The 230,686-nt window shown below is 60.7% G+C and carries 206 protein-coding genes, 1 tRNA gene and 1 other RNA gene (2 of these 208 only partly in view); 127 read left to right on the forward strand and 81 right to left on the reverse strand.

Annotated features, from left to right (window positions below):
• Positions 1-1,799: the 5' portion of a capsular polysaccharide biosynthesis protein gene (locus HW452_RS02975; RefSeq protein ID WP_224104619.1), read on the reverse strand. It extends 205 nt beyond the left edge of the window; 1,799 of the gene's 2,004 nt are visible here — the first part of the coding sequence; it begins with the start codon at positions 1,797-1,799; its stop codon lies beyond the left edge, outside the window.
• 237 nt (positions 1,800-2,036) lie between these two features.
• On the opposite strand from HW452_RS02975, the gene HW452_RS02980 reads away from it, so the two are divergent.
• The 16 genes from HW452_RS02980 to HW452_RS03055 all read left to right on the forward strand — a co-directional run bounded on the left by HW452_RS02980 (position 2,037) and on the right by HW452_RS03055 (position 17,890).
• Positions 2,037-4,052 carry a sensor domain-containing diguanylate cyclase gene (locus HW452_RS02980; RefSeq protein ID WP_224104620.1) on the forward strand — a complete coding sequence of 672 codons (2,016 nt, stop codon included), beginning with the start codon at positions 2,037-2,039 and terminating at the stop codon, positions 4,050-4,052.
• A 63-nt stretch (positions 4,053-4,115) separates the two neighbouring features.
• The gene (locus HW452_RS02985) at positions 4,116-5,063 is read left to right on the forward strand and encodes an AEC family transporter (RefSeq protein WP_224104621.1); all 948 of its coding nucleotides are present in this window, start codon (positions 4,116-4,118) and stop codon (positions 5,061-5,063) included.
• A 66-nt stretch (positions 5,064-5,129) separates the two neighbouring features.
• Positions 5,130-5,206, forward strand: a tRNA-Arg gene (locus HW452_RS02990).
• Positions 5,207-5,372: 166 nt separating this feature from the next.
• Positions 5,373-6,581, forward strand: coding sequence for a tyrosine-type recombinase/integrase (locus HW452_RS02995; protein ID WP_224104622.1), 1,209 nt, complete (start codon positions 5,373-5,375; stop codon positions 6,579-6,581).
• A gap of 224 nt (positions 6,582-6,805) precedes the next feature.
• On the forward strand, positions 6,806-7,012 hold the full coding sequence (locus tag HW452_RS17680) for an ogr/Delta-like zinc finger family protein (protein ID WP_224105076.1): 207 nt from the start codon (positions 6,806-6,808) through the stop codon (positions 7,010-7,012).
• 331 nt (positions 7,013-7,343) lie between these two features.
• A complete protein-coding gene (locus tag HW452_RS03005; RefSeq protein WP_224104623.1) occupies positions 7,344-7,649 on the forward strand; it encodes a helix-turn-helix transcriptional regulator in 306 nt (101 codons plus the stop codon).
• Positions 7,646-7,873 (forward strand): hypothetical protein, encoded by a 228-nt coding sequence (locus HW452_RS03010; protein WP_224104624.1) that lies wholly within the window; start codon positions 7,646-7,648, stop codon positions 7,871-7,873. Before HW452_RS03005 ends, HW452_RS03010 begins: the two co-directional genes overlap by 4 nt.
• Positions 7,874-8,327: 454 nt before the next feature.
• Positions 8,328-8,567, forward strand: coding sequence for a hypothetical protein (locus HW452_RS03015; RefSeq protein ID WP_224104625.1), 240 nt, complete (start codon positions 8,328-8,330; stop codon positions 8,565-8,567).
• Positions 8,560-8,871 carry a hypothetical protein gene (locus HW452_RS03020; protein WP_224104626.1) on the forward strand — a complete coding sequence of 104 codons (312 nt, stop codon included), beginning with the start codon at positions 8,560-8,562 and terminating at the stop codon, positions 8,869-8,871. Before HW452_RS03015 ends, HW452_RS03020 begins: the two co-directional genes overlap by 8 nt.
• Positions 8,864-9,856, forward strand: coding sequence for a toprim domain-containing protein (locus HW452_RS03025; RefSeq protein WP_224104627.1), 993 nt, complete (start codon positions 8,864-8,866; stop codon positions 9,854-9,856). Before HW452_RS03020 ends, HW452_RS03025 begins: the two co-directional genes overlap by 8 nt.
• Complete coding sequence (locus HW452_RS03030) at positions 9,849-11,639, forward strand: DUF927 domain-containing protein (RefSeq protein ID WP_224104628.1); 1,791 nt, start codon at positions 9,849-9,851, stop codon at positions 11,637-11,639. The genes HW452_RS03025 and HW452_RS03030 overlap by 8 nt, the downstream gene beginning before the upstream one ends.
• Positions 11,636-12,289 (forward strand): hypothetical protein, encoded by a 654-nt coding sequence (locus HW452_RS03035; RefSeq protein ID WP_224104629.1) that lies wholly within the window; start codon positions 11,636-11,638, stop codon positions 12,287-12,289. Before HW452_RS03030 ends, HW452_RS03035 begins: the two co-directional genes overlap by 4 nt.
• On the forward strand, positions 12,289-13,266 hold the full coding sequence (locus HW452_RS03040; protein WP_224104630.1) for a hypothetical protein: 978 nt from the start codon (positions 12,289-12,291) through the stop codon (positions 13,264-13,266). The genes HW452_RS03035 and HW452_RS03040 overlap by 1 nt, the downstream gene beginning before the upstream one ends.
• Positions 13,267-13,897: 631 nt before the next feature.
• Positions 13,898-14,665, forward strand: coding sequence for a hypothetical protein (locus HW452_RS03045; protein WP_224104631.1), 768 nt, complete (start codon positions 13,898-13,900; stop codon positions 14,663-14,665).
• 80 nt (positions 14,666-14,745) lie between these two features.
• Positions 14,746-16,479: an ATP-dependent nuclease gene (locus HW452_RS03050; RefSeq protein WP_224104632.1), complete on the forward strand. Its 1,734-nt coding sequence runs from the start codon at positions 14,746-14,748 to the stop codon at positions 16,477-16,479.
• Positions 16,466-17,890, forward strand: coding sequence for a UvrD-helicase domain-containing protein (locus HW452_RS03055; protein WP_224104633.1), 1,425 nt, complete (start codon positions 16,466-16,468; stop codon positions 17,888-17,890). The genes HW452_RS03050 and HW452_RS03055 overlap by 14 nt, the downstream gene beginning before the upstream one ends.
• A 187-nt stretch (positions 17,891-18,077) precedes the next feature.
• Here the strand turns inward: HW452_RS03055 and HW452_RS03060 are convergent, their stop codons facing one another.
• The 3 genes from HW452_RS03060 to HW452_RS03070 form a co-directional block, all read right to left on the reverse strand.
• A complete protein-coding gene (locus HW452_RS03060; RefSeq protein WP_224104634.1) occupies positions 18,078-18,704 on the reverse strand; it encodes a LysE family translocator in 627 nt (208 codons plus the stop codon).
• Between the two features lie 72 nt (positions 18,705-18,776).
• Positions 18,777-19,721, reverse strand: a complete 945-nt coding sequence (locus HW452_RS03065; protein ID WP_224104635.1) for a LysR family transcriptional regulator — start codon at positions 19,719-19,721, stop codon at positions 18,777-18,779.
• On the reverse strand, positions 19,718-20,449 hold the full coding sequence (locus HW452_RS03070) for a B3/B4 domain-containing protein (RefSeq protein ID WP_224104636.1): 732 nt from the start codon (positions 20,447-20,449) through the stop codon (positions 19,718-19,720). The genes HW452_RS03065 and HW452_RS03070 overlap by 4 nt, the downstream gene beginning before the upstream one ends.
• 353 nt (positions 20,450-20,802) lie before the next feature.
• On the opposite strand from HW452_RS03070, the gene HW452_RS03075 reads away from it, so the two are divergent.
• Together HW452_RS03075 and HW452_RS03080 are read left to right on the forward strand one after the other, a co-directional pair.
• Positions 20,803-21,042, forward strand: coding sequence for a DUF333 domain-containing protein (locus HW452_RS03075; RefSeq protein ID WP_224104637.1), 240 nt, complete (start codon positions 20,803-20,805; stop codon positions 21,040-21,042).
• A 135-nt stretch (positions 21,043-21,177) separates the two neighbouring features.
• On the forward strand, positions 21,178-21,678 hold the full coding sequence (locus HW452_RS03080) for a CreA family protein (RefSeq protein ID WP_224104638.1): 501 nt from the start codon (positions 21,178-21,180) through the stop codon (positions 21,676-21,678).
• A gap of 34 nt (positions 21,679-21,712) precedes the next feature.
• Here HW452_RS03080 and HW452_RS03085 read toward each other — a convergent pair whose 3' ends face one another.
• From HW452_RS03085 to HW452_RS03095, 3 genes are all read right to left on the reverse strand, one after another.
• On the reverse strand, positions 21,713-22,258 hold the full coding sequence (locus HW452_RS03085; protein ID WP_224104639.1) for a CAP domain-containing protein: 546 nt from the start codon (positions 22,256-22,258) through the stop codon (positions 21,713-21,715).
• Positions 22,239-22,727, reverse strand: a complete 489-nt coding sequence (locus tag HW452_RS03090) for a pyridoxamine 5'-phosphate oxidase family protein (RefSeq protein ID WP_224104640.1) — start codon at positions 22,725-22,727, stop codon at positions 22,239-22,241. Before HW452_RS03090 ends, HW452_RS03085 begins: the two co-directional genes overlap by 20 nt.
• 114 nt (positions 22,728-22,841) lie before the next feature.
• Positions 22,842-23,408, reverse strand: a complete 567-nt coding sequence (locus HW452_RS03095; protein WP_224104641.1) for a YIP1 family protein — start codon at positions 23,406-23,408, stop codon at positions 22,842-22,844.
• 192 nt (positions 23,409-23,600) lie between these two features.
• On the opposite strand from HW452_RS03095, the gene HW452_RS03100 reads away from it, so the two are divergent.
• Both HW452_RS03100 and HW452_RS03105 read left to right on the forward strand, forming a co-directional pair.
• On the forward strand, positions 23,601-24,017 hold the full coding sequence (locus HW452_RS03100; protein WP_224104642.1) for a MarR family winged helix-turn-helix transcriptional regulator: 417 nt from the start codon (positions 23,601-23,603) through the stop codon (positions 24,015-24,017).
• Between the two features lie 178 nt (positions 24,018-24,195).
• Positions 24,196-24,516: a carboxymuconolactone decarboxylase family protein gene (locus tag HW452_RS03105; protein WP_106373268.1), complete on the forward strand. Its 321-nt coding sequence runs from the start codon at positions 24,196-24,198 to the stop codon at positions 24,514-24,516.
• 103 nt (positions 24,517-24,619) lie between these two features.
• Here HW452_RS03105 and HW452_RS03110 read toward each other — a convergent pair whose 3' ends face one another.
• From HW452_RS03110 to HW452_RS03125, 4 genes are all read right to left on the reverse strand, one after another.
• On the reverse strand, positions 24,620-26,113 hold the full coding sequence (locus tag HW452_RS03110) for an MFS transporter (protein WP_224104643.1): 1,494 nt from the start codon (positions 26,111-26,113) through the stop codon (positions 24,620-24,622).
• Between the two features lie 169 nt (positions 26,114-26,282).
• A complete protein-coding gene (locus HW452_RS03115; RefSeq protein ID WP_224104644.1) occupies positions 26,283-27,878 on the reverse strand; it encodes an antiporter in 1,596 nt (531 codons plus the stop codon).
• Positions 27,879-28,117: 239 nt separating this feature from the next.
• Positions 28,118-28,786, reverse strand: a complete 669-nt coding sequence (narL, locus tag HW452_RS03120; RefSeq protein WP_224104645.1) for a two-component system response regulator NarL — start codon at positions 28,784-28,786, stop codon at positions 28,118-28,120.
• Positions 28,783-30,681 (reverse strand): type IV pili methyl-accepting chemotaxis transducer N-terminal domain-containing protein, encoded by a 1,899-nt coding sequence (locus HW452_RS03125; RefSeq protein WP_224104646.1) that lies wholly within the window; start codon positions 30,679-30,681, stop codon positions 28,783-28,785. Before HW452_RS03125 ends, narL begins: the two co-directional genes overlap by 4 nt.
• A gap of 177 nt (positions 30,682-30,858) precedes the next feature.
• On the opposite strand from HW452_RS03125, the gene HW452_RS03130 reads away from it, so the two are divergent.
• The 3 genes from HW452_RS03130 to HW452_RS03140 are packed head-to-tail and all read left to right on the forward strand — an operon-like array spanning position 30,859 to position 32,268.
• Entirely contained in the window at positions 30,859-31,428 is a 570-nt protein-coding gene (locus tag HW452_RS03130) for a hypothetical protein (protein WP_224104647.1), read from the forward strand.
• A 49-nt stretch (positions 31,429-31,477) separates the two neighbouring features.
• Positions 31,478-31,870, forward strand: coding sequence for a ribonucleotide reductase subunit alpha (locus HW452_RS03135; protein WP_224104648.1), 393 nt, complete (start codon positions 31,478-31,480; stop codon positions 31,868-31,870).
• Positions 31,871-31,881: 11 nt separating this feature from the next.
• Positions 31,882-32,268, forward strand: a complete 387-nt coding sequence (locus HW452_RS03140; protein ID WP_224104649.1) for a SirB2 family protein — start codon at positions 31,882-31,884, stop codon at positions 32,266-32,268.
• Positions 32,269-32,323: 55 nt separating this feature from the next.
• Here HW452_RS03140 and HW452_RS03145 read toward each other — a convergent pair whose 3' ends face one another.
• Together HW452_RS03145 and HW452_RS03150 are read right to left on the reverse strand one after the other, a co-directional pair.
• Positions 32,324-32,890 carry a YIP1 family protein gene (locus tag HW452_RS03145; protein ID WP_224104650.1) on the reverse strand — a complete coding sequence of 189 codons (567 nt, stop codon included), beginning with the start codon at positions 32,888-32,890 and terminating at the stop codon, positions 32,324-32,326.
• A 125-nt stretch (positions 32,891-33,015) separates the two neighbouring features.
• Positions 33,016-34,224, reverse strand: coding sequence for a trans-sulfuration enzyme family protein (locus HW452_RS03150; RefSeq protein ID WP_224104651.1), 1,209 nt, complete (start codon positions 34,222-34,224; stop codon positions 33,016-33,018).
• Positions 34,225-34,402: 178 nt separating this feature from the next.
• Between HW452_RS03150 and HW452_RS03155 the strand changes: the two genes are divergently transcribed.
• The 7 genes from HW452_RS03155 to hmpA all read left to right on the forward strand — a co-directional run bounded on the left by HW452_RS03155 (position 34,403) and on the right by hmpA (position 44,805).
• Entirely contained in the window at positions 34,403-35,614 is a 1,212-nt protein-coding gene (locus tag HW452_RS03155) for an NnrS family protein (RefSeq protein WP_224104652.1), read from the forward strand.
• Between the two features lie 169 nt (positions 35,615-35,783).
• The gene (locus HW452_RS03160; RefSeq protein ID WP_224104653.1) at positions 35,784-39,596 is read left to right on the forward strand and encodes a nitrate reductase subunit alpha; all 3,813 of its coding nucleotides are present in this window, start codon (positions 35,784-35,786) and stop codon (positions 39,594-39,596) included.
• Positions 39,593-41,152 carry a nitrate reductase subunit beta gene (narH, locus tag HW452_RS03165; protein WP_224104654.1) on the forward strand — a complete coding sequence of 520 codons (1,560 nt, stop codon included), beginning with the start codon at positions 39,593-39,595 and terminating at the stop codon, positions 41,150-41,152. Before HW452_RS03160 ends, narH begins: the two co-directional genes overlap by 4 nt.
• Positions 41,145-41,930, forward strand: coding sequence for a nitrate reductase molybdenum cofactor assembly chaperone (gene narJ / locus HW452_RS03170; protein ID WP_224104655.1), 786 nt, complete (start codon positions 41,145-41,147; stop codon positions 41,928-41,930). The genes narH and narJ overlap by 8 nt, the downstream gene beginning before the upstream one ends.
• Positions 41,931-41,943: 13 nt before the next feature.
• Complete coding sequence (gene narI, locus HW452_RS03175) at positions 41,944-42,636, forward strand: respiratory nitrate reductase subunit gamma (RefSeq protein ID WP_224104656.1); 693 nt, start codon at positions 41,944-41,946, stop codon at positions 42,634-42,636.
• Between the two features lie 33 nt (positions 42,637-42,669).
• Entirely contained in the window at positions 42,670-43,491 is an 822-nt protein-coding gene (locus HW452_RS03180; protein WP_224104657.1) for a peptidylprolyl isomerase, read from the forward strand.
• Positions 43,492-43,635: 144 nt separating this feature from the next.
• Positions 43,636-44,805 (forward strand): NO-inducible flavohemoprotein, encoded by a 1,170-nt coding sequence (gene hmpA, locus HW452_RS03185; RefSeq protein WP_224104658.1) that lies wholly within the window; start codon positions 43,636-43,638, stop codon positions 44,803-44,805.
• A 66-nt stretch (positions 44,806-44,871) separates the two neighbouring features.
• Here the strand turns inward: hmpA and HW452_RS03190 are convergent, their stop codons facing one another.
• The 3 genes from HW452_RS03190 to HW452_RS03200 form a co-directional block, all read right to left on the reverse strand.
• Positions 44,872-45,402 carry an STN domain-containing protein gene (locus tag HW452_RS03190; RefSeq protein WP_224104659.1) on the reverse strand — a complete coding sequence of 177 codons (531 nt, stop codon included), beginning with the start codon at positions 45,400-45,402 and terminating at the stop codon, positions 44,872-44,874.
• A gap of 107 nt (positions 45,403-45,509) precedes the next feature.
• Positions 45,510-46,454 carry a cation diffusion facilitator family transporter gene (locus HW452_RS03195; RefSeq protein ID WP_224104660.1) on the reverse strand — a complete coding sequence of 315 codons (945 nt, stop codon included), beginning with the start codon at positions 46,452-46,454 and terminating at the stop codon, positions 45,510-45,512.
• Entirely contained in the window at positions 46,451-47,113 is a 663-nt protein-coding gene (locus HW452_RS03200) for a transporter substrate-binding domain-containing protein (protein WP_224104661.1), read from the reverse strand. Before HW452_RS03200 ends, HW452_RS03195 begins: the two co-directional genes overlap by 4 nt.
• Before the next feature lie 723 nt (positions 47,114-47,836).
• Here HW452_RS03200 and HW452_RS03205 point away from each other — a divergent pair.
• The 4 genes from HW452_RS03205 (at position 47,837) to HW452_RS03220 (ending at position 70,340) form a co-directional block, all read left to right on the forward strand.
• A complete protein-coding gene (locus HW452_RS03205) occupies positions 47,837-65,593 on the forward strand; it encodes an Ig-like domain-containing protein (RefSeq protein ID WP_224104662.1) in 17,757 nt (5,918 codons plus the stop codon).
• 161 nt (positions 65,594-65,754) lie between these two features.
• Positions 65,755-66,978: a TolC family protein gene (locus tag HW452_RS03210; protein WP_224104663.1), complete on the forward strand. Its 1,224-nt coding sequence runs from the start codon at positions 65,755-65,757 to the stop codon at positions 66,976-66,978.
• Positions 66,959-69,172 carry a type I secretion system permease/ATPase gene (locus tag HW452_RS03215; RefSeq protein ID WP_224104664.1) on the forward strand — a complete coding sequence of 738 codons (2,214 nt, stop codon included), beginning with the start codon at positions 66,959-66,961 and terminating at the stop codon, positions 69,170-69,172. The genes HW452_RS03210 and HW452_RS03215 overlap by 20 nt, the downstream gene beginning before the upstream one ends.
• The gene (locus HW452_RS03220) at positions 69,162-70,340 is read left to right on the forward strand and encodes an HlyD family efflux transporter periplasmic adaptor subunit (RefSeq protein WP_224104665.1); all 1,179 of its coding nucleotides are present in this window, start codon (positions 69,162-69,164) and stop codon (positions 70,338-70,340) included. The genes HW452_RS03215 and HW452_RS03220 overlap by 11 nt, the downstream gene beginning before the upstream one ends.
• Positions 70,341-70,360: 20 nt before the next feature.
• Here the strand turns inward: HW452_RS03220 and HW452_RS03225 are convergent, their stop codons facing one another.
• The gene (locus HW452_RS03225) at positions 70,361-71,548 is read right to left on the reverse strand and encodes an alpha-hydroxy acid oxidase (RefSeq protein ID WP_224104666.1); all 1,188 of its coding nucleotides are present in this window, start codon (positions 71,546-71,548) and stop codon (positions 70,361-70,363) included.
• Between the two features lie 114 nt (positions 71,549-71,662).
• Here HW452_RS03225 and HW452_RS03230 point away from each other — a divergent pair, with 114 nt between their 5' ends.
• The 10 genes from HW452_RS03230 (at position 71,663) to HW452_RS03275 (ending at position 81,720) form a co-directional block, all read left to right on the forward strand.
• Positions 71,663-72,409, forward strand: a complete 747-nt coding sequence (locus HW452_RS03230; RefSeq protein ID WP_224104667.1) for a GntR family transcriptional regulator — start codon at positions 71,663-71,665, stop codon at positions 72,407-72,409.
• A complete protein-coding gene (gene manD, locus HW452_RS03235) occupies positions 72,406-73,617 on the forward strand; it encodes a D-mannonate dehydratase ManD (RefSeq protein WP_224104668.1) in 1,212 nt (403 codons plus the stop codon). The genes HW452_RS03230 and manD overlap by 4 nt, the downstream gene beginning before the upstream one ends.
• A 27-nt stretch (positions 73,618-73,644) precedes the next feature.
• Complete coding sequence (locus tag HW452_RS03240; protein ID WP_224104669.1) at positions 73,645-74,667, forward strand: Zn-dependent oxidoreductase; 1,023 nt, start codon at positions 73,645-73,647, stop codon at positions 74,665-74,667.
• A 95-nt stretch (positions 74,668-74,762) separates the two neighbouring features.
• Positions 74,763-75,731 carry a TRAP transporter substrate-binding protein gene (locus tag HW452_RS03245; protein ID WP_224104670.1) on the forward strand — a complete coding sequence of 323 codons (969 nt, stop codon included), beginning with the start codon at positions 74,763-74,765 and terminating at the stop codon, positions 75,729-75,731.
• A gap of 83 nt (positions 75,732-75,814) precedes the next feature.
• Entirely contained in the window at positions 75,815-76,396 is a 582-nt protein-coding gene (locus HW452_RS03250) for a TRAP transporter small permease (RefSeq protein WP_224104671.1), read from the forward strand.
• 2 nt (positions 76,397-76,398) lie between these two features.
• A complete protein-coding gene (locus HW452_RS03255) occupies positions 76,399-77,682 on the forward strand; it encodes a TRAP transporter large permease (protein ID WP_224104672.1) in 1,284 nt (427 codons plus the stop codon).
• Positions 77,683-78,022: 340 nt separating this feature from the next.
• Positions 78,023-78,763, forward strand: a complete 741-nt coding sequence (locus tag HW452_RS03260; RefSeq protein WP_224104673.1) for a GntR family transcriptional regulator — start codon at positions 78,023-78,025, stop codon at positions 78,761-78,763.
• Positions 78,764-78,853: 90 nt separating this feature from the next.
• A complete protein-coding gene (locus HW452_RS03265) occupies positions 78,854-79,822 on the forward strand; it encodes a C4-dicarboxylate TRAP transporter substrate-binding protein (RefSeq protein ID WP_224104674.1) in 969 nt (322 codons plus the stop codon).
• 117 nt (positions 79,823-79,939) lie between these two features.
• Positions 79,940-80,434, forward strand: a complete 495-nt coding sequence (locus HW452_RS03270; protein WP_224104675.1) for a TRAP transporter small permease — start codon at positions 79,940-79,942, stop codon at positions 80,432-80,434.
• Positions 80,431-81,720 carry a TRAP transporter large permease gene (locus tag HW452_RS03275; protein WP_224104676.1) on the forward strand — a complete coding sequence of 430 codons (1,290 nt, stop codon included), beginning with the start codon at positions 80,431-80,433 and terminating at the stop codon, positions 81,718-81,720. Before HW452_RS03270 ends, HW452_RS03275 begins: the two co-directional genes overlap by 4 nt.
• A gap of 50 nt (positions 81,721-81,770) precedes the next feature.
• Here HW452_RS03275 and HW452_RS17535 read toward each other — a convergent pair whose 3' ends face one another.
• Genes HW452_RS17535 through HW452_RS03305 form a run of 5 tightly spaced genes read right to left on the reverse strand, consistent with a single transcriptional unit; the run spans position 81,771 to position 87,836 of the window.
• Positions 81,771-82,529: a GntR family transcriptional regulator gene (locus HW452_RS17535; protein ID WP_263433536.1), complete on the reverse strand. Its 759-nt coding sequence runs from the start codon at positions 82,527-82,529 to the stop codon at positions 81,771-81,773.
• Positions 82,530-82,589: 60 nt separating this feature from the next.
• Positions 82,590-84,989: a TIM-barrel domain-containing protein gene (locus HW452_RS03290; protein WP_224104677.1), complete on the reverse strand. Its 2,400-nt coding sequence runs from the start codon at positions 84,987-84,989 to the stop codon at positions 82,590-82,592.
• Between the two features lie 19 nt (positions 84,990-85,008).
• Positions 85,009-86,307 (reverse strand): TRAP transporter large permease, encoded by a 1,299-nt coding sequence (locus tag HW452_RS03295; protein WP_224104678.1) that lies wholly within the window; start codon positions 86,305-86,307, stop codon positions 85,009-85,011.
• A gap of 22 nt (positions 86,308-86,329) precedes the next feature.
• Positions 86,330-86,830, reverse strand: coding sequence for a TRAP transporter small permease (locus HW452_RS03300; protein WP_224104679.1), 501 nt, complete (start codon positions 86,828-86,830; stop codon positions 86,330-86,332).
• 4 nt (positions 86,831-86,834) lie between these two features.
• Complete coding sequence (locus HW452_RS03305) at positions 86,835-87,836, reverse strand: TRAP transporter substrate-binding protein (protein WP_224104680.1); 1,002 nt, start codon at positions 87,834-87,836, stop codon at positions 86,835-86,837.
• A 239-nt stretch (positions 87,837-88,075) separates the two neighbouring features.
• On the opposite strand from HW452_RS03305, the gene uxaC reads away from it, so the two are divergent.
• The 3 genes from uxaC to uxuA are packed head-to-tail and all read left to right on the forward strand — an operon-like array spanning position 88,076 to position 92,183.
• On the forward strand, positions 88,076-89,485 hold the full coding sequence (gene uxaC / locus HW452_RS03310; RefSeq protein ID WP_224104681.1) for a glucuronate isomerase: 1,410 nt from the start codon (positions 88,076-88,078) through the stop codon (positions 89,483-89,485).
• 30 nt (positions 89,486-89,515) lie between these two features.
• Complete coding sequence (locus HW452_RS03315) at positions 89,516-90,976, forward strand: mannitol dehydrogenase family protein (protein WP_224105078.1); 1,461 nt, start codon at positions 89,516-89,518, stop codon at positions 90,974-90,976.
• A 28-nt stretch (positions 90,977-91,004) separates the two neighbouring features.
• Complete coding sequence (gene uxuA, locus HW452_RS03320) at positions 91,005-92,183, forward strand: mannonate dehydratase (RefSeq protein WP_224104682.1); 1,179 nt, start codon at positions 91,005-91,007, stop codon at positions 92,181-92,183.
• Between the two features lie 74 nt (positions 92,184-92,257).
• Here uxuA and HW452_RS03325 read toward each other — a convergent pair whose 3' ends face one another.
• The 10 genes from HW452_RS03325 to HW452_RS03370 form a co-directional block, all read right to left on the reverse strand.
• A complete protein-coding gene (locus tag HW452_RS03325) occupies positions 92,258-92,929 on the reverse strand; it encodes an HAD family hydrolase (protein WP_224104683.1) in 672 nt (223 codons plus the stop codon).
• A 36-nt stretch (positions 92,930-92,965) separates the two neighbouring features.
• Complete coding sequence (locus HW452_RS03330) at positions 92,966-93,754, reverse strand: IclR family transcriptional regulator (protein ID WP_224104684.1); 789 nt, start codon at positions 93,752-93,754, stop codon at positions 92,966-92,968.
• 51 nt (positions 93,755-93,805) lie between these two features.
• Positions 93,806-94,558 carry a 2-dehydro-3-deoxy-D-gluconate 5-dehydrogenase KduD gene (gene kduD / locus HW452_RS03335; RefSeq protein ID WP_224104685.1) on the reverse strand — a complete coding sequence of 251 codons (753 nt, stop codon included), beginning with the start codon at positions 94,556-94,558 and terminating at the stop codon, positions 93,806-93,808.
• 30 nt (positions 94,559-94,588) lie between these two features.
• Positions 94,589-95,419: a 5-dehydro-4-deoxy-D-glucuronate isomerase gene (gene kduI, locus HW452_RS03340; protein WP_224104686.1), complete on the reverse strand. Its 831-nt coding sequence runs from the start codon at positions 95,417-95,419 to the stop codon at positions 94,589-94,591.
• A 54-nt stretch (positions 95,420-95,473) separates the two neighbouring features.
• Positions 95,474-96,748, reverse strand: coding sequence for a TRAP transporter large permease (locus HW452_RS03345; RefSeq protein ID WP_224104687.1), 1,275 nt, complete (start codon positions 96,746-96,748; stop codon positions 95,474-95,476).
• Positions 96,745-97,287 carry a TRAP transporter small permease gene (locus HW452_RS03350; RefSeq protein WP_224104688.1) on the reverse strand — a complete coding sequence of 181 codons (543 nt, stop codon included), beginning with the start codon at positions 97,285-97,287 and terminating at the stop codon, positions 96,745-96,747. Before HW452_RS03350 ends, HW452_RS03345 begins: the two co-directional genes overlap by 4 nt.
• Positions 97,287-98,285 (reverse strand): TRAP transporter substrate-binding protein, encoded by a 999-nt coding sequence (locus HW452_RS03355; RefSeq protein ID WP_224104689.1) that lies wholly within the window; start codon positions 98,283-98,285, stop codon positions 97,287-97,289. Before HW452_RS03355 ends, HW452_RS03350 begins: the two co-directional genes overlap by 1 nt.
• A gap of 215 nt (positions 98,286-98,500) precedes the next feature.
• Complete coding sequence (locus HW452_RS03360) at positions 98,501-99,481, reverse strand: 2-hydroxyacid dehydrogenase (RefSeq protein ID WP_224104690.1); 981 nt, start codon at positions 99,479-99,481, stop codon at positions 98,501-98,503.
• Between the two features lie 29 nt (positions 99,482-99,510).
• The gene (locus HW452_RS03365; protein ID WP_224104691.1) at positions 99,511-100,479 is read right to left on the reverse strand and encodes a sugar kinase; all 969 of its coding nucleotides are present in this window, start codon (positions 100,477-100,479) and stop codon (positions 99,511-99,513) included.
• Between the two features lie 8 nt (positions 100,480-100,487).
• A complete protein-coding gene (locus tag HW452_RS03370; protein WP_224104692.1) occupies positions 100,488-101,522 on the reverse strand; it encodes a substrate-binding domain-containing protein in 1,035 nt (344 codons plus the stop codon).
• A 215-nt stretch (positions 101,523-101,737) separates the two neighbouring features.
• Between HW452_RS03370 and HW452_RS03375 the strand changes: the two genes are divergently transcribed.
• Entirely contained in the window at positions 101,738-102,562 is an 825-nt protein-coding gene (locus HW452_RS03375; RefSeq protein WP_224104693.1) for a methyltransferase domain-containing protein, read from the forward strand.
• A complete protein-coding gene (locus HW452_RS03380) occupies positions 102,559-103,548 on the forward strand; it encodes a methyltransferase (protein WP_224104694.1) in 990 nt (329 codons plus the stop codon). Before HW452_RS03375 ends, HW452_RS03380 begins: the two co-directional genes overlap by 4 nt.
• Before the next feature lie 49 nt (positions 103,549-103,597).
• On the opposite strand, the gene HW452_RS03385 is transcribed toward HW452_RS03380, so the two are convergent.
• The 4 genes from HW452_RS03385 to greB all read right to left on the reverse strand — a co-directional run bounded on the left by HW452_RS03385 (position 103,598) and on the right by greB (position 106,310).
• Positions 103,598-104,908, reverse strand: a complete 1,311-nt coding sequence (locus HW452_RS03385) for an arsenic transporter (protein ID WP_224104695.1) — start codon at positions 104,906-104,908, stop codon at positions 103,598-103,600.
• A 6-nt stretch (positions 104,909-104,914) separates the two neighbouring features.
• Positions 104,915-105,331, reverse strand: coding sequence for an arsenate reductase (glutaredoxin) (gene arsC, locus HW452_RS03390; protein ID WP_224104696.1), 417 nt, complete (start codon positions 105,329-105,331; stop codon positions 104,915-104,917).
• A complete protein-coding gene (locus tag HW452_RS03395; protein ID WP_224104697.1) occupies positions 105,328-105,687 on the reverse strand; it encodes an ArsR/SmtB family transcription factor in 360 nt (119 codons plus the stop codon). The genes arsC and HW452_RS03395 overlap by 4 nt, the downstream gene beginning before the upstream one ends.
• Before the next feature lie 89 nt (positions 105,688-105,776).
• Positions 105,777-106,310 (reverse strand): transcription elongation factor GreB, encoded by a 534-nt coding sequence (gene greB / locus HW452_RS03400; protein ID WP_224104698.1) that lies wholly within the window; start codon positions 106,308-106,310, stop codon positions 105,777-105,779.
• Positions 106,311-106,498: 188 nt separating this feature from the next.
• Between greB and HW452_RS03405 the strand changes: the two genes are divergently transcribed.
• From HW452_RS03405 to cysN, 6 genes are all read left to right on the forward strand, one after another.
• Complete coding sequence (locus HW452_RS03405) at positions 106,499-107,143, forward strand: tetratricopeptide repeat protein (protein WP_224104699.1); 645 nt, start codon at positions 106,499-106,501, stop codon at positions 107,141-107,143.
• Between the two features lie 75 nt (positions 107,144-107,218).
• Positions 107,219-107,893, forward strand: a complete 675-nt coding sequence (locus HW452_RS03410; protein WP_224104700.1) for an NUDIX domain-containing protein — start codon at positions 107,219-107,221, stop codon at positions 107,891-107,893.
• A 2-nt stretch (positions 107,894-107,895) separates the two neighbouring features.
• A complete protein-coding gene (locus HW452_RS03415; RefSeq protein WP_224104701.1) occupies positions 107,896-108,342 on the forward strand; it encodes a DUF1249 domain-containing protein in 447 nt (148 codons plus the stop codon).
• Positions 108,342-109,076, forward strand: coding sequence for a phosphodiesterase (locus tag HW452_RS03420; RefSeq protein ID WP_224104702.1), 735 nt, complete (start codon positions 108,342-108,344; stop codon positions 109,074-109,076). The genes HW452_RS03415 and HW452_RS03420 overlap by 1 nt, the downstream gene beginning before the upstream one ends.
• 147 nt (positions 109,077-109,223) lie before the next feature.
• Positions 109,224-110,186: a sulfate adenylyltransferase subunit CysD gene (gene cysD, locus HW452_RS03425; protein WP_224104703.1), complete on the forward strand. Its 963-nt coding sequence runs from the start codon at positions 109,224-109,226 to the stop codon at positions 110,184-110,186.
• Positions 110,186-111,607 (forward strand): sulfate adenylyltransferase subunit CysN, encoded by a 1,422-nt coding sequence (gene cysN / locus HW452_RS03430; protein ID WP_224104704.1) that lies wholly within the window; start codon positions 110,186-110,188, stop codon positions 111,605-111,607. The genes cysD and cysN overlap by 1 nt, the downstream gene beginning before the upstream one ends.
• Before the next feature lie 64 nt (positions 111,608-111,671).
• Here the strand turns inward: cysN and HW452_RS03435 are convergent, their stop codons facing one another.
• The 3 genes from HW452_RS03435 to HW452_RS03445 are packed head-to-tail and all read right to left on the reverse strand — an operon-like array spanning position 111,672 to position 113,940.
• Positions 111,672-112,481 (reverse strand): substrate-binding domain-containing protein, encoded by an 810-nt coding sequence (locus tag HW452_RS03435; RefSeq protein ID WP_224104705.1) that lies wholly within the window; start codon positions 112,479-112,481, stop codon positions 111,672-111,674.
• Positions 112,482-112,516: 35 nt separating this feature from the next.
• Positions 112,517-113,239 (reverse strand): ATP-binding cassette domain-containing protein, encoded by a 723-nt coding sequence (locus HW452_RS03440; protein ID WP_224104706.1) that lies wholly within the window; start codon positions 113,237-113,239, stop codon positions 112,517-112,519.
• The gene (locus tag HW452_RS03445; protein ID WP_224104707.1) at positions 113,236-113,940 is read right to left on the reverse strand and encodes an ABC transporter permease; all 705 of its coding nucleotides are present in this window, start codon (positions 113,938-113,940) and stop codon (positions 113,236-113,238) included. Before HW452_RS03445 ends, HW452_RS03440 begins: the two co-directional genes overlap by 4 nt.
• Positions 113,941-114,049: 109 nt before the next feature.
• Here HW452_RS03445 and HW452_RS03450 point away from each other — a divergent pair, with 109 nt between their 5' ends.
• From HW452_RS03450 to HW452_RS03465, 4 genes are all read left to right on the forward strand, one after another.
• Complete coding sequence (locus tag HW452_RS03450; protein WP_224104708.1) at positions 114,050-114,931, forward strand: helix-turn-helix transcriptional regulator; 882 nt, start codon at positions 114,050-114,052, stop codon at positions 114,929-114,931.
• A 118-nt stretch (positions 114,932-115,049) separates the two neighbouring features.
• A complete protein-coding gene (locus tag HW452_RS03455; protein ID WP_224104709.1) occupies positions 115,050-115,613 on the forward strand; it encodes a type 1 glutamine amidotransferase domain-containing protein in 564 nt (187 codons plus the stop codon).
• Positions 115,614-115,702: 89 nt separating this feature from the next.
• The gene (locus HW452_RS03460) at positions 115,703-116,749 is read left to right on the forward strand and encodes an App1 family protein (RefSeq protein WP_425348082.1); all 1,047 of its coding nucleotides are present in this window, start codon (positions 115,703-115,705) and stop codon (positions 116,747-116,749) included.
• 62 nt (positions 116,750-116,811) lie between these two features.
• Positions 116,812-117,486, forward strand: coding sequence for a zinc metallopeptidase (locus HW452_RS03465; protein WP_224104711.1), 675 nt, complete (start codon positions 116,812-116,814; stop codon positions 117,484-117,486).
• 15 nt (positions 117,487-117,501) lie between these two features.
• Here HW452_RS03465 and cmoB read toward each other — a convergent pair whose 3' ends face one another.
• Entirely contained in the window at positions 117,502-118,494 is a 993-nt protein-coding gene (cmoB, locus tag HW452_RS03470; protein WP_224104712.1) for a tRNA 5-methoxyuridine(34)/uridine 5-oxyacetic acid(34) synthase CmoB, read from the reverse strand.
• On the reverse strand, positions 118,495-119,238 hold the full coding sequence (gene cmoA, locus HW452_RS03475) for a carboxy-S-adenosyl-L-methionine synthase CmoA (protein ID WP_224104713.1): 744 nt from the start codon (positions 119,236-119,238) through the stop codon (positions 118,495-118,497).
• 100 nt (positions 119,239-119,338) lie between these two features.
• On the opposite strand from cmoA, the gene pgi reads away from it, so the two are divergent.
• The 4 genes from pgi (at position 119,339) to serB (ending at position 126,566) form a co-directional block, all read left to right on the forward strand.
• A complete protein-coding gene (pgi, locus tag HW452_RS03480; RefSeq protein ID WP_224104714.1) occupies positions 119,339-121,036 on the forward strand; it encodes a glucose-6-phosphate isomerase in 1,698 nt (565 codons plus the stop codon).
• A 157-nt stretch (positions 121,037-121,193) separates the two neighbouring features.
• The gene (gene parE, locus HW452_RS03485) at positions 121,194-123,089 is read left to right on the forward strand and encodes a DNA topoisomerase IV subunit B (protein WP_224104715.1); all 1,896 of its coding nucleotides are present in this window, start codon (positions 121,194-121,196) and stop codon (positions 123,087-123,089) included.
• A gap of 6 nt (positions 123,090-123,095) precedes the next feature.
• Entirely contained in the window at positions 123,096-125,348 is a 2,253-nt protein-coding gene (gene parC / locus HW452_RS03490; protein WP_224104716.1) for a DNA topoisomerase IV subunit A, read from the forward strand.
• 3 nt (positions 125,349-125,351) lie between these two features.
• The gene (gene serB / locus HW452_RS03495; RefSeq protein WP_224104717.1) at positions 125,352-126,566 is read left to right on the forward strand and encodes a phosphoserine phosphatase SerB; all 1,215 of its coding nucleotides are present in this window, start codon (positions 125,352-125,354) and stop codon (positions 126,564-126,566) included.
• Between the two features lie 54 nt (positions 126,567-126,620).
• Here serB and HW452_RS03500 read toward each other — a convergent pair whose 3' ends face one another.
• From HW452_RS03500 to HW452_RS03530, 7 genes are all read right to left on the reverse strand, one after another.
• A complete protein-coding gene (locus HW452_RS03500) occupies positions 126,621-127,451 on the reverse strand; it encodes a DUF6694 family lipoprotein (protein WP_317986313.1) in 831 nt (276 codons plus the stop codon).
• Between the two features lie 166 nt (positions 127,452-127,617).
• Positions 127,618-128,004: a Na+/H+ antiporter subunit G gene (locus tag HW452_RS03505; protein WP_224104718.1), complete on the reverse strand. Its 387-nt coding sequence runs from the start codon at positions 128,002-128,004 to the stop codon at positions 127,618-127,620.
• A gap of 43 nt (positions 128,005-128,047) precedes the next feature.
• Positions 128,048-128,317, reverse strand: a complete 270-nt coding sequence (locus tag HW452_RS03510; protein WP_224104719.1) for a K+/H+ antiporter subunit F — start codon at positions 128,315-128,317, stop codon at positions 128,048-128,050.
• A complete protein-coding gene (locus HW452_RS03515; protein ID WP_224104720.1) occupies positions 128,311-128,808 on the reverse strand; it encodes a Na+/H+ antiporter subunit E in 498 nt (165 codons plus the stop codon). The genes HW452_RS03510 and HW452_RS03515 overlap by 7 nt, the downstream gene beginning before the upstream one ends.
• Positions 128,805-130,316: a monovalent cation/H+ antiporter subunit D gene (locus tag HW452_RS03520; RefSeq protein ID WP_224104721.1), complete on the reverse strand. Its 1,512-nt coding sequence runs from the start codon at positions 130,314-130,316 to the stop codon at positions 128,805-128,807. The genes HW452_RS03515 and HW452_RS03520 overlap by 4 nt, the downstream gene beginning before the upstream one ends.
• Positions 130,313-130,645 (reverse strand): Na+/H+ antiporter subunit C, encoded by a 333-nt coding sequence (locus tag HW452_RS03525; protein WP_224104722.1) that lies wholly within the window; start codon positions 130,643-130,645, stop codon positions 130,313-130,315. The genes HW452_RS03520 and HW452_RS03525 overlap by 4 nt, the downstream gene beginning before the upstream one ends.
• Positions 130,645-133,476, reverse strand: coding sequence for a monovalent cation/H+ antiporter subunit A (locus tag HW452_RS03530; RefSeq protein ID WP_224104723.1), 2,832 nt, complete (start codon positions 133,474-133,476; stop codon positions 130,645-130,647). The genes HW452_RS03525 and HW452_RS03530 overlap by 1 nt, the downstream gene beginning before the upstream one ends.
• 165 nt (positions 133,477-133,641) lie before the next feature.
• Between HW452_RS03530 and HW452_RS03535 the strand changes: the two genes are divergently transcribed.
• Positions 133,642-134,520: an ion transporter gene (locus HW452_RS03535; RefSeq protein ID WP_224104724.1), complete on the forward strand. Its 879-nt coding sequence runs from the start codon at positions 133,642-133,644 to the stop codon at positions 134,518-134,520.
• Positions 134,521-134,525: 5 nt separating this feature from the next.
• Here the strand turns inward: HW452_RS03535 and HW452_RS03540 are convergent, their stop codons facing one another.
• Both HW452_RS03540 and HW452_RS03545 read right to left on the reverse strand, forming a co-directional pair.
• Positions 134,526-135,428 carry a ParB/Srx family N-terminal domain-containing protein gene (locus HW452_RS03540; protein ID WP_224104725.1) on the reverse strand — a complete coding sequence of 301 codons (903 nt, stop codon included), beginning with the start codon at positions 135,426-135,428 and terminating at the stop codon, positions 134,526-134,528.
• Positions 135,429-135,497: 69 nt separating this feature from the next.
• Positions 135,498-136,484 (reverse strand): helix-turn-helix domain-containing protein, encoded by a 987-nt coding sequence (locus HW452_RS03545; RefSeq protein WP_224104726.1) that lies wholly within the window; start codon positions 136,482-136,484, stop codon positions 135,498-135,500.
• A gap of 181 nt (positions 136,485-136,665) precedes the next feature.
• Between HW452_RS03545 and HW452_RS03550 the strand changes: the two genes are divergently transcribed.
• The 3 genes from HW452_RS03550 to HW452_RS03560 all read left to right on the forward strand — a co-directional run bounded on the left by HW452_RS03550 (position 136,666) and on the right by HW452_RS03560 (position 140,986).
• The gene (locus tag HW452_RS03550) at positions 136,666-138,822 is read left to right on the forward strand and encodes a TonB-dependent siderophore receptor (RefSeq protein WP_224104727.1); all 2,157 of its coding nucleotides are present in this window, start codon (positions 136,666-136,668) and stop codon (positions 138,820-138,822) included.
• A 97-nt stretch (positions 138,823-138,919) separates the two neighbouring features.
• Positions 138,920-139,768, forward strand: coding sequence for an alpha/beta hydrolase (locus HW452_RS03555; RefSeq protein ID WP_224104728.1), 849 nt, complete (start codon positions 138,920-138,922; stop codon positions 139,766-139,768).
• A 66-nt stretch (positions 139,769-139,834) separates the two neighbouring features.
• Complete coding sequence (locus tag HW452_RS03560) at positions 139,835-140,986, forward strand: hypothetical protein (RefSeq protein WP_224104729.1); 1,152 nt, start codon at positions 139,835-139,837, stop codon at positions 140,984-140,986.
• Here the strand turns inward: HW452_RS03560 and epmB are convergent.
• Positions 140,898-141,917, reverse strand: coding sequence for an EF-P beta-lysylation protein EpmB (gene epmB, locus HW452_RS03565; protein ID WP_224104730.1), 1,020 nt, complete (start codon positions 141,915-141,917; stop codon positions 140,898-140,900). The two genes, HW452_RS03560 and epmB, sit on opposite strands and share 89 nt — an antisense overlap.
• Before the next feature lie 154 nt (positions 141,918-142,071).
• On the opposite strand from epmB, the gene efp reads away from it, so the two are divergent.
• Together efp and epmA are read left to right on the forward strand one after the other, a co-directional pair.
• Positions 142,072-142,638, forward strand: a complete 567-nt coding sequence (gene efp, locus HW452_RS03570; RefSeq protein ID WP_224104731.1) for an elongation factor P — start codon at positions 142,072-142,074, stop codon at positions 142,636-142,638.
• A gap of 111 nt (positions 142,639-142,749) precedes the next feature.
• Positions 142,750-143,730: an EF-P lysine aminoacylase EpmA gene (gene epmA, locus HW452_RS03575; RefSeq protein WP_224104732.1), complete on the forward strand. Its 981-nt coding sequence runs from the start codon at positions 142,750-142,752 to the stop codon at positions 143,728-143,730.
• A 6-nt stretch (positions 143,731-143,736) separates the two neighbouring features.
• Here the strand turns inward: epmA and HW452_RS03580 are convergent, their stop codons facing one another.
• The gene (locus tag HW452_RS03580) at positions 143,737-145,284 is read right to left on the reverse strand and encodes a DHA2 family efflux MFS transporter permease subunit (protein ID WP_224104733.1); all 1,548 of its coding nucleotides are present in this window, start codon (positions 145,282-145,284) and stop codon (positions 143,737-143,739) included.
• Positions 145,281-146,441 (reverse strand): HlyD family secretion protein, encoded by a 1,161-nt coding sequence (locus tag HW452_RS03585; protein ID WP_224104734.1) that lies wholly within the window; start codon positions 146,439-146,441, stop codon positions 145,281-145,283. The genes HW452_RS03580 and HW452_RS03585 overlap by 4 nt, the downstream gene beginning before the upstream one ends.
• 215 nt (positions 146,442-146,656) lie before the next feature.
• Here HW452_RS03585 and HW452_RS03590 point away from each other — a divergent pair, with 215 nt between their 5' ends.
• Positions 146,657-147,271, forward strand: coding sequence for a TetR/AcrR family transcriptional regulator (locus HW452_RS03590; protein WP_224104735.1), 615 nt, complete (start codon positions 146,657-146,659; stop codon positions 147,269-147,271).
• Here the strand turns inward: HW452_RS03590 and asd are convergent.
• The 3 genes from asd to rsgA are packed head-to-tail and all read right to left on the reverse strand — an operon-like array spanning position 147,263 to position 150,049.
• Positions 147,263-148,129 carry an archaetidylserine decarboxylase gene (gene asd, locus HW452_RS03595; RefSeq protein ID WP_224104736.1) on the reverse strand — a complete coding sequence of 289 codons (867 nt, stop codon included), beginning with the start codon at positions 148,127-148,129 and terminating at the stop codon, positions 147,263-147,265. The two genes, HW452_RS03590 and asd, sit on opposite strands and share 9 nt — an antisense overlap.
• A 39-nt stretch (positions 148,130-148,168) precedes the next feature.
• Entirely contained in the window at positions 148,169-149,011 is an 843-nt protein-coding gene (locus HW452_RS03600; RefSeq protein WP_224104737.1) for a sulfurtransferase, read from the reverse strand.
• A gap of 18 nt (positions 149,012-149,029) precedes the next feature.
• Positions 149,030-150,049, reverse strand: coding sequence for a small ribosomal subunit biogenesis GTPase RsgA (gene rsgA, locus HW452_RS03605; protein WP_224104738.1), 1,020 nt, complete (start codon positions 150,047-150,049; stop codon positions 149,030-149,032).
• 86 nt (positions 150,050-150,135) lie between these two features.
• On the opposite strand from rsgA, the gene orn reads away from it, so the two are divergent.
• A complete protein-coding gene (gene orn, locus HW452_RS03610; protein ID WP_224104739.1) occupies positions 150,136-150,717 on the forward strand; it encodes an oligoribonuclease in 582 nt (193 codons plus the stop codon).
• 8 nt (positions 150,718-150,725) lie between these two features.
• Here orn and queG read toward each other — a convergent pair whose 3' ends face one another.
• On the reverse strand, positions 150,726-151,814 hold the full coding sequence (gene queG, locus HW452_RS03615) for a tRNA epoxyqueuosine(34) reductase QueG (RefSeq protein WP_224105080.1): 1,089 nt from the start codon (positions 151,812-151,814) through the stop codon (positions 150,726-150,728).
• A 114-nt stretch (positions 151,815-151,928) separates the two neighbouring features.
• On the opposite strand from queG, the gene HW452_RS03620 reads away from it, so the two are divergent.
• The 11 genes from HW452_RS03620 (at position 151,929) to HW452_RS03670 (ending at position 165,061) form a co-directional block, all read left to right on the forward strand.
• Positions 151,929-153,422, forward strand: coding sequence for an NAD(P)H-hydrate dehydratase (locus HW452_RS03620; RefSeq protein WP_224104740.1), 1,494 nt, complete (start codon positions 151,929-151,931; stop codon positions 153,420-153,422).
• Positions 153,423-153,433: 11 nt separating this feature from the next.
• A complete protein-coding gene (gene tsaE, locus HW452_RS03625; protein WP_224104741.1) occupies positions 153,434-153,931 on the forward strand; it encodes a tRNA (adenosine(37)-N6)-threonylcarbamoyltransferase complex ATPase subunit type 1 TsaE in 498 nt (165 codons plus the stop codon).
• Positions 153,932-153,950: 19 nt separating this feature from the next.
• Positions 153,951-155,390 (forward strand): N-acetylmuramoyl-L-alanine amidase, encoded by a 1,440-nt coding sequence (locus tag HW452_RS03630; RefSeq protein WP_317986318.1) that lies wholly within the window; start codon positions 153,951-153,953, stop codon positions 155,388-155,390.
• A gap of 7 nt (positions 155,391-155,397) precedes the next feature.
• Positions 155,398-157,353, forward strand: coding sequence for a DNA mismatch repair endonuclease MutL (gene mutL / locus HW452_RS03635; protein ID WP_224104743.1), 1,956 nt, complete (start codon positions 155,398-155,400; stop codon positions 157,351-157,353).
• Between the two features lie 42 nt (positions 157,354-157,395).
• Positions 157,396-158,334: a tRNA (adenosine(37)-N6)-dimethylallyltransferase MiaA gene (gene miaA, locus HW452_RS03640; protein WP_224104744.1), complete on the forward strand. Its 939-nt coding sequence runs from the start codon at positions 157,396-157,398 to the stop codon at positions 158,332-158,334.
• A gap of 136 nt (positions 158,335-158,470) precedes the next feature.
• Positions 158,471-158,719 (forward strand): RNA chaperone Hfq, encoded by a 249-nt coding sequence (gene hfq / locus HW452_RS03645; protein WP_009099947.1) that lies wholly within the window; start codon positions 158,471-158,473, stop codon positions 158,717-158,719.
• 37 nt (positions 158,720-158,756) lie between these two features.
• Positions 158,757-160,067, forward strand: coding sequence for a ribosome rescue GTPase HflX (gene hflX / locus HW452_RS03650; protein ID WP_224104745.1), 1,311 nt, complete (start codon positions 158,757-158,759; stop codon positions 160,065-160,067).
• Positions 160,068-160,204: 137 nt separating this feature from the next.
• Complete coding sequence (hflK, locus tag HW452_RS03655) at positions 160,205-161,497, forward strand: FtsH protease activity modulator HflK (protein ID WP_224104746.1); 1,293 nt, start codon at positions 160,205-160,207, stop codon at positions 161,495-161,497.
• Positions 161,498-162,394: a protease modulator HflC gene (hflC, locus tag HW452_RS03660; protein WP_224104747.1), complete on the forward strand. Its 897-nt coding sequence runs from the start codon at positions 161,498-161,500 to the stop codon at positions 162,392-162,394.
• Between the two features lie 178 nt (positions 162,395-162,572).
• Complete coding sequence (locus HW452_RS03665; protein ID WP_224104748.1) at positions 162,573-163,766, forward strand: ATP phosphoribosyltransferase regulatory subunit; 1,194 nt, start codon at positions 162,573-162,575, stop codon at positions 163,764-163,766.
• Positions 163,766-165,061, forward strand: coding sequence for an adenylosuccinate synthase (locus HW452_RS03670; protein WP_224104749.1), 1,296 nt, complete (start codon positions 163,766-163,768; stop codon positions 165,059-165,061). Before HW452_RS03665 ends, HW452_RS03670 begins: the two co-directional genes overlap by 1 nt.
• A gap of 93 nt (positions 165,062-165,154) precedes the next feature.
• On the opposite strand, the gene cobO is transcribed toward HW452_RS03670, so the two are convergent.
• Positions 165,155-165,754, reverse strand: a complete 600-nt coding sequence (gene cobO, locus HW452_RS03675; RefSeq protein ID WP_224104750.1) for a cob(I)yrinic acid a,c-diamide adenosyltransferase — start codon at positions 165,752-165,754, stop codon at positions 165,155-165,157.
• Between the two features lie 198 nt (positions 165,755-165,952).
• Between cobO and HW452_RS03680 the strand changes: the two genes are divergently transcribed.
• The 4 genes from HW452_RS03680 to HW452_RS03695 all read left to right on the forward strand — a co-directional run bounded on the left by HW452_RS03680 (position 165,953) and on the right by HW452_RS03695 (position 170,977).
• Positions 165,953-166,438 carry a YajQ family cyclic di-GMP-binding protein gene (locus tag HW452_RS03680; RefSeq protein WP_224104751.1) on the forward strand — a complete coding sequence of 162 codons (486 nt, stop codon included), beginning with the start codon at positions 165,953-165,955 and terminating at the stop codon, positions 166,436-166,438.
• A gap of 90 nt (positions 166,439-166,528) precedes the next feature.
• Positions 166,529-169,165 carry an aminopeptidase N gene (gene pepN, locus HW452_RS03685; RefSeq protein WP_224104752.1) on the forward strand — a complete coding sequence of 879 codons (2,637 nt, stop codon included), beginning with the start codon at positions 166,529-166,531 and terminating at the stop codon, positions 169,163-169,165.
• A gap of 37 nt (positions 169,166-169,202) precedes the next feature.
• The gene (gene yegS / locus HW452_RS03690) at positions 169,203-170,162 is read left to right on the forward strand and encodes a lipid kinase YegS (RefSeq protein WP_224104753.1); all 960 of its coding nucleotides are present in this window, start codon (positions 169,203-169,205) and stop codon (positions 170,160-170,162) included.
• A gap of 38 nt (positions 170,163-170,200) precedes the next feature.
• Entirely contained in the window at positions 170,201-170,977 is a 777-nt protein-coding gene (locus HW452_RS03695) for a hypothetical protein (protein ID WP_224104754.1), read from the forward strand.
• Positions 170,978-171,049: 72 nt separating this feature from the next.
• Here HW452_RS03695 and HW452_RS03700 read toward each other — a convergent pair whose 3' ends face one another.
• Positions 171,050-171,253, reverse strand: coding sequence for a cold-shock protein (locus HW452_RS03700; protein ID WP_007114660.1), 204 nt, complete (start codon positions 171,251-171,253; stop codon positions 171,050-171,052).
• Positions 171,254-171,389: 136 nt separating this feature from the next.
• Between HW452_RS03700 and HW452_RS03705 the strand changes: the two genes are divergently transcribed.
• Positions 171,390-172,046 (forward strand): LysE family translocator, encoded by a 657-nt coding sequence (locus HW452_RS03705; RefSeq protein ID WP_224104755.1) that lies wholly within the window; start codon positions 171,390-171,392, stop codon positions 172,044-172,046.
• A gap of 28 nt (positions 172,047-172,074) precedes the next feature.
• On the opposite strand, the gene HW452_RS03710 is transcribed toward HW452_RS03705, so the two are convergent.
• Entirely contained in the window at positions 172,075-174,024 is a 1,950-nt protein-coding gene (locus HW452_RS03710) for a transglycosylase SLT domain-containing protein (protein ID WP_224104756.1), read from the reverse strand.
• A 114-nt stretch (positions 174,025-174,138) separates the two neighbouring features.
• Between HW452_RS03710 and HW452_RS03715 the strand changes: the two genes are divergently transcribed.
• The 4 genes from HW452_RS03715 to sixA all read left to right on the forward strand — a co-directional run bounded on the left by HW452_RS03715 (position 174,139) and on the right by sixA (position 178,132).
• Entirely contained in the window at positions 174,139-174,486 is a 348-nt protein-coding gene (locus HW452_RS03715; protein WP_224104757.1) for a YkvA family protein, read from the forward strand.
• Between the two features lie 98 nt (positions 174,487-174,584).
• Positions 174,585-176,489 (forward strand): molecular chaperone HtpG, encoded by a 1,905-nt coding sequence (gene htpG / locus HW452_RS03720; protein WP_224104758.1) that lies wholly within the window; start codon positions 174,585-174,587, stop codon positions 176,487-176,489.
• 100 nt (positions 176,490-176,589) lie between these two features.
• Positions 176,590-177,657 (forward strand): NAD(P)H-dependent glycerol-3-phosphate dehydrogenase, encoded by a 1,068-nt coding sequence (locus HW452_RS03725; RefSeq protein WP_224104759.1) that lies wholly within the window; start codon positions 176,590-176,592, stop codon positions 177,655-177,657.
• Positions 177,650-178,132 carry a phosphohistidine phosphatase SixA gene (gene sixA, locus HW452_RS03730; RefSeq protein ID WP_224104760.1) on the forward strand — a complete coding sequence of 161 codons (483 nt, stop codon included), beginning with the start codon at positions 177,650-177,652 and terminating at the stop codon, positions 178,130-178,132. The genes HW452_RS03725 and sixA overlap by 8 nt, the downstream gene beginning before the upstream one ends.
• Positions 178,133-178,225: 93 nt before the next feature.
• Here sixA and gatB read toward each other — a convergent pair whose 3' ends face one another.
• The 3 genes from gatB to gatC all read right to left on the reverse strand — a co-directional run bounded on the left by gatB (position 178,226) and on the right by gatC (position 181,508).
• A complete protein-coding gene (gene gatB, locus HW452_RS03735) occupies positions 178,226-179,680 on the reverse strand; it encodes an Asp-tRNA(Asn)/Glu-tRNA(Gln) amidotransferase subunit GatB (protein WP_224104761.1) in 1,455 nt (484 codons plus the stop codon).
• Complete coding sequence (gene gatA / locus HW452_RS03740) at positions 179,680-181,140, reverse strand: Asp-tRNA(Asn)/Glu-tRNA(Gln) amidotransferase subunit GatA (RefSeq protein WP_224104762.1); 1,461 nt, start codon at positions 181,138-181,140, stop codon at positions 179,680-179,682. The genes gatB and gatA overlap by 1 nt, the downstream gene beginning before the upstream one ends.
• 80 nt (positions 181,141-181,220) lie before the next feature.
• Positions 181,221-181,508 (reverse strand): Asp-tRNA(Asn)/Glu-tRNA(Gln) amidotransferase subunit GatC, encoded by a 288-nt coding sequence (gene gatC / locus HW452_RS03745; RefSeq protein WP_224104763.1) that lies wholly within the window; start codon positions 181,506-181,508, stop codon positions 181,221-181,223.
• Between the two features lie 232 nt (positions 181,509-181,740).
• On the opposite strand from gatC, the gene HW452_RS03750 reads away from it, so the two are divergent.
• The 7 genes from HW452_RS03750 to tldD are packed head-to-tail and all read left to right on the forward strand — an operon-like array spanning position 181,741 to position 191,696.
• Positions 181,741-182,778, forward strand: coding sequence for a rod shape-determining protein (locus tag HW452_RS03750; RefSeq protein ID WP_018915723.1), 1,038 nt, complete (start codon positions 181,741-181,743; stop codon positions 182,776-182,778).
• A 24-nt stretch (positions 182,779-182,802) separates the two neighbouring features.
• Positions 182,803-183,744: a rod shape-determining protein MreC gene (mreC, locus tag HW452_RS03755; RefSeq protein WP_224104764.1), complete on the forward strand. Its 942-nt coding sequence runs from the start codon at positions 182,803-182,805 to the stop codon at positions 183,742-183,744.
• Positions 183,744-184,232, forward strand: coding sequence for a rod shape-determining protein MreD (gene mreD / locus HW452_RS03760; protein WP_224104765.1), 489 nt, complete (start codon positions 183,744-183,746; stop codon positions 184,230-184,232). The genes mreC and mreD overlap by 1 nt, the downstream gene beginning before the upstream one ends.
• A gap of 2 nt (positions 184,233-184,234) precedes the next feature.
• Positions 184,235-184,852 (forward strand): Maf family protein, encoded by a 618-nt coding sequence (locus HW452_RS03765; protein ID WP_224104766.1) that lies wholly within the window; start codon positions 184,235-184,237, stop codon positions 184,850-184,852.
• Positions 184,853-184,908: 56 nt separating this feature from the next.
• Positions 184,909-186,372, forward strand: coding sequence for a ribonuclease G (gene rng / locus HW452_RS03770; RefSeq protein ID WP_224104767.1), 1,464 nt, complete (start codon positions 184,909-184,911; stop codon positions 186,370-186,372).
• 3 nt (positions 186,373-186,375) lie between these two features.
• A complete protein-coding gene (locus HW452_RS03775) occupies positions 186,376-190,245 on the forward strand; it encodes a YhdP family protein (RefSeq protein ID WP_224104768.1) in 3,870 nt (1,289 codons plus the stop codon).
• Positions 190,245-191,696 carry a metalloprotease TldD gene (gene tldD, locus HW452_RS03780; RefSeq protein WP_224104769.1) on the forward strand — a complete coding sequence of 484 codons (1,452 nt, stop codon included), beginning with the start codon at positions 190,245-190,247 and terminating at the stop codon, positions 191,694-191,696. The genes HW452_RS03775 and tldD overlap by 1 nt, the downstream gene beginning before the upstream one ends.
• A 13-nt stretch (positions 191,697-191,709) precedes the next feature.
• Here tldD and yjgA read toward each other — a convergent pair whose 3' ends face one another.
• A complete protein-coding gene (gene yjgA / locus HW452_RS03785) occupies positions 191,710-192,234 on the reverse strand; it encodes a ribosome biogenesis factor YjgA (protein ID WP_224104770.1) in 525 nt (174 codons plus the stop codon).
• Between the two features lie 146 nt (positions 192,235-192,380).
• Between yjgA and pmbA the strand changes: the two genes are divergently transcribed.
• Positions 192,381-193,721: a metalloprotease PmbA gene (pmbA, locus tag HW452_RS03790; protein WP_224104771.1), complete on the forward strand. Its 1,341-nt coding sequence runs from the start codon at positions 192,381-192,383 to the stop codon at positions 193,719-193,721.
• Between the two features lie 60 nt (positions 193,722-193,781).
• Here the strand turns inward: pmbA and HW452_RS17540 are convergent, their stop codons facing one another.
• The 11 genes from HW452_RS17540 to HW452_RS03840 all read right to left on the reverse strand — a co-directional run bounded on the left by HW452_RS17540 (position 193,782) and on the right by HW452_RS03840 (position 201,039).
• A complete protein-coding gene (locus tag HW452_RS17540; protein ID WP_263433542.1) occupies positions 193,782-193,916 on the reverse strand; it encodes a hypothetical protein in 135 nt (44 codons plus the stop codon).
• Entirely contained in the window at positions 193,903-194,172 is a 270-nt protein-coding gene (locus HW452_RS03795; RefSeq protein ID WP_224104772.1) for an HPr family phosphocarrier protein, read from the reverse strand. Before HW452_RS03795 ends, HW452_RS17540 begins: the two co-directional genes overlap by 14 nt.
• Before the next feature lie 41 nt (positions 194,173-194,213).
• The gene (gene rapZ, locus HW452_RS03800) at positions 194,214-195,146 is read right to left on the reverse strand and encodes an RNase adapter RapZ (RefSeq protein WP_224104773.1); all 933 of its coding nucleotides are present in this window, start codon (positions 195,144-195,146) and stop codon (positions 194,214-194,216) included.
• Positions 195,147-195,210: 64 nt separating this feature from the next.
• Entirely contained in the window at positions 195,211-195,681 is a 471-nt protein-coding gene (locus HW452_RS03805; protein WP_224104774.1) for a PTS sugar transporter subunit IIA, read from the reverse strand.
• A 4-nt stretch (positions 195,682-195,685) separates the two neighbouring features.
• Complete coding sequence (gene hpf, locus HW452_RS03810) at positions 195,686-195,994, reverse strand: ribosome hibernation-promoting factor, HPF/YfiA family (RefSeq protein ID WP_018915735.1); 309 nt, start codon at positions 195,992-195,994, stop codon at positions 195,686-195,688.
• A 112-nt stretch (positions 195,995-196,106) separates the two neighbouring features.
• Positions 196,107-197,525 (reverse strand): RNA polymerase factor sigma-54, encoded by a 1,419-nt coding sequence (locus HW452_RS03815; RefSeq protein WP_224104775.1) that lies wholly within the window; start codon positions 197,523-197,525, stop codon positions 196,107-196,109.
• 105 nt (positions 197,526-197,630) lie between these two features.
• Positions 197,631-198,380: an LPS export ABC transporter ATP-binding protein gene (gene lptB / locus HW452_RS03820; RefSeq protein WP_224104776.1), complete on the reverse strand. Its 750-nt coding sequence runs from the start codon at positions 198,378-198,380 to the stop codon at positions 197,631-197,633.
• A 9-nt stretch (positions 198,381-198,389) separates the two neighbouring features.
• Positions 198,390-198,881, reverse strand: a complete 492-nt coding sequence (gene lptA, locus HW452_RS03825) for a lipopolysaccharide transport periplasmic protein LptA (protein ID WP_224104777.1) — start codon at positions 198,879-198,881, stop codon at positions 198,390-198,392.
• Positions 198,878-199,462 (reverse strand): LPS export ABC transporter periplasmic protein LptC, encoded by a 585-nt coding sequence (gene lptC / locus HW452_RS03830; protein WP_224104778.1) that lies wholly within the window; start codon positions 199,460-199,462, stop codon positions 198,878-198,880. The genes lptA and lptC overlap by 4 nt, the downstream gene beginning before the upstream one ends.
• Complete coding sequence (locus HW452_RS03835) at positions 199,462-200,004, reverse strand: KdsC family phosphatase (RefSeq protein WP_224104779.1); 543 nt, start codon at positions 200,002-200,004, stop codon at positions 199,462-199,464. Before HW452_RS03835 ends, lptC begins: the two co-directional genes overlap by 1 nt.
• 48 nt (positions 200,005-200,052) lie before the next feature.
• Positions 200,053-201,039, reverse strand: a complete 987-nt coding sequence (locus tag HW452_RS03840) for a KpsF/GutQ family sugar-phosphate isomerase (RefSeq protein ID WP_224104780.1) — start codon at positions 201,037-201,039, stop codon at positions 200,053-200,055.
• A gap of 246 nt (positions 201,040-201,285) precedes the next feature.
• Between HW452_RS03840 and HW452_RS03845 the strand changes: the two genes are divergently transcribed.
• The 9 genes from HW452_RS03845 (at position 201,286) to hisD (ending at position 208,039) form a co-directional block, all read left to right on the forward strand.
• Positions 201,286-202,104: an ABC transporter ATP-binding protein gene (locus HW452_RS03845; RefSeq protein WP_224104781.1), complete on the forward strand. Its 819-nt coding sequence runs from the start codon at positions 201,286-201,288 to the stop codon at positions 202,102-202,104.
• Positions 202,104-202,907, forward strand: a complete 804-nt coding sequence (gene mlaE / locus HW452_RS03850; RefSeq protein WP_224104782.1) for a lipid asymmetry maintenance ABC transporter permease subunit MlaE — start codon at positions 202,104-202,106, stop codon at positions 202,905-202,907. Before HW452_RS03845 ends, mlaE begins: the two co-directional genes overlap by 1 nt.
• Positions 202,908-202,922: 15 nt before the next feature.
• On the forward strand, positions 202,923-203,387 hold the full coding sequence (gene mlaD, locus HW452_RS03855; protein WP_224104783.1) for an outer membrane lipid asymmetry maintenance protein MlaD: 465 nt from the start codon (positions 202,923-202,925) through the stop codon (positions 203,385-203,387).
• A 66-nt stretch (positions 203,388-203,453) separates the two neighbouring features.
• Positions 203,454-204,068, forward strand: a complete 615-nt coding sequence (locus HW452_RS03860; protein WP_425348083.1) for an MlaC/ttg2D family ABC transporter substrate-binding protein — start codon at positions 203,454-203,456, stop codon at positions 204,066-204,068.
• Positions 204,065-204,397, forward strand: a complete 333-nt coding sequence (locus HW452_RS03865; protein WP_224104785.1) for an STAS domain-containing protein — start codon at positions 204,065-204,067, stop codon at positions 204,395-204,397. The genes HW452_RS03860 and HW452_RS03865 overlap by 4 nt, the downstream gene beginning before the upstream one ends.
• Before the next feature lie 96 nt (positions 204,398-204,493).
• On the forward strand, positions 204,494-204,742 hold the full coding sequence (locus HW452_RS03870; protein ID WP_224104786.1) for a BolA family protein: 249 nt from the start codon (positions 204,494-204,496) through the stop codon (positions 204,740-204,742).
• A gap of 10 nt (positions 204,743-204,752) precedes the next feature.
• Entirely contained in the window at positions 204,753-206,015 is a 1,263-nt protein-coding gene (gene murA / locus HW452_RS03875) for a UDP-N-acetylglucosamine 1-carboxyvinyltransferase (RefSeq protein ID WP_224104787.1), read from the forward strand.
• 28 nt (positions 206,016-206,043) lie between these two features.
• Positions 206,044-206,697, forward strand: a complete 654-nt coding sequence (hisG, locus tag HW452_RS03880) for an ATP phosphoribosyltransferase (protein WP_224104788.1) — start codon at positions 206,044-206,046, stop codon at positions 206,695-206,697.
• 13 nt (positions 206,698-206,710) lie between these two features.
• The gene (gene hisD / locus HW452_RS03885; protein ID WP_224104789.1) at positions 206,711-208,039 is read left to right on the forward strand and encodes a histidinol dehydrogenase; all 1,329 of its coding nucleotides are present in this window, start codon (positions 206,711-206,713) and stop codon (positions 208,037-208,039) included.
• 15 nt (positions 208,040-208,054) lie between these two features.
• Here the strand turns inward: hisD and HW452_RS03890 are convergent, their stop codons facing one another.
• Complete coding sequence (locus HW452_RS03890) at positions 208,055-209,314, reverse strand: Do family serine endopeptidase (RefSeq protein ID WP_224104790.1); 1,260 nt, start codon at positions 209,312-209,314, stop codon at positions 208,055-208,057.
• Between the two features lie 139 nt (positions 209,315-209,453).
• Between HW452_RS03890 and HW452_RS03895 the strand changes: the two genes are divergently transcribed.
• Positions 209,454-210,215, forward strand: a complete 762-nt coding sequence (locus HW452_RS03895; protein WP_224104791.1) for a Nif3-like dinuclear metal center hexameric protein — start codon at positions 209,454-209,456, stop codon at positions 210,213-210,215.
• 47 nt (positions 210,216-210,262) lie between these two features.
• On the opposite strand, the gene HW452_RS03900 is transcribed toward HW452_RS03895, so the two are convergent.
• Complete coding sequence (locus HW452_RS03900) at positions 210,263-210,727, reverse strand: ZapG family protein (RefSeq protein ID WP_224104792.1); 465 nt, start codon at positions 210,725-210,727, stop codon at positions 210,263-210,265.
• A 201-nt stretch (positions 210,728-210,928) separates the two neighbouring features.
• Between HW452_RS03900 and zapE the strand changes: the two genes are divergently transcribed.
• From zapE to HW452_RS03940, 8 genes are all read left to right on the forward strand, one after another.
• Positions 210,929-212,110, forward strand: a complete 1,182-nt coding sequence (gene zapE / locus HW452_RS03905; RefSeq protein WP_224104793.1) for a cell division protein ZapE — start codon at positions 210,929-210,931, stop codon at positions 212,108-212,110.
• 180 nt (positions 212,111-212,290) lie between these two features.
• The gene (rplM, locus tag HW452_RS03910; RefSeq protein ID WP_224104794.1) at positions 212,291-212,719 is read left to right on the forward strand and encodes a 50S ribosomal protein L13; all 429 of its coding nucleotides are present in this window, start codon (positions 212,291-212,293) and stop codon (positions 212,717-212,719) included.
• 13 nt (positions 212,720-212,732) lie between these two features.
• Positions 212,733-213,122 (forward strand): 30S ribosomal protein S9, encoded by a 390-nt coding sequence (gene rpsI, locus HW452_RS03915; RefSeq protein WP_224104795.1) that lies wholly within the window; start codon positions 212,733-212,735, stop codon positions 213,120-213,122.
• Positions 213,123-213,346: 224 nt separating this feature from the next.
• Positions 213,347-213,946: a ubiquinol-cytochrome c reductase iron-sulfur subunit gene (gene petA, locus HW452_RS03920; protein ID WP_224104796.1), complete on the forward strand. Its 600-nt coding sequence runs from the start codon at positions 213,347-213,349 to the stop codon at positions 213,944-213,946.
• A complete protein-coding gene (locus HW452_RS03925; RefSeq protein ID WP_224104797.1) occupies positions 213,946-215,196 on the forward strand; it encodes a cytochrome b in 1,251 nt (416 codons plus the stop codon). The genes petA and HW452_RS03925 overlap by 1 nt, the downstream gene beginning before the upstream one ends.
• Entirely contained in the window at positions 215,193-215,924 is a 732-nt protein-coding gene (locus HW452_RS03930) for a cytochrome c1 (RefSeq protein WP_224104798.1), read from the forward strand. The genes HW452_RS03925 and HW452_RS03930 overlap by 4 nt, the downstream gene beginning before the upstream one ends.
• A 136-nt stretch (positions 215,925-216,060) precedes the next feature.
• Positions 216,061-216,687, forward strand: coding sequence for a stringent starvation protein SspA (sspA, locus tag HW452_RS03935; protein ID WP_106373120.1), 627 nt, complete (start codon positions 216,061-216,063; stop codon positions 216,685-216,687).
• Between the two features lie 56 nt (positions 216,688-216,743).
• On the forward strand, positions 216,744-217,229 hold the full coding sequence (locus tag HW452_RS03940) for a ClpXP protease specificity-enhancing factor (RefSeq protein WP_224104799.1): 486 nt from the start codon (positions 216,744-216,746) through the stop codon (positions 217,227-217,229).
• Positions 217,230-217,303: 74 nt separating this feature from the next.
• Here the strand turns inward: HW452_RS03940 and HW452_RS03945 are convergent, their stop codons facing one another.
• From HW452_RS03945 to HW452_RS03960, 4 genes are read right to left on the reverse strand one after another with little or no spacing between them, the layout of a single operon-like run.
• A complete protein-coding gene (locus HW452_RS03945) occupies positions 217,304-217,876 on the reverse strand; it encodes a BON domain-containing protein (RefSeq protein ID WP_224104800.1) in 573 nt (190 codons plus the stop codon).
• A 46-nt stretch (positions 217,877-217,922) separates the two neighbouring features.
• Positions 217,923-218,516: a phosphoheptose isomerase gene (locus HW452_RS03950; protein WP_224104801.1), complete on the reverse strand. Its 594-nt coding sequence runs from the start codon at positions 218,514-218,516 to the stop codon at positions 217,923-217,925.
• Positions 218,517-218,540: 24 nt separating this feature from the next.
• A complete protein-coding gene (locus tag HW452_RS03955; RefSeq protein WP_224104802.1) occupies positions 218,541-218,912 on the reverse strand; it encodes a YraN family protein in 372 nt (123 codons plus the stop codon).
• Positions 218,913-218,914: 2 nt separating this feature from the next.
• Positions 218,915-220,405, reverse strand: coding sequence for a penicillin-binding protein activator (locus tag HW452_RS03960; protein ID WP_224104803.1), 1,491 nt, complete (start codon positions 220,403-220,405; stop codon positions 218,915-218,917).
• 110 nt (positions 220,406-220,515) lie between these two features.
• Here HW452_RS03960 and rsmI point away from each other — a divergent pair, with 110 nt between their 5' ends.
• From rsmI to ftsW, 10 genes are all read left to right on the forward strand, one after another.
• Positions 220,516-221,373: a 16S rRNA (cytidine(1402)-2'-O)-methyltransferase gene (gene rsmI / locus HW452_RS03965; RefSeq protein WP_224104804.1), complete on the forward strand. Its 858-nt coding sequence runs from the start codon at positions 220,516-220,518 to the stop codon at positions 221,371-221,373.
• Positions 221,374-221,405: 32 nt separating this feature from the next.
• Positions 221,406-221,779, forward strand: an RNA gene (rnpB, locus tag HW452_RS03970) — RNase P RNA component class A.
• A 54-nt stretch (positions 221,780-221,833) separates the two neighbouring features.
• On the forward strand, positions 221,834-222,790 hold the full coding sequence (gene rsmH / locus HW452_RS03975; RefSeq protein ID WP_224104805.1) for a 16S rRNA (cytosine(1402)-N(4))-methyltransferase RsmH: 957 nt from the start codon (positions 221,834-221,836) through the stop codon (positions 222,788-222,790).
• 2 nt (positions 222,791-222,792) lie between these two features.
• On the forward strand, positions 222,793-223,128 hold the full coding sequence (ftsL, locus tag HW452_RS03980; protein WP_224104806.1) for a cell division protein FtsL: 336 nt from the start codon (positions 222,793-222,795) through the stop codon (positions 223,126-223,128).
• Positions 223,125-224,837: a peptidoglycan D,D-transpeptidase FtsI family protein gene (locus HW452_RS03985; RefSeq protein WP_224104807.1), complete on the forward strand. Its 1,713-nt coding sequence runs from the start codon at positions 223,125-223,127 to the stop codon at positions 224,835-224,837. Before ftsL ends, HW452_RS03985 begins: the two co-directional genes overlap by 4 nt.
• A gap of 18 nt (positions 224,838-224,855) precedes the next feature.
• Positions 224,856-226,349: a UDP-N-acetylmuramoyl-L-alanyl-D-glutamate--2,6-diaminopimelate ligase gene (locus HW452_RS03990; protein ID WP_224104808.1), complete on the forward strand. Its 1,494-nt coding sequence runs from the start codon at positions 224,856-224,858 to the stop codon at positions 226,347-226,349.
• Complete coding sequence (locus tag HW452_RS03995; protein ID WP_224104809.1) at positions 226,346-227,704, forward strand: UDP-N-acetylmuramoyl-tripeptide--D-alanyl-D-alanine ligase; 1,359 nt, start codon at positions 226,346-226,348, stop codon at positions 227,702-227,704. Before HW452_RS03990 ends, HW452_RS03995 begins: the two co-directional genes overlap by 4 nt.
• A 9-nt stretch (positions 227,705-227,713) precedes the next feature.
• Positions 227,714-228,796 (forward strand): phospho-N-acetylmuramoyl-pentapeptide-transferase, encoded by a 1,083-nt coding sequence (mraY, locus tag HW452_RS04000; RefSeq protein WP_224104810.1) that lies wholly within the window; start codon positions 227,714-227,716, stop codon positions 228,794-228,796.
• 59 nt (positions 228,797-228,855) lie between these two features.
• The gene (murD, locus tag HW452_RS04005) at positions 228,856-230,262 is read left to right on the forward strand and encodes a UDP-N-acetylmuramoyl-L-alanine--D-glutamate ligase (protein WP_224104811.1); all 1,407 of its coding nucleotides are present in this window, start codon (positions 228,856-228,858) and stop codon (positions 230,260-230,262) included.
• Positions 230,259-230,686, forward strand: partial view of a putative lipid II flippase FtsW gene (gene ftsW, locus HW452_RS04010; RefSeq protein WP_224104812.1) — the 5' end (the start) only. The gene runs 754 nt beyond the window's last position; only the first 428 of its 1,182 coding nucleotides appear in the window; it begins with the start codon at positions 230,259-230,261; the stop codon falls past the right edge of the window. The genes murD and ftsW overlap by 4 nt, the downstream gene beginning before the upstream one ends.

Genomic DNA, 230,686 nt, shown 5'->3' on the forward strand with positions numbered 1-230,686 from the left:
CGCTCGCAGCGCATGGCATCCTGGGTCAGCCCCCAGCCGGCGTAGAACGGCATGCCGTAGGTCACCACCTGACGATGACGCAACAGCGCCTCGAACCCCGTCAGCGAACTCATGGTGTGCACCGCATCGACTCGCTCCAGCAAGGTCGCGATATCCATGTGGCTGGCATCCAGATCATACAGGCGTTTGGCATCGGGTTCGAGTGCTCCTACCCGCGCGCCGCTGATGACGTCCGGATGCGCTTTGTAGAGAATGAACGCCTCTGGGTTGGCCTGGCGCACCGCTCGCAGCAGGGCGCTGTTGGTACGCACTTCCGGCGAGCCCGTGGCAATCGAGGCGTCGCTTTCCACCTGGCCGGGCACCAGCAGGATGCGTTTTCCCTTGGGCAGCTCGACATGGCTTGCGCCGCGCACGTTGTACTTGGAGAGCTTGAGGGCCACCAGGCGCTCGCGCAGGGCAGCCGCACGTTCGAGCAGGTCATCGCTGAACGTTGCCTGTTCGAGCAGGGCTTCCAGGTCGCTTGGCCGGGTGGGGTCGTAATAGATGCCGCGGGAGTCGATCACCAGCGACAGCGGCTGGGCAAGGTCCACCCCGAGCCCCACCGAGCGGATGAAGCCATCCTCTATTCGCCACAGCTGGGGCATCAGCGCGCTGTGCTGGCGCTCGAAGGCGGCATCGATACGGCTCGACCAGACCAGAAGCCGCTGGCTGGGCGGTGTGGCGGGCAGTGCCTTCTGATAGGTAACCCGAGCGGCGCTGCCCGCAAAGTGATGGATGAAACCCCGCTTCCAGGAGGAGAACCCACAGGCCAGCCACTGCCCGCGCAAACGCTCCTGCTGGCGCTTCTGGTCGGCAATCAGCGCGATGGTCTCTTCGAGCGTGGCGGGTTCTTGGGTGTAGGGATTGACGTAGCGCGTGTAGCGCAGATAAGCGGCGGCAAACACCTCGGCAAGCGTGCGCCGCACACGCCGGCGCGTGCAGGGCAGTTGATCCTGGGTAAGCCCCCAGCCGGCATAGAAGGGCAGGCCAAAGCAGTGCACCTGCTTGCCGGCCAGCAACGCTTCAAACCCCAGCTGGCTGGTGACCACGTAGACGGTGTCCACCTGATCGAACAGCGCCCAGGGGTTGAGGTCCTCACTCACTACGCGACAGCGCGGGTGGGCCTGCGCCTGCCCGAGATGGCCCTGCTTCTTGCCGGCAATCACATCCGGGTGGACCTTGACCAGAATCTCCGCGTCCGGATGGTTCGCAAGCGCTGCATCGAGCATGTCGGTAAAGCGTTGCGCAGTGGCCCCGCCATACTCGATCGAGGCATCGCCCGCGGTTTGATCCACCACCAGCACGTGGGCCGTGGCCGGGGCGGCAAGGGGGCGGTCCGGGGCGTGGTTGTATTTCGAGAGCCGATAGCGAACGAGCTGTTCGATACAGCGCTTGGCCTGATGAAGCTCATCGTCGGTAAAGGTGGCCGTATTGAGCCAGTTCTCCAGATCCGAAGGCCGCGAGGCGTCGTAATAGATGCCCGTGTGGTCGACCACCAGGCTATGCGCCTGATATCCGTTGACACCGAGCCCGAGCGAGCGCAAAAAGCCGTCCTCCAGGGCAATGTAAGGTAGCCGGTGGCGCCTGGCGTAGCGTCTGGCGCGAACGCTGGTGGGCTTCAACCCCCAGCCGAGCACGGCATCGGGCTTGCCTTGCAGTGGCCGCAGCCGGAAGAATTGACTAAATTCAGGCAGCAGGACGTGGAGGGTATCGATGTTGCCAATCCCTGCGGAGGTATAGCCTGCCGTGTATGTCGCCATGGGGGGGTCGTCGGTCTTTTAAAAGCGGAGAACATACGTGAAATGGGCGCGCTTATCAATTAAGTGCAGTAAGTGCTTAACTATTTGAAATTTTGGTCAAGTAATCCCACGGATTAAAAAAATTTACTTTTATTATTTTGACCAGCGCGCACAATAACTTTTTTTCTTCATGGTATGGCCGCATAAGAATAGTCGAGGCCGCACAGGTAAAAGGGCGTATTTCAAAAAGGATAATGGGTGTTCTTGTCTTGTCTTTCTAAAAAACTGTCGTGTGTTCGTACCCTGAGAGGCCAACTGCTGCTGGGGCTTTTGATCACGCTGCTGACGCTGGTGGCGCTGCTGTTGGGGTTGGCCTGGCAGATGGGGAAAACCATGGTGCTTGAAACCAACATGACGCACCTGCGTTATGAAGCACGCCTGCTCGCCGATGAAGTGACCCAGCAGGTAGAGCTGCGTTTTCAGGCGCTGCAGCGCCTGAGCACCACGATAGGCTTCAGCGACGACCCCGAGTGGCTGAACTATGAGCTTCGCCACAGCGGGACACTGCTGGCCTGGTTCGATGGCATCGTGGTCATGAACCGCAGCGGTCAGGTGATTGCCGATTGGCCAAGTGTCGTGGGCCGGGTGGGGCTCGATGCCTCGGATAGCGAGTTCTTCAAGATGGTGCGCGGCACTCGTCAGCCGCACATGAGCGAGCCCTTCATCGGCCGGGCGAGCAAGATACCCATGGTGGTGGTCAGCGTGCCGCGCCTGGATGAGCGGGGCGAGTTTGCCGGCCTGGTCGGCGGCGTACTCAGCCTGGACTCCGGAGGGCTTTTCAACCGCCTGGCCAAGGTACGCCTGGGCGAGGAGGGCTATGCGGGGGTGGCCACTGCCTCGGGCAAGGTTCTCTACCATCCCGTCTCTTCGATGATCAATACCGAGGTTCCCAGCGAGGCGAAAAACCCGCTGCTTCACCAGGCGCTGGATGGCTGGCAGGGCGACGGGGTGGGCAAGCTGGTCAACGGCGAGGTGGGGCTGCAATCCTACGCCCAGGTGTGGCCGGCCAACTGGGTCATCGGCCTTTACTTGCCAAGTCACCAGGCCCAGGTGCCCCTGGCGGGCTTTATCCGCCAGCTTGGGTGGATGTGGCTGGTGCTTGCCGTTCTGATCATGCCGCTTTTATGGTGGATTCTGGCGCGTATCCTGACCCCGCTGAGCCACCTGGAAACCCAGATAGGCGAAGTCGGCCGCGGCAAGCGCCAGCGTGTCGATCTGGCCACTTCCATGCAGGAGCTGCAGCAGGTTGCCTCTACCTTCAACCGCGTGGAGGATGAGCGCCAGTCGCTGGTCGAGCACCTTCACGAACGCCAGGCCTTTCTGGACACGGTGCTCAGTGCCGTACCCCAGGGCATGTTCGTTGCCAACTTCGATGGCGCGATTACCTACATGAACCCGGCGCTGTTGAGCATGCTGGGGATCTCATCCAACTGGACCATGGAAGCACTGCTTGACCAGATCCACGATGATGACCGAAGCGGCGCCCGCGACATGTGGCAATACAGCCTGAGCAGCGGCAGCGACTTCGTGCGGCAGCTGAGGTTCTCCCGCCTGGACCAGGAGATGCTGTGGCTGGATATTCATGCCCGCGTGGTTCTGCTCACCCAGGGCGGCCATTCGCTCGGCCTGGTGGGGGTGGTGAAGGATATTACCGAGCGCCGCCAGCAAGAGGCGCTGCAGCGCTGGGAGGCCGAGCACGACCCGTTGACCGGGCTTTTGAACCGCCGCGGGTTCGAACGCCGCCTGGAAGAAGCCTTTGCCGATTTCCAGAAGACCAGCACGCCGTCGGCGCTGCTGATGTTCGACCTGGATCACTTCAAGCCGATCAACGATGAAGGCGGCCATGCCCTGGGCGATGAAATGCTGCGCCGGATCGCCCAGATCATCGCCTGGGAAGTACGCCGCAGCGACCACGTGGCGCGCCAGGGCGGTGACGAGTTTGCCGTGCTGCTGCCCAGCTGTACGCTGTCTCAGGCCCAGCTGATTGCCGAAGCGTTGCGCCAGGCGGTCAGTGAAGTGTCAGTGACCAATGACGGCAAGGAGTACCGAGTGACCTTGAGCATGGGCGTAACCAGCTTTGATGATCATGATATCGGTATTGACGATGCGCTTTCCCGTGCCGATGCCGCAAGCTACGACGCGAAGGGCCAGGGACGGGACAGCGTGGTGGTAAAATTACCCAAAGAGATAGACCCCATGGACATGTTCGATTGATGCCATGGCACTGGCGCCTCAAGGCATAAAACGAAAGCATGTTGATTTGGTAGAGAGACCCCTGTGAACCTACTTGAACTGTTTGTCCAGACGCTGGATATCACCCTGCCGGTATTTGCCATGGTGTTTCTTGGCATCGGCTTGAAGCGCCTTGGCTGGATTGACCGCCAGTTCGTGGCCACGGCCTCCGCGCTGGTCTTCAAGGCCACGCTGCCCACGCTGATCTTTCTGAGCCTGATCAAGGCCGACATTGGCGTGGCGCTGGATATTCCCATGATGCTGTTCTTCGCCATCGCCACCCTCGGGCAGTTTGCGCTCAGCTGGCTATGGGCGTGCTACCGCATTCCCTACGCCGAGCGGGGCATCTACGTTCAAGGCGCCTTTCGGGGTAACTGCGGCGTGGTGGGGCTGGCCTTGGCTGCGGGCATGTACGGCAACTACGGGCTTTCCGCGGGCAGCCTGCTGGTGGGGGTGGTAATCGTGATGTACAACGCGCTTTCCGTGGTGGTGCTGGCCTCCTACCAGCCGGGGCAGGCAGCCAACTGGAAGAGCATCCTCAAGCACATTGCCGTCAACCCGCTGATCATTTCCGTGGTGGTGGCGCTGCCGTTCACCGCGCTCTCCATTTCCCTGCCCAGCTGGGTGATGACCTCCGGCGACTACTTCGCTTCGCTCACGCTGCCGCTGGCGCTGATCTGCATTGGCGCCACGCTTTCGGTTTCCAGTATTCGCGACAAGAGCGATGTGGCGATGAGCTCAAGCCTCATGAAGATGGCCGTGCTGCCGGTACTTTCCACCGCCGCGGCCTGGCTGGCCGGCTTCGAAGGCGAGCGGCTCGGCCTGCTGTTCCTGTTCTTTGCCAGCCCCACGGCGGCGGCCAGTTTCGTGATGGTAAAAGCCATGGGCGGAAACGCCGCCCTGGCCGCCAACATCATCGCCATCACCACCTTGATGGCCAGCATCAGCATCACCGCGGGCATTTTTGCCCTGCGCCTGCTCGGTTGGGTGTAATTGCGCCCGGGCGGGTTGGAGTGTCTTGCCGAACACGCTATACTGTGCGCCCCTTCTGCAAGCAAAGTCCCTGTAGCTCAGTAGGATAGAGCAGCCGCCTCCTAAGCGGCAGGTCGCAGGTTCGACTCCTGCCAGGGACGCCAACGGGCATTCTTCACAAGTCCTGAGAAAGCCAAAAATAGAGTGTAATACTCTGATATACAGTGATTTTAGGCTCCTTAGCGTTCCTTGGTGTTCTTTCCAAAGCCAGCTTCCAAGTGGTATACAGTGAGGTATATGCCCTTATTCGAGAATTCTCGGTATACCTCAATGGCTCTAACTACTCGAAAGATAAACGCAACCAAGCCAGGGGCGAAAATCGTTACCCTTTCCGATGGCATGGGATTAGAACTTAGGATCTCGCCCAACGGTAGCCGTGGCTGGCGTTTGCGCTATACCCGCCCCAATGGCAAACGCAACATGATAAGCCTGGGCAATTACCCTGACGTGAGCCTTGCAGAGGCCCGTGAGAAGCGAACCGACTTAAAGCGATTGATCGCCAAGGGTATTGACCCGGTCGAGCACAAACAGAACGAGAAGCGCGCCCTCAAGTACGCCACTGAGAATACTTTCAGGGTATTGGCGATGGAGTGGCACGCTGCCATGGTGCCCCGCTGGAAAGAAAGCTCTAAGCGAGCCAGCGACAGCAGGCGCGTGCTTGAGATGTACGTTTTCCCGAAGGTGGGGGATCGCTCGATCGAGGGCATTTTGCCTTTGGAGTGGCTGGAAATTCTGCGCACGCTAGAGGATGCGGGCAAATTCGAACAGAGACGCCGCCTGCACGCCTTTTGCCGTGATATCTACCGTTTCGCCATCATTACCGGTAGAGCCACTTATAACCCCCTCACAGACCTGCAAATGGCGCTCAAGCCCTATAAGCGGGGCAGCTTTCACCACATCCCCCAAAGCGAACTACCGCAGCTTGTGCGCGATATAGAGGCGTATGACAAAAGCCCTATGGTGCGCATTGGCCTGAAGCTCCTATTGCTGACAGCTGTTCGACCTGGAGAGCTACGCAATGCAGAGTGGGCCGAGTTCGATTTAGACGCCGCGGTCTGGAAGATTCCCGCCGAGCGCATGAAAATGGGTAGGGCGCACCAAGTGCCACTGCCTACCCAGGCCATTGACGAGCTGCGCTACCTGCATAAGCTCACCGGCCCATTCAAGCTCCTGTTCCCAGGTCGCAACAATCCGCGTAAGCCAATATCGGACGCTGCCTTTGGCATGGCTCTAAAGCGTATGGGCTACGAAGGGCGGCACGTCCCTCATGGCTGCCGCCACGTTGTGGCCACCGGCTTGAAAGAGCTGGGCTACCCAAGGGAATGGATCGAGCTACAGCTTTCACACAAGCTGCCAGGGATTGAGGGCGTTTATACCCATGCCGAACATATGGCACCGGAGCAGCGGCCCGCGATGATGCAATTTTGGGCTGATTATCTTTTAGGTAGCGAAAGGCACCAGGGCGGCCCTGTGCCATGATGGGTTTAGGCGAAAAATGCCCTAACTGCAAAACTATGATGCGTATCGAGGCGCGCATTAGGCCATCAAGTGAGAAACAGGTGGCATTTTTGGTGTGCTTGGGGTGTGGGGAGTATTGGCGTGTTGCTCTATCGTTGTCCCCTGTGCGTTCTTACCAATATAAAAATAAAAAACAGAAGAGAAAGACCCAAAAAGAGAAACCTATTAGGCCCAAGGCTACTTCAATGCCTATCTACAGTTATGAGTATAGGGTGGCAGATGGGCTATATGGGTTAGGCGAGCGATGCCCTAAATGTGATGCGGAAATGCGTGTGAGAACCAGCAGGCGGGTGACGGAAAGTTTAAAAATCATATATCTGAGATGTGTTAGTGTGAAGTGTGGTGCTGGACAAAAGGTGGAGTTAAGCATTTCTCATTTACCTCAAGAGTAAGCCGTTGTCGAATAGCGTGAGCTTTGGGTAATGATTGGAAAGGCTGTTCAGACAATGTACTGGTTTCAAGCAATGCGTAGCAATTCACTAAAGCTGTGTAAGCCATAACGCTTTTGCTCCTTTCGATTTCGGCAGTATTCAAATCAGGCATTCAGACCGCTGTCATGCGCATGGCAGCGGCTTTTTTATGCCTGAGAGATCCTCAATGTTGTATTCCGTTGTGCCGGATTTTTCGCACACAGCGCTCTTGTGGCGGGCCTTTCCAATAACCGTCAAGCTTCATAGGGCCAGTAGGGTACATACCCGGAACGATACCGCGAGGACACGAAAAATGCCTGAACTCACCACCCACACACCGTCTTTCAAAACGGTGAACAAGATCCAGCTCGGCAACCGGCTGCTACGCCGTAAAGAGGTGGAGCAGAAAACCGGCAAAAGCCGCTCGGCCATTTATGAAGGCATCCGCCAGGGCACGTTCCCGGCTCCGGTGCCCATCGGCGGCAAAAGCGTTGCTTGGCTCGAGGAGGAGGTGGATAGCTGGATCGCCCACTGCCTCGAGGAGCGCAAACGCCAGACCCTGGAAAATCGCCCCGCACCGCTACGCATGACCGCCCAACCGCAGGAGCAACGCGCATGAGCCAATTCGAGATCACCATCAACGGCACCACGCTAAACCTGACCACTGAAGATCTGGCCGCGATTGAAACTGCCATGGCGGACGCCATGCGCGCCCCGCATCAAAAAACGTTCCGTAAGGGCACTACGGGGAACGTCTACGCCAAGCTATTGAATGGCCCAGGTACTAACGGCCAGCACTTCAGCCATGGCTTGCCTGCCGGTTACATCGAAACCGACTGCTAGACCCCTAACCCCCACCAAACAGCTTTAACGCTGCTGGGCCATCGCTCAGCGGGTATGGGGAAGCTTTGCCTGTAGATCGCAGAAAAAGGCCCCAGTGCGGGGGAGCACTGGAGCCTAAGCGAAGAAACATCAAAGGGAATACATGAAGCATATCAAATTAAGCGACATTTGCTGCCTCGAAAGCTTGCGAGGAACACTGAGGAATGATTATCATGGCCGTGCTGTAGCAAAATCTACAGCCGGGCGTAGGAACCCGATCTATCCAAGGCGCTACAGCGCCCTCACCATTGCAGGCGCTTTTTTCATGCCTGTAGTGTGTCTTTATGGCGGCTGTGCGTGGGCACGTTTCGGCGTGGCCGGTTCCCTTGGATGCCGGTTTCCTACCCCGCGTACGGTCGCCACCCAATCCCGTAGGAAGGATCGTGGCGGCTCCAATATCCAAGGAGTCCTACCCATGGCCAATCACAGCCAAGGTGCGTCCGCGCACACCAATGCTTCCCCCTCGCATATCGCTACTGCCTTAATCGGCGCCAAGCTTATTGCCTATCGCGTAAACCGTCGCCCGGAGCAGCTTTCTTACCTGCTGGGGCTGGTACGCATGGCCGCCGCGCTTGGTCACGTTTCTTCCGAAGACCATTCCCAACTGATGAACGACCTGGAACGCCTTTCTATCGAGGAGGTGGCCCATGTCTAACCCGACCCCACGCCTTGAAGATGCACTTTGCCTCACCGAAGCTGAATGCTTACTGATCGACCCCCGCGCCAGGGCAGAGGATCTATTCGACCAGTGCGAAACCCGCATGGAAGCGGTCAGCAACCTGTTGATGACCTTAAGCACGCTGGATGCACCTGGCGCTTGCGCCGATGCGCGGGATCTGGCCCACGTGGCGCTTTCTTGTCGTCTCCTGCTAGCCGATTCACTCGATTTGCTCATGGCCGCCCGGCGAGCCGCCAAAGGGCAAATAGCGCCTGCCAGGAAGGGGGGCGCACATGGCTAAATCGACCGTTCAAAAGATCCAGCAGGTGGCGATAGCCGCGTTAAAAAATGCCGAGATGCTGCTGGCCGAATGGCTGCCCGATGGCGTCCGCCAAGGTAGTGAATGGGTAGCGCGCAACACCGCCCGAGCCGACCAAGGTAAAGGCTCGTTTGGTGTATCGCTAACCAGCGGCAAGTGGAACGACTTTGCCGACTCAGACGCCCACGGTGGTGACTTGGTATCGCTGCTTAGCTACCTGCAGGGCTGCCGACAGGTTGAGGCGGCCATGCAGATCGACCAGCGCTTGGGGCTGGGTATTTTTCAACGCAACGGTGAGGCGCAAGCCTCACCCCCTATGGCCTCTACGCCTACCAAGAGCCAGCTTCGTCAGCAGGTAGAAGCCGAGCGCATAGCCGCCTTGCAGAAAGCGGCACAGCTCGCCAAGCGGCTTTGGCAAAGCGCGCAACCGGCGTGCCCTGGTCACGCCTACTTGGTGGAGAAAGGCATAAGCCCTTACCGGCTTCGGCAGACCCCGCAAGGCCAGATAATGGTGCCGCTTTACGCACAAGGCGAGTTGGTCAACGTGCAGTTGATCGACGCCCAAGGCAATAAGCGTTTCTTGAAAGGTGGGCAAGTGCAGGGCGCCTATGCGCCACTTGGCCGGGTCATGCCTGGAAAGACGCTATACGTCTGCGAGGGCTGGGCTACCGGTGCCACCATCTACGCCCATACCCGTGAGCCGGTGGCATGTGCTATGCACGCCGGCAACCTGGAATCAGTAGCGCGTGCCTTGTGTGAGCGGTATGGCCACCTCGAAATGGTCATAGCCGGTGATGATGACCGCGCTACTCCTGGTAATCCTGGGCGCACAGCCGCGAACGCTGCCGCATTGGCGGTAGGTGCATTAGTGCTTTTCCCCGCTTGGCCAAAGGAAGCCCCCCATAGTTTGACCGACTTCAACGATCTGGCGCGCTGGTATCGCCAGCAAGGGGGCCATGATGAGTGACAAAAAGCGCGAGCAGCAAAGCTACCTTGCGTTGGTTGGCCAACCGACAGCGCCAGAGATCAACACCTTGGAACGGCCAAGCTACGCCGTGTACGAAGGCCAGACCCTGGTAGACGGAAAGCTGTTCAAGGCGGGCACATGGTTTCACGGCATCAAACAAGGGCAGGGTGACGATATTGGTCAGCCATTCGATTTATGGATCTGTGCACCGCTACACGTGGAGGCCGAGACGGTCAACAGCGATGACGGCAGCGTGGGCCGCCTGCTTTCCTTCAAGCATCGGGGCCGCGTGGTCGAGTACGTCATGCCCATGGAAGCGTTGGCCGGTAAAGGCGAGGAGGTATTAAAAGCCCTTTTCCGTCAGGGCTTGAAGGTGGAGTACCACCAGCGCCGTTATGTGCCCGCGTATATCGCCAGCCACCATGATTTAAAGCGTGTGCTGGCCACCACCACCAAACCCGGCTGGCACGACACCAGCGGCGCGTTTGTGCTGCCTAGCAAGATCCTGGGCGGCCAGGACGTGCGCTTTCAGGATAGTGGCAAGGGAGCGCACCTCTTTTCTGAGCGCGGCACGTTGGAAAGCTGGCAAAGCGAGCTGGCGTACTACTGCCAGGGTAACCCGGTACTGATCCTATCCGTGTGCTGCGCCTTAGCCGGGCCGCTACTTTCCAAAGTAGGGGTAAACGGTGGCGGTGTGCATCTAGTCGGCGACTCCTCGAGCGGTAAATCACTTGCCCAGGCAATAGCCGCCTCAGTGTGGGGCGACCCCAGCCGCTTTGCCGCGTCCTGGGATATGTCGCGGGGCGGTATCGAGATCGAGGCATCGTCACGAAACGACACAGTGCTGATCCTGGACGAGATCAAGCGAGCCGACCCCAAACGGGTACAAGAAATGGCCTACGCCATCGCTAACGGCACCGGCAAGGGCACCATGACCCGCGAGCGGGAAGGGCGGCCCAAGCTCTATTGGCGCGTTTTGGCGCTATCTAGCGGCGAACGCTCGCTTTCCGAACATGCGGCCATATCCGGTAACGCTGCCCACGCCGGGGCAGAGCTGCGCATGGTGGACGTTAACGCGGGCACCCGCACTTATCGCGCCTTCGATGATGTACACGGTATGAGCGGGGCCACCTTTCACCGGAAACTGACCACGGCCACCGCGCATCACTTCGGCATGGTGGGGCCTGCCTTTGTCGAACGGTTGATTAAGGAGACAGACCCAGACGTTTTCTATCAGGGCTTTGCGCAAGTGCGAGACGGCTTCGAAGCCGAAGGGCCACAAGCGGGCAGGGTGGCGGATCGCTTCGCCATTATCGGGTTTGCCGGGGAGCTGGCTATCACCTATGGGCTTTTGCCTTGGAAGGTCGACACCGCCGCCAGTGCATGCCGCCAACTGTTTGAGGAATGGTTGCTTACGGTCGGTGATGGTAACGCCGAAGACCGTCAAATACTTAGCGCGCTATCGGATTTTATCGCTATGCACGGCGATAGCCGGTTCTCGGATATTGCCGCGCAGCTCCCCAATTCCAACATCAAGCACCGCGCCGGGTACTACGAGATCGAGGAGGGCAAACGCCTTTACCTGTTCAACCGTGCGTCGCTTACCGAAGCTGCAGCCGGTTATGGCCGAGAGCGCGTGATCCGCACCCTGGAAACCTATGGCGTATTGGCCAAGATGGATTATGGCCGCAACCAGAAAAACTACCGCCTGCCAGGAGGAGGGAGCACGCGCTTTTTCGTCATCGATCCCGACAAGCTTGAGACAGAGCGGAGGAGTGCATGAAAAACCCAGCGCTATGGGCAAAAGCTGGCGTTATGACCCTATCCGTTGCCATCTCAAAAACAGCGGCAACAGATAGCAGCCTGCAAAGCACTGAAAATTATGGGCTTTATAGCCGTTGCCTTGTTGCCTCCTTTTTCGTGTGTCAGAGAGAGGAATTATATATAGAGGAAAATCACGCCTGCCAGGAAAGAAGAGTTTCGACCCATAAGCTCAAGAACCTAACTACGCGTGAACCTAGTTTCTATGGCAACAGTGGCAACAAGGCAACGGCCAGTAACCACGCGGGTTGTAGCGTTGCCTTAGTAATAAGAGAGGTGGCAACAATGGCAACACATATCTTTATATACCTATGTACTTGTGTGTCTGTTGCCATTTCAAAAAAACGTGGCAACAGTGTTGCCACAAAAAAGCTTATAAAAATCAATTTGATAGCCCCTGTTGCCTTGTTGCCACGAATTTTGCGACCTAGAGGGTGGAAACACACAGGTAAAGGTATTTTGTTCGTAATGCGAACAGTTGCCGAGTATCTAAGCGTCATGACCACTTCCCCTTCCTGGCAGGCGGATTTACACCACGCTGGCCATTCCCGTTGGTGGAACTATGGCTCCACTGCATCACCCTGCACCCTAACCGCCCAATGGAGGGCTTGATGAACCAACCAGCCACGATCACTCAGCAGACCGACCGTAATAGCCGCGAGGGCCAAACCATGGAAACCAAGCAACCGGAAGTACCAGCACCCGCCAAAGGTGGTAAAGTCCCCGGACGCAAATTTAACTATTTTTCACCGCCAGATATTGCTGGCTATACCACAGAAGAAAAACTGACTCTGACTTTCGAAAAAGAGCTCAAGAGCTACCATACGCGGCGCCAAAAATTAACGGAGGCATGCAGCGAGCTTGACCGGCTCAAAAAAACGCTCAGTGCCTTGGAACAGCAGGAAAAAGCGGCAGATGGAGAGTGGAAGCTTAGCTTTGTCAAAGGATTCGGTAAGCAGAGCAAATCGGTACGTGAAAAAATCAAGCAGAAAACCCAAACGAAGCTTGAGGCAGAGCAAATTCGAGAAATGATCCTACTGCTTGAGCCTCAAACACAGTGGCTGAAAATGCATACTTACCAGACGCGTAAATCGTTGGTGGAGTGCAAAAGCCGCTTGCTGGAATTATCGGCACACAATCGGCTTATCTCGGCCATAGATGAACTGTCCCAAAACACAGACTGCATGGCCAAGCTAGCTGAAGTGGTGCCTAGTCTATTAGACCGCATCGCCACTGATACCTGTAACGATCACGGCCTTATGGCTACCCTGGGTATAGATGCCAGTATGCAGAAGGGGCAAGGGTACTTAGCAGTACTGTCTAGAGATGACACGGTGCATTTGAGTCGTGAAATAAACAAGCGGCAGATGTCAGCGCTTGGTGAGCTTTTCCTAAGCCGTATACCAATCAATAAGAAAAGAATGACCATTCCAGGTACAGAGGTGCCTGAACGCCTAGCGTATGAAGACTATGACGATGGTGGCCATTACTCACCTATCCGCTTCCCCCAGGAGCTAAAGGCGCTCGAAGCCCAGATGGGTTACGTACCAAGCATGGAAGAGCTGGATAGCGACGATAACGCCGCCTAGCTCGATCACGCTTCTACAGACAAAGCCCCGCCTTTTGTGCGGGGCTTTCTCGTTGCAAGCATGAATAGGGTCTACTGTGGCACACAGTGGCCTTCAACAGTGGTTGCCAGGGGCTAGGCCCCGCAGTCCGCCGCGACCCACGGCGCGCTATCGACACCCCGCCCCGCCCGCGCGCTAAATGTAGTGGTTTTTATGCACCCCTGCGCCCGCCGCCAAGCCATGCCATTGCTGGTCTGGCTGGTGGAAAATGGGTGCATGAAAATCATGCGAATTCATGCGGAGTTATGCAGTTTTCACGAATAGAATGGGGAGCAATAATCTAAAGCTGGGCTATTGGCTGGCCGATAGCTAAATAGTACATTCCTGACAATACCCTGTAGAGCCAAAGCCTTCCACAAAGACATGGAGTAAAATGATCTAAAGTCGCAGCTAAACGGGTTGCGCAGGTGTAAAGAAATGGGCAATACTGCTAAATATAATTAAAGATATGGCCGGTAGTTCGATTGTTATCTATGCGCAAAGAATTATTGGGTTGTACACGACACATAACGCTATGTGGACAAAAATTGTATAAAAAAGTTTGATTGGATAACGAGTGGTGTATCTAGTTTATATCTAAATAAGGTGTTATATGGATATTGAATTTATTCAGTGGGTGGTTTCTGGCGGGGTTGGAGGAGCGATAATATCATTTGCTTTAAAAATTTGGTTTGAAACAAGGATAAAAAATAGTATTAAGCTTGAATATGATACTAGGTTGCTTGAATTAAAAAATGAGTTGGAAAAAGAAAGCTCAGCATTATCTGTTATTCAAAATCATTATCGTGCAACTAATTCAGTTGGCCATGAAAAAGTGCTTGAGTCATTAGAGGCTCTTTGGATTGGCATGGTTAACATTAAGAAAAATATGCCTCCAGTTTTAAGTTTTATAGATGTGCTCCTTGAAAAAGACTTTGGAAAAAAACTGGGGTGTCACGAACATAAGAATTTTGCCGATATTACTGATGCCGACATTATGAAGATGTTTTCAGGAGAGCTTGAAAACGTAAAACAGTATAGACTTTTTTCTGGTGAGCTAATTTACTCTTACTTTGCTTCATACCAAAGACTTGTTGCTAGAATTTCATTGGTTATAAAAACAGGAAGAGAAGATAAAGATGTTCCTCTTTGGTGGAAGGATGGGATTTGCAGGAGTGTAATTTTTTCAGTTTGTAGTAAAGAGGAGGTTGTAGAGTTTGATAAGCTGGAATATCAAAGGATGGGATGGTTGCTTAATCTAATTGAGCAAAAATTTTTATTTAATGCAAATCAAATTATTTCAGGCGAAGTTAGTATTGACAATGCTTTTGAGCAGTCAAATCGTATTATGCAAAAATATAATAGTGAGCCGCTTAAGTAGTGTGTGCTAATAGAGTGTTTTAGTATTCAAGTCGCGATTAAATAGATGTTAATTAGATAAGCTTTGGAGAAGGATAGAGAATGGCCCGCATTCGTCACTTAAGAATTTGTAATTTTCGTTCGATACAGTCGCTCGAATGGATACCTTCTAACGGTGTAAATTGCCTCATCGGCCCAGGTGACAGTGGCAAGTCGACCATTCTTGATGCCATAGACTTATGTTTAGGGGCGCGAAGGAACGTGCTTTTTAAAGATACGGACTTCTTCAGCTTGGACGTTAACCAAAGCATATTGATTGACGTCACGCTCGGCGCACTACCTGATGTGTTGAATAATATCGATATTTATGGAGATTTTCTTCGAGGTTTTAGCGCTATTACAGGGCTTATCGAAGACGAACCACGCGCAGATATAGAAACCGTTTTAACGCTTAGGCTCCAGGTCAATGCCGATCTTGAGCCGAGTTGGACGCTCTATTCTGATCGAGCGGCTCAACAACAACTGGAACGCTCTTTAGCCTGGAAAGACCGAAAGCTTATAGTGCCAGCTCGAATCGGAACCTATGCACATACAAACCTTTCTTGGTCTAAGGGCTCTGTACTGAATAGGCTAACAGAAGAACGCCCAGAACTCGGCTCCGAGCTGGCTAATGCGGCCCGCGCCGCCCGTGCCACCTTCGGAGCACAGGCTGGTCCTCAATTAGCGCAAACTCTGCAATTGGTTACTAAGACGGCTACCTACTTAGGAGTACCTGTTGGCGAGAACGCTCAGGCGTTACTTGATTCTCACTCAGTCTCGATTGGTGATAGTGCTATTGCGCTTCACGATGATACTGGCATTCCTCTAAGATCATTAGGCACTGGGTCTGGACGACTGCTTGTCGCGGGATTACAAAGATCTGCGGCTGCAGCCGCTACGGTCGCCTTGGTAGATGAGGTTGAATATGGCCTTGAGCCGCACCGACTAATGCGGCTGCTCGATTCGCTTGGTGCTAAGGAACCTGCTGAGCCGCTTCAAGTTTTTATGACAACGCACTCACCTGTTACATTAAAAGAGCTTGCTAGTAACCAGCTGTTCATTGTACGTAAAAAATTAGGGGTTCATACGGTTAAATGTGCCGGTGCTGGAGATGGTGTGCAGGGAACATTACGTAAGGCGCCAGAAGCGTTTCTTTCAAAGTCTGTAATTGTTTGTGAGGGGGCTAGTGAAGTTGGGTTCACTCGTGGAATAGATCAATGGTGGGTTAAATGTGGTGCCATTTCGTTTCTTTCTAAAGGAGGCTCATATGTCGATTCAGGAGGAGGAAATCCTGATCAATGTTTTTCCCGTGGTGAGGAGTTTTTAAAGTTAGGTTATCGCGTTTTAGTCTTTATTGATGCGGATAAGCCTATTCTAACTGAGGGGTTAATAGAGAAGTTTGTCGATGCAGGCGGTGAATATATAATTTGGCGAGACGGTTTAGCAATTGAGGATGAACTATTTAGAAGTTTAAGTGATAAAGGTGTTGAAGGATTACTAATTAAAGCGGCTGAATTTGTAGGCCGTGAGCTCATTTCTGAGCAAATTGGATCTAAATCTAATGGAAGGTTCAATTTAGAAGATATAGAAATTTTAAAACTTATCAGCGGATTTGAACCCGAAGTCCGACAATTGTTAGGTGTCACTTCGCGTAATAATAAGAATGCATGGTTTAAATCAGTTGGCAGATTTCAAGAAATTACTAGAGATATTGTTGGTCCTGATCTTCCAAACGCAGAGCAGGGTTTTAAGGATATTATTGAAAAACTCTGGAGGTGGACGAATGCTTCCACCTGAAATCGATATTTTTCAATCCCGCTTAGGCTCTATTACTGCACCCGCTGGATGCGGAAAAACTCAGCTAATCGCTGACTCGCTTTCTCGGCATACCGGAACAAAACCAATATTGGTATTGACGCACACAAATGCGGGTGTCGGTGCACTGCGCACTAAGCTACAGCGCTCAGGTGTTTCTGCTTCCAATTACAAGGTATTGACTATAGACGGTTTAGCGATGGGGCTTGCGTCCAAATTTCCCCTACGCACGGCTTTAGACCGTGAAGTTCTGAAATTGACCAACCCGAATGCTGATTACCCGGCTATCCGCAGTGCCGTACAAGAGCTTTTAGAGGCTGGCCACATTAGTGATTCTATATCCTCGACATATTCAGGCCTAATAGTCGATGAGTATCAGGACTGTAATACTACGCAGCACACCATAATCTGTTCAATTTCACAGACGCTGCCTACTTGCGTTCTTGGTGACCCCATGCAGGCAATATTTGGCTTTCGCGATCCACTGGTTCATTGGGAACGTGAGGCTCAAGTATCGTTCCCGCCCATCGGCACACTGCGAACACCTTGGCGATGGCGACTCGCAGGCATGGACGCACTTGGCGACTGGCTACTTCAAGCCCGGGAATCGTTGCAAGCTGGTCAACCTGTGGATTTACGTGCAGCAACAGAGGGTGTCCAGTGGGTTCAGCTAACGCAAGGTATGGAACTGCATCAGCGACTACAGGCTGCTAGGACTGAAGCTCCAAATCGAGACGGTCGAGTTTTAGTGATTGGTGACTCTATGAACGTCAATAGCCGCCATCAGCTAACAATGAAGACGCCGGGCGCTACTTCCGTTGAGGCGGTAGATCTGAAAGACATGGTGAACTTCGCCCGCAACTTTGATTTGAGGAGTCCTATAGCGCTGCGGCAAATTGCTGAGTTTGCAACTTCATTAATGACTGGAGTAGGTACTGCAAAATTACTCGCGCGAGTTGAAACAATACGAGGAGGCCGGTCTCGCACCCCCGTAACTCCTGCTGAAGCCGCAGCTGTAAATTTTATGGTGGCTCCTAGCCATGCGGCCTTAATCAATCTGCTACAGTCTCTTGCCAACCAGCGTGGTACACGTGTTTACCGACCGGAAGTACTGCATTGCTGTATCTCTGCGTTGAGATTGGCCGGGGGGAAAGACGGGTTCATTGGTGCGGCGATTCAGGCTCGTGAGCGAAACCGACATATGGGGAGGCCATTGGGCCGTCGGGCCGTTGGAAGCACTCTCCTTCTAAAAGGGCTTGAGGCTGACGTCGTGGTAATTCTTGAACCTGAGCGGATGACCGCGCAACACCTCTATGTGGCTCTCACTCGTGGCGCAAGCCAGGTTGTGATCTGCTCATCGACACCTTTGCTAACGCCTGCTAGGGGCCGCTAGCTATTTTCAGCGTGTAAACTGGATGAGGAGAAAAGGTGGAGGTATACTTAATGGTATATTCTAATATTTAATTTTAAATTTTTTTATTATTTATCAGGTTGTTATAAGAAGAAAATGGATCCTGCCAGGACCTTTACCTTCAACGCCTCAGTCAATCACGAACCCGCCACTACTGCTCATAGCCCCATCAACCAGGAATCAGCAACCTCAAACCCAGCCCCACAAAAATAGTGCCGGCAACGCGGTCAAGGATCACGCTGGCCTTGGGCTGCCTGGTGAGCCATTGGCCAACAGCGCCGGAAAAGTAGCCCAGCAAAGAGAACAGTACGGCGGCCTGGAGGGTGAAGGTCAGGCCTAATCCAGCCAGCTGCATGGGAACCTGGCCATGGGTGGCGACCACGAATTGCGGGAGAAAGGAGAGGAAGAAGAGCACTACCTTGGGGTTGATGGCGTTGGCGATGCAGCCTTTGAGGAACAGGCTGCTCAACGCGCTTTCTGCTGTTCCCACGCTTTTCACTCCTGCTGAACCGCTGCTGCGCCAGGCGTTGACCCCCAGCCAGACCAGATACAGCCCGCCCACGGTTTTCAGCAGCGTGAAGGCGGCAGGAGAGGCTGCAATCAGCGCGCTGACGCCGACCACGGCCAGGAGCGTGTGGCTCAAACAGCCTGCCGCACAGCCCAGGCCAAAGGCGATTCCCTGCTTGCGTCCGTTGGATATCCCCATGCCTAGCACCATCAGGTTGTCGGGACCAGGTGTGGCGGTGATGAGAAGCGCCGCTACAAGAAATCCTGAGAATTGTTCCAGCGTTAACATCCGTTTTCCTTTACGTGAGGAGAGGGCTTGTTGATGCACTAAAGGGCATAGGCGAGTTTGAGCCGCCGGGTGTCAAGCGTCGTTGGCCAAGCCGCTGGGGCTCAGGAACTGCGAGCCTCGGCAGTGCTGGTAGACGAAGTGGCGGAACCACTGTTGTTCCGGTGAGGTGTGAGTGCGCCGGTGCCACGCCACCCAGTAGCGGAAGCGGTGATCGAGAAACGTCAGCGAGCGCCAGGTCACGTTCGCCTGCTCGGTCCATGTCTGGGCAATGTGTTCAGGTAGTACCAGCAGCATGTCGCTACCCTGCAAGGCGGTCATCGCGGCGGAGTAATAGGGCACCGTCAGCCTCAATTCACGCGCCAGGCCTTTCTTGTGCAGGTAAGCATCGACAAAGCTGTCCTTGTCGCCTCCGGCGCTGATCTTCATATGGGGCCAGCCCAGAAACTGGTCGAGCGTTAGGTGTTTAGCGGCTGCCAGCGGGTGATCCACGCGCATGCAGCAAACGGCAAAATCCTCACCGATCACCCGGCCATGGATATCGTCAGGCGCGTCCTCGACCATGCTGGTAATCAGATCGACAGAGCCACTGACGAGCCAGTCGAAGCGATGGGCCTGCCAGGAGACGAAATCGATACTCACACCGGGCGCGGTTGAGGCCAGGTCTTCAAGCAGGCTTGGCAGTATGTATTGGGCTACATGGTCAGAGCCTGCCAGGGTGAAACGGCGCCGGCACTCCTGTGGCAGAAAATCCGGTGCAGCACTGATGCGCTGAAGCTGCTCGATCACGGCCTGCATCGGCGCTACCAGTGCCTGCGCGCGCTCGGTCAGCACATACTCGCGGCCCTGGCGCACCATCAAGGGGTCGTCCAGCGCCTTGCGAAACTGTGTCAGGCTACGGCTCAGGGTCGATTGGCTAGTGCCCAGGCGTCGTGCTGCATGGCTTAAATTACGCACCTCCAGAATCGTGACCAGCGTGGTGAGCTGAGCGATGCTCAGGTTCTTGAAGGCCGAATTCATGAAACGTCTTGATCGATCTGAAACACGGCACTTGGGCGCGTGGCGTCAAGCACGGCGTGACCAACGCATGTGCCGCCACAATAGCGCTCCACCAGCTCGATGGCATCCGCAATCGCGGCGGTTACCTGCTCTTCGCTCGTGGGGGGGAGCCCGTCGATATCGAAAAATACCGCTGAGGTAGTAGGCAGTGTGCGGGTATCGCCCGCCTGTCGCCAGGTCCAGCGCCGAGTCAGTACGCGAGCGCCTTCGGCCAGCACGATCTCGCCAGGGGGAATGGTTTGCGTTTCTTCACCGACGTTCGGCAGAAACCGGTCGTGTTCGTTCGCTTCGCGCAATTCGATAGCGGCGGCGTCTACGCCGATTGGGTGCACCCCGGCTGGCAGAATATAACGCAGTGAAAGCAGGTTGCCGATATCAACGAGCGGGTTGATGTCTGGAAGGTTGTTGGGCTTGAGTACGCGACGGGTCAGCGCCTCGATGGAACTGCGGTGCTCGGAAGGCTTGGCACCAAACTGGCGGTAAGCATCACGCCAGGCCGCTATTTCTGGAACCTCGGCGGGATTGCCGGATATCCGGGTTCGCAAGAGCTGTTCACTTTCGCGAAGGAGCTGTGTCAATGGCGGATGGGGTCGAGAGTTGTCCAGGCCCGAAAAAGCCACTACGCCACGGCGGTATGCAGGATGAGCGGTAAAGATGTCAGGGCTGATCAGGTAGGAAATGGTGCGCACAGGAACTCCGGGAGAAGACTCGGCAGTTGTGAATGAGCCCACTATAGCATTGGCGAGCCATTCACTAATTGCTGAAATCTGCATGGTATCTATGCAGGTTGGGAATACTTGTAGGTACCTTTTTGCAGCTCAGGTGCCAACCGGTAATCTGGTCATGATCGTTGGGACGCGCGCTGGCAGCGCCTTGACGGCAACCAAGCCATAACACCTTCAACCTGCCTTTCGATACATCAAGCAGGCAAGCCTTTCTTTCCCATGCCGGGAAAGCCCGAACGTTGACTATAGTAGTTAGTACCGGCGCTATTGGCGCCGCCACTAATCACTGTTCAACGTACACGCAAGGGGAGAAGAACATGGTTCGTTATGGCCTGTTGGGCTTGATAGGGATGGCACTGGCCGGGTGTGCGGCCCAGGGCACCACCGGTGGCGCTGAACAGGCGCAGCAGATCGCCGTCGATTACTGTGAACAGGAGGGCGGCGAAGTGCGCACACGCCAGGAGGCGGGCAAGGCGCGCCAGTATTGCCACCTGGTGGAAGGGCGAGTGGTGGAGGTCAACCTGCTGTACCAGACGGAAGGCTTGCGCGTTCACTGAGTGGGCAGCCCTGTAGCGCTATACCGTTGAGCGGTGGATAACGCGCTGGCATATTGCTGGCGCGTTTCCCTGTCGGGCACGTAACTTGGTAGTCTTCCCTTCCCGCTTATCTGAACGCCCAAGGAAGTCACGCTTATGTCCATGCTGCCGTCTTTTTCCCAACGCCTGGCCGTTGGCTCGTTCGCCGCCCTGGTGGCGCTGCTGCCCGCTACACTGCTGGCCCAGGATGCGCATATCGGCAGTGTGCGCACCGAATTTCGCATGCTGGGGCCGAACAATACCATCGAAGTGGAGCGCTTTGATGATCCCAAGGTGCAGGGCATCTCCTGCTACATTTCCTATTCTCGGGTTGGCGGGCTTTCCGGCGCGGTAGGTCTTGCCGAGGAGGCAAGCGAGGCGAGCGTGGCCTGTCGGCAAACCGGCGAGATCATCTTTGACCCGGCGGACGTCAACGAGCAGGAAGTGATCTTTACCCAGCGCCGCTCGGCGTTGTTCAAGAACATGCGCGTGGTGCGGATGCACGATGCCGACACCGAAACGTTCGTGTACCTGACCTACAGTACCAAACTGGTGGAGGGCTCGCCCAAGAACGCGGTCACCGCCGTGCACTATGGGGATCTGGCCCCGGCTCAATAACACCTGCCATCAAGCCGGTAGCTAGCGTGGAAGGTTAACGCGGCTGGCCCAGGGCCTGGGTCCAGTAATGGCGATAGCGCGTTTCCGGGTTATCGGCTTTGGCCATGCCCATCTGGGTAAAGGCGCCGTTCATGATGTTGCGGCAGTGGCCGGGGCTTTCTAGCCAGCCCTTTACCGCACCGGCCGCCGATGATTGGCCGGCGGCAATGTTTTCACCTACTGCTCGCCATACGTAGCCCTGGTCTTCCACGCGCTGCTCGATGCCCACGCCCTCGGGGCTGGTGTGGCTGAAGTATCCGTTTTCGGCCATGTCGTCAGAGTGCGCCTTGGCGGCATCGTGCAGCTGGCAGCTCCAGGCAAGGGGGGCGACCGCATCAACGGATTGCTCGCCGCACTGGCGGGCCTGGCTTCGTGCTTCGTTGACCAGATCGAGCATTGCTTGCTGCTGCTCGGTGGGCTCGCACTCGCTGGGTTCTGAGGCCCAGGCCGGGCCGGTGCCGAGCAGCACCAGCGCCAGGCAACGAAAAAGCGCCCCGAGAGCAGGACGCCTGGCAGATGAGTCAACCGCCGAATTTTTCATTTTCACCCAGGTCCGGTTTGGCATCTTTCTTGAGGTTGGCCTTGGCAATCTCGTAGAGCTGGTAGGTCTTGCTCTCCTTGGATTTCCAGTGCTCGCCCATTTCTACCTTGATTTCCAGAAGCGTGACGTCCGGGTCGTCCTTGCCTTCCGGGAACCAGGCGGCCACGAAGGGGTTCCAGTACTTGTGGATCAGCTCGCGGTCATCGTTCAGGTTGGCCTTGCCGGAAAGCGAGACGTACACGCTGTCTTCCTGGTCGGAGAAGCTCAGGCACACATCGTGGTCGCTTTCGGCTTCAAAGACCTTTTCGGCGCTGCGGCGGGTGTAGAACCATAGCGTGCCGTCGTACTCTTCCTGCACCAGGTGCATGGGCCGCGCGCGGGGCATGTCGTGGTCCAGGGTGACCAGCATGCCTACCTTGATATCCTTGATCATCTTCCAGATCTTCTGCTTATGTTCCGGGCTGGACATAGCGTCACTCTCCTTATGAATGGGTGTTGCCATAGCCTTCAACCATGCACCAGCATCGTTGCCGACTTTTCAAGCCTAGCCAGCATTGCCTGTCTCGGCAAACGTCTGTGCAGTTCAGTAAGCCCAGATAAGCGCAAGCAGCACCCCCCAACCCAGCGCGCTGGCCGCCATGATGGTGTAGGTCACGGAAATGGTCACCATGTCGGTGGCCTTGTGGGTACACAGGGCCTGTAGCCCGTGGTATAGCAGGCTGCAGGAAACGCCCAGCGCTGCGAGTATGACGACAACGTTGACCCATAAATTAGGTATCAGCAGCACCAGCGATGATACGAACAGCGGCAATGGGGCAAGGGCCGCCAGCAGATAGGCATCCTGATAGCGAATGGACAGCTCTTCGGTGCCGTTGACGACGGCGTGTATTACCCACCCCAGAACGAAAAAGCTGACCAGCTCTGCCAGAAAGATGACCGTGGTGATGAAGCGCCACTCGCGGTCGGCAAAGCCGGCCATGAACGCATCACCATGGTGGGTGCCTGCGAAATAGAGCATCACGGGCGGCAAAATCGCCAGGGGCAAGACCACGCACCACCCCAGCAAGGCGATGGAAGGGGTGGATGCCTGAAGCTCTTTCCATCCGTCGCGGTGGCTGAACGGCAGCTTGAGTAACGTCAGTGCATTCATGTCAGACTCCTGCTGTGATTATGGACTCGTGGGCGATAGGCATGATGGTTATATGTATCATATTGTGATACTTTTTAAAAAACCACGGGCACTGCGCATGTGGCACTGCCCCTGTGGCCGACTCGTCTGTGACAAGAGACGTTCTGAAAAGAGACGTTCTGACAAGGAACGCCTGACAAGAGAAGCGAGCGCATGAGCCAGCAACCTCCCCTTGATAAACGCGAATTCGAGCAGCTGTCGCAATTTCGTTACCGGCTGCGCTGCTTTCTGCGCCAGAGTGAGGATATCTGCCGCCGCCATGGGTTGACACCCCTGCAGTATCAGCTGCTGCTGCACCTGCGCGGGTTTCCGGAAAGAGAGTGGGCGAGCATCGGTGAGCTTGCCGAACGCCTTCAGGCCAAGCACCACGGGGTCGTGGCCCTGGTTGACCGCTGCGAGCAGCTGGGGCTGGTCGAACGACGACGAGGACGCGAGGATCGCCGGCAGATAGAGGTGCACCTGCTGGAAGAAGGGGTAACGCGGGTAACGCAGATTGCGCAGGCCCATCAACCGGAGTTGCGCCACCTGCAGGAAGACACGCCATTTCCTTTCTGGGGCAACCCCGATTGACCCTGATATCAGGCAGGCGCCTGGTAGTGTCACGCGTCATTACATACCTCTGTTGCAACGGTTTTCACCAAACGCTCAAACGCTGGCCGCCGCGTAGCCTTTGCGTTGGCTGGGTAGCATTTGAGTGGCCTGTTTCTATACTGTGGTCTCATACACGTTATCGTTAGGGTATTACGCCATGAGCAAGCATGATCTACCGTCCGGTGCCGGCGACGTTGCCAATCAGTACCCGGATATCTGGGATGCCTACGCCTCTCTGGGCAAGGCCTGTGCCGAATCCGGGCCGCTCGATGAGCGCAGCCGGCGCCTGGTGAAACTCTCGCTGGCCATTGGCTCGCGCTCTGAAGGCGCCGTTCACTCCCATGTGCGTCGCGCTCTCAAGGAGGGCATCAGTGCCGAGGAGCTCAAGCAGGTCGCCATGCTGGCCATTCCCACCACCGGGTTTCCGACGGCCGTGGCGGCGTTGACCTGGATCGAGGACATCACCGACCCCGATTGATGCCATGGGTAGCGGCGTTCCATGCAGTCAACCTCGCTCCGTTTGGTCAATGTGCTGCCCGGCTCCTTGAGTGTCGGGCAGCGTCGTTACCCCGCCTGGGCGCCTAGGGGCTGGTTCCCTGCATTGCCCGCGCTTCGATGGCCCTGTCCACTGAAGAGACATAATACTCGTCATCGAAGGCACTCTCTGGCTCCTTGAGCCATACCAGGCAGATCAACCAGCTGATGAACGCGCCGGTCGCAATGATGTAGAAGAACTGCGATGGCGTGACGAACGTATAAAGGGTCAGGTAGACCACCGCTCCCACGTTGCCGTAGGCCCCCGCCATGCCCGAGATCTGGCCGGTAATGCGCCGCTTGATGGAGGGAATGATGCCGAAGGTGGCACCTTCGGCCCCCTGCACGAAAATCGACGTAGCGATGGTCACGGCAATGGCCAGCATCAGCGGCCAGCTCGAATCGAGCAGGGCCATGAGCAGAAATCCCACGCTGATGCCAAACATGTAGCACAGCATCACGAAGCGCCGGTTTCCCATGCGGTCTGACACCATGCCGCCCATGGGGCGTGCCACCAGGTTGACGAAGGCGAACGATGCCGCGATCAGCCCGGCCGTTGCCGCATTGAGCCCCCAGGTCGCCTCGAAAAACATGGGCAGCATCGAAACGACGGCCAGCTCGGCGCCAAAGTTGGCGAAGTAGGTGCTGTTCAGCGCGACCACACTGTTGAACGAGTACTTGTCGTCCTCAGGCACACCCTTGCGCAGAATGGGCAGGTTGACCCGCAGAATCTGGACGATCTGGTAAATGACGATGGCAACGATGGCGAGGTAAGCCGCCACCGCTCCCGTGATTGATAGATAGCCCATGTACTGAATACGCCAGACCAGGATGGCGAGTACGCCGACCAGCGGAATGGTCCAGATGATCAGCTTGACCATGTCGGCCCAGGAGCTGACTTCCATGGCAGCACTCTTGCGCGGCCTGCGGTGGGACTGGGCATCCGGGCCGTCGGTGATCGCGAACCAGTAGTAAACGCCATAAGCCGCCATCACGATGGCGCTCTGGGCAATGGCCCAGCGCCAGCCGTCGGGGCCGCCGTACAGGCCAAGGGCAATGGTTGGCAGTGTCATGGCCGCGACCGCCGAGCCGAAGTTACCCCACCCGGCGTAGAAGCCTTCGGCAAAGCCGATGTCCTTGGGCTTGAACCACAGGGCGGTCATGTGGATACCCACGACGAAGCTTGCACCAATCGAACTCAGCACCAGGCGTGCCACCAGCAGCTGCGTCAGGCTGTTGCCGAAGGCGAACGCCAGCGCGGGCACCGACATGCTCACCATCAGCACCGAGAAGACCCGGCGCGGGCCGAAGCGGTCCAGGGCCATGCCGACGATGATGCGGGCGGGAATGGTCAGGGCAACGTTGCAGATGGCGAACAGCTTGAGATCGTCCGGCGTCAGCCAGTCGACGCTCTTGAGCATGCTCGAGGCGAGCGGCGCCATGTTGAACCACACGTAGAAGGTGATGAAGAAAGCGATCCAGGTCAGGTGCAGCGCCCGGATTTCAGGACTGCGAAATTTGAACACAGCGGAAACTTTCATGGTCGTATCATCCTGTATCCCGCAAGGGAATAAAGACGGCTCAATTGGCGTTGCGCGACCCACCATGGGCAATCGTGGTCTTCGGTAATCATGATCGTCATGGTGTCCTCCCGCAGCGCGGTAGGGGGCAAGCGCCCGGCGCGGTGCGCCGGGCAAAAAGCGGCGGCCATCAGGGGTTCTTCACGTAAGCGCCCTTGCGCAGGTAGAACCACCAGTTGATGACCAGGCAGACGGCATAGAACACGGCGAACCCGTACATGGCGACTTCCGGCGTGCCGGCCTTGATCTGATCACCGATCATTACCGGCGCGACGAACGAGCCGTAGCCCGCCACGGCGGCTGTCCAGCCGAGTACCGGTCCTTTGCTCTGGGCATCGAAGATGAAGCCGATGCTGCGAAAGGTGGAGCCGTTGCCAATGCCGCTGGCGGTGAACAGCACGATGAACAGCAGCATGAAGATCCAGAAATACTGATTGGGGTCCGTGGCGTTGTACGCCAGCATCATGGTGTAACCGGCCACGATGGAGGCCACGACCATCACCGCCGTTACCATCTGCGTGACCAGCGAGCCGCCGAGCTTGTCGGCGATCCAGCCGCCGATAGGGCGTACCAGCGCTCCCACGAAGGGGCCGATCCAGGACCAGGTCAAGGCACTCGGGGCGTCCGGGTTGACGACGCGCGTCACGGTTCCGTCGGCCGCCACGTCCATCATGCTGCCGAAAATGATCGTGATGGAGAGCGGTAGCGCCGCAGAGAACCCGATGAAGGAGCCAAAGGTAAGGATATAGAGCAGGGTCATCGCCCAGGTGTGCTTGTCGCGAAAGATGGCAAACTGCTTCTGGATATTGGGTTTTATCTCTTCGCCGGGCAGCAGGCGCAGCATGGCAAGTGTCACCAGAATGGTCAGCGGCAGGGCGATCCACATGCTCAGCCAGTTCAGCACCACCAACCCGATGACGGTGGCGATGATACCCACGCCGTAAAGCCCTGAGATCTTGCCAAAGGCCTGAAGCGGAGTGCCGGGGTTGGGCGTGATGGTGCGCAGGTTGTTCATGCCGAACCAGCAGGCAAACGCGAGCGGAATCAAGAACACCAGCCAGATGAACGCGGCATTCTGGATCCAGGTGTCGGTGCCCGCCTCGATACGCCCAATCAAGGTGCCACTGGCGCTTTGCAGCTCCATGGGGGCGCCGGCAATCGCGCCGAAGATGCCGGTGGTCATCACCAGCGGCACCAGAATCTGCATGGTGGTGACGCCGAAGTTGCCAAGCCCTGCGTTCATGCCCAGCGCATACCCTTGCTGGCGCTTGGGATAGAAGCTTGAAATGTTGCTCATGGAGCAGGCGAAGTTACCCCCGCCGATACCGGAAAGCAGTGCCAGTGCCTGGAAGACCCAGAACGGCGTGCCGGGCGTCATCAGGGCGAACCCGGTGCCCGCGGCGGGAATGGCCAGTAGCGTGGTGGTCAGGAAAATGGTGTTGCGCCCGCCGGCCAGGCGCAGCATGAACGAGGCGGGGATACGCAGCGTGGCGCCGGCCAGGCCCGCCGTGGCCGTCAGGGCGAAGAGCTGGTCGGTGGTGAACGAAAACCCCAGGTTCTGCATCTGGGTGGTGATCATGCCCCACATCATCCATACGGCAAACCCTATCAGCAGGCTGGGAATGGAGATCCACAGGTTGCGGTTGGCGACCCGCTTGCCGGTTTGCTCCCAGAACTGCTCGTCTTCGATGTCCCACTGGTGAATATCGGCATTTTTCTTGCTCATGGCGGTTTCCCTTTAGCGTCAAAACCTGTCTGCGGGTAGCAGTTAAAAAGCAAGATACGCGGAGGGGAGGTATTGGGAAACCGGCTGAAAACGCCTGAAAATCAGCGGCCTACCCCTTGAGAGGTAGGTGCTGGTGATAAGCAGGTAATTGATTTGAAACGTAAAAGTTCAAGCGGTAGGTAGAGGGTGCAAGCCTTGCGGCGCCTTGGGAGTCTTTGGAGGTAACCACACCGCGCTGCTCAGGCGTCGAAGCCTTCCTGTACAGCCCACACCGCGGCTTCCACCCGTGAGCGCAGGTTGAGTTTCTTGAGCAGGTGCTTGACGTGTACCTTGACGGTGCCTTCGGTAATGTCCAGCTTGCGTGCAATCAGCTTGTTGGAAAGCCCCCCGGCCAGCTGCTTGAGTATCTCGCGTTCGCGCTGGGTCAGGCTATGGATGTCGGGAGTGCTGGGCGCGCTGCGCTGGTTACGCAGTGCCTCGGCCAGCAGGGCGGTCAGGCTTTCGCTGATCACCATGCGGCCAAGGGCCGCCTGACGCAGCTGGCGTACCATGTCCTCGGGCTCCATGTCCTTTAAAAGATAGCCGTCGGCGCCGGTGCGCAGCGCGGCCACCACGTCTTCTTCATGGTCGGAGACGGTGAACATCACCACGCGGCCGCCATAGTTCGCTTCACGCAGGCGGCGCAGGGCCTCCAGGCCGTTGATGTCCGGCATGTTCAGATCGAGCAGCACAAGGTCTGGCTCGAGTTCCAGGGCCAACGCAATGCCTGCCTCGGGGTCGCCCGTTTCACCCACCAGTTCCAGGTCGTCTTCAAGCTCGAGCAGCTGCGCCACGCCGCGGCGTAGCAGCGGGTGATCATCGATGATCAGCAGGCTGGCGGGAGTATCGTTGGCGGTTATCGGTGTCATCTCAAGGTCTCTGTACCAGAAGAGTGGGTGGCGCTTGTCGCGGGCTGTTGCTGAATCAGGCGAGCGGTCAACGGCGTAAAGACCAGCTCGACGCTGGTTCCACCGGTGGGGCGGTTGGCTATACTCAGCTCTCCGTTCAGGGTGTTGGCCCGGTCACGGATGATGACCAGCCCGTAGTGCATCGGTGGCGAGCTGTCGTCTTCCAGGCCGATGCCGTCATCCTCGATGCGAACCAGCAGCTGGGCATCGGCAAAACGCACCGTCACCGCCGCCCAGTGAGCTTGCGCGTGCTTGTGAGTATTGGCCAGCGCCTCGCGAATGATCTGAAGCACGTGAATCTCTTCGTTGGGGTTCAGCAGGTAAGGCGGCACATCATAGTCAAGCTCGACGGTAGCCCCCAGGCGCTGGGTGAACTCATCGACGGTCTGGCGCAGCGCAGACTGAAGCCCCGGGCCATCGAGCTTCAGCCGGAAGGTGGTAAGCAGCTCGCGCAGCTGGCGATAGGCGCTGTTCAGGCCGCTGCGCAACTCGTCGAAGACCGCCGCCTGGGTGTCGCGCGAGGCGTCTTTCTGCTGCATGCGCTCGAGCCGCGCTACCTGCATCTTGAGATAAGAGAGCGACTGGGCCAGCGAGTCGTGCAGTTCGCGCGCGATGATGGTGCGCTCGTTGATCAAGGTGACCTGCTGCTGCTCCTCGATGCGCCGCTGCAGGTACACCGCCGTGGCGAGCTGGTCCGCCAGCATGGTGAGCAGGCGGTGGGTATTGTCGTTGAGCGTTTCCTGGTGATACCACACTTCGAGCGTGCCGAGCAGCGTATCGCCGACGCTGATGGGGAGAAGCAGGCACTGCGCCTGGTCGGAGGCCATCAGCTCCAGCGGCCGGGGGTCGATCAGGCAGGCGTGGCACTCCTGGTCGCGGCAATATTCCGGCCGGGTAGGCGAGTGGGTTTCCAGCACCAGCATTTCCCGCTGGTCGAAAGGATCGTTCAGCGACAGCCGTATCGGGCCGATGTCCAGCAGCTTTTCCAGTTCGCGCAGCATGGGAGCGGCGCTGGAACACAGATCGTTGCCACCGCCATACAGCGAGCGGCCGGCATCGTGCATCACGCGCAGCGCCTGGTTGCTGCGTTCAAGCTCCTGCTCCTTGCGCGATACTTTCTCCTCTAGCGCCGCGTAGCTTGCCGACAGCTCGGCGGACATCTTGTTGAAAGTGTCGCCCAGAAGGGCCAGTTCGTCGCTTCCGCGCAGCTTCGAGCGGTGGTCGAAATTGCGCTGGGCGGCTTCGCGGGCCAGCACCATGAGCTGGCGCAGAGGCACTACCAGGTTGTGGCGAACGTCGTACAAAGCGATCAACACCACGATGGCGATCAGCGTCAGGAAAAGTATCTGCATCATGCCCAGTAGCTGCACCTTGGCTTCAGTGCTTTGCTCAAGCTGCAGCACCAGGGTATCGATATCATCGACCATGGCGGTCATCATGGCTTGCAGGGCGTCCAGGTCGGGGGCATCGCTGGCGGATGCTTCCAGCAGCGTGGGGCGCAGGGTGGTCTGCCAGTAGGCCTGGAGCTTGTCCAGCTGGCGGCGGCGCTCGTGACGCGCGCTGTCGGGGACGCTGTGCTGCAGGGTAGGGCCATTGAGGCGTTGGTCAAAACGGGCCATCAACTCGGCAAGGCGTGCCTCGCTTGTGTCATCAGGAACGTACTGCGCGCGCTGCACTTCCCCCATGATCTGGTAGGCGTTCATGCGCAAGGAGCCCGCCACGTTGATTGCCGCGGCATCGCCGTGGGTGCTGGCGGACATCATCATGGTGAGCGAGATACTGACAAATGCCATACCGCTGATGGCAAGCAGTGACGCAATGATGCGGGCCACCAGGGAGCGTTGAAGTAATTTCATGGCAGTTCCGATAGCGCGTAATGAGAAATGGAGCAGTGCCACTTTACGCATCGGCAAGCGAGGGCTATCCCTTAAGGGTTAGCCGAACTACCTCCGATGCCTTTTGACCGGTCTTGTCTAATTGCCGACAATTCTTGCACGTCTTCTGATGTCTTCATACCCTCGCCGGAAAACACCATGCCTTCATCCACTCCTCCTCCTTCGCTCGAGGCATCCGTCGAGTCGGTCAATGGTTATCAGCTGCTGGTCGCTATGCTGCTCATGCCCCTGGCAAGTGCGCTGGCGGTGGCCAGCTGGACGCTTTATGCCCTGCTCGCCAGGCAACCGGCCTACGCGCTGCTGCCGTTGGTGAGCGCCATGCTGCTGGCGTGGCCGGCCTGGAACCTGGCCCGCCGTGGGGATACCTGCCGATTGATGCAGTGGCTATTGCTGGGCCTGGCACTGGCCCTGGGCGGGTTCGGCGTGGCCGACCAGACGTGGATGCTGCTGCTGGTGGGAGGCGGGCTGGGGCTGGGGGGCGCGGTGATGGCAACCGGCATCGCCCATGCCAGAGGCTGGATGCCCGGACGCACGATGCCGCTTTATGCCGGTCTTGGCTTGGCGGTGGTGGCCGGCGTGGGGTTCTCCCTGCACATGGTGCCCCTGGTCGTCCAGGCCTATGGCTGGCAGGTTGCGCCCCTTAGTCTGTTGATTCCTTTGTTGATGATAACGCTACTGCTATGGCTTTTCGTGGAGTCTCCCGCCTAGGCCCGCCAGACCCATGGCAACTACCTCCACTACCGATAAGGTTGGGTTCATGACGATTGCAACGTTTGCCGATTTACTTCAAGAAGCCCGCCGGCAGCCCCGCCCCCAGCGGCTGCTGTTCGTGTTTGTGCGCGCCGAGCTGCCGGATTTCCCCGATCCCGAGCAGCGCCGCCGCTTCGAGCAGGGCGAGGGAGGCGTGCTGGTGCCGGTGATCTGCGTGGATAAATCCCCCGACGAGCTGAGCAGCATGGCGGTTCTGGTCGAGGAGTCGCGCCGTACCGACATCCAATGGGATCTGATGTTGGCAGCGGCCGTGGATGATCCGGGCGCTGACGCCGAGATAGAGCGGCAGCTTCAGCGCATGATGGAGTCTCTGCAAATGGGTAATATCACTTCTTTTCTTGTGTTCGACCCACAGGGCAATACGGTCAACGTGGGCTAGGCGAGGCTGGTATGGAGCACTATTTTCTGATCAAGCATCTGCATATGAGTGCGGCGGCGCTGAGTATCACGTTTTTCGTGGTGCGCGCCTGGTGGTCCGTGCAGGAAAATCCACGGCTCGATGCCCGTTGGGTCAAGGTGTTGCCGCATCTCATCGATACGGTTCTGCTGGGGCTGGGCGTCACCTTGATGCTGCTGCTTTCCGTATGGCCCTGGCAGCTTCCCTGGCTGGCGGCGAAGTTGCTGGCGCTGCTCGCCTATATCGGTATTGGAACGGTGGCCATCAAGCGAGGGCCGACGCCCCGAGTGCGTGCCCTGGCCGCTGTCCTGGCAGTAGCCACCTTCGTGTACATGGTGGGGGCCGCCATTCGGCACAGCCCGCTCTCCTGGCTTGCCTGAGGCGCCGATATTCAGGCAAGCAGGGGCCAGGGCTCAAGCAACGCGCCAAGGCCAATCAGTAGGCCCAGACAATCGCCATCAGCAAGCCCCACGCCAGCAATCCAGCCGCCATGATGGTGTAGGTAACGGACATGGTAGTGACATCATTGGCCCGGCGTTCACACAGGGCCTGTAACCCGTGGTAGACCAGGCTGCAGGAGATACCTAGCGCCGCCAGGACTACCACTGCATTGAAGAGCAGGCTGGGAACCAGCAGCGCAAATGCAGCAGACCACAAGGGCAGCGGCGCCAGGGCCGCTAACAGATAGGCGCCGTGGTAGCTGATGGCAAGTTCGCGGTCGCTGTTGACGACGGCGTGAATCAACCAGCCCATCACGAAGAAGGTCAGCAGCTCGGCCAGAAACAGGATGGTCGTGATGAACCGCCACTGCCGGTCGGCGAAGCCGGCGACGAAAACATCCCCGTAGTGAGTGCCCGCATAATAGAGCATCAAAGGCGGCACTAACGACATGGGTAACACCAGACACCAGGCCAGCGTGGCGATGGACGGGCTGCGCTGCTGCAAGCGCTGCCAGCTTCCTTGCTGGGTGAAAGGCAACTGAATAACGGCTAATGGGGTCATGATGTCATCCCTCATTCGGTTATGATCGCGGTCGGCTTATAAATATCATATTGTGATACTAGTAGTTAGAATTAGGCGTTATTGGCATTCTGTCAAGTGAACGGGCCTGTCGACATGGCGCTTTTCTACTGCGTGTTATCGCTCTCGGAAAGTGTCGCTATGGCCTGTTGCAGGTCATCGAGAAGGTCCTCGGCATCTTCCAGGCCAATCGAAAGGCGCAGCATTCCATCTGTAATGCCACGCTTTGCCCGCTCTTCGGCGGAAATATCTGCATGCGATGTCGTGCATGGCTGAGTGACGAGGCTTTCAGCACCGCCCAGACTGGGGGCAATGGCAAAAAGCGCCAACCGGTCTGCCACCTTTGTCGCCGCGTCGCGCCCACCCACAAACTCCAGTGTCAGCATACCGCCGAAACCGCGCATTTGCTGGCGTGCCAGACGATGCCCCGGATGCGACGGCAGCCCTGGGTAGAGCACACGAGCGATAGCAGGATGCCCCAGCAATGCCTCGGCGATTGCCTGTGCTGAGGCATTGTGCCGCTCGACGCGTAAAGGCAACGTGCGCACGCTTCGTGAAAGCAGCGATGCCATTTGCGGCGAGAGGGCGCAGCCCAGGTTTTGCCGCCAGGGCCACATCGCGTCGAGCAGCTTGGCTGACCCCATGACCGCACCGGCGGTGAGATCACTGTGGCCCCCCAGGTACTTTGTTGCACTATGCACCACGATATCGGCGCCCAGTGCCAGCGGCTGCTGGTTGATGGGGGTTGCAAACGTGCTGTCTACCGCCACCAGGGCCCCGTGACGGTGGGCTTGTTCGGCCACTGCGGCAATATCGGTAAGCCGCAACGTCGGATTGGTGGGGGTCTCTATGTAGACCAGCCCTACACCTGAGGCCAGCAAGTGCTCCAGCGCATCAAAATCGTCCCCCTCCAGCAGAAAGTGTGTGTTGATACCCAGCTCGGGCAACTGATGCTCGAGCAGGCCCAGCGTGCCGCCATATATCTCGCCCAGACAGGCGATGCCACGCCGGCCGTGGCTCAGAAACAGGGTGCTGATGGCCGCCATGCCGGATGAGAATGCCCAGGCTTTCTCGGCGCCTTCCAGCGCGGCCAGCGTTTCCTCCAGGGCGTAAAGCGTCGGGTTGTGGCCATAGCGCGAGTAAAGCGGTGCACGCCGACGTCCTTCAGTTACTTCCAGCAGGGCCGTCGTATCGGGGTAGGCGAACGTCGTCGTATCGTAAATCGGCATATGGGGGCTGCCGAAGGCATCCTGTTGCTGTTGGCTGTGAATGGCCAGCGTAGCGGCGCCAAAACGAGATGAACGCGGGTCCGACATGGTGCAACTCCCGGTGGTAGGTTTTTGATCGAGTCGGTTCTAGTTTAAGTAGGATGTTGGCCATGACAAGGCGGCTGACTGCGTAAGCCCACACGATGCTTTGTTGATATCTGTCATCCTTTTCATCAAGCCCCTGGATCACAATGGATATCCGAGTGATTTAGTGGGGTATTACGCTATGCCAACCAATGCTTTCTCCCGAGGTGCCGCCACAATTACCCAGTTGCCGTTGCTGCGCCTGGCGTTTCGGCCCTTTTTCCTGCTGGCGGCACTGTTCAGCATCGTATCTCTGCTGGTGTGGCTGGCCTTCTGGCATGGCCATGTTCTGCTGCGTCCTTATGGCGGGTTGGTGTTCTGGCACCAGCACGAGATGCTGTTTGGCTTTGCCGCGGCGGTGGTGGCAGGGTTTCTGCTTACCGCTGTACGTAACTGGACGGGGTTGTCGAGCTTGAGCGGCGGGCCGTTACTTGGCCTTGTGGTGTTGTGGCTGATGGGCCGGGGGCTGATGGCTTTCCCCTTGGGGCTTCCGGCTTGGTTATTGCTGGTAATTGATGGTGCATTCCTGCCGGTGGTCGCCGTTGTCATGGCGCGTCTGGTGATCACTGCAAGGCGCTGGCGCAACGTGATCTTCATTCCCACGCTGCTGCTGTTTGGCCTTGCCGATCTGGCCATGCACCTAGGCGTAATGAAAGGCGATGCGGTGCTGATTCGTCAGGCTGCTTACTTGGCCGTTTTGTTGATTTCGCTGGTCATGGTAATCGTGGGCGGACGGGTGATTGCCATGTTTACCGCTAACCGGCTCGGGCTTTCCAGAGCGGAGCCTGTGTTCTTGCTGGAAAGCGTGACGCTGATGAGCACAGCAGGCGCGGTGCTGCTGCAGCTCGCCATCATGCTGGGAATGAGTGTATCGAATGCGTTACTGGGCGCCGTGATGCTGATTGCGGCATTGGCCAATTTCGTTCGCATGGCGCGTTGGGGCGGGCTTCGCAGCTGGCGGGAGCCCTTGCTGTGGGGGTTGCATGCGAGTTACGCCTGCATTCCGCTAGGCCTTTTTCTGTGGGTGCTGGCCCTCATGGGAGTGATGCGTGTCGACCTCGCTGTGCATGCCCTGACCATTGGTGGCATGGGCACCATGATGCTGGCCATGATGGCCCGGGTGTCCTTGGGCCATACCGCCCGGCCTATTCGTACCTTGCCGGGGGTTGGCGGGGCGCTGGGCATGATGTTGATAGCTGCATTGGTACGCGCACCGGTGCTGGCGCTGTTCCCGCAGGTCACCCACTGGATGTATACGCTGAGCATCATCCTCTGGTGCCTGGCCTACGCCGTATTTCTGGCGCACTACACCTGGCCGTTGATGCAAGCGCGCATCGACGGCCAGGATGGCTGAAGGCCTTGGCCGCCAGCGTATTCCCTTGTGCTCGCCTCTCTATCACCTTGGGGGTAGAAGGGGTGTATATGGAGGTAACCACGCAGTAATTCGTCGATCGATCGCTCAGAATCCTCTCCATGGAACCCGCTTCGGGTACGCACATTTTCGAGGAGCCAGGAGAGCGACCATGAGTCACTTCATAGACCGGCTGAATTTCTTTCGCAAGTCCCGCGAGCCCTTTGCCAACGAGCACGGCGAGCTGCGCAGCGAATCCCGCCAGTGGGAGGATAGCTACCGCGCCCGCTGGCAGCACGACAAGGTGGTGCGCAGCACCCACGGCGTGAACTGTACCGGCTCGTGCAGCTGGAAGATCTACGTCAAGAACGGTCTGGTGACCTGGGAAACCCAGCAGACCGACTACCCGCGCACCCGGCCTGATCTGCCCAACCACGAGCCGCGTGGCTGCCCACGTGGCGCCAGCTACTCCTGGTACCTGTACAGTGCCAACCGCCTCAAGTACCCCTTGATTCGCAAACCGCTGCTGGCGCTGTGGCGCGAGGCGCTCAAGGCCAACCCGGACCCGGTGGACGCCTGGGCCTCCATCGTCGAAGACCCGGCCAAGACCAAGCAGTACAAGCGTGCCCGCGGCATGGGGGGCTTCGTGCGCGGCGACTGGGACGAGCTCAACGAGCTGGTCGCGGCCTCCAACGTCTACACCGCCAAGCAGTATGGCCCGGACCGCATCATCGGCTTCTCGCCGATTCCCGCCATGTCGATGGTCAGCTATGCGGCGGGCAGCCGCTACCTGTCGCTGATCGGCGGCGTGTGCATGAGCTTCTACGACTGGTACTGCGATTTGCCGCCGGCGTCTCCGATGACCTGGGGCGAGCAGACCGACGTGCCCGAATCCGCCGACTGGTACAACTCGAGCTACATCATCGCCTGGGGATCCAACGTACCCCAGACGCGTACCCCGGATGCGCACTTCTTCACCGAAGTGCGCTACAAGGGCACCAAGACCGTTTCGATCACCCCGGACTACTCCGAGGTCTCCAAGCTGACCGATGAGTGGCTGTCGGCCAAGCAGGGCACCGATGCCGCACTCGCCATGGCCATGGGGCACGTCATTCTCAAGGAATTCCACCTCGAGAACCCCAGTGCCTACTTCACCGACTACGTGCGCCGCTATACCGACATGCCGTTTCTGGTGGAACTTGAGGCGCGGGAAGACGGCAGCTTTGTTCCCGGCCGCCAGCTGCGCGCCAGCGATTTCGACGCCGCGCTGGGTCAGGAAAACAATCCCGAATGGAAGACCGTCGCCTGGGATGAAACCCGTGACCAGCTGGTGGTGCCGCGGGGGTCCATCGGCTTTCGCTGGGGGGAAACCGGCGATGAGGTGGGCAAGTGGAACCTGGAGCCGCTGGATGCCGAGGGCACCGAGATCAAGCCGCTGCTGAGCCTGGCCGGCCATCACGATAGCGTGGCACGGGTGGCGTTTCCCTACTTCGGGGGCATCGAGCACGAACATTTCGAGCACGTCAAAGGCGCCGGTGTGGGCGCCGCCGATGACCTGCTGTTCCATAACCTGCCCGTCAAGCGGCTCACACGTGCCGATGGCAGCGACTTTCTGGCAGTGACCGTTTTCGATCTGATGTGCGCCAACTACGGCATCGACCGCGGCCTGGTCAGCGACCATGAGGACGATGGCGCCACCACCTACGATCAGATCCGCCCCTATACCCCGGCCTGGCAGGAGAAGATCACCGGGGTGCCGGCCGAGCAGTGCACCCGTATTGCCCGCGAATTTGCCGACAACGCCAACAAGACCCACGGGCGCAGCATGATCATCGTCGGTGCCGGCATGAACCACTGGTACCACATGGACATGAACTACCGTGGCCTGATCAACATGCTGGTCATGTGCGGCTGTATCGGCCAGAGCGGTGGCGGCTGGGCGCACTATGTAGGCCAGGAGAAGCTGCGTCCGCAAACCGGCTGGACGCCGCTGGCCTTCGGCCTTGACTGGCAGCGCCCACCGCGGCACATGAACTCCACGTCGTTTTTCTATAACCACTCTTCTCAGTGGCGCTACGAGAAGCTTGAAATCAAGGAGATCCTCTCGCCGCTGACCAGGGTGGAGGATTACCCGGGCAGCCTGATCGATTTCAACGTGCGCGCCGAGCGCATGGGCTGGCTGCCGTCGGCCCCGCAGCTGGACACCAACCCGCTGCGCCTGGCGAAGAAGGCCGAGGCGGCGGGCATGTCGAGTGCCGACTACGCGGTTTCCCAGCTCAAGAGTGGCGGGCTGCGCTTTGCCGCGGAAGACCCGGACGCGCCGCAGAACTTCCCGCGCAACCTGTTCATCTGGCGCTCCAACCTGCTGGGCAGCTCCGGCAAGGGCCATGAGTACATGCTCAAGTACCTGCTGGGCACCCGCCACGGGATTCAGGGCAAGGACCTTGGCGACTTTGGCGGCCAGAAGCCTGAAGAAGTGGTGTGGCGTGACGAGGCGCCGGAAGGCAAGCTCGACTTGCTGGTGACGCTGGATTTTCGCATGTCCACCACCTGCCTCTACTCGGATATCGTGCTGCCGACGGCCACCTGGTACGAGAAGAACGACCTCAATACCTCGGACATGCACCCCTTCATTCACCCGCTGACCGCCGCCACCGACCCGGCCTGGGAATCGCGCAGCGACTGGGATATCTACAAGGGCATTGCCAAGGCGTTTTCCAAGGTGTGCGTTGGCCACCTGGGCGAGGAGACCGACCTGGTCACGCTGCCCATGCAGCATGACTCCCCCGGAGAGCTGGCCCAGCCGGCGGTAATGGACTGGAAGAAGGGCGAGTGCGAGGCGATTCCGGGCAAGACCATGCCCTCGCTGATCGAGGTCAAGCGCAACTACCCGGAAACCTACGAGCGCTTCACCTCCGTCGGGCCTTTACTTGAAAGCATTGGCAACGGCGGCAAGGGCATTGCCTGGAACACCGAGGCGGAAGTCGAGCTGCTGGGCAAGCTCAACCATCGCAAGCTGGACGGCCCGCAGAAGGGGCGCCCGCTGATCGAAAGTGCCATCGACGCCGCCGAGATGATTCTGACCCTGGCACCGGAAACCAACGGCCAGGTGGCGGTAAAGGCCTGGGACGCGCTCTCAAGGATTACTGGACGCGACCATACCCACCTGGCGCGGCCCAAGCACGAGGAGAAGATTCGCTTTCGCGATATCGTCGCCCAGCCGCGCAAGATCATCTCGAGCCCGACCTGGTCTGGCCTTGAAGACGAGCACGTCTCCTACAACGCCGGTTACACCAACGTTCATGAGCTGATTCCCTGGCGCACCGTGAGTGGCCGCCAGCAGTTCTATCAGGATCACGCCTGGATGCGCGCTTTCGGAGAAAGCCTGCTGGTCTATCGCCCGCCCATCGACACCAAGGCCGCCAAGGGGTTCACGCTTCCCGCGGACAACGGCTTCAAGAGCAAGGCGCTGAACTTTTTGACGCCGCACCAGAAGTGGGGCATCCACTCCACCTACTCGGACAACCTGCTGATGCTGACGCTCAACCGTGGCGGCCCGGTGGTGTGGCTTTCCGAAACGGACGCCGCGGACATGGAGATCGAGGATAACGACTGGATCGAGGTCTACAACGCCAACGGGTCGATCACTGCGCGGGCCATCGTCAGCCAGCGGGTCAAGGCGGGCATGGTGATGATGTACCACGCCCAGGAGCGCCAGGTGAACGTCCCCGGCTCCGAGATTACCGGTACGCGTGGAGGCATTCACAACTCGGTGACGCGGGTCTGCCCCAAGCCGACCCACATGATCGGTGGCTACGCGCAGCTCTCCTACAGCTTCAATTACTACGGCACCGTCGGCTCGAACCGCGATGAGTTCGTGCTGGTACGCAAGATGAAACACGTCGACTGGCTGGACGACGAAGGCAACGACAGCGTTCAGGAGAACGTGGCTCTTGAGAACAGCACTAAGGAGGCCGCGAAATGAAGATTCGTTCCCAGGTAGGCATGGTCTTGAATCTGGACAAGTGTATCGGTTGCCACACCTGTTCGGTGACCTGCAAGAACGTCTGGACCAGCCGTGAAGGCGTGGAGTACGCCTGGTTCAATAACGTCGAGACCAAGCCCGGCATCGGTTATCCCAAGGAGTGGGAGAACCAGGCCAAGTGGAAGGGCGGCTGGATGCGCCGCAGCGATGGCCGGATCGAGCCGCGCATCGGTGGCAAGTGGCGGGTGCTGGCGAATATCTTCGCCAACCCGGACCTGCCGGAAATTGACGACTACTACGAGCCGTTCACGTTTGATTACCAGCACCTGCACACTGCCAGGATCGGTAAGCACCAGCCGGTGGCGCGCCCACGTTCGCTGGTTTCCGGCAAGCGCATGCAGAAGATCGAGTGGGGCCCGAACTGGGAGGAGATTCTGGGCACCGAGTTCGCCAAGCGGCGCAAGGATGCCAACTTCGACAAGGTGCAGGCGGACATTTACGGTCAGTTTGAAAACACCTTCATGATGTACCTGCCGCGCCTGTGCGAGCACTGCCTGAACCCTACGTGCGTGGCGTCCTGCCCGAGCGGGGCGATCTACAAGCGCGAAGAGGATGGCATCGTGCTGATCGACCAGGACAAGTGCCGCGGCTGGCGGATGTGTATCTCCGGCTGCCCCTACAAGAAGATCTACTACAACTGGAAGAGCGGTAAGTCCGAGAAGTGCATCTTCTGCTACCCTCGTATCGAGTCCGGCCAGCCGACCATCTGCTCCGAGACCTGTGTCGGGCGGATTCGCTACCTGGGCGTGCTGTTGTATGACGCCGACCGCATCGAGGAGGTGGCAGGCTCGCCAGACGAGCGCGACCTTTATCACCGCCAGTGCGATATCTTCCTCGACCCGCACGACCCCGAGGTGATTGCCCAAGCCAAGCGCGATGGCATTCAGGAGAATGTCATCAAGGCCGCCCAGGCCTCACCGGTTTACAAGCTGGCCATTGACTGGGGGCTGGCGCTGCCGCTGCACCCTGAATACCGCACGCTGCCGATGGTGTGGTACGTGCCGCCGCTGTCGCCGATTCAATCGGCCGCAGAAGCCGGTCACGTGGAGTTCGACGGCATTCTGCCCAGGATCGAGTCGCTGCGTATCCCGGTGAAGTACCTGGCCAACCTGCTGACTGCCGGCGAAGAAGAGCCTGTCGTGCTGGCCCTCAAGCGCTTGATGGCGATGCGGCTTTACATGCGCAGCAAGCACGTGGAGGGCGCGGCCAATGCCGAGGTGCTTGATGCCGTAGGCCTGAGCGAGGCGCAGGTGGAAGAGATGTACCGCTACCTGGCCATTGCCAACTACGAAGACCGTTTCGTGATTCCCACCAGCCACCGCGAGATGGCGGTTGATGCCTTCCCCGAGCGGGGTGGATGCGGCTTTACCTTTGGTGATGGCTGCCACGGTGAAAGCCGGCCCAACCTGTTCAATGGCCGCAAGCAGACCAGCGTGCTTGTCGAGCCGGTCGAGGTGTTCGAACCGCAACAGTTCGAGGAGGATCGTCATGCATGACACCGCTCTGAAAGACCTGCCGTCAGCAGCCGTTCAAGGCATGCGTAGCCTGCGTGTGCTGGCCCGCCTGCTCGATTACCCGACCCAGGCGCTGCAAGACGCCTGCGGCGAGCTTATCGAGATCATCAATGCCGAGCGCCGCCTGGGGGCGGCACTCAGGTCATCGCTGATGCAGTGGTGCCAACGGCTGCACGATGGCGACCTGCTGTCGCTCCAGGCCGAGTACGTGGCGCTGTTCGACAAGGGCCGCGCAACGTCGCTACTGCTGTTCGAGCACGTGCATGGTGAGTCCCGTGATCGCGGTCAGGCCATGGTCGATCTCATGGCCGAATACAGCGCGGCGGGCTTCGAGCTGGACGCCCGCGAGCTGCCGGATCACCTCCCGGTATTTCTTGAGTACCTTTCACTGTGCGATGAGGCCGAGATCGGCCGCTGGCTGGGCGAAATACGCCATATTCTGGCGCTGCTCACCGCTCGGCTCGAGGAGCGAGGGGCGGATCACGCGCTGGTGCCGCTGTCGCTTCTGGCGTTGATCGGGGCCGAGGAGGAGGTCGACGTACACCGCCCACAGGTCAAGCAGGAAACGCCGGATAACACGCCAGAAGCGCTGGATGCGGTATGGGAAGAGGAGGCCGTGCGCTTCTCGGCGGCGTCTGATGAAGATTGCGCCCTGCAGTCTGCCGAAGGCCGCCGCCTGGCCGAGCGCAAGCATACCGTCAAGAGCGAGGCCGTTCGCATCATGCCGGTGTCCTCACCCATTTCTTCTGCCAATCGTTAATAGGAGAGACGCCATGTATGACGCGATTGGGCACTACTTTATCCACCTGATCTACGGTTACTACCCTTATCTGGCGGGCACGGTGTTTTTGTTGGGCAGCCTGGTCCGTTTCGATCACGGCCAGTACACCTGGAAGACCGGTTCCAGCCAGATGCTGTCTTCCCGGCACATGCGCCTGGCCAGCAACCTGTTTCATGTCGGGATCATCGTGATCTTCTTTGGTCACCTGGTGGGCATGCTGACACCGCACTGGGTCTATGCGCCGTTCCTGCATGCCGGCACCAAGCAGCTGGTGGCGATCGTGGTCGGCGGAATTGCCGGTGCGATGTGCCTGGTAGGCGGCGGCATGCTGCTGTATCGCCGGCTGTTCATGGCCCGCGTGCGCCAATCCTCGAGCCTGATGGACACCTTGATTCTGGCCATTCTGGTCGTTCAGGCGGGCCTGGGCATGGGCACCATCTTTTTCTCGCTGGGCCACATGGACGGCGAAATGATGCTCACGCTTTCCAGCTGGGCCCAGGCCATCGTGTTCTTCAGCGGTGGTGCGGCGGACTATATGCAGGACGTCTCGTGGATCTACAAGGTCCATATCTTCCTCGGCCTGACCATTATCCTGCTGTTCCCGTTCACACGTCTGGTGCACGTATGGAGCGCACCGTTTGGCTATGTAACCCGGCGCTACCAGCTAGTTCGCCGCCGCGGCTGAGCCATCGCTGACCTGGTCTGAAGGAGAGATGACATGCAGATGATTGATATCGAACAACTGCCCGGAGGTGTCGCCACCCCACTGGTACATGTCGGCGACGTCAGTATCGATGACGCAGCGATAGCGCTGGAAATGCAGTATCACCCCGCCGATACGGCGGGGGAGGCCCAGCGCAAGGCGGCGCGCGCCCTGGTCGTCAGGGAGCTGCTGCGCCAGCGCGCCCGGGCGCTTGGCTTGATGCCGTCTGAGGCGGCCACGCTGACCCAGGAAGAGGTGGCGATTGCCGCCTTGCTGGAGCAGGAACTGGACGTGCCCGAACCCAAGGAGGCAGATTGTCGGCGCTTTTTCGAGACCCATCCTGAGCGCTTCAGCGAGCCGACCCAGCTCCGTGTGCGGCACATTCTGCTGGCGGCGGCGCCGGATGATTCAAGGGGGCGTGATGAAGCGTGTCGGCTGGGTGAAAAGCTGCTGGGTGAGCTTGTGCAGATACCCGAGCGGTTTGCCGAGTTCACGCAGCGCCACTCCGCCTGTCCTTCTCGGGAGATGGACGGCGACCTGGGCTGGCTGGTGCCGGGCCAGACCGTACCCGAGCTGGACCGTGCCTTGCAGCACCTGCCCGAAGGGCTGCATGAGCGCCCGTTGGCATCTCGCTATGGCTTTCACGTGGTAAGTATCGACGAGCGTCGAGAAGGGCAGACACTGCCTTTCGAGCAGGTGGCCGACCGGGTACGCCATAGCCTGAGAGAACAGTCGACACGCCGCGCATTACGCCACTACCTGCTGGCGCTGGAGAGCGAAATCGGCGTCGAAGGGGTCATGCTGGACGACGATGCCGGCGGCAGCTTGATGCAGTAAAGCGAGTACGGTTAGTGAGTACGGATCTATTTACCGACAACCGCGCGTTTTATTGACGCAGCTCATGTACGCATCGCGAAAGGCTTGTTATTTTAAAGATGTATTCAATATGAATCTTTAGCAAGCCGTTGAAAAGAGGCCGTTATGCTGACCCAGGCACAAGAACAGACCATTGCCGCCACCGCCCCCGTGGTAGCGGAACACCTCAATACGATTACCGCGCGGTTCTATCCGCTGATGTTCGAGCGCTACCCGCAGGTCAAGTCGCTGTTCAACCAGACACACCAGAAAGATGGTGGTCAGCCGCGGGCGCTGGCGGCCTCTATTCTTGCCTATGTAGGCGTGCGCCAGAACCCGGAAACCGCGCGGCAGATCATGGAAACCGTGGTGAACAAGCATGTGTCGCTGGATATCCAGCCCGAGCACTACCCGATTGTAGGCGAGTGCCTGCTGGTGGCCATCGGTGAGGTGCTGGGCGATGCCGTGACCGCAGAGGTTGCCGATGCCTGGGGTGCGCTTTATCAGGAGCTTGCCGACCTGCTCATCGACCTGGAAGCGCAGCGTTACCAGGCGTTTGAACAGAAACCCGGCGGCTGGCGGGGTACGCGGCGTTTTCGTATTGCCGATACGCGCCAGGAGAGCCGTGTCATTCGTTCGTTCATCCTGGAGCCCGAAGATGGTGGCCCGGTGGCGGACTACACTCCCGGGCAGTACATCGGGGTGAAGCTGGATATCGATGGGGTGCCGGCGTCTCGCCATTACAGCCTTTCCGATGTGCCTAATGGCCGCTCTTACCGGTTATCCATCAAGCGGGAACCGCATGGCGTCGCCAGCCGTTTTTTCCATGACCAGCTAACGGTAGGCGATGTCATCGAACTGCTTCCCCCGGCGGGCGAGTTGACGCTCAAGGATGGCGACGAGTCCTTGCTTCTGATCAGCGGCGGCATCGGCCAGACGCCGTTGCTGCCGATTGCCAAGCAGGCGCTGAGCCAGGGCCGCCAGGTTACCTACCTGCATGCCGCCATCGATATGGACAGCCGTGCGTTTGCCGAGGCCATCGACGAGCTGGCCGCCACCTATCCGGACCAGTTGACGGCGGTTACGGTGCTCGAGCAGGGTGACCAGGGGGATCACCAGGGGCGCATCGACCAGGGCCTGCTCGCCAAGTACCTGGTACCCAACACTCGCTGCTACTTTGTTGGCCCCCATGGCTTCATGGCGGCAATCAACCAAAGCCTGGAGCTTCTCGGCGTGGCGGAAACCCATCGTCACTTCGAGCATTTCGGGCCGGCCAAGGCGCTCGAAGCTGCCTGATGGCCTAGGAATATCGAGCCTCAACAAAAAGGCCTGGGCGTAGCCCAGGCCTTCGTGGTTCAGCGGTTACGCCTGGTCGTCGGTTTCGAGGCTTTCGGCCAGCTCGTTCAAGCGGCGCTCAAAGCTTGCATGTTCGCCCGCACTGATGAAACCCTGTTCGCGGGCAAGCTCGCTTACGCTCTGCTCCAGGGCTGCCAGCTCTTGAAAGTACGCCATGCGGTCGTCTTCGCTCAGCGAATCACGCGCTTGTACCGTCTCGCGCAGCGCCTGGGTACGCGCTTCGACCCACGCCTGTTCACGCTTTGACACTTCAAGCCCTTCATCGGTCGGGTAGCCTTCCCAGCCGGATCCCTTCAATAGTTCCCAAAGCGCTTCTTCGGGGCGATACGTGCCGTTGAGCGCTGGCGCCTGCTCGTCGGCAAGAAGCGTTGGATCGATGGCGATGAAGCAACCGGAGCGCTGGGCAAGCTGATGAAGCGCTTCGTCCAGCCGCTGGGGCGATATGTCGTGGTCGATTGCTTCGCGCTGGCAGTCCGCGTAGACCGGCAGGGTAAACATAGTAGATAGCAGAAAGGCAGCGGTATAGCGGTGTTTCATGGCAATCCTCACATGAGGGGCAACGAGCGTCGAAGGGCAGCCAGCGCACTGCTCGTGGCAATGACGCTTTCAACGACGAATAATAGCCCAGCCGTATGCCAAGCGCTTCAACTCTCTTTGGGCCGTGCGGTTACGACGATTTCGTAGATTCGCCAGTCGTAGTTCGTCAGGTACTCGGAGGCTTCTGCAAGGCGGCGCGCCAGATGTTCATCGCTATCGGGTATCACAAAAGCTTCGCCGCTGAATGCGTGGCCCTCCTCACGCAGGCGTACCTCTGCATCGATTACCCAGGGCAGCGCCTTCAGCTCGTCTTCGAGCGCTTCCTCCAGATGTTCAGGGGTTCTATCGGCGGTCAGGTGAGGGCGGCGGTCCATCAGGTCGCTTACCGCTTCCTTCAGGTTGACAAAGCCATCCTTGGTGACATCCAGAGCGATAATGGCCGCCGCCACTGCATCGGCCCACCAGAAGCCAGCGCCGACACCGAGAACGCCAACGATGGCGGCAAGCCCTGTCATCCAGTCGGCCTTGCTCATCTTGCCATCGGCGTGCACGGTCTTCTCATGCGCTTTAGCCGCTGCCTTGAGCTGTAGACGGCCAATGATCACCGGCGGAATCACGCTGTAGATCAATACCGCAATCATGACCCAGCCCATCCATATCGTATGCCCGAACAGCTCGATGGCACCAATGCTTGGGTGTTCACGCTGCATGAGCTTTATCAACGAATCGATCAACAGGATGCAGCCCATCGAACTCAGCGCCATGGCGGTGAGCAGAAACGCAATGATGGTGACGCGTTGATACCCATAGGGATAGGTTTTGTTCGGTGCCCGCGCGCGAAAACGGACGGCTAGCAAAAAGGCGATGGGGGGGATGAGCGATAGCATGTCTTCAAGCCATGCGACCTTCATGGCCTGGCTGTTGCCCAGCACCAGGGCGAGTATGCTGACGATGGAAATGCGAAAGGCGAGGTTCCACCACTCGAGGCGAATCAGATAATCGAGATCTTTCTGCTTGTGCGCGGGTAAATGAAAGACGTGGCGTATCTTCATTGATCTGTTTCCCACCCCTTGAGCCGTTGTTCAATGTCGCTGGCGCTATCCAGGTGCCGCTGCACGGCCATCATCCAGGCGTTTTCGCCCTTGGGAAGGGCCATGATATGCGCATCGGTGGCGAGCGTGTCGTGACTCATTGCATAGTCGTGCGCCATCAGCCACCAGGTGGGCTGCACCACCAGCTGGTTATCTGGCAAAGGGGGAGTCGTCAGATGCACGACAGCACCCTCTTTTTCGAGCGAGCGGGCAACATGATTGACCGCAGAGAGCGTGATGTCCTGGCCTTCGAGGGTATCGGGCAGCGTCATGCCCAGAGGCGCACCGACTCTGTAATCACTTTGATAGTAGGCATTGGTGGGCGCCGCCAACTGGCTGATACGGGCGTTTTCCGTCAGACCGCTGATGACCAGGTCCAGTTGATGCTGCTCCAGGGCCAGCAGCAAGTGGCTTTCGCCCCCCCAGTGCCATTCGATGGTCGCACCGAGTTCGTCGGCGAGCGCCTGTACCAGTTCCACTTCGAGCCCGGCAGGCCCATCGGCGGCTTCAATGACCCAGGGAGGGTTCTCCGAAACACCGACCCGCATGACGCCATTGTCGATGCGTTCCATCGAGCCTTCGATATCCTGGGGGTAGCGACAGCCTGACAGAGTCAACACGACTAGCAGCAGACAGGGTACGCATGATGACAAACATGGGTGCTTCTCGCTGATCATTGTCTCTTCCCTGAGTTGATGGATCGGAATGCCTTCCGGCAATATTCCGTCAGCGAGAGATATTATAAAACATGGCATTAAGTGAGTGTTAAAAATTGAACAACCAAGGGTAAGAAGACGGGCGTCAGCGCTTTTGGAATTGTTGTTCATATCCTTTTTTTATCAAATATTAAAATTAAATAAATTAGATGATGCGAGGTTTCGGCATTCATTTATCGAAATTGGCGTGCATGGCCATAACGTTAGATCATTCTTTTATGGCTTAATTAAAACAGTCGTATGCGATTTTTTATAGATTTAAAGCCAACGATTTAAAAGTATGTTTATCGTTTTTTGTCGTTATTATTAATAAAGATATAGTTTTCCCACGCCGGCGCTAGTGGTGATGGCCAAGCTGTAAGAAATTGCTGCTTTTTATGTAAGATATTTCTTACAACGCGTATAGAAATTGTATAGCTTATGCGCTGTATAACATATATTTTATTTCAAGTATCTGAATTTATTTGTTTTATAGTTGTATGGCCCTGTCCAATATTGAGTTTTTGTAATTAACTTTAATGGAGGGGGAATGACTAGGCTAAGAGTCTATTGACCTGCTTTTAGTGTTTGGCTACTCATTATGAAAGTACAACACTAATATCAGCTAAGGGTATGGAGGCGGGGGATATGTCTTTTCTTGCTAAGGTGTCTGCACTGGGAAACGATGTCACGCAAGTTGCAGCCTTCGAAATAGAAAATAGCATTACTCTTTCACAACCCAGTCAGGTGCTGCTGCAACTCGCTCCGGAAGACGTGCTATCGATGCTGCGCGATGGCAACGACCTGGTGATCGAAACAGCAAGTGGTGAAACACTGCGCATTGTCGGTTTTTATAACGATATGCCAGGCGGCGCTGAAAGCGAACTGTATCTCACTGGCACCAATGATCGGTTGATTCCAGTCGAACTTACAACGCTATCCGATGGCAGTGTTACATACGTAAGCTACTATCCTGAAGGGGAGTATTCTGGCTTCGAGCACTCCCGCGAAAAAGCGGGTTTCTATGCCGAAGACGCTGTACTGCCTCTGGCCCTTGGGGCAGTGGGCGTGACCGGCATTGCCGCTGCCAATAGCTCCTCTAGTTCTTCGACACCTCCCGCGGTTGACGATGACGAACCCGTTGACGATAGCGAAGATGACGCCGGCGATCCCGCCGACCCGGATATCCCGCCAGATGGCGGCCCCACTGACCCCGAAGTACCCGGCGACCCGGACGACCCCGATGTACCGGGCGATCCAGACGACCCCGATGTACCGGGCGATCCAGACGATCCTGATGTACCCGGCGATCCGGACGATCCTGATGTACCCGGCGATCCAGACGATCCTGATGTACCCGGCGATCCAGACGATCCTGATGTACCAGGCGATCCAGATGACCCCGATGTGCCGGGCGACCCGGACGATCCCGATGTACCCGGCGATCCAGACGATCCTGATGTACCAGGCGATCCAGATGACCCCGATGTGCCGGGCGACCCGGATGACCCCGATGTACCCGGCGACCCCGATGACCCGACAACGCCGCCACCGCCCACCCTTGCCCTGGTCAATGATACAGGCCGTGCCGTTGATGGTATTACCCGTGATGGCACAATCGAGGTAGCCAATCTTGAAGAGGGCGCTACCTGGGAGTTCAGCCTGGACGGCGGAGAAACCTGGCTTACCGGCGAAGGCAATAGCTTCGTGCTGCCAGAAGGTGACTACCCGGCGGGGCAGGTGCGTGCGCGTCAGACCAATGCCGAAGGCGTGACCAGTGAGTTGGGAATCCTGGGCAGCGTCGTCATTGATACCACCGCGCCGGCTTCTCCCACGCTGACGCTCGCCAACGATACCGGCGACATCGACGGTGTCACCACCGACGGCACGCTGCTGGTAAGTAATCTGGAATCCGGCGCGCTCTGGGAATTCAGTCTTGATGGCGGCGACACCTGGCAGGCAGGGAGTGGCGACCGTTTCATCCTGCCGGAAGGCGAGTACGCTCAGGGGCAGGTACAGATACGCCAGACCGATGCCGCAGGCAATGTCAGCGATGTAACCGAATTTGGCCCTGTCACCATCGACCTGGTGATCGATGACCCGGATGATCCTGATCTTCCGGCCATACCTACGCTGACACTCGCCGAGGATACCGGCAGCGCCATCGATGGCATCACGTCAAACGGCACCGTGCTGGTAGGGGGACTGGTGGAAGGCGGCACCTGGGAGATCAGCCTGGATGGCGGTAACTCCTGGCAAACCGGCACAGGCGAAAGCTTCGAGCTGGCCGAAGGAACCTATGCCGCCGGCCAGATACTGGTGCGCCAGACCGATGCAGACGGCAATACCAGCGGTACCCGCACATTGGGCGCGGTGATTATCGATCAGACACCGCCGAATGCGCCAACCCTGGCGCTTGCCAATAACACCGGTGACGACGATACCGTGACCAGCGATGGCACGCTGCTGGTGGAAGGCCTGGAACCCGGCGCCACCTGGGAGTTCAGCCTGGACGGCGGCGACACCTGGCAGGCGGGCACGGGGGACCGTTTCATTCTGCCCGAGGGGGACTACAGCGCCGGTCAGGTGCAGGTCCGCCAGACCGATGCGGCGGGTAACGTCAGCGAGGTCGTAAGCCTTGGCCCCATCAGTGTTGACCCTGCGATCATCGATCCCGTCGATCCTGTCGTCATCGATGCACCTACGCTGACGCTGGTCGAGGATACCGGTAGTGCCATCGACGGGATTACCAGCAATGGCACGGTAGAGGTAGGCGGGTTGGTTGAAGGCGCTACCTGGGAAATCAGCCTCGACGGCGGCCAGTCCTGGCAGGCGGGTGAGGGCGTGAATTTCGTATTGCCCGAAGGCAGCTATTCGGCCGGCCAGGTGCTGGTACGTCAGCGCGACGCCAACGGCAATGTCAGCGATCCGGGGGCGCTGGGCAGCGTCGTCATTGATACCACCGCGCCGGCTTCTCCCACGCTGACGCTCGCCAACGATACCGGCGACATCGACGGTGTCACCACCGACGGCACGCTGCTGGTAAGTAATCTGGAACCAGGCGCGCTCTGGGAGTTCAGCCTCGACGGCGGTAACACCTGGCAGGCAGGGAGCGGCGACCGCTTCATTCTGCCGGAAGGCGAGTACGCCCAGGGTCAGGTACAGATACGCCAGACCGATGCCGCAGGCAATGTCAGCGATGTAACCGAATTTGGCCCTGTCACCGTCGACCTGGTGATCGATGACCCGGATGATCCTGATCTTCCGGCCATACCTACGCTGACACTCGCCGAGGATACCGGCAGCGCCATCGATGGCATCACGTCAAACGGTACCGTGCTGGTAGGGGGGCTGGTGGAAGGCGGCACCTGGGAGATCAGCCTGGATGGCGGTAACTCCTGGCAAACCGGCACAGGCGAAAGCTTCGAGCTGGCCGAAGGAACCTATGCCGCCGGCCAGGTACTGGTGCGCCAGACCGATGCAGACGGCAATACCAGCGGCACCCGCACATTGGGCGCGGTGATTATCGACCAGACGCCGCCGAATGCGCCAATCCTGGCACTTGCCAATAACACCGGTGACGACGATAGCGTGACCAGCGATGGCACGCTGCTGGTGGAGGGCCTGGAACCCGGCGCCACCTGGGCGTTCAGCCTGGACGGTGGCGACTCCTGGCAGGCGGGCACGGGGGACCGTTTCATTCTGCCCGAGGGAGATTACAGCGCCGGTCAGGTGCAGGTTCGCCAGACCGATGCGGCGGGTAACGTCAGTCAAATCGGCGAGCTGGGAGCAATCACCATCGACCCCGGCCTTCCGCTGCCTGAAGAACCCGATACCCCGGCCACGCCAAGTCTGTCACTGATCGAAGATACCAGCGGAAGTGAGGGCATCACCAGCAACGGCAGCGTACTGGTGGGCGATCTCGAGCCCGGCAACCGCTGGGAGTACAGCCTGGATAACGGTGCGACCTGGGTAGCGGGGCAGGGGGATCGCTTTGTTCTACCGGAAGGTGATTATAGCCAGGGGCAGGTGCAGGTGCGCCAGATCAATGCGGCGGGCAATACCAGCGCCGCTGGCGTACTGGATGCCGTCGTGGTCGATACGACTGCGCCAGTGACGCCCACCACCGTTCTGGAAAACGATACCGGCGACGTCGATGGCATCACCAGCGACGGAACCGTCAACGTCGATAACCTTGAACCCGGTGCCCGCTGGCAATATAGCCTGGATGGCGGCGATACCTGGCTTGAGGGGGAGTCAGCCTCCTTCTTGCTGCAAGAAGGTGTCTACGCCACGCGCCAGGTACTGGTACGTCAGTTCGATACGGCGGGTAACGTCAGCGGCACCAGCAACCTGGGTGCCGTCATTGTCGATACCACCGCCCCTGATGCGCCGTTGCTGAACCTGCTTGATGACACCGGCGGGGTAGATGGCGTGACTGCCAACGGCACGGTCATCGTCGGTGAACTCGAGCCCGGTACTGCCTGGGAGTACAGCCTGGACAGCGGCGCAACCTGGCTGCGCGGCAGCGGCGACCGTTTCATTCTGGCCGAAGGCAGCTACGCTGCCGGGCAGGTTCAGGCGCGCCAGATCGACGCGGCGGGCAACGTCAGTGACGTTACCGAGTTTGGCCCGGTGACTGTTGACCTGATCGTCGATAACCCGGATGACCCGGACCTCCCCGCCATCCCGACGCTTGCGCTTGTCGATGATACCGGTGAGCTCGATGGCATTACCGCAGACGGTACCGTGTTGGTGGGCGGCCTGGTCGAAGGCGGCAGCTGGGAGTTCAGCCTGGACGGCGGCCAGACCTGGCAGGCGGGCCTGGGCGATACCTTCGAACTGCCGGAAGGCGATTACACCACAGGGCAGATCCTGGTACGTCAGACCGACGCCGATGGCCTGACCAGCGGTACGCGTACCCTGGGCAGTGTCATCGTTGATACTACTGCGCCAGACGCACCCACTATCGAGGTCGCCAACGATACCGGCGACATCGAAGGCATTACCGCCGATGGTACCATCGTGATCGGCAATCTCGAACCCGGCGGCTATTGGGAGGTCAGCCTGGACGGCGGCCAGACCTGGCAGCGCGGCGTGGGTGACCGGTTCATCCTGCCCGAAGGTGACTATGCGGGCGGGCAGGTACAGGTTCGACAAGGCGACCAGGCCGGCAATACCAGCGAGGCCATGAGCCTTGATCCGTTGACCGTCGATCTGACCGCCCCTCGGATACCCACCTTGCAGCTGGATAGCGACGCAGCCATCACCAATGACCCGACCGTAACCATCGGCAACCTGGAAGCGGGGGCAGTCTGGGAGTTCAGTCTCGATGGTGGCAACACCTGGGCCACCGGCAGCGGCACAAGCTTCGAGCTGCCGGAAGGTGAATTCGAGGACGGGCAGGTGCTGGTACGCCAGGTCGATGGAGCGGGCAACGTCAGCCCCATCGCATCGCTTGCCCCGGTAATTATCGATATCACGCCACCTGTCACGCCCGAATTATCCCTTTCAGGCGACAGCGTCATTACCAACGATGGCACCGTGACGGTGGATGGTATCGAGCCGGACGCGACCTGGGAATACAGTTTGAACGGTGGGGCGACCTGGATTGCCGGCGAGGGCACAAGCTTCGTTCTGCCTGAAGGCGAGTACGCGGCTGGCCGAATACTGGTACGCCAGACCGATACCGCAGGCAACGTCAGTGCCCCGGCAAACCTGAGCACGGTGATTGTCGATACCACACCACCCCCCGCACCGCTCCTGACCCTGGCAAGCATCGCCGGTGACGACGGTGTGACGGCTGACGGCACCGTTTTGCTGGGGAATCTCGACCCCAATGCGCGCTGGGAGGTGAGCCTGGACGGCGGCCAGAGCTGGCAGCCGGGCAGCGGTGATCGCTTCGTGCTGCCACCAGGCGCTTATGACGAAGGCCAGGTGCAGGCGCGTCAGATCGATGCGGCGGGCAACGTAAGCTCGGTGACCGGGTTAGGCCCCGTCACGGTCGATCTCACCATCGAGCCACCGACCGATCCGCAGGCGCCCGCGACACCTACCCTGGCGCTTGCCAATGACACCGGTGATGTCGACAACATTACCAGCGACGGCAGCGTGCTGGTGAGCGGCCTGGTAGAAGGCGGCACCTGGGAGTACAGCCTGGATGGCGGCGCCAATTGGCTGACGGGCCAGGGCAGTGGCTTCGATCTGCCCGAAGGTACCTACCCGGCGGGCCAGGTGCTGGTCCGCCAGACCGATGCCGCCGGTGTGACCAGCGGTACCTCGACCCTCGGCACGGTGATCATCGATACGACGGCGCCCGCGGCACCCACCATCACCCTGGAAACCGATACCGGCGAACTCGATGGCGTGACCGCCAATGGCGCCGTGCGCATAGGCAATCTGGACCCGGCGGCCACCTGGGAGATCAGTCTGGATGGCGGCACTACCTGGCTGCGCGGTACCGGCGAGCGCTACCTTCTGCCGGAAGGCGAGTACGCGGCCGGCGATATTCTGGTGCGCCAGACCGACAGCGCTGGCAACGTGAGCGACGCAACGCCGCTGGGGGCGGTGACCGTTGTGACCCAGCCGCCCCAGGCGCCCACCATCGACCTGGTGGGCGGCGATCTTACCAACGACGGCACGGTTACCGTGGATGGCCTGCAGCCCGGCGCGACCTGGGAGTACTCGCTGGATGGTGGCAACACCTGGCAAACGGGCCAGAACGATAGCTTCGTTCTTCCCGAAGGCAACTACTCGGCCGGGCAGGTTCAGGTGCGCCAGATCGATGGCGCAGGCAACATCGGCGCAGTAAGCCAGCTCGATGCCGTGACCATCGATCTCACACCGCCCGCCGCGCCGACGGCCACGTTGGCAAACCCATCTGCCATTACCAATGACGGTACCGTCGAGGTCGGCAACCTCGAGCCAGGAGCGACCTGGGAGTACAGCCTGGACGGCGGCCAAAGCTGGATCATCGGCGAAGGCAGCCGGTTCGTTCTTGCCGAAGGCGAGTACCTGCCCAACCAGGTTCAGGTTCGCCAGACCGATGGCGCAGGCAATATCGGCAAGCCGCTCGCGCTCGGCGCGCTGGTTGTGGATACCACCGCGCCGGAGGTGCCGACGCTTGCCCTTGCCAACGACACCGGCAGTATTGATGGCGTCACCGCCGATGGCACCGTGCGGGTGGGCAACCTCGACCCGGACGCCCGCTGGGAGTACAGCCTGGACAACGGCGAGACCTGGGTGCGCGGCGTGGGCGAGAGCTTCGTTCTGCCTCAGGGCAGCTATGGCGACGGTCAGGTACAGGCGCGTCAGGTCGATGCAGCCGGTAATGCCAGTGCGCCGACGGCGCTTGGGCCCGTGACGGTGGAGCTTACCCTCGACCCGCCCGCTGACCCGGACGCGCCCGCGGCACCGGTGATATCGCTCGATGGTGATACCGGCGATGTCGATGGCATCACCAACGACGGCCTGATTCAAGTAAGCGGTCTTCTGGACGGGGCCACGTGGCAGTACAGCCTGAACGCCGGGACCAGCTGGTTCTCCGGGTTTGGCACCAGTTTCAACCTGCCCGAAGGCGTTTACCCGGCAGGCCAGGTGCTGGTTCGCCAGATTGGCCCTGACGGCCGCACCAGCGCCACGTCCACGCTCGGCTCTCTCACCGTCGATACCACACCGCCGGATGCGCCCATTGCCACGCTTCGCAACGATACCGGCGAGATCGACGGCGTCACGACCGACGGGACGCTGTTGATCGACAATCTTGAAGCCGGCGCGCGCTGGGAAATCAGCCTGAACGGCGGCGCCAGCTGGCAGTTCGGTACCGGCAACCGCTTCATTCTGCCCGAAGGCCGTTACGCGGCGGGTGATATTCGTATTCGTCAAATCGATGCGGCTGGCAACGTGAGCGATACGTCGCTCTTGAGCGCCATCGAGGTAGATAACGTGCTGCCCGATGCTCCCACGCTCGAGCTGGTGGGCGGCGCCGTGAACAACGATGGCGTAGTGCTTGTAGAAGGCATCGAAGAGGGGGCGCGCTGGGAGTACAGCCTGGACGGCGGCGCTTCCTGGCTGCTGGGGCGGGGTACCAGCTTTACGCTACCGGAAGGCCGCTACGCCGAAGGGGCCATACAGATACGCCAGATAGATGGCGCGGGCAACGTCAGCGCGCCAGCTCAGCTACCGGACGTGGTGATCGACCTCACGCCCCCGGCGGCCCCGACGGCGCAGCTCGTTGACGCCAGCCCGATCACCAACGACGGCACCGTCACCATTGGTGGGCTCGAAGAGGGCGCTACCTGGGAGTACAGCCTGGATGGCGGCGAGACCTGGCAAACCGGTACGGGCACGAGCTTTACCCTGCCGGAAGGCGACTACGCCGCGGGCAGCGTGCAGGTGCGCCAGACCGACGTTGCCGGCAACACCGGCGCACCGGCAAGCCTGGGCGCGGTGGTGATCGACACCACGGCGCCTGACGCCCCGACGCTCAGCCTTGTCAACGACACCGGCGAGATTGGCGACGGCGTGACCGCCGACGGCACCATCGACGTAGGCAACCTCGAGCCCGGCGCGTTCTGGGAATATAGCCTTGATGGGGGCGACACCTGGCAGCGCGGCCTGGGCGACCGCTTCGTGCTGCCGGAAGGCGAGTATGTTGACGGGCAGGTACAGGTTCGCCAGACGGATGCAGCGGGCAATGTCAGCGAGCCCGCCGCGTTCGGCCCGATTGCCGTCGATCTTACCATCACCCCGCCCGTGGAGCCGGAAGCTCCGGCCACGCCCACCCTGGCGCTGGCCGAGGATACCGGCGAGCTGGATAACGTGACCAGCAACGGCCTGGTCAACGTAAGTGGCCTGGTCGAGGGCGTGATCTGGGAATACAGCCTGGACGGTGGCGACAGCTGGGTCGCGGGCACCGGCACCAGTTTCACCCTGGATGAAGGCACCTACGCCGGCGGCCAGGTGCTGGTACGCCAGACCGAAAACGGCCTGACCAGCGGCACCTCGACGCTGGGCGCCGTGACCATCGATACCACCGCCCCCGAGACGCCGAGCGTGGCGCTGGTCAACGACACCGGGGCGCTTGACGGCATCACCGCCGACGGCACGCTGCTGATCGGCAACCTCGAACCCGGCACCTTCTGGGAAATCAGCCTGGATGGTGGCGATACCTGGCAGGCGGGCACCGGGGATCGCTTCATTCTGCCCCAGGCTAGTTACGAGGCAGGCGCCATCGTGGTACGCCAGACCGACGGCGCGGGTAACGTCAGCGATAGCGGCAGCGCCGGAGCAATCAGCGTGATTACCACGCCGCCGGCGGCGCCGACGGTCACGCTCGGCGGCGAAGCACCGTTCACCAATGACGCCACGGTCGAGGTCGACGGTATTGCCGACGGCGCGACCTGGGAGTACACCCTGGACGGTGGCGATACCTGGCTGCCGGGTACCGGTACTAGCTTCGAGCTACCCGAAGCCGAGTATCTGGCCGGCGATATCCAGGTGCGTCAGATCGACGGCGCGGGCAACGTTAGCTCCCCGGCGCTGGTCGGGGCGGTCGTCATCGATCAGACCCCGCCGGCAGCACCCACTATTACACCTGCAGATGATAGCCCGATCACCAACGACGGCACCGTTACTATCGGCGGGCTCGAAGAGGGCGCTACCTGGGAGTACAGCCTGGACGGAGGCGACACCTGGCAAACCGGCACGGGGACGAGCTTCATCCTGCCGGAAGGCGACTACACCGCGGGCGACGTTCAGGTACGCCAGATCGATCGCGCCGGCAACATCGGTGATCCGGTCGAGCTGGGGGCGGTAGTGATCGATATCACGCCACCCGCAGCACCCACGATTGCATCGCTCGGCGATAGCCCGATCACCAACGACGGCGCAATCGAGGTAACGGACCTCGAGCCCGACGCCACCTGGGAGTACAGCCTGGATGGCGGCGAGACCTGGCAAACCGGTACGGGCACGAGCTTTACCCTGCCGGAAGGCGACTACGCCGCGGGCAGCGTGCAGGTGCGCCAGACCGACGCTGCCGGCAACACCGGCGCGCCGGCAAGCCTGGGCGCGGTGGTCATCGACACCACGGCGCCTGACGCCCCGACGCTCAACCTTGTCAACGACACCGGCGAGATTGGCGACGGCGTGACCGCCGACGGCACCATCGACGTGGGCAACCTCGAACCCGGCGCAAGCTGGGAATACAGCCTGGACGGCGGCGACACCTGGCAGCGCGGCCTGGGCGACCGCTTCGTGCTGCCGGAAGGCGATTACCTCGACGGGCAGGTGCAGGTGCGCCAGACGGATGCAGCGGGCAATGTCAGCGAGCCCGCCGCGTTCGGCCCGATTGCCGTCGATCTCACCATCACCCCGCCCCTGGAGCCGGAAGCCCCGGCCACGCCCACCCTGGCGCTGGCCGAGGATACCGGCGAGCTGGCTAACGTGACCAGCAACGGCCTGGTCAACGTAAGTGGTCTGGTCGAGGGCGCGACCTGGGAATACAGCCTGGACGGCGGCGACAGCTGGGTCGCGGGCACCGGCACCAGTTTCACCCTGGATGAAGGCACCTACGCCGGCGGCCAGGTGCTGGTACGCCAGACCGAAAACGGCCTGACCAGCGGCACCTCGACGCTGGGCGCCGTGACCATCGATACCACCGCCCCTGATGCGCCCACCGTGGCGCTCGTCAACGACACCGGGGCGCTTGATGGCATCACTGCCGACGGCACGCTGCTGATCGGCAATCTCGAACCCGGCGCCTTCTGGGAAATCAGCCTGGATGGTGGCGACACCTGGCAGGCGGGCACCGGGGATCGTTTCATTCTGCCCCAGGGCAGCTACGAGGCGGGCGCCATCGTGGTACGCCAGACCGACGGCGCGGGTAACGTCAGCGATAGCGGCAGCGCCGGGGCGATCAGCGTGATTACCACGCCGCCGGCGGCGCCGACGGTCACGCTTGGCGGCGAAGCACCGTTCACCAGTGACGCCACGGTCGAGGTCGACGGTATTGCCGACGGCGCGACCTGGGAGTACACCCTGGACGGCGGTGCTACCTGGCTGCCGGGTACCGGTACCACCTTCGAGCTACCCGAAGCCGAGTATCTGGCCGGCGATATCCAGGTCCGCCAGATCGACGGCGCGGGCAACGTTAGCTCCCCGGCGCTGGTCGGGGCAGTGGTGGTGGATCTCACCCCGCCCGCCGCGCCGGTCATCGATCTGGTCGATGACAGTCCGATCACCAACAACGGCACCGTTACTATCGGTGGCCTGGAGGACGGCGCTACCTGGGAGTACAGCCTGGACGGCGGCGAGAGCTGGCAAACCGGTACGGGCACGAGCTTCACTCTGCCGGAAGGCGACTACGCCGCGGGCAGCGTGCAGGTACGCCAGACCGACGTTGCCGGCAACACCGGCGCACCGGCAAGCCTTGGCGCGGTGGTCATCGACACCACGGCGCCTGACACCCCGACGCTCAGCCTTGTCAACGACACCGGCGAGATTGGCGACGGCGTGACCGCCGACGGCACCATCGACGTGGGCAACCTCGAACCCGATGCAAGCTGGGAATATAGCCTTGATGGGGGCGACACCTGGCAGCGCGGCCTGGGCGACCGCTTCGTGCTGCCGGAAGGTGATTACCTCGACGGGCAGGTGCAGGTGCGCCAGACGGATGCGGCGGGTAATGTCAGCGAGCCCGCCGCGTTCGGCCCGATTTCCGTCGATCTCACCATCACTCCGCCCGTGGAGCCGGAAGCCCCGGCCACGCCCACCCTGGCGCTGGCCGAGGATACCGGCGAGCTGGATAACGTGACCAGCAACGGCCTGGTCAACGTAAGTGGCCTGGTCGAGGGCGCGACCTGGGAATACAGCCTGGACGGCGGCGACAGCTGGATCGCGGGCACCGGCACCAGTTTCACTCTGGATGAAGGCACCTACGCCGGCGGCCAGGTGCTGGTACGCCAGACCGAAAACGGCCTGACCAGCGGCACCTCGACGCTGGGCGCCGTGACCATCGATACCACCGCGCCCGAGACGCCGAGCGTGGCGCTGGTCAACGACACCGGGGCGCTTGACGGCATCACCACCGACGGCACGCTGCTGGTCGGCAACCTCGAACCCGGCGCCTTCTGGGAAATCAGCCTGGATGGTGGCGACACCTGGCAGGCGGGCACCGGGGATCGCTTCATTCTGCCCCAGGGCAGCTACGAGACGGGCGCGATTGTCGTACGCCAGACCGACGGTGCGGGTAACGTCAGCGAAAGCGCCACCGCCGGGGCAATCAGCGTGATTACCACGCCGCCGGCGGCGCCGACGGTCACGCTCGGCGGAGAAGCACCGTTCACCAATGACGCTACGGTCGAGGTCGACGGTATTGCCGACGGCGCGACCTGGGAGTACACCCTGGACGGCGGCGATACCTGGCTGCCCGGTACCGGTACCACCTTCGAGCTACCCGAAGCCGAGTATCTGGCCGGCGATATCCAGGTGCGCCAGATCGACGGCGCGGGCAACGTCAGCGCGTCGGCACTGGTCGGGGCAGTGGTGGTGGATCTCACCCCGCCTGCCGCGCCGGTCATCGATCTGGTCGATGACAGCCCGATCACCAACGACGGCACCGTCACCATTGGCGGGCTCGAAGAGGGCGCCACCTGGGAGTACAGCCTGGACGGCGGCGAGAGCTGGCAAACCGGCACGGGCGTAAGCTTCACCCTGCCGGAAGGCGACTACACCACGGGCGACGTTCAGGTACGCCAGATCGATCGCGCCGGCAACATCGGTGATCCGGTCGAGCTGGGGGCGGTAGTGATCGATACCACGCCGCCCGCGATGCCGCTCGCTACCCTGGCGCTCGATGGCGACATCATCAACGATGGGACTGTCAGCGTCGCGGGCCTCGAGCCCGAGGCAATCTGGGAAGTCAGCCTGGACGGTGGCACCACCTGGCAGGTAGGTGAGGGCGATGGCTTCACGCTGCCCGACGGCAGCTACGCACAGAACGCCATTCAGGTTCGCCAGGTCGACGCGGCGGGCAACCAGAGCCCGATCGCCACGCTCGGCCCGGTCGTCATCGATACCGTTGCACCCGCAGCGCCCGAGCTTTCACTGGTAAGTGATACCGGCGACATTGGTGACGGCGTGACCGCCGACGGCACCATCGACGTGGGCAACCTTGAACCCGATGCGAGCTGGGAATATAGCCTGGATGGTGGCGATACCTGGCAGGCCGGCACCGGTGACCGCTTCGTCCTGCCGGAAGGCACCTACGCCGCCGGCGACGTACAGGTTCGTCAGTTTGACGCGGCGGGCAATGAAAGCCCGATAACCGAGTTCGGTGCAATCACCGTGGATCTTACCATTGACCCGCCGGTGGAGCCGGAAGCCCCGCCTGCGCCGCTGCTTACCCTCGAGGAAGATACCGGCGCGCTGGACGGCGTGACCGCCAATGGTACCGTCAACGTAGGCAATCTGGTCGACGGCGGCAGCTGGGAATACAGCCTGGATGGCGGTGATACGTGGGTCGACGGCGCTGGCGCAAGTTTCGTGCTGCCGGAAAACGCGTATTCCGCCGGGGAGGTACAGGTACGCCAGACCAGCGCCGACGGTCTGACCAGCGCCACGCGCGTGCTGCCGGCGGTGACCGTGGATACCACCGCGCCGGACGCACCGGTACTGACGCTGGTCTCCGATACGGGCGAGGTGGAGGGCGTGACCGCCGATGGCACCGTGCGGGTCGAGGGCCTGGAAGAGAATGCCAGCTGGGAGTACAGCCTGGATGGCGGCACCACCTGGCAAGCCGGTACGGGCTCGAGCTTCGTACTGCCGGAAGGCGACTACGCTACGGGGCAGGTGCAGGTACGCCAGATCGACGGTGCGGGCAATACAAGCGGCAGCGGCGAGCTCGCTCCGGTAACCGTCGATACTACCAGCCCTGGTGGCGAGGGTGGCACTGACGCGCCTTATATCGTACTGCCGGAACTGCTGCGCGGCTATATCAATGCCGAGGCCGCCGAGGGAGGGATCGAGCTGGGTGTCATGCTGACTTCCGGTACGCAGGCTGGCGATACGCTGACCCTATCGCTGGCGGGCACCGACGATGTCGTGGAGTTTGATTATACCGTTACCTCGGATGATGTTGACGCGGGGATGATGGTAGTGGCGCTCGGGGATGGCAATAGTGACGGTCGCTATACCGTGAGCGCCAGGATCACCGATGGCGCCGGCAATGCGTCGTCCGTTTCCAACGCCATCGATTTCGTGCTCGATACGATTCCGCCGAATGCGACTACCACGCAGATCGTGCTCGACCCGATTACCGGCGACAATGTCGTCAATTTCGCCGAGTCGGTGCAAAGCGTCGTGATTACCGGGCGTGTCATTGGGGAATTCCGCGCCAACGATACCTTGAACATCACCGTCAACGATGGTGAGTACACCACCAATGTTGGCGCCAACGGTACTTTCAGCGTGTCGGTACTGGGTAGCCTCCTGGCCAGTGCCACGCCCCCCGTAGTGGCCTTTGAACTGCTGGCAACCGATGAGGCAGGCAATGTGGGGGTCATCGAGGCTGACTATGAGTTCGAGGTCAACCTGGAAATCCCCATCATCACCATCGACCCGCTGACCGGCGATAACGTCATCAATGGACAGAACATTGCAGGCGGCCTTGTGGTCACCGGCACCGTCGAGGGAGCGCCGGCGGGTGCCACGGTTACGCTGAGCATTGCCGGTGCCACGTTCGAAGGCAGGGTCGTCGACGGTGCCTGGAGCGCTCGGGTGCCCGCCGCCTACCTGGAGGATGTGGCCAACGGGACCTTCGAACTCGTGGCTACGGTCGCCAATGAGGTAGGTAATGTCGGTCAGTCGGCGCCGGTCGAGGTGCTGCTGGATACGGTTCGCCCGACGGCCGCCATTACCATTTCGGATACGCTCATTGGCAGCGGTGAAGTGGCACTGGTGACGTTCACCTTCAGCGAGGCCGTCACTGATTTCACCCTGGGCGACATTCAGGTAGCCGGCGGTACGCTTGCCAACCTGGCGACCGACAATGGCCTCGTCTGGACGGCGGATTTCCAACCGGCGGCGTCCGGGCAGGCCAGCATTACGCTTCCCGGCGGCAGCTATACCGATGTGGCGGGTAACCCCGGCAATGGTGCAAGCCTTGGCGGTATTACGGTGGATCTCGATCCGCCATCGCTCACCTCCATCAGCTTTGCCGTTGGTGGCAGGCCCCTGACCTCGGCGGAAACCACCGAGGTGACGTTCACCTTCAGCGAGGCGGTGACCGGGCTGGCGTTGAATGATTTCGCCGTGACCGGGGGACGTCTTTATAACCTGACCAGTGTCAATGGCGGCGCGACCTGGACGGCGACCTTCAAGCCCGACGGACTGGCGAGTTCTGCTTCGATCACCCTGGCCAACGGCAGCTACACCGACCTGGCCGGCAACCCCGGTACGGGAGGCGTGAGCCCGATACTTGCGATTACCATCTTGCAGCCGGTGCTGATGATCGATGCCGCCGACGATGGCTGGATCAACGGGGTGGAAGCCAACGGTGCCGAGGTTCAGGTCGGGTTCGGTGGCCTGCCGGTATCGCAAGGCGATGTAGTAACGCTCAACGTGTTGGCCCGAGCAGGCGGCGGGTTGGCCGTGGGAACGAATATCGCCACGGTTAGCTATGTCTTGACCCAGACCGATGTGGCCAACGGCTATGCGACCTTTGCGCTCGATATCGGCCCGGAATACACCTTCCAGCCGGCAGGGGCGCAGGTGCAGATCGGCGGTAGCGCTCTCTCCCAGGAGGTCGATTTCGTCATCGATACCGTGCCGCCGGGCCGTGCCGTAACAGGCAACGTCGAGGTCGCGGGCAACGGTATTGTGCTGGATACCGTGCTCAATCCTGGTGAAGGCATTCGCCTGCGCATCGAGGATAATGAAGATACCGTGCGACTTCTGGATACCCGAAACTACCCCGGGCTTGTCACCCAGAATGCCAGCGGCCAGTACGTGCTCAACCTGTTTGCTCTGGCGCTCAACCTGCAGGAACTGCTGGGGGACGACCTGGGAGATCTGCTCGATCTGCGCAGCCTCGATCTGCAGCTCTCCACCTATGACCGGGCGGGCAACGAAGGCGAGATCGTGACCCTGAACGATCTCAACATTCTGGGTCCGGTCGTATCGCTTCTGGACTTTACCGGCTCGCTTGTCGGGGTGACCGACCCCGGCGCCTCTGTGGCCGTCAGCGTTCGCCTGGCGGGAGTCACGCAGACGATCACGGTCGGCGCCGATGCCAACGGGGCATTCGAGGTGGATCTTCTGGCCGACCCGCGGCTGAGCTTCAGCCTCAACGATCTGCTCCAGGCGTCGGTCACGGCAGTCGCAACGGATGCCCAGGGCAATCGCACCTTCTCGCCGGTCACCGCGAATCTGGTCGAGCTGCTGCCGGTGCCGCTCTCCACGCTGGACCTGAGTCCGATCACCAATCTCGTGGTGGGAGGCGCCGGCGTGGTCGGGGCGCTCAGCAACGTGGTGCTGCCTCAGGGCAGCACACTTGCCGCCTCGCTGGAGGTTGGCGGGCTGACGTCGGTGAATGTACCGGTCACGGCAGGCCCGGGTGGGGCGCTGACCGTCAACCTGGGGGCAGCGCTCAACTCGGCGGTCACGTCCCTGAACCTGTTGGGCGGCGTGACCGGGCTTCTGACCGGGCGCGGTACGGTACTCACGCTTGAGTACACCTCGCCGGAGGGCGTTGTCGGCACGACCGAGGTAACACTGCTGGGCAGCTCGCTGGCCTCGCTGACCTTTGGCAACGTGCGTGAGACCACGATCAACGGTACGCCTGACGCGGACGTGCTGATCGCTGGCGCCGGCCAGTCCGTGCAGGCGCTGGGCGGTAACGACCTGATCGTGCTGCGTAGCGATGCCTTCGTCAGCATCGACGGCGGTGCGGGGCTCAACACACTGCTGGTCGAAGGTCGTCAGAACCTGGATCTGGCGGATTTCGGGCGCATGAGCAACATTCAGCGCGTGAACCTGGGCAACACCGGCAGCACGCTGACGTTGAATGCCGAAACCGCCAATGCACTGGCCGGCGACAGCGGCACGCTGCAGATCCTGGGCGGTGCCACCAACAGCCTGAACATTTCCGGCGCGGCGGTACTGGGCAGCACCACCGTCATCGATGGCGTAACGTATCGTCAGGTTGAACTGGGCGATACCACGCTGCTGATCAACCAGGGCATTGCGCTGGACTTCGTGCCCACCATCAACCAGACCGCCGGCTACATCATAAGCGGCGGCGGGGAGGCAGGCGTGGCCGTGGCCGTGCAGGTTGGCACGACCACCTACAACACGCGGGTCGATGCCGACGGCGAGTGGCGCCTGGTACTCAACCAGCCTGCCGCCGCCGGCAGCCAGATCCGGGCGGTGGTAGGCGGCGATGCTACCGAGACCGTCAGCGTGCCTGTAAGCGTGGCGCCGCCAACGGGGCTGCAGATTCGCACGCCGCCGCTGCTCGGGCTGTTGCAGTCCTTTTTGGAAGGCAGCGCGGTCGGGGCGCAGACCGTGCGACTGGACGTCTACCAGGATGATCTGTTCACGTCGCTGCGCAGCACAACCATCAACGTCAACTCGAACGGAAGCTTCTCCGTCGGCACGAGCGTATTGAGCAATCTGCTCAATAGCGCAACCGGCCTGCTGGTGGGCAATCAGGGCGTCAACGTGGGCTTTACCGCAGAGCGTTCCAATGGTTCTCACAGTACGACGGAAGTCGTTCACTTCGGCACGGCGGAGTCGGTATTCGCCAACCCGCTCACAGCGATCACCAATACGCTGGGTGGCGTGATTGGCGGAGTTCTTGGCAGTACCAGCCCCTTGCCGGTGAGCAACTCCTTCTACGATGGCAGCGATCGCGCCGAAATCGTGCAGGGCAGTGCGCGCAACCAGATCTTCAACACCGACGATGGCAACGACGTGGTGATCAGTACCGGTGGCCAGGACGTCATCAATACCGGTTCGGGCGACGATGTCATCGTGCTGCGCCATACCCAATTCGCCAGTATCGATGGGGGGGATGGTTTCGATATCGTGGCGCTGGGCGCGGGCATCAACCTGAACCTGACCAGCACCCTGGGCGATATTCGCAACGTCGAGCGCATCTCGCTTGGCAAGGCCAACGGCACGAATACGCTGCGCCTGGCCAGGCAGGATCTGATCGAGCTGACCGATAGCGACAACGTCCTGCAGGTTACCGGGGACGGCCAGGACCGGGTGGAGCTTGCCGGCGGCAGCTGGGCGCGCACCGGTACGGCTCAGACCATCGGCGGGGTGGTGTTCAACGAGTACGTCAATCAGGATGGCGTGTTGTTCGTCGAACAGGGCATCAACGTGGTGGAGGTGGCTTGATTACGCAGCGCACTACTACGCATCGAAATACAAGAAACGCAGGTTCATCCATCAGAAAACGCCCTGGCCCACCGTCAGGCCAGGGCCGGGTCAGCAGGAGATGGCGGTGGGCTAAAGCGATGGGCGGGCTTTTATGCCTTATTCCGCTCGGCGCGGCAGGCATGACGCTCGATGAAGCGGTGCGTCGAGGGCTTGCCATCAACCCGCTGGTCGCTCAGGCCGAGCAGGAGTTGGCGGAAGCGGCTACCGAGGTGGATATCGCTCGCGACGGCTACTGGCCGACGGTCGGGCTTTCCGCCGGGCCGGAGGGGTTCTCGACGAGCAAGTTCGGCTACGACCTGACCGCAAGCCAGACCCTCTACGACTGGGGGCGGGTGAGCAGTCAGGTCGATGGCGCCTCGGCGGCTTTTCGCCAGTTCGAGCAGGAACTGGTGCTGGTGTCTCAGGAGGCCGCACTGGATATCGCCGAGGTCTATCTCGATGTGCTCAATGCCCGTGAGCGTGAAGCGGTCGTCGCGCGACACTTCGAGGCGCTTCAGCGTATCGAGCAGCTGGCGAATTCACGCAGCCAGGTGGGGTACGCCGACCGTACGGAGAGCGACCGGGCGGCGCTGGAGCTGGCGCGCGCCCGTGAGCAGGCGGCCCTTGAAGAGGGCGTACGGCGCGACGCGGTGCTGCAGTTTCGAAGCCTGGTCGGAAGCGACCCAAGCGAGCTTGCGTTGCCAGCGCCGCCGGCATTGACCGCGGTACTGCGCGAATCCCCCGAGCTTCTCGAGAGCGTGATCATCGCTTCGCCGCAGTTTCGCCAGGGCGAAGAGCGGGTAGCCCAGGCCCGGGCGAGCAGTGAAGAGGCGCGGGCGGCACTCAAGCCCCAGCTCAACCTGGAGGGGTCGGTACTGCGCCGTGAGATCGGCGGCACCATGGAAGACGATACCGTCCTGGCGCTACGCCTTCGCATGGACACCTTTCAGGGGCTTTCCAACGTTCGCCGCACCGAGTCGGCGCAGCAGCGCCTGGAAGCCGCGCGATGGGGCGTGCAGGTCGCCAGGCGCGACGTGAGCCGCTCGCTGACATCACTGATCGAGACCGTGGAAGCGCTTGGCTGGCGTCAGGAGGCGCTGGAAATCCAGCTGCGCAATGCGGGAAACGTCGTGGATGTCTACGAGGAGCAGTTTTCCATCGGGCTTCGCGACGTGTTCGATCTCTTGAGCCTGCAGCGTGACGCCTTCGAGGCCGAACGCCAACTGGTCGAACTCAGAACCGAGCAGCTACGCATGCAGTTTCGGGCGGCGGCGCAGCTGGGGCTGCTCGACAGGGTCATGAATGCATCACAAGACGAGGTGGAGCACCTCCTAAGGACAGCGCATGCGCGCAGAGAAGAGTAGCGGCCCTGCAAACGTCACTGAAACGCCCGATACGTCCGCTCCGCCTGAGCCCGAACTTGCCCTCGCCAGCGAGGCGTTCAATGATGGCCTGGCGCTCTTGTGCCGTCAGTTGGGTCGGCCCACCAGCACGGTGGAGCTGACCGACGGCTTTGCGCTGGCCCAAGGGCGGCTGCCGCTTGGCACGGTACCTCGCGCCTTGAAGCGGGTCGGCATGGCGGGGCGGGTAGTCGAGCTCTCGATCGAGCGGCTGTGCGAAGGGCTGCTACCGGCTCTGCTGCTGTTGGAAAACGGCACGGTGTGCCTGCTGGTCGAGCAGCACGGGGACGAAGGGGTGATCCTCGTGCCGGAAAGCGGTGATGGCCAGGAGCGCCTGGCGCTTACGGCGTTGGCCAGGCGCTACACCGGCGTGGCGGTGGTGGCACGCCAGGTCTACCGTGCCGATGGCCGTGCCGGCGGGTTTGCCCGCGAGCGCAAGGAGCACTGGCTGAAAGGCCCGGTGCGCCGGCAGTGGAAAACCTACATGGAGGTGGGGGTGGCCGCGTTGATGGCCAACCTGCTGGCCATTGGCACGGCCATTTTTGCCATGCAGGTCTACGACCGGGTGGTGCCCAACAACGCCATCGATACGCTATGGATTCTGGCCAGCGGCGTGGCCCTGGCCGCCACTCTCGAGTTCGTCCTGCGCGTTCTGCGCGGGCGGTTGATCGATACCACAGGCAAGCGGCTGGATCTCAGCCTGTCGTCACGCCTGTTCGAGCAGGTGATGCAGCTTCGTCTGGCGGCCAAGCCGGGCTCCACCGGCGCCTTCAGCAGCCAGCTGCGCGAGTTCGAATCGGTACGCGAGTTCTTCACGTCCTCGACCATTGGCGCAATCAGCGACCTGCCGTTCGTGCTTCTGTTCATCGGCGTGATCGCCTACATAGGCGGGCCGATTGCCTGGGTGCCGCTGGCGGCGGTCATCCTGATGGTGCTGCCCGGGCTTCTGGCCCAGCCGCGCCTGGCCGCACTTGCGCGTCAGAACCTGCGCGAGGGGGCCATCCGCCAGGGGGTGGTGCTGGAGACGCTGGAGAATCTCGAAACCGTCAAGACCACGCGCGCCGAAGGGCGCCACCTGCGTATCTGGGACTCGCTCTCGGCCGAGCTTGCCGATGCCGGGGTGCGCATGCGCTCGCTCGGCTCCATGCTCAGCTTCGGCGCCGCCTTCGTGCAGCAGCTTTGCTATATCGGCGTGGTGATCGTCGGGGTCTACCGCATTGGCGCCGGGGAGCTGACGGTCGGGGCCTTGATCGCCTGCACGATCCTGGCCTCGCGCACCATTGCGCCGATGAGCCAGGTCGCCGGTATCCTTACGCGCTGGCAGCACGTCAAGGTGGCGCTGGAGGGCCTGGACGACGTCATGAAGGCGCCGGTGGAGCGCCCCGAAGGGCGCAACTTCGTTCACAAGGCAACCCTTGCCGGCACCTACGAGCTCGAGGGCGTGAAGCTCAGCTACCAGCAGGAGGGGCCGCCGGCGCTGAATATCGAAGCGTTGAACATCGCCGCCGGCGAGCGCATTGCGCTGCTGGGCGGCAACGGCGCGGGCAAGTCGACGCTGTTGCGGCTGCTGGCCGGGCTAAGCGATGCCGAGGCTGGCCAGATCCTGCTCGATGGCGTGAATATTTCCCAGCTGGAGCCGGCCGACAAGCGCCGCGCCATCGGCTATCTGCCCCAGGATATCGCACTTTTCTACGGCACCTTGAGAGAGAACCTGCTGCTGGATGGACAGGCCCACAGCGATGATACGCTGCTTACGACGCTGGAGTCCGTGGGGCTTGGCAGTTTCGTTGGCCGCCACCCGCACGGTCTGGATCTGCCCATCCAGGGCAGTGGCAGTCTCTCGGGCGGCCAGCGCCAGGCCATCGGGCTTGCCCGGCTGCTGCTTCAGGACCCGCGCATCGTGCTGCTCGACGAACCCACGGCCGCTTATGATCAGACCAACGAGCGGCGCGTGATCCAAACGCTCAGCGACTGGCTCGAGAACCGCACGCTGATTCTTTCCACCCACAAGTCGTCTCTGCTGGCGCTGACCCAGCGGGCCGTCGTGTTGAGCGACGGGAAAGTGGCCATGGACGGGCCGGTGGACGGCGTGGTCAGTGGTAATCAGGTCAAGGTTCCCGCCCGACAACCTCAGGGAGTGCGCCGCCGTGACACCTAGCGAAACGATCCGCCGAGAGCTTGGCGACCCCCGCCTGACGCTCACGCCGCGCCGTAGCCACGTCATCCTGTGGGTCACGCTGTTTGCGTTTGCCGCCTTCATTGCCTGGGCCGCCTGGGCCACCATCAACGAAGTCACGAAAGGCGAGGGCAAGGTGGTGCCCTTCACGCGCCTGCAGACCATTCAAAGCTTCGAAGGCGGCATCATCGCCGAGCTTCTGGTCGGCCGCGGTGATCGGGTGGAGATCGGCCAGCCTCTGGTACGTCTGGACGAGACGCGTTTTCGAAGCGCCTACCTCGAAACGCAAAGCCAGATCGAGGTGCTCAGGGCGGCCATCGCACGGCTGGAGGCGGAAGTGCTCGAACAAGGGGAGATCGAGTTTCCTGCAGAGATGGACCCGGAGGGTGACCTTGCCCGCTCCGAGCAGGCGCTGTTTACCGCCCGCCGCGAGCGTCTGCGCGAAGCGCAGAGCTCAATGAATGAAGAGATCGCGCTGGCGCGGCGCCAGTTGGCCCTGGTGGAACCGCTGGTGCGCAGCCGTTCGGTCAGCGAGATGGAGTCGCTCAAGCTCAGCCAGACCATCGCCGGGCTCGCCGGGCGTCTGGCGGAGCTGCGCAATACCTACGTGCAGGACGCCTACACCGAGCTTGCCACCAAGAAGGCCGAGCTCGCCACGCTCGAGCAGATCATGCTGCAGCGGCGCGACCAGCTCACGCGCACCGAGATCCGCTCGCCGGTGCGCGGCCGCGTCAACGATATTCTGGTGACGACCCTGGGCGGCGTCATCCAGTCCGGCGAGCCGATCATGGAGATCACGCCCATCGAGGATCGCCTCTTGATCGAGGCGCGGGTAAAACCTCAGGACGTTGCCTTCATCGCCCCGGGCATGCCGGCAAGCGTGAAGATCACCGCCTACGACTACACCATCTACGGCGATCTCAAGGGCCAGGTCGAGCAGATCAGTGAAGATACCATCGAGGAGGAGACCCCGCGTGGCACGGAAGCCTTCTACGAGGTATTGATCGTCACCGATGAAACCCATCTGGTGCGCCATGGCGAAACCCTGCCGATCCGCCCCGGCATGCGCGCCGACGTGGATATCCAGACCGGCGAGCGCTCGCTTCTGAGTTATCTGTTGAAGCCGTTGATCAAGGCAAGGCTTTATTGAGCGGACTCTGTTTGGAGACGTCAGCGCTCATAGCGCTGCATGTTTCTCAAGCAGCCAGCCTCAAGGTCGCTCAAGCGGCTATAGCCAATCAGCCCGAGCGTGGACTCCATCTCTTTTCTAAGCAGCGCAAGCGCGTGCGCAGCACCTGCCTGGCCGCCGGCCGCCAACCCGTAAAGTGTGGCTCTCCCCAGCCACACCCCGTCGGCGCCCAGCGCCAGCGCCTTGATGATATCGGTGCCGCGGCGAAAGCCGCTGTCCACGAACAGCTCGCAGCGCTCGCCCACGCAGGCTTTTACCTCGGCCAGGGTATCCATGGGGGAGAGCGAGTGGTTGAGCTGGCGCCCGCCGTGGTTCGACAGCACGACCGCGTCTATGCCCAGGTCGGCGGCCTGCTGCGCTTCTTCCGGCGCGAGAATGCCCTTGAGAATGATCTTGCCCGGCCACAGCTCGCGCAGCCAGGCGATATCCTCCCAGTTGAGCGATGGGTCCAGTTGAGGGCCGATGATCTGCGAGGCGCCCTGGGCGTTGCGCTTGCCCGGAGGCAGGAGGTCATCCAGGTTCTTGAAGGTCGGCAGGCCATCGGGCAGCAACACGTCTCTCATCCAGCCCGGCTTGGAAAGCAGGTGGAGCAGGTTGGGAATCGACGGCTTCATCGGGCGGCGGAAGTTGCGCACATCCCACTCGCGGTTGCCGTAGATGGCGCTGTCCGTGGTCACCACGATGGCCTCGAAACCGGCCTTGGCACAGCGCCGGATCATCGATTTGACGAAGTCGCGGTCACGATAGAAGTAGATCTGCATCCAGGCCGTCAGCCCTTCGATGGCGACGATATCTTCAAGGCGCGTGGTGGAGACGCTGCTGAGTATGAAAGGAATGCCGGCGTCGCGAGCAGCGTAGGCGAGCTTCAGGTCGCCGTCGCGGGTGAGCATGCCGTTGAAACCGGTCGGGCCGATGGCGAGCGGCATCTGAAACGTGCTGCCCATCAGCGTAGTGCTCAAATCCCGCAGCCCCACGTTCGTCATGGTCTTGGGCTTGAACAGGTACTGATCAAACACGGTGCGGTTATGGCGCAAGGTGTGCTCGTCGTCGCTGCCCCCATACACGTACTCGAAGACGAAATTGGGCAGTCTTTTTTTGGCAATGCGTTCCAGGTCTTCGATATTCAAGGCTTTCTTGTAGTTCGAACCTTTGTAAAGCGGGCGTTTCATGAGTAATCACCTTCAACCAAAGTATAGCGTGGCGGGGCTTTTGTTTGTTTCGCCATACTACCATACTAGTTATATCAGTTAAGGGCCCAGGCCCCTTCACCCAGGCTGCTGCAGATGAGCTACATCAATACTACGTTGCAGGCGCTATGGCAGGAGACCCCGGAAACCGAATCGGTTCGCCAGCGTCTTTACCATGTGCTGCGTCAGTCGATCATCCAGATGGTGCTGGCTCCAGGCAAGGCGCTTTCCGAAAAAGAAGTAGCGGATGCCTTTTCGGTCAGCCGCCAGCCGGTGCGCGAGGCGTTCATTCGTCTCTCCGAAGCGGGCCTTGTCGAAGTCCGGCCCCAGCGCGGCACCTACGTGGTGAAGATTTCCCAGCGTGCGGTGCTGGAAGCACGTTTCGTGCGTGAAGCAGTGGAAGTCGCCGTGGTGCGTCAGGCAACGGCCAAGGGGCTTTCGCCTGACGTGCTCGACGAGCTGCATGATCTGCTCGAACGCCAGCGCCGCTGCATCGAACCCCATGACACCATTCGCTTCTACCGGCTGGACGAGCGCTTTCACAAGACGCTGTCACTGGGCGTGGGTCAACAGGCCGCCTGGAAAGTCATCGAAGAGGTGAGGGCGCAGCTCGATCGCGTGCGCTACCTGAGCGTGCCCGACACCACGCCCATCGCCCGGCTGATCGATCAGCACGCCGATATCGTGGCCGCCATCGAAGCCCGCGACGTGGCCCTGGCCGAGCAGGCCATGCGTCGCCATCTGCGCGAAATCTTTGTTTCTCTTCCCGACCTAGTCAAGCGGTTTCCCGAGATGTTCGATACTCAGGAAACGGATTCCCTCATCGAGGAGGCAACCCCATGAAGATCGAACACGCCTATACCATCGTCACCTCGCCGGGGCGCAACTTCGTCACCTTGAAGATCGTGACCGACGAAGGCACCTACGGCATTGGCGACGCTACGCTCAACGGTCGTGAAATGGCCGTGGTGGCCTACCTGGATGAGCACGTGATTCCGGCGCTGATCGGGCGCGACCCGCAGCGTATCGAGGATATCTGGCACTACCTGTACCGTGGCGCCTACTGGCGGCGCGGCCCGGTGACCATGAGCGCGATTGCCGCGGTGGACATGGCCCTTTGGGACATCAAGGCCAAGCTTGCCGGCATGCCGCTTTATCAGCTTCTGGGGGGCAAGAGCCGCGAGCGAGTGATGGTCTACGGCCACGCCACCGGACGCGATATCGAATCCTGCCTGGAAGAAGTCGCCCGCCACGTGGACGAAGGCTACAAGGCGGTGCGCGTGCAGGCCGGCGTGCCGGGTATTGCCAGCATCTACGGCGTGGCGAAAAAGGATGGCGAGCCCTACGAGCCCGCGGATGCGGACCTGCCCGCGGAGCACGTCTGGAGCACCAGCAAGTATCTCAATCACGTGCCCAAACTTTTTGCCGCCGTGCGCGAGCGCTTCGGCGACGACCTGCACGTGCTGCACGACGTGCATCATCGCCTGACACCCATCGAGGCGGCGCGGCTTGGCAAGGCGGTGGAACCCTACAACCTGTTCTGGCTCGAGGACTGCGTACCGGCGGAAAACCAGGAAGGCTTCGGGCTGATTCGCCAGCACACCACCACGCCGCTGGCGGTAGGCGAGGTGTTCAACAGCCTGTTCGATGCCAAGGCGCTGATCGAGAATCAGTGGATCGACTACATTCGCGCCACGCTTACCCACGCCGGTGGCATCACCCACGTGCGCCGCCTGGCGGATCTGGCCGGGCTCTACCACGTGCGTACCGGTTTCCACGGACCGACGGATCTCTCGCCGGTGTGCATGGGCGCGGCAATCCACTTCGACACCTGGGTGCCCAACTTCGGTATTCAGGAATACATGCCGCACACTGCGACGACCGACGAGGTGTTCCCCCACGACTACCGCTTCGAGGATGGCCACTTCATCGTCGGCGAAAACCCGGGGCACGGCGTCGATATCGATGAAGAGCTGGCCAAACAGTACCCCTACAAGCGTGCGAGCCTGCCGGTCAACCGGTTGGAAGACGGCACGCTGTGGCACTGGTGACCTAGAGAACGGGTAAGGAGTAGCGTCATGAAAGCATTTCAGGTCAACGCACCGCACGATTTCAAGGTCGCCGATGTCGATGTTCCCACCCCGGCGGCAGGTGAAGTGCTGGTACGCGTGGCGTTTGCCGGCATCTGCGGCTCGGACATGCACATCATCCACGGCGACAACGCCTTCGTGCGCTTTCCGCGCATCACGGGCCACGAGTTTGCAGGGGTGGTCGAAACGCTGGGCGAGGGCGTGGACGGCGTGAGCGCCGGTGATCGCGTCTGCGTCGACCCGGTCATCAGCTGCGGCACCTGTTATCCGTGTCGGATTGGCCGCCCCAACGTATGCAGCGCTCTGGAGGTGATCGGCGTTCATAGAAACGGCGGCTTCGAAGAGTTCGTTGCCGTGCCGGCCGCCAACGTGCATCCGGTGCCCGAGCATATCGGCCTCGACGCCGCCGCGCTGGTCGAGCCTTACACCATCGCCGCCAACGTGCTGGACCGCATGCAGCCTCATCCCGGCGACCGGCTCCTGATTCTGGGGGCGGGCATGATCGGCATGACCATCCTGCAGATGGCCCGCGCCAAGGGGATCGACGAGATCATCGTGACCGACGTCATCGATGAGCGCCTGACCGCGGCCAAAGCGCTTGGCGCGACCCACGTGTTCAACAGCCGCACTCAGGATGTCGAACAGGAGATTCTGGCGCTGACCGAAGGCGAGGGCGTGCCGCTGATCGCCGACGCCGCCTGCGTACCGGCGCTCTTGCCGCAGATGCTGCGCCTGGCATCGCCGGCTGGCCGTATCGGTCTGCTCGGTTTCAGTACCCAGCCAAGCGATCTGGTGCAACTCGAAGTGATCAAGAAAGAGCTGACGCTGGTCGGCTCGCGGCTCAATAATCGAAAGTTTCCGGAGGTGCTTGCGCTCATGGCAAGCGGCAAGCTGGACCCGTTGGCGCTGGTCAGCCACCGGTTACCGCTTACTGAGATGCCCGATGCCATCGACATGCTCGATCACCGTCCTGAAGAAGCCCGCAAGGTACTGATTCAGGTCAGTACTTGAGGGTGTGTCAACTCATCACGCCATCTCACTAACCTGTTTTGAAACAGTCAAGCGCGACTAACAACCAACAACGCAAACGTGCAGGAGCGACAAACATGATCAAGAAGCTTTTAACCAGTGCGGTACTTGGAACGGCTCTTCTAGGCGCACAATCTGCCCTTGCCGCCGACTACACGCTGCGCTTTGGGCATCTGGCCAACGAGCAGAACATCTGGCACCAGGCCGCCGAGAAGTTCAAGGAAGAGGTGGAAGCCAACTCCGACGGACGTATCGAGGTTCGCCTGTACCCCAGCGAGCAGCTGGGCAGCGAAATGGATGTGATCAACAGCATCCAGCTGGGCACCGCGGACATGACCATCACCGGCGAGAGCCTGCAGAACTGGGCGCCCAAGGCCGCCATGATGGCCGTGCCTTACGCCTTCCGCGATTCTGACCACCTGCACGCAGCGGTCAACGGCGACATCGGTAGCGAAATCGAAGAGCAGATCATCGAACGCACCAATCTGGTGCCGCTGGCCTGGTTCGAGCGCGGCGCCCGCGAGCTGACCTCCAACCGCCCGATTCGCACGCCCGACGACCTGGACGGCCTGCGCCTGCGCGTACCCAACGTACCGCTGTTCGTGGATGTCTGGCAGGCGCTCGGCGCGCGCCCGACACCGATGGCGTTCAGCGAAGTGTTTACCGCGCTTCAGCAGAACACCCTGGAAGGCCAGGAGAACCCGCTGAGTTTGATCGAGAGCGCGAGCTTCAACGAGGTACAGGACTACGTCAACATGACCGGCCACGTGCGCAGCTGGATCTACGTGGTGATCGGTCGTAACCAGCTGGAAAAGATGCCGGAAGAGTTGCAGGACGTGGTGCGCGAGGCGGCCCAGACCATGCAGAGCTTCGAATCCGAGCTCTTTGACGAGGACCAGACGCGTCTGGAGCAGGAGCTCAAGGATCGGGGCATGGAGTTCATCGACGTCGACGTGGACGCCTTCGCCGAGAAAGCTCGTCCGGCAGTGCTCGATGCCCTGACGCCGGAACAGCGTGAGCTGTTCGACGCCATTCAAGACCTGTAAGCCGATTGGTAACGAGGATGGGCTGGCCGCGTGCCAGCCCATCGTCTATCTGCAAGAGCAGTCTGTCCCACGAGGATACGTTTATGAACTCGGATCAAAAAACGCTTGAGCAAGAAGCGTTGGAGAGCCTGGATTCGATGTCGACGGTGCCCAAGCTGCAAGGCCCTATCGGGCGGTTGATCGGCTGGGTGGATACCTGTTTTCTCACACTTGCCGTTCTGGCGCTGATCGCCATTGCGGTCACGGTACTGCTGCAGGTGAGTTCACGGCTGTTCCTGCCGATTTCCATTTCCTGGACCGAAGAGCTTTCGCGCTATCTGTTCATCTACATGGTGGCGTTGTCGGTGGGCGTGGTCATGCGCCAGAACCGTAATATCAGTGTCGAGCTTTTCCATCATATGCTCGGCCCCCGCACGAAGGCGGCGTTTCAGGCGCTGATCTGTCTGATCATCGGCGTGTTCGCGTTTCTGGTACTGCCCTACGCCTGGCAGTATGCCCAGAACGGCACCTGGCAGACATCTCCCACGCTGCGCGTTCCCATGCTGTATATCTTCTTCTCGACGGTCGTTACCTATGCGCTGCTCCTGGTCTACAGCGCCCTGGGGTGTCTTGAGGGAATCCTCGCGATGTGTCGCCCCTCCGCCCCCCGTAAACAGGAGTCCTGAGCATGGAAGTCATCATCTTATTCAGCGTTTTCTTGATACTGCTGGTGGTGGGCATGCCTATCGCCTTTGCGCTCGGCATCGCCTCGACCGCCTATCTTTTGATGGAAGGCATTTCACTGACCATCGTGCCCCAGCGCATGTACGCCGGTATCGATACCTTCGTGCTGCTGTGTATTCCGGGCTTCGTGCTCGCCGGTAACCTGATGAACGTGGGTAACATCACCGAACACATCGTGCGCTTCTCCAATGCGCTTCTGGGCCACATTCGCGGCGGCCTGGGCCTTGCCAACGTGGGCGGCTCGATGATCTTTGGCGGGATTTCCGGCACCGCCGTGGCGGACTCGGCGAGCATCGGCTCGGTAATGATTCCCGGCATGGCGCGCTCGGGCTACGACAAGCCGTTTGCTGCTGCGGTCACCGCCGCCTCATCCACCGTCGGGCCGATCATCCCGCCCAGCGTGCCGATGATCATCGCGGGTTCCTTGAGCGGTATCTCCGTGGGCCGCATGTTTCTGGCCGGCGCGGTGCCGGGGCTTCTGATGGGCGTCGCCATGATGGTCACGGTGTATATTCTGGCCGTTCGCCGGGGCTACCCCAAGGAGAAGCGTGTGCCGGTTCTACAGCTTCTGCGCGAAGCCAAGACCGCTTTCTGGGCGCTGTTGATGACCGTGATCATTCTCTACGGCATCATCGGCGGCTTCTTCACGCCGACCGAGGCCTCGATCGTGGCTTGCGTCTATGCGTTGGTGGTGGGCATGTACGTCTACAAGGGCCTCACCTGGCGCAAGCTCCCGGGCATTCTGGTCGACACCGTGCTGACGTCATCGGCACTCTTGTTGATGGTGGGCCTGGCCAACCTGTTCGGCTGGATCCTGACCAGCGAGCAGATCCCGCAGATGATTGCCACGCTGATTCTCTCCATCAGCGAAAATCCGCTGATCGTGCTCTTGATCCTCAACCTGATCCTGCTGTTCGTCGGCGCGTTCATGGAAACCATCGCCGCGCTGATCATTCTGTTCCCGGCGCTCGTTGGGGTGGCCACCGGTGTGGGCGTGGACCCGGTGCACTTCGCCGTGATTGCCGTGCTCAACCTGATGATCGGCCTGACCACGCCGCCGGTCGGGGTGTGCCTGTTCGTGGTTGCCGGTATCGGCAAGCTGCCGATGCTGACGGTTGCCCGCGCCATCGTACCTTTTTTGCTCTGCAACCTGGCGGTACTGATGCTGGTGACTTACGTGCCAGCCATTTCGCTGTGGTTGCCGAATCTGCTGATGGGGAGTAACTAGCTGGGACGGGCGGTGACCTGGGGAGCTTCCAACGTCAAGACCCGAGTGGTTAGCGGGCCAAACTGCCATTGAAAGGGTCTTCATGGATCGGGCAGCGATACGTGTTCAGGCGTATCGCTGCTTTTTTATGGCCCGTAAGTTTCAGGGGTATGGAAGATAAGTGAGCTCTTTTAAAAAATTTTATGATGTTTCAATGTTTTAAAGGCTGTTAGCGTGTTTGCTGTGCGACTTGTGGATCAAGAACCTACCAAAGTATAGGATGCATGACAGCGTTTATTTGCCATGCTGCCATACTAGTCATGTCAGGTGAGGTTTTCATACTTTTCCAGGGCTGAAGCCAATGAGCGATATCAACAGCGCTTTGCAAGTGCAATGGCAGGCTACACCGGACACGGAATCGATTCGCCAGCGACTTTATCAGGTGGTTCGTCAGTCCATCATCAAGATGATCCTGGCGCCGGGAAAAGCACTCTCTGAAAAGGAGATGGCCGATATCTTTTCTGTCAGCCGCCAACCGGTTCGCGAAACGTTCATTCGGCTTTCGGAGGTGGGGCTTGTAGAAGTCAAGCCGCAGCGAGGCACTTATGTCGTCAGGATTTCCCGGCAAGCGGTGCTCGAGGCGCGTTTCCTGCGCGAAGCGGTCGAAGTGGCAGTGGCGGTGGAGGCCGCCAGGAAGGGGCTTCCCTCTTCCAGCTTGGTGGAGCTGAATGAGCTGATTGAACGGCAGAAGGGGTGCATCGCAAGACAGGATCACGACCGTTTTTTCGTGCTGGACGAAATATTCCACCGCACCCTGGCATTGTCGGCCGGGCAGGTGATGGCGTGGAACGTCATCGAAAATGCCAAAGCGCAGCTGGATAGAGTGAGGTATTTGAGTATTCCCGCATCCACGCCGATCGCGAAACTCGCCGACCAGCATCAGGCCATCGTGGATGCCATCGCCCAGGCAGACGAGGGCCGCGCGGCAGAGGCGATGAATCAGCACCAGCGCGAAATACTGCAGTCGCTACCCGAGCTCGAAAGCCGTTTTCCGGACATGTTCGAGGAAACCACGGCCTCGGTGGCTTGCCAGTTAGCTTGAAATGGGGCTGCGGGGAAAAAGGGCGCAGAGCCAGGCCCTGCCGCCGGCCACAACGACAGCAATAACACACCATAATGAAAGGAGCTGACAATGAAACTACAAACAGTACTCCCGAAAACGCTTCCCATCGCACTGGTACTCGCCAGCGGTTCTGCTTACGCCAACTACCAGTTGAACCTGTCGATTGCGCTCAGCCCGCAGGACCCTATCGCCCTGGCGTTGGATGAAGCGAAGGAGACGATCGCCGAGCGTTCTGACGGTGAGCTGACCATTCAGATCTTTCCCAACAGCCAGCTCGGCTCCGACGAGGATGTCGTTGAGCAGATTCGCAGCGGCGCCAATATCGCCATCCTCATCGATGCCGGGCGCTTATCCGAATATCAGCCGGAACTCGGTATCTTGAGTGCGCCTTATCTGGTCGAGGATCCCATGGATTATGACCGCATCACGTCCTCATCGCTCTATAACGACTGGGTCGAAAGCCTGGCGGATCAAAGCGGTTTGCGCCTGCTCAACTACAACTGGTTTCAAGGGTCGCGCCAGATGCTGACCCAGAACGAGGTCAACACGCCGGAGGATCTTAAAGGCGTGCGCATTCGTACGATCAATTCGCCGGTATGGGTCAAGACCATCGAAGCCATGGGCGCCACGGCCACGCCGCTGCCTTGGTCCGAAGTCTACTCGGCGCTGCAGCTGGGCTCGATCGATGGTGCGGAGGCGCAGCTCACCGCCGCGGAGGGGCAGAACCTGCACGAGGTCATCACTCACGTGGCGCTGACCAATCATATCCATCTGATGACTGGCATCGCGACCTCGGACCAGTGGTATCAATCCCTGCCGGAAGAGCTGCGCAGTATTCTCGACGAAGAGCTTTTGAAAGCCGGCGATGAAGCCAGCATCGCTATCGCCGAGGCCCAGGCCGCCGTGCAGGAGCGCATGGAGGGCGAAGGCGTCACGTTCACCGAAGTCGATCGTGAGCTGTTTCGTGAACGGGTCGATAGCGTCTACGAGGAGCTGGGCTACGACCAGTACCGCGAGCAGCTGCTCGGCCAGGAGTAACCGCATGCCTTCGTCGCTTCCGGCGAGGGCGCTTTGCTATCGATCATGACACCGGGCTCGTCAAAGCCCGGTGTCGATAGCCCTTTCTAAACGGTACCTCGCTGGGATGGAGCATGTATGTGGCACTGGTACGACAAGACCGAAGAGTGGCTGGCCGTTGTGCTGCTGGGCGGAACCTCGCTTGCAATGCTGGTGAGTTCCATTGCTCGGGCGATTGGTCAGCCCTTCGCCGGGGGCGCCGAGCTTGCCCAGTTCCTGTTCATCTGGACCGCCGTACTGGGCGCGGACATTACGCTTCGCTATGGCGGACAGGTGCGAATCGATGCGCTGATCGTCCGGTTGCCCATGAAGCTTCAATGGCTCATTACCGGCGCGAGTCTGTTGCTGATGCTGGTGTTTCTCTGCTTTCTTGCCTGGTACGGCTTCGCCCTTGCCACTTCGAACTGGCAGCGGCCGATGGGGGTGGCAGGTCTCAGCTACGGCTACATCACCTTGGCGCTACCCGTGGGTGCGGTACTGATGATCGTGACGCTGCTGCGGCGCATCTGGGATGTGGGGGTTGTCGCGAGCCTCGCCGCCGATGACGAGCACCCGGTGGAGGAAACATTATGACCGCCGCACTACTACTGGGGCTTGGGTTGCTACTGATGGCCATCGGCATGCCGGTGGCGTTCGCTATCGGCATTGCCGGGTTTACGTACTTCCTTTTGCCCGAGACGTTCCTGCCTACCAGTATCGCCGTGCAGCGGATCGTGTCGTCCACCCAGTCGTTTCCACTGCTCGCGGTGCCGCTGTTTATCTTCATCGGCCACTTGATGAACGCCAGCGGCATCACGCCGCGGCTGGTTCGACTTTCTACCCTGCTGGCCGGGTGGATGAGCGGCGGACTGGCCCAGGCGAGTATCGTGTTGAGTACCTTGATGGGGGGCGTGTCAGGCTCTGCAGTGGCCGATGCCGCCATGCAGTCGCGGGTGCTGGGTAAAAGCATGGTGCAAGGCGGCTACTCCGCCGGTTTTTCCGGGGCGGTGCTTTCTATTGGCGGGCTTATTACGGCGACGATTCCGCCGAGTATCGGCCTGATCCTTTACGGCTACCTGGGCGAGGTTTCCATCGGGCGACTGTTTATCGCCGGGCTGGTGCCCGGGTTTCTGTTGATGGTCGCGTTCATGGTGACCACGTTCATCATGGCCAAAAAGCGCGGTTACCGGCCGGTTCGGTCGAGCCTGCCGACGGGCAAAGAGCTTTTGAAGGCACTGCGTGAAAGCATCTGGGCCATTCTGTTTCCGGTATGGCTACTGGTAGGGATTCGCTACGGACTCTTCACGCCTTCCGAGGCGGGTGCCTTCGCCGTAGCCTACGCGCTGCTGGTCGGCTGCGCCATTCATCGCGAAATGGGCCTCAAGGAGTTACTCGGCGCCATGCGCGCCAGTGTCAGGGATATCGGTATGGTCATGCTGATCATCATGTTCGCGGGCATCATCGGGTACGTCGTTTCCTTCGAGCGCGTTCCGCAGACGATCGCGGAACTGACCCTCGGGGTATTCAACAGCCAGACCGCCTTGTTGTTCGTGCTGGCGCTGCTGCTTGTCTTGATGGGCATGCTGCTGGAGGCGACCGTGGTGGTGATGCTGCTCACGCCGATTCTGGTGCCTGTCGTCAAGGCGGCGGGGGTAGATCCGGTACATTTCGGTTTGCTGATGATGACGCTGGTCACCTTCGGTGGCATGACGCCGCCGGTGGGTATTTCGATGTATACGGTGTGCGGCATCCTGCGCTGTTCGTTCTATGACTACAGCCGCGAACTGCTGCCTTATGTGCTGGCGGTCTTCGTCGTGGTGGCCGGCATTATCTTCTTTCCGGATATCGTACTGTTCCTGCCGAACTGGCTACTTGGTTAAGGAAGAGGTATGGAAGACGTCTCGACTCGGGCGGACCGAGTCGGGCAGGACTATCCCTTTAGAGTCGCCTTGTCGGCGAACAGGTAGTAGTCGATTTCATCTTCCTCCTCAAGCGTGCTGGCCTTGAAGAGCATTTCCTTGGTGTTTTCCAGGTGCTGCCACATGGCCTTTTGCGCGCCGTCGCTGTCGCGGCGGATCAGCGCCTTGAGGATGACGTCATGATCGTCGCACCAGCTGTCGAGAGACTGGCGATTGTCGATTCTATCGTGAAGCTTTTGCCAAAGCTGGTTCTTGTCGCGCTGGTGCCAGAGTTTCTCGACCAGATAGACCAGGACGGCGTTCTGGGTCGATTCGGCAATTTTCAGGTGGAAGCGTTTGTCCCACTCGGAATCCTGATAGCGGTCCTCGCGACGCGCCTGCTGGCTGATTTCCATCAGCTTCTGGATATCGTTTTTGGTGATCAGCGTTGCGGCAAAGGCGGCGATCTGGCTCTCGATGAGCTGGCGCGCCTGGAGCATCTCGAAGGGGCCGGCAGTGAGGGCGTCTTCCTCGTCGTCACCCCTGGCGGCCTGAGGCTCGTCGGGCGGGGTGAGCACGTAGATGCCTGACCCCTTGCGCACTTCGACCAGCCCCTGCAGTTCCAGCATGATCAGCGCTTCGCGCACCACCGTGCGGCTGACGCCGAGTTCTTCGGCCAGGTCGCGTTCGGCGGGCAGGCGTTCACCCTCCTTGTAACGGCCGGACAGAATACGCTCTTTCAGCTGTAGCCCGGTTTTCTGATAGAGACGTTGCGGAGCTGGCAGTTGCATCGTAGTCATCCATGGAAGGGGCGCGACACATCGGCTCTGTGAGCCGATGTGTCGGTGGGTTTACAGCGCCACGGTGGCCGGTTGACCGGCGGCCTGCGCTTCGCCGTTGATGTAAAGCGTCCGGGCGTCATCCGTGGCCAGTGTGAAGGTCGCCGTGCCGTAGGGCAGCTGGTAACCCTTGTCGACCACCTCGGTGGTGACATGAATCGCCTCGGCGCTGGTGCGCATGTGCAGCTCGACCAAAGCGTGGGCGCTTTGCCACTGGCTCGTTTCGCCGTCGTCCTCGAAGAGGGTGTAGCTGGACGTGCTATCGCCACTGCGGGCCGGGAACAGCAAGAAGCCGCGCCGGTCCTCGTCCTTGCTGGCGAAGGTTCGGGGGGCCTCGTTGGTCGGAATGATCGCGCCAGCCTTCACCAGCAAAGGCGTCTGATGGTAGGGCGCATCGAGGGTGGCATGCGTGCCGCCTTCGATGAACCGGCCGGTGTAGAAATCGAACCAGCCTGCGGCGTGGACCGGGGCGTAGACCTCACGGGTGGACACGCCCGGTTCGACGACGCTTGCCACCAGCAGCGATTCGCCCACCAGGAAGTCGTCGTTTTCCTGCCAGGTACGCGTGTCTTCCTCGAAATCGAAGAAGGTAGGCTTGATCAACGGCTCGTGATGGACATGGGCCTTGTAGAACGCGCTGTACCAGTAAGGGGTAAGACGCGAGCGCAGCTTGATCAGCTCTCGAATGGGGACCACGGCGTCTTCATACATCCAGGGCTCGTTGACCGTCGCATCCTCGTTCCAGGAGTGGATGGTGAACCGGGGGTGGAAGATGCCGTTTTGTACCCAGCGAATGAACAGTTCCTGATCCGGTTTGGGGCCGGCGAACCCGCCCACGTCGTGGCCGACGTTGAAGACGCCGGACAAGCTCAGGCCCAGGCCGGTCTTGTTGTTGAACCGGATGGTCTTCCACTCGGTGCGGTTGTCGCCGGTCCAGGTCTGCACGTAGCGGTGCATGCCCGGTGCGCCGGAGCGCGAAATGAGAAACGGCCGTTTCGCGGGGGCGTATTCCGTCTGCGCCTCGAAGGAGGCCTTCATCATCAGCAGTGGAAAGAGCGCGCGAATGCTGGTGAAGGAAAGCGGCGTGCCGAAGCCGGCGGCCTGGGTCGCCTTGTTCCAGATCTCGTACTCGTTGTTGTCGTTCCAGGTCGTCTCGATACCGTACTCGAGCAGTTGCCGGGTGACTTCGTCCTTCCACCAGCCGTAGGCGCCCTCATGGGTGAAATCGACGTGGGCGCCGCCGCCGTCCCAGAATTGGGCAAGCTCGGTGTCGCCGTTGGTGTTCTTGAGAAAATAGCCCTGGGCCTCGAGCTTCTCGTACTGAGGGTGGTCCGTCAGCAGTGCCGGCTTGATGTTGGCCGCCAAGCGAATGCCTTTTTGCTTGAAATCCGCCGATAGCTTCCTGGCATCCGGGAATTTTTGCGTGTTCCAGTTGAACACGTAGCGCTTGTGATCGATGGAGGTATAGCCCGAGGAGAGCTGGAACGAATCGCACAGGATGTCGTGCTGCTCGCACTGCTCGATGAATTCCCACACCTGCTCCTGGGCGTTGGGGGCGTCGGTGTAGCTCATGGTCGAGCCCGAATAGCCGATGCTCCACCTTGGCGGCAGAGCGGTCTTGCCGGTCATCCAGGTATAAGTGGCTACCACGTCTCGCACCCTTGGGCCGGCCATCATGTAGTAGTCCAGATCACCGGACTGCGCCTCGAAGTAGCGGTAAAGGCCGTGGTAGTTGTCCAACTCACGGCCCAGGTCGAAGTAGCCCGGGGCCAGGTTGTCGTAGAAAAGCCCGTAGGAGAACCCCTGTTCCGGCTTACGCGTGATGTAGAACGGGATGTGCTTGTAGAGCGGGTCCGAGTACTCGGCGTCGTAGCCCATCGCGTCGATGGTGATGTTGCGATAGCGGCCATGATGATGGTCGAGCTGGCCGGTGCGTTCGCCAAGGCCGAAGTACTGCTCCTTGATGTCTCTTTTCAGGTAGTGCTTGATCTCGCTGCCAAGCTCTCCGGCGAAGTTGTAGGCCTGGGTCTGACGATCCTGGGCAAAAAGCTGCCACTGTCCTTGAGTGGCCTGGTACCAGGCGATTCGAAAGCCCTCTTTCTGAATGACGGCCTTCAATTGCTGTGTCTGGATCGTGACGCTCTGCTCGTCCTCGGCAAGATCGAACGCCGGCAGACTGAAGTAATCGGTGCTGAAGCGATCCCGACCCTGCGCGGGCAAGTCGTCCTGGCCCGGCGCGATGCTCCAGGTCCGGCCGACCTCGAGTCCCTCGCGTTTTTCAAAGAGCACGCGAAAGACGCCCTCCTCGAGGATGAAGACGTGAGCGGCCACGTCCTCGTCCGTTGATGCAAAGGTGAGGTGGTTTTGCTGGGTCTTTGCCAGGTGAAAGCGATAGCGCGCTTGAATATTCATCCAGGTCAATCCTTGAAAATTACATTAGGCCCGCCAGGCGCGGTAGCCACTCGCTGAGCATCGGTACCAATGTTATCAGCATGAGTACCGCGATGACCGCTGCGTAGAACGGCAGAAGGGGCTTGATCACTTCTTCCATTTTGAGCTTGGCGACCGTGCTGCCCACGTACAACGCACTGCCGCCGGGCGGCGTGATGTTGCCGATACACAGGTTGACGATGAGCAGGACACCGAAGTGCACCGGGCTCATGCCGAACTCGGAGACTACCGGCAGAAAAATGGGTGTAAAGATCAGGATGGCCGGCGTGACATCCATGAAGGTACCAATCAGCAGCAAGATGACGTTGATCAGAATGAGGATCAGGATGGGGTTGTCGGTCAGTGCGAGGATACCGGCACTGATCGCCGCCGGAATGCCGGTGAAAGCCATGACCAGTGCCAGCATGGCAGAGGTGCCGATGAGGAACATGATGACCACGGTCAGTTCCGCGGTTTCCTTCAAAATACCGGGCAGTTGCTTGATCGACAGGCTGCGATAGGCCAGAGAGAGCAGCAGGGCGTAGACCACCGCCACCGCCGAGGCTTCGGTGGCGGTGAAGACGCCGCCGATGATGCCGCCGATGATGATGAAGATCAAAAACAGGCTGGGAATGGCGTCCCACAGCACCTTGAGTACCGAGCGCAGCGGCACGGCGTTCGGTGAGCGATAGCCCTTTCGCTTGGCGATGATGAAGGCCACGGCCATGGTCGCCAGGCCCCAGAGAATGCCCGGAATATAGCCCGCGAGGAACAGCGCGGCTACTGAGGTGCCGCCGCTTACCAGCGAATAGATGATGAAGAGTCCGGTAGGCGGAATGATCAGCCCCGTCGGTGCCGAGGCGATGTTGACCGCCGCGGAGAACTTGCGGTCATAGCCTTCCTCGTCCTGCAGCGGGTGCATGACCTTGCCGATCGCCGCCGCCGAGGCCACCGACGACCCCGCCAGCGAGCCGAACAGCATGTTGCCGACGATATTGGTGTGAGCAAGTGAGCCCGGCAAGCGACCGGTGAACAGGCGAGCCACGTTGACCAGGCGCATCGCGATGCCGCCCTGGTTCATGATGATACCGGTCAAGAGAAAGAAGGGCACGGCGAGCAGTGTGAAACTGTCGATACCGGTCACCATCTTCTGAGCCGATGTGAAAACGGCGACATCGAAGGGGGCGATGAGCAGCATCGTCACGATGGAGGCGCCGGCCATGCTGATGGCGATCGGTACCCCGATGAATAGAAAGATGAAAAACGAGATGAGTAGACTAAAACCTGCGATGATTGTCATGGCGCGAATGCCTTGTTGTTGATTAAACGTCCAGGGTTTGGTCGAAATCGTTGGGAGTGCCGGCGCCGGCATTGAGCAGCTCGGCAATGCAGAACCAGAGAATCAGCACGCCCGAGATGGGCAGCGACAGGTAGATATACCCCATCGGGATACCCAACGAGACGGTCTGCTGTGACATGGTCAATGAGACGAGCCAGATGCCGCCGTAAATCATCACGAGGGCCGAGAACAGGATCAACAGCACGAGCACCAGGTAGCGAACCGCTTTCTGGAAACGCACGGAAAACCGGTTGACGACCATCTCCACCGCGATGTGCTTTTTGGTATGAAACGCCAGCGCCCCACCGATCATGGTGATCCAGATCAGCGAGTAGCGCAGGAATTCCTGGGAGAAGGTGCTGGGATCATTGAACACGTAGCGGCTCACCACCTGCCAGACGGCGACCAGCACCATGACGGCGAGCATGGCCGAGGTGAGTACCGTGATGAGTTTGCAGAGCAAACGATTGATCGTGTTTACCATGGTCTCAAGACTCCGTCTCTAGTGCTTGGATGCGCTCGTAAAGCGGCGCCAGGACCGGATTTTCGAGCACCCGTTCGTGCATGGGGGCGACCGCTTCCCGGAAAGCCTCTACATCCACGTCGTGGTGGAAATTAACGCCCATCTCCTCGGCCCTGGTCACCGCTTTTTCGATCTCCTGGGCCCAAAGCTCCTTGTGGAACTCGGTGGATTCGATCGCCGCTTCTCTGAGCCACTGCTGCTGCTGTGGCGTGAAGCTCTGCCAGCGGTGCTGGCTGAAGATCAGAAGATCGGGGACGATGGCGTGGGCGGTGTAGGAGTACTCCTTGGCGACTTCGCCGTGATTCGATGAGGTCAGGGCGGTTTCGTTGTTCTCGGTACCGTCGATGACGCCCTGTTGCAGTGCCGTGTAGACTTCACCGTAGGCCATCGGTGTCGGTGCACCGCCCATCAGACGAATCATCTCGAGGGCAGTCTGGCTGGGCTGAACGCGAAGTTTTAGCCCCCGCATGTCCTCTGGAGTGCGTACCGGTGTATCGACGGTGTAGACGTTACGAATGCCGGAATCGTAGTAGGTCAGACCGAAGAAGCCGTTATCGGAAGTCTGCTGGTAGATATCCGTGGCGACGTCGCTGTCCATGACGCGATAGTAGTGCTCTGGGTCGGCAAAGAGGTAGGGCACGCTGAACAGCGAATAGACGTTAGAAAAGCTTTCGAGCGCGGTGGCACTCACCTTTGTGACGTCCACGGCGCCGGTTTGAATCAGCTCGATGACTTCCCGCTCGGATCCCAGCTGGCCGTTGGGATAGAGCTGGAACACGAGTTCGCCGCCGCTTTTTTCGCGTACGCGCTCGGCAAAATAGGCCAGTGACTGGTGCACGGGGTGGCCTTCGTTCATGTTGTGAGCGAGCCTTAGAAGGGTCACACTCGAGGATACCTCCGAGGGCATCGAGCAGCCTGAAAGCGCAATCAACGCGCCCGACAAGACTGAAATAACGCCTTTATTCATGTTGCCCCATCTCCTGAAAGCTGCCTTTAAGTAATACTTGTACGATATGGTCGTTGGGCCAATAAGAAGAAGCAGCTAAATTGGACTAACCAGTCCTGTTGTTAAATAGGCCTTTGGTCTCATTTGAGGGGGAAGAGGTTGACAATCACGGCAGCCGAGCCGACTCTTTGGCCTAACCAATTTTCATGGGCGCGAACTTTACTGCGCTCAGGCACGCACCGATCGTAATGGAGCCTCTCATGGCAGCATTTCTTGGCGAAGATTTTCTCCTCGATAGCGAGATGGCCAAACGGCTATACCACGGCTACGCCAGCACGCAGCCCATCTTCGACTACCACTGCCACCTGCCTCCTCGGGAAATCGCCCAGAATACGCGCTTCGACAACCTCACCTCGATCTGGCTGAAAGGCGACCACTACAAGTGGCGCGCCATGCGCTGGAACGGCGTAGACGAGCGGTTCTGTACCGGTGATGCGAGCGACTACGAGAAATTCCAGGCCTGGGCGGCCACCGTGCCTCATACGCTGGGGAATCCGCTCTTTCACTGGACCCACCTCGAGCTGAGGCGCCCCTTCGGCATAACCGACAAGCTGCTTTCGCCCTCGACCGCGGATGCCATCTGGGACGAGGCCAACGCGATGCTGGCAACGCCCGAGTTCTCCGCGCGGGGGATTCTCGAGCAGATGAACGTGCGCATGGTCGGCACCACCGACGACCCGGCGGACGATCTGAGCCATCACGCCGAAATCGCCGCGGATTCGAGCTTTGGCGTAAAAGTGTTGCCGAGCTTCCGGCCCGACCGTGCCTTCAAGCCGGCCGCCGAAGATTTCCCGGCGTATCTCGAAAAACTGGGCCGCGCCGCGGACGTCGAGATCCGTGATATCGCTTCGCTCTACACCGCGCTCGAAAAACGCCTGGATCACTTCCATGCCCACGGCTGCCGGATTTCCGACCACGGCATCGAGCGTGTCGCCTACGCCGCATCGACCGACGCCGAACTCGACGCCATTCTCGAGCGCCGCCTGAACGGCACGCTGCCCGATGAGCACGAGCAGGCGCAGTTCATGACCGCAGTGCTGATCTTCCTTGGCCGTGAATACCACCGCCGCGACTGGGCGCAGCAGTACCACATGGGGCCGTTGCGCAATAACAGCGCCCGCGGCTGGCGTGAGATCGGCGCCGATGCCGGCTTCGACTCCATGGACGACCGGCCCATGGCTGCACCGCTCAACCAACTGCTCAATGCCCTCGATCAGGATGATCGGCTGCCGCGCACCATCCTCTATTGCGTCAATCCGATCTTCAACGAAGTGCTGGCAACCACAGCGGGCAACTTCCAGGGCAATGGCATTCCCGGCAAGGTACAGTTCGGTTCCGGCTGGTGGTTCAACGACCAGCTCGACGGCATGGAGCGCCAGATGACCCAACTTTCGCAATTGGGGCTTTTGAGCCGCTTTGTGGGCATGCTGACGGATTCGCGCAGCTTCCTCTCCTACACCCGCCATGAGTATTTCCGTCGCCTGCTCTGCCGCATGCTCGGACGTTGGGTCGAACAGGGGCAACTCCCCAACGACGAAGCCTGGCTGGGGGGAATGGTCAACGATATCTGCTTTGACAACGCGCGCCGCTATTTCGGTATCGATGTTTAGTGCCCGATCCAGGAGAGCAGTAAAGTGAGTATGCAAACCATCAAGGCCAGCCAGGGTGCCGGCCATATCGGCATCGTCCATCTGGGACTGGGCGCGTTTCATCGCGCCCACCAGGCCGTTTATCTGGAGCGCTATCGCGACCGTACCGGCGATACCCAGTGGGGCGTGAGCGCGGCGAACCTGCGCCGCAGCGTCGAGCTGGTCGATGCGCTGAAAGGGGCGAACTACCGCTACCACGTCGCCGAGTACCGGGACAGCGACACCGTCACCCTTCGCGAAGTGGGCGCCATCGAGGAGGCCCTGTTTACCGGGCAGGCGCAGGACCAGCGCTGGGGACGCGATCTCGATGCGCTACTCAAGCGTCTCTGCGCGGCGGACACGCGTATCGTGACGCTGACGGTCACCGAGAAGGGCTATTTTCTCAACCCCGCCAGCGGCGAGCTTTTGCAGAGTGACCCGATGATCCAGGCGGATATTGAAAGTCCGAATGCACCGCGTACTGCCCCGGGCATCCTGGTCGAGGCGCTCAAGCGGCGCCGGGCAGCGGGTACGGCCCCGTTCACCGTGCTCTGCTGCGACAACATGCCGGACAACGGTCAGCGCACGCGTCAGGCGGTGGCGCAGCTTGCGCGCCGGCAGGATGCGGATCTGGCCGACTGGATTCTCGAGCACGTCGCGTTTCCCTGCAGCATGGTCGACCGGATCGTGCCGGCCATGACCGGGCAGGATTTCGAAGCGCTCGAGCGTCTCGGTGTGAGTGATCCCAACGCCGTGGTGTGCGAGGCGTTCTCGCAGTGGGTCGTCGAGGATCACTTCCCCCTGGGCCGGCCGAGCTGGGAAGAGGAGGGCGTGACCATGGTCGCCGACGTTGCGCCGTTCGAGACCATGAAGCTTCGCATGTTGAACGGCAGCCATTCGCTTTTGGCCTACCTCGGCGCGCTCGACGATATCGAAACCGTTTTCGATGCCGTCTCGAAGCCGGCATTCAAGACGTTGCTGCGCCGCTACATGAATGAGGAGGCCGCCCCGACCCTTTCCATGCCCGAGGAGATCGACCTCGACGCCTACGCAGAATCGCTGATTGCGCGCTTTGCCAACGACAGCCTGCGCCACCGCCTGCAGCAGATCGCCATGGACGGCAGCCAGAAGCTGCCCCAGCGCTGGCTGCAGGTGGTCGAGGCCAACCTGGCCGCGGGGCGCGAGTCCGCCTGCGTGGCGCTGGGCCTGGCCGGCTGGATTCGCTACACCCAGGGTTCTACGCTCTCGGGCCAGCGCTTCAGCGTCGACGATCCCCTGGCCGGCCAGCTCGAAGCGCTTCATCAGCGTCATGGCGAAGACGCTACCGCGCTGGTCGATGCCTTCTTCGGTCTCGATGCGGTGATGCCCGAGGCCCTGGCCCGAAACGACGATTTCAAGCGTGACGTGCTAAATGCCTACCACGCGTTGACCGAACACGGCGTCGAGCACGCCCTGGCACATCTTGACCGATAACCCCGGACGCTCGATGGAGGAACATGGCATGGAACATACCTGGCGCTGGTTCGGGCCGAAGGACCCGATTCAACTGGGCGAGATTCGTCAGGCCGGCGCGACCGGCATCGTCACCGCGCTGCACGACATTCCCAACGACCAAGTCTGGCCGGTCGAGGCGATCCGCGAGCGCAAGGCGATGATCGAAGCCGCCGGGCTCAGCTGGTCGGTGGTAGAAAGCGTGCCGGTGCACGAAGCGATCAAGCAGGGCCTGCCCGAGCGCGACGCGCTGATCGAGACCTACTGCCAGACGCTGCGCAATCTTGCCGCCTGCGGTATCGATACCGTGTGCTACAACTTCATGCCGGTACTCGACTGGACGCGCACGGATCTCGTTCATGCGCTGCCGGACGGCGCGCTGGCGCTGCGTTTCGATCAGACCGCCTTTGCCGCGTTCGATCTCTACCTGCTCGCGCGGCCGGGTGCCGAGGCCGAGTACAGCGAGGAAGACCAGCGTGCAGCACGCCAATACCTGGAAACCCTCGACGAACCTGCTCGCGACAAGCTCGTCAATACGCTGATTGCCGGGCTGCCCGGGGCTGAGGAGCACTACACGCTGGCGCAGTTTCGGGAAGTGCTGGCCCATTACGCGGACATCGACGCGGCGGGGCTGCGCGAACACCTGGGCTATTTCCTGCGCGCGGTCATTCCAGTGGCAGAAGAGGTGGGGATTCGCATGGCGATTCACCCGGATGATCCGCCCCGGCCGCTTTTGGGCTTGCCCCGTGTGGTATCGACTCATGAAGATGCCCAGTGGGTGGTGGACTGCGTGCCAAGCCCCGCCAACGGCCTGACGTTTTGTACGGGGTCCTATGGCGTGCGCGAGGACAACGACCTGGTGGCGATGGCCCGCCACTTTGCCTCGCACATTCACTTCATTCATCTGCGTGCCACCAGGCGCGAGTCGGACCCGCGCTCGTTTCATGAAGCGCCGCACCTGGCCGGTGACGTGGACATGGTCGGCGTCATTCGGGCGCTGGTGGACGAAGAGCGCCGCCGCGCAAGTGAGGGCGGGGCGCGCCTGCCGCTGCGCCCGGACCACGGCCACCACATTCTGGATGACCAGCAGCGCGCCACCGCGCCGGGCTACCCGCTCTACGGGCGAATGCGCGGGCTTGCCGAGCTGCGCGGGGTGGAGCTGGCCGTGCGGCAGTTAACGGCGCGTTGAGAGAACGGGCACGAATGAAAAGCCCCGCCTGGTGAAACGCCAGGCGGGGCTTTTCGTTGCACCATTCAGACGTGCTAACGAGCGGTCTTTCTGCTCAACCCGGCAATAACGCCGGGCAGTTCGCGGGCATGACGAATCTCGACCGCGCCTTCTGGCGTCGTCTCTTCCTCGGGAAAGTGGTTGAGGTGCACGACGTTCATGCCTGCGGCGAGCCCCGCCTGCACGCCAACGGCGGCGTCATCGATGACCACGCACCGCTCGGGGGCAAAGCCCATCGCGGCGGCGGCCTTGCGGTAGAGCTCGGGGTCGGGTTTCCAGACGTTCAGCGTGTAGGCGCTGAACAGATTGCCGGCGAAGTGGTGCTCGAGCCGGGTGCTTTCCAGCGCGCAGCGAATCTTGCGCTCCGGGCCGTTGGAGACCACGGCCTTGGGGTAGTCGCCGAGCGCCTCGAGCGCCGCTGGCATGCCCTCGATGGGGTCGAGTTCGGCGCGCATCCGCGCTTCCATGCGCGCGCGCATGTCCGACTCCAGAGCGTCGAAGCGCGTAGATGAAAGTGTCTCGAAGCGCGCCTCCAGCGTATTGACGACGGTTTTGAAGCGCACGCCACGAAACTCTTCCATGTACTGGCGTGCCGAGAAGGGCAGGCCGAACTCGGGCAGCAGCTCGCCCATGACCTCGGCCAGCAGTATCTCGCTGTCCACTAACGTGCCGTCGGAGTCGAAGAGTAAACACAGGGGGGAGTTCATCGCGGCCTCGGTCACATGAGTAAAGGTTCTATCCTATCAGGAAGTGCTATACGCTGCGCCGCCGATGTCCTCGGAAAGGGCCGCCGCGAGCTCCCCGAGCAGTGCCCGACAGCGCTCGATGTCCGGCACGTCGCGGTGCATGGCTTCGGGAATCAGGGTCAGGTAGGGAATGGTGATGACCGCTTCGATCGACTCGTGCACGCCGAATACCGGGAAACTGATGTTGGTCAAGCCTTGCACCTGGGGGCTCGGGCCCACGAAGTAACCCTGATGGCGAATAGTGGAGAAAAGCGCGCGGGTGCGCCTGGCTTCTTCATCCGTAGCGCCGCTGGCCTCGAGCATGCGCTCGCGTCGCGCGTCGTCGAGAAAGCTGAGCATTACCGCGCCGGAGCCGGAGCCCCAGATGTCGATCTGAGCGCCCAGGCGCAGACTGAACCCCATCTTGTCCGGGTTCTCGTACTGGGCGACGACCAGCAGGTAGCCGGGGCGTAGCACACTCAGATGGCAGGATTGCGAGATATCGTGGCATAGTGCTTCCATGCGGGGTATGGCCGCCTGTACCAGACGCTTGGTCGGCGGGAAGCGATGTGCCATCTCGAACATCTTGAGCGATAGCTGGTAGCGGCTGCCGCTTTCATCCATGACCACGTAGCCGCGATCGCGCAGCACCATCAGCATGCGATACATCTCGTTGGTCTTGCGCCCGATCTGCTCGGCGATCACTTGGGTACTCAACGGTTGGGAGGACTGGGCAAGCAGCTCCAGAATATCCAACCCCTTTTCCAATGCAGGCGCGTGGTAATGGGTCTCCGCCTTGTCCTTCATGCCGCTTCCTTTCATCGTCGTTTTATCGGCGGGGGCCTTTGGGTGTTCGTCCTAGCGGGCAAGCCAACCACCGTCCACCGCCAGGGTATGGCCGTGTACGTAGCGCGCCGCGTCGGAGCACAAGAATACCACAGCGCCGGCCAAATCTTCCGGCGTGCCCCAGCGCCCGGCGGGAATGCGCCCGAGGATCTCGTCGTGACGCTTCGGGTCGTCCCGCAGTGCCTGGGTGTTGTCCGTTGCCATGTAGCCCGGGGCGATCGCGTTGACGTTGATATCGTGGGCGGCCCACTCGTTGGCCAGCAGGCGAGTCAGCCCCATGAGGCCACTTTTACTGGCCGTGTAGGAGGGCACGCGTACGCCGCCCTGAAACGACAGCAGTGAGGCGATATTGACGATCTTGCCACCGCTTTCACGCTCGCGTAGATGTCGGGCGATGCACTGGCTCAAGAAGAACACCGACTTCAGGTTGACGTCGATCACCTCGTCCCAGTCCTGCTCGGTGAAGTCCAACGCGTCCGCCCGGCGGATCATCCCGGCATTGTTGACCAGAATATCGATCTGGCTTGCCTGCTCGAGCGCCTGGCCAACGATGTCTTCTGGCCGATCCTGGCCAAGCGCCGCGTCGACGCCGTGAAAGCGCCGGCCCAGTGCCGTGACGCGCTGGGCGGTCTCGGTGGCGGCGCTACGGTTGACGCCGACGATGTCGGCCCCCGCCTGGGCCAGGGCAATGGCGATCCCTTGTCCCAGCCCCTTGTTGCAGCCGGTCACCATGGCGGTACGGCCTTCGAGAGAAAAAAGCTGCATGTCGTCTCCTTGCTGAATGTGGGACCTGACTTAGCGCAGGTCGCGAGTGGCAACGAAATCCATGTCATCGTAGGTGAGGTTCTCGCCGCACATCCCCCAGATGAACGTGTAGCGACGCGTGCCGAAACCGCAGTGGATCGACCAGCTGGGATGAATCACCGCCTGCTCGTTGGCGACCACGATGTGGCGGCTTTCTTCGGGTTTGCCGCACAGATGGAAAACCACGTCGTCTTCGGCCAGGTTGAAATAGAAATAAACTTCCATACGCCGCTCGTGGGTATGGCAGGGCATGGTATTCCACATGCTGCCCGCCTCGAGCTCGGTCAGCCCCATGGAGAGCTGGCAGGTCTCGAGGACGTCGGCGTGCAGGTACTTGTTGATGGTGCGCACGTTGCCCGTGGCCGGGTCGCCCAGGGTCGTGGGCGAGGCGTCCTCGGGGCGGATATGGCGAAGGGCCAGGCGCACATGGGCCGGCGCCGAATTGATGTAAAAGCGCGCCGGATCGGCCGGGTCATCGCTTTCGAAACGCACGTCGCGGCTCTCCTTGGGGATGTAGAGGCCGTGATGGCGCCCGAGCGCGACGCTTTCGCCATCGACCACGATGCGCCCCGGGGCGCCGATGTTGATGACACCCATTTCACGGCGTTCGAGAAAGTAAGCGACGCCAAGTTCCTTGCCATCGCCAAGGGTGAGCGCACCTTGCGTGGGTACCGCGCCGCCAATGATGATGCGGTCGACATGGCTGTAGGTCAGCTTGAGCTCCCCCGGGCACATGATCTGCGTCACCAGCATCTTGTCGCGCAGGCCCTGGGTATCCAGGGTCTTGAAGTGATCTTCGTGAACGGCTTGAAGAATGTCCATGTAAGCTCCTTTGCCTCGATGGGCGGGTATCGATAAAAAGGGTAGAGAAACGCCTCAAGAGAAGAACATGAGGGGCCACAGGGTCAGCGCGGGTACGCTCGCGACGAGCAGCATGACCAGCACGTTGGCCAGTAGAAACGGCAGGGCGCCCCGGAAAATACGGCCGATGGAGAGCCCGGTGATCGATGAGCAGACGTTCAGGCACATGCCGACCGGCGGCGTCACGAGTCCTATGGCCAAACCGCTGATCAAGAGCACCCCGAACTGCACCGGCGAAATGCCGGCGGCGACCAGAATCGGCAACACCACCGGCGTAATGAGCAGGATGGCCGGGGTCACGTCGACGAAGGTACCGATGAACAGCACCGCCATGGCCACGACCAGCAGCAGCATGAAGGGCGAAAGTTCGAGCGCGCCCAGATAGCCCGCGAGCAGTTGCGGAACCTGCTCCATGGTCAAAATCCAGACGTAGAGCTGGCTCATGGCGATGATGATCATGACCGTCGCGCTGGTCATGACCGCCGAGCGTAAAAGCGCTGGCAGCTCGCGAAGCGTCAGGCTGCGAAAGACCACCAGCCCCAGAAACAGTGCGTAGCCAACCCCGATGGCCGCGGACTCCGTGGCCGTTGCCACCCCGCCGACCACCGCACCCACCACGAAGACCGGAATCAGCAGCGCAAGTACCGAACGCTGGATGATCAGGCGCTTTTCGGTGGCGCTCAACCCCGCATGGGCGCGCGGATAGCCGTGACGACCCGCCATCAGTGCAATGACGGCCATCATGAACAGGCCGATCATGAGCCCCGGCAGCAGGCTTGCCAAAAACATCGTGCCGATGGACTGCTGGGCGGTGACCGCATAGATGACCATCGGCACACTCGGCGGAATGATCATGCCCATGGTGGAGGAGGCCACGGTGATGCCGCTCGCCGTCTCGGTCGAATAGCCCTTGCGCGCCATCTCGGGAATCATGGCCGAGCCCACCGAGGCGGTATCCGACACCGACGAACCCGAAATACCCCCGAAGATCATCGAGGTCGAGATATTGACGTGACCAAGCCCGCCCGGAAAACGGCCGACGAGCATCAAGCAGAAGTCGATCAGGCGGGTCGTGATCCCCGAGGCGTTCATGATCAGCCCCATCAGGATGAAAAGCGGCAGGGCGATCATGGTGTAGGTATCCATGCCCGACAGCACGCGTTGGGGGAGGACGCCGATCAGGTTGGGTTGCAGCACCAGAAAGTAGAGTAGCCCCGACAGCCCCAGCGAGTAGGCGATGGGAACGCCGATCAGCAAGAGCGCGAAGAGCGCGATCAGCAGCAGTGTCATGCCTGGGCCTCCTGCGCATCGTCGCGGCGGGTGGCGGGGCGTTCTCCACCGACCAGTACGGCCAGCGAGAACAGAATGACCAGAACGGCCCCGACAGGAACGCTGATCTGCACGACCCAGTTGGGCACGTCGAGCACCGCAGAGCGAAAACGGCCCACCTGGCCGATCCAGCCAAGACTCAGCCAGGCAAGATAGGCATTGAAGAGCACGACCAGCAGGTGGCGCAGGCTATCGACCGCTTTCAGACAGGCCGGCGGCAGGCGCTCGACGAAGACACCGATGCGAATGTGCTCGCCGCGCAGTATGGCGACGGAGGCGCCCAGCGCGGTGGAGTAGACGAACAGAAAACGCATCAATTCCTCGGCGCCGGCAAAGCCGATACCGAATAGATAGCGAAGCACCACCAGCGTGAAGCAAAGCAGAAAGATCGCCGCCACCAGCGCGGCGATCAGATTCTCGAGCAGGGCAGCGGCGCGTCTAACGATACGCATGCCAGGCGTATCGCTTGCCACGTCCTGGAGCGACGGCGGCTGGCTCATTACTCCTGCCCTTCGCCATGACCGGTTTGGGCCAGCACCGCATCGAGCTGTTCACGGCTGAAGTCGCCGCGTTCGACGAAGAATTCCCAGACCGGTACTACCGCCTCGACGAAGCTCTGGCGCGAGGCATCGCTGAGCTCGTTGATCTCCATGGACTCACCGAGGGTCTCGAGGTAGTTCGCCTCGGAGGCGAGCCAGAGTTCGTTGGAGCGCGTCATGGTTTCCACCGCCACGTCGTCGACCAGCGCCTGTAGTTCTTCGGGGAGCTGGTCGTACCACTGAGCGCTGATGAAGAACGGGTCGGGATGGATCTGCCAGTTCAGCAGTGTCAGGTACTCCTGCGCCTCGTTGAACTTCATGTCGGCGATGTTCGATGGCGGGTTTTCCTGACCGTCGACCACCCCCGTACGCAGCGCCATATAGGTTTCGGTATAGGGCACCTGCTGGGGCGATGCGCCCAGCGCCTCGAACGCCCGCAGGGTAGGGGCCAGCGGCGGCGTACGGATCTTCATGCCCCGCAGGTCGGCGACCTCGTTGACGGCGCGCACGTTATTGGTGAGCTGGCGCATGCCCCCGGCCACGCCGGTCACTGGAATATGCAGCTGGCTGGCGCGTGCATCGGCATCGATGCCCTGGCCCAGCTCGCTTTGCATTACCTCGATGGCTTCTTCCGGTGTCTCGAAGAGAAACGGCATGGCGTAGATCAGGTAAGCCGGGTTGGCCTGGGCGAAAAGCCCGCCGCGATAGCCCTGGATGAGACCCATCTGCACCTGCTGGAGAACGTCTTCCTCCTTGCCCAGCGTGCCGTTGAAGTAGAGCTCCACGGCAATGCGCCCGTCGCTGCGCTCTTCGAGAGTGTCCTTGAAGAAACGCATGGACTCCGAGCGCGGCGCATCGTCGGTTTGCGAGTGCGCGTACTTGAACGTGTAGTCCGCGGCAAGGAGGGGGAAGCTGGCTCCCAGGGCAAGGGTGGCAATGACTGACAGGTAAGGGCGCATAACGAACTCTCCAATAGCATTATTGTGATGTTGTGAAGCGCTATTCAAATATAAAAGTTATTTTTATATTTGATTGCTGATTAGCTTAGCGGGATTGATCGTCGGGTCAATCGAGACATTGGTCGAGGTTTGGACCCGTGGTCGGATATAAAAAAAGCGCCCGAAGGCGCTTGTCTGGTGGTGAGTAATGAGGGGCGGTAATGAATAGAGTCCGGCTACGTCGTTTTCCACGACTCTTCGTTGACCATGCTGATCGGCCGCTCGCCGGTAAGGGCCAGGCGAATATTGTCCACCGCGCGCTGGGCCATGGCGGTGCGGGTTTCATGGGTCGCTGAGCCGATGTGCGGCAGGGCGACCACGTTGGCCATGCCGGGGAGCGGCGAGGTATCGGCCAGCGGCTCCTGTTCGAAGACGTCCAGGCCCGCGCCGCGGATGGTGCCGTTCTCCAGCGCCTCGATCAGCGCGCCTTCGTCGACTACCTTGCCCCGGGCGATGTTGATGAGGATGGCGGAAGACTTCATTTGTTTGAGTTCGTCGGCACCGATCAGCTTTTCGGTCTCTTCGGTCAGGGGAACGGTCAGGCAGACGAAGTCGGACTCGGCGAGCAGGGCGTCGAGTTCGCGGCGCTCGGCGCCCAGCTCACGCTCCACGTCCGGCTTGGGGGAGGCGTTGGAGTAGAGCACCTTCATACCGAAACCGAGCGCCCCGCGCCTCGCCACCGCCTGGCCGATGCGCCCGAAGCCCACCATGCCGAGCGTCTTGCCGTTGACGTCACTGCCGTAAAGATCGGGGCCGATGCTCGCCTCCCAGGCGCCGGCCTTGACCCAGGTGGCAAGTTCCACCACGCGTCGGGCGGTGGCCATCAAAAGCGTGAAGCCGGTATCCGCGGTGGTTTCGGTCAGCACGTCCGGGGTGTTGCAAAGCAGGATGCCGCGGCGGGTCAGCTCGTCGACGGGAACGGTGTCATAGCCCACGGAGATCAGCGCGATGACCTCGAGGTTGGGCGCGGCGTCGAGCAGCTCGCTTGAAATCGGCAGGCCAGAGCCAATGATGCCGTGGGCCTGGCCCAGCACGGTTCGCACGTGTTCGTCGTTGGTGTCGAAAGAGTTCAAGGGATCGAGCAGTTCGAAATGTTGCGCGAGCTCGGCGCGTTGATCGGCGCTCAGCCGGCCCTGGACGATGATACGTTTTTTCATGTTCTCTCCTGTCGTGCTGTCGTTATAGGTTAGCGCTGCTCGAGGGTTTGCAGCTTTTCACGGGTGGGAAGCCCCTCCATGTCGCCGACGACCTGCACCGCCTGGGCGCCGACCAGATTACCCCGCGCCAGCGCCTGCTTTGGCGTAAGCCCTTCGAGCAGGGCGCTGATCGCACCCACCGCGAAGCCGTCGCCGGCGCCCACGGTATCCACTACGCTTGCCACCGGCTGACCGGCCACGGTGAAACTCTCCAATGTAGACCCCAAACGGCCGCGGTAATAGCTGCCTTCCGGGCCGAGTTTGATGATGACGGCTTTGGCGCCGCGCTCGAGGTAGAAATCCGCGATGGCCTCCGGCGAGTCCTGGCCGGTCAGGCGACGACCTTCGGAGAGCCCGGGCAGCACCCAGTCGGCCAGGCCCGCCAGCTCGTTCAGGGTGTCGCGCATCGTCTCTTCGCTTTCCCAAAGCGTCGGGCGCAGGTTGGGATCAAACGAGACGCTCGCCCCTTTCGTGCGAGCGCTTTGCATCAAGTGCCGAGTCAGCGCCAGCGCACTTTGTGAAAGCGCCGGGGTGATGCCGGTGGCGTGCAGGTGATCCAGGGTCTCGAAATCGACGGCCCGTGCATCGTCCGGGCACAGATGGCTCGCCGCGCTGCCGCGGCGGAAGTACTCCACCCTGGGATCGGCGCCGTTCTCGGAGCGCTCCTTGAACATCAGCCCTGTGGGGTGTTCGGCGTCCTCGATGATGTAGCGATCGTCGATTCCCTCGGCTTTCAGAGTCTGCTGGATAAACCGGCCCAGGCTGTCGTTGCCTACCCGGCTCAGCCAGCCTACGTGAAAACCCAGGCGGGAGAGGCCGATGGCGACGTTGTTATCAGCACCCGCCAGGCGGCGGTGAAAACTCTCGACGCCGGAAAGCTCCCCGGGTGTATTGGCCACCAGCATGGCCATGGCTTCGCCGAAGGTGAGGATGGTAGGGGATGACGTTTTATGGGTCATGGGCGTACTCATGGATTGTTGGATTCTTCAGGTGTAAATGATGAAAGCTGCGTGCTGCCACGCGGGCACAGCCTGGGCGCGTGGCGGTGGAGGACGGTGGCTGGTGTCGTGCTCTTGAGCTGATTGAGCAGGCAGGTGACTGCAGCGCGGCCAATGGCATCGGTTGGCTGCGCCAACGTGGTGATGCCTGGAGCGATCAGCGCACACCAGTCGAGCTCGTCGATGCCCATCAAACCGACCGGCCCCATGGCAAGCCCGAGGCGCTGAAAGCCGCGCGCAAGCGCCAGCGTCACGTTGCCATTGCCGCACAGCACGGCTGCCGGGCCCGCGGACTGGGCAAAGGCTTTCAAGGTGGGCAGCACCGCATCGGGCTCGAGGCTATTCAGCAGCAGTGTCCGGCTAGTCAGCCCGCGCGGCCTTGCCTGCTGTTCAAAGCGAATGAGTCGCGCCTGGCGGGTGCTGGCCTGAGTGGGGGATTCGCTGACATACAGTACCGAGCGGTAGCCCTGGAGAACCAGGTGCTCCAGGGCCATATCGATGGCCTGCGCGTTGTCCAGGCCGATCACGTCAGCCTTCAACTGGTTCACTTCACGATCGAGCAGCACCAGCGGAACGCCGCTGTGCATCAGTGCTTGAAGCGGCGCTTCCGGCTGGCCGGACGCGTTGATGATCAACCCTTCCACCTGATAGGCCGCAAGCGTTGCCAGCTGGGTCTGCTCGAGCACCGGGTCGTTGTCGGTATTGCACACGATCAGCGAATAGCCCTGGGCGCGCGCCGCCTGCTCAACGCCGTGCACCAGCGCCACGGAAAACGGGTTACGGATATCGGCAACCAGCATGCCCAGAAGGCGAGAGCCGCCGCCTTTCAATCCGCGCGCCATCAGGTTGGGGCGGTAGCCAAGCGTATGCGCGGCGCGTTCGATGCGCGCACAAAGCGCGGGCGAGAGCTTGTCGCGCTCGGGGCCAAAAAAGCGCGAGACGCTGGTTTTCGACGTTCCTGCCAGCGTGGCGACTTCGATCAGGGTGGCGCGAGAGGGTGGCAAAGGCAAGATCCATGATATTGAATTGGGAACGTTCCCATTGCCATTCAAGGTAGAGGTTTCGCTCTTTATTGGCAATATCGCCAAAAGTGGTAGAGCGAACTCGCCGCGAATCGATAGCGATGTGGTTACATCGCACCGAACCGCGGGAAAACTGCCCGATGTAGCTGCCTCGAGAAGCGTTCCGTGTCGGAGCAGGGTAAACTACGCGCTTTTGCATGAGCGATGGTCGCGGTATGTCCACCATTTACGAACTGACCGGCGCCGGTGATCGTTACTTCGATGGCCTGGTCGACAAGTTTTCCCGCTCGCTGTATCAGGCGCCGCGCGGCGAGTTGCGCCTTGCCATGCTCGATTACCTGCTGCCGCAAATGCTGCGCCTTGACCAGCAGCCGGTGCTGGATATCGGCGGCGGGCTTGGCCAGCAGGCGGCCTGGTTTGCCGAGCGCGGCCATTCGGTCACCATGGCCGAGCCTTCCATTGACATGCTCGATTACGCCCGCCAGTGGCACCGTGAGGCGAAGGGGCTTCCCCATGAGGCGATTCGCTACGTGAACGCGCCGCTGCAGGCGCTGATTGATGAAGCTCCCGGCCCCTGGCCGCTGATTACCTGCCACGCCGTGCTCGAGTGGTTGGGCGACCCGCGTGCAGCCATTGCCGTTCTGGCCAGCCTGCTGGCCCCGGGTGGGCAGCTCAGTCTGATGGTATTCAATCGCGATGCGCTGCGTTTTTCCAATGCCGTGAAGGGCAATCTGGAAAAGGCGCTGAACGACCGTCTGGAAGGAATGGGCAAGCGCCAGCGGCTGACGCCGATATCGCCGGTCACCCACGCACAGATCGAGACGTGGAGCGCGGAAAACCGCCTGGCGATCACCGAGGTAGCGGGCATCCGCGTGTTTCAGGACTACTTGCGCCATCCGCCGACCAGCGACGACGAACGCGACACTCTGCTGGCGCTGGAAAGACAGTACTGCCGACACGACCCGCACTGGCGGCTGGGCCGCTATCTGCTTTACACACTGACCAAACCGGAGGCCGCATGAGCGCGCAATTACCCGCCTGCCAGTTGCTGGAGCGCCAGCAGAGCGACTATTCGCACCACTTTGCCATCGCGCCGCCGCTCGACGCCTGGCTGATGGATCACACGCTTGGCGCAGTAAGCGGGGATTTGAGCGTGGTCGAGGCCTGGGGCGAGCGCGGCAAGCTCGCCGGCAGTCCCTTTGCGCTTTCAGCATCCTTCGAGCGTGCGGTGCTGTTCTGGCCCAAGGCGCTGAAGTTGGGCATCTGGTGGGTGGAGTGGCTATGCGAGGTACTGCCCGAAGGCGCGCCGCTCGAGATCGTGGGTGAACACAACGGTGGCATCAAGCGCGTGCCCAAGGTGCTCGAGGAGCTGGGCATGGCTTGCGACAAGCTGGATAACGCCCGGCGCTGCTCGCTTTATGCGACGCGTACGGTAAAAAGAGTCAGGGAAGCTGAGCAATCCGCCTGGCAGCCGTTCGACGCCCTGGGACTTGAATTGGTCAGCCACCCCGGTGTGTTTGGTCATGGCAAGCTGGACGAAGGCACACAGCTTCTTCTGGAAAGCCTGGAAGGTCAGCTACCCAAGGCCCCCAGACGAATACTCGACATGGGCTGTGGCGATGGCATCATCAGCGCCTGGCTTGCCAACAAGGGCCATGCGGTCACCGCCGTGGATGTCAGCGACTTCGCCGTTGAGGCTACCCGGCGCACGTTAGCGGCCAATGGGCTTGAAGGACGCGTGCTGCAAAGCGATGTGTACAGCGCCCTTGACGACGAAACGTTCGACCTGATCATCAGCAACCCGCCATTTCATCAGGAACGCGATATCAGCTATGGCCCTAGTCAGCGTCTGATCCAAAAGGCCCCTGCACATCTTGCCAGAGGCGGACAGTTTGTCATCGTCGCCAACGGCTTTCTGCCTTATCCAGCGCTATTGGAAAGCTCTTTTGGCAGCTTCGAGGTGCTGGCCGATAACCGGCGCTTTCGCGTGTATGCAGCAAGCAAGTAAGTCATGTTCAGAGGCGTTGCCTGGCGAGTAGTGCTTGAGGGCCATATACCTAACTCGCCGGTAATGCCGGCAACCAGAAGACCAGCGCCAGAAGCGTTGCCAACAGCACCGGCGGGGTGATCAAGAGCCCCACTTTCATGTACTGCCCCCAGCTGATCCGGTACCCCTTGCGCGCCAGCACGTGAAGCCAGAGCAGCGTGGCCAGGCTGCCGATGGGGGTGAGCTTTGGCCCCAGGTCGTTACCGATCACGCTGGCGTAGATCATGAGCTCCTGGGTCAACGCGGGAAGCGTTGCCTGATCGATCGCCAGTGCCGCCACCAGGGTGGACGGCATGTTGTTCATGATGGATGCAACGATAGCGACCATGAACCCGGTGCCTACCGTGGCGACGATAGTGCCTTGCCCCGCAAGCCACTCGAGCGCCTGTACGCCGTAGCCAGTCAGGCCCGCATTGCCCAGCCCGTAAACCACCAGATACATGCCGATGGAAAACAATACGATCTGCCAGGGCGCGCCGCGCAGCGCCTGGTTGACCGATACGACCGCACCGCGGCCGCCGCGCCACCAGCGCCCGGCAAGCGCCATCAGAAGTATGGCCGCCGTACCGGTGACAAAGGCGATGGGCACCTCCAGCGGGGCGGTAACGAAGTAGGCCGCCATCAGCAGCGCCAAGAGCGGAAAGGCGGCTCGGAACACCAGCGGGTCCTTCACCGCCGAGTGCGGCGCTTCGAGCTTGTCCATCGAGTACCTTGGTGGTATCCGGCGGCCGAAGGCGAGCCAGAGCACGCTGAGGGTGGCGGCAAGCGACACCAGGTTGACCGGCACCATGACCAGGGCGTAGCGATCAAAGCCGATGGCGAAATAGTTGGCGGTAACGATATTGACCAGATTGGAGATCACCAGCGGAAGGCTCGCGGTATCCGCCACGAACCCGGTCGCGATGATGAAGGCCAGTGCAGCGGGCGGCGTGACGTTCAGGCGCAGCAGAATGGCGATGACGATGGGCGTGAGTAGCAAGGCTGCGCCGTCGTTGGCAAAGAAGGCGGCAATGAAGGCGCCCAGAAGGACTACCAGGGGAAAGAGCAGGTGCCCTCGGCCATTACCCCAGCGCGCCACATGCAGCGCCGCCCAGGCGAAGAAGCCAGCTTCGTCGAGAATCAGCGAAATGATGATCAGCGCGACGAAGGTAAAGGTGGCGTCCCAGACGATCTCCCAGACGACGGCTATCTCGGCCAGTTGCACCACGCCTGTCGATAGCGCCGCCACTGCGCCCCCCAGCGCGCTCCAGCCAATGCCCAGCCCCTTCGGCTGCCAGATCACCAGCACCAAGGTAACGATAAAGATGGCCATCGCCAGCATAGCGGGTTACTCGCTTTGGTGAGACGACGGCGTTACCTGCTCGCCATCCTCTTTGGTAAACGATGCGACGGGGTGAGCCAGCAGGTCGAAAACCTCTTCTGAGGGGCGGCAGAGTCGTGCGCCCTTGGCGGTCACGACGATAGGGCGATTGATCAGGATCGGGTGTGCCAGCATGGCCTCGATCAGCTCAGCGTCACCGAGTGCCGGATTATCCAAGCCGAGCTCCTTGAAGGGTGTCTCCTTGGCGCGCAAAAGCTCGCGGGGCGTCATGCCCATCATCGCCAACAGCTCGATCAGCCGCTCGCGGCTGGGCGGGGTTGCCAGGTACTCGATCACCTCCGGTGACTCGTTGGAGGCCCGCATGATGGCCAGCGTATTGCGTGAGGTGCCGCAATTGGGGTTGTGGTAGATCAAGGGGATCATGGCGGTGGCTCCTGGTTGGTCGGTGAGGCGCAGGTATTCAGCGTCTCGATCAAGGGGGTACATAGCGAGGGGTTGCCGGCGCAACAGTCGCTGATCAGAAAGGCGAGCACCTGATGCATGTGCGCAAGGCTTGCGCGGTAGATGATCGAGCGGCTCTCGCGTTGCGAACTTACCCAGCCCGCACGGGCAAGCACGGCTAGGTGGGTGGACATCGTATTATGGGGTACGCCGAGTCTTCGGGCGATTGCGCCCGCGGGCAACCCCTCGGGCTCATGGCGCAAGAGCAGGCGTAGCGCTTCGAGGCGGGTTGCCTGGGAAAGCGCGCTGAAACTAGACGTGGCAATATTTATTTCCATATGTCGAGTATCATGGACATATGGAGCAACGACAAGCATTTCATCAAATATTTATGAACGGAGGATGGTGGCTGAACGCGTCTGGCTGGCTATGTGCCAGCGTAACGAATCGCCGTCACCGTATAGAACGTCTCGCCACTGGGCGTGAGTACCGTGACCTCGTCGTCCACTGCCTTGCCCAGCAACGCTTTCGCCATGGGCGCATCGATACTGATCCAGCGTTTCTGGGTATCTATCTCGTCATGGCCGACGATGCGAATATCCAGCGCTTTGCCGTCATCGTCCTCCAGGCTGACATACGCGCCGAAAAAGACCTTGTCGGTATCTGTGGGCAGTCGGTCCACCACCTGCAGTTCGTCGAGCCGTTTGGTCAGATAACGGATGCGGGCGATCACGCGGTTGAGTTCTTTCTTGTTGTAGGTGTAGTCCGCATTCTCCGAACGGTCGCCAAGGGCCGCGGCTTCCCCTACCTTGGTGGAAAGCGCCGGGCGTTTCACTCGCGAGAGATGGTCGAGAATGCCGCGCAGCCGGGCGGCGCCGTCCGCGGTGATCAGATTGCTCTTGGGTTCCTGGCGCGGGTCCTTGGCCGGGTCGCGCCAGCGGGTCATGTTGCGGCCTTTCATGGGCAAGCTCTCTTGGGTCAATCCACTAGCTTACGTGAATCCAGGCGCTGCGGGCAAAGCTGGAAATGAGGGCAAGGCCGGATATAACGAAGGGCGACTAGCGGATCATTCAAACGTTCGTTACATTGTCGAGGTGGGCGATTCAGCCCGCAAACGCTACGCTGATAAAAATAATTCAGGAGACTGTCATGCGCGTTCTACCCGTTTCACGTTTATTGATGACTGCCGCCCTCAGCGGCACCCTGGCGCTGGCCTCGATAACGGCCACGGCCTATGAGAGTGAGCTTTTCTCGCTGAAGAATCGCTGGGAACACACCATGAGCGACCTGCCGGCCAACCAGCGTGAAAGTACCTTGAAGACCCTGTCCGAGGAAGCCACGGCGCTGGTGAGCGAGAACCCTGATCAGGCCGAACTGCTGGTCTGGCAGGGAATCATCCTGGCGTCCTACGCCCGTGAGCGCGGCGGCCTTGGCGCACTCGGTATCGCGGGTGATGCGCGCGATGCGCTGGAGCGGGCCATTGCACTTGACCCCCAGGGCGGCAACGGCTCGGCCTACGTCACGCTGGGGGCGCTTTACGACAACGTGCCGGGGCGCCCGATCAGCTTTGGAAGCAGTGACAAGGCCCGGCAGATGTTCCAGCGCGCCGTTGAGGTTCGCCCCGACGGTATCGACGTCAACTACTACTACGCCGAGTTCCTGCTTGAAGAGGGCGATACCCAGGCGGCCCGTGAACACGCCGAGCGCGCGGTGAACGGCACCCCGCGTGCCCAGCGCGAGCTTTCCGATGAAGCGCTGCGCCGTGATGCTCAGGCCATGTTGAGCCGCATGTAATCCCGCCCCGGCCAGATTGGCATTCCCGGTAGCAAGCATTGATAATGGAACGATTGTGACTACTGGGAGTGCCGCATGGCATTCATTGCTGAGACTCCATCGCTGGCCACGCCGCTCTATGGCCGCGACGATATTGAACTGATCGAGCGCAAGACACTCTATCAGGGGTTTTTCCGACTTGAAGCTCTGGAGCTTCGCCACCGCCTGTTCGAAGGTGGCTGGAGCAGACCCATGCACCGCGAAGTCCATAGCCGCTTTGATGCGGTGGGCGTGCTGCTGTATGACCCCGCACGAGATGCGCTGGTGCTCATCGAGCAGTTCCGGGCCGGGGCGGTCGATGACCCCGTCTCGCCCTGGAAGCTTGAGCTGGTAGCGGGGCTTGTGGAGCAGGGGGAATCCCTCGAGGAGGTCGCCCGTCGCGAAGCCCAGGAGGAAGCGGGCTGCACGGTGGGAGCGTTGACCTTGCTGCACAGCTACTACCCAAGCCCCGGCGCTTGCGATGAGCGCGTGACGCTGTTCTGCGGGCTGGTGGATACTCGGGAGCTGGGCGGAATCCATGGGCTTGAGGAAGAGCACGAAGATATTCGCGTACACGTAGTGGCGTATCCCGCCGCCTGGGAACTCTTGAACCAGGGAAGACTCGACAACGCCATGTGCTTGATTGGCCTGCACTGGCTGGCGGGGCAGCGTGCCTCGTTGCGTGCAGGGTCACGGCGAGCGCTCATGCATAGCGACAACGACGAGGAGTGAGCATGGCGAGAACAGCCTACGTCACCGATTTGAAATCGCTTCAGGGGGAGTGCAGCGCCAATTATCTGCGCCTCTCGCGCCTGGTGGGCGATATGGAGAGCGGGCAGCGCCGTGAGATTGCGCTAAGCAGTGACGAACGCCATTTCGGCGATCTTCAACTGACGGTCGTGGAGCAGGCGCCTTACACCACCATGGTGGACGTTACCCAAAGCGGCCCGTTGGACAGCATCATGGCAGGCCCGCGCATGCGCGTGCACCTGTACCACGATGTGCGCATGGCCGAGGTGACCGACTTTCAGCGTGAGCGCCACTTCAGCGGGCGCTATCGTTATCCCAACGCACGCATGCACCAGCCCGATGAAAAGCTCCAGCTCAACCGTTTTCTGGGCGAGTGGCTGGCCCACGGCCTGGCCCATGGGCACGCCTATGACCTGCCGGAGATACGCTGATGCGACTGGTGCAGATTACCGATGCTCATTTACATGCCGATACCGATGCGCGTTCGCGGGCAGGTGTTCCCTGGGAGCATTTTCAACGAGTGCTTGCTGCGGTCATGGCCGAGCGACCGGATATCATCGTATTTACCGGGGATATCAGCCAGGACGAAACGCCAGCCTCCTATGCCCTTGCCAGAGAAGCCATGGCCACGCTGCCATGTCCCTGGTTCTGGCTGCCGGGCAATCACGACCAGATTGAGCTGATGCGCGCTGAACACCCACTGCTGGACGAGGTGGATATGCAGCAGTGGCGTATGCTGCTGCTGAACACGCAGGTGGCAGGCCAGCCCCATGGCGAGCTGGGCAGCGAGCAGTTGATGGCGTTGGCGGCTCGGCTGGAAGCAGATGACCGGCCTACCTTGATCGCCATGCACCACCCGCCAGTAGATGTGGGAGCGGCCTGGATGGATGCCATTGGCCTGTCGGACCGTGATGCCTTCTGGCAGGTGCTGAGCGCCTATCCTCAGGTCAGGCTGGTGCTGTTTGGTCATGCGCATCAGGCCCACGCCCAGCACTTCGAGGCAGGCGAAGGCCGTATCGGGGTGTATGGGTGCCCGGCCATGTCGGACCAGTTCATGCCCGGCGCCGATGCCTTTGCCATCGATGAAGCTTCACGTCCTGGCTATCGGGTAGTCGACCTGCGCGGCGAGCAGTGGGAGACCTGGATCGAGCGCGTCGACGTTTAGGTGATAAAAGAATAAAAAGATAGTTATTAATTCTTTTGGGTTATTATCGACTCGGCGTTACTCTACTCACAATCAAACGTATAGCGTTTCAACTCAGCATGTACTGCAGGCTTGAATCGATCGGCTTGTTTTGTGAGGTAGCAGACCATGACTCAGTTCTCCACACTCTCTTCGACGCCGCGGCGCGAGGCGCCCGGGGCGCTCAGCGCCGCGCGTCAGACCCACCTGAAACAGCTTGAAGCCGAATCCATTCACATCATTCGTGAAGTCGCGGCTGAGTTCAGCAACCCGGTCATGATGTACTCGATCGGCAAGGACTCCTCGGTGATGCTGCATCTGGCGCGCAAGGCGTTCTACCCCGGTATACCGCCGTTCCCGCTGTTGCACGTGGATACCACCTGGAAGTTTCGCGAAATGATCGAGTTTCGCAACCGCATGGCAGCCGAGGCGGGTATGGAGCTGATCGTGCATACCAATGAAGAGGGGCGGGCGGCCAATATCAACCCGTTCGACCATGGCAGCGCGAAATACACCGATATCATGAAGACCCAGGCGCTCAAGCAGGCGCTGGACAAGCATGGCTTCGACGCCGCCTTTGGCGGTGCCCGGCGCGATGAGGAGGCGTCGCGGGCCAAGGAGCGCGTCTACTCCTTTCGCGACAAGTACCACCGTTGGGATCCCAAGAATCAGCGCCCGGAGCTCTGGAACATCTACAACGCCAAGGTCAACAAGGGCGAGTCGATCCGCGTCTTCCCGCTCTCCAACTGGACCGAGCTCGATATCTGGCAGTACATCTATCTGGAGTCGATTCCGATCGTGCCGCTGTACTTCTCCGCCAAGCGCCCGATCGTCGAGCGTGACGGCATGCAGGTCATGGTCGATGATGACCGCCTGCCGCTGGCGCCAGGTGAAGTGCCCGAAGAGAAGTCGGTGCGCTTCAGAACGCTGGGCTGCTACCCGCTGACCGGCGCGGTGGAATCCGAAGCGGCAACGCTCCCGGAAATCATTCAGGAAATGCTCCTGACCCGCACCAGTGAGCGCAGTGGTCGCGCCATCGATCGCGACCAGATAGGTTCCATGGAGAAGAAAAAGCGCGAGGGGTACTTCTGATGTCTCACCAGTCCAACTTGATCGCCGACAATATCGAGCAGTACCTGCACGAGCACGAGAACAAGGATCTTCTGCGGTTCATTACCTGCGGCAGCGTGGACGACGGCAAGTCGACGCTGATCGGCCGCTTGCTGCACGACTCCAAGATGATCTTCGAAGATCAGCTTGCGGCGATTACCCAGGCCTCCAAGACCAGCGGCACCACCGGGGATGCGGTGGATCTGGCGCTGCTGGTCGATGGCCTGCAGTCCGAGCGCGAGCAGGGCATTACCATCGATGTCGCCTACCGGTTCTTCTCTACCGACAAGCGCAAGTTCATCATTGCCGACACGCCGGGGCACGAGCAGTACACGCGCAACATGGCCACCGGCGCTTCCACCGCGAGCCTGGCGATCATTCTGATCGATGCGCGCTATGGCGTGCAGACCCAGACACGTCGTCACAGCTTCATTGCCGACCTGCTGGGTATTCAGCATCTGGTGATCGCGGTCAACAAGATGGATTTGATGGGCTTTTCCGAGCAGCGCTTCAACGAAATCGTCGAAGAGTACCGCACCTTTGCCACCAATCTTCAGGCAAGCGACATCCGGTTCGTGCCACTGTCGGCACTCAATGGCGACAACGTCGTCAACCGCAGCGAACAGACGCCTTGGTACAGTGGCGAAACGCTGATCGAGCTTCTCGAAAACACCGAGATCAGCCGCGACCAGAACCTGAGCGATCTGCGCCTGCCGGTACAGTACGTGAACCGGCCGAATCTGGATTTCCGCGGCTACTGCGGCACCCTGGCTGCCGGCGTGCTGCGCCCGGGGCAGGCAGTGAAAGCGCTGCCTTCTGGCAAGACGTCCAAAGTGGCACGCGTGGTTACCTACGATGGCGATTTGAGCGAGGCTTACCCGGGCCAGGCGATTACCGTCACCCTGGAAGACGAGATTGATATCTCTCGCGGCGACTGGCTGGTAAGCGCCGAGGCCGAGGTGCCGCTCTCCAACGCCTTGACCGCCGATATCGTATGGATGCACGAGACGCCGCTGACGCCGGGCAAGCTTTATGACTTCAAGCTTGCCACCCGCGACCTTTCCGGTCAGGTGCGGGCCATCGAGTATCAGGTGGACGTCAATACGCTCGAAAAACACTCAACGGATGCGCTGGAGCTGAACGCCATCGCGCGCTGCGAAGTGGAGCTGACCGCGGCCATTCCGGTGGATGACTACCGCACCAGCCCCGGTACCGGCAGCTTCATCATCATTGACCGATTGACCAACGTGACCGTCGGGGCGGGGATGATACGCGCGGTGGCATCCAGTGAGGGCAGCAATGCGCCCACCACCGACTGGGCTGCTTTCGAGCGTGACCTGAACGCGCTGGTCAGAAAGCATTTCCCGCACTGGGAGGCCAAGGATATTCGCGAGCTGTTCTAGATCGAATGTCTGAAAGGCAAAAGCCGCCGCTATCACTAGCGGCGGCTTTTTTTTTGCGCTTGGCTTACTTGGCGTTCGGGAAGAACAGCTGCTGGCCGTTGACTTCGAAATCGGCAATGGCCTGCTGGCCCTCGTCAGACAGCAGCCACTTGTGCCACTCGTTGGCCAGGTCCTGCTTCAGGTACGGATTGTTCTCGGTGGACAGCAGCAGGCTGCCATACTGGTTGAACAGCGCTTCATCGCCTTCGAACAGCAGGGTCAAATCCTGCGGGTTCTCGAACGCGACCCAAGTGGCACGATCAGTAAAGGTGTAGGCATTCATGCCGGCGGCGGTGTTGAGCGTCTGGCCCATGCCGCTGCCCAGCTCGCGGTACCACTCGCCCTGGGCGGTCACGCCTGCGTCTTCCCACATGCGTAGCTCGGCGCGGTTGGTGCCGCTGTCGTCGCCGCGGGAGGCGAAGGGCGACTCGCTCTCGGCGATCAGCGCAAAGGCCTCTGCCGCGCTTTCACTATCGCGAATCCCGGCCGGGTCGTCGCTGGGGCCTACCAGCACGAAGTCGTTGTACATCACATCCTGGCGCTCGGTGGCGTAGCCGTCGGCCACGAACTGCTCTTCACCGGCAGTATCGTGAACCAGGAGGCTGTCGGCATCGCCGCGACGGGCAATCTCGAATGCCTGACCGGTACCTACCGCGACCACTCGAACATCGATGCCGGTGGCATCGGTGAACGCAGGGATGATGGCATCGAACAGGCCTGAGTTCTCGGTGGAGGTGGTGGAGGCCAGCGTGATGAAGTCATCCTCGGCGAGCAGCGAGGCGCTCCAGGAAAGGCTGATCAAGCCGGCGGTTACCATGGTTGTCATTTTCTGCATGCGTCTGCTCCTTGCTGATGGTGGGGGCTGCGTGGTCACCACACAAGCTCTCCCCGAATAAAGGCGGCTGCCTCGGGCGAATGCGGTATATCGAAAAAGCGATCTGCAGGGGTGTGCTCCAGTGCCTGCCCGCCGTACATGAAAATGATGTCATCGGCCAGGCGGCGTGCCTGATGAAGATCGTGGGTCGCCATGATGATGCGCGTGCCCTGCTGGTGAAAAGCGTTGACCGCGTCTTCCACCGCCTTGATGGCGGCGGGGTCCAGGGCCGAGGTGGGCTCATCCAGAAACAGCACGGATGGATCGAGCAGCCAGGCTCTGGCAAGCGCCAGGCGCTGCTGCTCACCGCCGGAAAGTACCCGCGCCGGGCGCTTGGACAGGGCAGCGAGGCCGAAACGCTCCAGCACATCGAGCGCGCGCGCCTTGCGCTGGGCGCGTGGCACTCGACGAATCGCCAGCACGTAGGTCAGGTTTTCCAGCGCCGAGCGGCGCAGCAGTACCGGGCGCTGAAATACCATGGCTTGGACCGGGGTGGCGCCTTGCCAGCGAACCTGGCCGCCGCTGGGGCGCAAAAGCCCATGGGCCAGGCGCATCAGCAGGCTTTTGCCCGCACCGTTAGGACCCATGATCAGGGTGCGGCGGCAGCCGGAAAACGTCACGCTGGTTGGCATCAGTAGGCGGTGGCCACGGTGTTCGAAACGTACCTGATCAAAATGAAGAGGGGCGATGTCCGTGGATATGGTCGTTTCAACATTCATCCCAGGCGCCTTTTGGCCATTTCACTGACCACATGGGCCAGCGCGTTGATCAGGGTGACCAGGCTCAGCAGGATAATGCCCAGGCCAAGTGCGAGCGGCAGGTTGCCCTTGCTGGTTTCCAGCACGATGCTGGTGGTCATGACTCGGGTGACGCCATCGATATTGCCGCCCACGATCATGACGGCCCCTACCTCGGCACTGGCGCGGCCAAAGCCTGCCAGAATCACGGTCAGAAGACCGAAGCGGGCATCCCAGAGCAGCGTCGGGATCATGCGCAGCGGCCTTACGCCCAGCGAGTGCAATTGCTCGGCGTACTCCTGGTGCAGTGACTCTATCTGCTGGCGTGTCAGGGCAGCAATGATGGGCAGCACCAGAATGACCTGTGCCACCACCATGGCGCCTGGCGTAAACAGCAACCCCCAATGACCCAGGGGCCCGGCACGCGAAAGCAACAGGTAGACGCAAAGCCCGGCCACCACCGGCGGCAAGCCCATGAGAGCATTGAGCATCACGATGACGATATTGCGCCCTGGAAAGCGCCACAGGGCGAGGGCAGCACCGAGCGGCAAGGCCAGCAGGCTGGCCAGCGCCACGGCAATAAGCGATACCTGAAGCGACAAGGCGACAATATCGAAAAGCCTGTGATCCATTCCCAGAATCAAGGTGAGTGCCGTATAGAAAGGGTTATCGCTTGCCGACATGATGTTCCGCAGGGTTATGTTTCAAGCCGGCATTATTTACGTTATGTTAGCTAAATGCACTGATGCCTGAAATATATGCAGCTATATGCAGTAAAATGAGGGGTTGACCATGTCAAGGGAGTATCTGACGACCAGCGAAGTGGCTGACTATCTACGCCTCAAGGAGCGCAAGGTATACGATCTGGTACGTCAGGGGCAGATCCCCTGTAGCCGGGCAACGGGAAAGCTGCTGTTTCCTCGTCAGCAGATTGATATGTGGTTGCTCAATCATCTGGAGGGCGATCAGGCTCAGCGCTTGGCGCTGCCTGCGGTGCTGGCCGGCAGCCAGGACCCGCTCTTGGAGTGGGCGGTGCGTGAAAGCGCCAGCGAGCTTGCGCTGCTTTGCCATGGCAGCTGGGATGGCGTGCGCCGCCTGGTCGATGGCAAGGCAATGCTGGCCGGTGTGCACCTGCTTCATCCCGAGACACAGCGCTACAACGACCCCGCCGTGCTGGGTCTTGGCGGTATGCGCGACCTGATCATCCTGCACTGGGCAGTGCGGCGTCAGGGGCTGCTGGTAGCACCGGGCAATCCGCTGGGCATCCAGTCGCTCCAGGATATTGTCCGCAAGGAGTTGACGGTGGCCCATCGGCAGCTCGATGCCGGCGCCGCGCAGTTGCTTGAATGCCTGCTCGACAACGCCGCCATCGACCCACGTCAAATTGGCTGGGCGCCTCATGCCTCGCAAAGTGAAGATGATCTGGCGCTCAGCATTCGCCAAGGGGATGCTGATGTAGGGCTGGGTGTCGAGGCTGCCGCGCGTCGCCAGCAGCTTTCGTTCATTGCCCTGCACGAGGAGTCGTTTGATCTTTTGATGCCTCGCCGAAGCTATTTCGAACCGCCGATCCAGGCCCTGATCGCGTTTACCCGGCAGACGCGTTTCAAGCAGCAGGCCGAGGCATTGGGGGGCTACGATATTCGTCGGTTGGGCTGCGTGTTGTACAACGCTTGAGCACGTCGTTACTGGCCCGGTTCGGTTTCCATGCTTGACGATTATACATGATGGTCCACACTGTTAAGGCGTTGGTTAACACAGCCAGCGCCAACCTCATCACGAAATGGAGAGCATGATGAATCAAGCATTAAACGGTAAACGCGTTGCAATTTTGTCCGCTGATGGTTTTGAAGAGTCCGAACTGAGCGTGCCGCGGGCAGCGCTTCAAAAAGCAGGCGTCGAGGTACATGTAATTACGCCTGAAGGTAAAGGTATTCGTGCCTGGGCCGAAACCGAATGGGGTGACACCTACGAAGCCGACAAGGCGCTGTCTGACGTCAACGAATCTGACTACCACGGCCTTGTACTGCCAGGTGGCCTGTTCAACCCGGATGAGCTGCGCATGAACGACGACGCCTTGAGCTTCGTGAAAGCGTTCTTCCAGGCGGGCAAGCCGGTTGCCGCTATCTGCCACGCGCCTTGGATCCTGATTAACGCAGGCGTTGTAGAAGGCCGCAAGATGACCTCGGTGCCAAGCGTGGCCCAAGACCTGCGCAATGCCGGTGCCAACTGGGTAGACGAGGCCGTGGTGTGTGATAACGCCCTGGTCACCAGCCGCACCCCGAAAGATCTGGATGCGTTTAACGCCAAGCTCCTCGAAGAGCTACAGGAAGGTCGCCATTCAGGCCAGCACGCCTAATGTCCTGGCTGACGCCGTGGACGAGCTTTTTCAAAAGGCTTGTCCACGTTATCGCAAAACCCATGAAGCGAGACCGTGGTCATGGGGGGATGATGGTACATCCCTACCGTGGTTACGGTTCTTCTGATGAAGTATTCGTCATGGGGCGAGTGTTTCGTCAAGCTGCACTCGGCCGCGCCATCCCCCGGCGCGGTATCCTTCGTGACACGGCCGATGTCACCCGGCGTATCTTTCGCCGCGGTCTTGCCAATGCGCAGGTCGACATTCGGATTGGTAAAAACGAGCTGACCCTCGCGACGGATCGCGACGGCTACTTCGACGCCCACCTGCCGATTACTCATTCACTTCCCATCGACGTCTCCTGGCATCGAGCGGATATTCATGTACGGGCAGAAGGGCAGTCACCGGTACGTACCGATGTAGAGGTATACATTCCGCCGCCGGAAACGGACCTGCTGGTCATCAGTGATATCGATGATACGGTGATGTTCACCGGTGTCGCGGAAAAGCTGAAGATGCTTTATCGCCTGTTCGTGCGTAAACCGCACCGCCGCACGGCGTTTCCTGGCGTGGCTTCGCTTTATCAGGCCCTGCACCGTGGCGAAACTGAAAAGGCCGAACGTCCCATCCTGTATGTTTCGCGGGGGCCGTGGGCCATCTACGAGATGCTGGAAGCGTTTTTCCAGCTCAACCGCATTCCCGTCGGGCCGATTCTGTTTCTTCGCGAATGGGGAATTTCGCTACGCCATCCCTGGCCGCGTAAGGCTGAAGCGCACAAGCGTATGCTGATTGATCGCATGCTCACGCTGTTCGACGAACTGCCGTGCATTTTGATTGGCGACAGTGGCCAGCATGACCCGGAAGTGTATACCGAAATCGTCAAGGCCTATCCCGGCCGTATCAAGGCGATCTATATCCGCCGTGTGGACAAGGACCCGAAGCGTGAACAGGCCATCCAGCGCCTGCACGATGAGCTTGCCGATACCGACTGCGAGCTGGTGCTGGCCCCGGACAGTATACTGATTGCCGAGCATGCCCACGCCAATGGCGATATTTCTGCTCGTGGCCTCGAGGCCGTTATTCGAGATGTCAAAGAGCATCGTGAAGAAGAGCGCCGCGAAGCCAGAGGGTGTTGAGGTGTTGCACACTCGGCGTACGTGGTAAAACGGCTGCTCAAACTACCGGGTAACCCAATACCATGCTCGTTGTGCTCCTCCTTTTCGTTCTGGCCATTTTCGTTCTGCCCAATGTATGGGCCAAATGGGTGCTCGAAAGGCATCGTAAAGGGCGTGAAGACTACCCCGGTAGCGGCGCCGAGCTTGCCGAGCATCTGCTGCGCCGTCTGGGAATAGAAGGTGCCACGGTAGAGCGCACCGAACACGGCGACCACTACGACCCGCAGGCGCGCTGCGTGCGGCTTGCAGACGAGCACTACGATGGCCGTTCGCTGACCGCGGTAACGGTGGCCGCCCACGAAGTAGGCCACGCCCTTCAGCATCATCAGGGCTACGCACCGCTGATGGCGCGTAGCCGCCTGGTCAATGTGGCTCAAAAGGCCGAAAAACTCGGCGCGTTACTGATGATGGCTGCTCCCTTCCTGTTTCTGCTCACGCGTGTGCCCGGCGGGCTGGCGCTGGTAATCGCCATGGCTGTCATCAGCTTTGGCACCGCCGCCATCGTGCATCTGGTTACCCTGCCGGTGGAGTTCGATGCCAGCTTCAACCGCGCGCTGCCGCTTTTGAAAGAGTACGTGCCGCCTTACGACATGCCGGGCGCCCGGCACGTGCTCACCGCCTGCGCCTTTACCTACGTGGCTGCCTCGCTTGCCAGCATCTTGAACCTGGGGCGCTGGCTGGTGATTCTGCGTCGGTAATATGATCAACTGAGCCTATTCAGGCTTGTTGGCAATAAGCACCGCCCGCCGCGGCGCGGGGTAGCCTTCAATAGTGCGTGTACGGTCATCGGGGTCGAGAAAGTCCGCCAGTGACTGGTAGGTCATCCACTCGGTGGAGCGCTGCTCATCGAGCGTGGTGGCTGCTTCATCCACCACGCGGATATTGGTGAAGCCGCAGCGGCCAAGCCAGTGGCACAGCGCCTTTGAGGAGGGCAGGAAGTAGACGTTGGGCATCGCAGCGTAGCGCTCGCCGGGCACCAGGACCGTCTGCTCGTCGCCTTCGACTACCAGGGTTTCCAGTACCAGCTCGCCGCCGGGGGCCAGGGCCGCTTTCAACTGCTGAAGATGTTCAAAAGGGGAGGCACGGTGGTACAGCACGCCCATGGAAAATACCGTATCGAAAAAGCCGAGATTTTCCGGCACGTCTTCGATACCCACGGGCAGAAACTGGGTTCGCCCGCCGTCGGCATCGCCAACGAAGTGGCGTACCGCCTGAAACTGCCAGTAAAAGCGCGGTGAAGGGTCGATCACCAGCACGAACGCCGCGCCGGCGCCGGCCATTCGCCAGGCGTGATAACCGCTGCCGCCGCCTACGTCCAGCACCTTGCGGTACTTGAGGGGCGCCAGGTGCGGGGCGACTCTTTGCCATTTCCAGTCCGAGCGCCATTCGGTATCGATGTGGATCCCGCCCAGCGAATAGGGGCCCTTGCGCCAGGGTGCAAGCTTTCTGAGCAGGTTGAAGCACTGGCGCTGCTGGCTTTCGCTGAGGTCGAGATCCACCGTCAGCGTATCGCTTTCAAGGTTCACATGACGCTCGGCGGGCAGGGCGGGCAGCTTGGCCACGGCCTTTTCCCAGGCGGGCAGATCGCCGTGGCGCTGGCGATCAAGCCCCTTGGCGAGCTGCTCGGGCAATCGGGCAAGCCAGGTAGTCAGGCCCTGATCCAGAAATGCCTGGTATAGCGCGCGGTGGTCGGCGGGAATGTCCACTCATGCCTCCTTGAATGCGATGACCGAGGCAAAGTTCAGGTACTGAAACCAGGTCACCGAGCGCGGGAAGCCGGCCTGCTGCAGACGTTCGTGCAGCGCGTCCAGGGTATCGGGAATCAGCACGTTCTCGAGCGCGGTGCGCTTCTGGCTGATCTCCAGGTCGCTGTAGCCGTTGGCGCGCTTGAAGTCGTGGTAGCGCTCTACCCGCCAGGCGTTGTCCTGCTCGTCGGCATCAATGGTCTTTTCCGAAAGGATCAGTACGCCGCCGGGTTCCAGCGCGTCATAAAGGCGCTTCAACAAGGCATCGCGGTCCGCCGGAGGAAGAAACTGCAGGGTAAAGTTGAGAATGATCATGCCTGATGGCGAATAATCCAGAACACGGATATCTGCCTCCTCCACGCGCATGGCGTAATCCGGGCACTCGTCGCTGAAGGTTTGGCGGGCGCGCTCGGCCATGGCGGGAGAGAGATCGACCCCGGTATAGCGAAACGCATCAGGTTCCAGCGCGCCAGCCAGGGCCAGGCCCGAGGCGCCCAGCGAGCAGCCGAGATCATACACATGAGCGCCATGGCGCAGGTGGCGCTGGGCAATCAGGCTCAGCATGCCCAGAATCTGGCCGTAGCCCGGCACCGAACGGCGGATCATGTCGGGAAAGCAGGCCACGACCTGCTCGTCGAAGGAGAAACGCGCTACTCGATCAAGGGGTGTCGAAAAGATAGCGTCACGGTAAGATGCATTACTCATTGGCAAGCCGGGAGTCATCAAAAAGGGGGGATAGTTTACGCGCCCTGATTTGACCAGAACAGACCCGCGCTGCATGGTTCGCCGCCACAGGAGAGGGAAAATGGCCTCAGCATCACGCGCTACCCCCGATAAACTGCCCGCCTGGCAGACGCTCAAACAGCATGCCGAGGAGCTGAAAGGCGTCCATCTGAAAACGCTGTTTGGTTCGGATCAGAGCCGCTGGTCGAATTTCACCCGTCAAGTGGCGGGCCTGACGCTGGACCTTTCCAAGCAGCGCTGGGATGACGACACCCTTGAGCACCTGCTGGCGCTGGCCCACGATGCCGGTGTGCCCGGGGCCATCGATTCGCTTTTGAGTGGCAAGCGGGTGAACGTGAGTGAAAATCGTCCGGCTCTGCACACCGCGCTGCGCCTGCCGGCAGATGCCACGCTCAATGTCGAGGGCGAGGATATCGTGGCCGGCGTGCACGAGAGCCTGGCCCAGATGGAGCGCCTGGTGTGCCGGCTGCACGCAGGGCAGTGGCGTGGGGCGACCGGCAAGCCGATTCGTCATGTGGTGAATCTCGGCGTGGGTGGCTCGGACCTTGGGCCGCTGATGGTGACGCACGCGCTCGCCGATTGCCGCCCGGACGATATTCATCCGGTAGAAGTGCACTTCGCCTCTACCATGGACGGCTCGCAGCTGGCCGACTACCTGAGCCGCTTCAATCCTGAAACGACGATCTTCGTGCTCTCGTCGAAGTCGTTTACCACTATCGACACGCTCTCCAATGCCAACACCGCGCGGGACTGGCTGCTTGGCCGCCTGACCCAGCAGGGCGATTTCGTCAGTACCCCGGCGGTGAGCGCCGAGCTGATCGTGCGCCAGCACTTCATTGGCGTGTCGGCCAGCCCCCAGAAAATGAGCGAATGGGGCATTGCGCCGGATCATCAGCTCACGTTCTGGGAGTGGGTGGGGGGACGCTACTCGCTGTGGGGCACCATTGGCCTGCCGATTGCGCTGGTGATAGGCATGGACCATTTCCGCGAACTGCTGGCCGGGGCGCATGCCATGGACCGCCACTTTCGTGAAGCGCCCATGGAGGACAACCTGCCGGTGCTGCTGGCGCTGGCGGGCATCTGGAACGTCAACTTTCTGGATATCCGCGCTCACTCGATTCTGCCCTACGACGGCCGCCTCGAGTATTTCGCGGCCTACCTAGAGCAGCTCGAGATGGAGTCCAATGGCAAATCGGTTACCCGCCAGGGGCAGGCAGTCAGCTATTCGACCTGCCCGGTGCTCTGGGGCCAGCTGGGCCCCAACGCCCAGCACGCTTTCTACCAGCTTCTGCATCAGGGTACCCAGCCGGTGGTATGCGACTTCATTGCCCCGCTCAAGCGCTACGATGAAGTGGAAGACCCGGATACCCGCCGTCATCTGAAATCCCAGCACCGTCTGGCGCTGGCCAACTGCTTTGCCCAGTCGCGGGTGCTGATGCTCGGTGATGACGCACTGGAAGATGATGGCCCGCGCCCGGAGCACAAGCGCTACCGCGGCAACCAGCCCTCGACCACGGTACTGCTGGACAAGCTGACCCCGCACAGCCTGGGCGCGCTGATCGCGCTTTATGAGCACAAGGTATTCGTGCAGGCCGTCATCTGGGATATCAACCCGTTTGACCAGTGGGGCGTGGAGCTTGGCAAGCAGATTGCCACCGACACCCAGGCGATCATCGACGGCGAAGGCGATGTCTCTCGCATGGATGCCTCCAGTCGTGGTTTGATCGAGGCGTTCTGGGCTGCCGAGCAGAATGAATAACTGCTTCTGATATCGATAAAAAAAGCGCCGGGTGCTTTTTTCATCACGCAATAGATATGGCTGGATATACAGCTTTTTGCTATTCTAGCGCTCTTTGTCGGCTGCCTGTAAGAGTCACAGGCGGCTGCCAGCTTTACCCTTCAGGAACCGACGTTACATGACCCAGTTTGATGCCTCTCAGTACGGCGCGAGCTCTATCGAAGTCCTGTCCGGGCTCGAGCCGGTACGTAAGCGTCCCGGTATGTACACCGACACCTCCCGGCCCAATCACCTTGCCCAGGAGGTAATCGACAACAGCGTGGACGAAGCGCTGGCCGGCCATGCCTCCGCGATTCGTGTCATGCTGCACAGCGATGGCGCCATCGAAGTGCAGGATAACGGCCGTGGCATGCCGATTGACCTTCATCCCGAGCACGGCGTCTCCGGGGTGGAGCTGATCCTTACCAAGCTGCACGCAGGCGGCAAGTTCTCCTCCTCGAGCTACCGTTTCTCCGGCGGCCTGCACGGGGTGGGCGTTTCGGTGGTCAACGCGCTCTCAAGGCGCCTGGAAGTGGAGGTGACCCGCGGTGGCGCGCGTCACGCCATCGCCTTCGAATTCGGCGAAAAGGTCGAGGAGCTGCACGAGATCGGCAAGGCCGCCAAGCGGGCTACCGGCACGCTGGTGCGCTTCTGGCCCGACGAGAGCTACTTCGACAGCCCCAAGCTCGCCGTTTCAAAACTGAAGCACCTGCTGCGCGCCAAGGCGGTACTGTGCCCCGGGCTTGCGGTCACTTTGGTCGAGCCGGTCGGCACCACCACCGAGTGGGCCTATGCCGACGGCCTGCGCGACTACCTGGCCGAAGCTACCGACGGCTATGAGGTACTGCCAAGCGCGCCCTTCGTGGGTCACTTCAGCGATGACGAGCACGGCGTCGACTGGGCCATCCAGTGGCTGCCGGAAGGCGGCGAATCGCTGCTGGAAAGCTACGTCAACCTGATCCCTACGCCTCAGGGCGGCACCCACGTCAACGGTCTGCGCTCCGGGCTGCTGGATGCGCTGCGCGAGTTCTGTGAATACCGCAACCTGCTGCCCCGGGGTATCAAGCTGACCGCCGACGATCTCTGGGAGCGCGCCTCCTTCGTGCTCTCGGTGAAGATGCTCGACCCCCAGTTTGCCGGGCAGACCAAGGAGCGCCTTTCATCGCGCACCATTGCAGGCTTCGTGTCTGGCGTGGTGAAGGATGCATTCTCGCTGTGGCTCAATCACCATATCGACCAGGCCGAACAGCTGGCGGAGCTTGTCATCAGCGCCGCCCAGAACCGGCAGAAGAAAGCCAAGAAGGTGGCGCGCAAGAAGGTGACCTCGGGCCCGGCGCTGCCCGGCAAGCTGGCGGATTGCTCGGGCCAGGACCCGGCATTGAGCGAGCTGTTTCTGGTCGAGGGCGACTCCGCCGGCGGCAGCGCCAAGCAGGCGCGCAACCGTGACACTCAAGCGATCCTGCCCCTGCGCGGCAAGATTTTGAATACCTGGGAGGTGGAATCCCACGACATCTACAGCTCTCAGGAAGTGCACGATATTGCCGTGGCGATTGGTGCAGATCCCAACAGCGCCGATCTTGAAAAGCTGCGCTATCACAAGATATGCATCCTGGCCGATGCCGACTCCGACGGCCTGCACATCGCCACGCTCCTGTGCGCGCTGTTTGTTCGCCATTTCCCCGCACTGGTGGATGCAGGCCACGTGTTCGTCGCCATGCCGCCCCTTTACCGCATCGACCTGGGCAAGGAGGTGCATTACGCCCTGGACGAAAGCGAAAAGGCCGCGATTCTCAAGCAACTGGCGAAAAAGCGTGGCACCCCGAACGTACAGCGTTTCAAGGGGCTGGGTGAAATGAGCCCCCTGCAGCTGCGTGAAACCACCATGGCCGTCGAGACACGCCGCCTGGTGCAACTGACCCTGAACGATGGCGATGGCACCATGGAAATGATGGATATGCTGCTGGCCAAGAAACGTGCCGGTGACCGCAAGAAATGGCTGGAAGATTACGGCAACCTCGCAGACATTGAGGTATAACTCCCGATGACCATGGATATTCAGGTCGCGGAGGGCGACGTCGAACGTCTCTCCCTGCGCGACTATACCGAAAAAGCGTATCTCGACTACTCGATGTACGTCATCTTGGACCGCGCGCTGCCCAACATCGGCGATGGAATGAAGCCTGTGCAGCGGCGGATCATCTACGCCATGCGCGAGCTGGCGCTCAACGCCAACGCCAAGTACAAGAAGTCGGCGCGTACCGTGGGTGACGTGCTGGGTAAATTCCACCCCCATGGTGACAGCGCCTGCTATGAAGCCATGGTGCTGATGGCCCAGCCGTTCAGCTACCGCTATCCGCTGGTGGATGGCCAGGGCAACTGGGGTAGCCCGGATGATCCCAAATCCTTTGCGGCCATGCGCTACACCGAAGCCAAGCTCTCCAGGTTTGCCGACGTGCTGCTGGGCGAGCTTGGACAGGGCACGGTCGACTGGGCGCCGAACTTTGACGGCACCATGCAAGAGCCCATCGTGCTGCCTGCCAAGCTGCCCCACGTGCTGCTCAACGGCGGCACCGGCATTGCCGTCGGCATGGCCACCGACATCCCGCCGCACAACATTTCCGAGGTAGTCGAAGCGACCTGCCACCTGCTGCGCAATCCGGGTGCCACGACCACGGACCTGCTCGAGTTCATGCCCGCGCCGGATTTCCCGACCGATGCGGAAATCATCACGCCGAGATCGGACCTGCGCAAGCTCTACGAATCCGGCCGTGGTTCGGTCAAGCTGCGTGCCCGCTATATCCGCGAAGACGCCAATATCGTGATCACCGCGGTGCCTTACCAGGTCAGCGGTGCCAAGGTGCTCGAGCAGATCGCCGCGCAGATGCAGGCCAAGAAACTGCCCATGGTGGCGGACCTTCGCGATGAATCGACCCACGAAGAGCCCACGCGCCTGGTGATCGAGCCGCGCTCCAGCCGCGTGGATGTCGAGTCGCTCATGGCGCACCTGTTTGCCACCACGGATCTCGAGAAGAACGTGCGGGTCAACATGAACGTGATCGGACTCGACGGCCGCCCGCGGGTCATGCCGTTGCCGGAACTGCTGGGTGAATGGCTGCAGTTCCGGCGCAGCACTGTACGTCGGCGTCTCGAGCACCGCCTGGGCAAGGTGGAAGACCGCCTGCATATTCTGGAAGGCCTGCTGGCGGCCTACCTCAACCTCGATGAAGTCATCCGTATCATTCGTGAAGAGGATGAACCCAAGGCCGCCTTGATAAGCGCGTTCGGGCTTTCCGAGCGTCAGGCGGAAGCCATTCTGGAGCTGCGCCTGCGCCACCTTGCCAAGCTCGAAGAGATGAAGATTCGCGGCGAGCAGGATGAACTCGAGAAAGAGCGCAAGCGGCTGCAGGGCCTGCTGGGCAGCGATGCCAAGCTGACTACGCTGATCGAAAAAGAGATTCGTGCCGCCGGCAAGGAGCACGGTGACGAGCGCCGCTCGCCGCTGGTGGAGCGTGCCGAATCCAAGGCACTTTCCGAAGTGGAACTGCTGGGGGCCGACCCGATCACCGTGGTGCTCTCGGATAAAGGGTGGATCCGTGCCGCCAAGGGCCACGATATCGACCCCGAAGGACTCTCCTACAAGGCCGGCGACAGCTTCCACCTGGCCGGACGGGGCAAGACCAACCAGCCGCTGGTACTGCTGGATGATACCGGGCGCGCCTATACGCTGGCTGCTCACAACCTGCCCAGTGCCCGTGGGCAGGGCGAACCGGTCACCGGACGGGCAAACGTATCGGCAGGCGCTCAGATGGCCGGGCTGATGCTCGCACCGCCGGAGCGGCGCTTTATTCTGGCAAGCGATGGTGGCTACGGGTTCATGGCCCGGCTTGACGCGCTGACCGGCAAGAACAAGGCCGGCAAGGCGGTGCTCAGCCTGCCCAAGGGGTGCAGCGTCATGGCCCCGGTCGAAGTGCCTGAAGGTGAAGGCCACTGGGTGGCTGCGGTTTCCAACGAAGGGCGGCTGCTGCTGTTCCCGCTCGATCAACTGCCGGAAATGGCCAAGGGTAAAGGCAACAAGATGCTGGATATCCCGGGTCCGCGTGCGGCGCGGCGGGAAGAGTTCGTGCGGGATATCGCTGTGCTCTCCTCAACCGATGCACTGCTGATCCATGCCGGCAAGCGCAAGCTCACGCTGAAAGCGGATGATCTGGCGTACTATCGCGGTGAACGAGGCCGACGCGGCAGCAAGCTGCCACGCGGTTTCCAAAAAGTCGACCGGCTGGAAGCAGGGGAATAGTACATGGCAAGACGATGTTTGATTCGAGCCACCGGCGTGGCTCGTCCGGGGCAGTTGGAAGGTCTGGGCAGGGCGCTTGGCCGAACTGGCGCGCAGCTTCTGGATATCAACCAGAGCGTGACCTTTGGCATGCTTTCACTGGAAGCGCTGGTAGGGCTTGATCACGATAACGCCCTGGAAGCCACGCTGAGCGAAGCGGGTGATGCGCTGGGCCTTGATGTGCAGGCGATTACCGTCGATGCCGAGGATTACCAGCGCTGGAGCAGCGATGCCAGTCTACCGAGATTGATTCTGACGCTCCTGGCACCCAGGCTTCCGGCGGGCATTCTGGCCGAGGTGGGCAGCTTGACCGGCGAGTTCGGCCTAACCGTCGAGCTGATTCACCGTCTTTCCGGGCGTGAATCCCTCGATGGTCAGGCTCCCAGGGGCGGTTCCTGCGTCGAGTGCTGGCTGCGCGGTGAAGGGGCCAATATCGAAGCGCTGCGTGAAAGGGCATTGGCACTGGGCGCCGAGCAGGGGGTAGATATCGCCATCCAGGAAGATTCGATCTGGCGCCGTCATCGCCGCCTGGTATGTTTCGACATGGATTCCACCCTGATCAAGACCGAAGTGATCGACGAGCTGGCAAGACGGCACGGCGTGGGTGAGGAAGTGGCCGAGGTAACCGAGCGTGCCATGCGCGGCGAGCTGGATTTCCAGGCAAGCTTTCGCGAGCGCATGAGCAAGTTGAAGGGCCTGGATGAATCAGTGCTTATCAAGATTGCCGACGAGCTTCCGCTGATGGATGGCGTCGAGCGCTTGATGGCCAACTTGAAACGCTTTGGTTACCGCACCGTGATTCTATCCGGCGGCTTTACCTACTTTGCCCGCCATTTGCAGGAGAAGCTCGGCTTCGACGAAATTCATGCCAATGAGCTGGTCATCGAAAATGGCAAGGTAACCGGCGAGGTGCATGAGCCTATCGTGGATGCCGAGCGCAAGGCGGAGCTTCTGGAGCAGATTGCCCTGCGCGAAGGCTTTACCCTGGAGCAGACCATCGCGGTGGGTGATGGTGCCAATGATCTGAAGATGCTGGCCAAGGCAGGGTTGGGAATCGCCTTTCGTGCCAAACCACTGGTGCGCGCCCAGGCGCGCCAGGCAATTTCCACCTTGGGTATCGATGCGGTGCTGTACCTGATCGGCTACCGTCAGGCGGATCTGATTGATCATGCCGAGTGATCGAACACGGTAACCCGTCTTCCTCAGGCGGCGCTTTGACGCCGCCTGAGGGCGCTACTCTTCGATCAGGCTGATGCCTGGATACTCCTCATGCAGCCTGGCAAGCTTGGCCGCCTCGTTTTTGCTCAGCGCAGGCGAGGTCCATAACGGCTCACCTTCCGCGTCCTTGAGTCCTGCCAGGGTTACCACAAACGTTGCATCGCCCGGTATCTGCGTATTGCCCCATACCCCAAAGCGGTTGGGGGCCAGGCTCCACTTGGCCGTTTCCCCCGGCTCCAGCCCGCCGGAAATCACGTAGTAGAAGGTCTCATTGATCCAGGGGGTGGCGCGGTCATCGCTCTTGACCACGCCTTGCAGTCGTACTTCGGAGATCGCTTCATCCGTGCCGTTGGTCACTTCCAGATCGATTACCGGTTCAGGTGTGCCATACGGACTCTGGCTCATGTAATAGCGCGCGCTATCAATGCGAAAGCGTGCCAGCTGCGCCGCGTCCTGCTCGGCCCGGGCCTGCTTCTCGCTCAGGCGGGTCAATGTGCGCACGGCCTGCTCACGCTCGCGCGCACGCCTCTCACGTAGTATCTCATCGGCACGATGAATGATCTGGTCGCCGGTCAGGCCGTGCATTTGCGCATTGGCCGCTTCGGCAATTTCCGCGCCGTTCATGCGCTTGGGGCTCAACAGCGCCACGCTGCTGAACGAAGGCATTGCCATGATCGCCAGCGCCTTGTCGAACTCGTCGCGCTTGTAGGCGGGCAGGGCTTCGCGCACGTTCTCGATCGAGACCACAGCCGCCGGCATGGAACTGGTGTCGATCTTGGGATCTGAACAGCCAGCCAGCACGCATAACGAAAGCGTAAGCGCGGGCAGGCGTAGGAGGCTCCTCATGCATTCACCTCGAGGCATTGAAAAACGAGTGGAGCTTACCCGAAAGCGTTAGCCACCACTACCATCTCTGCGAATTGTTAAAGTGCGTACCGGACAAAAAAGCGCTGGCGGGCAGGCCAGCGCTCAGGACTCTTCAGTCATCCACGGGTTGCCCGTGGATGGTACGTCAGCCGTGACCCTTATCCGGATGCGGAACCGGCTTGTCGCCTACCTCTTCATCGCGCAGCTCGAACGGCTTGCCTCCGGTGGTATCGGTGTGCGGCAGCTGCAGGTGCAGGCCGGTCTTGGCCAGCAGGTGGGCGCTCACCGGGGCGGTGATGAACAGAAACAGCGTAATGAGCATTTCCTGAATATCCGGTTTACCGTCCACGCTCCAGAAATACGCCATGGAGGCGATCAGCATGCAGCCAATTCCCAGGGTGGTGGCCTTGGTCGGGCCATGCAGGCGCATGTAGAAATCGCGCAGGTGCGCCATGCCCAGCGAGCCGATAAACACGAATATGCCGCCGGCGATCAACAGCAAAGAAATGATGGCTTCTATCAATAGCGGCATCTTACGCCTCCTTGGCAAGCGGTCAGCGGGAATGCAAATGGCGTCATTCGATGATGTCCCCGCGCAGAATGTACTTGCAAACGGCCACGGTGCTGATGAAACCGAGCATGGCAATCAGCAGGGCCGACTCGAAGTAGGTCTTGCTGTTGAGCCAGAGTCCGAGCAGTACGATCAGCGCAATGGAGTTGACGTACATGGTGTCCATGGCGAGGACTCGGTCAGGCATTGCCGGGCCGACCACCAGCCGGAACAGGTTCATCAGCAGCGCCAGTACTACCAGTGCAAGCGTGATATACAGAGCAACCTCTAGCATTCGTAAATCTCCTTGAGCGGGCGTTCGTAGCGCTCCCGGATCTGCTCGATCAGCGCGTCTTCATCATCCACGTTGAGTGCGTGGATCAGCAGTGATTTGCCATCCATGCGCAAGTTGGCCGATACCGTCCCCGGCGTAAGGCTGATGGTGCTTGCCAGCAGCGTAATGGTGAAGCGCTCCTCCAGCATCAGCGGGTATTCGATGAAGTGCGGCTTGAGCGTGCGCCATGGATTGGAAATCAGGTAGGCGACTTCGAAGTTGGCGGTGACGATATCGCCCAGCACGCGCAGCCCGTAGCGCAGCAGCTTGAAAGGCTTCTTGATACTCGGCTTGGCGTCCCAGAAGCGGTAGGTCAGAAGCGGAATCAGCACAGCCAGCGCGCCGCCCAGCACAAACTGGCCAAACGCATAGCTGCGCGCCAGCAGCAGCCATACGACAAGTAGCAGAATGGATAAAACCGGCGTGGGTAGCCAGGAACGCGGCGTAATCATGAAGCCTCCTCGGCGGCAGGCAGTAACGTATCAATCAGGCGTTGGGGATTGGCCAACTGGTCGGCGGTGGCCTGGGTGTACTCGCTGATCGGCCCGGCCAGCGCCACCAGCAGCGGGGCAGCACTCAGTAGCCAGGCCACGCCAAACCACTGGCGGCGGGGTAACACGCTACCGCTCGGGCTTCCCAGGTGGCTTCGCCAGAACATGGTCGAGCCCGCCCGGGAAAGCGCGATCAGCGAGGCCAGGCTTGCCAGCAGCAGAAGCGGCCACAGCCAGAGCCGCTGCGTGCCTTGCGCTGCATTGAGCACCAGCGCCTTGCCGATGGCGCCGGAAAGCGGCGGCATGCCGATCACCGCGATGGCGCCGATGAAGAACAGCAGGGCCAGCCCGGCGCCTTGCACCATGGGCCGCCCCTTGACGATCCGGGTGCCCGCCTTGCCGCGCTGCTGGCCGATCATGTCGGCCAGCAGGAAAAGCCCGCCGGTGATCAGCGTGGTATGAATCAGATAGTAAAGCAGCGCCGAGATGGCCGCCGGCGTGCGGATACCTACGCCAGCCAGCAGCGTGCCTACTGAAATCAGCACCAGGTAGGCGACCAGCAGGCGCAGGTCACGCGCGGCAATCACCCCCGCGCCGGCCACGGCCAGCGTGGCAAGGGCCAGCCACCACACCCAGGGCTGCTCCAGGGCGAAAAGCGCGCCAGTGCTGTCGCTGAAAAGCAGCGTATAGACACGCAGAATGGCGTAGATACCGACCTTGGTCATGATCGCAAACAGCGCCGCAACGGGCGCCGGGGCGGCGGCGTAGGCCCGCGGCAGCCAGAAGTAGAGCGGCATGATGGCCGCTTTCAGGCCAAACACGACCAGAAGCATCAGTGCACCGGCACTTACCAGGCCCTGACGCTCGGCGGGAAGGCTGGCCAGGCGCTGTGCCATGTCGGCCATGTTCAGGGTGCCGGTCGCGCCGTAAAGGATGCCCACGGCAATCAGGAACAGCGAGGAGCCGGCCAGGTTCAGCACCACGTAGTGGACGCTTGCCTGAATGCGTGCCTTGCCGCCTCCGTGAAGCAGCAGGGCATAAGAGGCCAGCAGCAGCACTTCGAAGAATACGAACAGGTTGAACAGATCGCCGGTCAGAAACGCGCCGTTGATACCCAGCAACTGCCACTGGAACAGGCCGTGAAAGTTGCTGCCCTTTTCATCATCTCCCGCGCAGGCATAGACCACCGCGCCAACGGCCAGCAGTGCCGTTACCAGCAGCATCAGTGCCGAAAGCCGGTCGAGTACCAGTACGATGCCAAAGGGCGGCTGCCAGTCGCCAAGGGCGTAGTAGACGATGTCGCCCTGAACGGCCACGCTGACCAGCCCAGTGGCGGCAGCCAGCGTGAGCAGGGTGGCAAGGATACTGACGATGCGCTTGTAGCGGATCAGGCCCTGACGCTGATAGAGCAGCAGGATGCCCGCAACCAGCGGCACGATGACGGGGAAAACAATCAGATGTTGCATCATTCACGGTCTTCCTTTTTGCCGTCCACGTGATCGTTACCCGCTTCACTGCGGGCACGCATGGCAAGAATCACCACGAACGCGGTCATGGCAAAGCCGATGACGATGGCCGTGAGTACAAGCGCCTGAGGCAGGGGGTCGGCGTAGTTGCCGTCACCGTGCACGATAGCGGCGCCGTCGGTGGTCAATCCCCCCATGGAGAACAGGAACAGGTTCACCGCGTAGGAGGTCAGCGTAAGCCCGACCACCACGGGAAAGGTGCGCCCGCGCAGTGTCAGGTAGAGGCCGCAGGCGGTAAGCACGCCGGTAGTAATCGCGTAAAGGGTCTCCATCAGCGAGGCTCCTTGGCAGGTGTCGGGGCGGGCGTATCGGGCTCTTTGGGGTCGGTCACCGGACGGTGCGCGGTGGTGACCTTGCCCAGGTTGGCAAGAATCATCAGCGTGGCACCCACTACCGCCAGATACACTCCTAGATCGAACAGCAGGGCAGTGGCCAGCTCGAACTTGCCGATGCCCGGCAAGCTGAAATAGCCAAACGCCGAGGTCAGGAACGGATAGCCAAACAGCCAGCTGCCAAGCCCGGTCAACGTGGCGATGGCGACACCGACCACGGCCACCGGTTGGAAGGGGAAGTCCAGGCGAGCCTGGGCCCACTCCACGCCGCGCGCCATATAGAGAAGAATCAGCGCCACTGCGGTAATCAGGCCGGCAATGAAGCCGCCGCCCGGCTGGTTATGCCCGCGCAGGAAGATAAACGCCGAGACCAGCAGCGCCAGCGGCAGCAGGGTCATGGAAATCGAGGTCAGGATGGCCGGGTAGCGGTCCGGCGACCAGACGCGGCCTTCACCGTCGCTGTGCGGCATGAACAGGCGCAGGCGGTTTAACAGCTTGAAGATTGCCAGACCCGCCAGCGCCAGCACGGTGATTTCGCCTAGGGTATCGAAGCCGCGGAAATCGACCAGAATGACGTTCACCACGTTATGGCCGCCGCCGCCGGGTACGCTGTTGGCCATGAAGAAGCTGGAGATCGACAGCGTTTCACGCGTCATGACCGCATAGTTGAGGCTGGCCACCACCATTCCCAGGGCGCCTGCCAGCAGCATGTCGCGCACGTTGCGCAGGGGGCTTGATTCGCGCGGCGTTCGCTGGGGCAAGAAGAACAGTGCCAGCATCAGCAGGATCATGGTCACCACCTCGACGGAGAGCTGGGTAAGCGCCAGGTCGGGGGCAGAGAAGCGGGCAAAGGTCAGCGCCACGAAAAGCCCGACAATCGACAGCATCAAGAGCGATATCAAGCGATAGCGATGGGTGGCCGCGGTGGCGATACCGCCAAAGATCAGCATGGCCGCGCCAAACACCAGAATGCCATCGGACGGCTGATTGCTCTTGCTGCCCGACAGGATATCCATCTGTGCCAAGCCCAGCACGCCCATGCACAGGGCGGCCAGCAGCAGCCAGCTCATGAAGCGCTGCAGCGAGTTGCCATCCAGCGCGGCCATGGTCTGCTCGGCGCGATAGCCCAGCGTCATCATGAAACGCTCGAACACGCGGCGTGCATCCACGCTTGCAAATGGCTGCAGAAAACGGCGCAGGTCAGCGTGGCGCCAATACATCATCAAGCCCAGGGCAAAAGCTACAAGGCTCATCACCAGCGGCAGGTTGACGCCGTGCCAGATGGCCAGATGGAAATCCAGCGGCTCGCCCAGAACTGCCTGGGTGGCCAGATCCAGCAGGTTGGTGGCAAAGAATGCCGGGAACAGGCCGACCACTACGCACAGCGCCACCAGGATTTCCACGGGCAGGCGCATCAGGTGCGGCGGCTCGTGAGGCTTCTTGGGCGATGCTTCCTTGGCCGGCTTGTAGAATACCGCATGCACCAGGCGAACCGAGTAGGCAACCGACAGGACGCCGCCTATCGCGGCCAGCACGGGAATCAGCCAGCTGAGCCCGCCAAGCACCGGTGTTGCCAGGGTTTCGGTAAAGAACATCTCCTTGGAAAGAAAACCGTTGAACAGTGGTACGCCCGCCATGGCCGCTGCTGCCAGGGTAGACAGCAATGCGGTGACCGGCATGGTCTTGCGCAGGCCTCCCAGCAGCTTGAGCTCGCGCGTGCCGGTTTCGTGATCGATGATGCCGGCGCTCATGAACAGCGCCGCCTTAAAGGTGGCGTGATTGATGATATGAAACAGCGCCGCCAGCACCGCCATGGGGCTGCCGATGCCCAGCAGCACGGTGATCAGCCCCAGGTGGCTGATGGTGGAAAACGCCAGAATGGCTTTCAGGTCGGTCTTGAACAGCGCAAACCAGGCGCCGTAAAGCAGCGTGATCGAACCCACCAGCGGTACCACGACGCTCCACAGCTCGCTGCCCGCAATGGCCGGGTGCAGGCGCGCCATCAAGAAGATGCCGGCTTTCACCATGGTGGCCGAGTGCAGGTAGGCCGACACCGGGGTCGGTGCCGCCATGGCGTGGGGAAGCCAGAAATGGAAGGGGAACTGGGCAGATTTGGTAAACGCGCCCAGCAGCACCAGCGCCAGCATCAGCGGGTAGCGGCCGTCGGCCACGATCTGCGCACCGCTTGCCAGCACATCGTCCATTCGGTAGCTGCCGGCCATGTCGCCCAGCAGCAAGAGGCCAGCCAGCAGTGCAAGCCCACCGGCACCGGTAATGGTCAGCGCCATCCGCGCGCCCTTGCGTGCATCGCCCCGGTACGACCAAAAGCCAATCAGCAGGAAAGAGGAAAGGCTGGTAAGTTCCCAGAACAGCCAGAGCAGTATCAGGTTGTCGGACATCGAAATGCCGACCATCGAGGCCATGAAGAGAATCAGAAAGGCGTAGAAGCGCCCGTAGGGCTCATCCTTGTCAAGGTAGAAATGGGCGTAGAGCAGAATCAGAAGGCCAATGCCCAGAATCAGCAGGTTGAAAAGCAAAGAGAGCCCGTCGAGGCGAAAGGCCAGCTCAAGCCCGAGTTCAGGCAGCCACGGCACGCTGACTCGAAGCGCCTCGCCATCGAGCAGGCCAGGCAGTTGCATCAGCGTAAGCAGCAGGGCAATCGCCGGCACGATGCCCGTGGCAAGCGAGCACAGCGTGCGACCGCGTTGGGCAGTGAGTGCCGGCACCAGTACGCCCAACAGGGGCAGTAGGGCTATCCACAGCAGTGTCATGGGTTCCATCCAGCGCAATTAAAACTAAAAAATGCCACCTGGCCGCCCGAAGGCGTGCCGGTGGCGCAGGATACGTTAAGTGAAACAAGAGGATATCACTTGTATGGTCGTTATGGGGTTTTAGTATAAAGTGGTGCGGTAAACCGTTCAGAGACTCCTTGCTCCATGAGTGAACCCTTCAATACCTGGCAGGATCGCTTCGAAAATCTGCGTACCAACAAGATTTTCGAAGGCGTTGTCATCTCCATCATTGTGCTTTCCGCCCTGGTGATTGGCGCGAAAACCTACGAAGAGACGTCACGTATAGAGCAGTGGCTGCTCTATCTCGATATTGCCGTCACGATATTTTTCCTGATCGAGATTTTGATCAGAATGGCCGCCGAACGCAACTTGATCAGCTTCTTCAAGAAGGGCTGGAACGTGTTCGACTTCCTGATCGTGACCGCAAGCCTGATCCCCATGGATGACTCGGAGATGGTGTTGCTGGCGCGACTGTTGCGAATCTTCCGGGTATTGCGCCTGGTATCCATGATTCCCGAGCTGCAGATGCTGCTGGTAGCCTTGATGAAATCCATCCCCCGGATGGGTTACGTTGCTCTGTTGATGTTTATCATTTTTTATATCTATGCCGCGATCGGCAGCTTCCTCTTTCATAATGTGGACGAAGGGCTGTGGGGTAACATCGCGCTTGCCATGCTGACGCTCTTTCAGGTGGCCACTTTCGAAAGCTGGGCAACGGCAGTGCTGTATCCCACCATGGAGGTCTACCCCTACGCCTGGATCTACTTTCTCACCTTCATCTTTCTGAATGCCTTTATCTTCCTGAACATGATGATCGGCATCGTGCTGGACGTCATGCAAAAGGAAAGTGCCCAGATGGCGCTGGATAACGGCGAAGGTGAAGAAGCCGAACTGCAGGCGCTGCGCAACGATGTGCACGGGCTCAAGGCCCAACTCGATCGCATGGAGGCTGCGCTTGTGCAGCGTGATCCGTCTTTAGCAGAGTCGACACCGGCGCCCCACCGTGAAGAGAGCAGCCGGTGAGACTGCTACTTGTCGAGTGAAAACGCGTAGGTCAATTTGCCGCGCTCGGAGAGCAGTTTTTCAAGCGCCTTGTCATTGAAGGCGGGTAGCTGGCCCATGTCCCGTGCGGTCAGCGGCCCCGTGGCGGTATCGGCAATCACGGTGTCGGCGGGCACCTCGACCATCAGTGTTGCCGCTTGAATAACGGCCTCGCGATAGCCTTCCCGGGTGCTCAGGTCCAGCGCGTCAAGCGGCAGTTGGGCAGCAAGCCACTGGCCCCAGTAGAACTCCAGAAACGGCGGCGGGGTGGAGGGTTTCTTGTACCCGACACCACGTGTGAAATAGACCAGCGAGCGGTAGGCGTCATCTGCCTGAGCGTCACGCCCCAGCCGTTCAGGCAGCTCTTCAGGTGTGATGGGCCCGTCGGGCGCATCCAGCCAGACCAGACGCTCCTCCTGCATGGTCGCCCAGAAGCTCTCCATATCCGGCAGGTCGCTGAAGTCGTGGGTAATCAGCACCGGTACGCTGAGCTCGCGCCCTTCAAGGGCCAGGTAATTGCTGAAGGTATGGTGGCCATCGGTCAGGTACATGTCGCCATCTGGCGCCATCACGACGGTTTTCATATCCTCTGGATGCGTGCCGAGGGCAGCGGTGCAGGTAAAGCTATCGGTATCCTTTAAAGAAGACGCCTCGTCAAATAGATCAATGCCACCCTGACCCCCGGTTTCACAGAACTCGTCAAAAAACTTCTCACGATCCACCGCGAAGCGTCCCTGCTTGTAATCCATCTGCCGATAGCCAAGAGCAGGCTGTGTCGGGTGCAGCTCGCCTATGGCAACGTGGCGGATATCCAGCGAATCCGGTGTAACCGCCACGGCCAGGCCGGGCGCCAGGGGCAATAGCGCCAGCAGCGTCAACGCACGTTTCATGCATCTCTCCAGGATTGTCATCGTTGCTAAACCAGCAGGCAACGATACGGATCAATGATGACACTCCCTTTACGCTCGATGGAGAAGGCGCTGATGAACGCGCCGATACTCCCGAGGCGCTATACCATACTCCCGCTTGAACGCCGTGGCGAAGTTGGTCGCGTTGGTATAACCAGCCAGCGCAGCGGCAGCGTCTATGCTGATGGCCTGCTGCGCCAGGGCGTTTCGGGCCAGGGCAAGGTGATGGCGGCGCAGAAAACTCCCTAGCGCTTCGCCCTGCTGGTGATAAAAGCGTCGTTGAAGGGTGCTCACGCTCATGCCCAGCTGCTTGGCAAGCGCTGTCTGGGTCACGCCTTTCGCCTGGCCGCTGTCAATCAGGTGCATGAGCCTGGCCAGGCGGTGATCGGGCATGGTGGGGGCTTTAGAGCGTGGATACGGTCGAGGCAGACAGGCCAGCGCTTCACCCGCGAGCATCGTTGCAAGCCCTGCAAGCTGCAGGCGTGCTGCGGTGTCGTGAGGTGCTTTTTCATCGGTTGAGAAAAGGCGCAAAGCCAGTGCGAAGAGCCCTGAAGAGGGCGTCCAATGGCTGAGCGTTGGCGCCCCCTCTGTGCAGGTCAGAAGTTCGCGATATCCGTGGCGGTCAAGCCAATGAGGCGAGAGGGTCAAGGTCAGCGTGCGTTCGGACACGCCCGCTTGGCCCAGGCGCGTGAAGCTGGCTGCTGCAGGCAGGATGACCAGTAAACCGCAGTGGGAGGCATCGACGCCCAGGCGAGTTTCCGACGCGCCATAGCGCACGCGCGCCGTTCCACCCATTACCAGAGCAATCTTGACACCTGCCGGCAGTACCGCCTGGCTGGTCAGGCCGAACCGATCCTGAACATCGGCCAGACGCAGCTGCATACCCGGTTCGATCTCTGCCACCCACATTCGCCCGGTCAACGGCGCTGAACGCTGATCCCAGGCGGGCGCTTCGAGCCGTTGGCGCTTGACGAGCGGAGCGGAAAGCGTGCGCAGATCGGCGGCGCTGATCTCGTGTATGGCTGACGTTTCGCCCATGTATGTCCTTTTGCTGAAGTGAGTCCTGATACGCCCATTTGCCGCGTTTGCAAAGCAAGCTGCCCGGTATGCAAAGGTGCCACGAACGAGTGGATGGCATAATGCGCTGCCGTAAATTTTATTGCAACGGATTCTCATTCGCAAAAAGGCGTTAAACCAGAGGAGCCACAAGGGGAACAGCATGGCATCAGAGATATCGGGTTATCGTTTGGCAGCAGTAATCAGCGGCGCCACCATTGCGCTTTGTCTTGCACCTGACGCGTTGGCACAGGCAGTAGAGGAGGCTTCGCGACTTGATACCGTCACGGTGGAGGGTAATCGTCTATATGAAATGCTGTCTTCTGAAGTGACCGGTGGCTATAGCGTTGATGCGGCCACCGTCGGCACCAAGACGCCCGCCTCGCTGCGTGATATTCCCCAATCCGTCAGCGTGGTCACGCGTGATGCCATCGAGGATCAGAACTTTACCACGCTGGATCAGCTGGGCCGCAGAACGCCGGGCATGCGCGTGCTCTCCAACGATAACGGTCGCTCGTCCATCTACGCACGCGGCTACGAGTACGATGAAGTCAGTATCGATGGCCTGCCCGCGCCGATGACCAGTATCACCGGGTCGGTGCCCACCCTGTCGGCGGTAGACCGTGTCGAGATCATGCGTGGCCCGTCGGGGCTGTTTGACAGCACCAGCGAGATGGGCGGCATCGTCAACCTGGTGCGCAAGCGCCCCACCCGGGATTTCCAAGGGCACGTGACCGGCAGCCTGGGCAGCGACCAGCAGCGTGCGGGGCAGGTAGATATATCTGGACCCATTGATGCAAATGGACGCATACGCGGTCGCCTGGTCATCGATCATACCGAGCACGGTCAATTTGTGGATAATAACGCCAATGACCAGCACGACCTCTACGCGGCCGTGGATATGGATCTCGATGACGCCACCACGTTGGGGCTTGGCTACCTTCACAATACCAAGAACATCACGGTGAACAACGGCCATCCAGTGGGCAGCCGTGGCGAGCTTCTGTACGGGTCGCGTTCGGATTTCTACGGCGCCCGCTGGAACGACTTCAATAGCCACTCGAACGACTGGATTGCCGAGCTTACCCACCGCTTTGCCACGGGCGGCTTCGGGCGCCTGGCCGCGCGTTACTCCAACCGCAACGCCGATTACAACTACGCCTTTGGCGGAAGCACCTTGAATGCTGATGATACGCTGACCGTGGCGGGTACTGGCAGCGTGATCGACCAGCAGTCAGTAGCGGTGGACGCAAGCTACAGCCAGCCGTTTTCCGCGTTTGGCAACGTCAGCGAGTTTGTACTGGGCAGCGATTACAAACGCTTCGATACCGACATGGAAGCGGGACGCGCGCGTAGTCTGACCGGCGGGCGCGTCACACGAGACGAGCTGAACGCACTGGCCTTCGTCGATATCCTGGACAGCGCACGTACCAGCGGTAGAGGCTACTCGCATGCCAACACCACGCTCGAGGAAACCGGGCTTTATGGCAAGCTGACACTACGCCCGATTCAGCCGCTGGCGCTGATTGCCGGTGGGCGGGTCAGCCGTTACGATCTTGACTACGAGGACCTGGCAGCAGGCTCCGAGCAGAGCCGTAGCGGCACAGAGATAACCCCTTATACGGGGCTTGTGGTCGATCTTGATGACGAACATTCGCTTTATGCCAGCTACTCGCAGGTGTTCAAGCCGCAGACCGAGAGTGATATCAACAACGATCTGCTCTCACCGCGGGAAGGTGACCAGTACGAGGTAGGCATCAAGGGCAGCTACCTGGGCGGTGATGTGAACGCGCGTATCAGCGCTTTCCGGCTGTATGACGAGAACCGGGCGGCGGCGCCGGCAGACCCGGCGGCCAACTATTCCGAGTCCGTGGGCAAGATGCGCATCCAGGGAGCTGAGTTCGAGGTCACCGGAAGCCTTACCGACCAGTGGGACATCATTGCCGGCTACACCTATCTGGATACCAAGGTAGAGCGCAGCTCGTCGGATCGCGAAGACGGGCTCTTTCTCCTGATGCCCAACAATATCGTCAATCTCTGGACCCAGTACGATTTCGCGGGCGAAATGCTGGGCGGCTTGCGTATCGGGGGCGGCGTGACGGCGATGAGCGATTTCGCCTCAAGTAACGGCATCAAGGCGCCCGGCTACGCGGTGGTGGATGCCATGGTGGGCTACGACTTTACTTCCCGGATAAGCGGGCAGCTCAATATCAACAATCTGCTGGATCGTGATTACTACAATCGGGTGGGCAGTGATGGAACGTTCAACATGCCGGGTAACCCGGCCAACGTGGTGGCATCGCTACGCTATGATTTCTAAGGGTTTATTCAAGCGCCACGGGAAACCGTGGCGCAACTGGTTTTCATCAGCAGGTGGCCTGCCATGGCTGCCTTTTCTGCTTTGCTGGTGCCCGGCCATGGCCTACAGCGCGTCGCCTGGCGACGTTACGCTGCCGGGCACTGCCCAGTTTCTGCTCACTGCTTCTGAACCGGAGCGCGAGTATCTGATTCAGGTGTCGGTACCCGATGCGCCGCCGCCGGATGCGGGCTACCCGGTCCTCTACCTGCTTGATGGTAACGCGCGCCTGCCGCTGCTACAGGCAGCGCGCGATACGCTGACGCGCCAGGGGCCTGACGGCATGGGCAATCCACTGCTCATCGTGGCGATTGGCTACCCGGATACCGAGCGTTTTAGCCGAGAGCGGCGCAGCGAGGACTTTACTCCCGACATCTCGGCGGATGGCGACCACTCCCGGGGTGCCTTTGGCGGCGCGGAGCGCTTTCTTGAATTTATCCAGACGCATCTGAAGCCTGTCATCGAGCAGCGCTTTGCGGTGGATTCAGACCAGGAGGCGATTCTTGGCCACTCCTACGGCGGCTTGTTCGTCCTTCACGCGCTGCTCACCCGGCCTTCAAGCTTCGATACCTATATCGCCATCAGCCCCTCGCTCTGGTGGTATGGTGACAAGCCGCTCGATAGGCTCGCCAGCCGCTACGCGGTATCATCTGCGCTGCCCGACGCCCGGCTGATGCTCGGGGTGGGGGAAGACGAGCAGCCAGGCCATGATCAGCCGGATACGAGCGAACGCGTCAGCCGTCAGCGCGCGCGCGCCATGGTCGATAACACTCGGGCGTTCGCTGAATGGTTCGGTGCCCGGCAAGACGCCAGCGTAAGCCTGACGGTATTTCCCGGCGAGAACCACGGCAGCGTGATGTGGCCGGCCACGCGCCAGGCGCTTGAGTTCTTGAACGAACCTTCGCAGTGAGTCGTACCGCGTGTGCGGCTGCCCCGTCAAATCATCTCGGGTTTAACAGGCCCAGCAGGAGAGCGCTTGCGTAGCGGATTACTTGTCTTGATAGTGGCAGTGGTACTGGCAGGCGGGTTGTCGGCCCTGGCGTCAACGGACACCTACGCGCCGCGCCTGATGCGCCTGGAAACCCGCCAGGCGCTGCCCGCGATCGAGACATCTCTTGCTCAGGAGTCCGCTGCCCTCAATGGCGTGTTTCTCGCCTATGCCGAGGATCAGCCGCTATGGATGAGTGCGCACCTGGCCATTCTGCGCTACGGCGACATCGCCCGCGCGGCGCTGCTTGAGTACGCCGCGCTGCCTGAATTCCAGCAGGTGCTGGTGCGCTTTGGCCCTGATGCGGTGTTGCCGATCAGCTACTTTCGTGCCCACGACGTCGCCACACTTCGCGCCCAGCACTGGGTAGGCGAGCGCTACCAGCAGCTGAGTCGCTGGTGGAGCGAGGAGGGCGAACAGGTGCAAGGCGAAGTCGAGTGGACACCGCACCTTCGTGGGCAGATGGGCATTGCCTTGCTCGATGCCGAAGGGCACGCCTTGCTTAACCAATTCGTGGTGGATGCCGAAGGCAAGGTGCACTGGCTGCAGGGCGAGCGTGTCGTGGCGGGTATCAGTGATTTCTTCACCAGCGGCTTGCGTGACCTTGAGAACCAGTGGCGCCGCGATGAAGCGATCAACGCAAGCGACATCGGCTGGGCCGGGGTGGACCTTCTGCTGATGGCCAGTACGGTCAAGGTGCTTCGCGCAGGGCGCGTTGCACGTGGCGCCCGGGCAGGCAGTGTGGAAGCCCAGGGCGCACGGGCAGGCATGCGCCAGGGAATCGCCGCGGGCACTGCGCGCTTTGCCAGCCTGCCGCGCATGGCCAAGATAGCCGCCGTGGCTACCACCGCCTATGTGGTGGCCCGCCATCCCTCGCTGATCAGTGCATTAGGTGCCAATGCAGCAAGATGGCTGGGCCTGCCGGTATGGCTTGGGCAGTTTGTGATCTGGTTGATTGTGCTGGTCCCGCTGCTGGCCGTGCTGCGGCTGCTCTGGCGCTGGCTGGTCGTACCTGTGCTATGGCTAGTTACGCCCTTGTTTCGACGTTTATTCAAAGCGGCGTCTTGCTCGCCTCGCCGGGAATTTCCCGCACCAAGCGCGGCATCAAGAAGCCCGGTAGATGATCGCGAAGGCGGGTAACCAGCGTGCGCGCCTCCTCATCGGGCACATCAAAATGCGCCGCGCCCTGGACCGGGTCGAGCACATGCAGGTAGTAGGGCAGTACGCCAGCCTCGAACAGGCGTTCGGAAAGTACGGCCAGGGTAGTCACATCATCGTTGACGCCGCGCAGCAGCACGCTCTGGTTCAGCAGCGTCACCCCCACGGCCTTGAGTCGGGCGCAGGCATCGACTACCGCCTGATCGATCTCGTTGGCGTGATTGATATGCAGTACCATCACTTTCTGCAGCCGCGTGTTGCCAAGCCATGCAAGCAGGTCGCTATCCACCCGGTCGGGAATCACCACCGGCAGGCGGGTGTGGATGCGCAGGCGCTTGAGGTGCGGGATGCGTTCCAGCTCACCGGCCAGCCAGGCCAGTTGACGGTCGCTTGCCGCCAGCGGGTCACCGCCGGAGAGGATCGCCTCATGAATACCAGGGTCGTCGCGCAGATAGTCAAGCGCCTCCTGCCACTGGGCACGGGAGGGCGAGTTCTCGCTGTAGGGGAAGTGGCGGCGAAAGCAGTAGCGGCAGTTCACGGCGCAGGTAGGGCTTGCAATCAGCAGTACCCGGCCTGCGTACTTGTGAATCAGCCCTCGTACAGGACGGTGGTCGGCCTCTTCGAGCGGGTCGGCCACATAGCCTGCAGGCGCCAGTATCTCATCGCCCAGTGGCAGTACCTGACGCAAGAGCGGGTCATCCGGCGCGTTGTGGGCCATGCGTTTGAAATAGGCTTCCGGGACGCGCACCTCGAACAACGCATGTCCGGTTCGCGCGCCTTCAAGCCACGTGTCATCGAGTCCCAGATACTGGCACAGTACCCTGGGGTCACGAATGGCGTGGGAAAGCTGGTGCTGCCATGAAGGGCGTGATACCTCGCTGGCTTGCTCGAGACGGTCCGAGGCAACGATCATAATGTTCTCCTGCAAAAAAGCCCTCCTTCGGGTTATCATGCGCGCACTTATTGAGCGATGCGATGGGCCGAGGTGTTGCACCCGCGAAAGCCCCGAAGGCCTTCACCCATCGGCGACAGTAATCGATAACTGACATGGATCATTGAGAGGCAACATGGCTAACTATTCTACCAACGAATTCAAGGGCGGTCTGAAAGTAATGCTCGACGGCGACCCCTGTTCGATCGTCGAAAACGAGCTGGTCAAGCCAGGCAAGGGCCAGGCGTTCAACCGTGTGAAACTTCGCAACCTGATGACCGGACGTGTCGGTGAGCGCACCTTCAAGTCCGGTGACTCGCTGGAAGGCGCCGACGTCATGGACCTGGAGATGGAGTATCTCTATACCGACGGTGACATGTGGCACTTCATGAAGACCGACGGCTCCTTCGAGCAGTACGCGGTCGAGAAGAAAGCCCTTGGCGAGACGGAAAAATGGCTCAAGGAACAGGTGCCGTATACCCTGACCCTGTGGAACGACAAGGCGATCTCCGTGACCCCGCCCAACTTCATCGAACTGGAAGTGGTGGAAACCGACCCGGGCCTGAAAGGCGATACCGCTCAGGGCGGCTCCAAGCCCGCCACGCTTTCATCGGGTGCGGTGGTGCGTGTGCCCTTGTTCATCAATCAGGGCGAAGTGTTGAAAATCGATACCCGCTCCGGCGAGTACGTGTCCCGCGCCTGATTGCCACCGATGAATGGGTGCGTGGTCTTATGTCGACTACGCACTCAGTGACGGGTGTACTACCTTATTGCCACGCATTTGCGTGGCTTTTATTTTGTCCAAGGAGCGGTGATGGCCATTGAGTGGCGACCCAAGGCAGACATGGCAACGCTGCGCGAGCGCGCCCGCCTGCTTGCCAGCGTGCGGGCGTTTTTCGCCGCACGTGATGTGATGGAAGTAGAAACCCCGGTGCTGGGGCAGGGCGGCAGCACCGATGTGCATCTGGTCTCGCTTGCCACTCAGGCCCGTACCGACAAGGGGCAGCGTCGGCTATGGCTGCAGACCTCGCCGGAGTTTCACATGAAGCGACTGCTGGCGGCGGGCAGCGGGCCTATCTTCCAGCTTGCTCGAAGCTTTCGTGATGGTGAAGTGGGGTCGCGTCACAATATCGAGTTCACCATGCTCGAGTGGTACCGGCCAGGCTTCACACTGGCCGAGTTGATCGATGAAACGACCGCTCTGGTGGCAACGCTTATACCGTCACCTGCAAGGCAGGTCGTCACCTACCGCTACCGGGAGCTGTTCCACACCCATCTGGCGATGGACCCCTTTACCCTGTCGCTTGAGAAACTGCGCGGACTAGCGGCCGAGCGCGGCCAGATGGCCGCCGGCGCGCTCGACAAGGAGAGCCGCGACACCTGTCTGGATCTATTGATGAGCATGGTGATCGAGCCTACCCTTGGCCGGGGCGAGCTGAGCGTGGTGATGGATTATCCTGCCAGCCAGGCGGCACTGGCGCGCCGGCACCAGGACAGCGACGGCGAATGGGTAGCCTCACGCTTCGAGCTATACCTGGAAGGTGTGGAACTTGCCAACGGCTACCATGAGCTGACCGATGCTGTAGAGCAGCGTGCACGCTTCGAGCAGGATAACCTCGAGCGCCGCCGGCTGGGGCTTGTGGAAGTGGATATCGACGAGCGCCTGTTGGCCGCGCTCGAATTCGGCATGCCGGAAGGGGCGGGGGTAGCGCTGGGCATCGACCGGCTGATCCAGCAGGCGCTGGGAAAGGCGCGCCTGGAAGACGTGCTGGCGTTTGCCACGCCGGACTGCTGAAGCCCCTCAGGCATTCAGGCGCTTGAGCAGAAAGACCAGCGGCACCGTGACGATGTAGATCAGCCCCAGCCAGGTAAAGATATCATTGAAGGCAAGGACCTGGGCCTGCTGGGCCACTCTCTGAGCCAGTAGGCCCACAGCGGCGTGGTAGGCATCCGGCACCGTGCCGCTGAGCATGGCTTCGTACCGGGCGATCTCGGAAACGACCACCTCGCGGCCAGTGTCGATGGCCGGGATCAGCTGGTTCCAGTGAAAGTCCTCGCGAATATCGCGCACTGTATCAAGAAGCGCCAGTCCCATGGCGCCGCCCAGGTTACGCATCACGTTGAACAGCCCGCTGGCGTTACCCACTTCGCTTTGCGGCAGGGTGCCGAGTGCGATGCGCGAGGCGGGGATGATGCACATGATCAGCCCCACGCCGCGCACGATCTGCGGCACGCAGAACTGCCAGAAGCCGGACTGCACGGTGAGATTGGCGTTCATCATGGTGCCCGCACCGACCAGCAAAAAGCCGAAGAACAGCAGCAAGCGCAGGTCCAGATGGTTGGTGGCCTTGCCCACCAGCGGTGCGCAAAAGAACATCGTCAGGCCCGTCACGAACATCACCTGGCCGATCTGAAGGCTCGAATACCCCCGCACGTAGCCAAAGAACAGCGGCATGATGTAGACCAGCCCGTAAAGCGCGATGCCGATGATGAATCCCATCCCGGCGCCGATGGCGAAGTTGCGGTTGGCGAAAGCGCGCAGGTCGACGATGGGATGGTCGCTTCTCAGGGTACGAACGAAAAACCAGACACCGGTCGCCAGGCAAAGGAGGCTGAACAGCACGATCTCGCGGCTGGCGAACCAGTCCTCTCCCGGGCCTTCCTCGAGCACGAACTCGAGCGAACCGAGAAACAGCGCAATCAGCGCAAGTCCCAGCACGTCCAGCCTGCGCGCGAGCGTCCGATCACCCTTGTCGATGTCCAGAAAGTTCCAGGCCGCCCAGCACACCAGAATGCCGGGAATCACGTTGGCCAGAAACAGCCAGTGCCAGCTCTGGGTTTCGGTGATGTAGCCGCCCACCGTCGGGCCGACCGATGGCGCCATGGTGACCACCATGCCGATCACCGCCTGCACGCTGCCCATCACCCGACGCGGAAAGATCGAGAAGCTGATCGCCTGGGTGATCGGAATCATCGCCCCGCCCATGAAGCCCTGAATGGCGCGCAGCACGATGAGCTGCTCGATGGAACCCGCCAGCGCGCAGCCAAGGCTTGCCAATGTGAAGCCGGCGCAGGAGAGCGTGAACGCCACCCGCGTCGAGAGAATGCGCATCAGCATCCCGGACAGCGGGATCATCACGATCTCGGCAATCAGGTAGGAGGTCTGCACCCAGGAAATCTGATCCTCGCTGGCGGACAGCCCGGACTGGATCTCGTTGAGCGAGCTTGCCACGATCTGGATATCCAGAATCGCCATGAACATGCCGAACACCGCGGCGATAAAACCAATGCGTTGGGGCCAGGGCGGCATCTCGCTGGGGCCTATGGCGGGGGCGGCGGCTCCGCTCATGAGTCGTGCTGCTCCTGCGGTAGGAGCGAGCTGGTCACGCGGGATGTCGGCGCCTCCGTTCTCGGTTCAAGCTCGCGGGTATCGATTTCGGGGATTACCGAAAGTCCGGCGCGCAAAAGGCCCAGCGACTCGATAGGGCCTGTCACTCGGATCTTGACTGGCACGCGCTGCACGATCTTGTTGAAGTTGCCGGTGGCGTTGTCCTGGGGAAGCAGGCTGAACTCGGTGCCGGTGGCTGGCGACAGGCTTTCGACGATGCCGTCAAAGGTAATATTCGGGTAGGCGTCCAGGTGGACGGCCACCGGCTGGCCGAGGCGGATGCGCTCGAGCTGGGTCTCCTTGAAATTGGCGATCACAAAAGCTGATTCGAGCGGCACCAGCTGCAAGAGTGTCAGCGACGGCTGGGCCAGCGTGCCGGGTTCGACGCGCAGGTTGCCGACCACCCCGTCGCGGGGGGCGCTGATCAAGGTCTTGTCCAGCTGGTGGCGGGCATAGTCAAGATCGGCGCGGGCGGCGTCCTGGTTGGCCTCGGCGCGGGCCACGTCGCTTTGTGCCACGGCCAGCTGGCGCTGGGCCGAGATGACTGCCGCACGACGGCTGGCCAGATTGGCTTCGGCCACCCGCAGCGCGCTCTGGTCGTCTTCCCGCTGCTGGCGCGAGCCGTAGTTGTTGGCCGCAAGCGAGGAAGAGCGTTCCAGGTGTGCCCGTGCCTGGCTCACTTCCGCCTGGGCGGCATCCACTTGGGTAGCCGCCTGATCAATTGCCGCCTGCTGCAGTTCCACCTGGCGATGGGCCTGTGCAATGAAGGCGGCCGCTACCGCCTGCTGGGCTTCTGCCTGGGCAACCTGATCGCGGTAGCTTGCCTCATCTAGACGCAATAACGGCTCGCCGCGCTTGACCGCCTGGTTGTCATCCACCATGACCTCGACGACGCGTGCGGAAAGCTCGGCGCGAATGGCGACGCTGTCGGTGCGCACATAGGCGTTGTCCGTCTCTTCGATGAAGCGCCCTACCTGCCACCAGCCCACGCTCCACCAGGCCAGCGCGGCCAGGGCGATGACCATTACCAGCATCACTGCCAGCTTGCGGACTGGCGCAGGGCCTTTGCGCTTTTCACGAAACGCCTCGTTCTGAACCTGCTTGCCCTCTGATGGCATGGCGACACCTCACGCTTGGCATGTTGGCGGACTGACCGCCGGAAAGGAAGCTGCATAGTGTAATGAATGCTACACTACATGGCTACTTTGTTAGCACGCTAGCGGCAAGATGAGATCATGCAGCATGGGCTGGATGCCTGTAGGTTGATAAACCGGTTTGAAGAGGTGAATGAATGTCTTGCTCAACGTCTGCTGTTGAACAGTCTGAGAACGCGATGCGTACCACGCGTGGCGAGGCGCGCCGTGAACGCCTGCTCGAGGCGGCCCGGGATGTGTTTCTGGAGCAGGGCTACGCCGGGGCCAGCGTAAGCGACATAGTGGCCCGGGCGGGCGGGTCGCTGGCTACGCTCTACAAGCAGTTCGGCAGCAAGGAAAAGCTCTTTACCGCGGCCATGGAACGCCACATTGCCACCGCCTGGGCGGTGCTGGAGGAGGGCAGGCGTGACCGTCAGGCCCCGGAGCAGGTGCTATATGAAATGGGACGGCGCATGCTGATGCTGGTCTTCGACCCCGGCGTGATACGGCTCGTGCGCGGGCTGGCGTTCGAGGCCGAGCGGGCGCCCGAGCTTGGTGAGCTGTTCCTGAGCCGCGGACCCGACCATACCCGAGAGGCACTGGCCCATTACCTGGCCGACCAGGTCGCTCGCGGTCAGCTGCGGCTCGATGACCCGCGGGAGGCGGCCGGCATGTTCATGGGCATGCTGCTGGGCGAGTGGCATATCAATGCCTTGCTTGGGCGACGCCTGCAGATCGATGAGGCGCAGTGCAACGCCCGAGCGCGTCGCTGTGTGGCGATCTTTCTGGCCGGCGCGACGCCCTTGTCAGACTGACGCCGGAGGCCTGATGGGCTGGTGGGCAAAGTCGCCCAGCGTCTGACCCATGCTGACCATCGTTTCCGGCGCGTAGTCCTCGAACGTGACCGGGTTGGCAAAGCACATCACCACGGTAGAGCCGAGCTTGAACAGGCCCATCTCTTCACCGCGCTCGAGGGTGATCGGGTCACTAAAGCGGGTGCGCTGGGGCACGCCGGCCAGGGGCGTGACCTGGCCCGACCAGACCGTTTCAATGGCGGCAACGACCATGGCACCCACCAGCACCATGGCGAAGGGGCCCTGGGGCGAGTCGAAGATGCACACCAGGCGCTCGTTGCGGGCAAACAGGTCGGGGACGTAGCTGGCGGTGGCCTTGTTGACCGAAAAGATGCGCCCCGGCACGTAGATCATTTCGCGCAGCGTGCCGGTCATGGGCATGTGCACTCGGTGATAGTCCCGCGGTGACAGGTAGACCGTGGCGAAGCTACCCCGGGAGAACTCGGCGGCAAGCGCGGCGTCGCCGCCCAGCAGAGCCTGGGTCGAATAACGATGTCCCTTGGCCTGGATCAATTCGTTCTGCTCGATGGCACCATGGCGCGAGAGCGAACCGTCCGTCGGGCTGAGAAGGCCCTCGCCAAGTGGGCGGGCGTCGGGTTTCAGCGCGCGGGTGAAGAACGCGTTGAAGTTTCTGTACGCGGTGGGGTCGGGCTCCAGCGCCTGGCGCATGTCCACGTTGAAGCGCTTGATGAATACCTTGATCAGCGCATTCTTGAGCCATGACACTTCGCTGCGCGCGAAATAACCGGTCAGGCGTGAAATCGCATGATGAGGCAGCGGGTACTGAATCAATGAAAAGATTTTTTGAGATAGCGTCACGTCAATGTCTTTTGCAGTAGTAAGCCCGGGTAGGGGAAATCATTTTTCGATAGGTGTGTCGTCGCGGTTACCCCATTCCCCCCAGGAGCCTGCGTAACCGCGGATATTGAAGCCGAGCGCCTTGCCCACGAGCCAGGTAAAGCTGCTGCGGTGGTGGCTCTGGCAGTGGGTAGCCACTTCCATGTCCGGCGTCAGGCCCATGGCTTGAAGCTCGGTGATCAGTTCGGCGTAATCGCGGATGCGCAGGGCCCGATTTCTGTCCATGGCGTTGACCCAATCCATGTTCACCGCGCCGGGAATATGCCCAAGGTGCTTGTTGTTGCCTTTCTCGCCGTCGTACTCGCCCTTTGAACGGGCGTCCCAGACCGCGAACTGCCGGTCCCCAAGCTTCTCCTTGATTTCTTCACAGGTGATCAACGCGTGAGGATTGAGGATCTCGGCATGATAGTTGCTGGGGGTGGGAGTCGTCTGCTCGGTGCTCTCATCGAGCCCGTCAGCGCGCCAGGCGTGGATGCCGCCGTTCAGGTAGGAGTAGCGAGTATGGCCGATCAGTTCGAGCGTCCATAGAAGCCGCGCCGCCCAGCCACCGCCTTCGTCATCATAGGCCACCACGTGGGTGTCGCGGGTAAGCCCCAGCGCGCTGAACAGCCGGGAAAGAAACTCGACATCGGGCACATCGTTAGGCACCGGGCCTTCGCCGCGCATCAGGTAGCGAAAATCCAGGTAGACTGCGCCCGGCACGTGGCCCTGGCGGTAGCTGTCCGGATTCACCGGCACATCAATGACTAGAAGCTCCGGAGCCTCCAGGTGATTCTTGAGCTGCTCTGGCTCAACGATCAGCGGCAGCAGGTTCGATTCCGACGAGGGGTGCGCAGTGCTCATGGGCAGCTCCTTTGACAATCAGGCGTCCAGGCTATCGAGAATGCGTCGATAGCTGGCAAAACGTTCTGGGTGAATCTTGCCTGTCTCCACCGCTTCAAGTAAAGCGCAGCCCGGCTCTTCCCGGTGGCGGCAGTCGCGAAAGCGGCAGTGGCCAAGAAAGGGCCGAAATTCGATGAACCCGTCGGTCACGTCCTGCTCGGTCAGGTGAATCAGGCCGAACTCGCGAATGCCGGGGGAGTCGATCAACTCGCCGTCGGTCACTTCATCCTGGCTCATGGTGTAGAGCCGGGCGGTGGTCGTGGTATGTGTACCCTTGCGCGAATCCTCGGAAAGGGCGCCGATACGTAGCGACTCGCCGGGCAGCAGCAGGTCGATCAAGGATGACTTGCCCACGCCGCTCTGGCCCACGAATACCGAGGTGCGGCCTTCAAGCTGGGACCGCAGAGCGTCAAGCCCAGCTTCATTGGCCGTGGTGGTACGCACCACGGGATAACCCAGCGCCCGGTAGCGTTCCAGAAGCTCGCCAAGCTCGCCGCCGTCTTCCGGCAGCAGGTCGGTCTTGTTGAGTACCAGTATGGGGGCAATGCCGGTGGCTTCGGCGGCCACCAGGTAGCGGTCGATCAGGTTGGGGTGCGGCGCGGGTTCAACGGCAAACACGATCAGGATCTGATCGATATTGGCGGCCACGGGCTTGAGCTGTCCACGAGCGTCCGGACGCTTGAGGACAGTGTCGCGCTCTTCTCGCGCCACTACCACGCCGGAGCCTTCCTGGCCCGCCCGCCAGATGACCCGGTCGCCGGTCACCATGCCGTCCAGATTGGCGCGCAGATGGCAACGCACCGGGTCACCCTCGGCATTGCGTACCTCAAGCGTGCGCCCGAAGTGCGCCATGACCCGGCCGGGCTGTTCGGCGCCGTATTCACCGGCAGCCAGCTTCTCGGCATCGCGCACATCGCGCTTTTCAGCGCGGCTTGCCCGCTCTGCCTGGACTTTGTTTACTCGCCACTGCTGCTGGCGACTCAATTTACGTTTGCTCATGACCACCCGATGCTCGGTACAATGGCAACAGTGTACCTGTTAACGAACGCCGGGTAACTCGACCTGGCGCGATTATGGAGAAAAGCATGAGTAATGGTAGCGAGCCGCGCAGCGATCTGCTGGTCTGGATCGATCTGGAAATGACCGGTCTTGACCCTGATAAAGAGCGCATCATCGAAGTGGCGACTCTGATCACCGATGCGGATCTGAACGTGGTAGCCGAAGGCCCGGTGATTGCCGTGAAGCAGCCAGATAGCCTGCTGGCCGGCATGGATGAGTGGAACCAGAGGACGCACGGTGAGTCCGGGCTGGTGGCGCGAGTCAAGGCAAGCCAGGTGGAAACCGCGGCGGCCGAGCAGCAGACGCTGGATTTTCTGCGTCAGTACGTCGTGGCTGGCTCCTCGCCCATGTGCGGCAACAGCATCCACCAGGACCGTCGCTTTCTCGAGCGCGAAATGCCCGCGCTCTGGAGCTTCTTCCATTACCGTAATCTGGATGTTTCAAGCGTCAAGGAGCTTGCCAAGCGCTGGAATCCGGGCGCCCTGGCCGGTTTCAGCAAGCGCAACGTGCATCTGGCGATGGACGACATCAAGGAGTCGATTGCCGAGCTTGCCCATTATCGCAACACGTTCCTGCGCGTAGCGGGCGAGCAGGACGAAGAGGAGTAACGCTCCGATCAGGAAGCGTCAGTGGCAATGCGAACGCCACGCTTGTGGCGCTGCTCATTCAGCGCCCAGGCCACGTGCTCGCGCACAAGCGGGCTAGGGTAGGCGCGGCGCGCCCAGAGCGCCGCCTCTACCGCCTCGCTCCAGGGTGCGTTGCCCAGGCCCACGGCCAGGTTTCTCAGCCAGCGCTCATAGCCAATGCGCCGGATCGGGCTGCCAGCGGTCTTGTCCAGAAACTCTTCTTCGCCCCAGGCAAACAGGCTGATGAGCGAGGCGCGGTCCAGGTCGTGGCGGGGGGCGAAATCCTGCTCGGGGCTTAACCGAGTAAAGCGCGTGAACGGGCAGACCAGCTGGCAGTCATCGCAGCCGTATACCCGGTTACCCATGGCGCGGCGAAATTCCACCGGGATGGCGCCATGAAGCTCGATGGTCAGATAGGAAATGCACTTGCGCGAATCAACCACCTTGTCATCCACGATGGCACCGGTGGGGCACGCCGTGCGGCAGGCACTGCAGCTTCCGCAGTGTTCCTGCTCGAAGGGCGGGTCGACGGGCAAAGGCAGGTCGGTGTAAAGCTCGCCCAGAAAGAACAGCGAACCCGCCTTGGGGTTGAGCAGCATGGCGTTCTTGCCGAACCAGCCAAGGCCTGCCTTCTGTGCCAGGGCGCGCTCCATCACCGGGGCGGAGTCCACGAAGGCGCGGTAACCGAACGTGCCGACTTCCTGCTCTATCTGCCTGGCAAGCTGGGCCAGGCGCTTGCGCATCAGTTTGTGGTAGTCGCGACCCAGCGCATAGCGCGACACATAGGCGTTGCCGGGCTGGCCCAGCACCTTGGTGGTTTCCACCTCCGGTGGCAGGTAATCCATGCGAACGCTGATCACTCGCTGCGTGCCGGGCTCAAGCTCCGCCGGCCGGGTGCGCTTGGTGCCATGCTTGGCCATGAAGCCCATCTCACCGTGATAGCCGTTCTCCAGCCAGGCTGCCAGATGCTTCTCGTGAGATTCCAATCGGGTATCGGTAATACCCACCTGCTGAAAGCCCAGCTCGCGGCCCCAGATCTTTACCAGGTCGGCCAGGCGAGCCAGCTCATCATGGGTCATGGCGTGGCGAGAATGTGCAGAAGCAGGGGAACTGGGCATTATCAATCTACGGTCGAGCGTTTGGCACGCTATGCTAACGCATTGGCAGCCCCCACAACATGCAAAGGAGAGATCGTGTTCACCTTAAGTGCTTCCACGCTACGCCCGCTGTTCAAGGCCGAGCAGGTACGGGAACTGGACCGTCGCACCATCGCCGGTGGTATCGAGGGGTTTGCCCTGATGCAGCGGGCTGCCTCCAGCGCCTGGCATAGCTTTCGGGCGCGCTGGCCCCAGGCGCGCAGTATCACGGTGATATGCGGCAGCGGCAACAACGGCGGCGACGGCCATGTACTGGCCGCACTTGCCATTCAGTCCGGGCTCAAGGTGCAGCGTGTTTCGCTCAAGGCACTGGGCGAGCTCAAGGGTGACGCGGCCCGTGCAGCGGAGCTTGCCACCTCCGCTGGGGTAAGTTGCGAGCAGTGGCACGCAGGATGCGTGTTTACCGGCGACGTCATCGTCGACGCCCTGCTGGGCACGGGAGTGCGCGATGAGGTGACCGGGCCTGCCCGCCAGGCGATTGGTGCGATCAATGCGGCCCGCCAGCCTGTGCTGGCGATCGATATTCCCTCGGGGCTGGCCGCCGACACCGGTGCGGTGCTGGGCGAAGCGGTCCAGGCCGATGGCACGGTGACGTTCATCGGCGACAAGATCGGCCTGCATACCGGCGAGGCGCCGGCCCATACCGGTGAGATCGACTTTCGCCCGCTGGGCGTCAAGGCGGACGCTTTTTTCGATATTCCGCCTTTCGCCTGGCGCCTTGATGAGGCCTGGCTTGGAGACGCGTTTGCATCCCGCCCACGTACCAGTCACAAGGGGGACATGGGCCACGTGCTGGTGCTTGGCGGCGCACCCGGCTTTGGCGGCGCGGCGCTGCTGGCGTCCCAGACGGCGGCGCGCCTGGGGGCTGGCAAGATCAGTCTGGCGACGGCGCCTGAGCATATCACGGCGAGCCTTATGCGCTGCCCTGAGGTCATGGCGCACGGCGTGCGCGGTGTGGCGGACCTCGATCAGTTGCCCCAGAGGGCCGATGTGCTGGTGGTAGGGCCTGGCACGGGGCAGGGCGCCTGGGGGCAGGCAGTACTTCAGCATGCGCTTGCCGCCAAGGCGCCACTGGTGGTGGATGCCGATGCACTCAATCTGCTGGCCAGCCACTGGCCCGACGAGCGGCGCGACAACTGGATATTGACGCCGCATCCTGGCGAGGCCGCGCGTCTTCTGGGCTGCTCGACCGCCGAGGTTCAGGCGGACCGGCCTGCCGCAGCGCGCGCCTTGCAGAAGGCTCGCGGTGGCGTGGTGATTCTCAAGGGCGCAGGCAGTCTAGTGGCAAGCGTGGCCGGTCTTGGGGTATGTCCGTATGGCAATCCGGGCATGGCCAGCGGCGGTATGGGCGATGTGCTCAGCGGCATGCTGGGTGCTCTGGTGGCCCAACGTGGCGAGGTGGAGCAGAGCGCCTGCCTGGGAGTGCTGGTGCATGCACTGGCCGCTGATCGGGCGGCAAGGGATGCAGGAGAACGTGGCTTGCTGGCAAGCGATCTGGCATCCTATGCGCGAGAATTGGTCAACCCGTAAAGGCAGCCCGCATGCAGGTGCAATTGGATAGTGAAGAGGCGCAAGTCGCCTTTGGTGAAGCGCTGGGACGCGCATTGCAGGGGCGTGGGCGCGTTTACCTGGAAGGTGATCTAGGCGCTGGCAAGACGACCTTGACGCGCGGTATCTTGCGCGCCTACGGCCACGAAGGGGCGGTCAAGAGCCCTACCTACACGCTGGTCGAGCCCTACGAGCTCGGGCAGCAGCGTATCTATCATCTGGATCTTTACCGTCTGGCAGATCCCGAAGAGCTCGAATTCATTGGTGGGCGCGAGGTGCTGTCCGACGAGGCGGTGTGCATCATCGAGTGGCCAAGCCGGGGCGAAGGCTGGCTGCCCGCCCCGGATCTTCGTCTTTCGCTCGCGGTGGCCGAGGTGGGGCGCCGGCTGACGCTCAGCGCCGAAAGCCAGCAGGGCGAGCATATTCTCCAGGCGCTTGACGCTAGCGTTTCTCCTTGTCAGCCACAGGACGGTGCCCGCCATGCCGAGTAAATACCTGGCTCGCCTATTGATGCCGGGGCTGGTCGCGCTGCTGGCCGGTATTTCATCAGCCCACGCCGCCACGGTTGAAAGCATGCGACTTTGGGCAGCGCCGGATCACGCACGGCTGGTATTCGACCTTTCCGGGGCTGTCAATGCCAACGTCTTTTCGTTGGCAAATCCGGATCGACTGGTTATCGATCTTGATGAAAGCCGCCTGGATACCGATGCTTCCACGCTGCCTCTCGAGGGCAGCGCGATCGAAGCCGTGCGCACCGGAACGCGTGATGGCGGTGGGCTGCGTGTGGTGCTGGAACTTAACCGCTCGATCGAGCCGCGCCATTTTGTGCTGCCGCCCAATGACAAGTATGGCCATCGCCTGGTGGTGGACCTTGAATATCCGGGCGAAAGTGCGGTCGAAAATCCCATCGACCCCATCGAGGCGATGATTCGCGACCAGGAAATGCTGGCCCAGCGCAATAACGCTCAGGCCCAGGCTCAGGCCCAGGTGCCGGGCAGCGAAGCCTCACCTGCAGCGCCTGCGCCTGTTGAAGTGCAACCTGCCCAACCTCACCCTCAGCGCGACATCATCATCGCGATCGATGCCGGTCATGGCGGCGAGGATCCCGGCGCCATCGGCCCCGGTGGCACACGCGAGAAGGATGTGGTGCTGGATATTGCCCGCAAGCTGGCGTCGGATGTCAATGGGACGCCGGGCTTCAAGGCTGTACTGACCCGTGATGGTGATTATTACCTAGGGTTGCGTCAGCGTACCCAGCTGGCCCGCGAGCAGAAGGCCGACTTTTTCGTCTCGATCCACGCCGATGCCTTTAACAGTCCACGGCCCGAAGGCAGCTCGGTCTTTGCCCTGTCCCAGCGTGGCGCGACCTCTGAAACGGCACAGTGGCTGGCCGACAGCGAGAATCGGTCGGATCTGATCGGCGGCGTGGACGGGAGTCTTTCGCTACGCGACAAGGATCAGGTGCTGCGTGGTGTGCTGCTTGATCTGACCATGACGGCTACGCTCAATGATTCACTTTCCATCGGTGGACAGGTACTCGATCAGTTGGGGCAGATCAATCGCCTGCACAAATCTCGGGTCGAGCAGGCGGGATTCATGGTGCTGAAATCGCCGGACATTCCTTCGCTGCTGATCGAAACGGGCTTCATTTCCAACCCAGGCGAAGAGCGCCGCTTGCGTGATCCGGTTCATCAGCAAGGGCTTGCCCGCGCTATTTTCAGCGGTATTCGTTCACACTTCGAGCGCAACCCGCCGCCGGCCAGCCGACTTGCCTGGCAGCGTGACCATCAGCGTCAGCCCACGGGCAACGAGTATCGTATTCAGTCCGGCGATACGCTTTCCTCGATTGCGGTTCGCCACGGTGTGCCGGTAGGCCAGTTGCGTCAGGTGAATGACCTGAACGGCGATGTCATTCGCGTTGGTCAAGTCTTGCGTATTCCCAGCTCTTGAGGTGCCTGTGTCCGAGTTGTCGTCCTCACCGCGTATTCATGTGCTCGACCCGCGCCTGGCCAACCAGATTGCGGCCGGGGAGGTGGTCGAGCGCCCTTCATCAGTCACCAAGGAGCTGATCGAGAACGCCATCGATGCAGGCAGCCAGCGTATCGACGTGGAGATCGAGCAGGGCGGTGCGCGGCTTATCAAGGTGCGCGATGATGGCATCGGCATTGGCGAGGAAGACCTGCCGCTGGCGCTGGCGCGCCATGCCACCAGCAAGATCGAGAGCCTGGAGGACCTGGAAGGCGTCAGTTCGCTGGGTTTTCGTGGCGAGGCGCTGGCCTCGATCAGTTCGGTATCGCGCCTGGAGCTGGTTTCCAACGCCGAAGACGACCCGCGTGGCGGTTGGCGTGTGGTGGCCGAAGGGCGAGGAATGGAGGCGAGGGTGACACCGGCCCCGCACCCGCGTGGCACCAGCGTGGCGGTACGTGACCTGTTCTTCAATACGCCAGCGCGGCGCAAGTTCCTGCGCACCGAAAAGACCGAGTTTGCCCACGTGGAAGAGGCGTTCCGGCGCCAGGCACTGTCGCGCTACGACATTACCTGGGTGCTGCGCCACAATCAGAAAGTGGTGCACCAGCTGCCTTCCGGGCACTCTGCGGCTGCCCAGGAGCGGCGCATTGCTGCGCTGCTGGGCAAGAACTTCATCGAGCATGCACGCTATATCGAACGCGAAGCGGGCGGGCTGCGCCTGAGTGGCTGGGTGGGGTTGCCTACCCATTCACGCTCCCAGGCAGATCAGCAGTACTTTTTCGTCAACGGCCGTGTAGTGCGTGACCGGCTGGTGGCCCACGCGGTTCGCCAGGCTTATCGCGACGTGCTGTACAACGGCCGCCATCCGGTATTCGTGCTTTATTTGACGCTGGACCCGGACGTGGTGGATGTCAACGTGCATCCTACCAAGCACGAAGTGCGCTTTCGTGACGGCCGTATGGTGCATGACTTTCTCTACTCCAGCCTGCATCACTGTCTGGCAACGTCCAAGCCTGCCGAAAGCGATGCACCGGAGGAGGCTGAGGCCGCCCAACCTTTGAGTGCGTCCTCTGCCGAGCCTGTGGCGAGCGAAGAAGCGACTGCCAGTTCGCCAGAATCTGGTAAAGAGTCTGGCAAATGGCAGCAGCAGGGCATGGCACTGGCGCCACCGCAGGCGCCCGCTCGCCACCCGGGGGCAGAAAAGGTGCGTCGCTTCATGCAGGGCTATCAGGCGCTGCATCCGGGACATGAAGAGACACTGCTGACGCCGCAGGCGCCAGGGACATGGGCGGGGGAAGCATCAACCGCCAACCAGGTGCGCGAGGCGCCGCTTGCCATGCCGGAGAGTGACCCCGCCAGTGCGCCCCCGCTGGGCTTTGCGCTGGGGCAACTGCACGGCATTTACATTCTGGCCCAGAATGCCCATGGGCTGGTGTTGGTGGATATGCATGCGGCTCACGAGCGCATCGTATATGAGCGCATGAAGGAGCAGCTGGCGGCAAGCGGCATCGATACGCAGCCGCTGCTGGTGCCGGTCTCGCTGGCCGCCAGCCGGGCGGAGGTGGCCACTGCCGAGAGCGAGCAGGCGGCGATTTCCAAGCTTGGCATAGAGCTGGATATCGCCGGGCCGGAAACGCTTCTGGTGCGCCAGTTGCCTGCGCTGCTTGCCCAGGCCGACCCCGAGGCGCTGGTGCGTGAAATGCTCGAGGAACTGGCCCGCTTCGGACGCACCCATCAGGTGGAAGCACGAATCCATGAGCTGCTCTCTACCATGGCTTGTCACGGCAGTGTGCGCGCCAACCGGCGCCTGACCGTGGCCGAGATGAACGCGCTGCTGCGCGACATGGAGCGCACCGAACGTAGCGACCAGTGTAACCATGGGCGACCCACCTGGACCCAGATGAGCATGAAAGCGCTGGACAAGCTGTTCCTGCGCGGTCAGTAGTGATCTACCTCTTTTTTCAAGCATGGCGGAGTTTGCCACCCTATGGCTGATACGCGCCCCTGGGCGATTTTTCTGATGGGCCCGACTGCGGCCGGCAAGACCGATACGGCCATCGCGCTTCATGAGCGGCTGGGCCACGAGCTGATCAGTGTGGATTCCGCCATGGTCTATCGTGACATGGATATCGGCAGTGCCAAGCCCAGCGCAGCGGAGCTTGCCCGCGCACCCCATCGACTGATCGATCTGCGCGACCCGGCGCAGCCCTATTCCGCAGCGGATTTTCGTGAGGATGCTCTTTCCGAGATGCGACAAATCAGCGCGGCGGGCAAGGTGCCGCTGCTGGTGGGCGGCACCATGCTGTACTACAAATGCCTGATAGAAGGCGTGGCGAAGATGCCCGCAGCGGACCCCGCCATTCGCGAGCAGCTGGTGGCGAAGCGCGAGGCCGAGGGGCTTGGGGCCTTGCACGAAGCGTTGAAGCAGGTGGATCCGGTATCGGCACGGCGCATTCATCCCAACGACCCCCAGCGCATGATGCGCGCCCTGGAGGTCTATTACTCAAGCGGCAAGCCAATGAGCGAGCTTTGGGCAGAGCAGCAGCCGGAAACCTTTCCCTGGCGGGTGTTGTCGATAGCCCTGTCGCCCGCGGACCGAAGCGTTTTGCATGGTCGCATCGAAAAACGATTCAAGACGATGCTGTCAGAGGGCTTGATAGAGGAAGTGTCCGCCCTCAAAAAGCGTGTTGACCTGCATATTGATCTACCTGCCATGAAAAGCGTCGGCTACCGGCAGGTATGGGAATATCTGGACGGCGATTACGATTACCCTACGCTTGAAGAGCGGGGGGTCATCGCCACTCGTCAGCTTGCCAAGCGTCAGCTGACCTGGCTGAGAAGCTGGAAGAATCTTGTCTGGATCGATTCACAGCAGTCTGACGTGGTGGATAAGACGCTGAAATTCGTGCGTGAAAGCGGTGCTTAGCGTAAGATGGTAGTTTCGTAAGCGAGTGTTTTCGAGCGGCCATGTGACCAGGCCTTTCGGGCAACAGATTGCGGCGTAGTACCAGTAGGGCACGCCATTAATAACCAACCCCAACGACAGTTTTAGGGAGAGCAACATGTCCAAAGGGCAGTCCCTTCAAGACCCATACTTGAATATCTTGCGCAAAGAGCGCATTCCGGTCTCTATCTTTTTGGTGAATGGCATCAAGCTGCAAGGCCAGATCGAATCCTTTGACCAGTTTGTCATTCTGCTACGTAATACCGTCAGTCAGATGGTTTATAAACATGCTATTTCCACGGTGGTGCCGTCGCGCAACGTACGTTTGCCGGCACAAGATCCAGCCGCACCCGATGCGGACATTTGACGCCGCTGGATGAGCAATGGAATCCTCGAGGTATTGATTGTTTTTTGAGCGCCCAGAAGCCGGTGAAACGGCAGTACTTGTTCACGTAGACTTTCACGATGAACAGGCACGTGAAGACCCGGGTGAGTTTCTTGAGCTCGTGCGCTCTGCCGGTGCAGAGCCCGCGACCCTGCTCACCGCCAGTCGTCAGCGCCCGGATTCCCGAACCTTTATCGGTTCGGGCAAGCTGGATGAGCTGCGAGCCATGCTCGCAGCTCATCAGGCTGAACTGGTAATCTTCAATCACAGTTTGAGTCCTTCCCAACAGCGCAACCTTGAGCGTGAGCTCAAATGCCGGGTTCTTGACCGTACCGGTCTGATCCTGGATATCTTTGCGCAGCGGGCACGAACCCATGAAGGTAAGCTGCAGGTCGAGCTTGCCCAGTTAGAATACATGTCTACCCGCCTGGTGCGCGGGTGGACGCACCTTGAACGTCAGAAGGGCGGTATAGGCCTGCGCGGGCCCGGCGAGACCCAGCTGGAAACCGACCGCCGCCTGCTCAGAGGGCGTATCAAGTCCATCAACAAGCGCCTGGACAAGGTGCGCAGCCAGCGTGAACAGAATCGCCGAGCCCGCGCCCGTGCCGAGATTCACAGCGTATCGCTGGTGGGCTATACCAACGCTGGCAAGTCGACGCTGTTCAACGCGTTGACCGATGCCGAGGTCTATGCCGCCGATCAGCTGTTTGCCACGCTGGACCCGACGCTCAGGCGCCTGGAAATCGACGATGTCGGTCCGGTGGTCATGGCGGATACGGTAGGTTTCATCCGCCATCTGCCCCACAAGCTGGTTGAGGCCTTCCAGGCCACGCTGCAGGAAGCCGCCGAAGCGACACTGCTGGTGCATGTCATCGATGCCGCCGACCCGGACCGCGAGCTGAACGTCGGCCAGGTCGAGTACGTGCTCGAGGAGATCGGTGCAGACAGCGTGCCGGTACTCAAGGTCATGAACAAGATCGACAAGCTTGACAGTGCGCCGCGTATCGAGCGCGATGGCCATGGTGTGCCGCAGGTTGTCTGGCTCTCTGCCCAGCAGGGGCAAGGGCTTGAACTGCTTCACCAAGCGCTCACCGAGCGCCTGGCTGACGATGTCATCGGCTTCTCGCTCACGTTGGCCCCCGAGCAGGGCAAGTTGCGTGCTGGGCTGCATGAGCTCAACGCTGTTCGTGAGGAAACGTTTGATGAGCAGGGCCACACGGTGCTGGATGTACGCCTGCCTCGGCGTGACTTCAATCAGCTGATGGCTCAGCTTGGCGAGCGCGCCAATACGTATCTGCCTGAAGCGCTTCGCGAAACGGACGAGTGGTGACAGGCCATTCACCCGGCCGCCCGCGTTTAATCGTGTAACGATGGTAATGACACATCGAGATAGCAATAATTTCAAAAAAGCGCGGGGCATTGCGATGTCGTGCCCCGCGCAGGTGAGCACCTTAGTGGAGACGAAGTATGGCCTGGAATGAGCCTGGTGGTGGCAACCAGCACGACCCCTGGAGTGGTGGTGGCCGACGCGGTGGCAACGACGGTGGAAACCGTGGTGGCAAGGACAGTGGCAACCGCGGGGGAAATGGGGGAAACAATGGAGGCAATAATCAGGGGCCTCCCGACCTAGATGAAGCCCTCAAGAAGTTCCAAGACAAGCTGAATGGCATGCTTGGCGGTGGTGGCAACAAGAGGGGCAGAGGTAACGGCAACCAAAAAGGCGGCGGTGGTGGCAAGCCGCGTAACTCGCTTGCTCTGCCTGGCCTGCTGGTGGTCGTGGCGCTGGCGATCTGGGCCGCTTCCGGTTTCTATCTGGTCGACCAGTCAGAGCGTGGTGTCGTGCTGCGGTTTGGCGAATACCAGGGCATCGTAAATCCCGGCCTGCAGTGGAACCCACCGCTGATCGACGACGTGCGCATGGTCAATGTGACCCGTGTACGCTCCGTCTCCCAGACTCAGTCGATGCTGACCCGCGACGAGAACATCGTCGAAGTGGAAATTTCTGCGCAGTATCAGGTCGCCAACCCGAAGGATTTCGTGCTCAACGTGCGTGACCCGGCGCTTTCCATCGAGAATGCGCTCGATTCCGCCTTGCGCCACGTGGTCGGCGGTACGGACATGATCGATATCCTGACCTCCGGGCGTGAAATCCTGGGCAGCTCGGTCGCCAGCCGTCTGCAGACTTACCTGGACGCCTATGGTGCGGGTATCAATCTACAAACCATCAACATCGAATCTACCTCGGCGCCGGCGCCGGTCATCGATGCCTTCGATGACGTTATCCGCGCTCGCGAAGATCGTCAGCGTACCATCAACGAAGGGATGGCCTACGCCAATGCCATTATCCCGGCTGCTCAGGGTCAGGCGCAACGCGTTGTCGAGCAGGGCCAGGGGTATCGCGAGTCGGTCGTGGCCGAAGCGCAAGGTCAGGCCAACCGCTTCAACGCACTGTTGAGCGAGTACCGCAACGCACCGGAAGTCATGCGTGAGCGCATGTACCTGGATGCCATCGAGGAAGTGTTCGGCAATACGCCCAAGGTACTGCTGGATGCAAGCGAAAATGCGCCAATGATGTACCTGCCGCTTGATCAGATGCGAGGCAACAGTGAGCGCAGCGGCAACACCGTTGGCAACAGCAACACCCGTCGTAATGCCGATGATGAAGAGCTCGACCCGCGCGTTATCGAGAATTTGCGCAGCGGACAAGTCAGCAGCAACTCCTCTTCAGGCAATAGCTCCATCCGCAGGGAGGGCCGGTAAATGGTTAACAATCGATCCCTGCTAATTGTAGGTACCCTGGCGGCCGTTGCATGGCTTGCCAGCAATACGCTGTACGTCGTCGATGAAACCGAGCGCGCGGTCAAGCTGCGCTTTGGTGAGGTAATCGAAGAGAACATTCAGCCAGGGCTGCATGCCAAGATGCCGATCGCGCAGACGGTGCGCAAGTTCGATACGCGCCTGCTGACGCTGGATACCGATACCAGCCGCTATCTGACGCTCGAGCAGAAAGCCGTCATCGTCGACTCCTACGTCAAGTGGCAGGTAGTCAATCCTACCCGCTACTACGAAGCCACGGCGGGCGATGAAATGATGGCCATCCGCCTCATCCAGCCCCGCGTGGACGAGAGCCTGCGTAACGAGTTTGGCCGCTTGAACCTCCAGGAAATCATCGCTGAACGCCGCGATGACCTGATGATCGGGCCGACGGAAGAGCTTGACCAGTTGATGCGTAACGAACTTGGCGTGGCGGTCCGCGATATCCGTATCAAGCGTATCGATCTGCCTGACGACGTTTCCGCCGCCGTATTCGAACGGATGCGCTCGGAGCGTGAGCGTGAAGCGCGTGAGTGGCGTGCCCAGGGCCAGGAAGAGGCCGAGCGGATTCGCGCCAACGCTGATCGCCGTCGTCAAGTGCTCATCGCTCAGGCAAATGAGCGGGCAGAAACGCTGCGCGGTGAAGGTGATGCCGAAGCAGCAGGCATCTTCTCGGCAGCCTACGGCCAGGATCAGGAATTCTTCGCCTTCTGGCGCAGCCTGAATGCCTACCGCGACAGCTTTTCGGGCGATGGCAATCTGCTGGTGCTTGAGCCGGATAGCGACTTCTTCCGCTACCTGCGCAGTGCTTCTCCCGCTGCAGGAGAGGGCGGCGACGAATAAGCCCGCGTAAAAGAGGCAGGGATGAACAGTGCTGGCATGATGCTGGCGGGGTTCATCCCGGTGCCAAACGTGGTAGACTTAATTGAACCGGGCGTTCGCCCGGTTTTTTTGTGGCCCTCATTCAGGATTTATGCATTTATCGCATTCGGGGCCTTCATCGTCTTGCAGGATTGTTGACATGACCATCGCTGACCGCTGGCTGCTGCCCGACGGCATGGATGAGGTGCTGCCACCTCAGGCAAGCCGCATGGAAGAGCTGCGCCGTGCGCTGCTCGACCTCTACCATTGCTGGGGCTACGACCAGGTAATGCCGCCACCGGTGGAGTTTCTGGACTCCTTGCTGACCGGGACCGGTACCGATCTTGACCTTCAGACCTTCAAGCTGACTGACCAGTTGACCGGTCGCATGATGGGCGCCTCGGCGGACGTGACGCCGCAGGTGGCGCGCATGGATGCCCATTCGCTCAAGCGCCAGGGGCCGGTACGGCTTTGCTACTGTACCAACGTGCTGCGTGCCAAGGCCGACCAGCATCAGGGCGGGCGCAGCCCGGTTCAGGTAGGGGTCGAGCTGTTTGGTCATGCAGGCCTTGAGGCCGACAGTGAAATCATTCATCTGGCGCTTTCAAGCCTGAAGGCCGCAGGTGCCGACGAGATACACCTGGCACTTGGCCATATCGGTATCTACCGCAGCCTGGTAGAGGCCGCTGCACTGAGCGATGAGCAGGAGAGTGCCCTGTTCGAAGCGCTGGCGCTGAAATCGCCTGGCCAACTGGCCGAGCAGGTGAGTACCAGCGTGAGCGACCCGGTGTTGGCCGACATGTTCATGGCGCTGGGTGAGCTGCACGGCGATGCCAGCGTACTGGGTCAGGCTCGTGAGCGCTTTGCCGGTGCGCCGGTATCGGTAACCGCCGCACTCGATCAGCTCGATGCGCTCTATCAGGGCATACTGGCGCGCTTTGACGTGTCGCTCTATTTTGACCTTGCCGAGCTACGCGGTTATCAGTATCACACGGGCATGATGTTTGCCGCCTACGTGCCGGGCTACGGCCATGCGCTGGCCAAGGGCGGGCGCTACGATGATACGGGCCGGGCGTTTGGACGCGCCCGTCCTGCCACCGGCTTCTCGATGGACTTGAAGCAGCTGGCATCACTGGCACTGGCATCGCCTGCCCGCGGTGCAATCTGGGCGCCGGCGGCGGAAGATGAGTCTCTCAACGCGGTCATTGTCGCACTGCGAGAGCAGGGAGAACGCGTGATTCAAGCGCTGCCTGGGCAGCGTACTGGGCCGGCGGAGCACGACTGTGACCGCCGTCTTGAGTTTATCGATGGCTGTTGGCAGACAACGGCCCTGACACAAGAGACGAGAGCATAATGGGTAAGAATGTCGTAGTCCTGGGTACCCAATGGGGTGATGAAGGCAAAGGCAAGATCGTCGACCTGCTCACCGAGTCGGCAGCGGCGGTAGTGCGTTTTCAGGGCGGCCACAACGCCGGCCACACGCTGGTGATCGACGGTGAGAAAACCGTTCTTCACCTGATCCCCTCTGGCGTGCTGCGTCCAGGCAAGACCTGCGTAATCGGTAATGGGGTGGTGCTTTCTCCTGAGGCGCTGATCAAGGAGATTCGCGAGCTTGAAGACAAGGGCGTGCCCGTGCGCGAGCGTTTGCGCCTGTCGCCTGCCTGCCCGCTGATCCTGCCGTACCACGTGCGTCTTGATCAGGCGCGTGAAAAAGCCCGCGGTGTTGCCAAGATCGGTACCACCGGTCGCGGTATCGGCCCGGCCTATGAAGACAAGGTAGCCCGCCGGAGCCTGCGCCTGGGTGACATGCTTCACCGCGAGCGCTTTGCTTCCAAGCTGGGTGAGGTGCTGGATTACCACAACTTCGTGCTGGTCAATTACCACGGCGAGTCCGCCGTCGATTTCCAGGAAGTGCTGGATAGCGCCATGCAGATGGCCGACGAGCTGCGCCCGATGGTCAGCGACACGGTCAGCATGGTGCATGACTTGCGCAAGGCCGGTGAAAACATCCTGTTCGAGGGCGCTCAGGGGTCGCTTCTGGATATCGACCATGGCACCTACCCTTATGTGACCAGTTCCAATACGACAGCTGGCGGTACCGCCACCGGGTCGGGCGTAGGTCCGCTCTATCTGGATTATGTGCTGGGGATCACCAAGGCCTACACGACGCGGGTCGGCTCGGGCCCGTTCCCCACCGAGCTGTTCGACGACCACGGTCGTCATCTGGCCGAGCGCGGTCATGAGTTTGGTGCGACCACCGGCCGTCCGCGTCGCTGTGGCTGGTTTGATGCTGTGGCCTTGCGTCACGCGGTACAGATCAACTCGGTCTCTGGCATCTGCCTGACCAAGCTTGACGTCCTCGACGGCCTGGAGAACATCCGCGTATGTGTCGGCTATCGCAGCAAGGATGGCGACGTGCTGGACAACCCGGTCGATTCCGAAGGCTATGAAGCCGTCGAGCCGGTCTACCACGACCTGCCGGGCTGGAAGGAGTCGACGCTGGGCGCCAGAAAGGTCGAAGATTTGCCGGCGAACGCCCGCTCTTACATCAGTTTCCTGGAAGAGCAGGTGGGTACCAGCATCGACATCATCTCAACCGGCCCGGACCGCGTTGAAACCATCGTGCTGCGTAACCCGTTTGAAGGCTAGGAAGGTCTTCGTGGTGTACAGCCGGAGCGTCACTCGTTCCGGCAGGCTGCAAAGGGGCGCTTCGGCGCCCCTTTCGTGTGGTTGACCCTGAGATTAAAAATCGATACCGCGGCGCGCCTGCAAACCGTTGTTGAAGGCGTGACGCACATCCTGCATTTCCGTCACGGTGTCGGCCATGGCAATGAGTTCACGGTGTGCATTGCGTCCGGTGATGATGACCGTCTGCTCACGTGGTCGGTTTTCAAGTGCCGCCTTGACGGTGGCAATATCCAGATAGCCAAACTTGAGCATGTAGGTAATTTCATCCAGTACGACCAGGTACGTGTCGGGGTCGGCCAGCATGCGCTCGGCATCTTTCCATACGTTCTGGCAGGCTTGGATATCGGCTTCACGGTTTTGCGTATCCCAGGTAAAGCCGGTGGCCATGATCACCACATCCAGATTCGGGTCGCTCTCCAGACGGTTACGCTCGCCGCACTCCCAGAGCCCCTTGATGAACTGCACGACGCCCACCTTGTAGCCATAGCCCAGCGAACGGGCGACGGTACCCCAGGCGGCGGTAGTCTTGCCCTTGCCGTTGCCGGTATTGATAAGCAGCAGGCCCCGCTGTTCGGTGGCGTTGGCCACTTTTTCATCCACGCGAGCCTTGAGCTTTTCCATGGATGCCTTATGGCGCGTATTACGGTCTGTCATCGTCGCTCCTGTCCGCGTCGGTCAATACGCCTATAGACTACGGTATGTAGCGGTCAATGCGTAGCCGATGCACACACCAGGTGGGATCTGAGCTTGACTGATCCATGTGGAATTTTTAGGACGAATCGGCAACAGGATTAGCCCGTGAGGGGCTTGCTGCTCTAAAATAACCGGTCATGTCTTGCTAGGATAACTGTCATGCCCTCATTTGATATCGTCTCGGAATTTGATCAGCACGAAGCCACTAACGCCGTTGATCAGGCCAATCGTGAAGTACAGTCACGCTTTGATTTCAAAGGCGTCGATGCAAGCTTTGCGCTCGAAGGTGAAAAAGTGCAGCTGGAAGCCGAAGTCGATTTCCAGCTCAAGCAGATGCTGGATGTGCTGCGCAATCGCCTGATTGCGCGGGGTATCGATGCACGCTGCATGGATATCAAGGACCCTGAACTTTCCGGCGTCAAGGCTCGCCAGGACGTCGTGCTCAAGCAGGGGCTCGATCAGGCCGAAGCCAAGGACGTGGTCAAGCGGATCAAGGCAAGCAAGCTCAAGGTTCAGGCGCAGATCCAGGGTGAAAAGGTTCGTGTGACCGGCAAGAAGCGCGACGACCTCCAGAGCGTGATGGCCCTGTTGCGTGGCGAAGAAGGTCCCGAATTACCGCTGCAGTTCGACAACTTCCGTGACTGAGTCTATTCGCGACTAAACATAAAAGGGCAGTGTCGTTGTGCTGCCCGGCACCCGACTTTCAATGAGCGTTTACTACAGGAGCTACGCACTATGTCTGATCCGCAGCCGGTCTATTTAAGCGACTACCAGCCGCCCGCCTATCGCGTTACCCATACCGAGCTGACGTTTGATCTTGACCCTGCCGCCACCCGTGTAAAAGCGCGTTTATTGATTGAACGCAACAACCAGGCTGATGACAAGACGCCCCTGGTGCTTGATGGCGAGCAGCTCAAGCTGATGTCGCTTGCCATTGACGGTACGCCGCTCGCTGAATCCGAGTATCGGCTGGGTGATCATGGCCTCGAGATTCATGCCGTGCCAGCCTCGTTCTGTCTCGAGAGCGTTGTTGAGATCGCCCCCAGCGAGAACACGGCGCTGGAAGGCTTGTACCAGTCAAGCGGCATGTACTGCACCCAGTGTGAAGCCGAGGGTTTCCGGCGGATTACCTTCTATCCGGATCGCCCGGATGTCATGGCGACCTTTACCGTCACGGTAATCGGAGATGCGCAGCGCGAACCGGTGCTGCTGGCCAACGGTAACCCGGTCGAGCGGGGTGAGCTCGAAGGTGGCCGTCACTTCGTGAAATGGGACGACCCACATCCCAAGCCCTGCTATCTGTTTGCCCTGGTGGCGGGTGATCTGCACAAGGTCGAAGATACCTTCACGACCATGAGCGGGCGCAACGTGACGCTACAGATCTGGGTCGAGAAGGAGAACCTGGATAAAACCGAGCACGCCATGGCGTCGCTCAAGCGCTCCATGACCTGGGATGAGCAGACCTACGGACGCGAGTACGATCTCGATCTGTTCATGATCGTGGCTGTGAACGACTTCAACATGGGCGCCATGGAAAACAAGGGGCTGAACATCTTCAACTCCGCCGCCGTGCTGACTCACCCGGATACCGCCACTGATGCCGCCTTTCAGAACGTCGAAGGCATCGTGGCCCATGAATACTTTCATAACTGGTCGGGCAACCGTGTCACCTGTCGCGACTGGTTCCAGCTGTCGCTGAAAGAGGGCTTTACGGTCTTTCGCGATCAGTGCTTTTCCGCCGATACCAACTCCGCGCCGGTCAAGCGGATCGAGGACGTTGCGTTTTTCCGCACCGCTCAATTTGCCGAGGATGCGGGCCCTACGGCGCATCCGGTACGCCCGGATCACTATATCGAAATTACCAACTTCTACACCCTGACCATCTATGAAAAGGGGGCTGAGGTCGTGCGCATGCTGTGCAACCTGATCGGTTGGGAAGCATTTCGTCGCGGGGCCGATGCCTACTTCGAACGCTTCGATGGGCAGGCCGTCACGATCGAAGATTTCGTCAACTGCATGGCCGACGCCTCCGGTGAAGATCTTGGTCAGTTCATGCGCTGGTACGCCCAGGCCGGTACGCCGGAAATCGACGCCCATGGCGAATACGACTACGCCCACAGCGAGTACCATCTCACGCTGCGCCAGCGCACTCCGGCCACGCCAGGGCAGGCCCAAAAGCAGCCGCTTCATATCCCGGTACGCATGGGACTCGTGGGCACCAAGTCCGGTCAGGACCTGACGCTGACACTGGCCGGCGAAACGCTTGGCAAGGATGCCGTCGTCCATTTGCGTGACGACGAGCAGACCTTCGTGTTTACCGATGTGGCCGAGGCTCCGGTGCCTTCGCTGCTGCGTGATTTCTCGGCACCGGTGAAGCTGCATTTTCCCTACTCCCGCGAGGAGCTGGCGTTTCTGCTGACCCACGACAGTGATGGGTTCAATCGCTGGGATGCCGGGCAGCGGCTGGCCATGCTGGCGCTGGATGACCTGATCGCCGCCCACCGCAACGGCGTTGAAAAAGTCATGGATACACGGGTGACGGATGCCTTCAAGGTACTGCTCACCGGGGCAGGAGCCAGTGCGGACAAGGCCGTGCTGGCCGAGATGCTGACCCTCCCGTCAGAAGCCTATATCGCCGAGCAGCAGCCCATCGTGGATGTGGATGCGATCCACGCGGCGCGTGAATTCGTACGTCAATCCTTGGCCTTTGCGCTGCGCGATGAGTTCATGGCGGTGGTTGAAGCCAACCACACGGACGAGCCTTATGCACCTACTCCTGAACAAATCGCCAAGCGCAGTCTCAAAAACGTAGCCCTTGGCTACTTGATGGCGATCGAGGATGAAAGGGCCATCGCCTTCTGTCAGGAACAGCTGGCGGCCGAGCACAACATGACCGATGTGCGCCATGCGCTGACGCTTCTGGTGCACAGTGAGCGTGACGACCTTTCGCGTCCGGCACTGAAGGCATTTGGTGAAAAGTGGGCGCACGATCCGCTGGTCATGGATCAATGGTTTACCATTCAGGTCACCAAGCCTCAGCCGGATGTACTCGAGCGCGTGGAGTTCTTGATGCAGCATCCAGCGTTTTCGATTCGCAACCCCAACAAAGTGCGTGCGTTGGTGGGTGCTTTTGCGCAGAATCGAATCAACTTCCATCGCCTGGATGGAAAGGGGTATGCGCTGCTGGCCGATGTGGTCATCGAGCTTAACCGGCTCAATCCGGAAATCGCGGCACGCCTGGTCACGCCCTTGACCCGTTGGCAACGGTTCGACGAGACGCGCCAGGGCTTGATGCGCTCCCAGCTGGAACGTATCAAGCAAGAACCGCTATCTTCTAATGTGTACGAGGTCGTCGCAAAAGCGCTGGCGTGATCAGTGCCAGCCCTTCAACCATCAAAGGAATGCCTTGGTGAAAGACTCACAGCAGCGTTTTTTACTTATCGTGAATGGCAAGTCTGCCGGGAATCCGGCACTGCGCGAAGCTGTTGAAGAGCAGCGCAAGGCAGGGATGAATATTACCGTACGCTCGACCTGGGAAGGTGGAGACGCTGCCCAGTTTGCCGAAGAGGCGTTCGATGCGGGTATCACCCGTGTCATTGCCTGCGGCGGGGATGGTACGGTCAACGAGGTGGTCAACGGCCTCATGCGCGTTGCGCATGACAAGCGCCCGGCGCTGGGTATCGTGCCATTGGGAAGCGCCAACGATTTCGCCACCTCCACCGGGCTGCCGCTCGAGCCAGGCCCTGCGCTTTCAGCAGCAATGACGCTAGACGCCTATCCTGTCGACGTGGTGCGAGTTACCGCTGAAGAAGAGGAGGTAAGCACCACCAAGTACTACGTCAACATGACCACGGGTGGATTTGGTGCCGAGATTACTTCCTCGACCCCCAAGACGCTCAAGCGCTTGCTGGGCGGCGGTGCCTATTCAGTGATGGGAGCCTTGAAAGCCTGGCGGCATCGCAGTTACCGCGGCACTCTGCGCTGGGGTGACCAGGAGGAGGCGACATCCTTGCTGCTGCTGGCGATGGGCAACGGACGCCAGTCCGGCGGCGGGCAGGTTCTAGCCCCTCGCGCCAAGCTCGATGATGGCCGCCTGGACATACTGCTGGTCAAGGATTTCAGCTCCGTTGCCGAGTTGCCTACCTTGGTGAACGAGCTGCAGAGCTTTCCCGCCGAGGGTGAGTTCGTGCGCTATTTCACGGCTACCCAACTGACCGTTACTACCCAGAGCGGCGACCCCGCCTGGCCGCTGACGTTGGATGGAGAGGCGTGTCAGTATGATCGCTTCTGCGCAGAAGTAGTGCCGCTGGCACTACGCGTGATATTACCCGAAGGATGTGCGCTTTTGTCGACCAATGATCGGCATTGATGCGCGGTCATCAAAAGAGTTATTCAAGGAGAGGGGAAATGGTTAATCGTCTATGGATACCCGCTATGGTGGCGTTGTCGCTGCTGCTCAGCGCCTGCGGAGATTCCCAGGAAGAGGCCAATGTAGCGCCTGATGAATCAACCTCGGTAGCCGATGACGACGTGGTGCAGGAACAGGAGGCGCCAGCCGCGGCCGAGAATGCAGCCGAGATGCCAAGTCCCGCTGAAATGGAGGATGATGTCGAAGCGCGCCAGGCCGCGGAAGAGCTCGAGCGTGCAGAGGATCTGCGCGGGGATGCGCAAGGCGACCCAGCCGCCCCCGAAGCGACCGTGGGTGAAGATGTCGAGGCCGATGAATCTACCCTCGCGGCCGACCCTGACGATGTGCTGGAAGAGGGAGGGGCAATGCCGGGCGAGGCTACGCGCTCGGATGTCGATGACATGATTGCCGAAACCGAGCAGCGTTTTGAGGAAGCACAGCGCCGCCTGGAAGAGCAGTTCCAGGAGGTCGAACAGCAGGATGCCGGGCAGCCCGCCGTGGACGAGGAAACCTTCACCACGGATTGGGAGGTGCAAAGCAGCCTGCCCGATAGTTCACGCCTGGATGACAACCTTGAAGCCACCAATGTAGAGGCCTTGATCGAAGATACCGAGCGCCGCTTCGAAGAAGCGCAGCAACGCCTTGAAGAGCAGTTTCAGGAGATCGAGCGCGAACATGACGACAGCCGCAGCCGCGGAGCTGTTCTGAATGGTGAAACGAGCGCGGGTTCGCCGTCCAGCGGGCGCACACGGCAGGCGCCAAATGAAGGCCAGTGATGTTGCCGGGGCTGTGATAAGCGCGCATAAAAAAGGCCCGCTGAATGCGGGCCTTGCTTCATTCGTGACTGCTTAAGCAGGACGAATGTTGGAAGCCTGAAGGCCCTTTTTACCCTGAGTCACTTCAAAGCTGACTTTTTGACCATCCTGCAGGGTCTTGAAGCCTTCAGCTTGAATTTCGGAGAAGTGGGCAAACAGATCGTCTCCGCCGTCATCGGGGGAGATGAAGCCGAAGCCTTTCGTGTCGTTGAACCACTTAACAGTACCAGTTGCCATTATGCGTTTCCTTAACGTGCTTATAATGTTCAAACGAACAACCATTGTGCTTGCCCGCTAAGACAATGTAGATGCAAAAAAATGGATCGTCCAGTGATGATCTCAAGTTTCTTCACCCCTTCATGAGTGCGCTTTTATGACCCTGATGAGCTTGATGGATACACAGTTCTTGGCCTTTTTGATTGCCATTACGCTACTGTCCGTTACGCCAGGTGTCGACACGCTGCTGGTCATACGCAATACCGTACGAGGTGGAATTCGTGATGGCGTGGTCACCAGCGTAGCGATCTGCTGTGGCCTGTTTGTGCATGCGACCATTTCGGCACTGGGTATTTCACTGATTCTGCTGCAGTCGGCCTGGGCCTTTCATTTGCTGAAGCTTGTCGGGGCGGGATATCTTGTATGGCTGGGGGTGGCGAGCCTTATGGCGGCACGACGCGGCCAGCCTTTACCGGTGCAGGGTGTGGCCGGTATGACAAACGCCGTCTCCCTATGGCAGCCGGTAAAAGAGGGGCTGCTTTCCAACGTGCTCAACCCCAAGACCATCGTGTTTTACATGGCTTTCCTGCCACAGTTCATTTCTCCGGGGGACCCGGCGCTTTCAAAGTCGCTCTGGCTTGCAAGCGTACACTTCGTGATTGCCAATATCTGGCAGATTGGCGTGGTGTTGATGATAGGCAGTGCCGGTAAATGGCTGTCGAGCCCGCGCTTTGCCCAGGTATTGAATGCAGTCACCGGATCGGTGCTGGTACTTTTTGGTATTCGTCTGGCCCTGGAGCAGCGCCCGGTATGACCGGGCGCTGTCTTGACGCCAGGCGGGGTCAGCGCCGGGCCAGCAGAGCGCGGTCGTAGCGCACCTGCTGTTCGTTTTCGCTGAGCAGAGAGACGCCTTTGCTATCGCCCCCGTTGGCCAGGCTCTCGAAAATGACCCGGTAGCTGAGTACCGCCTGCACGTAGTCGCGGGTTTCCCGAAAAGGGATACTTTCAACGAACAGGTCAAACGACTCCATTCCACTGCCCAGCCACTGGTCGACCCGGCCTGGGCCGGCGTTATAGGCCGCAGCGGCGGCCAGCCGGTTACCCTGGTAGCGGTTGAGCTTATCGCGCAGATAGGTGCTGCCCAGGCGGATATTGAGCTCCGGGTCGAGAATGCCGTAGGGGCCGGGGTCGCTGATGCCCAGCTGGCGGCTTACCAGGGTCGCCGTGCCGGGCATCAGCTGCATCAGCCCGCGTGCGCCGGCCGGTGACAGAGCTGTTGGATTGTAGGCACTTTCGCGGCGCGTGATTGCCATCAGCAGGTAGGGGTCTACACCGGTCTGCTGGCCCCAGTGCATGAAACTGTCCCGGTACGCCTGCGGGAAGCGCCAGTCCAGCGCGTCCCACATCTTGCCGGCAATGGTCGTCTGCACCAGGCGCGCGTGCCACTGCTGATGTTCGGCGTAGTCCGCCAGCGCCCGCGCCTGCTGCGGCGAGCCGTTTTGCACCGCGTAAAGCCATTCGCTGTTGGCCAGCCCGTCTTCACCGATACGCAACAGCGCCTCGGTACGCTGTACCACAGGTAGCTGGGCGGTGCGCTGGCGAGAAGCATCATCGAAATGGTTGCGCTCGAGGTTGAGCTGGTAGGGCTGACCCAGCTTTTCAGCGGCGGCGAAGCCGTAGAAGCTGCGATCCTCGGCTGCCTGGCGGTAGCGGGCGGTGGCTGCCTCCTGATTGCCCAGCTGCTCGTTGGCTCGCGCCAGCCAGTACTGCCAGCGGCTGTCCTGCTCCTGCTCGGCCGGCATTTCCGCAATCCAGTGCATCACGTCCTGCCAGCGGCGCTCGGCCAGGGCGCGACGCACGCGAAGCTCCAGCACACGTTCGCTTTCAAGTGAAGGAAGAACGCTGTCCACCCAATTGATCGCCCCCGGTACCTCACGCACCAGCGCGTAAAACGCCAGCTCCTCTTCAATGACCCGGCGGTCGTCGGGCATCAGGTTCAGGTTGGAAGCCATGCTCTGCCACGCGGCCAGCGCAGCAGGTGTATCGTCGCGGGTAAAGCGCTGCATGGCAGCCTGATAGAAAGCCGCGGTGGCCTTGCACTCGGGGCCTAGGCAGGCGGGAGCGGAGAGAACGGCCCGTATCTGGCCGCTTACCTGATCGGCGGTTTCGATGGCTGTTTGCCACTGGCCGCTGAGCTGGCTGCTCAAGTATGTCGACAGGCCTGACTCACCGGCTTGCCAGGCGAGCATCTTGCGCTCCCAGATAGCCGTTTCATCGATCGTGCCATTGGCGCGCAGGCGATTGAAGAGCGGATCGCAGGCATCCGGCTGTGAGCTGCCCTCAAGCCACAGGGCAAGCCCCGCTTCGGCAGCCGCATGGGGCTGGGAATCCAGCAGGGCGGCGTAGTAGTGACACTGGCGGGTAGTGCCTGCCGGCTCGCCATCAGCAATGGCCAGCAGATCGCTGTAGCGGCCAGCATGGCCATACTTGGCAATGGCCTGGCCGCGCAGCCATTCTGAAAGCGGGGAGTCGCTGTGCTGATCGATAAAGTCCTGGACCTGGGCAGGTGATACATTGGGCAACTGGTTGCGCAGGCGGTGATACTCGACATAGCCGCTGAGTACATGGCCTTTGATGGCGCGCTCGTCCACGCGGTCCCACTGCTGCTGGCGCGCCGCTTCCAGCGCATCACGCATGGCGGTATCAGAGGCGGCCCATGACACGCTGGGCAAGCCGACCAGCAAGGCTGCGCAGAGGGCGCGAAAGGGGGTTCGAAATGGCGTTGCCTGCATAGCACTCTCTCTTGGTCGCTGGCGGACCTGCATCCGCCTCAGTGAACTAAACTCGGTGAACTAAAGGGTCAAGAATCGTTCAGACAATCGTGACACTTGGAGGATTCAATTACGATGACTCGATTATCCACGTGGTGGCTATTTCGTCGACTTAAATCCCGCGTATGGGCGATCAAGCGTATTGGTCGGGCACTCAAGACCTTCGTGCCCATGACCCGCGATGTCATGGCCGGCCGCTTTCGCCCCGTGCCCTGGTCTGCGTTTGGCATGATGGCGCTGGCGCTGGCCTATCTTGCCATGCCGTTCGATCTTATCCCTGACTTTATCGTCGTTATCGGCCTGATCGATGATGTCGTCATTGTTGGCTGGCTGCTCAATCGTATCGATCAGCGTCTGGCGGATTACCGTGCCTGGAAAAGCGGCGACATCGATATTGCCACTTCTGTACACACACCTTCTTGAAATCGCACCGCTTATCCCCATATTCAGTTCACACAAATTTTTGCACCTGTCGCCAGGCAGGTGCGCTCGGCACCATGTGATTGAAGAGGGCTAGGCGTATGACGACTGCGACCCACGAAGAGACTCTAGGCTTTCAAACAGAAGTTAAGCAACTTCTCAATCTGATGATTCACTCCCTGTACTCGAACCGGGAGATATTTCTGCGTGAGCTGATTTCCAACGCCGCCGATGCCTGCGACAAGCTGCGCTACGCGGCTCTGGACAACGACGCATTGTACGAAGGCGATAGCGAGCTGCGCGTTGAAATCGAGCACGACCAGGATGCCAATACCATCACGCTGCGCGATAACGGTATTGGCATGAACCGGGAAGACGTCATTGCCAATCTGGGCACCATCGCACGCTCGGGTACGGCAGAATTTCTCAAGCAGATGTCGGGCGAGCAACAAAAGGATGCCAAGCTGATCGGTCAGTTTGGCGTGGGCTTCTACTCCGGCTTCATCGTTGCCGATGAGGTCACGGTCCGTACGCGCAAGGCCGGCACCGACGCCTCGGAAGGCGTTGAGTGGCGCTCGAAGGGCGAGGGCGAGTTCAGCGTGGCGGATATCGAGCGCGAGAAGCACGGCACCGAAATCATCCTGCATCTGAAAGATGACGCCAAGGAGTTTGCCGACGACTACCGCCTGCAGAGCCTTGTGCGCAAGTACTCCGATCATATCGAAGTGCCCGTGCGCATGCCCAAGACGGAAACCGCCAAGGACGATGAAGGCAACGACATCGAAGGTAGCGAAGTCACGACCTGGGAAACCGTCAATGAAGCTACCGCACTCTGGGCACGCCCCAAGAGCGAGGTGAGCGACGAGGAGTACAAGGCGTTCTACAAGCATGTTGCCCATGATTTCAGCGACCCGCTGGCCTGGAGCCACAACAAGGTAGAGGGCAAGCTCGAGTATACCAGCCTGCTCTACGTACCGGGGCGCGCGCCGTTTGACATGTACGAGCGCGATGGCGCCCGTGGCGTCAAGCTCTACGTGCAGCGCGTGTTTATCATGGACGACGCCGAGCAGTTCCTGCCACTCTATCTGCGCTTCATCAAGGGCGTGCTCGACACGCGGGACCTTTCGCTCAACGTTTCCCGCGAGCTTCTGCAGCAGGACCCACAGGTCGACAAGATCAAGGGTGCGCTGACCAAGCGTGCGCTGGACATGCTGAAAAAGCTCTCCAAGGATAGCGAGCAGTACCAGACCTTCTGGAACACCTTCGGCAGCGTGCTGAAGGAAGGTCCGGGTGAAGACTTCGCCAACCGCGAAAAGGTCGCGGGTCTTTTGCGCTTTGCCTCCACGCACAATGACACGGCCACTCAGGACCAGTCGCTTGCCGATTACGTCGAGCGCATGAAAGAAGGCCAGAAGAAGATCTACTACGTGGTGGCCGACAGCTTCAACGCGGCCAAGAATAGCCCGCACCTGGAGATCTTCCGCAAGAAAGGCATCGAGGTGCTGCTGCTGTCCGACCGTATCGATGAGTGGCTGATGAGCCACTTGACCGAGTTCGATGGCAAGTCATTTGCCGATGTGGCCAAAGGCGAGCTGGACCTTGGCGACGTGGAAGATGAAGCCGAGAAAAAAGCCCAGGAAGAAACCGCCAAGGCCAAGGAAGATCTGGTCAAGCGGGTAAAAGAGGCGCTGAGCGACGGAGTTCAGGAAGTGAAGGTGACTCATCGCCTGACCGATTCCCCGGCTTGCGTGGTGCTGCCCGAGCATGAGATGGGCTACCAGATGCGTCGCATCATGGAAGCCGCCGGCCAGAAGATGCCTGAGGTGAAGCCGATTCTCGAACTCAACCCCGAGCATCCTCTTGTTGCACGCCTGGAGGGGGCCGACGGCGAGCTGTTTACCCATCTGGCGCACATTCTGCTTGATCAGGCGATCATCGCCGAAGGCGGCCACCTGGATGACCCGGCAGCCTACGTGAAGCGCTTGAACAGCGTGCTGACGGCGTAAGCGCAGTCGACTGACGTATCACGGCCCGTTTGGATTCCCAGGCGGGCCGTTTGTTTTGATAAAGTAGCCGAATCTTTTGCAAGACTCTTGGGACATTCCTATGGCTGAGCAGCAAATCAAGGTGGCGGTGCTGGGAGGCGGCAGTTTCGGCACCGCCCTGGCCAGTATTGCCGCGGATAACGGCGCCTGCGTGCGTCAATGGATGCGTGACGAGGCGCTGGTCGCACAGATCAATCAAGAGCATCGTAACGGCCGCTATCTGCCGCACTATGCCATCAATCCTGCTGTCCAGGCCTCGACGGATCTACCGGCTGTGCTCAATGAGGCGGAGCTTGTGCTCATCGCGATTCCTTCCAAGGCGTTTCGAAGCGTGGTGCAGGCTGCCAAGCCCTGGCTCACGCCTGGTCAGATTCTGGTCAGTACTACCAAGGGCATCGAGCAGGACAGTTTTTTTCTGATGAGTCAGGTGCTGGAGCAGGAGACCGGCTTTAGCCATATCGGCGTGATCGCCGGGCCGAACCTTGCCTCGGAAATTGCCGACAAGCAACTGACCGCGACGGTGATCGCCAGTGCCGATGCACTGACCCGCACTCGTGTACAGCAGGCGCTTGGCTGCCGCTACTTCCGCGTTTACGCCAGCAACGACCGCCATGGCGTGGAGCTTGGTGGGGCGCTCAAGAATATCTACGCGATAGCCGCCGGCATGGCGGCGGCACTGGGCATGGGCGAAAACACCCGCAGCATGCTGATGACGCGGGCACTTGCCGAAATGAGCCGCTTTGCGGTGGCTCAGGGTGCCAACCCGATGACCTTTCTGGGCCTGGCCGGGGTGGGGGATTTGATCGTGACCTGTTCATCCAGTCTGTCACGCAACTACCGCGTGGGTCATGCCATGGGCGAAGGGCGTGACCTCGAGGAGGCCATCTCGGCGCTGGGGCAGGTGGCCGAAGGCGTCAACACGGTCAAGCTGGTCTGTGCCAAGGCCAGGGAGATGGGCGTTTACATGCCGCTTGCCGAGGGGCTTCATCAGGTGCTGTTCGCAGGTGTTCCGGCAAAGGAGATGGCACGCATGCTGATGATGGGCGAGCAGAGCAGCGACGTCGAGTTCGTTCTGCCTCGGGAATCCGTTCAGCAGGCGCACCAGGAGAATCGAGGTTGGCATGAGTAGGCTCTTGATCATGCGTCACGGTGAAGCGGCCCCCGGGTTTCCGGATGCCAAGCGCCCGCTGACGACGCGCGGTGAATACGAGGTAGCGGCCATGGCAGCGTGGCTTGCAGGGCGCGTGGAGCAGGGTGAGCTTGCAAGACCCAAGATGTATGCAAGCCCTTATGTCCGTGCACAGCAAACCGCCGGGCTGATGGGGCAGGCGCTTGGCTGCACCGTCGAAACGCTGGGGTTCATTACCCCGGATGATGATCCTTCAGAGGTTGTCGAGTGGCTTCTGACGCAGCCAGAGGGTGCCCCCATGCTACTGGTCAGCCATATGCCGCTGGTGGGTGAGCTTGCCGGCCGGCTACTCGAGGGCAGGCCCGGGCAGGGGGTAGGGTTTGCCACGGCGGCGCTGGCCGAGCTCGAGGCTGATGTATGGGCATCGGGCTGCGCGCGGCTAAGGCGCTTTACCGAGCCAGGCCAGCTTGGCTAGTCAAGCGTAGGCCACGAAAACGGCGACCCGCGGGTCGCCGTTTTTTTGCTGCCCGAGTTGCTGCCCGAGTTTGCTGCCTGAGATAGACGCGGTTTACAGCAGGGCGTCGAGCTTGGCCTTGAGCACCCCGTTGACCTGCTGGGGATTGGCCGTACCGCGTGACGCTTTCATGACCTGGCCGACAAAGTAGCCGATCATCTTGCCGCGCTTGTCCGGCTCGGCGTCACGGTACTGGGCGACCTGGGCCGGGCTTTCGGCGATGACCTGATCGATCATGGCTTCAATGGCGCCGGTATCGGTCACCTGCTTGAGGCCCTTTGACTCGATGATGGCATCGGCATTGTCGCCCTGGCCATTCCACAGTGCCTGGAAGACCTGCTTGGCCGCCTTGCCGTTTATGGTGTCATCCACTACCCGACTGACCAGCTCACCCAGCTGGCGTGCCGAGATGGGGCTGTTGGTAATGCTCAGGTTTTCACGGTTGAGCGCGCCGGCAAGCTCGCCCTGCACCCAGTTGGCCGCCTGCTTGGCATCCCCGCACACGTGATGGACTTCCTCGAAGAACTCGGCCATTTCGCGGCTGGCGGACAGTACGCTGGCATCATACGCTGACAGGCCAAGCTCGTTTTGAAAGCGTGCACGCTTGTCCGCCGGAAGCTCCGGCAGCTGGCCACGCAGGTGATCGAGATAGGCTTCGTCCAGTACCACGGGCAGAAGGTCCGGGCAGGGGAAGTAACGGTAGTCGTTGGCTTCCTCCTTGGTGCGCATGCTGCGGGTCTCGTCGCGTTCGGGGTCGAACAGGCGGGTTTCCTGAACCACGCTGCCGCCATCTTCGATCAGCTCGATCTGACGCTCCACCTCGAAGGCGATGGCGCGCTCGACAAAACGAAACGAGTTGACGTTCTTGATTTCCGCCCGCGTACCGAAGGCTTCCTGCCCTTTCGGGCGCACCGATACGTTAACGTCGCAGCGCATGGAGCCTTCGGCCATGTTGCCATCTGAAATGCCCAGATAGGTAACAATCGAGTGAATCGCCTTGAGGTAGGCGGCCGCTTCCTTGGCGCTGCGCATGTCCGGCTCGGAAACGATTTCCAGAAGCGGCGTTCCGGCTCGGTTCAGATCGATGCCGGTCATGCCCATGAAGTCCTCGTGCAGCGACTTGCCCGCATCCTCTTCCAGGTGAGCATGGTGAATACGAATACGCTTGTTGGTACCATCTTCAAGCGTAATCTCTACCTCGCCCGGACCGACGATGGGGTGATACATCTGGCTGGTCTGATAGCCCTTGGGCAGGTCGGCGTAGAAGTAGTTCTTGCGATCGAACACCGATACTTCGGCAATCTCGGAGTGTACCGCCAGGCCAAACTGTACGGCCATGGCCACCGCCTGCTCGTTGAGCACCGGCAGCGTACCCGGCAGGCCCAGATCAACCGCGCAGGCCTGGGTGTTTGCCTCGGCGCCAAATCCTGTGGACGCGCCGGAGAAGATCTTGGAGCGGGTCGCGAGTTGAACGTGGACTTCAAGCCCAATTACGGTTTCCCATTGCATCAGGCGTACTCCTCGGCGAAGGCAGGAAGTTGAAGGTGCCAATCCGTTGCTTGCTGGTACTGATGCGCCACGTTGAGCAGTTGCGCTTCGGCAAAGTGAGTGCCCAGAATCTGCAGTCCGACAGGACGGCCACCGGCGAGACCCGCCGGCACGCTGATGCCGGGAATGCCGGCCAGGTTGACGGCGATGGTGTAGATATCCTGAAGATACATCGACACCGGGTCCTTCTTGGCGCCGAGATCAAAGGCGGGGGTCGGCGAGGCCGGGCCCATGAGGACGTCGACATCTTCGAAGGCATCGAGGAAGTCCTGGCGAATCAGGCGGCGAACCTTCTGAGCCTTGGTGTAGTAGGCGTCGAAAAAGCCTTCGGACAGCGTGTGCGTGCCGATCAGGATGCGGCGCTTGACCTCTTCGCCGAAGCCTTCGGCGCGGGAGCGCTTGTAGAGATCGATCAAATCGACCGGGTCCTTGCAGCGATGACCAAAGCGCACGCCATCAAACCGGGAAAGGTTCGAGGAGGCTTCGGCCGGGGCGATCACGTAGTAGGCCGGAATCGCATAGTGGGTGTGCGGCAGGCTGACTTCGCGTACCGTTGCCCCCAACGATTCGTATACCTTGACCGCCTCACGTACGGCGCTTTCCACGTCAGGGTCCAGGCCGTCGCCAAAATACTCCTTGGGCAGGCCGATCTTCAGGCCTGACAGCGGCGCGTTCAGGGTGTCGGTGTAGTCCGGCACGCCGCGGGCAACGCTTGTCGAGTCGCGTACATCATGCCCGGCAATCACATTCATCAAATGCGCACAGTCTTCGGCACTGCGCGCCATGGGGCCTGCCTGATCCAGGCTCGAAGCGTAGGCAATCATGCCATAACGCGAAACGCGCCCGTAAGTGGGCTTCAGGCCGGTAATGCCGCAGAACGCCGCTGGCTGGCGGATCGAGCCGCCGGTGTCGGTGCCCATGGCGGCCGGCACCAGGCCTGCGGCTACGGCGGCGGCGCTGCCACCGGAGCTTCCGCCAGGGACGGCGGTCAGATCCCAGGGGTTCTTGACCGGGCCATAGTGGCTGTTTTCGTTGGAGGAGCCCATGGCGAACTCATCCATGTTGGTCTTGCCCAGGCTGATGGTGCCCGCGGCATTGAGCTTCTCCACCACGGTGGCATCATAAGGGGCGATGAAGTTGTCCAGCATCCGGGAGCCGCAGCTGGTCTTGACGTCCCGGGTGCAGAAAATGTCTTTCAGCGCCAGCGGAATGCCTGTCAAGATCCCCGTCTCGCCAGCGGCGCGCGCGTTATCGGCTGCTTCTGCCTGCTTGAGTGCCTGCTCGCCGGTAACCGTAATGAAGCTGTTGAGCTTGCTGTCGGCCTTCTCGATCTTTTGCAAAAAGTGCGCGGTCAGTTCGCGGCTGGAAAATTCGCCGCTTTTTAGAGAGGCCGCAAGTTGCGTTAACGTTTTATCGTGCATGACCCAAATGCTCCGTTCGGGAACGAAAGAAAGGTATGAAAACAGCGGCTTGAAAACCCTGGAATGTTTTCTTCACGTCGTTATTCAACGACACGGGGAACCAGGTACAGGCCGTTTTCCACTGCCGGAGCACAGCGCTGAAAGATATCGCGCTGATTGGTTTCCGTTACTTCGTCGGCACGCAGGCGCTGGGTCGCATCCAGTGGGTGGGCGAGTGGTGAGACGCCTTCAGTATCAATGGCTTGCAGTTGGTCGACCATGTCCAGAATGCGGCTTAGATCGTCTACAAAGCCAGTGGCTTGGTCATCGCTGACGGCGAGTCGGGCCAGGTGCGCGGCCCGGCGCACATGAGATTCTTCAAGCGCCATGATCGAAATTTCCTCGCTTAAAACGTGATGGAACATATTCCGCTTTGTGCGGTATACAGTCAGTCATCGAAAAAACGTCTTGAGTATCAGACGTGGAAAATAGCCGTAAAAGGTACCACATTTTAGCCTTCGCGGGCAGTGTCCAGCGCGACTCGTGCTTGCTGCCAGGGGGTTGCGGTGATACCGTTTGCATCCGCACAGGGTTCCCGGTCTGCACTAGGTAACAACATCCATGTTCAAACGTTTGAGGGGGCTGTTTTCCAGCGATCTGTCGATCGATCTGGGTACGGCCAACACACTGATTTATGTACGCGGTCGTGGCATCGTGCTCGATGAACCGTCCGTAGTCGCCATCCGCCAATCCGGCAATATGCGTAGCGTGGCATCGGTAGGTGCCGACGCCAAGCGCATGCTGGGGCGCACACCTGGCAATATCACTGCCATTCGGCCGATGAAGGATGGCGTGATTGCCGACTTCACCGTCACCGAGCAGATGCTTCAGCACTTCATCCGCAAGGTTCATCAGAGCACTTTTCTGACGCCCAGCCCGCGCGTGCTGGTATGTGTACCCTGCATGTCCACCCAGGTGGAGCGACGCGCCATTCGTGAGTCTGCCGAAGGCGCTGGTGCCCGGGAAGTGTTCCTGATCGAAGAGCCCATGGCCGCGGCCATTGGCGCGGGCCTGCCGGTCGAGGAGGCTCAGGGCTCGATGGTAGTGGATATCGGTGGTGGTACCACTGAAATCGCCATCATCTCACTCAATGGCGTAGTCTATTCAGAATCCATACGCGTAGGCGGTGACCGTTTTGATGAGGCGATCACCGCGTACGTGCGCCGTCATTACGGCAGCTTGATTGGTGAAGCAACCGCCGAGCGGATCAAGGAAGAGATCGGCTGTGCCTATCCGGGTGGCGAGCTGCGCGAGATCGACGTGCGTGGGCGTAACCTGGCTGAAGGCATTCCGCGCAGCTTCACCCTGAACTCTCACGAGATTCTCGAAGCGCTTCAGGAGACGCTGGGCTCGATTGTTGCCGCAGTGAAAAGCGCGCTCGAGCAGTCACCACCGGAGCTTGCCTCGGATATTGCTGAACGCGGTCTGGTATTGACCGGCGGCGGTGCGCTGTTGCGCGATCTCGACAAGCTGATCGCCGAAGAGACGGGCCTTCCGGTCATCGTGGCCGAAGATCCGCTGACCTGCGTTGCCAGAGGTGGTGGTAAAGCGCTTGAAATGATCGATCAGCATACGTTTGAGCTGCTTTCAAGCGATTGATTTGTAGCGGTTTATCGCGGGGTATTGCCTATTAAACCGCTATTTTCACACGGGTCGCTGCCGGGCTACCGGTTGTTTTTCTGCGTAGTGGCGGCAAGCGCCTTGATGTTTGCCGACCATCGATTCACTCGCATGGAAGACGTGCGCGCCCAGATGACAATGGTTGTTGCGCCTATTCAGTGGGTCGTTAGCGTGCCTAGCGACTTGCTGAATTGGGGGGCGCTTGCGCTGTCCGACCAGCAGGCGCTGGTTGACGAGAATCGTCGGCTGCGCGAACAGATTCTTACGCTGTCCCATCGTGGCCAGCGCATGGCCAACCTGACCGCCGAAAACAGCGAACTTCGCGAGCTGTTGAAGGCCGGTGAGCGGCGCGAGATTCCCTACATTACCGCGGAGCTGCTCTCTCTGGATAACGACCCCTTCAGTCACCAGATGGTGATTGATCGTGGGCATCGTAACGGAGCCTATGTAGGGCAGCCAGTCATCGATGCCTTCGGGCTGGTGGGGCAGGTCACCGCCGTTTCCGCCTACTCGAGCCGCGTGCTGCTGCTGGCTGACGCCAGTCATGCACTGCCTGTACAGGTCAATCGCAACGGTCTGCGCTTTATCGTTCAGGGGGCGGGGCGCTATGGCAGCGTGAACGTGTTGCACGTGCCGGATACCGCCGACATCCGTGAAGGTGATCTGCTCACTTCCTCCGGTCTTGCCGGGCGTTTTCCACCAGGCTACCCTGTGGCTCGCGTGACCGAGGTCTATCACGACCCCGGTCAGCCGTTTGCCCGGGTGACTGCCGAACCCACCGCGCAGCTTCAGCGTGCGCGGCATTTTCTGCTGCTGTTTCCGCCGCCGCGCGAAGAGGTGGACGACCCAATCTGGGACGAATCCATGGATATTTCGGCAAACGCTATTCACGCTGCCCAGCGGCTGGCGCCGGTCGAGCCTTCCGATGCTGAGGAGGAGCGCTGATGGCGCGTGTTCCCGTCATACCGCTGGTGGTCGTGTGGTTCAGCCTGGTGCTGGCGCTCTGCCTGGAGGTAATGCCTCTGGCCGAAGGCTGGCAGGTATTTCGCCCGGAGTGGATTGGCTTGATGCTGATCTACTGGTGCATGCGCGTACCTGATCGTGTCGGCGTCTTTCATGGCTTCGTGCTGGGTGTACTGCTGGATCTGATCGAAGGTACCGCGCTCGGTCAGCATGCATTGATACTGTCGCTACTGGCATTTCTGTGTGCGCTGGTCTATCCGCGTTTTCGAGCCTACTCGCTGGTGCAGCAGTCGGTACTGGTGTTGGTGCTGCTGGGTCTTGTGCAACTGGTCGAGCAGTGGCTGCGTACCTTGACCGGCGAGTTCTCGATCCATCTCTCCTTTCTGATTCCCTCCTTGATCAGCGCCTTTTTATGGCCATGGCTTGCTACCATGTTCAAGGCGCTTGAAAAACGCTTGCTCGGACCTTGAGAATGGACTCGTCATCGCCTCAAGGGGCAAGCCCCGTGCTGTGTCTGGCATCGGCGTCTCCGAGGCGGCGAGATCTGCTTGCCTCCATCGGCGTGCCGGTGAGTGTTCTGCCAAGTGACGTGGATGAAACACCGTACCCGGGGGAGCAGGCCACTGCTTATGTAACCCGGTTGGCCATCGCCAAGGCAAACGCTGCTATACCCCATACCCCCTTGCCCACACTAGGGTCTGATACCGCCGTTGTGATAGATGGGGCTATATTGGGGAAGCCTGTCGATGCCAGTGACGCCGCCGCCATGCTCCGCCGGCTCTCGGGCAGGACCCATCAGGTGGTGACGGCGGTAGCGGTGACCGGGCCTTGCGGTGTTCTTTACCGCTGCGTAAGTACTGACGTCGCCCTGCGCAGGATAACGGCGCAGGAGATCGACCGCTACTGGTTGACCGGTGAGCCTGCCGACAAGGCCGGGGGCTACGCCATTCAGGGACTGGCAGCCGTGTTCGTCGAAGCGATCAAGGGCAGCTACTCCGCCGTGGTTGGCTTGCCGCTTCATGAAACGGCGCAGTTGCTGCATCAACAGGGGGTGCCTATCTGGATGGGGCATTATAACTCGCACACCTAGTCGTCTTATTGCCTGCATGACTGGCGTGGAATACGTGAATCAAGAAGGAATTTTGCATGAGCGGTGAAGTCCTCATCAATTTGACGCCAATGGAAACCCGCGTTGCGCTCGTCGAGAACGGGGTGTTGCAGGAAGCGCTTATCGAACGTTCGCGGCGACGTGGGATCGTGGGCAATATCTACAAAGGCAGGGTAGTTCGCGTGTTGCCTGGGATGCAGGCTGCCTTTGTCGATATTGGTCTGGAGCGCGCGGCATTCATTCACGCCCATGAGGTCATGCCCTCAGGCACGCCAAGTGAGGAGCAGCAGACCATCGGACAACTGCTGCATGAAGGGCAGTCGCTGGTGGTACAGGTCACCAAGGACCCGATTGGTACCAAGGGCGCGCGTCTGACGACTCATCTATCGATCCCTTCGCGCTATCTGGTCTACATGCCGGATTCTCCTCATCACGGAGTTTCCCAGCGTATCGAAGACGAGCGTGAGCGCGAACGCCTCAAGGCCCTGCTGGACAGCAGCATCGCCGAGCAGACTCTTGAGGTAAGCGGCGGATTCATCGTGCGCACGGCCGCAGAGGGCGTTGGTGATGAAGAGCTTGCCGGCGACATGCACTTTCTACTGCGTATCTGGCGCAAGGTTGCCGAACGCAAGGTGACTGCCGCGCCACCCAGCGTCATCTATGACGATCTGCCGCTTTTCATGCGCACCCTGCGCGATGTCATGCGTGACGAGATCGAAAAGGTGCGTATCGACTCTCGCGAGAACTTCGTCAAGCTGGTCGAGTTTGCCGAGGAGTTCATGCCAGACGCGGTCGACAAGATCGAGTATTACCCCGGCGAGCGGCCCATCTTCGATCTCTACAGCGTCGAGGATGAGCTCCAGAAAGCACTCGGACGCAAGGTGCAGCTCAAGTCTGGCGGCTATCTGGTCATCGACCCGACCGAAGCGATGACCACGATCGATGTCAATACTGGCGGCTACGTGGGGCATCGCAATCTCGAAGAGACGATCTTCAAGACCAATCTGGAGGCGGCCACTGCGATTGCCCGCCAACTGCGCCTGCGCAATCTGGGCGGGATCATCATCATCGATTTCATCGACATGGTGGAGCTGGAGCACCAGCGGCAGGTGCTGCGCGTGCTTGAAAAGGCGCTGGAGCGCGATCATGCCAAGACCAAGTGCACCGGCGTTACCGAACTCGGGCTTGTGCAACTGACCCGCAAGCGCACCCGAGAGAGCCTCGAGCAGACATTGTGCGAAGCCTGCCCTACCTGCAGCGGGCGCGGAACGTTGAAGACGCCGGAAACCATCTGTTACGAGATTTTCCGCGAAATCCTGCGTGAAGAGCGCGCCTACAGCCCGGAAACCTACATGGTGCTGGCTTCCCAGCCGGTGGTTGATCGGCTGCTGGATGAGGAGTCTGCCGCGGTGGCCGATCTGGAAACCTTCATCAACAAGACCATTCGCTTCCAGGTAGAGCAGCATTATTCACAGGAACAATACGACATCGTGTTGATGTGATTCATGACCATCCGTTCGTTAAGGCGTTGGAGCCTGATTCTGCTGGCTGGCGTACTGGGGTTCACAGCGGTCACTCTGCTGCTGCTTAGGCTAGCCTTTAGCCAGGTAGATTCGTTGACGCCGCGACTCGAGGCTTGGCTGGAGCGCCAGGTAGGCGCCCCGGTGCAGATCGAGCATCTATCGGTGTCGTTTGCGCGTCGCGAGCTGGTACTGGCGCTTGATGGTCTTGACGTGACGACCCCGCGTGGCCAGAAGTTACTGTCGCTTGACCAGGCCGAGCTGCGGCTTGATATGGTCGCTTCACTGCGCAGCCTGCTACCCATTTTCAGCGACGTCAGGCTGCGCAGTACCGAGTTTCATCTCTTCCAGGACGAGAGTGGAACGTGGCAATGGCCGGCGCCGGCGCGGCTGCCGCTTTATATGACCCCCGAACCCGATGTGGATCTTGCCCGTATCGATGCCTGGACCGAATGGCTGCTGCGTCAGCGCATCTGGGTAGACGATACCCGGGTCATGCTGCATGGCCGCCAGGACAGCGCCACCTTGTATGCCAAGACCTTGCTGCTCACGGGAAATGCCCAGGGCGCCTACCTGCAAGGGGAGGTGGATATTCTTGAAGCCCGCTCTGGTCAGGCGGATTCCGTACTGCCGGCGGCCCAGCTGCTGGCTGAGATGACGCCCGGCCCAGACGGGGTCGATGACTTTTCTGCCACGCTCAAGCTCGAGGTGCAGTTCGATCAACTGCGCAAGCTTGTCGACGTATTTCGTCCTGATCACGTCGCCTATCTGGAGCAGGCCGGGGGCGATGCGCGCCTATGGGGGCGCTGGCAGGCAGGCAAGCTTCAGGAGTCGCGACTGGCAATTGAGATTCCTCAACTGATGCTGCGCCATGATGTTGAGTATGCCGTGCTGCGCGATATCGAAGCCCATGGCGAGTGGCAGCGTGATGGCGATGGCGGTGAGGCCTGGTTGAGTGGCGATGCCCAGAGCGTCGAGTGGGCAGAGCCTGCTGGCGCGGTGGAGGGGCCGGCCTTGCCGCGCCACTGGTATCTCGCTCACCAGCCGGGAGAGTGGGAGCTACGCACCAGCGCCTTCGAACTCGCCTCGCTGACGGCCTGGCGCGATTACGTCTTTCTACCCGAATCGGTGACCCGGGTGCTGCAGACGCTCGCCCCTCGGGGGCAAGTACAGGGGCTGCGCCTGGGGCAAAGCGAAGACCGCTGGGGTGTCGATGCGGCGCTGACCAACCTTGAGGTATCGCCCTGGGAGCAGGCGCCCGGCGGTGGGCCGCTGGACGCCTGGGTGCAGGCAAGGGACCTTCGCGGCCGCGTCACGTTCAGTAGCGCCGGTGACAGTACGCTCTACTTTCCTGATCTGTTCTTGTCGCCCATGCAGCTTCAGCATGCCGATGGCATCGTGGAGTGGGTCTACGATGGCCCCAATACCATGATCAGCGGGCGCGGTCTCAACGTCGACTGGGACGGGGCCCAGGTCAGCGGTGGCTTTGGCCTGGTGGCTGGCGAGCGCGGCGGTCACTTCGGCCTGGATATCGATTTCGCCAATGTCGATGCGCTTGATCGTCCGCTGGCGCACTGGCTTCCGCTGAAGGCATTTGACGCGGAGCTGCGCGACTGGCTACTGGACGATATCAGCGGCAAGGTGCCCCATGGCTCGCTAAGGCTCAGCCTGCCGCTTGGCGAGGATATTACCGCCGATGACATATCGGCTACCCTTGCCCTGGAAGTTGCCCAGGGCCGTCTGCCGATTGCGCCGCAATGGCCGCATCTGGAGGAGGTCGAAGGGCGGCTTCGTTGGCAGCACCAGGTGCTTGAAGCCCAGATAGACCATGCCCAGAGCCATGGCGTGACGGCTTCTCGGGGCGAGCTGACCCTGGAAGATGAAATTCTCAACGTCTCGGGAGACCTGCATAGCGATGGCGCCTCGCTCATTGCTTTTCTAAAGGCCATGCCCGACATGGACATGAGCCTGCTTGATGATCTGGAAGCCGAGGGCAGCGTGGATGGCAAGCTTGCCCTGTCGCTGCCTCTGCAGGCGCCAGAGGCGCTGAAGCTTGAAGTCAGTGCCACCCCGGTTTTTACACGTATTCTCTACACCCCGCTGGATGCCGCCTTGAAATCCGTCGAAGGCCAGCTCACCTGGCAGCAGCATGCCGACAGCATGGCGCTGATAGGTAGTGTGCATGGGCAGTTGCTGGGCGGTGAGGTAAGCGCCGATATGCACACCCAGCGCGAGGGTATCATGCTTCGCGGGCATACCCGAGTGGGTTCACTGCTGGCACTGGCCGATATTCCTGCCGACCAGGGGCGCGAGATGGTGGAAGGAGACATCGAGTGGCAAGGGCGGGTTACCCTTGAGCCGACCCCTGCGCTGAGGCTGAGTAGCCAGTTGCGAGGAGTGGCGAGCCACCTGCCGGCACCGTTTGCCAAACGCGCCGGGGAGCCCTGGCCCTGGACGCTCGACGCCAATTTCGAGAACCAGCACGTGGAGAGCCGCCTGGCGGATAAGGCGCATCTGCGTCTTGTCAATCGCCCTGATGCATTGGCCGGTAATTTACACGTTGCAGGCGCTGACGTGGAGGCGCCTGCGTGGCCGTCGCAGGCGGGGCTGAGCATTGCGGCACGCGTTGCGCGTCTTGATCCCATGGAATGGCAGCAGGCTCTCCGCCCGCTTGTGTCACAAGGGGGTGATGAGCGTAGTGAAAAGCAAGGGGGCGGGGAGCTGTTGAGTGATGTACCGCCGCTCGAGATAGCGCTCGATACTGATTGCCTTGTCCATGAGCAGACCTGCGTGGGCGCGGTGGAGCTCAGTGGGCGTGTCCAAGGTGGCCAGGTGAGTGCGGCGGTCGAGAGCGATCTGGTAGCCGGGCATGTTCAGTATCAACCCGCAGCGCGCTATCCGCTGGATATTACCATTGAACAGCTGGCCATGGATCGGCTGCTTGACATGGCCACTACCGAACACGAGGCTGACGCCCTGCCTGAATCATGGCTGCACGCCGTGGATACGGACCAGGCTTCCCCGCGGGGCATACCCGGCTGGCTTGCCAGCGTACCTGATGGGCGTCTGCGGCTGGCAGAGATCGGCATGGGCGAGCGCCGCTTTGGGCCGCTCTCTGCATACTGGCACACCGATGGCCAGCGTTTGGCGCTGGCGCCGGTGGGGCTTACTCTGGGGCAGCTTTCCGCTCGCGGTGAACTCCATTGGGAAGGCGATGCCTTACATAGTCGTACCCGCGCCAATCTGACGCTTCAGGGGGGGGATGTGGGTACTGCGCTCGAGCGGCTGGATCAACCCGTGGCAATGCGTAGCCGTCAAACCGATGCCGCCGCCAACCTGAGCTGGGCGGGTGCGCCGTGGCAGTTTGAGCTGCGCCGCGCCGAAGGCGAAATGAAAGTTGACGTACGTGATGGCCGGTTCGTCATGCTTGAGTCGGCCCCGGTACGGCTGGTGGGGCTGCTCAATCTCGACAATATTCTGCGCCGCTTGCGTCTGGATTTTTCCGACATGACCGGAGAGGGCACGGCCTATGATAGAGTGTACGGCTCGGCAGACGTTGCCAATGGTCAACTGAGGCTGCGTGGGCCATTGAAAATCGAAGCGCCCGCCGCCAAGTTGGAGCTGACCGGCAGCGTGAACTTGCTGCGCCAGGAGCTGGATCAACGCCTTGGTGTGGTATTGCCGGTAACGCAAACCCTGCCCATTGCCGCCGTAGCGGTAGGTGCCCCGGTAGTCGGGGGCGCTCTGTTCATTGCCGACCAGCTGTTGGGTGATGCGCTGGATCGAGCAACGACCATTCATTATCGCGTGCAAGGTCCCTGGACCTCGCCGCAGGTTACCTTAGAAGGTCCCTAATGACCGCACTGAACAGCGATATAGCATCCGCCGTTTCCATTCTGCTTACTCCGGGCGGTCTGGATCTTGATGGGCTTGATAAAGGCCTTGGATACGCCATGGGTGCTGGCGTGGATTATGCCGATCTGTACTTTCAACGTACCTGGCAAGAGGGTTGGGTGCTGGAAGATGGTGAAGTAAAAGAAGCAAGTTACAACATCGATGGCGGGGTGGGGGTACGCGCCCTGGCTGGTGAAAAGACCGGCTTTGCCTACTCCAACCAGATCAGCGCCGATGCTCTCGAGGATACCGGGCGAACGGCATCCGGTATCGTGCGTAGCGGCAAGCGCCTGCCTGGACAGAATATCCAGCCGGTCAGAGCGGCGTCTTTCTATGCAGGTGTCGATCCGCTTGCCGGCCTGAGTGCCGAGGAGAAGGTCGCCATGCTGAAAGAAGCCGACCGCGTGGCGCGCGCTGCTGACCCAAGCGTGACTCAGGTGAGTGCTTCGCTTTCCGGTACCTACGAAGTCGTGCTGGTGCGGGCAAGTGATGGCACCCTGGCGGCGGACATTCGTCCACTGGTACGCTTCAACGTCAGCGTGATTGCCGTCAAGAACGGCCGCCGCGAGCGTGGCGGCGCAGGTGGCGGCGGACGTTATTCCATGGCTCGGCTGCGCGATGAAGGCGTGGCCGAGCGCTACGCCAAGGAGGCCGTTCGCCAGGCGCTGGTGAATCTTGAGGCGGTTGATGCCCCGGCAGGCCAGATGCCGGTAGTGCTGGGGTCGGGCTGGCCGGGCATACTGCTTCACGAGGCAGTCGGTCATGGCCTGGAAGGGGATTTCAACCGCAAGGGCAGCTCGGCGTTTTCCGGACGCATGGGCCAGCGCGTGGCGGCAAAGGGCGTAACGATTGTGGATGACGCTACCATTGCCGATGGGCGTGGCTCGCTGAGCATCGATGACGAAGGTACGCCGGGGCAGAACACGCCGCTGATCGAAGATGGCATCCTGACCGGCTATATGCAGGACAAGCTCAATGCGCGGCTGATGAACATGGCCCCCACCGGTAACTCTCGGCGTGAATCCTTTGCTCACCTGCCGATGCCGCGAATGACCAACACGGTCATGCTGGCAGGCCAGGATGAGCCCGAAGATATCATCAAGAGTGTCAAGCGCGGCCTCTATGCCGTCAGCTTTGGCGGTGGTCAGGTGGATATCACCTCGGGCAAGTTCGTGTTTTCGGCCAGCGAAGCCTATTTGATCGAAGATGGGCGGATCACGGCGCCGGTGAAAGGCGCCACGCTGATTGGTAATGGCCCGGAGGCGATGGGGCGGGTATCCATGATCGGCCACGACATGGCGCTGGATACCGGCGTTGGCGTGTGCGGTAAAGAGGGCCAGGGAGTGCCGGTAGGGGTGGGCCAGCCCACCCTGAAACTCGATGAGCTGACCGTCGGTGGCACCCAGTCGTGACTGAGGCCGGTGGTTAAAGAGCCAGCGTTTCGCGCAGGTGCTTGAACAGCTTGCGCGAGCTGGTAGGTGGTTTGCCCTGTTCACGCTCACGCTGAGCATTACGCACCAGTTGTCGCAGCGTCTGGCGGTCGGCATCGGGATACTCGGCCATGAACAGGTCGACGGCAGGGTCGCCTTCTTCCACGAGGCGGTCACGCCATTTTTCCAAGCGATGGAACGCATGGTCGCGCTGCTCTTTTTCCTGCTCGATGGCATCGAAGACACCCTGGATGGCAGTCAAATCCTCTTTGCGGATCAGCTTGCCGACATATTGCATATGCCGACGACGGCCTTCATGAGAGCGGATGCGTGATGTTTCCTCGATAGCGCGCAGCATATCGTCGGAGAGTGGAAAGCGCGCGCGTTCAGCAGGGCGCATGGCAATCAGGGTTTCGCCAAGCGCCTGAAGCGCATGCATTTCTCGCTTGAGCTGCGATTTACTTGGCCGCTCTTCCTCGGGTTCCTGAGTGTCAAAGGGCTCGGGACGTTTTTTCGGCATAATGGGGCTCACTGACTAAATGGGGCTTACTGGCTAGGGCTTACAGGCTAGACAGGGCTCACTGACAAGCGTTGTTGGCAGCATTATATCAGGCTGCGACCATAACATTGATTCGCCAATGAGATTCCGGCGAAAAAGGAGGCCACATGGCACAGGCATTTGATGCATCCGCGCAACAGACGTTATTGACGACGCGGGCAGAAGAGGCGTTGGCCCTGGCCCGACGCCTGGGCGCCGATGCCGCAGAAGTAGGCGCCAGCGTCGATCAGGGCACGAGCATCAGCGTGCGTCTGGGCGAAGTGGAAACCGTGGAGCTTTCCCGCGACCAGGGCATTGCAGTGACGCTTTACGTGGGTAAGCGCAAGGGCAGCGCGTCCTCAAGCGACGCAAGCAGCGCCTCCATTCAGGCAACGGTCGAAAAAGCCCTGGCGATTGCCCGCTACACCGGCGAGGACCCGGCGGCGGGCCTGGCCGATGCTGACCAGATGGCAACCGAGTTGCCGGATCTCAAGGTTCACTACCCTTGGGCGTTGACCACCGAGCAGGCTATCGAGCTTGCACTGGCCTGCGAGCAGGCCGGGCGCGATGCTGAAGGCATCAGCCAATCGGAAGGGGCGTCGCTGTCAAGCGGCGAAGGTGTGCGGGTGTATGCCAACAGTCACGGTTTTCTCGGGACGCAGAAGGGCAGCAGTCACTCGCTCTCCTGCATGTTGATTGCCCAGGACGAGCATGGCATGCAGCGTGACTACGACTATACGTCGTCGCGCAATCCGGCGGCGCTGCGTGCCCCGGCTGAGGTCGGTCGCGAAGCCGCCGCCCGTACGCTGCGCAGGTTGGGTGCCAGGCGCCCACCCACGGGCACGTTTCCGGTACTGTTTGATCCGTCGCTCTCCGGTGGGCTGATTGGCCATCTCTTGAGCGCACTGGCCGGGGGCGCCTTGTATCGCCAGTCATCCTTTCTATGCGACCGCCTGGGCACCCCGCTCTTTCCCGAGTGGTTCAATCTGGAGGAGCGGCCCATGGAAGTGGGGGCGACGGCCAGTACCCCGTTTGACGGCGAGGGAGTACAGACCCGCAATAACCGCTTCATCGAGCAGGGCAATATCGCCAGTTATATGCTCTCTTCCTACAGTGCCCGGCGCCTGGGCATGCAGACCACCGGTAACGCTGGCGGGGCCCGCAACGTGCGTCTGGATGTGCCGTTGAAAAGTCGCGAAGCGCTGCTCAAGGAGATGGGGCGGGGCATCTGGGTAACCGAGCTGATGGGCCAGGGCGTCAATGGAGTCACCGGGGACTACTCGCGTGGCGCGGCCGGTTTCTGGGTGGAGAACGGCGAAATCCAGTACCCGATAGAGGAATTCACCATTGCCGGCAACCTGGAGCGAATGTTTTCAGGGTTGGTGGGCATTGGCAGCGATACCGATACACGTGGCAGCGTGCATACAGGTAGCTGGCTGATCGATGCGATGACGGTGGCCGGCAGCTGAATGTGACGTGACCGCTTCATGATCAAGAGCCCGCGATCCTGTCGCGGGCTTTTTAGTGGCTCAGTGGGCAGGGCGGTAGTCTTCGACCAGCCCCAGCCGTTCGAGCAGGCGGGTGAGCAGGAAGGACTCTTTACCCTGCGGCCTTTCTCGCTGAAGAGAGGGCACCACGGAAAGTCGATGATCAGGCGTCTTCATCGAAGCGTGCCTGGATGAGAGCTTCCATTGCATCCAGCGCTGCCTCGGCATCTTCGCCGACGGCTTCGACGGTCAGAGCCGTACCGCAGGGGGCTGCCAGCATGAGAAGTGACATGATGTTGGCGGCATCGGCCTTCTGGGACTGCTTGTAGACATATACCCGGGACTCGAACTGCTGGGCGCAGGTCACTAGCTTGGTCGCGGCGCGGGCATGCAGACCGCGCTGATTGATAAGGGTTAAGGTTCTTTCTGGCACCCTGGTTCCTTGTATCCGAGTGGTGTCATGAAGGTAAGCGATCAGGAGACGCCGGACGTCTGCTCGGCAATGGTCGCGATATCCAGAGGCGCTGCTTGAGAGCCGCCCAGCGTGTATTGCAGCCCCAGTTCACGGTGGCGCAGCTGTACGTCGCCTATTTGAGGTGCCAGTGCCTGGGCCAGCTGCTCGGCCACGTACACCGAGCGATGCTGACCACCCGTACAGCCGATTGCAACGGTCATGTAGCTGCGTTGGCTGTTTTGATAGGCCGGCAGCCAGCGCTCGAGCAGCGTCTGGATATCGCGGGTCATATCATCGACGATCGGGTAGCCGCGCAGAAACGCGACGATGGTAGCATCGCGGCCGGTGTGCGGCCGCAGCGTCGGGTCCCAGTAGGGGTTGGGCAAGCAGCGCACGTCGAATACCAGGTCAGCGTCCATGGGGACGCCGCGCTTGTAACCAAAGGACTCGAATGTCAGCGTCAGTTGGTCCTTGCGCTGATGAGCGACCTGATCGGTTATACGGCGGCGCAGATCGTGAACCGAAAGCCGCGATGTGTCGATCAGTAGATCGGCAAGGTCGCGTATTTCGTTCAGCGTCTCCTCTTCCTTGGTAATGGCCTCTTCGAGCGTCATGTGGCTTCCACGCGTCAGCGGGTGGCGACGCCGCGTGGCCGAGTAGCGCTCCAGCAAGATGCGCGCATCGGTAGTCAGATAGATGACCTGACAGTCGATGGGGCGCTGTCGCAGTTCATCGAGAAGTACCGGCAATCGCTCGAGCGCTGCCGGGAGGTTTCGCGCATCGATACTTACCGCCAGGTGGGTGCGCCCGCCTTCTTCGCACAGCTCATCGACCAGCGAGCCCAGCAGCATGGCGGGTAGATTGTCGATGGCGTAGTAGCCGATATCTTCAAGCGCCTGCAAGGCAATGGACTTGCCGGACCCTGAACGGCCGCTGATGATCACCAGTTGCATAGTGACTCTCTTTGCATGAAAGCATGAAGGGTGAAAGCGAGAAGATACGCTGCCGGGCTAGTGGTTACGGTGCTGTCTGTTCACGAATCTTGCTGCCAAGCAGGTCAAGCAGTTCGCGCTGGCTGCCGGTTTTTCGCAACTCCTGGCGTGTCTGGGCGTCGTTCATGATGGTGGCTACCTGGCCCAGCAGCGATAGATGCGTATCATCTGCCTCCTCCGGTACCAGGAGCACGAACACCAGATCGACCGGATCGCCATCGATGGCATCGAAATCGACCGGCTCGGACAGTTTCAAGAAGCCGGCGATGGGCGTTGCACAATGGGGGCTACGCGCGTGGGGGATGGCAACACCGTTGCCGATTCCCGTGCTTCCCAGACGCTCGCGCCCAATCAAGCGGCTGAAGACTTCCTGGCTGTCCAGACTGGGCGTATTTTGTGCGATGAAGGTGCTGAAAAACTCCAGCACCCGTTTTTTGCTGCCCCCGGGCACGTCGTAAAGCACGCGCTCCGGGGGGAGGATGGTTTCCAACGTCATTGAATTAACGCACGCCAGCGCCTTGGGCGCGGGCTTGTGCTTTTTCCTTGTGCTTGACGAGTTGACGATCGATTTTATCAGCCAAGGCGTCGATGGCGGCATACATGTCGACGTCTTCTGCGTCGGCATGCAGGTCGGCGCCTGCTGCATGAAGGGTACACGCTGCCTGCTGGCGCTCCTTCTCTATGGATAAGGTGACTTGGACCGTTGTGATATTGTCGTAATGACGTTCGACGCGTTCCAGCTTTTCATTAACATAGTCACGCAAGGCGTCAGTCAGTTCAACGTGATGACCCGTGATGTTTACTTGCATTGACGTGCTCCTTATCCATCGGACTGTATTTCGATTGTAACCCTTTTTGCGCTATTGCAAAGCCCTGGGGGCGAGTTTTGGCATTTCTATTTCAAGTGTCTGCCGAACACGGCTATCTCAGGCGACGGCGTTCGCTTGATGAGGGAATGCCCAGCGATTCACGATATTTGGCCACGGTGCGGCGCGCAACGGCGATGCCGCCTTCCTCCAGCAGTGTTACCAGCCGGCTGTCCGAGAGCGGCTTGCCTGGTGGCTCGTCCTGAATCAGCTTTTTCAGCCGGGCGCGGATGGCGGTGCTCGAGTGGCTGTCGCCGCCGTCATGACCACTGATCTGGCTGGAGAAGAAATACTTGAGCTCGAATACGCCGCGCGGCGTATGAATATATTTTTGCGTGGTGACGCGCGAGATGGTTGATTCGTGCATATCGACGGCTTCGGCGATATCGGCCAGAATCAGCGGCTTCATGGCCTCTTCGCCCTGTTCCAGAAAACCGATCTGGCGGGTGACGATTTCCCGCCCCACACGCAGCAGCGTGTCGTTTCGGCTGGACAGGCTCTTGATCAGCCAGCGCGCTTCCTGCAAGTGCTCTTTCAGGAACTGGTTATCCTGGCTCTTGTCGGCGCGCTTGATGAGGCTTGCGTAATCGGGCTGAATACGCAGCCGCGGCAGAGCATCAGGGTTGAGCTCAAGATGCCAGCCTTCGTTATCGTGGCGCACTACCAGGTCTGGCGTGATATAGCTGTCGTCGGTGGCGCCATAGGCGATGCCGGGGCGCGGGTCCAGGCTGCGAATCAGCTGGATGACGTCCTCAAGCTGCTCGTCGTCCAGCCCAAGGCGGCGCTTGAGCAGGCGCATGTCGCTTTTGCCCAGCGCTTCGAGGAACTGGCGAACCAGACGCTTGGCAGGGACCAGCAGCGGGGTATCGTCGGGCAGCGTGGCAAGCTGCAGCATCAGGCACTCGCGCAGGTCACGTGCGAACACGCCAGTAGGTTCAAACTGTTGCAGGCGCAGCAGAATGGTTTCCATCTCGCGCTGATTGAGGCCATCCACCCCCTGGGCGCGCAGGCCGTCGCGAATGTCGTTGAGTGGTTGTGTCAGGTAGCCGTTGGCATCGAGCGCGTCGATCAGGCTTTCTGCAACCAGCTGCTCGCGAGCGCTGAAATCGGTCATGGCGAGTTGCCAGAGCAGATGTCCGTGCAGGCTCTGGCCAGCCGCCTGGCGTTCGAAGTCAGGGCCGTCGCTGGCGCTGCTCCCGGGGCTTGCCATGTCCTGGTAGGTGTCCGACCAGTCACTATCGACCGAAAGCTCGTTTGGAATACTATCCGACCACTCCGCTTCCTGCGGTTCAACGGCGGTCTGCTCGCCGAATTCATCTTCCTGCTCCAGCATCGGATTGGCATCCAGCGCCTGCTGTATTTCCTGGCGTAGATCCAATGTGGAGAGCTGCAGCAGGGCAATGGCCTGCTGCAGCTGGGGTGTCATGGTCAGCTGCGTACCGATACGCAATTGAAGAGAAGCTTTCATGACCATCTGAGAACCACTCGTTACTCGGAAAGCTTCACACTAGTGCGAGTCATGGCCATGTGCAAGTGCAATAAGTATGCCATTGGCAATAATTTTGCTGCAGGTCACTGTTTAAAGGCGAAAATCAGCGCCCAGATACACCTCTCTGACTTTCTGGTTATCGAGGATGGTGGCGGGGCTGCCGCCGGCAATGATATGGCCATCGCCCACGATGTAGGCAACGTCGCAGATATCCAGCGTTTCCCGGACGTTGTGATCGGTAATGAGGACCCCGATATGCCGTTTTTTAAGCGCCCGGATAATGCTCTTGATCTCACCGACAGAAATGGGGTCTACCCCGGCAAACGGCTCGTCGAGCAGTATGAAGGCGGGCTCCGTGGCCAGCGACCGGGCGATCTCTACCCGGCGACGCTCGCCGCCCGACAGGCTCATGCCCAGGTTGTCGCGGATATGAGTGATGTGAAAATCTTCAAGCAGGCTTTCCAGACGCTGCTCTCTGCCCGCCCCATCCAGCTCCTTGCGTGTTTCCAGAATGGCCATGATGTTGTCTGCCACCGAAAGCTTGCGAAAGATCGACGCTTCCTGAGGCAGGTAGCCAATACCGGCCATGGCGCGTTCGTGCATGGGCGCACGGGTAAGATCCAGATCATCGATGCTGACCGTGCCGGCGTCTGACTTGACCAGCCCCACGATCATGTAAAAAGAGGTGGTCTTGCCAGCACCGTTTGGCCCCAGAAGGCCGACGACGCTGCCCTGGGCGATCTCCAGGCTGATATCCTGAACCACCCGGCGACGCTTGTAGCTCTTGGCCAGATGCCTGGCGTAGAGGGTTTTGATTGGCGCTGATTCCGCAGTAGCCATCGACCGCTCCTATTGCGCTGGCTGAAGTGTCATGCGAATACGCTGCGGCTCGCTGCCGCTGACGTCCGAGCGTGCCTGTACCACTTCGCGATCAATGAAGTATTCGAGGCGGCCGCCGTTGAACCGGTCGCCCCCCTGGGTGAGCTCGGCTTGATCGATCAGTTCGACACGCCGCTCGGCCACATGATAGATCACCCGGCGCCCCCAGCCTTCGATAGGGGTGTCCTGGCCTTCGGCTTGGTTGCGAAGGTATGCCCGGTCGCCAGTGGCCGTTGCCAGCGAGAGCTCGCCGGCCTCGTTGCGCTGGATCTCGACGCGTTCGCCGCGTAGCTGCATGCCGCCCTGGCGAATATCCACATTGCCGGAATAGACCGCGGTGCCGGCGCGCTGGTCGAGGTCCAATCGGTCGGCTTCCACTTCAACCGGGGCCTGGCTGGTCTGGGCCACTGCCGAGAGCGGCACCGCCAGGGCGAAAAGCGCGGTACGAAATAGGGCTTTCATGGCGACTCCTGAGGGGTCTGTGACGCGGGCGGGTGATGGCCGCGTACGTTATCGGTTAAGCGGACCTGGCTGGTATCCAGCCAGACATCCATGCGCGTGGCGCTCATCTGCTGGGGAGGCTGCTGCAGCAGGGCGGGGGCCTCGCTCCAGGCGTGGCGCGCCAGGCCATCATAGTGCAGTTCGTCGGTATCCAGCTGCCAGCCCTCGGCTGGGGCAAGAAGCCTTGCATCACCGGAAAGAGTAAGCGCCTGGGTATCGGTATTCAGCGTGCCTTCGTTGGCGTTGGCGAGCCACTCGCGATCTTCGCTGTCGTAAAGACTGGCTACGGGCTGGGTCGCCTCGGCCGTGGCGCGCTGGGGAATGTATACCAGCAGTGGCGATGCCAGCGACTGCTCGATCCGACCCGACTCACCAAACAGCGTCATTTCGGCGTTTTCCAGCACATGACCGGGCTCCTCGGCCTGAGCCGCTGGATCGACCGGGCGATCATCGGTACTGCGTGGGTCGAGCCAGACGAGCAGTACCCCGAGCGCCGCGACCAATCCTGCCAGCCAGACGCGTTTTCTGATCCTCCCGATCATCACGGGCGGCCATGCAGATAAGTATCGAGCACCGAGCCCCAGTGGCCCTGTGCTTCCAGGAGCGTGTCGCAGATTTCCCGTACCGCGCCATGCCCGCCCAGGCGATCGGTGATCCAGTCTGCATGGCCATGCATGTAATCCGGGGCATTGGGTACCGTGATACCGACGCCTGCGCGCTTGATCGGTGCCAGATCGGGCAGGTCATCGCCACAGTAGGCAACCTGGCTCAAGTCCAGATCCAGGCGCTGGCAAAGCGCTTTGAGCGTAGTGAGCTTATCCTCACAACCCTGGTGGACATGGGCAATGCCCAGCGATTTGGCGCGCTGAAGCACCATCGGAGAATCACGTCCGGTAATCAGCGCCACATGAATGCCGACTCGCTTGAGCAGCTTCAAGCCGTGCCCGTCCTGAGTGTGAAATGCCTTGATTTCGATGCCGTCGGCCTGGAAGTAGAGCCGCCCATCGGTGAGTACACCATCCACATCAAGCGCCAGCAGGCGTACGTGGCGAATCCGGTCGAGCAAGGCGGTGGGGAGGGCCATAAAGACTCCTTGTCAGTTAACGTATCAGTGAATATAGGGCCAAGCCGGCTAGATGACGCCGCTGGCGAGCAGGTCGTGCATGTGCAGTGCGCCAATCGGCCGCTGGTCATCATCCACGACTGCCAGGGCGGTAATTCGGCTGTCTTCCATGATGCGTACCGCTTCGGCCGCCAGTATGTCAGGACCGATGCGCTTGCCAGGCCGGGTCATGACGTCATCCACGGCCACTTCGCGCAGGTCGTGGAACTGATCCAGGGTACGGCGCAGGTCGCCATCGGTGTAAACCCCGGCGAGCCGGCCTTCGCTATCCACCACGCAGGTGAACCCAAGCCCCTGGCGGGTGATTTCCAGCAGCGCATCGCGCAGCGGGCTGCCCAGTGCTACCTGAGGCAGGCGCGAACCGTCGTGCATCAGATCGCGTACGCGCAGCAGAAGCCGCTTGCCCAGGCTGCCGCCCGGGTGTGAAAGAGCAAAGTCATCGGCGGTAAATCCTCGCGCTTCGAGCAGGGCAACGGCCAGCGCGTCTCCTAAGGCAAGCGCTGCGGTCGTTGAGCTGGTCGGGGCCAGGTCAAGCGGGCAGGCCTCACGCTCGACACCGCTGTCCAGGTGCGCATCGGCATGCCTGGCAAGCGTCGAGAAAGGCTTGCCGGTCATGCTGATAAGCGGCGTTCCCAGGCGTTTCAGAAGCGGAAGCAAGGCCGTTACTTCGGCGGTTTCGCCGGAATTGGAGAGTGCCAGCACCACGTCGGTGCGGGTAATCATGCCAAGGTCGCCGTGACTTGCCTCCCCTGGGTGAACAAAAAAGGCCGGGGTGCCGGTGCTGGCAAGCGTGGCCGCCAGCTTGCCTGCGATATGCCCTGACTTGCCCATGCCGGTCACCACTACGCGGCCCTTGCAGGCCAGCATCAACTCGCAGGCGCGGTCAAAGCTTGCATCGAGCTTGCCTTGCAGGCCGCCAATGGCCGCCTGTTCGATTTGCAGCGTGCGTAGAGCGCTTTCACGCAGGAGACTATGAGTGGAAGAGGGCTGGTGCATGAACATCTCGTCTTGATGGAAACATGAAGCGTCGAACCTACAAGAATACCATTTCGTACGCGTCTGTAAGCATAGCGCTTTAAAGGGTTTTACGATGGTATTGGAACGTGCGCTCGTCTGTTGGTGCCAGTCGGGTTACGATACGATGTTCGATAATTATTCGAAAACACTGTTTTTAAACGGTAGAATAGACCGACAGCCTCATCGGCTCGCTCGACACAATCGACAAGGGGAGTCGAACCACCCATGACAGATGTTCCCTTTATTGAGATACAAGATGTGCATTTCTCGCGCGGAAGCCATGAGATCTTTCGCGGCATCGACATGCTTATCCCGCAGGGCAAGGTTACCGCGATCATGGGCCCAAGCGGCACCGGCAAGACAACGCTGCTTAAGCTGATTGGCGGCCAGCTGACGCCTGACCGAGGGCGTATTCTGGTGGATGGGCAGGACGTGCATCGGCTATCACGCAAGGCGCTGTTCGCCCTGCGCAAGCGCATGGGCATGCTGTTTCAGAGCGGCGCGCTGTTTTCGGATCTGGACGTATTTGAAAACGTGGCATTTCCGCTGCGGGTTCATACCGACCTCCCCGATGCCATGATCCGCGATCTGGTGCTTTTGAAGCTTCAGGCTGTGGGGCTTCGTGGTGCGCGCCACTTGAACCCTGCCGAGCTTTCCGGCGGCATGGCAAGGCGGGTAGCCTTGGCCCGGGCCATCGCGCTGGACCCGGAACTGATTCTCTACGATGAGCCATTTGTCGGCCAGGACCCGATTTCCATGGGTGTACTGGTGCAGTTGATCAAGCGGCTCAACGAAGCGCTGAAGCTGACCTCGGTAGTGGTGTCTCACGATATCAAAGAGACATTGAGCATTGCCGACTATCTTTATCTACTGGCCGATGGCCAAGTGGTGGCAAAGGGAACGCCGGAGACGCTGAATGCCAATCAGGACCCGCGAGTAAGCCAGTTTGTACACGGTGAGCCCGACGGGCCTGTGCCGTTTCACTATCCCGCCGAGACGCTCTACAGCGATATTCTTGGCGCTACCACAACAAGGGCGAGGTAATGCAGTCGAGATTTGATCAAGGCGCTGTCGGCCGTATCGTCCGTCTCGGACGCAAGGGGTGCGACGTCATGGAAGCCCTGGGTCGGGCCGGATTATTTCTGGGTCAGTCCGCCATAGGCGTGCCTTCGCGTGAAGGGTGGTACCTGTGGCTTCGCCAGATGCATTTTGTCGGCGTTCTGTCGCTTGCCATCGTGATCGTGTCCGGGCTTTTCATCGGCATGGTGCTGGCGCTGCAGGGGTACACCATCCTGGTCGACTTTGGCGCCGAGCAGGCGCTCGGGCAGATGGTGGCACTGTCGCTTTTACGTGAGCTGGCACCGGTAGTGGCGGCCTTGCTGTTCGCTGGTCGCGCAGGCTCTGCACTGACCGCAGAAATTGGCTTGATGAAGGCCACCGAGCAACTGACCAGCATGGAAATGATCGGCGTGGACCCGCTGCGCCGTGTGATCGCTCCCCGGCTGTGGGCCGGTTTTATCGCGCTGCCGATACTGACCGTGGGCTTTAGCGTGGTAGGTATCTGGGGCGGGTATCTGGTCGGGGTTCAGTGGCTGGGCGTCTTTGAAGGCTCCTACTGGAGCAACATGCAGGCCAGCGTTTCCTTCATGAACGATGTGGGCAACGGCATGATCAAGAGTCTGGTCTTTGCCATCGTCGTGACCTGGATTGCGGTTTTCCAGGGCTATGATCTGGTGCCCACTTCGGAAGGTATTTCGCGCGCTACCACGCGCACGGTCGTGTATTCGTCGCTTGCGGTACTGGGGCTTGATTTTGTACTAACCGCCGTGATGTTCGGTGGACTTTAAGGGTGGAGTGATTTCATGAAGCGCAGTAAAACCGTGGAATTTGGCGTGGGCCTGTTCATGCTGGCGGGTATCATTGGCCTTGTGTTTCTAGGGCTTCGTGTGAGCGGCATGAGTCTGGCCGCTCCTTCTGAAACCTTCCGCCTCGAGGCGAATTTCTCCAATATCGGCGGCTTGAGGCCTCGTGCTCGCGTCACCATGGCTGGCGTGACGGTCGGGCGAGTGGAGTCCATCGACCTGGATACCGAGTGGTATGACGCCAAGGTCACGCTACGCTTGGACAATGACCTGGAGGGCCAGCTGTCACGCGATACTACTGCGGCCATCCTGACCGCTGGACTGCTCGGCGAGCAGTACATCGGCCTGAGTATCGGTGGTGACCCCGAGGTGCTCGAGGATGGCGATACTCTTCGTGATACGCAGTCGGCGCTGGTGCTGGAAGAACTTATCCAGCAATTTGTGTCCAACATGGCAACCAACTAATCGTTTTTTCTCGAGGTGAACACGATGCGTAAAATAAACGTTGCAACACTCCCCTGGCTGGCAGCCATGCTGGCGCTGGTACTTGCACTCCCTTTTCAAGCCCAGGCCCAATCCCAGAGCCCCGAGGCGATGATTCGTGAAAACGTCAACTCTCTCATGGGCGAAATCGAAGGCAAGCGCGACTATTACGCCAGTAACATCGATGAGCTTGAAGCGCTGGTCAACGACAGCCTGGATGACGTGGCAGACTTTCGCTACATCGGCGCGAGCGTCATGGGAAGCTATTTCCGCAATGCAACGCCAGAGCAGCGCAGTCGCTTTGCCAATGTCTTCCGCCAGACCCTGATCGATACCTATACGCGGGGCTTGGTAACGTTCGACTACCAGGATCTGCGCGTGCTGGACAACCAGCGCAGCCAGCGCTATGACGACCAGGCGAGCGTGGACATGGAAGTGGTGGCCAGTAATGGTCAGGTCTACCCGGTAAGCTACAGCCTGCGCCTTGCCGATAATCAGTGGCGAGTGGTCAACGTGATCGTCAACGGCATCAACCTGGGCCTTACCTTCCGCAACCAGTTTGACCAGGCCATGCGCCAGAACAATCGCGATTACGATGCCGTCATTCGCGGCTGGGCGCCGGAAATTGGTGTCGAAGAGCTGGAGCAGGGGGGCGATGCGTGACACGTTTACTGTCACAGCCTCTCGCCACTCTCGACGTCGAGCAGAGCACGCTGTATGTGACTGGCGATGTGGGAATGAACGCGGCGGCCGAATTGGTCGCCGCAGGGGCGAAGTGGCTTGAAACCGGCGGCTTCACGGCGGTCGGATTCGACTTCAGCGGCGTTGAGAAGGCCAGTAGCGCCGTCATGAGCGTGCTTTTCGAATGGCTTCGTAGCTGCAAGCGTCATCACATCGCGGTGAGCGCGATTACTCTTTCTGCTCCTCTCGAGCGGCTGGCTTCTCTCTCGGAGCTGGACGCCCTGATCCATTCGCCAGCCCTCGCCGAGTAGGGTTGGCGCCCTTGGCATCGCCAAGCGTGCCGCTTTTCTTTATCATGTTGCCTCATTGTCATCATCTACCACGACGTCGAAGGAGTTTCCTGTCTCATGCAACCCAATGAGGTAAAAGCCCTGCTTGAATCCCGTATCGATGGGTGTGAATTTCATATACAGGGCGAAGGCTGCAACTTCCAGGTGATTGCCGTCGGTGAAGCCTTTGAAGGTCTCTCTGCTGTCAAGCGCCAGCAGCTCGTTTATGCGGCACTGAGCGACGAGATTGCCACCGGTGCGCTACACGCCATCAGCATCAAAACCTTTACCCCGGCGCAGTGGTCTGCGTCGGAAAACGCCCAGTAACGGCGGCTCTATGGACAAGTTAATCATTACCGGCAATGGGTCGGTAGACGGCGAAGTGTGGGTGAGTGGCGCCAAGAATGCGGCCCTGCCCATCCTGTGCGCCACGCTGCTGGCCGACGGCCCGGTCGTCATCGGCAACCTTCCGCATCTTCAGGACATTACCACCACGCTGGAACTGCTTGGGCGTATGGGCGTCGAGCCAGTGATGGGTGAGAAGCTCAGCATTCAGCTGGATGGCTCTCAGGTTACCCGCTGTCATGCACCTTACGAGCTGGTCAAGAAGATGCGCGCCTCCATCCTGGTGCTTGGCCCGCTGCTTGCCCACTTTGGCGAGGCGGATGTCTCGCTGCCCGGCGGCTGTGCCATCGGCTCGCGGCCGGTGGATCTGCACATTCGTGGTCTGGAAGCCATGGGGGCAGACATCCGGGTCGAAGGTGGCTACATCCGCGCCCGCGTGGACGGCCGCCTGAAAGGCGCCACGATCTTCTTTGATACAGTCACCGTTACCGGCACCGAGAACCTGCTGATGGCCGCCACGCTGGCCGACGGCAAGACGATTCTTGAAAATGCCGCGCGTGAGCCCGAGATCGTCGATCTGGCCGAGTGTCTGATCAAGATGGGCGCCAATATTCGTGGGCACGGTACCGACACCATCGTCATCGAGGGTGTGGAGACGCTGCATGGCTGCCATCACGATGTCATGCCGGACCGTATCGAGACCGGCACCTTCCTGGTGGCAGCGGCGATGACCGGTGGTCGGGTCAAGGTCAAGCGCACCCGGGCCGACATACTCGAAGCCGTACTTGCCAAACTGGAAGAGGCGGGGGCCGAGATCACCAGCGGTGACGACTGGATTGCGCTGGACATGCACGGCAAACGGCCCCGGGCGGTCAACATTCGTACCGCGCCTTACCCGGCGTTTCCGACTGACATGCAGGCCCAGTTCGTGGCCATGAACGCAGTGGCCGAAGGCCATTCACGGGTGGTGGAGACCATCTTCGAGAATCGTTTCATGCATGTGCAGGAACTCAACCGCATGGGAGCCAATATCGCTCTTGAAGGCAATACTGCGCTGATCAAGGGCGTGGAGAAGCTTTCCGGTGCCCCGGTGATGGCGACTGACCTGCGCGCGTCTGCCTCGCTGGTGATTGCCGCCATGATGGCGGAGGGCGAAACCCTGGTCGATCGTATCTACCATATCGACCGTGGCTATGAGTGTATCGAAGAGAAATTGCAGTTGCTGGGCGCACGCATTCGCCGTATTCCCGGCTAAGCCATGCTATCAACCGTTGGCCAATACAATGAGTAAGCAATTGATTCTCGCCCTTTCCAAGGGGCGCATTCTGGACGAAACACTGCCACTGCTCGCGGATGCCGGCATTACACCGGCAGAAGACCTGGGCAAGAGCCGCAAGCTTCTGTTCGATACCAATCTGGCCGACGTCAAGCTGGTGGTCATTCGGGCAACCGACGTGCCCACCTACGTTCAGCTGGGGGCTGCAGACCTGGGGATTGCCGGCAAGGACGTGCTGCTCGAGCACGGTGCCGAAGGGCTCTACGAGCCGCTGGATCTGGATATCGCTCGCTGCAAGCTGATGACGGCCGGTGTGACGGGACATCAGCCAGCCCAGGCGCGCCGTCGGGTAGCTACCAAGTTCGTCAATATCGCCAGACGCTACTACGCCGAGCAGGGCATCCAGGCCGAGGTCATCAAGCTGTATGGAGCCATGGAGCTTGCGCCCTTGATGAACCTGGCCGACGAGATTGTCGATATCGTGGATACCGGTAATACGCTACGGGCCAACGGCATGGAGCCGCGTGAACTGATTGCTCATATCAGTACGCGTCTGGTCGTCAACAAGGCGGCCATGACCATGAAGCACGAGCGTATCAAGCCGCTTTTGGCGCGTCTGGACAGCGCGGTAAAAAAACGCCAGGCGCTGCCTGTACAATGACTCGGGAGTCTTTATGAGCACCACGTCTTCAACGGGAACGCCGCCCACGGTTGCCCGTCTCTCGACACGCGATGATGCCTTCGAGCAACGCCTGGGCGCGTTGCTGGACTGGGAGGGGGTTTCCGATAGCGCGGTTCAAGCCCGCGTCGAGGAAATCCTGGCCGACGTCAAGCAGCGCGGTGACGCTGCAGTGATCGAAGCCACCAACCGCTTTGACCGCCTCGCGGTGGAGTCCATGCAGGCGCTGTGCCTGACGCCGGAGCGTCTCAAACAGGCGTTTGAGCATCTGCCCGGCGAGCAGCGTGAGGCGCTTGCCAGTGCCGCGGAGCGCATCCGGCTTTACCACGAGCGTCAGAAACCTGGCTCCTGGCAATATGAAGAAGCCGACGGCACGGTACTGGGGCAGCAAGTGACGCCACTCGACCGCGCGGGTATCTACGTGCCCGGCGGCAAGGCCGCCTATCCATCCTCCGTGCTGATGAACGCCATCCCGGCTCACGTGGCGGGCGTGCGCGAGATCGTCATGGTGGTCCCCACGCCGGACGGCGTGATCAACGAGCTGGTGCTGGCGGCAGCGCATCTGGCCGGTGTGGATCATGTCTTTACCATTGGCGGTGCCCAGGCAATTGCCGCCATGGCCTACGGTACGCAAACGGTGCCGCGAGTGGACAAGATCGTGGGGCCTGGCAACATCTATGTCGCCACCGCCAAGCGGGCCGTGTTTGGCCAGGTGGGAATCGACATGATTGCCGGGCCTTCGGAGATTCTGGTGGTTTCCGACGGTCAGACGGACCCCGAGTGGCTTGCCATGGACCTATTCTCCCAGGCAGAGCACGACGAGGACGCTCAGGCCATTCTGGTGAGCTGGGATAGAGAACACCTGGATGCGGTCGAGGAGGCCATCGAACGCCTGCTGCCGACCCTGGAGCGTGAAGCGATCGTGCGTGAATCGCTTGGCCGGCGCGGCGCACTGATTCTTTGTGAAGGCCGGGCCGAGGCGATCAGCCTGATCAACCGGATTGCACCTGAGCATCTCGAACTCTCCGTGGATGCCCCGGAAAGCTGGCTTGAGGAGGTGCGACATGCAGGCGCCATCTTCATGGGACGCTATACTGCCGAAGCGCTGGGCGACTACTGTGCAGGCCCCAATCACGTTCTGCCGACCTCCGGCACGGCGCGTTTTTCGTCGCCACTGGGTGTCTACGACTTCCAGAAGCGCTCCTCGATCATCAACTGCTCTCGCGAAGGGGCTTCAGTGCTGGGCGGGGTTGCCTCCGTGCTGGCACGGGGCGAGTCGCTGACCGCTCATGCGCGGTCAGCCGAATACCGTATCGAGAAATAAGCGCCTCGGCGGGCGTCACGAATCCTTCGGGCGCTCGCCAGCAGGTGCATTGGTCATCACCGGGCGCTCGCCCACTTCCAAAGTGACATCCATCCGCTCGCCGCTGCGCACGATAGTGAGAGGAAGGGAGGTGCCGGGCGGAATCGAGGCAATGTTGCTCATGGTAGCGCGGGCGTCAAGAACCGCCTGGCCGTCGATGGAGAGCAGGATGTCGCCCGGTTCCAGGCCGGCATTGGCCGCCGGCCCGCCGCTGACCACCCCTGCCACGATCACGCCCTGAGGAGTGCGTAGGCCAAACGAGGCGGCAAGCTCTCTGGAAAGCGCTTGTGCCTCGATACCCAGCCAGCCGCGAATCACCCGCCCCTGAGTTACCAGCTCATCGAGAATGCTGTGCGCCAGGTTGGCGGGAATGGCAAAGCCAATGCCTTGTGAGCCTCCAGAGCGCGAAAAGATGGCGGTATTGATGCCGACCAGGGCGCCGTCCGGATTGACCAGGGCGCCGCCCGAGTTGCCCGGGTTGATCGCTGCATCGGTCTGAATGAAGTCTTCGTAGGCATTCAGGCCAAGATGGCTGCGACCGGTGGCGCTGATGATGCCCATGGTCACTGTCTGGCCGACGCCGAACGGATTGCCGATCGCCAGGGCGACATCGCCCACGGCCACGTCGGCGGAGTCGGTCATCTCAATGACCGGAAGATCATCGAGGCGGATGCGCAGCACCGCCAGGTCGCTTTCCGGGTCGGTGCCGATCACTTCTGCCAGGGTTTCGCGGCCATCGCGCAGCGCTACCTGAATTTCATCGGCGCCGTTGATTACATGGTGGTTGGTCAGCACGTAGCCATCGTGGCTAACAATGACTCCCGAACCCAGGCTCGACAGCATGCGTTGATGCGTGGTGGCGTCGTCGCCGTTGAAGAACTGCTGGAAAAAGGGGTCCGACATCAGCGGATGCTGGTCGCGCTCGACAATACGCGATGAATAGATATTGACCACAGCGGGGGCTGCCTGGCTGACCGCATGGGCGTAACTTGCTGGCCCCTGATCCCGTGACAGGGGAGCGGCCTGGCGGATGTCCGGCGCGGGTCGGTTGCTTGACTGCTCGCTGGCGGTCACCAGCGGGGAGGCCGGTGGCTGTGACGATGAGGAAGGCGCGCTCGAAAACGGCGTGCTGGAAAACGGGTTGGAAAGCTTGTCTGGAAAGATGAAGAGCAGCAGGGCAGCCAGCAGCACCCCGGTCAAAACAGGCCATAGATAGGGCAGCACAAAGCGGTGCATGCAAGTGTTCCTCAGCGGGTAGCGGTCTTGATGAACGTGAGGTTCGCGATCATACGAAACGAGTTTTACTATGGCATCATGGTAACACTTTATAGTGTCGTTCCTCACGACCCCTGTACGAATCATTAAAGGAGCCTTTGTGACTCATCGCGACCAGATAGTAGCCGCCTGTGATCATCAGTTGCGCGCCGCTACCTTCAAGGATTACACCATCAATGGGCTGCAAGTGGCCGGACGTGAGCAGGTCAAGCGCGTGATGAGCGGTGTTACCGCAAGCCAGGCACTGCTCGATGAGGCGGTAGCCTGGCAAGCCGATATGGTACTGGTCCATCACGGTTATTTCTGGAAAAACGAGCCGGTTGCCATCACCGGCATGAAGCACCGGCGCATCAAGACGTTGATCGATCACGATATCAACCTGCTGGCTTATCATCTGCCGCTGGATGCGCACAGTGAAATGGGCAACAACGCCGAACTCGCCCGGCACCTGGGCTGGAAGGTGGAAGGTTGCCTGGATGGCGAGCTGGGCGACGGCTTGCTATGGTCAGGGCGCTTGCCGCAGCGCCAGAGCCTGGCCGTGCTCGGCGAACAGATCGGTCTTACCCTGACGCGTACGCCGCTGTTGATCGAGGCGCCGGGTGTTGGTGATATCGAGCGGATTGCCTGGTGCACCGGCGGGGCGCAGGACATGATTACCACGGCGTTTGAGGCGGGTGCTCAGGCGTTTGTCTCCGGTGAAATTTCCGAGCGCACCACGCACCTGGCTCGTGAGCTGGGAATTCACTACATCGCTGCCGGGCATCATGCCACGGAGCGCTATGGCGTGCAGGCATTGGGGGAATGGCTTGCTGATGAGTACGCGATCGAACATCGCTTTGTCGATATAGATAACCCCGCCTGACCCAAGGGTGGCGGGGCTGAGCTGCGCTTGATCGAGGCGAGTCTGACTCAGTAGCGCGGCGGCTGTGGCGCGCTGGTACTGCTCTCTTTGAGGCCGAAGTTTTCCGATAGCGTGCCGTTCTTGCCGTCCGCGTAATCACGAGGAGTGGCCAGGGCGCTTTCGCCTTCAGGTGAAGAGGCGTCTGGCGCGGCAGGCTGGGTCGCCGCCTGGCGCGCTTTCAGTGCAGCCGGAGTATTGCTGCCCAGGTGCCACTCCTTCACCTCCTCGGTGATCTGCTTCTCGAGCTGGTCGGCTTCGGCACGAATGCTGTCCAGGCGCTCGAAGACGCCGGTCAGATGGCCTCCCATGCCCTTTTTCAGTTCGGCAATCTGATGTTCTCGTTCCAATAGCGTTTGACGCAAGGAGGCATTTTGGCGCTCTCCCTTGCTAAACAGACGATAGCATCCCAAACCGATGACGAAGCCGATAAGTATGCCAATGATGGCAAAGGTATAAGGCGAGCTTGCTTCCACAGTTTTCTCCCTGACACTTGGTGCGCCCCGCTACCCGCGGGCAAACGGTTTGCGAACGAATCAATCTGCATTATAGGCGTCGATTGGTTGGTCAGGTCAATCCAACCATGCGCTTAGCGTGTGTGCAGCGTATAATCTCCCCTTTTTGAAAGGCGTTTGACCGCATCGTCAACGCCGCGCAAGACGCTTTGGAGCAAGCACATGCCAGCTACTTCTGCAGACCAAAAGGTGGGTCAGACATCGCGGCCGACCCCCCTGGAGCGCTACCGGGCTGACCTCTCGAGGGAAGACTTTCAGTACGATGCCGCCCAGGAAATGGCGGTCAAGCACTTGCAGCGCCTTTACGATGATTTGATCAAGGCGCCCACCACCGTGCCCAAGGCGGTGATTGCCAGCGGTGGATTCAAGGCCAGGATGGCAGGACTGTTCGGCAAGTCCTCCTCCTCGAACGAACCTGCGCTGCCTCAGGTGCAGGGGCTCTATTTCTGGGGCGGGGTAGGGCGCGGCAAGACCTACCTGGTGGATACCTTCTTTGAAGCGCTGCCGTTTCCTGAAAAGATGCGTACCCACTTTCACCGTTTCATGCAGCGGGTGCATAACGAACTGACCCACTACAAGGGAGAGAAGAACCCGCTTGCCCTGATTGCCGGCAAGTTTGCCTCCGAGGCGCGGGTGATCTGCTTCGACGAGTTTTTCGTCAAGGATATTACCGATGCCATGATTCTGGCGACGCTGCTCGAGGCGCTGTTCGAGCGGGGCGTGGTGCTCGTGGCTACCTCGAACATCGTGCCGGATGACCTTTACAAGGATGGTCTTCAGCGGGCACGCTTTCTTCCCGCCATTGATCTGGTCAAGCGTCACTGCGAGGTGGTCAACGTCGATTCAGGTGTCGATTACCGGCTGCGAGCCCTGGAGCGGGCAGAAATATTTCACTCGCCGCTGGACGACGCAGCCGAGCAGGAGCTTTCGCGCAGCTTTCGCGAGATCGCCGGCGGGGAGGGGGAGGCCGACGCACCGCTGGAGATCAATCATCGCGTGCTGAAAACACGCCGCCTGCACGAGAACGTCGCCTGGTTCGAGTTTCTCGAACTCTGCGACGGCCCGCGCAGTCAGAACGACTACATCGAACTTGCGCGTGGCTTCAACACCGTCCTGGTATCCAATGTCAAGCGTATGGAAGCTCGGCACGATGACCAGGCGCGGCGCTTCATCAACATGGTCGATGAGTTCTACGATCGCGGAGTAAAGCTTCTCATGTCTGCCGAAGTGCCGGTGGAAGCGCTCTATACTGACGGCAAGCTTACCTTCGAGTTCCAGCGTACGCTGTCGCGCCTTCAGGAAATGCAGTCGCGGGAGTACCTGGCGCTACCGCACAAGCCCTGAACATCTGCAGGAGCATGGCAAGAAAAAGTCTCCAGGGGCTTAACTTGTCCGGTGGCTTGCTGTAGAATGCCGCCTCGCTACACGTTGCCGGGTTGTACCGGCAACCAAAAAAAATAGGGACGGCGCTTCACCGCCTGGCGGTGTGAGTCGCCCAACACACTTAATCTGGTGATTTCATCCATGAAGACGTTCAGTGCTAAGCCGCAGTCCGTCCAGCGCGACTGGTATGTTGTCGATGCTACGGACAAGACGCTCGGTCGTCTGGCAACCGAAATTGCTCGCCGCCTGCGTGGCAAGCATAAGCCCGAATTTACTCCTCACGTTGATACCGGCGACTACATCGTTGTCATCAATGCCGAGAAAGTCAAGGTGACTGGCAACAAGGCAGCGGCCAAGACCTATTACCGCCATACCGGTTATCCGGGCGGTCTGCGCTCCATGACATTCGACAAGATGCTCGACCATGCGCCTGAGCGTATCATCGAGTTCGCCGTTAAAGGCATGCTGCCGAAAGGCCCTCTGGGTCGCGCCATGTATACCAAGTTGAAAGTGTACGCCGGTGCCGAGCATCCGCATGCTGCCCAGCAGCCGCTTGAACTGAACATCTGAGGAAATCTTCGCCATGACACAGCAGTATTACGGTACCGGGCGCCGCAAGACTTCCACCGCTCGCGTGTTTATGAAGCCGGGCTCTGGCAAAATTACCGTCAACGACAAGGACCTCGATCTCTACTTCGGTCGTGTGACGGGTCGTATGGTGGTTCGTCAGCCGCTTGAACTGACTGAAACACTGAACCAGTTCGACATCTACGTCACCGTTGCCGGTGGCGGCGGCTCCTCACAGGCAGGCGCCATTCGTCACGGTATCACTCGTGCCCTGATGAACTACAACGAAGACCTGCGTTCCACGCTGCGTGCCGCTGGCTACGTAACGCGTGACGCCCGTCAGGTCGAGCGTAAGAAAGTCGGCCTGCGTAAAGCACGTCGTCGTCCGCAGTTCTCCAAGCGTTAATTTTTCAACGCTATGCGGCAAAGCGCCCAGGCCACCGGCCTGGGCGTTTTTTATTGTGCTTCTCTGTATAGTTTGAATGCCCTGCAGGCGTATACCGCGGTAGTACGAAGCAGGCGTCCGTTCGGCACGCCTTTTAAAGTGGTTGACTTGATGCAGCGCATCCGCAAACGCATGACCAAGTGCTACCATGGGCGCGGCGTTTTCTTGGATGGGAGAGGTTCTACATGGCTGAACACGGCATTAACAAGGCCCGGCGCCGTTTTCTCGTAGGCGCTACTTCCGTCATGGGAGCGGTCGGTATGGCCGGAGTGGCGGTGCCGTTTGTCGCTGCATGGAGACCAAGTGCACGCGCACGCGCGGCCGGCGCCTCGGTTCAGGCCGATATATCCAAGCTGCGTCCCGGCCAGCGAATGACCGTCGAATGGCGGGGAAGACCTGTCTGGATCATTCGCCGAACGCCGGAAATGATTGCCCGTACCCAGGCGGTTTCGCCCACCGCTCTGGCCGACCCTGATTCCCGTCAGCCACAGCAACCGGAGTACGCCCAAGGGGGGCTTCGTTCACGTAGACCCGATATTGGTGTTTTGATCGGCCTGTGTACCCATTTTGGCTGTTCGCCCTTGTATCGGCCTGAACCCGGTGCCGCCGAGGCAAGAGGTGGTGACTGGCCCGGCGGCTTTTACTGCCCGTGCCACAGTTCACGCTTTGATCTGGCCGGGCGCGTGTATACCAACATGCCGGCGCCGACCAATCTTGAGGTGCCTCCTTATCGCTTCCTGAGCGAGGCGATTATCGAAGTCGGTGAAGACGGGGAGCCTGGCTGATGGGAGCGCCGAAGCGGGAAGAAAAGCAGAGCTGGCTGGAGGCGCGCTTCCCGGCACGCAGACTATGGCGAGATCATCTGGCCAATTACCATGTGCCCAGGAATCTGAACATCTGGTATCTGTTTGGTTCGCTGGCGCTGCTGATGCTGGTCAACCAGGTGCTTACCGGCATCTGGCTCACCATGAGCTATGACCCCTCGGCCGAGGGAGCGTTTGCCTCCATCGAGTACATCATGCGCGATGTGGAGTGGGGGTGGCTGATTCGCTACCTGCATACCACGGGTGCGTCGGCGCTATTTATCGTCATGTACCTGCACATGTTTCGAGGGCTTCTGTATGGCTCCTACAAGGCGCCCCGCGAGCTTGTGTGGCTGTTCGGCATGGCGCTTTATCTGGCGTTGATGGCAGAGGCTTTCATGGGGTATCTGTTGCCCTGGGGGCAAATGTCCTACTGGGGTGCGCAGGTCATTACCTCGCTGTTTTCGGCCATACCGGGTATCGGCCCGGGGCTTGCCGAGTGGGTGCGTGGCGACTATCTGGTATCGGGTGTCACCCTGAACCGCTTTTTTGCACTGCATGTCATTGCCCTCCCGCTGGTGATCCTGATGCTGGTGGTGCTGCATATCATGGCGCTGCACGAGGTGGGGTCAAACAACCCCGAAGGTATCGAGATCCGTCAGCATGTCGATGCCGAAGGCAGGCCGCTGGATGGCATTCCGTTTCACCCGTACTATACGCTCAAGGATCTGGTCGGCGTGGCGGTCTTTCTGTTCGTGTTCTGTGGCGTAGTCTTCTATTTTCCCGAAGGGGGCGGCTTCTTCATCGAGGCGCCCAATTACGCGCCAGCCGACCCGTTTACCACGCCCGAGCATATTGCGCCGGTGTGGTACTTCACGCCTTTCTACGCCATCTTGCGTGCGGTCAATTTTTCCCTGTTCGGGCTGGAGGCGCGCTTTCTTGGCGTGGTGTTCATGGCAGGCGCGATTGCCGCGCTGTTTGTGCTGCCCTGGCTTGATCGTAGCCCGGCGCGCTCCATGCGCTACAAGGGGTGGGTTTCGAAAGTCATGCTTGGGGTATTTGTCCTGAGCTTCATGGCACTGGGGGTGCTGGGCATACTGCCGTCGACGCCTCTGCGCACACATCTGGCGCAGCTGTTTACGGCGACCTATTTCGCCTACTTCCTGCTGATGCCGTTTTATACCCGCTGGGAGAAGGCCAGGCCCGTGCCGCAAAGGATAGCTAGCCCATGAGCCGATGGATGCTGATACTCTGGCTGTTGATGATGCCGTTGGCGGCGCTGGCGGATGCGTCGCGTTCGATGCCGCCGGACCTGGGCGATCAGGCATCGCTTCAGCGCGGCCTCAAGCTCTATGTTAACTACTGCCTGGGGTGTCATACGCTCGAATACCAGCGCTTCTCGCGCACGGCGGCAGATCTGGACATTCCTCAGGCGCTCATGGAAGAGCAGTTGATGTTCTCTCCCGTTCAGGCGTTTGACGACCCCATGACCAACGCATTGACAGGTGAAGCCGCACAGCAGTGGTGGGGTGTCGAGCCGCCGGATTTGACGCTGGCTGCCAAGCGTCACGGCGCCGAGTGGATCTCCGCCTACCTGCTGGGGTTTTACCAAGACACAGACCGGCCGCTCGGGGTCAATAACACGGTCGTTGAATCGGTGGCCATGCCCAATGTACTCGAACCCCTTCAAGGTGTTCAGAAGCTGGGCTGTCCGCCGGGCGCCTCCCGTGTGCTGAGCAGGCCCGAGAATTGTCGCGAGCTTGTCCTTGCGCAACCCGGCACGTTGTCGCCTGACGAGTTCGAGCAGGTGGTCGGCGATATCAGCAATTTTCTCGCCTATGTCAGCGAGCCATCCCGGCTGAAAGCGCGGGCTATAGCGCCCGGGGTCATGGTGTTCTTGTTTGTGTTTGGCGTAATGGCGTATCTGCTCAAGCGTGAGTACTGGCGAGACGTGCGTTAGCCAAATGATGATGAAATGTCCGGCAGCCGCGCTGCCGTGCGCCTGCTGTTGAGCGGTAACCCTAAACAGGCTGCCTTACCATAAGGGAGCCATGGCGTGTTATTATCCATAATTGTTTTGATGCGAGGATGCTTTCATGGGTGTTGTGGCCAAGCGGTCGTCGATGATTTTTTACTCCGGTAGTGATGATCATTTCAGTCATCGTGTGCGCATTGTTCTGGCTGAAAAGGGGGTTGCTGTTGATATCGTCGATGTGAACGAAGAACAGCCGCCAGAAGATCTGGCAGACCTCAACCCGTATAACAGCGTTCCTACGCTGCTCGATCGTGATCTGGTGCTATATGAATCCAAGGTCATGATGGAATACCTGGATGAGCGTTTCCCCCATCCGCCGCTGTTGCCGGTCTACCCGGTTGCCCGCGCGCAGAGCAGGCTGTGGATGCACCGCATCGAGCGTGAATGGTGCCCCATGGTGGATCTGATTCGCAGCGGCGGGAAGAAAGAGGCCGAGAAGGCGCGCAAGGAGCTGCGTGAAAGTCTGATCGGTATTTCGCCCATCTTCGAAGACATGCCGTTCTTCATGAGCGAAGAATTCACCCTCGTGGACTGCTGTCTTGCGCCTATCCTCTGGCGCTTGCCAGAGCTTAATATCGAGCTGCCCGAAAAGCAGGTCAAGCCGCTTTTGAGCTACATGTCACGGGTGTTTGAGCGTGAAGCGTTCAAGGCGTCCTTGAACGAGCGTGAAAAAGAGATGCGTGCTTGAATTTACTGACCCCGCCCCCTGTGGGCGGGTCTCACTAGTCAGGAGGAGGGGGTTTTATGAAATCGAGCCGTCCCTATCTTGCCCGAGCGCTCTACGAGTGGTTGCTGGATAACGAATTGACGCCCTATCTGGTCGTGGATGCGACTCAGCCGGGGGTAGAGGTGCCGCGCCAGTTTGTTCAGAACGGTCAGATCGTTCTGAACGTGGCGCCAACCGCCGTGCGTGATTTGTTCATGGAGAATCAGGCCATCGGTTTCAATGCGCGCTTTGGTGGTCAGCCGATGCAGGTGATGGTGCCGATACCTGCCCTGATTGCCATCTATGCGCGTGAAAACGGAGTGGGCATGGTGTTTGGCCACGAGCCGGAGTTGAGTGAAGAAGGCGACGACGAGGCGCTGCTTGAAGAGGTGAGTGATACATCTTCAAGGCCAGAGCTTTCGGTGACCGAGCCGGTGCCGGAAGAGGAGCTGAGTGACGAGGCCGAGCCTCCTCGGGATGCCAAGAAACCCAAGAAAAAGCCTACACTTCGCGTCGTCAAGTAATCCAGCGATGGGTAGTGCATTAAAAAAACCTCGCACGGGTCACCGTGCGAGGTTTTTTTACACCAGACGCATGGTCAATCGATATATTCGAACACCTTGACGATGCGCTGAATGCCGCCTACCGAGGAGGCCGCATTCACGATGCGGTCAGCCTCTTCGTGAGTGACCATGCCCATCAGGTAGACGCTGGCGTTTTCAGTGGTGACCTTGAGCTTTGACGAGTCGATGCGATCATTGGTGGCAAGCGTGCTGACCACGTTGGTAGTGAGCCAGGTGTCGGTCAGGCGCTGGCTTGCCGGAAGCCGAGCGGCAATGGTCAGCTCGTTGTGCACCTGGTTGACGCCACGCAGATTGCGAGCCACATCGCCTGCCTTGGTGCGTAGCTCTTCGCTAGGCACCTGGCCGACCAGCAGCAGCGCGCCGTTGTAGCTGTGAGCGCGAATGCGGGCATCGCCAAGGCGGGCGTCGGCGCGGTCAAGGGCGCGCTGGGCTTCGCGCTCGATGGTGGCATCCACCGCCTGAACGTCGTCGCTGCGCTGGCCATAATTGGAAGGGTTGGAAGCGGTGTTGGTCGCGCAGCCACTGATTAACGCAGCGGTGAGCAGGGTAGCCGCTACAAGGGCACGGGAAGAAAAGCGCAGGGCCATGTCGAATGACTCCTTATCCGATAAAAGTAGAGACGAGTGCGTTTGATCAGGCAGTGCCGCCAAACAGCTGTTCATCAATTAGATCGCACAGGCAGTGAATGATCAGCAGGTGGACTTCCTGAATCCGGGCGGTCGAGGTGGCCGGTACGCGTATTTCACAGTCGTCCTGGCCTAACAGGGAGGCCATGTTGCCACCATCGCGCCCGGTCAGGGCGACTACTGCCATTTCACGGTCGTGGGCGGCTTGGATGGCCTGCACGATGTTGGCCGAGTTGCCGCTGGTCGAGATCGCCAGCAGGATGTCGCCCGGTTGGCCTAGCGCGCGGATCTGCTTGGAGAACACTTCATTGTAGCTGTAGTCGTTGGCAATCGAGGTCAGCGTCGAGGTGTCGGTGGTCAAGGCGAGGGCCGGCAGGCTTGGCCGCTCGCGCTCGAATCGGTTGAGCAGCTCCGAGGAGAAGTGCTGACTGTCACCGGCGCTGCCGCCATTGCCGCAGGCAAGGATCTTGCCTTCGCTGACCAGGCACTGGACCATCATCTGGCTGGCAACTTCGATAAACGGTGGCAGCACTTCGCTGGCATAGGTCTTGGTGTCGATGCTTGCGTTGAAGTGATCAAGAATGCGTGCTTGAAAGTCCATCAGGGCTTCCTGGTTAAAATAGAATCAATAGGCATCGAACGCCGCTTTCTCCCACTGAAACTCGAGATCCGGCGGCGTGCCGGTAATGGCAAGGATATCAAAGCGGCACGGAGATGTAAGGCCGTATCTGCCAATATACAGCGTGGCAGCCCGCACCAGACGCTTTCGCTTTGTCGGGGTGATGGTTTCCAGCGGGTGTCCGTGCTGGGTGGTAACGCGGTGCTTGACCTCGACAAACACCAGCGTTTCTCCATCGCGCATCACCAGGTCCAGCTCGCCGCCCTTTACGTGGTGATTCTGGGTGACCAGCATCAACCCCCGTGCTTGCAGCCACCTTGCAGCTAGCTGCTCGATGGCTGCACCGCGCTTGCGCGCCGTCTGGGCGTTATGGGTCACGTTTACTGGCCGGGGATCAGAATGGGGGTAGGTGTTCCGTTCTGGAACCTGGCCCAGGGCAGCTCGCGGTAGATGCGGCCATCGCCGGTCAGAAAGAGGGTGCCGGTGCTGCCCTGCATGCCGTTGAGCGCGGCAATGTCGGTCAAGTGTGTGGCGATCTCGTAGGCATCGACCCCCATGGCCATGAGGCGGAACATGGAGGCATCGGACTCTTCGCGCAGGCGCTGGTAGGTGGCGTAGAAGGGCAGGACTTCTTCACCGCCCACGGCGGCATCCGGGATCTGCCAGGGAATGTCGACAAACATGACATCGTCGAGATCCTGGTCGCGACGGGTTTGCAGACGGCCTTCATGCAGATGCGAGGTGGCATAGATCGGAAGGTTGGGGGCGTAGAAATAGTCCATGGTGGGCGGTACCTGGCGTGCGTAGTCCGGCAGGGCCAGCAGGAACAAGGCATCGATATTGCCAAGCTGGGCGCGCTCACCGCTCACATTCAGGGCCGTCTTGACCGCATTGGAAACCGAGCTTTCCGGGTTGTAGCGTACGGCGTTGGTAATCTCGCCGCCCTGGCGGTGCCACTCGTTCCAGAATGCCTCGCCCACGCGGCGACCCCAGTCGTTGTCAGGCACCATCATCGACATCTGGCGATGGCCGTCCTGGTAGGCACGGCGGGCGGCCTGGCGGGCTTCGTCCTCTGCAGAAAGGCCATACTGGAACAGGCGGGCGGCATTGTTCTGCTCGCCGCTTCCATAGTTGAGCGCAAGGGTAGGCAGCGGTACGCTGTCGCGCTGCTCGAGCTGTGTCACCTGATCCTTGGCAAGCGGGCCAATGATCAACTGGGCGTTCATCTGTTCGGCGCGCTGGTAAAGCTCGTCAATGGAGTACTGCGAGGCGTCCAGAAAGCTAAGTTCGACGTTGTCGCCAATGATGTCATGATGGCGACGCATGGCGGTTGCCAGCGTGTTGGCCACGCTGCTCAGGGGGCCGGATTCCGGCAGGGCCACGACGATACGGCGGATCGGCTGGCCTTCCAGGCCTGGCAGCGCCAGAAGCTCGGGGTCGCCTTCATCCAGAGCATTGCGCGCCCAGCGTTGGCGCTCTTCCAGCGTTTCGCGCTGGTCATTCTGCATGGGCAGGTCATCGTTCAATACCTGTGTTGCCCGCAGCACGGCACGCGGGTCGTCCATGGCCCTCGCAAGCTCCGAGAACAGCAGGGCCCAGCGGACGCGGTCGCCTTCGGAGAGGCGCGCCACATCAACATTGCCCGCTGCTTCAAACGCGTTATCCCGCTGGCCTTGCTGAGCCAGAATGCCGGCGGCTTCCAGGCGGGTCTTGGCGGCTTGGTCCGGGGCCTGCTGCTCTGCCTGGCTCAGCAGACGGCCGGCGTCTCGGTCATCGCCGCGGTCGACTACGCTGGGCGACTGCATCGCACAGCCGGACATCAGAAGTACGGTGAGGGCAGTGGCGAATACGCCACGCAGAGAGTGTTTCATGTATCCTTCCTTAGTTTTCATTTGCGCTGCCGCCGCTGGTCAGCGTTTCGTTGTCCTGGCACAAGCATAGCGCACCGTCAGAGCAAGCCACCAACAAATCGGGAGTCATGATGACACACCACAATCCGGGCACATTGTACGTGGTTGCCACCCCAATTGGGAATTTGGACGATCTCACGCCGCGTGCTGCTCGGGTATTAGCCGAGGTGTCGCGCATTGCGGCCGAAGATACACGTCACAGTGCGCGTCTTCTGGCGCATCTGGGGGTCAGTACGCCCATGCTTTCGCTGCACGAGCACAACGAGGCGCGCCGTGTGGATACCCTGGATGGCTATCTGGCCGCAGGCGAGAGTATCGCACTCATCAGCGATGCCGGTACGCCGCTGATCAGCGACCCGGGGTTCGTGCTGGTGCGTGAGCTGCGCGCACGTGGACGCCGTATCGTGCCCGTCCCTGGTGCCTGTGCGCTGGTCGCGGCGCTTTGCAGTGCAGGGCTGCCCACCGACCGGTTCGTGTTCGGTGGTTTTCTGCCGGCCAAGCCTGGCGCGCGGCGCCAGGCGCTGGAGGCGTGGAGTACGCGAGAAGAGACGCTGGTGTTCTACGAGTCCCCGCATCGCATCATGCATACGCTCGACGCCTTGAACGAGTGCTTTCCCGAGCGCGCGGTGGTGCTGGCCCGCGAGTTGACCAAGACCTTCGAAACCTTCTTGCAGGGCACGCCCGATGCACTGATTGCCCAGCTGACGCAGGATCCCAATCAGGCGCGTGGCGAATTCGTGGTCATGGTGGCTGGCGCTGCGCCCGTCACCGAGCGTGAGCACCAGGATATAAGCGCCGATGAGCTGATGAAAGCCCTGCTGGATGAAGGAGTAGGTGTCAAGCAAGGGGCGGCGGTCGTGGCGCGAATGCTGGGTGGGCGCAAGCAGGAGTGGTACGCCAGATTGCAGGCATTGAAAACCGAGCATTGAGGCAAAGCAAGGGCGCTGGTATGCTTGCCGCCGGAGTTGGCCAGACAGTCGCCGCTTGCCCGTCTTCAGGATGGGCAGGGGGAGGAAAGTCCGGGCTCCATAGGGCAGAGTGCCAGGTAACGCCTGGGCGGCGCAAGCCGACGGAAAGTGCAGCAGAGAGTAGACCGCCTAAGCCTTTTGACTTAAACCTCGAAGGGCCGGTAAGGGTGAAAGGGTGCGGTAAGAGCGCACCGCGCGCCTGGCAACAGTGCGTGGCATGGTAAACCCCACTCGGAGCAAGACCAAATAGGGACCCGTTGGCGTGGCCCGCGCTGGGTCCGGGTAGGTTGCTTGAGCGCGTTGGCGACAGCGCGCCTAGAGGAATGACTGTCCACGACAGAACCCGGCTTATCGGCCGACTCCCCATTTCCATGAAGGGGCTCGCACCGGCGTGCCCCTCTAATTTTTGTGTGAGAGTACCATGCCTTCTCCTGACGCTGACCAGGTCGTTTCCCCGTTTCACCACACCAGCGTATTACTGGAAGGGGCTGTCGATACCCTTGTACACGACAAGAGCGGCATTTATCTGGACGGCACCTTCGGACGGGGTGGTCATTCACGGCTGATTCTTTCCCGCCTGAATGATCAAGGCCGGCTGATGGCCATGGATCGCGATCCGCAGGCGATTGCGGCTGCCGCCGAGATTGATGATGCTCGGTTCCAGATTACCCAGCGCGAATTTGCCCACTTGGCCGACTACGCCCGTGAGCAGGGTGTCTACGGCAAGCTTGCCGGCGTGCTGCTGGATATCGGCGTATCCTCTCCTCAACTGGATGACCCCGAACGCGGCTTCAGCTTCATGCGCAACGGCCCGCTGGACATGCGCATGGACCCGACCCAGGGCGAAAGCGCGGCTGAGTTCCTGGCCCGTGCCAAAGAAGCCGATATTGCACATGTCTTCAAGGCCTACGGTGAAGAGCGTTACGCCAAGCGCCTAGCGCGCGCCGTGGTTGAGCGGCGTGTCGAGAGGCCCTTTACTCATACGGTCGATTTGGCCGAAGTGCTGAAAGCGGCACATCCGGCCTGGGAAAAAGGGCGTCATCCAGCCACCAAGGCGTTTCAGGGGCTGCGAATTTACCTCAACGGCGAACTTGATCAGCTTGACGCTGCCTTAGATGCAGCGCTCGAGGCGCTGGCGCCCGGCGGCCATCTGGTGATCATCAGCTTTCATTCGCTGGAAGACCGCCGCGTGAAGCGCTTTGTTCGTCATCACGTTCGCGGCGACACCCATCTTCCCCGCGGTGTGCCGATTCGTGATGATCAGTTAAATCGGCGTCTCGAGGCCCTCGGTAAAGGCATACGTCCAAGTGATGAAGAGGTGGCTGGCAACCCACGTGCGCGGAGCGCCGTTATGCGAGCTGCCCGTAAACGGGTATAACCATGAGCATGGAACGCATTGAGCGTTGGGTGTCAACGCTACGCACCGAATGGCCTTTCAAGCTTCGCCTGCGCGCGTGGCCAATCGTCATTAGCCTGCTGTTTCTGACCTGTATCGTCAGCGGTCTGGCCATTGTCATCATTACTCACATGACCCGCGTGCAGTATGCTCAGCTCCAGCAGCTCGAGCAGGAAAAAAACCAGCTGCAGACCGAGTGGGGCCAACTGCTTCTGGAAGAGGGGGCCTGGTCGACCCCGGCCCGTATCGAACAGATTTCCACTGAGCGCCTGGATATGCGCATTCCCGATGTTCATGATGTCGAGGTGATCAGGCCATGAGAAGCGAGCGTCGGGGAGGGATGTCCCGTCAGGCACCCGTGGCGCCACCGCTGGGTAGCGGCCGCTTTCTGTTCATCCTGATCATCGTGGGACTCGCCTGCGTGACCCTGATGGGGCGCATCACGCTGCTGCAGGTGATTGATCGCCCGTTTCTGCAAAGCCAGGGCGACGCGCGCACCCTGCGCCACGAAGCCATTCCGGCCCACCGTGGCATGATTACCGACCGCAACGGCGAGCCGCTGGCGATCTCGACGCCGGTCGTGACGCTATGGGCCAACCCGCAAGAACTGCCTACCGACGGCATCCAGCTTTTCATGCTGGCCCAGGCGCTGGGCATGACGCCGGACGATTTCGCCGCGCGTATCGAGCGCTACAGCGGGCGCGAGTTCATGTATCTACGCCGTCAGATGACGCCGGAAGCCGCGCAGCGCATTCTTGATCTGCGCACGCCTGGCGTTTACCCCCAGCGCGAGTACAAGCGCTACTATCCGGCCGGCGAGGTGGCCGCCCAACTGTTGGGCGTCACCAACGTCGATGATGTCGGACAAGAGGGGCTTGAGCTCTCTTATCAGCCGTATCTGGCAGGCCACCCCGGTCAGCGCCGGGTCATCAAGGACCGCCGTGGCCGGCTGGTGCGCGAGCTTGGCATCATGCGTGATGCCCAGCCCGGGGGGGATCTGGCCCTGTCGATCGACCAGCGCATTCAGTACATGGCCTACCGTGAGCTGCGTGCCGCAGTGGCCAAGAATGAAGCCGACGGAGGCGTGCTGGTGATGATGGATGCGCGCACCGGTGAGGTGCTCGCCATGGCCAATCTGCCCTCTTACAACCCCAACAATCGTACCGGGCTCGACCCGCGCGGCCTGCGCAACCAGGCGCTGGTCGATGTGTTCGAGCCGGGGTCTGTCATGAAACCGCTGGCCATGGCGGCCATTCTGGAAAGTGGCATCGTCGATCGAAATGCAATTGTGGATACTTCGCCGGGCTGGATGCGGTTGGATCAGTTCACCATACGTGACTTTCGCAACTACGGGGAGCTAGATCTGCCAGGTATTCTCGAGCATTCATCGAATGTAGGAATGTCCCGCCTGGCGCTTCGTTTGAGCGATACGGCGATCTGGGAAAAGTATAATCAGCTGGGTCTTGGGCAGGCACCGGGTACCGGTTTTCCAGGTGAGGCAAACGGAAGTCTGCCAGCGCCTGTGCGCTGGTCACGCAGCGAACGGGCAACGCTTTCCTACGGGTATGGTTTGTCGGTTACCGCTGTGCAGCTGGCAGGTGCGTACACGGCGCTGGCTAATAATGGCGTACGCCTGCCGCCTTCCCTGCTGCGTCTCTCCGAGCCACCTCAAGGCGTGCAGGCCATAGATCCAACCGTTGCCAACGATCTGCTACATATTCTTGAAACGTCAGTTGGAGCCTATACCGGTGGCCGGCGCGCTCAGGTAGAAGGGTATCGTGTAGGCGGAAAGACGGGTACGGTTCGTAAAATAGGTCAGCAAGGCTATACCACCGACGCCTACAGAAGTGTTTTTGCTGGTATAGCGCCAATTTCCGATCCGCGCATTGTTACAGTTGTAATGATTGATCACCCCAAGGCAGGCGAGTTTTATGGAGGGGCCGTAGCGGCGCCAGTTTTCTCTAGTGTAACGGGGAATGCTCTACGTTTGCTGGATGTGCCCCCCGATCTTGAGGTCGACGACGAATAGCATGACTAAGGAGATGGCATGACGTTGACGCCCCCTCAGCTGTGGGACGCACTTGGCAAGGTATGGCCGAGCGCCTCATTTGAACAGATGACAGGCCTGCCTGATACGCTGCGCCTGGTGAGCGATACACGTGCGTTGAATACCGGCGATGTGTTCGTGGCCGTTCCCGGCAGCCAGCGCGATGGCAGCGAGTTTATCGATGCTGCACTCGAGCAGGGCGCTTCACTGGTGCTGGCACACACTTGCCACGGCGATGCTGTCCTGGAAGGACGTGTACTTTACCTGCCTCGTCTGGGGAGGCGGCTTGGCGAGCTGGGCAAGCTGCTTTTTCAGGTGCCGGACGACCTGGACGTGGTAGGGGTGACGGGAACCAATGGCAAGAGCTCGGTCACCCACTATATCGCGGCGCTGAGCGAAGCGTTGGGGACCGCCGCCGGGGTAGTGGGGACACTTGGCGTGGGCCGCCCAGGCCAGCTCACGGATACCGGTCTGACCACCCCAGGGCCGCTTGCACTTCAGGCAGCGCTTGGCGAGCTGGCTGCGCAGGGCATTCGGCGCGTTGCCCTTGAAGCTTCTTCTCACGCACTGGATCAGCACCGTCTGGATGCTGTCAATATCACTGCCGGCGTGTTTACCAATCTTACCCGTGACCATCTGGATTACCATGGCAGCATGGCTGCCTACGCGGCGGCCAAGGCCAAGCTTTTCCGGCGCACAGAGCTCGAGCTTGCGGTCGTCAATGCCGACGACCCGCTGGCGCGGCTGATGCTGGCAGGTCTTGATGCTCGTGTGCGCGTACTGGCGAGTGGCCAGGACGAGGCGGTCACGCTGCGCGTACTGGACGTGCAGTCGAGCGAGACAGGGCAGCGGGCAATGATTGCGACACCTGACGGCGAGCGGATGCTGGCGCTGGGGCTGGTTGGGCGTTTCAACCTCGACAACGTGCTGCTGGCCATGGCCACGCTGTACGGATTGGGAGAACCCCTGGATGCCCTTTTTGAAGCGGCCGCCGCCCTCGACCCCGTACCGGGCCGCATGGCGCTCTATCATGCACCCGCCGCCCCCAGCGTCGTGATCGATTATGCCCATACTCCAGATGCGCTGAGTAACGCACTCGAAGCGCTGCGCGCCCACGTAAGCGATACTGGCAGGCTATGGTGCATTTTTGGCTGCGGTGGGGACCGGGATGCCGGTAAACGCCCCGAGATGGCCAAGGCCGCCGAGCAGTGGGCGGATGTGGTGGTGGTAACGGATGACAACCCGCGTAGCGAATCCGCCGAGTCGATTCGCCAGCAGATCCTCCAAGGGCTCTCCTCGAGCAGCAAGCCACTGGATATCGGCGACCGACGCCACGCGATCGACCATGTCATTCGCCAGGCCAGACCGGACGATATCGTCCTGATTGCCGGTAAAGGCCACGAAACCTATCAGGAAATCAGTGGCGTTCGCCATGCCTACAACGACGAGGATGAAGTTCTCAAGGCGTTTGCCGTGAGAGGGCGCGGCCAATGACCTGGACACTTGCCAAGGCGGCACGCGCGCTGTCTATCGCCGTACCCGAAGAAAACGCCACGCTGGGCCTGAGTGCGGTCGTGACCGACACGCGACACATCATCCCCGGATGCCTGTTTGTGGCGCTCAAGGGGCCGCGATTCGATGGCCATGATTTTGTCGAGCAGGCGCGGCGCGAGGGAGCCGCGGCTGCACTGGTCGAAAACCGCGTCGAGAGTTCGCTGCCGCAGCTTATGTGCCCTGATACGCGTCTGGGGCTTGGGCTTCTGGCGGGCGCCTGGCGTGATCGGCACCGGATGCCGCTGGTGGCCGTCACCGGCAACAGCGGCAAGACTACGGTCAAGGAGATGACCGCCGCGCTGCTGGCGCCGCTAGGCAGCGTGCTGGCCACGCAGGGCAACCTGAATAACGATATTGGCGTACCGCTCACGCTGTTACGTCTCGCGCCCGAGCATCAGGCGGGGGTCATCGAGGTGGGTGCCAATCACCTGGGCGAAATTGCCTGGTCAAGCCGCCTGACGCGACCGGATGTGGCCATCATCACCAACGTGACCGGCGCTCATGTGGGGGAATTCGGCGGCATGGGGCATATCGCCCAGGCCAAGAGCGAGTTGCTGGGCGGGCTCGGTGACAACGGTATTGCCGTGCTCAACCGGGATGATCGCTACTACCCCCTGTGGGCTGCCTGCGCTGCGCCACGACGCGTGGTCAGCTTCGGGCTGGATGACAGGGCGCAGGTCCACGCCGCGGCCCTTTCCTGTGACTCGCAGGGGCGGTATGCTTTCACGCTTGTTGAAAATGGCCAGGCGCTGGGGCATGTACAGCTGCCCCTGCTCGGCAAGCATAACGTCAGCAACGCGCTTGCGGCCGCGGCGGCCGCGCTTGCCGTGGGCGTTGCTCCTGACGACGTGATCAGCGGCCTGCAGCAAATCGCCTCACTCAAGGGGCGGCTGAGCATCGTGGCCGGGCCGAACGGTGCCACGTTGCTGGACGATACGTACAACGCCAATCCCGGTGCGGTAAAGGCGGCGCTTGAAACGCTGATGCAATTCCCGGCTCCGCGCTGGTGTGCGCTGGGCGCGATGGGGGAGCTTGGTGCCGAGTCGTCTGGCCTGCATGCCGAGGTGGGCCGTTACGCAGCCGAACTCGGCATCGACAGGTTGCTGACGCTTGGTGAGGCGGCGCAGCCTGCCGCCGATGCCTTTGGCAACGGGCAGTCCTTCGACAACCACGAGGCGCTCACGCGTCATATCATTAACACTTTGCCGCCCGGTACCACGCTGTTGGTGAAGGGGTCGCGCAGCGCCGGCATGGAGAAGCTCATTGCCGCGCTACGCTCGGATGAAATAAGGTAAACGCCGTTCATGTTACTTTACTTGGCGAACTTCCTGGCCCAGTACCAAACGGGCTTTCAGGTCTTCAATTATCTGACGCTGCGCGTCATTCTGGCCGCGCTTACCGCATTGATGCTGTGCCTATGGCTGGGGCCATGGGTGATCCGCCGTCTGGTGGAAGGCCAGATCGGCCAGGCCGTGCGCGATGACGGTCCACAATCGCATCTTTCAAAGGCGGGCACCCCCACCATGGGGGGAGTGATGATCCTGCTGGCCATCGCCATCAGTACCTTCGTCTGGGGAGATCTCTCCAACCATTACGTCTGGGTAGTGCTGGCCGTCACCCTGGGATTTGGCGCCATCGGCTGGGTGGATGACTACCGCAAGGTGGTCGAGAAAAACCCTCGCGGCTTGCCCGCCCGCTGGAAGTATTTCTGGCAATCGGTCGTTGGGCTGGGGGCGGCTCTGGTGCTCTATTTCACGGCAGCAACACCTGCCGAGACCAGCCTGCTGGTGCCGCTGTTCAAGGATATCGCGCTGCCTCTGGGCGTCTTTTACATCGTGCTGACCTATTTCGTGATCGTGGGCAGCTCGAATGCGGTCAACCTGACCGATGGCCTGGATGGATTGGCCATCATGCCCACGGTGCTGGTTGCCATGGGGCTTGCGGTATTTGCCTACGCAAGCGGTAATGCCGTCTTTGCCAACTACCTGCACATCCCGTTCATCAATGGCACCGGAGAGCTTACGATCTTCTGTGCCACCATTGCCGGTGCCGGGCTTGGCTTTTTGTGGTTCAACACTTATCCCGCCCAGGTATTCATGGGCGATGTGGGCGCGCTGGCACTTGGCGCCGCGCTTGGCGTGGTGGCGGTAATCGTGCGCCAGGAAATCATTCTGTTCATCATGGGCGGCATCTTCGTGCTCGAGACCGTGTCGGTCATCCTGCAGGTCGGTTCCTACAAGCTGACCGGGCGGCGAATTTTTCGCATGGCGCCGCTGCACCACCATTTCGAATTGAAAGGCTGGCCTGAGCCACGTGTGATCGTGCGTTTCTGGATCATCACCGTTGTCTTGGTGTTGCTGGGACTTGCGACACTCAAGGTTCGTTAACCGGCGCAGTGACGATGGCCGTTGCAGCCTTGAGCGTATAGAACGCAAAGGAGCCAGACATGGGGCGAGTGCCTATTCAAGTACCTAGCGGCGTGACCGTCGTTATTGGCCTGGGCGCTTCCGGGCGGGCCATCTGCCGCCACCTGGCGCGGGTTGGCCGACCGTTCATCGTGGCTGATACCCGTGAAGCCCCGCCAGGGCTCGAGGCATTTTATCAAGCTCATCCAGGCGTTGAGGTTCACTGCGGCCCGCTTGACGCGCTGGACTTCACCCACGCCTTTGAAGTGGTGGCAAGTCCTGGTGTCGATCCTCGCTCTCCGGGGCTTGAAGGTCTGGCTGAAGAGATCAATCCGCATACCGGCGAGCCCAGGCTCGTGGGCGAAACGGCGCTTTTCGTGCGCGCCAGGCGCACGAGCGGGCATGTTGCGCCCATGGCCGCCATCACCGGCTCAAATGCCAAATCCACGGTGACGACGCTGCTCGGCGAGATGGCGAAAGCTGCCGGTCTGCGTGTCGCAGTGGGCGGTAACCTGGGGACACCCGCGCTGGATCTGCTGGCCGATCAGCCGGATGCCGAGCTATACGTGCTCGAGCTTTCAAGCTTTCAGCTGGAAACCACTCCTTCCCTGGGCGCCCAGGCGGTGGCGTTCTTGAATCTGAGCGATGATCATCTTGACCGGCACGGCGACATGTCAGCGTATCGTCTGGCCAAGCAGCGCATCTTCAACGAGGCGCTGCATGCCGTCGTCAATCGGGATGATCCACTTACCTGGCCCATTGAAGAGGGGCCAAGCGTTACTTGCTTTACGGTTGATCCGCCGGGTGAAGATGAATGGGGCCTTGTGTGGCAGGGCGCCGAGCTATATCTGATGCAGGGCCAGACCCGCTGGGTGGCTGCCAGTGAGTTGCAAATCGCCGGGCAGCACAACTATGCCAACGCACTGGCCGCGCTTGCGCTGGGGCAGGCACTGAATCTTCCCGCATCTGCCATGGTCGAGGCCCTCAAGGCGTTCACCGGTCTTGCGCATCGTAGCGAAACCATTGCCACCCTCAATGGCGTGACCTGGATCAACGACTCGAAGGGCACCAACGTGGGCGCTACGCTTGCAGCGATCAGTGGCTTGAGCGCTACCCTGGAGGGGCGCCTGATCTGGCTGGCGGGTGGCATTGGAAAGGGGGCGGATTTTACGCCGCTTTCTGAACCTTTAGCCAAGTGTGCACGCCTGGCGCTGTTGTTCGGTAAAGACCGGGGGCAGATTGCCGAGGTGCTTTCGCCCCAGGTGTCGGTGCAGGAGGTGGATAATCTTGCCCAGGCAATGGAGGCGGCCTTTGCGCGTGCCTTGCCGGGAGATTGCGTCCTGCTGTCGCCGGCGTGTGCAAGCCTTGATCAGTTTTCCGGCTATCAGGCCCGCGGCGATGCGTTTCGCCATTGGGTCGAGCATAAGGCAGCGGAGGTATCGCCATGAGTCGTCTACAGCGGTTTCAAAAGGCCGTTACCACGCGTCACTTTCCCTGCGATATATGGCTGATCGTGGCCGCGGTATCGCTGGCCGGGCTTGGCTGGGTCATGGTCAGCTCGGCTTCCATCGGACTTTTGGACAACAGCTTTTACTACTTTCGCCAGCACGGCATATTCCTGATGCTATCCGTGCTGGGTTGCCTTTTCATGATGAGCGTGCCGCTTGAAGTATGGCGCCAGAATGCGGCGCTTATCCTGCTGATCAGCATCGTGCTGCTGGTCGTGGTGCTGCTGTTTGGCCAGGAGATCAACGGCAGTAAACGCTGGATCAGACTCCCCGGGCCCTTGCCCAGCCTTCAGGTATCCGAGCTTGGCAAGATCGGCCTCATTCTCTACATGGCCATGTTCATGTCGCGCTTTGCCTACGAATT

It is taken from the genome of Vreelandella aquamarina, from assembly GCF_020075495.1.
GTDB lineage: Bacteria > Pseudomonadota > Gammaproteobacteria > Pseudomonadales > Halomonadaceae > Vreelandella > Vreelandella aquamarina_A.

Bases quoted from the DNA above. Each gene is read 5' to 3' on its own strand.
- HW452_RS02995 (WP_224104622.1), top strand. From the start codon at position 5,373: ATGGCTCTAACTACTCGAAAGATAAACGCAACCAAGCCAGGGGCGAAA.
- HW452_RS17680 (WP_224105076.1), top strand. From the start codon at position 6,806: ATGCCTATCTACAGTTATGAGTATAGGGTGGCAGATGGGCTATATGGG.
- HW452_RS03005 (WP_224104623.1), top strand. From the start codon at position 7,344: ATGCCTGAACTCACCACCCACACACCGTCTTTCAAAACGGTGAACAAG.
- HW452_RS03010 (WP_224104624.1), top strand. From the start codon at position 7,646: ATGAGCCAATTCGAGATCACCATCAACGGCACCACGCTAAACCTGACC.
- HW452_RS03015 (WP_224104625.1), top strand. From the start codon at position 8,328: ATGGCCAATCACAGCCAAGGTGCGTCCGCGCACACCAATGCTTCCCCC.
- HW452_RS03020 (WP_224104626.1), top strand. From the start codon at position 8,560: ATGTCTAACCCGACCCCACGCCTTGAAGATGCACTTTGCCTCACCGAA.
- HW452_RS03025 (WP_224104627.1), top strand. From the start codon at position 8,864: ATGGCTAAATCGACCGTTCAAAAGATCCAGCAGGTGGCGATAGCCGCG.
- HW452_RS03030 (WP_224104628.1), top strand. From the start codon at position 9,849: ATGAGTGACAAAAAGCGCGAGCAGCAAAGCTACCTTGCGTTGGTTGGC.
- HW452_RS03035 (WP_224104629.1), top strand. From the start codon at position 11,636: ATGAAAAACCCAGCGCTATGGGCAAAAGCTGGCGTTATGACCCTATCC.
- HW452_RS03040 (WP_224104630.1), top strand. From the start codon at position 12,289: ATGAACCAACCAGCCACGATCACTCAGCAGACCGACCGTAATAGCCGC.
- HW452_RS03045 (WP_224104631.1), top strand. From the start codon at position 13,898: ATGGATATTGAATTTATTCAGTGGGTGGTTTCTGGCGGGGTTGGAGGA.
- HW452_RS03050 (WP_224104632.1), top strand. From the start codon at position 14,746: ATGGCCCGCATTCGTCACTTAAGAATTTGTAATTTTCGTTCGATACAG.
- HW452_RS03055 (WP_224104633.1), top strand. From the start codon at position 16,466: ATGCTTCCACCTGAAATCGATATTTTTCAATCCCGCTTAGGCTCTATT.
- HW452_RS03060 (WP_224104634.1), bottom strand. From the start codon at position 18,704: ATGTTAACGCTGGAACAATTCTCAGGATTTCTTGTAGCGGCGCTTCTC.
- HW452_RS03065 (WP_224104635.1), bottom strand. From the start codon at position 19,721: ATGAATTCGGCCTTCAAGAACCTGAGCATCGCTCAGCTCACCACGCTG.
- HW452_RS03075 (WP_224104637.1), top strand. From the start codon at position 20,803: ATGGTTCGTTATGGCCTGTTGGGCTTGATAGGGATGGCACTGGCCGGG.
- HW452_RS03080 (WP_224104638.1), top strand. From the start codon at position 21,178: ATGTCCATGCTGCCGTCTTTTTCCCAACGCCTGGCCGTTGGCTCGTTC.
- HW452_RS03085 (WP_224104639.1), bottom strand. From the start codon at position 22,258: ATGAAAAATTCGGCGGTTGACTCATCTGCCAGGCGTCCTGCTCTCGGG.
- HW452_RS03090 (WP_224104640.1), bottom strand. From the start codon at position 22,727: ATGTCCAGCCCGGAACATAAGCAGAAGATCTGGAAGATGATCAAGGAT.
- HW452_RS03095 (WP_224104641.1), bottom strand. From the start codon at position 23,408: ATGAATGCACTGACGTTACTCAAGCTGCCGTTCAGCCACCGCGACGGA.
- HW452_RS03100 (WP_224104642.1), top strand. From the start codon at position 23,601: ATGAGCCAGCAACCTCCCCTTGATAAACGCGAATTCGAGCAGCTGTCG.
- HW452_RS03105 (WP_106373268.1), top strand. From the start codon at position 24,196: ATGAGCAAGCATGATCTACCGTCCGGTGCCGGCGACGTTGCCAATCAG.
- HW452_RS03110 (WP_224104643.1), bottom strand. From the start codon at position 26,113: ATGAAAGTTTCCGCTGTGTTCAAATTTCGCAGTCCTGAAATCCGGGCG.
- HW452_RS03115 (WP_224104644.1), bottom strand. From the start codon at position 27,878: ATGAGCAAGAAAAATGCCGATATTCACCAGTGGGACATCGAAGACGAG.
- narL (WP_224104645.1), bottom strand. From the start codon at position 28,786: ATGACACCGATAACCGCCAACGATACTCCCGCCAGCCTGCTGATCATC.
- HW452_RS03125 (WP_224104646.1), bottom strand. From the start codon at position 30,681: ATGAAATTACTTCAACGCTCCCTGGTGGCCCGCATCATTGCGTCACTG.
- HW452_RS03130 (WP_224104647.1), top strand. From the start codon at position 30,859: ATGCCTTCATCCACTCCTCCTCCTTCGCTCGAGGCATCCGTCGAGTCG.
- HW452_RS03135 (WP_224104648.1), top strand. From the start codon at position 31,478: ATGACGATTGCAACGTTTGCCGATTTACTTCAAGAAGCCCGCCGGCAG.
- HW452_RS03140 (WP_224104649.1), top strand. From the start codon at position 31,882: ATGGAGCACTATTTTCTGATCAAGCATCTGCATATGAGTGCGGCGGCG.
- HW452_RS03145 (WP_224104650.1), bottom strand. From the start codon at position 32,890: ATGACCCCATTAGCCGTTATTCAGTTGCCTTTCACCCAGCAAGGAAGC.
- HW452_RS03150 (WP_224104651.1), bottom strand. From the start codon at position 34,224: ATGTCGGACCCGCGTTCATCTCGTTTTGGCGCCGCTACGCTGGCCATT.
- HW452_RS03155 (WP_224104652.1), top strand. From the start codon at position 34,403: ATGCCAACCAATGCTTTCTCCCGAGGTGCCGCCACAATTACCCAGTTG.
- HW452_RS03160 (WP_224104653.1), top strand. From the start codon at position 35,784: ATGAGTCACTTCATAGACCGGCTGAATTTCTTTCGCAAGTCCCGCGAG.
- narH (WP_224104654.1), top strand. From the start codon at position 39,593: ATGAAGATTCGTTCCCAGGTAGGCATGGTCTTGAATCTGGACAAGTGT.
- narJ (WP_224104655.1), top strand. From the start codon at position 41,145: ATGCATGACACCGCTCTGAAAGACCTGCCGTCAGCAGCCGTTCAAGGC.
- narI (WP_224104656.1), top strand. From the start codon at position 41,944: ATGTATGACGCGATTGGGCACTACTTTATCCACCTGATCTACGGTTAC.
- HW452_RS03180 (WP_224104657.1), top strand. From the start codon at position 42,670: ATGCAGATGATTGATATCGAACAACTGCCCGGAGGTGTCGCCACCCCA.
- hmpA (WP_224104658.1), top strand. From the start codon at position 43,636: ATGCTGACCCAGGCACAAGAACAGACCATTGCCGCCACCGCCCCCGTG.
- HW452_RS03190 (WP_224104659.1), bottom strand. From the start codon at position 45,402: ATGAAACACCGCTATACCGCTGCCTTTCTGCTATCTACTATGTTTACC.
- HW452_RS03195 (WP_224104660.1), bottom strand. From the start codon at position 46,454: ATGAAGATACGCCACGTCTTTCATTTACCCGCGCACAAGCAGAAAGAT.
- HW452_RS03205 (WP_224104662.1), top strand. From the start codon at position 47,837: ATGTCTTTTCTTGCTAAGGTGTCTGCACTGGGAAACGATGTCACGCAA.
- HW452_RS03210 (WP_224104663.1), top strand. From the start codon at position 65,755: ATGACGCTCGATGAAGCGGTGCGTCGAGGGCTTGCCATCAACCCGCTG.
- HW452_RS03215 (WP_224104664.1), top strand. From the start codon at position 66,959: ATGCGCGCAGAGAAGAGTAGCGGCCCTGCAAACGTCACTGAAACGCCC.
- HW452_RS03225 (WP_224104666.1), bottom strand. From the start codon at position 71,548: ATGAAACGCCCGCTTTACAAAGGTTCGAACTACAAGAAAGCCTTGAAT.
- HW452_RS03230 (WP_224104667.1), top strand. From the start codon at position 71,663: ATGAGCTACATCAATACTACGTTGCAGGCGCTATGGCAGGAGACCCCG.
- manD (WP_224104668.1), top strand. From the start codon at position 72,406: ATGAAGATCGAACACGCCTATACCATCGTCACCTCGCCGGGGCGCAAC.
- HW452_RS03240 (WP_224104669.1), top strand. From the start codon at position 73,645: ATGAAAGCATTTCAGGTCAACGCACCGCACGATTTCAAGGTCGCCGAT.
- HW452_RS03245 (WP_224104670.1), top strand. From the start codon at position 74,763: ATGATCAAGAAGCTTTTAACCAGTGCGGTACTTGGAACGGCTCTTCTA.
- HW452_RS03250 (WP_224104671.1), top strand. From the start codon at position 75,815: ATGAACTCGGATCAAAAAACGCTTGAGCAAGAAGCGTTGGAGAGCCTG.
- HW452_RS03255 (WP_224104672.1), top strand. From the start codon at position 76,399: ATGGAAGTCATCATCTTATTCAGCGTTTTCTTGATACTGCTGGTGGTG.
- HW452_RS03260 (WP_224104673.1), top strand. From the start codon at position 78,023: ATGAGCGATATCAACAGCGCTTTGCAAGTGCAATGGCAGGCTACACCG.
- HW452_RS03265 (WP_224104674.1), top strand. From the start codon at position 78,854: ATGAAACTACAAACAGTACTCCCGAAAACGCTTCCCATCGCACTGGTA.
- HW452_RS03270 (WP_224104675.1), top strand. From the start codon at position 79,940: ATGTGGCACTGGTACGACAAGACCGAAGAGTGGCTGGCCGTTGTGCTG.
- HW452_RS03275 (WP_224104676.1), top strand. From the start codon at position 80,431: ATGACCGCCGCACTACTACTGGGGCTTGGGTTGCTACTGATGGCCATC.
- HW452_RS17535 (WP_263433536.1), bottom strand. From the start codon at position 82,529: ATGCAACTGCCAGCTCCGCAACGTCTCTATCAGAAAACCGGGCTACAG.
- HW452_RS03290 (WP_224104677.1), bottom strand. From the start codon at position 84,989: ATGAATATTCAAGCGCGCTATCGCTTTCACCTGGCAAAGACCCAGCAA.
- HW452_RS03295 (WP_224104678.1), bottom strand. From the start codon at position 86,307: ATGACAATCATCGCAGGTTTTAGTCTACTCATCTCGTTTTTCATCTTT.
- HW452_RS03300 (WP_224104679.1), bottom strand. From the start codon at position 86,830: ATGGTAAACACGATCAATCGTTTGCTCTGCAAACTCATCACGGTACTC.
- HW452_RS03305 (WP_224104680.1), bottom strand. From the start codon at position 87,836: ATGAATAAAGGCGTTATTTCAGTCTTGTCGGGCGCGTTGATTGCGCTT.
- uxaC (WP_224104681.1), top strand. From the start codon at position 88,076: ATGGCAGCATTTCTTGGCGAAGATTTTCTCCTCGATAGCGAGATGGCC.
- HW452_RS03315 (WP_224105078.1), top strand. From the start codon at position 89,516: ATGCAAACCATCAAGGCCAGCCAGGGTGCCGGCCATATCGGCATCGTC.
- uxuA (WP_224104682.1), top strand. From the start codon at position 91,005: ATGGAACATACCTGGCGCTGGTTCGGGCCGAAGGACCCGATTCAACTG.
- HW452_RS03325 (WP_224104683.1), bottom strand. From the start codon at position 92,929: ATGAACTCCCCCCTGTGTTTACTCTTCGACTCCGACGGCACGTTAGTG.
- HW452_RS03330 (WP_224104684.1), bottom strand. From the start codon at position 93,754: ATGAAGGACAAGGCGGAGACCCATTACCACGCGCCTGCATTGGAAAAG.
- kduD (WP_224104685.1), bottom strand. From the start codon at position 94,558: ATGCAGCTTTTTTCTCTCGAAGGCCGTACCGCCATGGTGACCGGCTGC.
- kduI (WP_224104686.1), bottom strand. From the start codon at position 95,419: ATGGACATTCTTCAAGCCGTTCACGAAGATCACTTCAAGACCCTGGAT.
- HW452_RS03345 (WP_224104687.1), bottom strand. From the start codon at position 96,748: ATGACACTGCTGCTGATCGCGCTCTTCGCGCTCTTGCTGATCGGCGTT.
- HW452_RS03350 (WP_224104688.1), bottom strand. From the start codon at position 97,287: ATGAGCCAGCCGCCGTCGCTCCAGGACGTGGCAAGCGATACGCCTGGC.
- HW452_RS03355 (WP_224104689.1), bottom strand. From the start codon at position 98,285: ATGCGCCCTTACCTGTCAGTCATTGCCACCCTTGCCCTGGGAGCCAGC.
- HW452_RS03360 (WP_224104690.1), bottom strand. From the start codon at position 99,481: ATGAAAAAACGTATCATCGTCCAGGGCCGGCTGAGCGCCGATCAACGC.
- HW452_RS03365 (WP_224104691.1), bottom strand. From the start codon at position 100,479: ATGACCCATAAAACGTCATCCCCTACCATCCTCACCTTCGGCGAAGCC.
- HW452_RS03375 (WP_224104693.1), top strand. From the start codon at position 101,738: ATGAGCGATGGTCGCGGTATGTCCACCATTTACGAACTGACCGGCGCC.
- HW452_RS03380 (WP_224104694.1), top strand. From the start codon at position 102,559: ATGAGCGCGCAATTACCCGCCTGCCAGTTGCTGGAGCGCCAGCAGAGC.
- HW452_RS03385 (WP_224104695.1), bottom strand. From the start codon at position 104,908: ATGCTGGCGATGGCCATCTTTATCGTTACCTTGGTGCTGGTGATCTGG.
- arsC (WP_224104696.1), bottom strand. From the start codon at position 105,331: ATGATCCCCTTGATCTACCACAACCCCAATTGCGGCACCTCACGCAAT.
- HW452_RS03395 (WP_224104697.1), bottom strand. From the start codon at position 105,687: ATGGAAATAAATATTGCCACGTCTAGTTTCAGCGCGCTTTCCCAGGCA.
- greB (WP_224104698.1), bottom strand. From the start codon at position 106,310: ATGAAAGGCCGCAACATGACCCGCTGGCGCGACCCGGCCAAGGACCCG.
- HW452_RS03405 (WP_224104699.1), top strand. From the start codon at position 106,499: ATGCGCGTTCTACCCGTTTCACGTTTATTGATGACTGCCGCCCTCAGC.
- HW452_RS03410 (WP_224104700.1), top strand. From the start codon at position 107,219: ATGGCATTCATTGCTGAGACTCCATCGCTGGCCACGCCGCTCTATGGC.
- HW452_RS03415 (WP_224104701.1), top strand. From the start codon at position 107,896: ATGGCGAGAACAGCCTACGTCACCGATTTGAAATCGCTTCAGGGGGAG.
- HW452_RS03420 (WP_224104702.1), top strand. From the start codon at position 108,342: ATGCGACTGGTGCAGATTACCGATGCTCATTTACATGCCGATACCGAT.
- cysD (WP_224104703.1), top strand. From the start codon at position 109,224: ATGACTCAGTTCTCCACACTCTCTTCGACGCCGCGGCGCGAGGCGCCC.
- cysN (WP_224104704.1), top strand. From the start codon at position 110,186: ATGTCTCACCAGTCCAACTTGATCGCCGACAATATCGAGCAGTACCTG.
- HW452_RS03435 (WP_224104705.1), bottom strand. From the start codon at position 112,481: ATGCAGAAAATGACAACCATGGTAACCGCCGGCTTGATCAGCCTTTCC.
- HW452_RS03440 (WP_224104706.1), bottom strand. From the start codon at position 113,239: ATGAATGTTGAAACGACCATATCCACGGACATCGCCCCTCTTCATTTT.
- HW452_RS03445 (WP_224104707.1), bottom strand. From the start codon at position 113,940: ATGTCGGCAAGCGATAACCCTTTCTATACGGCACTCACCTTGATTCTG.
- HW452_RS03450 (WP_224104708.1), top strand. From the start codon at position 114,050: ATGTCAAGGGAGTATCTGACGACCAGCGAAGTGGCTGACTATCTACGC.
- HW452_RS03455 (WP_224104709.1), top strand. From the start codon at position 115,050: ATGAATCAAGCATTAAACGGTAAACGCGTTGCAATTTTGTCCGCTGAT.
- HW452_RS03460 (WP_425348082.1), top strand. From the start codon at position 115,703: ATGATGGTACATCCCTACCGTGGTTACGGTTCTTCTGATGAAGTATTC.
- HW452_RS03465 (WP_224104711.1), top strand. From the start codon at position 116,812: ATGCTCGTTGTGCTCCTCCTTTTCGTTCTGGCCATTTTCGTTCTGCCC.
- cmoA (WP_224104713.1), bottom strand. From the start codon at position 119,238: ATGAGTAATGCATCTTACCGTGACGCTATCTTTTCGACACCCCTTGAT.
- pgi (WP_224104714.1), top strand. From the start codon at position 119,339: ATGGCCTCAGCATCACGCGCTACCCCCGATAAACTGCCCGCCTGGCAG.
- parE (WP_224104715.1), top strand. From the start codon at position 121,194: ATGACCCAGTTTGATGCCTCTCAGTACGGCGCGAGCTCTATCGAAGTC.
- parC (WP_224104716.1), top strand. From the start codon at position 123,096: ATGACCATGGATATTCAGGTCGCGGAGGGCGACGTCGAACGTCTCTCC.
- serB (WP_224104717.1), top strand. From the start codon at position 125,352: ATGGCAAGACGATGTTTGATTCGAGCCACCGGCGTGGCTCGTCCGGGG.
- HW452_RS03500 (WP_317986313.1), bottom strand. From the start codon at position 127,451: ATGAGGAGCCTCCTACGCCTGCCCGCGCTTACGCTTTCGTTATGCGTG.
- HW452_RS03505 (WP_224104718.1), bottom strand. From the start codon at position 128,004: ATGCCGCTATTGATAGAAGCCATCATTTCTTTGCTGTTGATCGCCGGC.
- HW452_RS03510 (WP_224104719.1), bottom strand. From the start codon at position 128,317: ATGCTAGAGGTTGCTCTGTATATCACGCTTGCACTGGTAGTACTGGCG.
- HW452_RS03515 (WP_224104720.1), bottom strand. From the start codon at position 128,808: ATGATTACGCCGCGTTCCTGGCTACCCACGCCGGTTTTATCCATTCTG.
- HW452_RS03520 (WP_224104721.1), bottom strand. From the start codon at position 130,316: ATGATGCAACATCTGATTGTTTTCCCCGTCATCGTGCCGCTGGTTGCG.
- HW452_RS03525 (WP_224104722.1), bottom strand. From the start codon at position 130,645: ATGGAGACCCTTTACGCGATTACTACCGGCGTGCTTACCGCCTGCGGC.
- HW452_RS03530 (WP_224104723.1), bottom strand. From the start codon at position 133,476: ATGACACTGCTGTGGATAGCCCTACTGCCCCTGTTGGGCGTACTGGTG.
- HW452_RS03535 (WP_224104724.1), top strand. From the start codon at position 133,642: ATGAGTGAACCCTTCAATACCTGGCAGGATCGCTTCGAAAATCTGCGT.
- HW452_RS03540 (WP_224104725.1), bottom strand. From the start codon at position 135,428: ATGAAACGTGCGTTGACGCTGCTGGCGCTATTGCCCCTGGCGCCCGGC.
- HW452_RS03545 (WP_224104726.1), bottom strand. From the start codon at position 136,484: ATGGGCGAAACGTCAGCCATACACGAGATCAGCGCCGCCGATCTGCGC.
- HW452_RS03550 (WP_224104727.1), top strand. From the start codon at position 136,666: ATGGCATCAGAGATATCGGGTTATCGTTTGGCAGCAGTAATCAGCGGC.
- HW452_RS03555 (WP_224104728.1), top strand. From the start codon at position 138,920: ATGGCCTACAGCGCGTCGCCTGGCGACGTTACGCTGCCGGGCACTGCC.
- epmB (WP_224104730.1), bottom strand. From the start codon at position 141,917: ATGATCGTTGCCTCGGACCGTCTCGAGCAAGCCAGCGAGGTATCACGC.
- efp (WP_224104731.1), top strand. From the start codon at position 142,072: ATGGCTAACTATTCTACCAACGAATTCAAGGGCGGTCTGAAAGTAATG.
- epmA (WP_224104732.1), top strand. From the start codon at position 142,750: ATGGCCATTGAGTGGCGACCCAAGGCAGACATGGCAACGCTGCGCGAG.
- HW452_RS03580 (WP_224104733.1), bottom strand. From the start codon at position 145,284: ATGAGCGGAGCCGCCGCCCCCGCCATAGGCCCCAGCGAGATGCCGCCC.
- HW452_RS03585 (WP_224104734.1), bottom strand. From the start codon at position 146,441: ATGCCATCAGAGGGCAAGCAGGTTCAGAACGAGGCGTTTCGTGAAAAG.
- HW452_RS03590 (WP_224104735.1), top strand. From the start codon at position 146,657: ATGCGTACCACGCGTGGCGAGGCGCGCCGTGAACGCCTGCTCGAGGCG.
- HW452_RS03600 (WP_224104737.1), bottom strand. From the start codon at position 149,011: ATGAGCACTGCGCACCCCTCGTCGGAATCGAACCTGCTGCCGCTGATC.
- rsgA (WP_224104738.1), bottom strand. From the start codon at position 150,049: ATGAGCAAACGTAAATTGAGTCGCCAGCAGCAGTGGCGAGTAAACAAA.
- orn (WP_224104739.1), top strand. From the start codon at position 150,136: ATGAGTAATGGTAGCGAGCCGCGCAGCGATCTGCTGGTCTGGATCGAT.
- queG (WP_224105080.1), bottom strand. From the start codon at position 151,814: ATGACCCATGATGAGCTGGCTCGCCTGGCCGACCTGGTAAAGATCTGG.
- tsaE (WP_224104741.1), top strand. From the start codon at position 153,434: ATGCAGGTGCAATTGGATAGTGAAGAGGCGCAAGTCGCCTTTGGTGAA.
- HW452_RS03630 (WP_317986318.1), top strand. From the start codon at position 153,951: ATGCCGGGGCTGGTCGCGCTGCTGGCCGGTATTTCATCAGCCCACGCC.
- miaA (WP_224104744.1), top strand. From the start codon at position 157,396: ATGGCTGATACGCGCCCCTGGGCGATTTTTCTGATGGGCCCGACTGCG.
- hfq (WP_009099947.1), top strand. From the start codon at position 158,471: ATGTCCAAAGGGCAGTCCCTTCAAGACCCATACTTGAATATCTTGCGC.
- hflK (WP_224104746.1), top strand. From the start codon at position 160,205: ATGGCCTGGAATGAGCCTGGTGGTGGCAACCAGCACGACCCCTGGAGT.
- hflC (WP_224104747.1), top strand. From the start codon at position 161,498: ATGGTTAACAATCGATCCCTGCTAATTGTAGGTACCCTGGCGGCCGTT.
- HW452_RS03665 (WP_224104748.1), top strand. From the start codon at position 162,573: ATGACCATCGCTGACCGCTGGCTGCTGCCCGACGGCATGGATGAGGTG.
- HW452_RS03670 (WP_224104749.1), top strand. From the start codon at position 163,766: ATGGGTAAGAATGTCGTAGTCCTGGGTACCCAATGGGGTGATGAAGGC.
- cobO (WP_224104750.1), bottom strand. From the start codon at position 165,754: ATGACAGACCGTAATACGCGCCATAAGGCATCCATGGAAAAGCTCAAG.
- HW452_RS03680 (WP_224104751.1), top strand. From the start codon at position 165,953: ATGCCCTCATTTGATATCGTCTCGGAATTTGATCAGCACGAAGCCACT.
- pepN (WP_224104752.1), top strand. From the start codon at position 166,529: ATGTCTGATCCGCAGCCGGTCTATTTAAGCGACTACCAGCCGCCCGCC.
- HW452_RS03695 (WP_224104754.1), top strand. From the start codon at position 170,201: ATGGTTAATCGTCTATGGATACCCGCTATGGTGGCGTTGTCGCTGCTG.
- HW452_RS03700 (WP_007114660.1), bottom strand. From the start codon at position 171,253: ATGGCAACTGGTACTGTTAAGTGGTTCAACGACACGAAAGGCTTCGGC.
- HW452_RS03705 (WP_224104755.1), top strand. From the start codon at position 171,390: ATGACCCTGATGAGCTTGATGGATACACAGTTCTTGGCCTTTTTGATT.
- HW452_RS03710 (WP_224104756.1), bottom strand. From the start codon at position 174,024: ATGCAGGCAACGCCATTTCGAACCCCCTTTCGCGCCCTCTGCGCAGCC.
- HW452_RS03715 (WP_224104757.1), top strand. From the start codon at position 174,139: ATGACTCGATTATCCACGTGGTGGCTATTTCGTCGACTTAAATCCCGC.
- htpG (WP_224104758.1), top strand. From the start codon at position 174,585: ATGACGACTGCGACCCACGAAGAGACTCTAGGCTTTCAAACAGAAGTT.
- HW452_RS03725 (WP_224104759.1), top strand. From the start codon at position 176,590: ATGGCTGAGCAGCAAATCAAGGTGGCGGTGCTGGGAGGCGGCAGTTTC.
- sixA (WP_224104760.1), top strand. From the start codon at position 177,650: ATGAGTAGGCTCTTGATCATGCGTCACGGTGAAGCGGCCCCCGGGTTT.
- gatB (WP_224104761.1), bottom strand. From the start codon at position 179,680: ATGCAATGGGAAACCGTAATTGGGCTTGAAGTCCACGTTCAACTCGCG.
- gatA (WP_224104762.1), bottom strand. From the start codon at position 181,140: ATGCACGATAAAACGTTAACGCAACTTGCGGCCTCTCTAAAAAGCGGC.
- gatC (WP_224104763.1), bottom strand. From the start codon at position 181,508: ATGGCGCTTGAAGAATCTCATGTGCGCCGGGCCGCGCACCTGGCCCGA.
- HW452_RS03750 (WP_018915723.1), top strand. From the start codon at position 181,741: ATGTTCAAACGTTTGAGGGGGCTGTTTTCCAGCGATCTGTCGATCGAT.
- mreD (WP_224104765.1), top strand. From the start codon at position 183,744: ATGGCGCGTGTTCCCGTCATACCGCTGGTGGTCGTGTGGTTCAGCCTG.
- HW452_RS03765 (WP_224104766.1), top strand. From the start codon at position 184,235: ATGGACTCGTCATCGCCTCAAGGGGCAAGCCCCGTGCTGTGTCTGGCA.
- rng (WP_224104767.1), top strand. From the start codon at position 184,909: ATGAGCGGTGAAGTCCTCATCAATTTGACGCCAATGGAAACCCGCGTT.
- HW452_RS03775 (WP_224104768.1), top strand. From the start codon at position 186,376: ATGACCATCCGTTCGTTAAGGCGTTGGAGCCTGATTCTGCTGGCTGGC.
- tldD (WP_224104769.1), top strand. From the start codon at position 190,245: ATGACCGCACTGAACAGCGATATAGCATCCGCCGTTTCCATTCTGCTT.
- yjgA (WP_224104770.1), bottom strand. From the start codon at position 192,234: ATGCCGAAAAAACGTCCCGAGCCCTTTGACACTCAGGAACCCGAGGAA.
- pmbA (WP_224104771.1), top strand. From the start codon at position 192,381: ATGGCACAGGCATTTGATGCATCCGCGCAACAGACGTTATTGACGACG.
- HW452_RS17540 (WP_263433542.1), bottom strand. From the start codon at position 193,916: ATGAAGACGCCTGATCATCGACTTTCCGTGGTGCCCTCTCTTCAGCGA.
- rapZ (WP_224104773.1), bottom strand. From the start codon at position 195,146: ATGCAACTGGTGATCATCAGCGGCCGTTCAGGGTCCGGCAAGTCCATT.
- HW452_RS03805 (WP_224104774.1), bottom strand. From the start codon at position 195,681: ATGACGTTGGAAACCATCCTCCCCCCGGAGCGCGTGCTTTACGACGTG.
- hpf (WP_018915735.1), bottom strand. From the start codon at position 195,994: ATGCAAGTAAACATCACGGGTCATCACGTTGAACTGACTGACGCCTTG.
- HW452_RS03815 (WP_224104775.1), bottom strand. From the start codon at position 197,525: ATGGTCATGAAAGCTTCTCTTCAATTGCGTATCGGTACGCAGCTGACC.
- lptB (WP_224104776.1), bottom strand. From the start codon at position 198,380: ATGGCTACTGCGGAATCAGCGCCAATCAAAACCCTCTACGCCAGGCAT.
- lptA (WP_224104777.1), bottom strand. From the start codon at position 198,881: ATGAAAGCCCTATTTCGTACCGCGCTTTTCGCCCTGGCGGTGCCGCTC.
- lptC (WP_224104778.1), bottom strand. From the start codon at position 199,462: ATGATCGGGAGGATCAGAAAACGCGTCTGGCTGGCAGGATTGGTCGCG.
- HW452_RS03835 (WP_224104779.1), bottom strand. From the start codon at position 200,004: ATGGCCCTCCCCACCGCCTTGCTCGACCGGATTCGCCACGTACGCCTG.
- HW452_RS03840 (WP_224104780.1), bottom strand. From the start codon at position 201,039: ATGCACCAGCCCTCTTCCACTCATAGTCTCCTGCGTGAAAGCGCTCTA.
- HW452_RS03845 (WP_224104781.1), top strand. From the start codon at position 201,286: ATGACAGATGTTCCCTTTATTGAGATACAAGATGTGCATTTCTCGCGC.
- mlaE (WP_224104782.1), top strand. From the start codon at position 202,104: ATGCAGTCGAGATTTGATCAAGGCGCTGTCGGCCGTATCGTCCGTCTC.
- mlaD (WP_224104783.1), top strand. From the start codon at position 202,923: ATGAAGCGCAGTAAAACCGTGGAATTTGGCGTGGGCCTGTTCATGCTG.
- HW452_RS03860 (WP_425348083.1), top strand. From the start codon at position 203,454: ATGCTGGCGCTGGTACTTGCACTCCCTTTTCAAGCCCAGGCCCAATCC.
- HW452_RS03870 (WP_224104786.1), top strand. From the start codon at position 204,494: ATGCAACCCAATGAGGTAAAAGCCCTGCTTGAATCCCGTATCGATGGG.
- murA (WP_224104787.1), top strand. From the start codon at position 204,753: ATGGACAAGTTAATCATTACCGGCAATGGGTCGGTAGACGGCGAAGTG.
- hisG (WP_224104788.1), top strand. From the start codon at position 206,044: ATGAGTAAGCAATTGATTCTCGCCCTTTCCAAGGGGCGCATTCTGGAC.
- hisD (WP_224104789.1), top strand. From the start codon at position 206,711: ATGAGCACCACGTCTTCAACGGGAACGCCGCCCACGGTTGCCCGTCTC.
- HW452_RS03890 (WP_224104790.1), bottom strand. From the start codon at position 209,314: ATGCACCGCTTTGTGCTGCCCTATCTATGGCCTGTTTTGACCGGGGTG.
- zapE (WP_224104793.1), top strand. From the start codon at position 210,929: ATGCCAGCTACTTCTGCAGACCAAAAGGTGGGTCAGACATCGCGGCCG.
- rplM (WP_224104794.1), top strand. From the start codon at position 212,291: ATGAAGACGTTCAGTGCTAAGCCGCAGTCCGTCCAGCGCGACTGGTAT.
- rpsI (WP_224104795.1), top strand. From the start codon at position 212,733: ATGACACAGCAGTATTACGGTACCGGGCGCCGCAAGACTTCCACCGCT.
- petA (WP_224104796.1), top strand. From the start codon at position 213,347: ATGGCTGAACACGGCATTAACAAGGCCCGGCGCCGTTTTCTCGTAGGC.
- HW452_RS03925 (WP_224104797.1), top strand. From the start codon at position 213,946: ATGGGAGCGCCGAAGCGGGAAGAAAAGCAGAGCTGGCTGGAGGCGCGC.
- HW452_RS03930 (WP_224104798.1), top strand. From the start codon at position 215,193: ATGAGCCGATGGATGCTGATACTCTGGCTGTTGATGATGCCGTTGGCG.
- sspA (WP_106373120.1), top strand. From the start codon at position 216,061: ATGGGTGTTGTGGCCAAGCGGTCGTCGATGATTTTTTACTCCGGTAGT.
- HW452_RS03940 (WP_224104799.1), top strand. From the start codon at position 216,744: ATGAAATCGAGCCGTCCCTATCTTGCCCGAGCGCTCTACGAGTGGTTG.
- HW452_RS03945 (WP_224104800.1), bottom strand. From the start codon at position 217,876: ATGGCCCTGCGCTTTTCTTCCCGTGCCCTTGTAGCGGCTACCCTGCTC.
- HW452_RS03950 (WP_224104801.1), bottom strand. From the start codon at position 218,516: ATGGACTTTCAAGCACGCATTCTTGATCACTTCAACGCAAGCATCGAC.
- HW452_RS03960 (WP_224104803.1), bottom strand. From the start codon at position 220,405: ATGAAACACTCTCTGCGTGGCGTATTCGCCACTGCCCTCACCGTACTT.
- rsmI (WP_224104804.1), top strand. From the start codon at position 220,516: ATGACACACCACAATCCGGGCACATTGTACGTGGTTGCCACCCCAATT.
- rsmH (WP_224104805.1), top strand. From the start codon at position 221,834: ATGCCTTCTCCTGACGCTGACCAGGTCGTTTCCCCGTTTCACCACACC.
- ftsL (WP_224104806.1), top strand. From the start codon at position 222,793: ATGAGCATGGAACGCATTGAGCGTTGGGTGTCAACGCTACGCACCGAA.
- HW452_RS03985 (WP_224104807.1), top strand. From the start codon at position 223,125: ATGAGAAGCGAGCGTCGGGGAGGGATGTCCCGTCAGGCACCCGTGGCG.
- HW452_RS03990 (WP_224104808.1), top strand. From the start codon at position 224,856: ATGACGTTGACGCCCCCTCAGCTGTGGGACGCACTTGGCAAGGTATGG.
- HW452_RS03995 (WP_224104809.1), top strand. From the start codon at position 226,346: ATGACCTGGACACTTGCCAAGGCGGCACGCGCGCTGTCTATCGCCGTA.
- mraY (WP_224104810.1), top strand. From the start codon at position 227,714: ATGTTACTTTACTTGGCGAACTTCCTGGCCCAGTACCAAACGGGCTTT.
- murD (WP_224104811.1), top strand. From the start codon at position 228,856: ATGGGGCGAGTGCCTATTCAAGTACCTAGCGGCGTGACCGTCGTTATT.